Origin of the sequence: Wolbachia endosymbiont (group A) of Crataerina pallida (assembly GCF_964028475.1) — a bacterium.
GTDB lineage: Bacteria > Pseudomonadota > Alphaproteobacteria > Rickettsiales > Anaplasmataceae > Wolbachia > Wolbachia pipientis.
The window spans coordinates 865073-1095758 of sequence record NZ_OZ034785.1; the positions used below are offsets into that span (position 1 = coordinate 865073).

The window sequence follows — 230686 nt, forward strand, 5'->3', positions numbered from 1 at the left end:
TATAGTTTTTTATGAGTAACCAATTGGAGAAGGATTTTGCAAGTGTTGCTTTTCCTATACCTTTTTTACCACAGATCAGCCAAGACTGAACAGATAAGTTGTTCATTATTTTTTTTTTGGCTTGGTTGTGGCCTATTACTTTTTTCATTCTTTCTCCTATAGATTTTAGTTTGAAAATGCGTTGTTTACTGTTTGTAATGAAATTGCACCTTCCCTTAAAACCTTAATCTTATCTTCGGTTAAGTCAATAATAGTAGATTCTATACCAGAAACTAGTTCGTCATCTTCAATCACTACAGATAAATGTTGCTTAATGGATTGTGGTATATCGTTTGCCTTACATACACTTTCTTTTCCTGAAATATTTGTACTAGTTGCAACTATTGGAACTTTCAGTTTGTTTAGTATTGAAATTGCAATAGGATGCTCAGGAATTCTGATACCTATACTATCTTTAAAGAATTCGTTTGGCAATATGTTGTTGTTTTTAAGTGGTAAAATATAGGTAATTGGTCCAGGAGAAAAGTGGTTTATTAAATCAATATATCTTTCCTTTACCTTTGCTATTTTTGTCAAATTGTAAATATCACTAACAAATATAGACAGTGGTTTATTTTGAGAGCGTTTCTTTATCTGATATATTTTTCCTATAGATTCATTATCTAGTGCATTACAAGCAAGAGCATACACTGTTTCTGTTGGAAAACACACTAATAAATTGTTCTGTATTGCATTTATTATTTTAGATACCATATAGCTAAAAACTTATTCATAACAACTAGATCAGTTTTGTTGCACTGTATCTTATATAGTAACTGCTAGTTTTTGTAAACGTAATGCAACGCAGCTTACCATTTGTTATGCAGATTTGCTACAACCCAAACTCTTCATTGACTTTATCAATTATTGCCTGTGGTGGATCCTCTCCCCATCCTGAATACAAAATCTCTCCATAGTCTGCAACATCTATAGAGCCAGTTCTGCTTTTTGCTAGAAACATTTCTCTTTTCTCTTTATCAACTAATACATAATGCCACGCTGATTTTCCACGATCTTTACCACGGACTAAGTATATAAGATCTGACCTACTTCTTTTTGTTGCATCAGCAAAAGATCTTTCATTGACAGTTCTGCTTTTACTTTTTATGCCGCCACTTTCAGAAAAAGCTTCCTTGGATTCGGTTTTTTTGCCTGCTAATTCAGAAATTTTTCCTTTTTCCCCTAATGCCCGTTCTTTGGTGTTTTGAGACGAATACTTACTAGAAAAACCTTCCCCTGTACCGCCAGGAGTCCTGTTTGTGAAACGCTTAGTAAATGAATTATTGTCGTTGTTTTCTGCCATAAAAATCTCCAAACTTTAGATTGTAGAATCCAAACTTTTACTACACTTTATCATATGTTAATTAAATTAATATAAATGAAAAATAATATAGTAATTATTACAGGAATTACAGCTTCAGGTAAATCAGAATTATGCGATAACCTGATAGAAAAATATGGAAATATTAGTATAATAAATTGTGATTCAAAGCAGGTATACAAAGAAATTCCCATAATTACTGCTCAACCACTAAAGCAAGAAGAATTTTATAAATTATATGGTTATGTTTCAGCAAAAGAAAATTATTCCGTGGGTCTATGGTTAGAGGATTTAGAAAAAGAAGTTAATCACGCATTAGAAAATGCTCAAATACCTATCATCACTGGAGGAAGCGGGCTTTACATCAGCAGTTTAATCAAAGGCTTATCATCAATGCCACAAATAAGTCAGAAAGTAAGGAAAAATGTAAGCGAATTAAGGAAAAATTTAAGTAAAGAGGAGTTTTACAAATTAGTGCTAAGCAAAGATCCAAGGATTCAAGGTAAAGTATTCATGAATGACTCGCACCGCCTTTCAAGGGCACTTGAAGTTATCACTGAAACTGGCAAGTCGATTTTCGTATGGCAGAAAAATCGACAGCCTCCTTTATTCAATAATTTTAAGATATATACAATTTTGCCTAAACGTGAGGATGTATACCAAAAAATAAATTCTCGTTTTATCAAAATGATTGAAAATGGAGCAATTGATGAAGTAAAAAAGCTACTTAACATGAACCTAGCCCCACATTTGCCAGCTATGAAAGCACACGGAGTGCCAGAAATTATAAAGTACTTGAAAGGTGAGATTACTTTAGACGAAGCGATACAGATTGCTCAAACCAATACAAGACACTACGCGAAACGTCAGTATACTTGGTTTAAAAATCAATTTCCGAGTTCTAAAGTAATTGATTGTGCAAATAAGCTTACAGAGATTGAGATATCTTAATCATTATCAAGGCTAAGTCCTACCCTTATCGTGGGTAAGTGACTCTACACTGTTCACTTTCAGTTGCTTATCCAAGTCATGCTCTATTTTCAACTTAAATCCTAGCTTCTCGCAGAATTCGTAAAAATACTCCTTAATGACATCAAATAAATTTCTGCCATCAATTTTGTAATCTCTCAATTTTCGAGGAACAGTGAGCGACAATTTACCATCTTCATATGTTACATCTTTGTCACCTTGAGACTTAAGTGTGAATTCTAGCGAGCTATCCAATTTACATAATTCTTCTTCCAGTTCTGCAAAAGTGCGAACTGCAATTTTTTCTTCAATTCTGATTGCCGCATGACTTGGATCACTACAATTAATATGTGTTACATGATTAGACTGAAACAATAACCCATATGTTTCAGCTAAATGAAGGATAGGTCCTCCTTTACCATACAATGCACCCACATAAGCAGCCTGGTTACAATTAGTGATTAGTTCTTCTAGAATAGAATCATTTGGAACTTCTGCTTCAGCATATTCAAATAGCTCTGTAAAAACTTGTTTTACAAATTGGCGGTACTTATTTTTGTCATTTGAAATGAGGTTGGTATGTTTATTATATAATTCATCAACAAGCTCTTTTGTTATAACTTTGTTCTGAATAACAAGTTTCATTCTTGGAAGATCTACGTACATAGTTGCACCAGAATTCGCTTCAGCATTATCTTTACCAGCCCTCAACCTGCTAAAACCAAACTTTTCTGCTTGAGCTCTTAGTGTAACTATTGGATTTTCCTTTTCTTTTGGTGTAGAGCTGTTCATCATTAATACCTTGATATAGACTGCTAATGGTATAATAATACATAAAAATGATTAATAAGTTAATAAAATACCTACTATAAGCCCTATGATAGCAAATATAGTTAGGGGTAACTTAGGCTTACCGACGATTTTAAAAACAACAAATTCGTCATTCCGTTACGTGTTAGCGGCTGAGATACCGCGAATGAATCGCGGTATAACGTTAGAGAGCTGTGCTAGCTATAGTGCATACCTGACCATAAGGTGACAAGATTTTAAAAAGGCTCTATAACAGTTTTACACATGTATGAATCTCAATGAGCAATCAGATTTTTCTAAATAGCAGGCTGGAGAATATACCTAAATTTCATTCCGCAATATTACCTAAACTTTGTGGTGGGGACAAGGTGGTGGATCTGCTGTTTTATAAGCCACTTAGTTATGTGGATAGAAGCAAGTTACTATCTGATGCTCGAGTTGGAGAATTTACAACTTTCATTGCAAAAGTTTATGAACATCAGTCGCCCACTTTTAGAGGTAGACCATATAAAATAGTCGTTGAAAGTGAGAGTCAGTATATATTCATAGTCTTTTTTAATTACTCAGTTAAGTATTTATATAAACTATTTCCAATTGGAGCGAATGTGATCATCAGTGGCAAACTCGAAAAATTTGCTGAACATTGGCAAATTACTCATCCAGATTACGTGTCGCTTGACATCAACCAATTTAAAGAAATAGCTTGCATAGAGCCAGTTTACCAATTATGCCGTGGCATTACCAATAAGCGCATTGGGAACATAATAAGCTCTAATCTAAAGGAATTGCCTGATTTACCAGAGTGGATAGATGATACATTAATCAAGCAAAAAAAATGGTTAAGTTGGAGGGAAAGCATCATAAAGTTGCACAGACCAAGCTCATTGGCGGAAGCTGAGGTTTGTAGAAAAAGGCTTGCTTATGATGAATTGTTTGCGTATCAGCTAGCGCTGAAACTTGCAAGAAAAAATCATGTGAAAGAAAGGGGAAGAGAATTTATAATATTGAGTAAATACAAAGAGCAAGTTTTAAATGAATTGTCGTTTCAATTAACAAATGATCAAACTCGTGCAATAGATGAGATCTCAGAGAGACAAAAATCCAAGTATCGCATGATAAGCTTGCTGCAAGGTGATGTTGGTAGTGGCAAAACCGTAGTTGCACTTTTTGCGATGATAAATGTGGTAGAAAACAACATGCAGGCAGCTCTAATGGCACCGACTACTATCTTGGCGGAGCAACATTATAATTGGATTGAGGAAGTTTTATCCTGTACCGATATAAAAGTTGCGCTGCTTACTGGTAAAACTTCGCGCAAGGAAAGAAAGATTATCATGAACGAACTTGCAAGTGGTGTTTTAAATATAGTGATTGGCACTCATGCACTATTTCAAGCTAACGTTACATTTAAAAATTTAGGGCTTGCAGTCATAGACGAGCAACAGCGATTTGGAGTGATGCAGAGAAATCGCTTGGTAGGAAAAGGAGAAAATGCCGATATACTTTTCGTTACTGCAACTCCCATTCCAAGAACCTTGCAGCAAGCTATGTATGGTGATGTTGAATGTTCAATTTTGAAAGAAAAACCAAAATCCAGATTGCCAATAAAAACTGTAACTATGAACATTAGTAGGGTGCCAGATGTTATTGAAAAGCTAAAAGGTGCTATAAACAGGGGCGAAAAAGCATATTGGATTTGTCCATATATAGAAGAAAACGAAGAGACCAATATTGCTGCAGCAGAGATGCGTTTTCAGGAATTACAAAAAACATTTCTTGATAAAGTCGGGATAATACACGGAAAATTGACTCAGGAGCAGAAAGATCAAGTTATGTTTTCCTTCAAAAGGAATGAATTTTCTCTGCTTGTTGCAACCACTGTGATAGAAGTTGGTATAGATGTGCCAGATGCAACCATCATGATTATAGAAAATGCAGAGCAATTTGGGTTATCACAATTGCATCAGTTAAGAGGCAGAGTAGGGCGAGGAAACAAGCCATCTTTTTGTGTATTATTATACGATAATTTAAGTAAAAGCTCATCTTCAAAGTTAAAGATCATGTGTGAGTCACAAGATGGATTTTACATTGCTGAAAGGGATATGATGCTAAGAGGCAGTGGAGATATTTTAGGCACAAAACAATCAGGATGTATGGAATTTAAATTTGCTGATTTATATCAGGACAAAGAGCTGCTCAATCTCGCGTATAATAACGCAAAAGGCGCAATGGCTGATTTTGAATTACTGCTTGATATATTTGAATATAGGAGTAGATTACATTTTTCAAAATTTCAGTAGAAAAACCAGGTAGCCCGCAGAAACAAAAAAACTTACTTGACACCCTTCGCCAACCCCCTTATCATGAAACTGAAGCTATTGTATTTGCTTTCGCCAATCTGCAGATTAAAAGGTAAGGATTACTTAATGTATCGGCGTCTTATGTTCAATTTTTTGCAGTATATAGATACTGTATGTCTTTACAAAACTTCATCTACATCTAGATTTTTATCTAAATAAGCTGAACGCGCTTATAAAGCGTTACAAGACATCAAAAAATGCCAATACTCGACAGAGATAGTAAAAGACTAGCTAACTCGGGGATTCTTTGTCTTTTTTTCTGCTTAGTAAATTTCTTAAACATTTGCAGCGTAAGTTAGTTGCAATTAAAAGCGGCTGAATCTCGCTTGTCAAGCGTTTAAAACATAAAAAACGCCAATATTTTAAAGCGGATAATAACCACGGGGCTTCTTTTGCCTTTTTTTTCATTTGGTAAATTTCTTAATGTTTATGGCTAAACGACAACCGTCATCCCGCTGCTTGTTAGCGGGATCTCTTGTTAGCGGCTGAGATACCGCGAATGAATCGCGGTATGACGTAGATTGCTGTCATTCCAGTGCTCCTTTTTTTGTCATCCAAGCAGCCTCCTATGGTGTCATCCCAGTGCCCAGACACTGGGATCCAGCATTTCATGCAATCCCATCAAGAACGTTGTATTTTACATAACACTTTTATGCTTACCAACCCAGTGTCCAATCAAAATTCCTGGATCCCAGTGTCAAACACTGGGATGACACCATAGGGGCACTGCCGTCATAAAGGAACCAGTGTCAGCTACTTGAATGACATCATAGGGGCGCTGGCCTGACAACCGTCATCCCGCTGCTTGTTAGCGGAATCTGCTGTGGCGACATAAACTCAAATCATTTCAAATTTCAATCCAAAGAGGTATCATTATGTCAAACAACTTCAATTTTAAAGAATTTTTTAACCACTATGAAACAAATAGTACGTCAGATGATATACAAAGGTATTATTTGCTGTGGAAATCAGTAATAGCGCAGGCAATGATTGATGCAGCAAGTCACTGCAAAAAAACAGAAAGCTTGGTAGAAAAACGTAAGGCAATTTCTTGGTTATCAGACTTTAGTCAAGATTTTGTGCACACATGTATATTGGCTGATTGTGATCCGGTATACGTAAAAAATAAAATACAGCCAACCTTAAAAAGCCTTACTAGATAAAGCCTTTTTATATACTTAATGAGGTTTACTCCTTTTACCGAAAAAAATATAATTCAATCTCCTATCTATAGTTGCCTCTATATCTTTGATTAATAGCTGCTTTATCATGTTTACTTTTCGCTTTGCATCTTGAGCTTGACGCTCATTGTTACCACTGTTATTGCTGTAATTATTCTTATCACTATAACTACTGCCACTTGGTTTGCTACTGTTACTGAACTCACTACCCTTTTTTCTTCTTGTGTTGAGTATCTGTATTATCTTTTCCTTTAAAAAGGACTTCCAGCCTGTGCCAAGTAATAATTTATAGAGAAAATGCGGAGTAAGAAACGCCACTAATATTCGAATAGAAATTCCGTAACCGAGATCTTCCCTATTTTCATAATACCACTTGCAATATTGAAACAAACGGTAAAACGCATTTTTGAAAGAGCAAAATTCTACAGCATACCAAAAACCATTGCTGAGAAACATGAGCACAATGCTGAATGTGTAAAGATACATTGTGAAGAGAAACAGTTTCACAATTATATCTTTGAGACTACCTAATATATAATTCAATAATCTTAATTTATAGAAAAGTGATATCATTTCACACCCACTTCAATATGGCTGGGGTGGAAGGATTCGAACCTTCGCGTGGCGGTATCAAAAACCGCTGCCTTACCACTTGGCTACACCCCAATACTACTTACATCAATAACACTATTAGCCCAATTAGTAAAAGATTTATTTGCTTTTTCTATGGGCATCACAGCAATAGCTGGCTGATCATAAGAATGCATTGCTTCGATTTTTTCTACAATTTTATCAACTTGATCATTCCTGCTCTTCATAATTGCCACTACTTCACAACTATTACTAATTTTACCTTCCCATAAATACAGAGAATTCACTTCGGGAAATATATTTACACATACAATTAATTTCTCGTTTAACAATTCTTCAGAAACAGTTTTAGCCTCCTCAAAATTTGAAAAAGTTGTATAAACCAAAACTAAATTATTCATTAGTAGCTACATAAATGCATTGCTACTATACTCTACCGAGATTTATTCATCAAGAGAAAATAACGCCAGCGCGTACTGTATGAACATTTGTTTGCAAAGGTAGTATGTTAAGTGTTATAGCTAGTTTGCCTCAAACGTAAAGGTGTCATCCCAGTGCCCCTGTGATGTCATTCCAGTGCTTGACACTGGAATCCAGTTTTCCATATAATCTCATCGAAAACGTTGTAACCACTTTCTATGCTAGTTTGCTTGTAAACAAGCAAACTTTCCTGGATCCCAGTGGGCTTTGTTGCATCGCTAGCTATGATGGATTAAAGATAAAAAAGATAGGGAATATCAGTAGCTTATTATTCTGGTATTTATAACAAGAACGGTCAATGAATACCTAAATTTGAGTAAAAGAAATTTCACTACCATTTACCAATCCGGCTAAAATTCAAGAATTTCAATGCTTTAGCTATTTTCAATAGAATTAAATTTATTAATATAAATAACAAATTACTATTCTTAAATTTGATCAGATTGATTGCAAAAAAACAAGATTTTCAATAGGTTGCTTATAATCCTAACTATAGTTAGCCTTTCATAAGTAGCGATGCAACAAAGCCATCCCAGTGTCAGCTACTCGGATGACACCTTTCCTAGCAGAGAAATCACAATGTTCATACGGTTGTACGCATACCGCTGGGATCTAGGATTTTTCTATAGTTTAAAAACAAAAAAAGGACGTTACTCATTGAGTAACATCCTTTTGGAGAAGGTAGAAGTTTTACTTATTACACTGTTCCTGGAGTTGCTGTAGCTCTTGAGTTGACAGGTTCTGCACTAGGTTGATCTAGAGATGCGCGTCGTTTTGCCAACTTTTCTTCGAGTTCTCTGTCAAATTCTTCTTTTAAAGGAAGAACTTGTTTTCTTGTTAGCGTAGAAGAACCAGAACCCATTCCACTATCAGTAGAATTACTGTGAGTGAGAGTTCTGTTACTCAAACTATCCAGGTTTTGCTCCACAATAGGATCACTGAGAACATCTTCACTGAAAGAACTTTGTCCATTTAAGTTAGTCAATGAGGCGCTTCTAGGTAGTTCTGGTGGAGCAACTGGAGTAAGCTTAGGAGTTAAGCTACTAGATGAATTGCTTCTACGGACTGTTGCAAAGTTCTGAGAATCTGAATCAGAGACAGTAGCAGTACTTTCAGTTCCTATAGAATTTAGTGAATTGCTTTTTGACAAGCTGTTAGATTGTTCAGAGCCTTTTCTTCCCAGTGAAGAGAATGATGATGACACAGACCTAGTTAAACTTTTGACAGAAGGCCTGTTAGCTTTTTTCTCTGCTCTGTCAAACATATTGCTTACGCTTGAGTACAAATGATTTTCTCTACATTCTTTAATAACCTTCTTAATTTCATCGTGATGTTCAGAGAAAACACTGTCGATGAAATAACTACCTTTAGGTAATGACCTTTGTGTTAACAAGTTATGCAAGCTTTTTTCATTTAAATTATTAATGAATTCTTTCTGTACTTGCCATCCAGAAGTATGTTCAATCTCCCCTGATTTTGCCTTCTCTGCCATTTTTAAATCAATTTCTGACGATATTCCAGAAAGTATATTTTTCACTAACCCAGAATTATTTCCTTTATCAGCAAAAATTGCTTTCATATCATTTCTTATTTCGTCAGATTTCTTAATTGCATCTGGAGTAAACCTTTTTACCTTATCTAAATAGTCCGTCTCACCAGATGCCTTATGGAACTTATTTGCCACTCCTTCGCCTACAAAACTAGCGCCTTTTTTCAGTGAATCTACTGAATGTTCATAACCTTCTTTCACCTTATCTTTAACATGCATAGCACCATCTCTAACTTTTCCGGCAGCGTATGTTGATGCGTCCTTAACTTTCCCAGCAGTATATTTCGCCCCATCAACTGTTTTTTCTGCTGACCACTTGAGCCCTTTATATCCAGATTGAACTGCTTTTACAGCGACTTTTACAGCGAAATATAAAGCAAGACCAACTATAGCACCCGGTATAGCAAGTGTTGCACCAACTGCCAAAAGTGGTAGTACTGCCGTAAATAACCCACTTGCTGTACTTACTACAAGAATCTTATCTCCTTGTTTCATCTTAGAGAATTCTGTATCTCCTTTTAACAGGTCAGTCATTCTTTCTTTTAGCTTCTTGTGATCATTAGCAATATCTGAATTTGGTAGATTTTGCATCGTTTTATTCAAATCAAAACTATCTTCTGGTTGGTTTTGTTGAGTTCCAACAGAATTTGAATTTTTTTCATTATGTAACATTTTAAACCTCACTATTAATTAAATATATTATATTGTACACCCTCGATTCTTAAGTTAGTGTTAAATTGATTGCCAGTATTTATTTGTCTTCAAATAATTTCGCTTGACGTGTTTTGTGGTAACATAGAAAATTAGGTCAAGAAGCTGCAGCATTTATGAAGTATAGAAAAAGAACACTCATCTTTTTGGCTGTTATAACTTTAATAATAATAGCTTTACTATTTAGGTATAATTCCCATTTTCACAAAGACGTAGTGCACTTAAAGAGTGACAACAAAGAATTCAAAAAAAAGCCAGAAAATTCCATAGAGTCGACCATATTACATAGAGAAAAGGAAGTGTACGATCATGTTTTCCATCCTGATGATTAATTTGTAAATAAAATAGCAATTTATGTTTGCATTTTCTTATTAAAGAAGTAATATTAGCGTATTAATTATAGAATCAATCATTATGTTTGATGATAATAATCCTTGGAATCTGGGAAAGAAACCGGTAGGGAACAAAACTCCTAATAATGAAGATATTTTAAGTAAAGCTGTATCTGATATAAGGTTCTTTCTTAATGGATTAACCAGAAACAGGGGCAAAAAACCTTATTTCATCATTTTCATTATTTTGCTGTTCTATGCTTGCACTGGCTTTTATATTGTCCATCCTAGTGAAGAAAGTATAGAACTTACCTTTGGTAAATATTCTAATACAGAAACACCTGGTTTGCGTTATCACTTCCCCTACCCTATTGGCAAGGTTTTTAAAGTGAACGTTAAGGAAGTAAATCGTGAAGAAATTGGGGTAAGTAGTTCTTATGGGCGAGATACAGATCGCGGTGAAGGCGTGATGCTAACTGGAGATGAAAATATAGTCAACGTTAACTTCGAGGTTCAGTGGCGCGTTAGAGATGCTAAGGACTATTTATTCAAAGTGCGGGATTACAAACCCGGTTTCAGTGTTAAAAATGCTGCTGAAAGTGCCATGAGAGAAATAATAGGTAAAAATACGATCTCTTTTGCACTTGGTCAAGGCAGACCAGAAATTTCTAGAGATACTAGAATTCTATTGCAGCAGATTCTTGATGGATACCAAATGGGTATAGAGATTTTATCTGTTCAAATGAAAAAAATTGATCCACCAGAAAAAGTAATCAGTTCGTTTAGAGATGTACAAAGTGCTCGTGCAGACAAAGAGCGTACTATAAACGAAGCATATGCTTATAATAATGATATTATACCTCGAGCAAAGGGTGAAGCGATAAAGATAAAATTAGATGCACAAGCATATGAAAATGAAATAATAAATGAAGCAAAAGGTAATGCAAATCGCTTTTTATCTCTTTATGAGGAATATAGACAGAATCCTTCTCTCGTTAAGAACCGTATTTATCTTGAAACTATGGAAAATATTTTCAGTAAGGTAGATAAAGTTGTTGTAACTGATGATCTGAAAGGTATGTTTTCTTATTTACCTCTTACAAATTTAGGAAAATAACCATGAGTAGTAATATTAAAATTGTTTTTGTTTCTGTATTTGTTGTTTTATTGATTGTTTTATTTAATTCAATATTTGTTGTGCAAGAAACAAAGCAAGCGATAGTTATACAACTCGGTAAAGTTGTAAGGGATGTTAGGGAAAGTGGCTTATATTTTAAGTTGCCATTCATAAATAGTGTAGAGTTTCTTGATAAAAGAGTTTTAGATTTAAGTCCTGATAAGATCCCAAGGGAAGTGATAACAGCGGATCAAAAACGTATTATAGTAGATGCATATGCAAAATATAAAATAACAAATCCTGTTATTTTTTACCAGGCTGTGAGGAATGAATCAGGGCTGGTTAGAAGATTATATCCGGTTATAGAAGCACACATAAGAGAAAATATAGGCAGATTTTCGTTGATTAGCTTGTTGAATGAAAAAAGATCAGAGGTTATGCAATTGATTCAGCGTGGAGTTTATTCTGAAGCTGAAAAATTTGGCATAGAAATAATAGATGTAAGAATTAAGAGAGCAGACTTACCAGAAGAAAATAGTTCTGCAATATTTCGCCGTATGCAAACTGAAAGGGAAAAAGAAGCAAAAGAAATTAGAGCAGAAGGAGAGCAAGCTGGGCAGGAAGTTAGATCAAAAGCTGATAAATTAAAAAGGGAAATTATCTCCAGTGCAGTAAAAGAATCGTACGAAATAAGGGGCCGTGGTTATGCTGAAGCAACTAGAATTTATAATGAGGCATTTAAGGTCGATGAAGAGTTCTTTAACTTTTATCGCTCTATGAGCGCTTACAGTAAATCATTTGCCGAAAATAATACTAAATTTGTACTTTCACCAAACAATAACTTTTTAGATATTTTAAATAAGGGGTGGAAATAGTCTATGAAAAGTAAGGCATTTATTTTATCTATATTTGCATATTTTCTAATTGCGTTTTCTTCGTACGCTAATATGTTTGATTGGAATGCAAAAAAGGTCGTTAATGCTAGCACTACTGCATGCAACTGTAATCAAGGACTTGCCGATTTAGTGGAAGAACTCATTCCTGCGGTTGTAAATATTTCAAGCGAACAAATCATCAAACAAGAAAATAACAGCAGAACTAGAGTTCCATCTATGCCAGGAAATAATTTTTTTGATGATTTTAGAGAGTTTTTTGAGCATTTTGATCAGTTTTTTATGGATAGGGGCCCTAGTGTTAACAAAGAGGTGGTGTTGCTTGGTTCTGGGTTTATTATAGATAAAGGTGGAACTATAGTAACCAATTATCACGTTATTAAAAACGCCAAAGATATCACAGTTACTATGAACGATAATACTTATTTCAAAGCAGAAGTTTTAGGCTATGATGCAAGAACTGATCTTGCTGTGCTTAAGATTAATTCTGATAAAGATCTTTCTTCTGTTGCATTTGGTGATTCTGATAAAGCAAGGGTTGGTGATACGGTTATGGCAATAGGTAACCCATTTGGTTTGGGTGGCTCTGTAAGCACAGGAATTATATCTGCAAGGTCCAGGGACATTAGTATTGGCACTATGAATGAATTTATTCAAACTGATGCTGCAATTAATAGGGGTAACTCTGGAGGACCGTTATTTGATTTAAATGGAAAAGTTATAGGTATTAATACTGCTATCTATTCTCCATCTGAGTCTGGCGGCAACGTGGGTATAGGTTTTGCCATACCATCTAATTTAGCTATGTCAATTATTGACACATTAAAAAGTGGCAAAAAAATAAAACATGGTTGGCTTGGTGTGCAAGTTCAGCCTATAACGAAAGAATTTGCTGAGTCCTTGGGTTTAAAAGATATAAAAGGCGCATTGGTTGCAAGTATAGTAAAGGATAGTCCTGCAGAAAAAGGTGGGATTAAAGTAGGTGATATATTATTAGAATTTGACGGTAAAAAAATCGATAGAATGACACAATTACCTCAAATGGTTTCAAGAGCTGGACCTGAGAAAAAAGTGCAAGTTAAGTTACTTAGAAAGAGCAAAGAGGTTAATATTAAAGTTGTGATCGGAGAATCTACAAATGATGGCCAAGATAACAATCAAGAAGAAAATAAATCAACATCTGATTATGTAACCGGTTTAACTGTTTCAAATCTGCCAAAAGAATCAAAAGAAAGTAAAAATAATGTACCTACAAAAGGTGTGATAGTTACCAATGTAGATAGTAACAGTAATGCCACGTTGCGTGGTATTAAAAAAGGAGACATTATTATCCAATTAGATGGAACCGATATAGAAAATACTAATGATTTTCAAAAACAAGTTGATTCAGCAGTAAAGAAAAACGGTAAAGATTCAATAATGTTGCTCATTTACCGCAATGGAAATCAATTCTTTACTTCGATAAAGTTGAAGAAATAGCACTCGTAGGTTATTTACTAAATTAGCAGCATTGTAAGCCTGTCACTGTAACACCTCAATCTTACAAGACAAATCAAAACTATTAAAGTCTACATTCCATTCACTAAAATACACATATGGATAATATAAATTTTCTAAAATTCATTGAACTGTGCTTTCAAACAGTGGTGCCGGGATGTGAGTATAATGATTATCAGTACATAAAAGTCATAGCAGACAGGCTGGAAGCAGCGAATGCTGGCGAAGTAAGGCGCATAATATTCAATATGCCTCCGCGTTCAATGAAGTCCATATGTATGAGTGTTGCGTGGCCCGCATGGATACTGGGCAACTGCAAGAATAATAGTTGCAAGTTATTCTAAGTTGCTTAGTGAAAAACATTCGCTTGATACCATGTGCATAATGCAATCTGATTGGTATAAAGAACTATTTCCAGAGGTAGAACTATCCAAAGACCAGAACACTAAATATAAATTCCAAACAGTGCAGAGAGGATTTAGAATCGCAACATCAGTTGGAGGAACATTAACCGGTGAAGGTGGTGACTTTATTATTGTGGATGATCCGCTTAACCCTGCTCAAACTTTGAGTGAAACATTTAGAAAACGTGCCACAAACTGGTTCGATCAGACTTTAGTAACGAGACTCAACGATAGAAAAAAAGGAGTAATTGTGCTTGTGATGCATAGGCTCCACCTGGAAGACTTAACTGGGCACCTCTTATCTAAGCCAAAAAACATATGGCATCACATTTGTTTGCCAATGATTTCTGAAAATAAGGAGGTTATTTATTCAATTAATAACCATACTGGTGTCATTCCCACTGCCATTAAGTTAAAGAAAAAGTGATGGACTGTATTATAAAATCAAGTAAGATCCATAAGTTAAAAGAAGCAATAATATGAGTAAAAAAAAGAGTAATTACATTTATAAAAAATAAATTGATGAGTTTGAACTTTATAAACGCTCACAAAGTATCCTCAAAAGATTTTTCAAGAAAAAGAAAGCTGCCTTTCATTGATGTGTTTATTCTAATTTTCAGAAAGAGTGTAAAATCATTGCAAGTAATGCTTAATGAGTTTGTTCTGCATACAAGAAAGGATCACACAATCACGGCAAGTGCATTTACTCAAGCAAGGAAAAAGCTAAAGCATACTGCGTTTTCAGAGCTAAACGATGATATAGTTTCTCTATACTATCAAGATAAGGAATTTAAAACCTATCATGGTTTCAGAATGCTTGCCTTTGATGCTTCTATACTTATCCTGCCAAAAAGTAGTGAGGTAATAAATGAATTTGGCTCAAGACCAATAAGAAATTGGACTAAAAAAGAGTTTGGAGATTACACAAGTACAACTTTTGAAGTATGTTACGATGTATTAAATAATGTCTCTATAAAATCAGTACTTGGCAGAAGTGACAGTTATGAAGTTGCCTTAGCTATTGATATGCTTGGCAGCGTGAAATCTAACGATTTGCTGATCTGTGATAGGGGATATGTTTCTTATCGGTTTTTTGCTGAGCTTGCACAAAGAGGTATTAATTACATAATTCGCTGTCCATATTCGTCATTTAATGAAATTAATGCTATGTTTAAGCCAGAAAGTCCATCTGATGCGATAGTCGTGTCAACCGCACCTGTCAAGGTAGCAAGACAGCTAAGGAAGCTAGGATTACCTGATAAAATAAAGTTTAGATTGGTCAAGATAGTTCTTTCTTCTGGCGAGATTGAAGTGTTGGCTACATCGTTGTTAGAAGAACAGCAGTTTAAAGTTGAAGAATTTGGAGAGTTATATTATTTACGTTGGGGAGTAGAAACATTTTTTTCCAAACTCAAAGGAAGGTTAGGTTTAGAAAATTTTACAGGTAAAAGTGTTGAAACCATAAAGCAGGATTTTTGGTCAACCATCTTTATTAGCAACTTAGAAAGTATTATGACAGAGGATATAGAAGAGACATTGAACGCGGGTCTAGCCAATTGCAAGTACGAGAAAAGCATCAATAAATCTGTCTCATTTAATGCAATAAAAAATTTAGCTTTCGATGTTTTTTCTACAGAGTCAGACATAGACTGCATTATGGATCGATTATCACAGTTATTTTTGATGAATACTTTAGTAGTGAGAAAAGGAAGGAAGGTCGAGCGTAATAAAGTAACTGATACTCGTTCACTGAACTACCAAAAAAGAACTAGAAAACATGTGTTTTGAACCTAAGATACCTTTTTGTTAGAGGTTACATCTTTCACTCAATAACCTACAGTTGTTATTTTTTCAGTACCTTGAATTTTACTTCCCTCAAGGTTCACCATAATATTTGTCATCATTACAAAATTACTTATATTTTTGGTCGAATTTTAACTCCTGTTTCCTTAACTTAATGGCAGTGGAGACGTCTCTTTGATCTAGCAGAAGGATGGAGACTTGCTCATGAACCTCATATTTGTGGGTAATAGTAAGGTTTCTAAGGAAGGGAGTAGTAGTAATACTGCTTCCTTACCTGACCAGTTTGCTCGTGATAAAGGTTTTGAGAAACGAGCTCAACTATATGCTGCTAAGGCTTACTCAAGGCAAGCTGATAAATCTGGTAAGTACATTGATTTAAAGAAGGTTTTCTTTATTGCTATCTCTAATTGTAATTTATTTCCTGATAAGCTTGATTATATATCCAGCCACACTATAAGAGATGAGAAAACCTATGAGCATGACTTAAAAGATTTTCAATTTGTATTTATTGAACTACCTAAATTTCCTAAGAATAAGGAAGAACAGCTAGAAAGCATAGTGGATCGTTGGTTATTTTTCTTCAGTGCGACCCGGAAAGCCGTGGTTTTGTGATGGTTAAATTCCATCTTCCCTAGACATCGGAGATAATGTATGTCTCACATTTCAAAGGATGGCAACCTTTGGGATGCAAGCATGAGATAAAAGCAGGTAACACTAAACCTCATGGTGAATCCCTGCAAACAGAGTTAGATATGATTACGAGAGGAACCTATGTTTGAATTGTCGTCAAAGCATAGTATGCGAAAAGAGGTTGAACTACGCATAGACCAAAATGGTACGAAGCAAAAGGGGAACTAAAGATTGAAGACTTTAGTTATTGATGTTCCCAGCTTCCGGCAAATAGTAGGAATCTAAGTTTAACGTGAAACGAAGCTATGGAACGGAGTAACCACATAAAAGCTCTTATATTCATTAAATATAAGTAGGTAGCCAACCACAAGCTGCTATGTGGAAGGATTGTTTAAGAAGCTAATGCCCAAAGTAATATCTGGGATATGCAGACGTAAACACTTTAATTTGGAAGGTAAAGTGGTGAATAGTAGTGAATATGTTATGGACCAGCAAAAAGCTAGGTATGAATGGAATGGAATTCCTTGGCGAAAGCTGAAGAAATCTTCATTTAAGCTACAAAAACGAATTTACCAAGCCTCTAAATGTAATGATATCAAAAAGATGCATAATCTTCAAAAATTATTGCTCAAATCAACAAGTGCAAAAACACTCGCTGTTAGGAAAGTAACACAGGACAATAGGGGGAAGAAGACTGCAGGTATTGATGGAAAGGCTAATCTTAATCAAAAAGAAAGATTACAACTATCATATTCTTTAGATATAAAAGAAAAAGCAAAGCCATCAAGACGCGTCTGAATCCCAAAACCTGGTAAGCCATCGGAGCATCGCCCGCTTGGTATACCTACTATATCACAAACACTTGTAAAAATGGCTTTAGAACCAGAATGGGAGGCAAAACTTGAGCCAAACACTTATGGTTTTAGACCTGGTAGATCATGTCATGATGCAATTGAAGCCATATTTGATGTGCTAAAACAGAAAACAGCATATGTATTAGATGCTGATATTTCTGGATGTTTTGACAATATTAACCATAATAAACTGCTTGAAAACCACACCAACGTTAAAGAAAATCATAAGAAGATGGTTAAGGGCAGGCGTTATGGAAGATGGAAAGTTTCAATCCACAAAACGTGGTACAATTCAAGGAGGCACCGTTGCTAGCTTGTGTTGCATTACACGGATTAGAGCAACATGTCAAAAAAGCATTAACAAACGAACTCTTTCAATGCATGAAAAGAAAATATGGTAGGATATCGCATAAAAACGCGCAAAAGTCTATTAGTGTAATTTTCTACTGTGATGATTTTGTCATCATACATGAAAACGAAGAGATTATTCTTAAAGCAAAAATTTTAGTTGAAGAATGGTTAGAAACCATTGGACTAAAATTAAAGCCCTCTAAAACAAGAATTTCTCATACATTAAGAACCATTGACGAAACAAAACCAGGATTTGATTTTCTTGGATTTTTAATAAGACAATATCCAACAAAAGAAAGTAAAAAAGGTTACACATTATTAATAAAACCAAGTCGTAATTCTATAAAGCAGCATACATTTGCTATTAAACATAAACTTAGAGAAATGCGTGGGGCGCCACAGGAAGTAATAATAAGGAATCTCAATCCAATAAACAGAGGATGGAGTCAATATTACTCTTCGGTAGTTTCATGTAAAATCTTTAGCTCATTGGATAATACTATACATAGAAAGCTCTGGAAGTGGGCAGTCTTTAGGCACCCAAACAAAGGGAAATGCTGGATAAAAAGAAAATACTTTAAAAAGTATAATAACGATAACTGGCGTTTTATGACAAGTAACAAGATACATCTTATTATACACAGCGATCATGTTATTAAACGACATATCAAAGTGCAAAAAACCAGATCTCCATATGATGGTGATTGGGTATATTGGGGTAATCGTCTTAGAGAAATACCAGATAAGCCATCGAGAGTAATAAAACTATTGAAGTTACAACAAAGTAAATGCGGTAATTGTAGACTATGGTTTGAAAGTGATGATATAATAGAAATAAATCATAAAGACCGGAATAGACGAAACAATATGATCAAAAATTTATCTTTGTTACATGGGCATTGTCACGATGAATTACACAGGAGGTGTGCATGACAAGCACCAAATTAGAGAGAAGCCGTATGAGGCGCAAAGTCTCACGTACGGTTTTGAAGTCGAGTGAGGAGGGGCGACCTTCTTCACTTAGACAACAGTATGCAGATGAAACTACAGATGAAGACCTAAGGAATATAGCAGAAAAATCACCAATAATAAAGTTAGCCTACGATGAATTAGACAGGTTTAGCTGGAATGAAAAAGATTTAGTAGCATATGAAGAAAGAATAATGGATCTGCGGAAAGAAGAAGCCATTCTTGAATACAAACTTGAGGAAGGTATAGAGAAAGGAAAAATCGAAGTTGCAAAAAATTTACTTAAAGCTGGTGTATCTGTTAATTTAATAGCTGAATCCACTGGCCTTTCTCAAGCTGAAATTGTACAGCTTAAGCAAGAAGTGGCCTAAGTATCACGTTTTTCAGGGCTTTTTTAGCTCGGCAGTGGTCTGAAAAGTCCATTTTTCACTTTATAAAATGTTTATATTTTACCACCTACTTTATTTGAATAAGTTCTTCTGCCACACTCTGAACGGATACTTGAATCAGGCTCAAGTTGACAAGTAGATGTTATCTTGTTATAATAAATATTTATTAATTTAATCTTAACTTAAGAGGGTATTTATGGTAGCAAGTGATAGTGTTTTAAAAAGGTATGCGTTAGCCTATATAAAGAAATTAGGTAATAATAATAATATTGAAGGGTTTCTACAGTATTGTAATAATACACCGAATTTAACTTGGAGCAAGGAGAATTTTAAAAATGTGTATGAAGAATTTACACATCCAAATTCAAGCAATAGGCACGATACAGGAAGCAGAAATGATCAATATAACGCAGGGAATAACGCACAACCTACAGGCTCTCAGATTACACATATACATGTACACAATAGAGGTTTAGACTTTTGGGATTATTTGCTATTACAATGCTGGATGGATTCTTTATTCGGTGGACGTGGTCACACTACGGTTAATAATATAACGAATATTAACAATGGTAATACCACTCATCAAGGGAGAAAAGAGAATAAAAAAGAATCAGAAGACAGTAGAAAGCTATTAGCTTTGGGTATAGTAGCTGCAGTTGTGTGTGTTGCTTTCCATGCTGGTATGTGTTTTTGGTATAACAGCAGCAGAAAAGTGGCTAGAAAAGAAGAAAAAATAGATTACCTGGATAGTAAATTTAAAACGTTCAGAAATATAGAATTTGCGGTTGGCGTTGTTTCTTTGGCAGCTTTGGTAGCTTGTGCTGTTTACCCAGTCTTACCAGTGTGGGGTTTAGCTATCCTTGGCGTTAATTCTCTCGTATGTTTTGCTGGTGGTTTAGCTTTTCATATGAAGCATGAGGAAGAATCAGAAAATATCGAGAAAGCTAAAGGAGCGGTAGATAGCTGTCTTAGACAAGGGCATGGTTATGGAGATTCTTCTCGTTATGATGCACCACCTCCTTACTTTTCTCAAGATCCTAATACTACTCCAACTGCTCCTTCTTGTAGTGAATTTGATAATCCTAATGCGAAACGGCAGTTTGAGAATTGTGAGGGGTTCACGTATGATAGAAATCAATAGTTTTATTTTTAGCCAAATTAATTGAATCAAGCCACAAAATCTGCTAAAGTTAACTTTATGAAAGCACCCTTAGCTCAGTTGGATTAGAGCATTTGACTACGGATCAAAAGGTCGGGCGTTCAAGTCGCTCAGGGTGCACCACATTTTATAGGAAACAGAAGTCACACTTGAAATTAATATATGTAATACCTATCTTTAAAGGTTAAGCACTAAACTATTATATATGAGCAAAAAAGACTACTATGATCTGCTGGAAGTAGGCAGAAATGCCAGTATTGATGAGATAAAAAAAGCGTATAAAAAATTAGCGTTAAAATATCATCCTGATAGAAATCCTGGCAATCAAGAAGCAGAGGAAAAATTTAAAGAAGTAACAGCTGCATATGAAGTTCTGTCTGACTCTGAGAAAAGAGCAGGCTATGACCGTTATGGCCACGAAGGTGCTTCTGGTGGATTTCAAGGCTTTAGCTCTGCAGGAGATTTTAGCAACATATTCAATGACTTCTTTGGTGGAGGATTCGGTGGTGGTGCAAGTAGATCGAGAGCAAAAAGAAGTACAACAGGAGTATCTGGAGCAGACCTACGTTATGATCTTGAAATTACCTTAGAAGATGCATTTAAAGGAATACAAGCGCCTATACATTATGTGACAAATGTAAAATGTGATACATGCCAAGGCACAGGTGGCGAAGGAGCAATTAAACCAGTTCAGTGCCACACATGCCAGGGAAGCGGTAGGATTAGAACTCAACAAGGCTTTTTTACCATCGAAAGAACATGTACTACATGCTATGGGGAAGGAGAAATAATACAAAACAAATGTAAGAAATGTGGTGGAAGTGGACGTAGAAGAGATGAAGTAAATATATCCGTTTCAATTCCAAAAGGCATAGAAGAAGGAGCTAAGGTAAGGATAAGTGGTAAAGGAGAAGCTGGAACAAAAGGTGGAAAAAGTGGAGATTTATACGTATACGTGAAAATAATTTTCCATAAAATCTTTGCTAGAAATAAAGCAGATTTACACTGTAAAGTGCCTATAAGAATGACACTAGCAGTGCTTGGTGGTGAAATCGATATTCAATCAATTGATGGAGCTAAAATAAAAGTAAAGGTCCCTGAAGGCACTCAAACTGGTACCAAACTACGTTGTAGGGAAAAGGGTATGCCATATATGAACTCACATGCTCGTGGTGATTTATATGTACAGGTAATAGTTGAGACTTTAAATCCAAAAAATTTAACTAAAAAGCAAATTGAACTATTAAAAGCGCTTGAAGAAGAGGAAAATGCAAGTGTACAACAGCAATCTGAAGGGTTTTTTAGTAAAGTAAAAAAAAAATAAGAAATCTGCTAAATGACATAAAGGGGTAACTGTTTACGGGTTTTCATTTAATCCTGCAATTCTTTGACCTTATTAATGGAAAACTTAACAATAGTGTTATTATTAGCCAACAGAAACTTCTTAGTTCCTTAAAACTATGTAAAAGCAATAAATTTCTTTATTTAAGGTCGAAGTTTTGCTATTCTCAGGTTTTAATAATTTAAATTTAATGAATATAAACAAAAATGAGTTTTTATTTCTTCCGCTTGGGGGAGTAGGAAGAATCGGGATGAATGTTAGCCTATATCATTACCAAGGTAAGTGGATTATGATCGACCTTGGTGTTGGTTTTGCAGATGAAACTATGCCAGGTGTTGAGCTGCTCATTGCTGATATAGATTTTATTGCTCAAAGAAAAAAAGATTTACTTGGAATAATAATTACACATGCACATGAGGACCACTGCGGTGCAGTGCCCCACTTGTGGGAAGAGTTGCAGTGCTCCATATATACAACAAAGTTTACGGTTAATTTTCTTAAAGAGAAACTAAAAGAATTTCGATTGGAAGGTATAGTGCCTGTGAAAGAGGTAGACATAAATGGCAGCATAAATTTGGGTCCTTTTACCGTCGAGTTTATAAATGTAACTCATTCAATTCCTGAGGCAAATTCAATATTAATTAGCACTGAAATGGGTAGTGCACTCCATACCGGAGACTGGAAATTTGATCCAAAACCTGTTGTTGGATTAACTTCTAATATGGAGCGTCTAAAAGAAATTGGCGATAAAGGTGACCTGCTTGCAGCAATTTGCGATTCAACCAATATATTAAGCAAGCATCACCCTGAGTCAGAAGGTGAAATTTATAATAATATTTATAACATAATAAAGCGGTCTAAAAAATTAGTTGCTGTTTCGCTATTCGCTTCAAATGTGGCACGAATTGAAACGATAAGCCAAGCTGCAAAAGCACTAAATAGAAAAGTAGTTTTACTTGGTAGATCTTTATGGAGAATAGTGAAAGTTGCGCAAGATAGTGGTTATTTAACTGATTCTCCTCAGTTTCTTGAAGCAAAGGAAGCAGTAAATTTTCCAAGGGAAGAACTGGTGCTACTTTGCACAGGTTGTCAAGGTGAGCCACTGGCAGCTACCGCAAGACTTGCTGCTAAGAGTCATCAAGCATTTAAAATGCAGCAAGGTGATACCATGATCTTTTCGTCAAAAATCATTCCTGGAAATGAAACTCGTGCGCACAACATGCTCAATGCCTTTATTGAGATGGGGGTAGAAGTTATTACTGAAAAAACAGAGCATGTTCATGCTTCTGGGCATCTAACAAGAGAAGAGCTAAAGGAAATGTATTCTTTAATAAAACCGAAGATGTCTATTCCAGTTCACGGCGAATATATTCACACGCATGCACATGTAAAATTTGCTAAAGAGTGCGGTGTGGCAAAAGCAATAATGATTGCACCAGGTGATATTGTTAATTTGGAGAACGGAGAAAAGGTTGATTCAATTGATGTTGACTACTTTGGTATTGATGGTATGTTGCTACGTCATCCGGAGAGCAGTGTTATAAAAATGCGTAAAAGAATGAGAGATGCCGGAGTTATTGTGGTAACAGCAGTTGTAAACAAGAAAAATAAATTGCTTGCTAAACCAAAAGTATTTGTACCTGGTGTTTTTGAAGTGCTAGAAGATGCAGCTACCATACAGAAAATTGTCAAGAAAGTTGAGTCGTTGTTTAGTTTGCAGCCAACAAAAAAAATTAAAAATAAGATTGAAAGTTCAATATTGAGTATCTTAAAGGAATATTTACTAAAAAGGCCTATAATTGAGGTTCAGATAGAACAGGTATGAAATGAATGAAGCTATTCGTTCATCTGGTGTTATTTATTTCGTTATTTATTCCTTATTTTACAAAAGCTGCTTTATATGTTGATATAAAAAAAAGCAGTGTTGGTAACATTGGTCTTGTTGTATCTAAATGTACATGTAAAACAGCGTTGGAAAGCGAATTAAGCGAAAATATTGCAAAGGTAATAGGAACAAATTTATCTAATTGTGGCTTATTTAATGTAAAACGTGGCGCGGAAGCTGAATCTAAATCTTGGAAAAGCGATACTGTAGTCACAGTAAGTTTAAGCGAAATATCTGGTAGTGCATTAGAGCTATCATTTCGTTTATTTGACGCTTTTACAAAAAGAGAATTACTTACTCAGTCAGTTGTTTTTCCAGCAAAAGACTGGAGAAAAATTGGTCACCTCGTTTCGGATGTGATACATGATAGATTAATTGGTGAGAAAGGGCACTTCAACACAAAAATCACGTATATCGCTGAAGAAAAAGATAGCAACTACAAATCTGTGCGTAAAATTGCTGTGATGAATCAAGATGGAAGTAATATAAAATACTTAACAAATGGCGATAGATTTGTGTCAACACCGAGATTCTCACCAAATGGAAAGGGTATTGTTTATATCTCGTACGCAAATGGTAAAAGTTATATAATATTAAAAAATTTAAAAGATAACACTGAATCAATAATCAGCGCATTTGAAGGAGTTGTTTCTGCACCAAGATTTTCTCCCGATGGTAAATCTCTTTTAATTTCCCACTCATTGGGTGGTGAAACGAATATATTATCTTTGGATTTAAGTAGTAAACGAACAAAAAAAATTACTAAAGGTTCAGCTATAAGCACTTCTCCCTCTTTTTCTCCAGATCAAAAGTATATGGCTTTTAGTTCTGATATAAGTGGGAGTCAGCAACTGTACGTTATCGATTTTACTAACAAAAGTAAAAAACCTAAAAGAATTAGTTTTGGAAGTGGAAGATATGCTACGCCTGTTTGGTCGCCAAAAGGAGATCTGATAGCTTTTACAAAGATTCAGTCAGGAAAATTTTACATAGGAGTTATGAAGCCAGATGGCAAAGAAGAACGTCTGCTTTCAGAGGGGCATAAAATTGAATCCCCGGCATGGTTACCAAATGGTAGAGAAATCATTTTTACAAGAACAGAATCACCAAGCAACTCTAAACTATATTTAGTAGACTTAGTAAAGAAAAATCAAAAAATGGTTTCCACTCCCACAAATGCTTCTTTACCGGATTGGTCTTATTTTTGAAAGTAGATCTATTATAGATTTGATATGAGCCTTATTTTACTTTAATTGCTTATAACCTTTGGCACTACGAAATACCCATGCTCAGGTTTTGTATTGGACAATATCTCTTCTTTAATATTTTGAGAATTTATAACATCATCGCGTACATGAATGTCCTTGTCTATGCTGCCATCACGCATAGGAGAAACACCTTCAGTATTAACTTGCAATAAAGTATCATGTATCCAATCCAGCATTGTCAGTTCTTTGGAGTAGTGATCAATCTCGTCATTTGATAACTTAATCCTTACAAGCTGTGCAATTTTAAGCATTTCTTCTTTGGTAATTGTTATTTTTCTCTTATTTGCAAATTCTATTAGTGAAGTAATAACGTCTTCTGTTGACTTAGCTGGCATCTTTACCTCCTTGGATAAAGTGAGTTAAAATATCTACGACCGAAACAACTTCTATTTTACCAGTTTTTTCAAATTTGTGAAGTATGGTATCCGTAATCACTAATTTATCTAAAGAAGAGGAAGAGATTTTCTCAACTGCACTTCCTGAAAGCACGCCATGTGTGATGCATGAAATTACGGACTTTGCTCCGTGGCCTTTTAAAGCAAGAGCTGCATTACACAATGTTCCACCAGAGTCAACTATATCATCAACAATGACACAATTTTTATTTGCAACTTCTCCTATTATGTTCATTACTTGAGATGTGCCTGCTTTCTCCCTATATTTATCTACTACAATAATCTTATCACTTAACCCTATCTTGTACTTTTCCTCTAAAGTCTTTGCAAAAGCACGTGCTCTACCAATTGCTCCAACATCAGGTGCAACAATTGCCAAATTTTCCGTGTGTATAGAGTCAACAAATGCTTCAAAGCAGTTCAAATTAGTTATCGGTACATCAAAGAATCCTTCAATTTGACTTGAGTGCAAATCAATAACTGCAACACTACTTGCACCTGCAGTTTGAATAAGATTTGCAACTAATTTGGCACTTAAAGCAGACTGCACATTATTGTTCTTGATAATTCTATCTTGCCTGCTATATCCATAATAAGGGATAATTACTACTATCCTTTTGGCTCCTAATCTATTTACTGCATCAATTATAAGCAGAAGCTCCATAAGATTATCATTCACAGGGGGAGAAAGAGATTGTATTATATATACTTCTTGATTATATAGATCATTTGCTACTTCTACATTTACCTCACCATCGGTAAACTTTGATATCCAAGCAGAGGATGGTTGAACATCTAGCCGGTTAACTACTGATTCCCCTAATTCCTTACTAGCATTACCTATTATTATCTTCATAACGCACTAATTGAGTTTTTAAGATTATACAGAAATTGTGAAATAATTGAAATGTAAGTGTCTTTATCTAGCATTCTTGTCGGTGAATTAGGTACCTCTTGTACAATGACCTGTCATTTTCACGCGTTGTTTCAATATACAGACCCAAATTGAAACAACTATACAAAATCCTGCTTATGTTTCAAGATAAATGACTTTAATGAAATATAATTTATCTAGTCATTTGTATCTGCTAACATACTACACTTCCCATTGTAGAGCCTCTGCAACTTACTGAAATTTATAATCGCTTTATAAAAAGCTTTATACTCTTTGCTTAATTGGAGGCGCTACCTCTGCACTTTCTGCTCTGTCTAGGGTACTACTGGGTTTTTCTGCAGTAATTTTTTGAATGCTACCATCTACCTTATTCTTGATATCTGCTCCATATGATCTTAATACTTCAATAGCTTTCTCGTTTCCACTATTCAGCGCAATATCCAAAGCATCCATTCCATCATTATTTTTGTGGTTGATAAAATTCTCTAACTCAAAGATTTTTATATATTGCTCAATGATGAATTCTACCACTTTTCCAGGGCAATTATTAGCGGCAGGAAAGAGTACTGCATTGTTATTATTGTCTTTCTTTGTTACATCTGCTTTGAGCTTGTCTATCAAATACTTGATAATTTCTATTCTGCTATCATCTTCTGCTTCAGTGCACTGCCTAGCAGCTAAAAACAGAGCTGTTCGCCCATTATTGTCCACATCTTCAATATCTTGTCCCTTATCAATTAAGGCTTGTATTATATTTTTGTTCCCATATAAAGCAGCAAAGTGAAGAGGAGTATACCCTTCGGTACTTTCTCTTTCATTAATCAATGCACCATGGCTAGCTAGTAATTCTATAAATTCTGGCGTATTTGCAAAAACTGCAAAGTGCATTGGTGTTAGATCATCTTTACCATGATTTTGAGTTTTTGCATTAACGTTTGCTCCATTTTTTATCAGCAATTTTGCTATTTCTAATTGTTTGCGTCCGATGGCAATATGCAGTGGCGTACGATTGCGTTCATAATGATCATTGACGTTTGTGCCACATTTTATTAGTAGTTCTGCAGCTTCAATATTATAGCTCTTTCCACAGAAGTCCGGATATGATAAGATTAAGGATAGATGGCGATAAGGAGGTTGGATGCCGGCAGCATATAGTTATGATTTAAGAAAAAAAGCAATGGAAGCACTAGACGAAGGGGAAAGCAGAGAAGCAGTGGCAGCAAGATTTAAAATTGGACGAACTACTTTGTGGGAGTGGCAGCAAAGAAAAAAAGAAACAGGCGACTTTCAGTCAAAAAAACTCGGTAATGGAGGTTACAATCAGAAAATTATCGACTGGAATAAGTTTATCGAATTTGCTAAAAAACACGGTAGAAAAACTCTGTCGGAAATGGCTAAACTTTGGGGCAACGTTAGTATCCAAACGATCCACCGAGCTCTCAGAAAAATTGGATTTACGCGCAAAAAAAGACATATGGATACAAGGAAAGGAACGAAGAAAAACGTGCTGAATTCTTAAAAATTATAGCAACAAAAGAACCAGAAAACTTAGTGTATATAGATGAGTCTGGGATTGATAACACGGAGGACTATCCATATGGGTATTGCCAGAAAGGACAGCGATTTTATGCCCTAAAATCTGGAAAAAAAACTCAACGAATCAGCATGGTTGCAGCCTTAAGTAGAAGAAAGATAGTTGCTCCATTAACATTTGAAGGCCACTGTAATATGGATATTTTTAATGGATGGTTTGAGCAATTTTTGGCACCGATCTTAGAACCTGGACAAACTGTCATTCTTGATAATGCTACTTTTCATAAGTCTGATAAGCTTATCAAGCTCGCTAAAGGAGTCGGTGCAGAAATTTTGTATCTGCCGCCTTATTCTCCAGATTTTAACAAAATTGAGCATCATTGGTTTGCTATAAAAAACAGAGCCAGGAAAAACATTCCTCTATTCGAATCCTTTCGTCGTGCTGTTGATTCTGCCTTCCTATGACCTATTCGGACTATTATGAGAAATGCTATACCTTCCTGAATTGCAACGTATAAGGAAGCATATCCATCTTTTGTTTCCTCTGTCATACGAAATTGCAAACATGTTAGTTCATATATTATTAAGGATTATTATTAAGTTTTTATTAATACAATATTAATGTAGCGGGATGACGAGCTTATCGTCATCCCGCCGCGAACCGTCATACCACTGCGAACCGTCATACCGCCGCGGTATCTCTAGATCCCGCTAACAAGCAGCGGGATGACGGTTTTTCAAATTATCGTAAGTCAGTTTAGCTATAGCTACAAGTTTCATTCTTCCCTTACAAATAACTTTACTGCGTCCTTTTTTCGGATTCAGAATTAGCAAGAAACGTTCTTGTAAGGTGGTCTACTAAAATTTTGCTTTATAAAACAATGTCTGAACTATGCAATTAATACATTATCAACACAACTGATTCATAAAAGCAAATATTATAACCACGAAGAGAGAAAATGTTATGCTTAGTTTAATAAGAAAGACCTTGAGAAAAAAAATGACTCATCAGGTAAACGATTCGAAATTGAAAGAGAAAGATGAAAAAAGTATTTTAAAATTAGCATCAAAAATAGAAGGCAAAAAAAGTAGCATTGCTGAAGAACTAGAAAAAATATCTGAAAAGGAAAAACAAAGGATTCTTACTACGGAAGTAAGTAAACATCGGGGTAAAGAATCAACTATTATATCACTTGCTTATGCTATACTACGTAAAGATAGTATAGCTGTTGAGAAAATGTTAAGAGTAGCTAAAGAAAACGGTATTCTGAAAGACATTCTTGACGCAACAACAACTATAAAATATCCAGGTGGTCAGGAAGAAACTTGCACACCACTTACTTATGCCATATTATGTAAAAATAGCAAAACTATTGAAGAAACTTTAAAAGTCTCTAAAGAAAACGGTATTCTGAAAGATATTCTTAACGCAACAACAACTATAAAATATCCAGATGGTCGGAGAGCAACTGTTACACCACTTGCTTATGCTATACTATATGAAGATAGTATAGCTATTGAAGAAATTTTAAAAGTCTCTAAGGAGAACGGTATTCTGAAAGATATTCTTAACACAACAGCAACTATAAGATATCCAGATAACAAGGAAGTGACTTACGCGCCACTTGCTTATGCTATGTTCTGGAAGGATAGCAAAGCTATTAAAGAAATTCTAGTAGCAGCTGAAGAGAACAGTATTCTGAAAGATATTCTTAACACAACAACAACCATGAAATATCTAGACCGGGAAGTGACTTACACACCACTTGCTTATGTTATACTACGTAGAGATAGTATAGCTGTTGAGAAAGTGTTAAGAGTAGCTAAAGAAAACGGTATTCTGAGAGATATTCTTGACACAACAATAACTATAAAACATTTAGATAGCCGGGAAGTGACTTACACACCACTTGCTCATGCTATGTTCTGGGAGGATGGCAAAATTATTAAAGAAATTCTAGTAGCAGCTGAAGAGAACAGTATTCTGAAAGATATTCTTGACGCAACAACAACTATAAAATATCTAGATGGTCAAGAAGAAATTTACACACCGCTTACTTACGCCATATCATGTAAAAATAGCAAAACTATTGAAGAAATTTTAAAAGTCTCTAAAGAAAACGATATTCTGAAAGACATTCTTGACGCAACAACAACTATAAAATATCTAGATGGTCAGAAAGAAATTTACACACCGCTTACTTACGCTATATCATGTAAAAATAGCAAAACTATTGAAGAAATTTTAAAAATCTCTAAAGAAAACGGTATTCTGAAAGATATTCTTGATGCAACAACAACTATAAAATGTCCAGATGGTCATGAAGAAACTTGCGCACCGCTTACTTATGCTATACTACGTAAAGATAGTATAGCTGTTGAGAAAATGTTAAGAGTAGCTAAAGAAAACGATATTCTGAAAGACATTCTTGACGCAACAACAACTATAAAACATTCAGATAGCCGGGAAGTAACTTACACACTACTTGCTTATGCTATACTGCGTGAAAATAGTATAGCTATTGAAGAAATTTTAAAAATCTCTAAGGAGAACAGTATTCTGAAAGATATTCTTAACGCAACAATAACTATAAAATGTCTAGATGGTCGGAGAGTAACTGTTACACCACTTGCTTATGCTATACTACGTAAAGATAGTATGGCTGTTGAGAAAATGTTAAGAGTAGCTAAAGAAAACGGTATTCTGAAAGACATTCTTGACGCAACAACAACTATAAAATATCCAGATGGTCAGGAAGAAACTTGCACACCACTTGCTTATGCTATACTACGTAAAGATAGTATAGCTGTTGAGAAAATGTTAAGAGTAGCTAAAGAAAACGGTATTCTGAAAGACATTCTTAACACAACAATAACCATAAAACATAAAAATAATCAAAAAGTAACTGATAAGTTACTTGCCGCATTACATGATCGCAAAGTTATTCAAAAAATTTTAGACATAGCTAGAGAAAATGATATTCTGAAAGACATTCTTAATGCAACAATAACTATAAAATATCCAGATAGTGAAGAAAAAATCTACACACCACTTACTTATACAATATCATGTAAAAGCAACGAAGCTTTTAATACAACAAGAGCTATAAATCAAGATGGTCAGGAAAAAACTCACATCCCATTTCCTACCCTTGATAAAAGAGAAACTGAATTAAAATTAAAAGAAAAAAGACAAAGTAGAAGAGATGAGGGATTAAATTTTAACAATGGTAGTAGTGACAAAAATGTTGAAATAAAAGTTAATGGGGATATCTTGTTGCAGCATAGTAGTGGAATTGAAAATGAAATAAATCATACTGCTGTACGTAATGATGTAAGGGGGGTAAAGCCTCTAATAGAAAGTAGAGTAAATGTTAAAGTACAGAATATAAATGCAGTGATTGCAACTTCTGTGACATTTAAAATGATTGCAACTTCTGTGACACTTGAGTTGGTAGCTAGTAAAATAACATGTGTACTGTCAAAACCCACCACTAAATTGGAAGAAGTAGCTATAACATATTTTCAAGGTTTAGCACTATATTTGTGAAACTTAATTTATATGTGCTAAACAAGATGCTGATTAGTTTTATAGCTAACCCAAGAAAGGTTTCCCTACGTCATACCGCCGCGGTATCTCTAGATCCCGCTGCGGGATGACGATTGTCGTTTAGCCATAAATATTTAAGAAATTTACCAAATAAAAAAAAAGGCAAAAGAAGCCCTGGGGTTATTATCTGCTTTAAAATATTGGCGTTTTTTATGTTTTAAACGCTTGACAAGCAAGATTTAGCTGCTTTTAATTGCAACTAACCTATGCTGCAAATGTTTAAGAAATTTACCAAGCAGAAAAAAAGACAAAGAATCCCCGAATTAGCTAGTCTTTTACTATCTCTGTCGAGTATTGGCATTTTTTGATGTCTTGTAACGCTTTATAAGCGCGTTCAGCTTATTTAGATAAAAATCTAGATGTAGATGAAGTTTTGTAAAGACATACAGTATCTATATACTGCAAAAAATTGAACATAAGACGCCGATACATTAAGTAATCCTTACCTTTTAATCTGCAGATTGGCGAAAGCAAATACAATAGCTTCAGTTTCATGATAAGGGGGCTGGCGGAGTTTGTCAAGGAAGTTTTTCGTTTCTGTGAACCACCTGCTAACCGACAGCTAACATTAACTACCGATATCGTATCTGAAGAAGCCCCCTGGCCATTCTAAAAAATTTAATGCTGAGTACACCTTACTTTTGGCTTCCTCTATAGTGCTCCCTTCTGCTACTATATTTAGCACTCTTCCGCCATCGGAAACTAAGTTACCACTTTCATCGAATTTAGTACCAGCATGAAACACCAACACACCAGGAATGCTTTCAATCTTATCCAATCCTTTAATTACTTCTCCCTTTTGATAATCACCCGGATAGCCTTTACTTGCAACAACTACACAAACTGTAGATTTGTTGTTAAGTTCCACCATTTTGACATTTAACTTTCCTTCTGCAACTGACAACATCAATTTTAACAAATCGCAATTTGAATCAAATCTAGGTAATATAGATTGCGTTTCTGGATCACCGAATCTAACGTTATACTCGAGAAGTTTTGGGCTATCTTTGCAAATCATTAAACCAGCAAAGAGTACTCCTTTATAAGACGTACCCATGTTAACCAATGCTTGAGCTGTAGGGTATATTATTTTTTGGATAATTTTTTGCTCCATGTCCTTACTTATAATTGAAGGTGATGAGTACGACCCCATACCTCCAGTATTTTGGCTTTCATTACTTTCATCAACTCTCTTATAATCTTTTGCACACCCAAGAGTTACTACTTTCAACCCATCAATAAGAGCAAAAAAACTTACTTCTTCTCCAACTAAAAACTCTTCTATGATTATTTCTTCACCTGATTCACCAAATTTTTTCTCCACTAGCATTGAATTTATTGCTGAAAAAGCTTCGCTTTCTGTATTACATATAACCACCCCTTTTCCTGCTGCAATTCCATTTGCTTTCACTACAAGTGGAAACTTTATTTTATTGCTACGTACAAAATCTTTAGCTAACCCTTCATCAACAAAACACTCGTACTTGGCAGTTGGTATACCATATCGTTTACATAGTCCCTTGGTGAAAGACTTCGATCCCTCAAGTTTTGCAGTTGCTTGACTTGGAGCAAAAACATTTATTCCCTCTGCAACTAAATCATCAGCAAGCCCATCAATTATTGGTTGTTCTGGACCAATAACAACCAACTCTATATTTTCTCTCTTGCAAAATTGTGTAACATCCACTGAATTTTGAATATTTACATCCACAAGAGCCCCAAGATCTTTCATAGCTTGGCGACCAGGAGTTACATATAACTCAGTCAAGATAGGAGATTTTTTTAGAGCCCAAAGTAGAGCGTGCTCACGCCCACCAGAACCTATAACCAGAACCTTCATCTTTATTTCCTCGCTTTTCTATATGTCAAAATTATTATTTGCTTATAACAGTATCATTACTCATGTATTTTTGCAACACGTTTGGTATTGCAATCGACCCGTCAGAATTTTGATAATTCTCCATTATGGCAATAATCGTTCTTCCTATAGCTAAAGCTGAGCCGTTTAAAGTGTGAATATATTTTTTCATCTTTTTATCAGTTTCTGAAGAGTATTTAGCGTTCATCCTTCTTGCTTGAAATGCACCACAATTTGAGCAGCTTGATATTTCTCTATATTTATTTTGCCCAGGTAACCATACCTCTATGTCATAAGTCCTTTGTGCAGCAAAACCCATATCGCCACTGCAAAGCAGCATTACTCTGTATGGCAATTCTAATTTTTTTAATATCTCTTCAGCAACACTCGTCATACGCTCAAGCTCATCATTTGATTGGTCTTCAGTTGTGATGCTTACCAACTCCACTTTACCAAATTGGTGTTGCCTTATCATGCCCCTGGTATCGCGACCTGCACTACCTGCTTCTTTACGAAAGCACTCCGAATATGCAGTAAAGCGAATAGGCAGTTCTTTTTCTTCCATTATTTTGTCAGCAACTAAATTTGTTAAAAACACTTCACTTGTGGGAATCAACCTCAATTCGTCGGTAGTTAAATACGAATCGTCAGAAAATTTCGGTAGCTGACCAACATTATACATAGCTTCGTTTTTCACCAAAGCCGGGTGGTACACCTCAGTATAGCCAAATTCATTAACATGCATTTCAAGCATACAATTTATTAGCGCTCGTCCAAGCTTAGCTAACTGTCCTTTTAATATCGTAAATCTTGATCCGGAAATTCTCGCCGCTTGTTCGAAGTCCATTAAACCTAATTTTTCTCCGAGTTCATAATGAGATTCTGGTACAAAATCAAACTGTCTTTTTCCTCCATATCTTCTCACCTCTAAATTAGAGTTCTCATCTGCGCCTATTGGCACATCTTGCGCAGGAATATTCGGCAAGTTAGATAAAACATTCACTAACTTATCCTTTTCTGCTTGTTCTTTTAAGCTGATTGCCTCTATCTCATTTGTGATGCTTTTTGACAACTCTATTTGCTCTTCACAGGGGCTCTTGCTCATTTTAAGCTTTTTTATTTCCTCTGTGATTTCATTGCGCTGCCTATTCAAATCCTGCAGTTTAGTGGTTAATGATCTTTTCTCGTGATCGATTTCTAATATCTCTTCCGCAGTAGATTCTCTAATTCCCCTGCTTTTCATTGCCTTTTCAAATCCTTCAGGGTTTTTGCGTATATATTCTATATCGTGCATATATTGTGCTATTACTAACATTGTTACTGTACTCCAAAAGCTCTTAATATTCAATATATTCTCATACTACTAAAATTATTATGGTTGATTTTTTTGTTAGAATTTGTTTAAATTTAATTAATTTAGCGTTCATAGGGTGTAGTATGTTGGGCATTACAAAAAATAATCAGAAAGAGAGCACTTACTTTGCTGGTGAGGAATTCGTTATCTACGCTACTTGTGTATGCCTAGCAGCCACATTCGCTGCTGGCTGTTTAGGGGCGGTAATAGGATCCCCTCTATTGACCTTTCCACTTGCTATGCTCATCTCTAACCCCGTAGTTTGGGTTTTAATGGGAACAATTCTTACAGTAGCATACAAAATGGTTGTTGAACCTTTATTTTACTTAGCGAAGGGTTATATTAATGGAAAAAGAGCAAGTCAAGGTGAGCAAAAAACTCCAGATGAGGATAGTGGTATTTTTCCTGGACCAGATAATGAAGATGGGTCAACTGTTTCAGAGAACAGTAGTCGCAGAAGTTCTATTGCTTCAAAAGATAGTGGTTTGGGTGGTAAAGAGTTTCATGAAAATTTGGACACTCTTGTGCATCAGACAAACAGAGGAAATTATGCTTACTGGTTATGTGATGATGACATTACACATATTGCAAGAGTTGTGTATGGGTACTCACAAAGTGAACATAGTAATAATAATGTCTATTTTCTTGCTCCTAGCTATTCTAATGGTTGGGACGAACTCACAAAAGAATTTCTTCAGAATTATAGAGGTGAATTAAAACAAAATTCTAAATTGATATTTACTTCGGTTCTTCATATTAACAACAATCATTGGGTAACTTTGGTTATTAAACCTGATGCAGGTGATAAAAAATTTAGAGCTTATTACTGTGACTCATTTGGTAATCAATTGCCAGATAATGTGCTAAATATTGTTAAAAGAGAACTGCAAAAAGAGGAATGGGTATTAGACATAAGAATTTCCCCAACTAAGCAGCAAAGTGACGGGTATAACTGTGGAATATTTGCGTTAGAAAATGCTCATAAAATTACACAAATGCTTAACGAAGACAAATCATTTGACGAAATTGACAAAAAGTTATCAGAATATAAATTTGATTTGAATGAGAAAAGAGAAGAATTTACAAGAGCGCTTATGGAAGATGAGAAATGTAAGGAAGATCTAAGAAATCGTAAGCGTCCGCCAAGGACGAAAACATCTCAGTCTTCTATTTCAAGGGAGAATGCAAGTTTGTGTTGCATTATGTAATCAATGAAAAATTACCATTGACCTTATGCCCCTCCAAATAGGAAATTTGACAATTGATTCTCCAGTTATTTTAGCTCCAATGTCTGGAGTGACTGATTATCCGTTTAGAAGTATTGTGAAGAAACTTGGTGCAAGTTTGTTAGTTTCAGAGATGATCGCAAGCAGAGCTATGATTATGCAAACTCGCCAGAGTTTGCAAAAAGCAAAAGTCGATGCATTAACTGCTGTGCAGCTTGCTGGGTGTGAGCCAGATGTTATGGCGTAGGCTGCAAAATTAAACGAGGACATGGGAGCAAAAATTATAGACATAAACTTTGGTTGCCCTGTTAAAAAAGTTGTAAACGGTTATGCAGGATCAGCGCTAATGCGTGATGAGAAAAAAGCCGCTGAGATAATTGAAGCTGTGGTCAAAGCAGTGAATATGCCAGTTACGGTGAAAATGCGCACTGGATGGAACGATGAAAATCGCAATGCCCCGAGACTTGCGAAAATTGCCGAAGACTTAGGAGCAAAAATGATCACTGTGCATGGAAGAACAAGAGCGCAGCTTTATAATGGTCAAGCAGATTGGAAATTCGTTAGAAATGTTAAAGAGCAAGTGAAAATTCCAGTTATAGTAAATGGCGATATTAAAAATTTAAATGATATTCAGAATGCTCTCAAAGAATCTGGAGCAGACGGAGTGATGATAGGTCGTGGTGCCTACGGTAAACCTTGGCTGATTAATCAAGCAATGAACTTTCTCAGTGGAAGTGAAACTTCTGAGCCAACAGCTTCAGAGAGATTAAGCATCATACTCGAGCATTACGACAATATTCTTGAGTACTATGGAAATGACACAGGAATAAAGATGGCCCGCAAACACATAGGTTGGTACAGTAGCGGGCTTCAAGGCTCATCTGAATTTCGTGTGAGAGTAAATAACATGACAGATAGCACAGAAGTGAAAGAAAATATTATTGGCTTTTTTGGTCAAGAGACACACTAGCTGTACTCAATTCGACTGATCGTATGCCACTACGCTCTCTTCCTCACCAGAGTGTAAATGACAACCATTATCCATCAACCATTCCTCGTCATAAGTTTCAATATCAAAATATTTTTCATATTTATCCACATTATCACAAAGTGAAAGTGCTCTGATCTTATTCATAATCAAACCTGTACCAGCAGGAATTAATCTTCCTACTATAACATTTTCTTTTAATCCACTTAAAGGATCACTCTTCCCGCAGAATGCTGCTTCTGTAAGTACTTTTGTTGTCTCTTGGAAAGAGGCAGCAGAAATAAAGGAGCTAGTTTCAAGACTTGCCCTAGTAATCCCCTGCAGAATAGGAAGATAATGAGTAGGCCGTTTGCCAGAGTTACTCATAGCATCATTTTCCCTATCAACTTCCAGCTTGTCAATGCTTTCGCCAACCAAGTACATAGTATCACCAGGATCAGTAATTTCCACTTTTTGTAGCATTTGTTTTAAGATCACCTCTAAATGCTTATTGTCTATACGAACACCCTGCAATCTATAAACTTGCTGTATTTCAGAAATCATATAGTGCGCTAAAGCTTCTAACCCAAGCACACGTAAAATATCATGGAGATCAGGGTCACCATCCATCAATAGATCACCTTTACGTACAAAATCACCTTCATTGACTATTACATGCTTACTTCTTGATACCAAATATTCAACTGGAGAAATTTGTTCATCTACAGGTTTAATTAATATACTGCGTTTTCCTCTACGGTCTTTTTCAGAAAACGCTACATAGCCATCTATCTCACTAACAATAGCATGCTCTTTAGGACGACGTGCTTCAAATAACTCTATAACCCTCGGTAAACCACCAGTAATATCACGAGTTTTAACTGACTCTCTTGGTGTTCTTGTAATAACATCACCTGCATAAACCTTCTGGCCATCTTGTACATTGAGCACTGCACCGATTGGTATAAAATAACATGCTTCAACGCCACTTGCGAGTGTCATTACTTTACCATTATCGTCAAGCAGCACAATACGAGGACGTAAATTAGCTCCACCAGAATGCAATTTCCAGTCTTTTACTACTTTGCTTGATATTCCTGTAGATTCATCCATCACTTCAGTGATCGAAATTCCATCTTTTAAGTCCTGATAAGACACTGTACCAGTCTTCTCCGTGATAATAGGCAATGTATAAGGATCCCATTCCGCAACTTTATCGCCAATTTTTACTGACCCACTCTCATCTACATAAAGCTTAGCGCCGTAAGGTACACTGTGCTTCAACTTCTCACTACCAAGGCTATCAATCAACACGACTTCACAGGAACGGCTTATCACAATTTTATTTCCGTTTCTATCTATAATTATATTACTATTGTTTAACTTTATTTTAGCATTAATAGAAGCTATAATATTCGAGGATTCAACGCCTCTAGTCATTACTCCACCTATATGAAAAGTACGCATCGTTAACTGAGTACCTGGCTCTCCAACAGATTGAGCAGCTATAACACCAACTGCTTCACCTATTGAAACAATTTTACCAGTTGCAAGGTCTCTTCCATAACATAAAGAACATACACCAGGACTTATTTCACAAGTTAAAGGCGATCTAATTTTTACAACATCAAGACCTGCAATGCTGATTTGCTTTACTTTATCCTCATCAATTAATTCCCCTGCTTTTACTAATAATTCTTTTGTCACTGGGTTATATATATCATTTGCAGCTGTTCTACCCAGCACAACACTCTCTAGAGATGCAACTATAGTACTTCCTTCAACTGTAGCTCTCACAACAAGACCATTTTTTGTTTTACAGTCATGCTTTGTAACTATGCAATTTTGAGATACATCAACTAAACGACGAGTTAAGTATCCAGAGTTTGCAGTTTTAAGTGCAGTGTCAGCTAAACCTTTACGCGCACCGTGAGTAGAATTAAAGTATTCAAATACGTTCAATCCTTCACGGAAATTAGAAATTATAGGTGTTTCTATAATCTCACCAGAAGGTTTGGTCATGAGCCCTCGCATTCCTGCTAGCTGTTTCATCTGTGAAGTAGAACCCCTTGCACCAGAGTTAACCATCATATACACTGAGTTGTACTTACTATTTCCATCATATATAGATATTGCTTTTAACATATCATTAGCTATCATATCCGTACACTTAGACCATTCATCTATAACCTTGTTATACCTCTCACTTCTAGTTATTAGCCCATCTTGATATTGCATAGAGAATTTCTTAATTTCACCCCTCGCGTGATCAACATGTGTAGCTTTAGTTTCAGGTATAACCATATCACAACGACCAAAAGAGACACCAGAAAATGTGGCATACTCAAAGCCAAGTACCATTAATTTATCAGAAAATGCCACTGTAGCACTTTGACCACAGTTACGATATACCAAATCAACTATACCAGTTATTTCCTTGACTGTTAATATCTGATTTATTAGATCGAAGCCTAGATTCTCATGCTTAGGAAAAATTTGCCATAATATTAAACGGCCAGGAGTTGTACAAACAGTTTTATAGTGAGTTTCACCGCTGCTATTAATATACTCCATCCTATACTTTATACTAGAATGAATACGTAAAGTACCATCACTCAAGGAATGCTCAACTTCACAAAAAGCACCAAAAGATGGTAAATTATCTTCCTTAGGTTCTTGTAAAGTCAGATAATATATACCAAGTACTATATCTTTACTAGGAACTATAATCGGTCTGCCATTAGAAGGACTTAAAACGTTATTAGTGGACATCATCAACACCCTAGCTTCAAGCTGAGCTTCCAATGAAATTGGCACATGCACTGCCATTTGATCACCATCAAAATCAGCATTAAACGCCGTACAGACAAGCGGATGAAGCTGTATTGCTTTGCCTTCAATAAGGATTGGCTCAAAAGCCTGAATACCAAGTCTATGTAGCGTAGGCGCTCTATTCAACAAAACAGGATGCTCTTTTATTACCTCTTCAAGCATATCCCAAACTTCTGGTTTTTCTGCTCTTATCAACTTACTAGCAAACTTAATAGTTGGAGCCATACCATACATCTTAAGCTTTGAGTAAACAAAAGGTTTGAATAGTTCAAGAGCCATTCTTTTTGGTAATCCACACTGATTTAGTTTCAAAGTTGGACCAACAACTATTACAGAACGTCCAGAGTAGTCTACCCTTTTTCCTAAGAGGTTCTGGCGAAAACGACCCTGTTTTCCTTTTAACATATCACTAATGGACTTTTTATATCCAACAGCACCAGCTTTATTTACCAAAGTATTACGACGACTATTATCAAAAAGAGAATCAACTGCTTCTTGTAACATCCTTTTTTCATTACGAATCATAATCTCAGGAGGATTTAAGCTCAACAATTTCCTCAACCTGTTATTTCTATTAATAATAGTCCTATAATGATGATTCAGATCAGAAACTGCAGGACGACCACTCTCAAGCGATACCAAAGGACGCAAATCAGGTGGTAAAATAGGTATAGTTGTAAGTATCATCCACTCAGGCCTATTTCCAGATTTAATGAAGTTTTCAACAATACGCAATCTCTTTATAATTTTCTTTCTTCTTATCTCAGAAGCAACAGATTCTAATTCTAGTCTTAAATCCTTCCTAATTTCATGTAAATCAAGGCGCGTTAGCAACTCTCTTATAGCTTCAACACCTTGCATAGCTACAAAACTATCGATCCCATAGCTATCTTTAGCTTCATTATAAGCTTTTTCACTAATAATCTCACCTTTTTCAAAAGGCGAAACAAGAGGATCTATTACGATATAATTATCGCTATATAAAATATTCTCAATATCTCTGAGAGACATATCCAATAATGCTCCAATTCTTGAAGGAAGCGATTTCAAAAACCATATATGAGCAACAGGAGATGCAAGCTCTATATGACCCATCCTTTCTCTTCTTACTTTAGAAGATGTAACTTCTACTCCGCATTTTTCGCATATGCGACCTCTGTGTCTTCTTTTTTTGTATTTTCCACATAAACATTCATCGTCATTGACAGGGCCAAAAACCTTAGGGCAAAATAATCCACCTTTCTCAACTTTGAACGTACGATAATTTGCAGTTGAAACATCTTCTATCTCACCACAAGATATACGCTTAATACTTTCAGGGCTAGCAATCGATATGCTAACCTCATTAAAAGGTTGTGCAATGTTAGTGTGAGATATATCTTCAATCACTACATCATTTTGCTTTAAATCTACATTTAAACATAAAGAACGTAGTTCTTTTATCATCACATTAAAGGATTCAGGAATTCCACATTCAAAATTACTGTCACCTTTTATTATCGATTCATAAATCTTAACTCTACCATTAATATCATCAGACTTCACAGTTAACATTTCCTGCAAAGTATAAGCAGCACCATAGGCTTGTAATGCCCAACATTCCATTTCACCAAAACGCTGACCACCAAAATGAGATTTTCCTCCAAGAGGTTGTTGAGTAACCAAACTATAAGGCCCTACTGAACGCGCATGAATTTTACCATCAACCAAGTGGTGCAACTTAAGCATGTACATGTAACCAACTGTAACCTTGCGGTCGAATTTTTCACCACTGCAACCGTCATATAATACAGCTTGTCCAGAGTTATCTAAACCAGCAAGTTCAAATAATTTTGCTATTTGTTCATCTTTTGGACCCTCAAATACAGGTGCAGCAACAGGAACGCCATCACGTAATTTGCGTGCAAATTCAATGAGATTATTATCACTAATATTACGAATATCATTACAGATAGATACGTTACTGCCATAGCTATAAACCTCAATCAGGAAGTTACGTAAATTGCTGTATGAACTTTTACAAGAGTTCAAATAGTTCTCTACTAACTCATTCAACTCGTCATTTAGTGCATTCTTATTAGGTGTATTTAAAACAGAAGCCGTTATTTCATCATCATCAATATTTTCAATTTTTTTATTATCAAGGTATGCTACTGCAAATTGTGTAAAATTATCATCGTTAAGGGACCTAATTCCCTTGCAAAAAGCACTTTTGATCTTATTGATCTCATCGAGAATATTACTTACCTTTTCCCCTAATTTTCTACAAGCCCAACCTACATGCGTTTCCAGTATTTGCCCTACATTCATTCGTGAAGGAACACCAAGAGGGTTAAGAATAATATCAACAGGAGTACCATCTTCCAAATAAGGCATATCTTCCACTGGCACAACTCGAGAAATCACACCTTTATTTCCATGTCTACCAGCCATTTTATCCCCTGGTTGCAGACTATGTTTCACAGCAATGAAAACTTTTACTGACATCGACACACCTTGAGGCAGGTCATAACCTTCATGTAATTTTTCTACTTTTCGCTTAAACTGTGCTATTGCATGTGATACTTTTTCATCAAAATCTTTTTTTAAGCTCTTAACTTGCTCAGAAATGGATTGGTTTTTTAATCCTATACCCCACCATTGCTCACGTTCAATAGAGTCAAATTTTTCTCGATCTTGAGAACCAGAATTAATAAGAAGTTTCTTCAGTTCATCATAGAAATATTCACTAGTAACATTGATTATATAATCTCGCTCTTCCTCAAAGTCATTTATCTCTTTTTGTTTGATGAGTAATGCCCTTTCATTTTCTTCAACCCCCCTGCGTGTAAAGACTTGTACATCAATTACTGTCCCTTCAACATCTGGAGATGTATATAAAGAGGAATCCGCACAATCGAATGACTTTTCACCAAAAATTGTCATTAATAACTTCGTTTCAGGAGGCAATGAAAGAGAAGGTTTAGGTGTAACTTTACCTACCAGAATATAGCCTGGAACAACTCTTGTACCAATTTTCACTATACCACTATCATCCAAGTGATATAGATTTTCTTCATTAACACCAGGTATAGCACGAGTTATTTTTTCTGATCCTAAAGGGGTATCATGTACAACACAGTCAAATTCTTCTATATGAATAGAAGTAAAGAGATCTTTTTTAACAACTTCACTAGAAATAATAATAGAGTCTTCAAAATTATAACCTTGCCAAGACATAAAAGCGACTAGCAAATTTTTACCAAGCGCCAACTCACCACTGTTAATTGCAGGACCATCAGCTATTACATCACCCTTTTTAACATAATCACCTACGCACACTAGCGGTCTTTGATTAATACAAGTATTATGGTTAGAACGCTGAAATTTCCTTAGATGATAAATATCTACGTCCAAGTAGTTAACCCTTTCTTTATCAAAAGCACGTATAACTATAGAGTTACTATCAGAACTATCAACTATGCCATCGCGTTTTGCTAAAACTACAGCACCAGAGCCAGAAGCTACAAAAGACTCCATACCAGTAGCAACCAGAGGAGCGGTAGGCTTCAATAAAGGTACGGCCTGACGTTGCATATTTGAGCCCATTAATGCTCTATTAGCATCATCATTTTCTAAAAATGGAATCAAGGAAGCTGCAACTGATATTACCTGCTTAGGAGATACGTCAATGTAACTAACTTGGTCGCTACTTACCATGACGAAGCTACCAGCATATCTACAGTATAGCATGTCATCAACAAAGCAATTATTTTCATCAAGCTTTACGCTAGTGTCAGCTATATGATGTGAGCCTTCGTCTATAGCAGAAAGATACTCAATTTGATCAGTAACAACCCTATTGACTACTTTTCTATAAGGGCTTTCAATGAAACCATATTTATTAATACGCGCGTATATAGCTAAGCTGTTGATTAACCCTATATTTTGCCCTTCAGGAGTCTCAATAGGGCAAATTCTTCCATAATGAGTTGGATGAACATCACGCACCTCAAATCCTGCCCGTTCTCTTGTTAAACCGCCAGGACCTAACGCGGATAACCTTCTTTTATGTGTTATTTCAGATAACGGATTAGTCTGATCCATAAATTGAGATAATTGAGAAGAATTGAAGAAATCTCTTAAGACATTAGTTAACACTTTTGGATTAATAAAATCAGATGGAGAAACTTTATCTAAACTAGAAGTGGACATAGAATCAACTATTGCGCGTTCCAATTTCAACAACCCAGTTCTAAATTGATTTTCTATAAACTCTCCAACTGATCTTACTCTTCTGTTTCCTAAATGATCAATATCATCTACAGATCCTTGACCGTCACGTAACAATACTATTTTTTTCACAATTTCAATAATATCTTCATGCGTTAAAACAGTTAAATCCTCATCATAATTTAATCCAAGGTAAGAGTTAAGCTTCAACCTACCAATGTTAGACAAATCATAATATTCCGGACTGAAGAAAAGATTACGGAAAAACTCTTCTACTATCTCTAAAACAGGAACTTCACCAGGACGCAAAACTCTATATATTTCATATAGTGCATCCTGATAAGACATGTTTTCATCTAAGAAAAGCGTATTTAATATATAAGGTCCAACAAACAAATTATCTATGTTCAACACTGATATTTCATCTACAGATAATAACTCAAGCTTCTTTATGTCTTCCAGCTTTATAGATTCACCAGCAGATAAAATTTTCGTAGAGCTAGCACTATCCATTAAATCTTCTGCGAGGAATAAACCACATATAGAATTAAACGGAACCAGATACTCTTTCAATTCATTATCATATAGCTTTTTAGCTAGTCTTGAGGTAATACGAACGTTAGCTTTAAGCAGCACATTACCTTCAATATCCATTAAGTCGAAAGGCAGCCTCACTCCTTTAAATTTATCAGGAACAAAAGGCACTTTCCAACCATCTTTATGTTTTACATACTTTATTTTCTCATAAAATCTATCGAGTATATCATTATTTGATAGACCCAACGCCTTTAATAAAACTGAAATTGGCAATTTTCTTTTTCTATCAACACGAAAATACAAATGGTCTTTAACATCAAATTCAATATCAAGCCAAGAACCCCTATAAGGAATAATTCTAGCAGAATAGATCAATTTACCAGAATTGTAAGTTTTTCCCTTATCGCTATCAAAAAATACACCAGGAGACCTATGCATTTGTGAGACGATAACTTTTTCCACACCATTAATGATGAAAGTGCCCTTATCAGTCATCATAGGCAACCCACAAAAGTGGACTTTCTGCTCTTCTATAGATTTTACAACGGTTGCAAGTTTAGAATGATCTCCACTCTCTTTAATCGATTTATATTCATCAAGAGAAATACCATCCTGCATAACAACAAGACGTATAGAAGCAATAACCTGAGCAGAAAAAGTTACACCACGCTTTATACACTCAGATTCATCATACTTAGGATCATCTACCCTACAACTTATAAACTCAATAGTAGCCCTACGCAAAGGATCATTTATTGGAAAGATTGTATGAAAGATAACTTCAAGTCTTTCATTACCCTTATTCTTAGGAGTAAAAGAATCATATGATTCTTTTTGAACCTTAACCAAATCCAATAAAGAATCTTTTAAATCAATCGACCTAGAATAAGAAACTCTAGGAACAAAAGCACCAGAAGCGTACATATAAGAAGAATCAACCATTAAAATACCCCAAACTAATTAAAAGAGCTATATCAATATAAAATTAATACATTAAATATTATTCAAGCTCCACTTTAGTTGCTCCTGCTTCAATAAGTTTTTGCTTGATTTTTTCTGCTTCGTCTTTAGGAACATTAGCAGTCAAATCTTTAGGTAAAGATTCAACCAACTCTTTTGCTTCTTTTAAACCCAATGTAGAATTAACCTCTCTCACAGCTTTAATAACTCCTATTTTTTTACTCGCATCAATTTCTTTAATCACAACTTTATACTCAGCTTTTTCTTGAGCAGCAGGAGCAGCAGCATTATCACCAATAGGCGCCCCAGCACCAACAGCTCCACCAAGAAAAGAACCAGCAGGCAACCCTATTTTCTCTTCTAAAACTTTTACAAGTTCAGAAGCCTCTAATAGGTTTAAAGATAATATTTTATCAACCAAATCACTTGTTACATTACTCATAATTACCACCTTACTTAACAACAAATTTATTTTTTAGAACTATAATAATCCAAAACTCTCATAAGCCTCATAGAAGATGAATTAATAGACAACGCTAACCGAGCAGGAATATCATAAGATATTAAACGCATAATTTTAACACGCAATTCATCCAGAGAAGGCAACTTAGCCAGTTTATTAACATCTTCCACTGTTAACAATTCATTTAAATGAGCTGCGCAAATCACAGACATTTTTTCTTTGTTAGCATTAGTAAAATCAACTATTAATTTTGCAGCTTCTACTATGCCACTAGAGTATATAATAGCAACAGGACCGGAAAATTTGCCTGATAAATAAGAGAATTTACCAGTCCTTTCCAAAGCCAAGCGCGCTAGAGTGTTTTTAACTACTAATACCCCACCTGCTATAGACTTCAGACTATTCCTCAGAGTTAATGAATCATTAGCATTTATAGATTTAAAATTTACTAATATCAAGAAATCATTATTTACAAATACGTTTATTGTGCTCTGTATAAATTCATCCTTATCTTTACGCTTCACGGTATCACTCCCTTAAATTATATCTTCCACTTTGCCTATCTTATAAGCTTTACCCATAGTTGAATTTAAAAAAACACCCTTAAAGTAAATTCCTTTCGCAGAAATAGGTTTATTATCTTTAATTACTTTAAGAAAGGCTTTTAAATTTTCTAGCAAGTCATCAATATCAAATTTAATATTTCCTAATTTACCATGAATAACACCATTTTTATCTGTTCTAAATTTTACCTGACCAGACTTAATGGTTTTAATAGCTTCTGCAATGTTAGAAGTCACAGTACCAAATTTAGGGTTAGGCATCAGCCCTTTAGCACCCAATACTTTTGCAATAGGAGTGATTTTTGCCATAAAATCAGGAGTAGTAATGCACCAATCAACATCTAACTTTCTACCTTTTTTTATTTCTTCAACTAAATCCTCTCCTCCTGCAATATCAGCACCAGCTTTTTCAGCTTCTAATAAATGTTTATCTTGAGCGAAAACAGCTACTTTAATATTCTTCCCGATACCTTTAGGCAAAACTACTGTACCACGCACCTGCTCTTCAGATTTACGTGAATCTACGCCTAAATTGACCGCAATATCAACTGATTCATTAAATTTTGCTGAAGCAGACTCAACAATCTTCTTCAAACACTGCTTAGGATTATCATTATATGTATTCATTTACCTAACCTTCCACAACTTCTATACCCATAGATTTTGCAGTGCCTACAACCATTTTCACTGCTGAATCTTCATTATCCACTTTCATATCAACCATCTTGCACTTTGCTACTTTAATTATAGCAGACATAGGTAATTTAGCCACTAATTCTTTACCAGGATTACCAGAACTTTTACTTAATTTAGCCTCCTGCTTAAGTAAATAAGCCACAGGCGGACCGCTGACAGTAAAATCATGAGAGCGATCATCCTTTATGGAAATTCGCACTGTTACTAAATCGCCTACTTTATAATTAGCGTTAGCAGCACTAGTAACTTTATTAAAAGCTTCACAAAACTTAGGAACAGGTATACCACGTGGACCAAGTACTGAAGCAATTTTCGGTCCTGGAACTGCTTTCCCAGCTTCCATAAGTAAGTTAATCTTAGCAACTATAACACTCATAATTAATCCTCTATTTTCTCTACTTGAGCCAGATCAAGCTCTATTATTGTCGGCTTACCTAAAATCGATACTTCCACATTAATAATTTTTTTCTCATCGTTTACCATATTTACCTTACCAGTAAAATTTTGAAAAAGACCATCATTAATTTTCACTTTTTCACCTTTTTCATAACCATAACCTAACTTCTTTGTCTCTTGAGCATTATAAAGTGCATTACACATTGAGTGAATCTCATCATCCAAAATCACCTTTGGAATATTACCGTTTTTCAAAAATCCATAAACCTTAAGAGATTTTGGTATATTATTGATAAAATTCAATACTTCATCGCATAAATTCACGTATAAAAAGACATAACCAGGAAAGCATTTCCTTCGTGTAGCAATTTTCTTAGATTTCAACTCTACTTCACTTAGCTCTTCATATGGAATAAAAACTTCCTTAAAGTAATCATTAACACCCAATCTCATAGAATTTTCCAATATATGTTGGCGCACTTTCTCTTCACAATTGGAAGCAACTCTCAAGATATACCATTTATATCTATTAAATTCTTTACACTTTAAACTTATCTCATCATCTGAAATCATCTCAAAATCACCAGATTCGCCACTGCAGAATCCAGGCGTTTGATTCAAAATATTTTTGCTTTCATCACACAGATGCATATATACATACACTTCACATAATTCTTTTATATCAGACTTTGAATTACATACCGTTTGATAAGGAATAAACACTTCCTTAAAATAAACAGCATTACTTACCAATTCGCGTATGTTTTGCTCATATCCATAATCAACTTTAATGATATACCATTTATATTCACATTCCATAAATAATTCCAAATAAAGCCTTAATTACGTAAAGAGACATAAAATCCACAAAACAGAAGAAAATCGAAAAGCATAATATAACAATCATTACAACAAATAGAGATGACAACACCTCCTGTTTCTTTACCCAAGCAATTCTTCGTATTTCTTGCTTTATATCACAGAAAAAACCACACAAACTTTTTAACATTTCCACCACAACATTAATGCAGGAGCGATAGGAATTGAACCTACAACCTCTGGTTTTGGAGACCAGCGCTCTACCAATTGAGCTACACTCCTATAACTCAAACTCTCACTCCAAAATTTCAGAAACAACACCAGAACCAACAGTTCTACCGCCTTCTCTTATCGCAAAACGCAATCCCTTATCCATTGCTATCGGTACTTGCAATTCTACTTCTACACTCACATTATCTCCTGGCATTACCATCTCCTTCCCATCTAGCAATTTTATGCTCCCAGTTACATCCGTTGTCCTTAAATAAAACTGTGGCTGGTAATTCGCAAAAAATGGTGTATGCCTTCCTCCTTCCTCTTTCTTTAATATATAAACCTCCGCCTTAAACTTTCTATGCGGTGTTATCGTCCCCGGTTTCGCTAATACTTGCCCTCTCTCCACTTCTTCTCTTTTTGTTCCTCTTAACAATATTCCTACATTGAGTCCTGCACTTCCCTTATCCAGCAACTTCTTAAACATCTCAACACCTGTGCATATCGTCTTTTGCGTCGCTTTCAGACCTATTATCTCTATCTCTTCTCCCGTCTTTATCTCTCCCTTCTCTATTCTTCCTGTTACCACTGTTCCTCGCCCCGATATCGAAAATACATCTTCGATTGGCAATAAAAATGGTAAATCCACAGGCCTTGGTGGAACCGCTACATATTCATCTAACTTTTCCATCAATTTATCTATTGATTTCTTTCCATATTCGCTGCTGTCATCCTCCAGCGCCTTGAGCGCTGAACCAACCACCACAGGCACTTCATCCCCTGGAAATCCGTATTTACTCAGTAATTCCCTCACTTCCATTTCTACTAAATCTATCATATCAGCATCAGCAACATCAGCTTTATTTATATACACCACGATATATCCAACACCTACCTGCTTCGCCAGCAATATATGCTCTCTCGTTTGTGGCATTGGCCCATCAACCCCCGACACTACCAATATCGCCGCATCCATCTGTGCTGCACCTACTATCATGTTCTTTACATAGTCAGCGTGTCCAGGACAATCAACGTGTGCATAATGCCTTTTTTCCGTCTGATACTCAACATGCGCTGTTGCTATCGTTATCCCCCTCTTCCTTTCTTCTGGCGCTTTATCTATCTGATCGTACGCTACAAAATTTCCATAATGCTTCGTTATCGCCGCTGTTAACGTCGTCTTCCCATGATCCACATGTCCTATTGTTCCCACATTTACATGCGGCTTTCCAAATGCTTCCACTACTGCTGTCATAATTATTACCCTTAATTATACTCTAACTTTAACTCATCAACCACATATTGTGGCACTTGCTCATAACAAGAAAAATGCATACTATACTGCGCCCTTCCCTGAGACATAGAACGCAAAACGTTGATATAACCAAACATATTTGCAAGAGGTACCGAAGCAGTAATTATTTTACTATTATTACCTAAATCGAGCATATCAGCAACATTTCCTCTTCTACTATTTATATCACCCATAACATCACCCATATATTCTTCAGGAGTAATGATTTCAACTTTCATTATAGGCTCCAGCATTTTTGGACCAGCTTTATTTGCCATCTCTTTAAAAGCACCTTTAGCAGCAAGTTCAAAAGCTAAAGGACTAGAATCAACCTCATGAAAAGCACCATCAAGAAGGGTAGCCTTAAAATCAATCAACGGAAATCCCGAAATTATACCACCTTCTTTTATCAACTCCAAGCCATTTTCTACCCCAGGAATATACTCTTTTGGAATAGCACCACCTACAATTTTACTTTCAAATTGAAACCCAGAACCAGGCTCAAGAGGTTCAAATTTTATTTTAACCTTAGCAAACTGACCAGCTCCACCAGATTGTTTTTTATGAGTGTAATCAATTTCAACAGATTTAGTGATAGTTTCACGATATGCAACCTGAGGAGCACCGACGTTAGCCTCAACGTTAAATTCGCGCTTCATTCTATCAACAATAATCTCAAGATGGAGCTCACCCATGCCTTTCAATATAGTCTGGCCACTTTCCGCATTTACTGACATTCTCAAAGAAGGATCTTCTGCAACCAACCTATTTAGAGCAATACCTAATTTTTCCTGATCTGAAGTGGTTTTAGGTTCTACAGCAATTTCAATAACAGGCTCAGGAAATTCCATACGCTCCAATAATATAGGAAAATCAACAGAACATAAAGTATCTCCGGTGGTTGTTTTCTTTAGCCCAACTAAAGCAACTATATCTCCAGCCCTAGCCTCAGTTATATCTTCTCGGTTATTTGCATGCATAAGTAACATTCTGCCAATCCCTTCAGTTTCGTTTTTTAACGCATTTGAAACGGTAGATTTAGACTTTAATTTACCAGAATAAATACGGATAAACGTCAAGCTGCCTACAAATTTATCCGTCATCACTTTAAATGCAAGAGCAACAAATTTCTCTTTTTCTGAAGGTTTGACCTCAATTTTCTTTTCTGAATCTTTAGGATCAATTCCAACAATTACATCAACATCAATAGGAGAAGGTAAAAAGTCAACCACACCATCTAAAAGTGGTTGTACGCCTTTATTTTTAAAAGCTGATCCACATAACACAGGAACAAATTTTCCTTTAATGGTCCCATTTCTCACGCATTTTTTCAGTAAATCCACTGGCAGATCATTAGACTCAAAGTAAGTATTCATCGCTTCATCATCCATCTCAGCTGCAGCATCTAATAAAAGATTTCGATATTCTTGAGCCTTATCAAGCAAATCAGAAGGAATATCTTCATAAGAAAATTTAGCGCCCAACGTTTCTTCTTGCCATATAATGGCTTTCATAGAAATAAGGTCAATTATACCTTTGAAATCTTTCTCACTCCCTATTGGTAAATGAATAACTAAAGGTGCTGCACCAAGCTTCGTCTTTATCATATCAACACATCGATAAAAATTTGCCCCTATTCTATCCATCTTATTAACAAAGCAGATACGAGGAACGCTATATTTATCAGCTTGACGCCACACTGTCTCAGATTGAGGTTCAACTCCAGCAACTCCATCAAATACAGCAACTGCACCATCCAAAACCCTTAAAGATCTCTCAACTTCAATAGTGAAATCAACGTGACCAGGAGTGTCTATTATATTGACCCTATGATCATTCCAAAAACATGTTGTTGCAGCAGATGTGATTGTAATACCACGCTCTTTTTCCTGCTCCATCCAATCCATAGAAGCTGCACCATCGTGCACTTCACCAATTCTATTTTGCTTACCAGTATAAAATAAAATACGCTCTGTTGTGGTAGTCTTACCAGCATCTATGTGAGCCATTATCCCTATATTTCTGTATTTAGATATTCCAATTTCCATATCACAATTAATTAGCTAACATTAAAAACGAAGATGAGAAAATGCCTTATTAGCTTCAGCCATTTTATATTTTTCTTCGCACATCTTAAACGCACCACCGCGTTTATTATAAGCATCCAGTATTTCAGATTGCAAACAATCAACAGTGGTTTTTCCACTCTTTTTTCGAGCAGCAGAAGTTGCTTTAGCAATCCACCTTAACGCTAAAGAAACCGCTCTATCTTGTCGAACTTCAACAGGTACTTGATAAGTTGCACCACCAATGCGTCGAGAACGCACTTCTATAGAAGGAGTAACATTTCCTACTGCTGTCTCAAAAATTGATAACCCACCTTCGCCTATTTTCTTTTCAGCTAAAGACAAAGCGTCATAGATAATCTTTTCTGCAGTAGATTTTTTACCACATTTCATGATTGTATTAATGAAACGCATCAGCAAAACACTGCCGTAACGCGAATCAGGACTTATTTCTCTTTTTTTTGCTTTATTCCGACGAGCCATAAACTTTAACCAGATTTCTTTACACCATATTTTGAACGAGCTTTCTTTCGATTTTGCACACCACGCAGATCAAGGGCACCTCTTATTATGTGATAACGCACACCTGGCAAATCTTTAACCCGCCCACCACGTATCAAAACAACAGAGTGTTCTTGTAAATTATGACCTTCACCAGGTATATAAGCCGTCACTTCACCATACCCACTAATTTTTACTCTGGCTACTTTACGGAGTGCTGAGTTAGGCTTTCTAGGAGTTGTAGTATACACCTTAGTGCAAACACCTCTCCTTTGAGGGTTGCTTTCTCCCAAAGCTGGTACCTTTTTCTTATGGGTCAATCCTAATCTACCCTTACGTATTAATTGATTTATCGTAGGCATATGTTATAAACTCAAGCTCATTAAAATAACTAAGTTTTTAGTTATAAAATAATAAACCTCAATAGTCAATATAAAAATAAACATTACTACTCTAATAATTAAGCTCAACTGCCTTGAAAGCCATCAGTAGACTTCTTGCACTACCTCCCAAGCCACAACTGTCATTCAGTAGAAACGAAAAAACTTACTTGACACCCTTCGCCAGCCCCATTATCATGGTACTGAAGGTATTCATTTATCTTCAATCTGTGCAGATTAAATGACAACAGTATTACGTAATTGGCGTCTTATTTTTAATTTTTTGCACTATGCACACTTTACGTCTTCACAACATTTCTGGGTTTTTACCTATATAAGCTGAAACGCGCTTATAAAGCGTTTAAGACAGTATAGTACGCCAATTTGCAGGATTAGAGAGTGACAACTAGCTAATACGGGATATCTTTTGCCTTTTTTTCTGCTTAGTAAATTTCTTAAACATTTAAACTAAGGTGAGTTGCATTTAAAAGCAGCTAAATTGCAGTGTTTAAGACTTAAAAAACGCCAATACTGAAAATAGACAATGACTAGGGCTTCTTTTGCCTTTTTTTTGCTTGGTAAATTTCTTAATATTTATGGCAACATGAACTGAGCAGGAAGGTGTCATTCCAGTGCTTGACACTGGAATCCAGTTTTCCATATAATCTCATCGAAAATGTTGTAACCACTTTCTGTGCTAGTTTGCTTGCTTACAAGCAAACTTTTCTGGATCTCAGTGTCTGGGCACTGGGATGACAGGAGAAGGTACTAGGATGACACCCTGACCTCGTCGTCCCGCTACGTGTTAGCGGAATCTAGAGATACCGTGACGGTATGACGTAAAGCTCGCATTAGCTATACTTTTATGCTCACCAACTTAGCTGGATCCAAGTAGTCAAGCTACTTGGATCTGCAAATTGCAATGTTCGTACAGCTGCGTGCTTGACACTGGGATTTAGTGCAGCTACCCTAAACTGGAAGCTCATCTTGCTATTTTTGGCTGAAAGAAACATATTTTTAGAATAATGAAAACAATCAGCACTTTAATTCAAGAAGGATCGGAGTTATTATCGTCACATAAAGTTGAATCACCACATTTAGATTGTGAAATCATCATGCAGCACGTACTTGGAGTGGAAAGATCATTTATAATTGTGAACCATGCTGATCAAGTGCCGATGGAGAAAGAACTTTTATTTTGGAAATTAACAAAAAAAAGAGCGGAAAGATATCCAATATCGCAAATAATAGGTAATCGTGAATTCTGGAGTAAAAATTTTATAGTTAACCAGCATGTTTTAGATCCAAGGCCAGATAGTGAAACAATAATCCTAGCAGTGTTAAAATATTACCCAAACAAAAAACAGAAACTAAAAATTGCAGATTTTGGTACAGGCACAGGTTGTTTATTGATATCCGTACTTAGTGAGTATGAATATGCTGTTGGCGTCGGTTTTGAAAAAAGCTTGGAAGCATATAAAGTTGCCTATCAGAACACAAAAAAACATGATCTTCTCAGCAGAGCCAAAATATTTCCAAGTTCGTGGACAGAGTGCAGAGGTTCATTCGATCTTATAATCAGTAATCCTCCATATATTAAAAGAAGCAAATTGAAAGACTTGCAAGCTGAAGTGCAAAAGGAACCAAGAATTGCCCTTGATGGTGGTATTGATGGTTTGAGCTGTTACTTGAGCATTTTTCCAATATTGAGAAAGTGCCTTAAAAAAAATGGGTTTGCGATATTGGAGATAGGTGAAGATCAAAGCAATATTGACAAAATAATCCCCTCATACGAATTAGCTTTTCAGGAATATGTATATGACTTAGCGGGAATGAAGAGATGCATTGTTGTGAAAAGAACATAGCTAATGTTTTTTTGCCTTCATCCCATATTATCCTATATCATCCCAGTACCCTCTACCTAGTCATCCAAGTAGCGTGACTACTTGGATCTATATTTAACTAGATCCTATGGTCAAGCCATAGGACGACAGGAACGGTTTTATGCATTTTTTAAAGGGCAACATGTTTAAGCTTTGCTGGCAAAATGGAAAGTAAGACCAGCCTCTATACCGTGTGTGTGAAATAGTTGATTACCTATATTTATTTCCTCAGTTACTTTGCTACCTGAGCTAGGATTAAGCTTCTTTTTTTTATCATTATTAGGGTCGTCTACCACTTGTCCTAACCTTTTTGCTGTAAGCTTAATATCGCTACCAATAGCACCAAAACCTCTATATCCGATATGCATATTTACATCTTCGTTTATGCGATAGTCAAAGCCAGCTTTTAATTGACCTGCGGGTCTTATTGACGGTTTTTCAAACATCGTCATTCTTGTTGCACCGATCCCAATACCAACGTAAGGAGAAAAAGAGAAACGGTCACTTTTCCAATGATGATAAACATTTGCCATTACAGATATGTTCTCAATTTGGTCATGACTAACTGCAGCACTATAGAGATAAGTTTCTTTATCAGGATCCTCACCAGTCTCCTTTAGGTATGAAACAGTTATTTGGCTACTTGTTAAACCAATATTATTCACTTTTACAGAAGAATACATCCCTTCCAATTCAGCCCTATAGCTGTTGTTACCCAATTCCCCTGTGTAACCAAATGCCACATTTGCAGCAAAAGGTGGATTATAATCTCCTTTATACTCACTTAGTGACTGACCTTCTGTGTTCTGAGCACCCCTGTCATTTATAGACAAATTTTTGATACCTGTAGTGCTTGTTTTTAGTACGCTTGTGTTATTTAAATATTGACCGTAATACCCACTACCAAAGTAAAACCCTTCTGTTTCACTTGCAAAAGATTGTTGTGACAACAATAAAGCAAATGCTGTAACCGCTAATGTTTTTTTACTAATCATTACTACTCCCCTAGTTAAAATAGCTAATCTAATACTAATTAATTAAAAATGGCTTAATATGAAAAACCTAATTATTTGCATAACTTGCACTTTTCTGAGCTAAAAATAGGCAAAGTTAACCTTACTTCTCGTCATTTTTTAATTTATCCTCATCTTCAAATTCATCCTCCTCTTCTTCGTCATCAAACCCATCATCGCTCCTATCCTCATCTTCCTCGTCATCATCTTCAAACTTATCGTCGATATCTTCATCATCAATATCTTCGTCTGCAAATTCATCTGATTCATCATATACTGCATCTTCGGTTTTAGTTTCAGCAGGATAATCAACTGAATTAGGTCCCTCAAGAACATTATTCCCCTCGTTATTAACCTTATCTTTGCTCGCAGCGGCAGAAAGAACTTTGTTTGGGTCATATGGTTCTTGTGTAGGCACACGAGTTTGTTTGAGCAGCCTTCTTGTGAAGGTGGTATCACTGTAGTACAAAATTTTCTTTGATTTAATTGGGTAAGTCGACTCTATTAAAATTATCTGATCGTCACGTGGCAACATAATAACTTCTTGAGGCAATAGCAATGCTCTCTGTATTTCAGAGATATGTAATGACCTTGAAGCAGGATTTAAATCTAAAAATTTAGGCTTATTCAACGATTCTTGTTGTACAGTTTTGTTTCCTATAAGTTGCGATATTAAATTAGCTGTTTCAATATTATTGGCTGCAAAAGTTATTCTGTAAGTCGAGTTTGACAAAAAGGAGTTCATCCCTGCTTCTTCGTATATTCCTTTGAGCTGCTCAGTATCTTGAACAATTAAGAATAACCTAACTCGATAACCACGAAAATATGCAATACCTGTTTGAAATTGCTCCATTTTTCCAAGTGTAGGAAACTCATCCATTAAAAACAATACGCCATAAGGCTCGTCATCCGATGGCAATTTTCTACATAAAAACTCAGTTGCCTGTTGGTAAAAAACCTGCATTAAAGGCCTGAGCCTAGTCAAGTTGTCAGGAGTTAAACCAACATAAACTGTAATTTTCTTCTTTTTAAAATCTAGAATATTAAAATCACTTGACGCAGTTGCAGTATCAATCAATGGGTTTGCCCACAATTCAAGTGATGAGTTCATGGTTGATACAACACCTGACCTTTCTTTATCAGCTTTTTGTAAAAAAGCTGCAATATTCATATATGCTACAGGGTGTAGTATTTTACCCATTGTATCAAGAGCAACAGCAAGATTATAAACCACGTCATCACTACGCATCGTACGCACAACTTCACCAAAAGATTTAACTTTCTCTGGTGCAGCAAGTAAGTATAATACCACTCCAACAAATAAGCTTCTTGCTTCATTCTGCCAAAAGTCTTGTTCAGGCATGATTAGGTTAGCTATTTTCTGCACATCGTCAACCATCTGCCCAGGTTTTTCACTAATCCATTGTAATGGATTGTAACAGTGACTTATTCCATCTGGCTGCGCTGGATTCCATACGTATACTTTTTGTCCTTGTCGTTCTCGCCAACCACTTGTTATTTCATAGTTTTCTAATTTTATGTCGTGTACAATTACCGAGTCAGTCCAAAATAATAAATTAGGAATTACAAAGCCAACACCCTTACCAGAACCTGTAGGTGCAAATAACAATGCATGCTGAAACCCATCAGAAATGAAGTATCCTCTTTTATCTTTACCAAGCAATAATCCCTTTTTGCTTCTTAATCCTGCTTTTCGTATGTCTTTCTCTGATGCCCACTGCGAATCTCCATGAAGTGATTCCTTCTTTTTAAATGGTCGCCACTCAATTATCCTTTCTCTTAAATTCCATAAGATAATCATTAAAACAATGATAGGCAGTGCAGAAGATATAATTAATGTGATTTTGAGCTCAAGGCTATATAACTCTGGATGATGCCAACAATATTGTATATGATCAAAAATCGTTGGCCAAAGAGCTTGAGGGAAAGGCGTCAAACTAGGATTAATTGCCTTAAAATCCACAGCATCCGGACCATCAGCAAACAGAACAAACAATATACCAGATAGATAGAAGCAAAACTCAAGTACGCTAAAAGCTACTACACCTCCTATGAGAATATTACGTAGGTGATTTCCATTACTCATAAACTACTCTTCCTTAACTTATGTATAAATTTAAGCATTTTCGCTCGCAGATCTAGTAAATAATATCTCAGAAATGCTTCTTTTGCCCCCACCGGTTCTTTTTAGCTGAATAACAATATCAATCACATTTCTAATGTATGGTATAATTTGGTCTGGAGGAATGCCAAGATTTGCCTGCATAACCATCAATTTTATTTGCTCAAGGGCCATTGTTGGACTATCTGCATGAAGGGTTGATATTGATCCAGGGTGACCAGTATTTATCGCCCTGAGAAAACTAAAAGCTTCCGCTCCACGGAGCTCACCAACTATTATTCTGTCTGGCCTTAAACGTAAGCACGCTTCTATCAAATCTTGAGTGGTTACTTTTGCTCTGCCCTGCCCTCCTTTAGAGGCAATTAGATGGACTTTATTGGGATGATCGTTCAAAACGATTTCCCTTGCATCCTCAACAGTAATAATTCTTTCCTCAGCTGGAATAGCACGCAAAGTAGCATTAGTAAAAGTAGTCTTACCAGTGGAAGTTCCACCACTAATTATAATATTTTTCTTACTTATTACAGCGTATTCTAAAAACTCTTTTATTTTTTTTTGCCTTAACAATAAATCCAAATGACGGTCAACTGGATTATCAGTTGCTTCTGTAACAGTTTCAGAAAAAGCCCCCATTTTTTCGTAATCATCGAGTGCTAACTGCATGCTAGAAGGCTTACGAATCGACATGACTACTTTATCAGGTTCACATGCTGGCGGAAATACTATCTGTATACGATAACCATTTGGTAATGTTGCCGAAAGTAACGGCGCTTCTTCGCTAAGTTTTTGTTCTGTAGCTTGAGCAATCAGTCTGCCAAGAGATTTCAAATGGTTAAGATCGAATACTTCTAATTTTTCACACCTTATTTCACCGCGATTTTCAATCCATACTTCCTTTGGCTTATTTATTGATATTTCATTTACGCCTTCTTCTTGAAATATGCCTTGTAATGGCTCCAAATATGTATCAAGTGCAGCATAGTTCATTTCATTGATTTAATATTGCCTGTGGAGGAAATACTATATCTTGGTTAACAAATACTTTCAATGCAGTGCCTTGATCAACATAAATAGTTGGTTTTTTATCTGTATATCTGCCCACTACATCCCGCATATCTTTAGAAAAATCCTCGATTGATTTCCCGATTGCTTCATCATAAACAGACTTGCTTTTTCTTTGAATTTGTTCTAACAGTTGATTTACAATTTCCAGGCTTATATTTACCTCGTCTTCTTCAATTCCTAGTGCTTTTGCTATTTCCTCTTTCATTATTTTTAGTAAATCTTGTCTGCTTTTGGCACTCCGAATTCTTCCGATAGCCCCAAGGCCTAATTTCCATTTGTCACTAGATATCTTCTTTTCTGGGTCAATAATGAGTTGGAGAGAAGAAAAATCTATTTCGGTTGCAGTGATAGACTTTACTGCATCTCTGACAGTTAGCGTATCAACAAGATTAGAAGCCTTTTGCCCTATAACAGCAGAACCAATCGAAACACCAGCAAGTGTCACTGAAGAGAATAACGCACTTACTATTTTGTTATCAACTATTCCTGCTATTCCTGCTCTACCAAGCTCGTCAGTACTAAGTGATGAGCTTGCAATATCTATTCCATGTGGCAGAATCACTCTATTCCAGTTTATATTTACACGAGATTTAGCAACATTCGAGTCAAATGAATAACTGCCTATCAATCTTGAGCCTTTAGGTATTAAAACTGTATCACCAGTTTCTGCATAAACATCTCTACTCACCATAGCACGCAGCATTCCTTGCAGATCAGAGTTTATTGCAGTTTCAAGAACAGCATCAATAATTTTACCTTGAGTAATCATTAAACCAAGCTTTCCTACTCTGGTAGCTTTGCTCGATTGTGCTGAAGTGTCGGATAAAATAGCATCAGCAGCCTTGTTCTCTCCACTACCACCTGAAATTGTCAACATCTGTGCACTACGTCTGTCTCTAGGATAACCGCCACCCCCTATTGTAGGAAACGAGGTAGGTAAATTGCCCATAACATTACTAGAAGGAAAATTTTGCTTTGGCAAAATAGGTATATTTGACACAGGAGTTTCTTTTGGTTTCTCTTCTTCTTTTCTAATTTGTTTTATTTCTGGTATGATTAGTGGTGTAGGAAGAGGAGGTAAGGGTGGTAAGGGATCAGTTATTATTCTTTCAGGAACCATTACATTATCTGGAACTTGTTCCAACTTTCCTTTCAATTCTTGAACGTTTTGCTTTGTTTCCTCTTTTTTAATAACTTCTGAACCCTCTTTAGGAGAAGGACTAAAATAGAGATAATACACTCCACCAGCCAGAAGCACTAAAATAATGACCATCAATGCCCTATGACCTTGATTAGAGCCAACTGTTACTACCTTATTCTCTATTTCTGATTCATCTTCTGAATTGTTACGCCTTTCTTTATTCATATTGCATGTACCACAGCTAAAGTGACCTATTTATAATTTCAACTTCACCATCTTCATAACGCATAAATAGCTTTTTATGTACTCCTTTTATTATAACATAATCATCAAATAACAGCCTTTTACAAGGTTTATCCTCCCCTTCTACAAAAACCTGAGGTATTTTATTATTATTTCTAAATTTTAAATAGGTTAAATAACCATCATCAAATAACTCGATCGGAACTATATCCGCATTACCACCTTCATCAATATATGTATAATTGTACTTCGTATCATTTTCTTGTATTATTTTTTCTAGCTTGTCTGTAGTATATTGCATTTGAGTAGGTAAAGAAACCTCATCTAAATCAACATCAAATTCACCTTCTTCTTGAGGATAATAAAAACGTACTACGTAAGATATATCCTTTTCAGCAGAATAATCGTGATCTACTTTCTTAGCATCAGTATCCGGGTATTTATCGTAGTTTGGCCTTGAGATTAAATCAAAAATGTAATTTCTTTTTTTAGTTGTCGTAATAATCATGTTAGTGCGACTACTAACTTCAAATGGCATGATAAGCAATTTATTGTCATAAGGATTAATTTTCCAACTTGATGCATCACCAACAGCGATATTTTTAACTTTTTCTCCTTCCGCAAATTCAATATAAGAATAGTAACCCTGACTAAAAACCACCGTAAATACTTCATTAGGGCTATACACAAAAGTCTTTATTCTACTATCTATAGAAATAGGCTCATTATAATTAATGGATGCGTTTAAATTGCCACTTACAAGTAAAGCTAAAACTAATAATATCCTATACATATTCATCATCTACTCTATATGAAATAACTTGAAATCCTAATGGGTTAATATATCTTTGCTGATCATCCATTTCAAGCGATGCATATCTATATGACATAATAACTATCTTATTTTTTCTCGTAGAACTTCCATCTTTCCGTGTAAATTCCACAAAAAATCTCACCTGAAGAGCATCGTTACCCAACTTTTGAATTGAGCGAATTTTAAATTCACTTTTGGTATCTGAATATAAATTAAAAAGATCATCCATATTCTGCGATCCTACATAATTTCTAAATTCATTATACACATTAGGTGAGGAAAACAACCTCACCTTTGTATAATAGTTATAATTATAATGATATGGATCAAAAACCTCCCTTGCTTTTATATACTCTGAAATAAAATAATCGTTTAGCGCTTCATCTGCAGAATACTGTTTTACTGTGACAGGATCAACCAATTGCACTATTCCTGATTTCTTGTCAATTTCTATAACAAATGGCTCAATAGTGCTACTTGTGCTAATTTTAAATATGACTAATATGCTGATAGAGATCGTTGCTAATAATATTAATGCAAATAAAAGTAGAATATTCCTTTGAGCAATAACTGTGCTGTAGCGGTTTGAATTCCAATTTATATCCTTATCTAAGGATTCAGTATTTTTTTCTCGCTTAAAAAATCTTAGCATTTTAGTATTCCTAAAAATCTTAACTTATGTTAATAAACATAGCAAATTAACAAAGTAGTTACAGCAAAAAAGCTAAAAAACTCTTAATCTATGGCCTAATTTACCAAACTTTGTCTCCATATATGAATCGTTATATTTATTACGTTCCACAATAAGTGGTAGACACTTTGTAACTCCTATACCACTACTTTCCAATTCTGACAATTTCCTATCATTGTTTGTAAGTAATTGGATTTTGTTAATGTTCAATTTCTTAAGCATTTTAGCTGCAACAGCAAAACTCCTTTCATCATCTTCAAAACCCAATATTCTATTTGCATCAACAGTATCAAGATTATGTCCTCTTTGCATACTGTACGCTCTTAACTTATTAGTTAAACCAATGCCTCTTCCATCTTGCATCAAATACAATATAATACCACTTCCAGAGTCAGCTATCATTTGAATTGCTTGATGTAACTGACTTCTGCAATCGCATGACAAGCTATCTAACAAGTCACCCGTATAGCACGAAGAATGAATTCTCACTAATGGTTCGTCATCTTTATCTGGATTGCCAATGATAATTGCATGATGTTCTCTTCCACCACTTTCGGTTCTATAAGATATGATATTTACTTCTTGAGTCTGTTTTAAAAATAATGATGTTTTGCACACTTCATATACATCCTGATTTTCTTGAAAATTATTTATGAATGACGTGTCCAGTGCAATAACGTCATTTTTCTCGCACCAATTTCGCATTTCATGGTTATTCTCAAAAGTCATATCAGCCACTAACGCGTATGGCAATAATTCTGAGAACTTAAGCAAGGCAATAGCACATTCATCTATTGTCTTTGAGCATTGCAACTCTTTTATGCAATCTTCCTTTGAACAGTTTATTAAATAGAGCAGTTCATCAAAATTATTCACCAACAGACGTTTGCTGTTATGTTCTTTATTCTGAGATATGTATTTTACCTTACTTGAAGTTAAAGTAACATATACATTACTTGATGTAAGCTTGTATTGATTAAATAAATCTCTTTCTAAAGCCTCAGCAGCAGCAAACAATAGGTAATTACTTTCATCATATATTACAATTGGCCGACCGCGCCTGATTTCGCTGATAGCTCTTTCTACCTTATTGCTACTCTGATTTCCTATAAACATTTTTACCCATATTAAACAGCGATAAAAACTGGTGCGGCCGAGAAGACTTGAACTTCCAAGGCCTTATGAGCCACAGCGACCTCAACGCTGCGTGTCTACCAATTCCACCACGGCCGCACTATATTCTAGTTTTTATATAATTATTTTAAATTACTTAATCATTTTAGAATTTTTCATCTAGAGTGTCAATCTGATACTAGAATAATTTAGAAATTGTTTGTATAATTTGATTATGAATTTTGTGATTATAAATTTTAATCATTTAAGATAACCTTACTACTAATTTTTAACTTAGGTTTTTATACAAATGAATATAGCTAATATCTTTATTTTTTTTGCTCTCTCTCTTATAACTAGCTTTCATTTCGTCCATGCACAAATATTATACACATGGTCTCAAGTTATCCCAGAAAATAAACTAAGCATACGCGCAATTACGGACAATGACATGTGTCCCATTGTTTATGTTGATGGCGAGGAAACAGAAATGCTGAATCGCAGCTCAATTAACAATGGTGATCATAACGAAACAGTTTGTGAACTGACAGTACAAACAAGTGCCAAAAACATTAGTATTGAGGATCTACGGGTTCCTATATTACCAAAAAAGGTTAATAAAATTGCTTTCATTGGTGACACGGGCTGTAGAATAAATATGTTATTTCAGCAGGAATGTAATTCGGTAGATAGCTGGCCTTTAAAAAAAAATTTAGATTCAATCGCCCTTCATAAACCAGATTTAATTATCCATGTTGGTGATTATCATTATAGACAAACAAAATGTAGAAATACAAAAAAGTGTGGCGATATTTATGGATATAATAAAGAAGTTTGGTACGCTGATTGGTTTGAGCCTGCAAAGGATATTTTATCACAATCCCCTTTCCTTTTTGTTCGTGGAAACCATGAGAGTTGTGATAGAGCTTATGAAGGATGGTTCAGGTATCTAGATTCATACCCCTTTTCGTCTGAAAAATGTGGAAACTTCGTTTCTAGTTGGTCCTTAGATGCTGGACCGATGAAATTTTTTATCTTCGACTCTTCATCCGGTGAGGATATTTTTACAACCCAAAGCACAATTGATGCTTTTGAGAGGCAATTTGATAAATTGATACAAAATAGTTCTGACAAGCCCATGTGGTTTTTAACTCATAAACCGCTTTGGAGATCTCCAAAAAAAGAATTTTTGACATTAAAAAGCCATGGTAATCTTACACAAATCGAAGCTTTTGGAGATAAATTTCCAAGCAATGTTACTACCATAATTTCTGGCCACATTCATATAGCCCAGATTTTATTAATGGATAATGTTCCAGACCAAATTATAGTTGGAAACGGTGGTGCATCATTACACGCTCAAGATCAAGAATCTGTTTATCAAAATGTAGAATTTGACTATTCAAATGGTAAAAACTACTTAGCACACGAGGTTAGAAACTTTTTTGGCTTTGGCTTTGCAATACTAAATTTAGATGATCACGAATTTACCTTCTATAATCAACACAATAAGGAAATGTATTCTGCGAAGCTAACAGAAGATTTTAAACTTAAACGGATTAAAACTATAGTCGATTCATTTTAGGATTTGTTATTAGCTATTTTAAAAACGCTACTTAAACATTTTTTTTAATCGATTGATTTCATCAGCAAATTTTGAGTCGGTCTTTATAAAATTTTCTACTTGTTTTACTGCATGTATAACAGTAGCATGGTCTCTGCCACCAAAGTTTCTCCCAATATCTGGTAGGCTTTTTTGCGTAAATTTTTTGGCAAAATACATAGCTATTTGTCTTGGCCTTGCAAGACTGCGAAGCCTTCTATTGGATTGCATATCTGCAACCTTTATATTGAAAAATTCAGCTACTTTCTTTTGTATTTCTTCTATTGTGACTGACCTATGATTTGACCTAAGAAGATCGATTAGGGTTTCACTAGCTGATTCTACCGTCATACTTCTTCCAATTAATGAGGTATGGGTAACCTTATTTAATGCTCCTTCTAATTCTCTTATATTAGATTTTATGTTCCTTGCTAAAAACTCTAGGACATCTTTCGGAACATACATATTCATCTGCTCCACTTTTGCCTGCAATATACCAAGCCTTAATTCAAAAGTTGTTTCATTAATATCTGCCACCAACCCCCAACCGAGTCGTGATTTTATTCTTTCTTCCACTCCATCAAGATCACTAGGAGACCTATCAGCTGATATAACCAATTGTTTATTTTGGTCTATCAATGCATTGAAAGTGTGAAAAAATTCTTCTTGTGTACTATCTTTACCACTGATAAATTGCACATCATCTACCATCAATACATCTACTGATCTAAATTGCTCTTTAAATAACATAATATCTTTGCTTCGCAGCGCTGTAATATATTGGTACATGAATTTCTCTGCTGATAAATACACCACTTTTCTTTTTGCTGATGGGGAATTGACTATGTGCCAAGCTATAGCATGCATTAGATGTGTTTTACCAAGTCCCACTCCACCATATAGAAAAAAAGGATTGCTGCCTAATATTGGATCTATAGATTCTGCCACACGCTTTGCCGCCGTAAATGCTAATTCATTTGGCTTTCCCACTACAAAATTATCAAAGGTGAACCTTGGATCCAGCGGCGAACCAAGATTATGATTACTTTCCTCTCTGTTTTTTAGTATAACATTAAAATTTGAATTCCTCTCCTCAATTACTTGAATATCAATAGAACGTATACTTTTATCTTCGCTTTGCCATAATGATAATATTTTTTTCATGTAATGAACTGTAATCCACTCTTTTATAAACCTTGTTGACACGGATAAAAGAACTTCCCCATTTCTGCTACTGACAAATTTTAGTGAACTCAGCCAGCTATTATATGTTGCTTCTCCATAAAGATTATAAAGACAATTTTGGATTTTTTCCCAAGTAACATTGTGATCCGTTACTGTAATAATCTGATCAAAAAACATAGTAGAAACGTTAGGGCTAGTTAAGTTCATATACCACACCAAGAAAAAAGCAATAATTAGAAAAATATAAGATAATCAATAGCTTACTGCAAAATGAAAAGCTAATACTACTTAATACATACTAAAAATTATGGTGATTTTTTGATGGGTTGTAAAGGGTATAAAAACATTAAAATTGATCATTTTTATTTCAAAAAAATGAAAAATTTGTAAATGTCGCTTGTATCGAGGATTAGAAGCATGCTATTAAAAACAGTAATACATTATGTATAAATAAGATGTTAAATTTACTGGCAAATAAGTAAAGTATTCATATAAATATAGCTAACCTAATATAGATTTACTGAAGCAAATTTATGATTATATTAAGTAATTTGAGTTGTTATGCTGTATTCGGTATTGAACTAGAGTTTTACATTGAAGGAATAGAAAAAGAATACTTATTTCTGAATAGCATCAAAAATAAAATAGCATCTCTTGAATTTTCTTGCGAGAAGGAGAATTCTACACATCAGTATGAGATAAAAAGTGGTTGTTATACGAACTCCTACAATTTAATTAAGCATTTTGAGTTAGCAAAACAATCACTTACTGAAACAGCACAAAAACTAGGTGGGAATGTTTCTTTTAAAGCAAAGCCTTATTTGGATAGAGCAGGCAGTGCATTAAATGTGCATGTTAATCTCGTGAATTCAAATAACGGTAACTTATTTTATATCAATGAGCAAAAGTACAGTGACTATCTGATTCATAGTATTGGTGGATTATGTGCAATGATGAAAAAACATATGTTGTTTTTTGCTCCAAATGATGATTCATATTTAAGATTTCAGTATCCGGATATTCACACTCCAACTACGATTAGTTGGGGAGTAAATAACAGAACTGCTGCGATAAGAATTCCCTATTTTGGCAACGATTCCAAAAGATGCCGCCTAGAGCACCGTGTTCCTGGAACAGATTGTAACCTTGAAAAAGTACTCACAGCAATAATTGAAGGTATAGTTTTTGGTATAGAGAACAAAATTGCTCCGCCAAATAGAGTGTATGGCATTGCATCTGATCCTCAATATAAGATGGAGAGTTTGATATAGCAACTACCTGTTAAACCCTAACCCATTAAACTCCTTTGAGGTAATTGGCCATTCTAGCACTTTCCTCACATCATTATTTACATTCCCATACTGTAATAGCAAGTCTGCAGCAGATAGTTTCTGCGTACTTTTAGATGATCCAAGCCCTATATTGGTAAGGTTGCTCGGTGGCTGCTCAGGAAGTGGATTACCAGATACATCCATGTGTTCAGGGAGAGATTTCATCTGATTCTTTATAGAGCTAGAGTTATTTTGTGCAGGATTTCTATCATCTGACATGTCAAGAATAATTTTCTCAGGTACTACCATAGTTTTTGTATAATCAGCAGAATGACTGCCTTCAGTGTTCTTAAATTCATCAAGAATTGGTTCGCCAAACGCATTTATAGGGCCACCAAGTGATCCTTTCTCCATGCGCTCTTCTGCTCTTTTCCTTATTATTTCTTCTGCTAGCTCAGTTTCAGTTCTTTTTGGTTCTTTTACGGTACCTTTTTCTTCACCTTCATCTCCTGAAACACCAGTAATTTCAGCAGGCTGTTCTTTTTTAGTTCTTATTTTATGAATCAGCGAAAGTAATAAGTAAGTAACTGCAGCAGCAGAAACGATAATGGCTATCTTTGCGGCAATGTGGATTGCTGTTAAAAATATTAAAGCTGATAAAGCTCCAGCTAATCCAGACACAATAACTTTATTTTTGCCTTTTGTTATATTTAGAATTGCCACCATAATAACCTCTCAAATACTGCTCTAGAATTATTATACAGAAATTTTCTTATACTTGCAATTTTGCAAAAATTTTAATTATTTGCGTAAAGTTTTAAAGCTACACAAGGATTAATTAATATGCAATGTATCTCGACTATAATATTGTACAAACGCACATATTCAGCTAACATTCAACATGCAGAGCTTACTCATAGAGCGAAACAGGGCGGTGGTATTATTACTTATAGTAATTTTTATCTTCGGTTCATACGTTTATGTAAAAATGCCAAGGGAAAGCAATCCTGGTATACAGATTCCTATAATCAGCGTGTTTGTTGGACTTCCTGGGATTTCTGCTCAAGATAGTGAAAAGCTATTAGTGCTTCCTATAGAAAATGAACTAAGATCCATCGAAGGTGTAAGAGAATTGAGAGCTTTTGCAACTAATGATGGTGCTCACATGATACTCGAATTTGGAACAGAGTATGATAATAAAGAAGTGCTCGATAATGTCCGTTCAAAGCTTTCAAACATAAAATCGAAGTTACCTGTTGAAGCGGAATCTCCGATAATCAATGAAATAAACTTGAGCTTATTTCCGATACTCAATGTCGGCTTAATTGGTAATTTGCCAGAAAGAGCCTTAACTGAAATAGCACGCAAGCTAAAGAAAGAAATAGAATCTCTGCCAAATGTTCTCAAAGTTGAAGTGGCAGGTATGCGTAAAGAAACAGTGGAAGTGATAGTTGAGCCCACAGTTCTAACAAAATATAACATTCAATCAAACGAAATATTCCAAGCTATATCAAGCAATAACAGACTAGTGGGAGCTGGGTCACTGGAAAATGATACCGGTAAATATTCGATTAAAATATCAGGGTTATTAAAAGATATAGAAGATATTATGAATATTCCTATTAGATCTCAAGGCGATGCAGTTTTGAGAATCAAAGATATAGCAAAAGTATACCCTAGGTTTGAGGATCACCAAGGATTTGCTCGCATTAATGGATTACCTAGTGTCGTGCTAGGAATTTCAAAACGTAACGGAAAAAACATAATAGACACAGTAAATCAAGTAAAATACTTAATGGATAAGGCAAAAGATCAATTACCTGAAAATTTAAAAGTGGTGTACTTAAACGACCAGTCAAAAAACGTCCGCGATGTGCTTGATGACTTGGAAAACGGCATAATATTTGCTGTGTTGTTAATATTGATCATAATGATGCTTTCTATGGGAACAAGGATTGCTATTCTTGTGGCACTCTCGATACCCGGTTCCTTTCTCATTGGGATAATAGCTCTTTACTTTATGGGTATAACCTTAAATATCGTTGTGCTCTTCAGTTTAATTATGGCTGTTGGCATGCTGGTTGATGATGCAATTGTGATCAGCGAATATGCCGATAGAAAGATGATCTGCGGAATGGACAAAGTAGAAGCTTTTTACACTTCAGTTCGTGATATGTTTTATCCGGTTCTATCATCAACGTTAACTAAATTAGCAGTGTTTTTTCCTCTATTATTCTGGCCTGATACTGTTGGTAAATTCATGCAGTACATACCAATTACAATAATCCTAACTTTGACTGGATCGCTCATTATGGCTTTGGTTTTTATACCAACACTTGGTGCAATATTTGGTAAGCCTTCGATAACTTCAAAAAAAGAAATAAAAAAAATGAGTGCTATAGAAAGTGGTGAAATAAAAAATGCTGGGCCTATAATAAGAGCTTACGTACGCATGCTAGAGAAGGTTTTGGATCATCCTAAAAAATTCGTATGTGCTACTGTATTCGTTTTGTTTTCATTTAGTGTGCTGTACTTTACTTTTGGTCCTGGAGTAAAGTTTTTTCCGAAAGTGGATTCAGATAATATTTTAATCAGTGTTAAAGCAAAAGAAAGCTTATCAGCCAAAGAACGAGATCTGATACTCAAAGAAGTGGAAGAACGCATTTTGAGCATTGAAAAAGAAATTCATGTTTCTTATGCTAGATCAGGAGCATTTTCAGACAACGTTATCGCCAGAATACAACTAGAACTTATGGATTGGCGCTTCAGGCGCAAAGCTAAGCACATACTAAATGATATAAGGAGCAGTGTGCAAGACATGAAAGGAATAATAATTAATGTTCAAGAGGAAAAGCCAGGACCGTCGGCTGACAAGCCAATACAAATTAACCTCAGCGGGAGTGTATCCAGTTTGAATTTAGCAGCAGAGAAAATTCTAGAAATTATGAACCAACCTTCATCCGGGTTTATAAATATTCAAGATAGCAGATCAGCACCTGAAATAGAGTGGAATATGAGTGTTGATAAGAGTAAGGCTACAAGCTCTGAAGTAAGTGTTGCAACCATTGGCGATTTTATAAAGATGGTTACAAATGGAGTATTGATTGGAAAATATAGACCAAATAACACGGATGAAGAAATCGATATTGTACTCCGTTTCCCCAGAAAGGACCGCAATATGAAGACTATAGACAATCTTTTTATCAATACAGTTAATGGCCCGTATCCTATGAGCAACATAGTAAAATATGCTCCCGAAAAAAAGGTAAACAAACTAAACAGGATTGATGGATTACGCACAGTGACAATCTCTGCTGACGTTGATACTGGCTATCTTGTTGATGAAAGAGTAAAGTTCATTCAGAATTCTATTGCCCAGGATTGGGACAAGGGAGTAAAAATTGATTTTAAAGGCGACAAAGAAGATCAACAAAAATCAGGAGCATTTTTGTTAAAGGCTTTTATATTAGCGATTACACTAATGATATTGGTATTAGTGACACAGTTTAATAATGTATACCATACATTTATCGTAATGACAGCAGTGTTTTTATCCACAACATGTGTGTTTTTTGTTTTCTTTCTTATCCAACAAGTTTTCGTAGTTGTTATGTGTGGAGTGGGGATAATTGCTTTGGCAGGAATTATAGTGAATAATAACATACTATTGCTTGATGCCTTTCATCATCAAATTAAGGTACACAAAAATGACATCAAGCGATGTGTAATAAACGCTGCAATTTCTCGCGTTAGGCCAATATTGCTTACCGTTGCAACCACAGTTCTTGGTTTAATACCGATGATTACCAGGTTAAATATCAATTTTTTTACGCTACAAATCACATATGATGCTCCATCAAGCCAGTGGTGGGTTGACATTTCAACAACCATAGCAAGTGGAATATTGGCTGCAACGGTTTTAACTTTATTCTTTACTCCTGCGTTGCTTGTTATACAAAAACATGAAAAAACTTGACTTAAATTAGCAATCATTTAACATTTAAGATAGTGTTCTTTGCCCGTTGGAGCTATAATTATAACTAATTACATTGGATTTATTTATTATGATTGCTAATCGTAAAAGCAGTGTTAAGCAGAAAAGTAACAAGAATAACATAGTTGGAAGCCTTGATGTAATAAAAACAGCAGGAGAGCTTTCACTTCAAAAAGGTTTAGATTTTGATGTTGTAATAAAGGCACTAGAAAGTGCTATAGAAGCAGTGGCTCATCAAAAATATGGTAGCAAAAGTAAAATTGTAGTTGATATAGATAGAAACACAGGCAAAGTTACTTCATATAGAAAACTAAAAGTTATTGATGATGAATCAAATGAAAAAGAGAATACCGAGTGTGAATCAATTACGCTTACACAAGCTAAATTAATAAAAGGAGATGCAAAAGTTGGAGATACTGTTAGTGAATTACTCTCTCTTAACACTGATCTTGCTTCAGCAAGAATTGCCCAGCAAAAGATTGCTCAAATAATTAAAGATGAAGAGTCAAAAAAGCAATATGAGGAATTTAAAGATAAGGTGGGAGAAATAAGGTATGGTATTGTTAAACAAGTAGAATATTCAGATCTTATTATAGACATAAATGGCACTAGGGCATATCTTCCATTGCGAAATTTAACTGGTGGTGAATCATTTCGTGAAGGTGATAAGGTTAAAGCTTACATACAGACTGTTAAGCGCTCTGATGATGGACGTCAAATTATTCTTTCTAGGACTCATGAAGGCTTTTTGGAGGCATTATTAAATCAAGAAATACCAGAAATTGCTGACGGATTAGTGACAATTAAAGGTATAGCTAGAGATGCTGGTTCAAGGTCTAAGGTTGCCGTTTTCTCTCCCGACAAGAACATTGATCCAGTAGGTGCTTGTGTTGGAGTTAAGGGAGATAGAATAAAAACTATTATACACGAATTAAATGGTGAAAAAATTGACGTTATAAATTACTCCTCAGATTTGGGTCAATTTGTTATTAAAGCCATTACTCCTGCAGAAGTATCGAAGGTTATTATTGATGAAAATGAAAATTGCATAGAGTTAATAGTTGCTGAAGATCAATTGAGTTTAGCGATAGGAAAAAAGGGCCAGAATGTAAGATTAGCTTCAGAGCTTGTTGGATGGAAAATTGAGATATTAAGCACTCAGCAAGAATCAGAAAGGCGAAGTAAAGAACTTAGTCAATGTTCAGCTTTATTTGCTGAAGCTTTAAACTTAGAAGAGATTATGGGTCAGCTATTGGTAACAGAAGGTTTTTCAAGTGTAGAAGACATATCTAGCGCTTCAATTAAAGAGCTTGCTTCAATAGAGGGCTTTAATGAAGATATTGCAAACGAACTTCACAATAGAGCAAATAAGTACCTGAAAGCAGAAAATGATAGAAAAATAGAAGAGCTAAAAAGTTTAGGTATGGAGGATGATGTAATCAATTTAACTTTATCAATAGACAATAAAATTGCTCTTAGTAAGCATGATATTAAGACTTTAGAGGACATAGCAGATTTATCAAGTTATGAGTTTTGCAGCATACTCTCTTCCTCATCCGATAGCAAAGAAGATCTAAAAGATACAGTAGATTCAATAATCATAGAAGCACGTAAAAAGCTTGGATTAATATAATAAAATAATATGAATAATGAAGATATCAGTGATAAAAAATTAACGCTCCAAGGTTTAAGCAAGCTTAAATTAGACCTCAATTTAAACTCTTCAGCTAGCCCAAGTACTGGAGCTACAGTAGTAAAAAAAAGAAGAAAAAAATCTCATGATGCAGAAGAACATAATTTATTTGACGAGAGTAAATTAGGTTCTTTAACAGAGAAAGAACAAATTTTTCGCATTAATGCTGTGCAGAATGCTGCTTTGCTGAAAGAAAGAAATCAGAGAGAAGAAAAAGAGAAAACAGCAAAAGAAGACAGCAATAAAGAGATTGACGAGAAAAATGAAGCGGACGCTTTATCTAAGGAAATAAATAAGCAAGTTTTAAGTAATACCCACTTAGTTGAACCAAAAGAAGATAGTATTGACCATGAGGACAACGATAAAAAGTCTTTTAAAGTCAACAAAGATATATATTCTAAGCATTCTAAACTGGTAATTGCACAGGCAATAGATGAAAAAACTGAACAACCCCCTGTATTTAAGCAAAGGTTTGGTATAAGAGGTAGAAAGTCAAAGTTTACTAAGGGTAAAAATATATCAAGAGAAGTTATTATACCAGACAAAATAACTATCAGGGAGTTATCTATTCGCATGGCAGAAGATAGCAAGAGTGTGCTAAAAATGTTCAAAGAAGAAGTCGGTGAGAGTTATAGAGTAGATGATCTGGTGGATCCAGATATAGCATGTGAAATAGTGGAAAAATTTAATCATACGGCTAAACGAGTGAGCGATACCAACAGAGAAAAAGATTTATTTTTTATAGAAGGCAGAGAAAGCCTGCCTAAAAAACCTAAACCACCAATCGTCACTTTTATGGGACACGTCGATCATGGTAAAACCTCATTGCTCGATGCATTTCGTGAATCTAATGTTGCAGAAAGAGAGTCAGGTGGCATAACTCAACACATAGGTGCTTATCAAATAACGACAAAAGATAAGCAAAAAATTACCTTTATTGATACACCAGGACATGAAGCGTTCACTGCGATGCGTGCACGTGGTGCCAATATTACTAATATAGTTGTAATAGTAGTTGCAGCTGACGATGGAATCATGAAACAAACAGTTGAAGCAATAAATCATGCAAAAGCAGCAAATGTTTCCATTATAGTTGCTATTAATAAAATTGATAAATCTGAGCCTGGTGATGTAGAAAAAATAATTAATAGTTTGCCTCAATATGATCTCATCCCTGAAGGGCTTGGTGGTGATGTTATGATTGTGCCAGTATCAGCAAAAAAGAAAACTAATTTAGATAAACTAGAAGAGACGATTTTGTTAATCGCTGAATTAATGAAGCTAGAAGCAATAGAAGATTGTCGAGCACTTGGATGGGTAATAGAATCCAAAATAGATAAAGCGAAAGGAATATCAGCTACATTGATAGTTGAGGAAGGAACGTTAAAGGTTGGTGATATATTGGTAGTTGGTACAACATACAGTAAAGTACGTAGTATGGTTAATCACCTTGGTCAAAGAGAAAAAGCAGCACTACCCTCCGCTCCAATTGAAATTACTGGTCTAAATGGTGTACCAAATGCTGGAGATAAATTTGTTGTTGTAAATTCTGAAAAGCAGGCGCGTGAAATTGTTGAATACAGGCTAGAGTTGATCAAGAAAAAGAAAGAAGATTTGGGCGACAATAATTTAGATATATTCAGCCGTAATAACAGTGAAATAGAAGAACTATCTGTAGTTTTAAAGTGCGATGTAACTGGTTCTATTGAAGCAATATCAAGTTCAATTGATAAACTCGGTAAAGATCAAGTGAAATTAAATATCCTACACAAAGCAGTAGGAGGGATAACAGATTCAGATGTGCTGCTTGCAGAAGCATCAAGTGCAGTAATTTTAGCTTTTAATGTAAAAGTGGACTCAAAAATAAGGGACTTGGCAAAACAAAAAGGTGTAGAAATACATACTTATAACATAATATACGAGCTCATTGATGACATGAGAATGTATTTAACTAAAATGTTAAAGCCTGTTACACGAGAGGTTCGTGTTGGTTCTGCATCTGTAAGGCAAATATTTAACGTATCTAAAGCTGGTAATATCATTGGATGTTACGTAAGTGATGGAGTCATAAGAAAAGATTCTTTAATTAAGGTAATGCGTGGTGGCAAATTGGTGCATGAAGGAAAGTTAAAAGCACTACGTAGATTTAAAGATGATGTTAAAGAAGTAGGTGTAAACTTTGAATGCGGAGTATCACTAGAGGGTAATGTCGATATTAAAGTTGGAGATATTTTGGAAGCTTATCAATTAGTGCAAGAAGAAAGGGTGTTATAGTAGCTGGATATGAAAAAGGAAATTAGAAACCTAAAGATAGCATCGGTATTGCATAGAGCAATATCAAGAGTTCTAATGGAAGGTAAGGTGTTCAATAAAAATGTAGCGGTATCTGACGTAAAATTAAGTAAAGATTTGAAAAAAGCAGATGTATATATTGTGTTATCTTCATTGAATATTCAAGTAGCTGACTACTTAGATCCAGAAAAAAGACGCACTGGAGATCCTTCTGAGAATAATTGTGATATTAACACTGTTGTTAATGAAATGAACCAGTCTGCATGGTCAATACGTAAATCTATATTGTGTTATGTTGATTTGCGATTTATACCTGAACTAGTTTTCAAGCCTGACTTAGCGTTCGATAATTTTGTTAATGTAAGCAAAATATTACATAATCACACTTAATTAATGCATTTCAATCGTTACTTTTCATTAATGAGGTTGCACAGTTTAACGGGTTTGTGGCTTGTGCTATTTCCCAGTTTGAGCGGTATTCTTTTAGCCTCAACTTCTCTATCGTATCAGGCTCTTTTTCTCCTTGTTTTGTTTACTATAGGTGCATTTTTAATGAGACCTGCAGGGTGCATAATCAATGACATTTTCGATAGAGAAATAGATGCGCACGTTGAACGAACAAAATATAGGCCACTTGCAAGTGGTGCATTAAACATAAAGCAGGCTTTAGCTTTACTTTCACTGTTACTGTCTATTGCCCTGGTAATCTTATTATTAACTAATAAAACTACACTCATACTTGGAATAATCTCAATGTGTATGATAGCTACTTACCCTTTATTAAAGCGGTATGTTTGGTGGCCACAATTGTTCTTAGGGTTTACCTTCAATATGGGATCGCTCATGGGCTCAGCAGCAATAACAAACCAGATCAGTATAGAATCCTTGCTGTTTTATATAGGATGCGTCTTTTGGACACTTAGCTATGACACCATATACGCCCATCAAGATAAAAAAGATGATGAAAAACTCGGGATGAAATCTACCGCATTATATTTTGGTGATACAACAAAATCTTGGTTGAAAAGATTTTATTTAATATCTCTTATGACGTGGCTATATGCTGGTATCTTATCATCATTAAATAACATTTTTTATATTGCTCTACTTGCTGTAGGGTTCATATTTCACCGCCAATACAAAAATTTCAATCCTGACGATCCCAGTCAATGCATGTCCATATTTAAAAATAATTCCTACGTAGGGTTGCTTCTCTTTTTTGGCATCCTTTTAGATAGAATTATCACCTAGGTCTCAAGAGTTTTGGCTCTAATGAAGTCAATAAACTCAGGTACTCGCAGAAACGAAAATTGCTTGACACCCTTCGCCAGCCCTCTTATCATGAAACTGAAGCTATTGTATTTGCTTTCGCCAATCTGCAGATTAAAAGGTAAGGATTACTCAATGTATCGGCGTCTTATGTTCAATTTTTTGCAGTATATAGATACTGTATGTCTTTACAAAACTTCATCTACATCTAGATTTTTATCTAAATAAGCTGAACGCGCTTATAAAGCGTTACAAGACATCAAAAAATGCCAATACTCGACAGAGATAGTAAAAGACTAGCTAACTCGGGGATTCTTTGTCTTTTTTTCTGCTTAGTAAATTTCTTAAACATTTGCAGCGTAAGTTAGTTGCAATTAAAAGCGGCTGAATCTCGCTTGTCAAGCGTTTAAAACATAAAAAACGCCAATATTTTAAAGCGGATAATAACCCCAGGGCTTCTTTTGCCTTTTTTTTCATTTGGTAAATTTCTTAATATTTATAGCTAAACAACAACCGTCATCCCGCTACGTGTTAGCGGCTAAGAGATACCGTGGCGGTATGACGGTTCGCGGCAGGATGACGATAAGCTCGTCATCCCACTACTTGTTAGCGGGATCTAGAGATACCGTGACGGTATGACGGTTCGCGCGGTGGCATGACCTCGTCATCCCGCTACGTGTTAGCGGGATCTATGCTTTGAGATACCGCGAATGAATCGCGGTATGACGGTGTAGATGATGGTTAAGTAATTCGTCATCCCGCTACGTGTTAGCGGGATCTAGAGATACCGTGACGGTATGACGGTTCGCGCGGTGGCATGACCTCGTCATCCCGCTACGTGTTAGCGGGATCTATGCTTTGAGATACCGCGAATGAATCGCGGTATAACGGTGTAGATGATGGTTAAGTAATTCGTCATCCCGCTGCTTGTTAGCGGGATCTAGAGATACCGCGAATGAATCGCGGTATGACGGTGTAGATGATGGTTAAGTAATTCGTCATCCCGCTGCTTGTTAGCGGGATCTAGAGATACCGCGAATGAATCGCGGTATGACGGTTCGCGGCAGGATGACGATAAGCTCGTCATCCCACTACTTGTTAGCGGCTAAGAGATACCGCGGCGGTATAGCTATAGGATGACAAAAAAAGGGCACTGTGACGAACTTAAATCACAATTATCAGTTAATGCCAATCGCGGCATTATAAAAAACGCCAAACTTTTTTCTGCTTTTATGCAAGAAGTCTAGTCCATATATTCCTCCCACTTTTCCGTGACTTTTCTTACTATTTCCTCACTCATTTTAATTTTCTTTCCCCACTCTCGTTTGGTTTCAGGAGGAATTTTGTTTGTCGCATCAAATCCCATTTTACCTCCAAGTCCACTTTCAGGGGAAGCAAAGTCTAAATAATCAATAGGTACACTTTCTATCATGATTGTATCACGCACAGGGTCCATCCTCGTTGACATTGCCCACATTACTTCCTTCCAATCACGTACATTTATATCATTATCAACAACGATAATAAACTTCGTGTATAAAAACTGCTTTAGAAAAGAAAGTATGCCCATAACAATTCTTTTTGCCTGCCCTGGATAGGATTTTTTTATCGACACTATCGCTATTCTATATGAGCAACCTTCCGGTGGCAGATAAAAGTCCACTATCTCTGGAAATTGATTGATAAGAATGGGCACAAAAATTTCATTGAGTGCTTCACCAAGAATCGATGGTTCATCAGGTGGCTTGCCAGTGAAAGTGCTAAGATATATCGGGTTTTTACGCATAGTAATTGCAGTAATATTAAATTCTGGAAATTGCTCAACAGAATTATAGTAGCCAGTGTGGTCTCCATATGGTCCCTCATCTTGATATCTATCCAAACTCACATAGCCTTCCAGAACGATTTCCGCGTGAGCTGGCACTTGAAGTGGAATAGTCTTACAATTTACAAGTTCAAGCGGCTTCTTTCGCAGCAGTCCAGCAAATTGGTATTCTGACAATGTTTCTGGCACTGGAGTTACCGCAGCAATAATCGTTGCAGGATCACTACCGATCACAGCAGCAGCAGGAAATTTCATATTTTGTTCCTTCTCTTTCCATCGTTTATGGTGACCTGCTCCTCCACGATGCGCAAGCCAACGCATTAGAGTTGTTTTTTTATCTATGACCTGCATACGATATATTCCAAGATTGAAATTATCTTGTTTGTCTTTCGTAGGTCCTTTTGTCACCACAATCGGCCAGGTGATAAGTGGTGCAGGTTCATTTGGCCAGCATGTTTGAATGGGCAGTAGACTTAGGTCCACTTCATCTCCGGTTAGCACTACCTCTTGACATGGAGCCTTGCTCACGACTTTACTTCGCATCGATAACACGACTTTCAACAAAGGAAACATTTTTATAGCATCCTTAAAGTTTTTTGGCGGCTCAGGTGATTGCAAAAATGCTAAAAGTTTACCAAGATCTCTTAGTTCATCAGGATTTATGTTCAACCCCAATGCAATCCTCTTAATAGTACCAAATAAATTCACCAAAACAGGAATCGAATTTTTACCATTTTCTGTGACAACATTTTCAAAAATGATCGCTGGCCCTTTGTTTGACAAAACCCTACGGTGAATTTCTGTCATTTCAAGAACTGTTGAAACTTTCTCCTTAATTCTAATCAGATTCTTTTTTTCTTCTAAGGCTTTGATGAAGTCGCGTAAGTTGTTGTACATATTCCAGTTTTTAAAATTTTAAGTTTACATTTAGTTTTCAAGCACTTTATTGAAATTTGACCTATGCACTACTTTCCTGCCTAGCGAGCTTTCAGTTAATTTGAGATCAAATCCTCATATTGCTTACTAAGTTTGTATTTCCTTCCTCTATTGGAAAAATCTACAATCTTGATAAACCCCATTTCCACCCACTTTTTACAAAGTTGCGCACTGGTACGAGGCTTAAAATTAAATAGTTCGCCAACCTGACTAGCTGTAATAGCGGAAAACTCCTGGAAGAGCTCAAGAGCTTTGCGTTGTTTAGGATCAAGCTTACGTATAAGATCAGTCTGATCAGCGTGGTATTCTTCTTTATTTATACGTTGTAAAACGTTCTCAAATGAATTTGCCATACCTTCTACGAAATACTCCACCCACTTAGTAATATCTGCTTCAGCTCGTCCCATGTAATAGTTGTGCGATGGACCTATACTGATTGCTTCATAATACGCTCCTAGATTCTTAGCATAATATTCTTCCAATGAATAAAGTCCTTTTAGGTCATACCCACCAAGGTGTAAAATTAATGTAGTCAACAATCTTGCAGTACGACCATTACCGTCATAGTAAGGGTGAATTGTTACAAATTGATAATGCGCAATACCTGCAATAATTGGGCAAGGCACTTGCTCACTGTTACGAATCCAATCAATTATACTGCTCATGAGCTTTGGTACATCCTTTGCTTCAGGTGGCATATAAATTATTGCACGTGTAAGACTATCGCGGATAACATTTTGACCATCACGATAAGGTGTTGATTTTATTTTAGATTTTCCACTTGCTATTACTAGAGCATGTAGTGTTTGAACAGCTTTCTCAGTAATGGGTATTCTCCTTGCTGCCCATTGTTCAACTTGAGTTAAAGCTGCATAATATCCTTTAACCTCATTTTCATCTCTCCTATATTTTGGAAAGTGGCTTTTACCACTTAAAACCTCTTCAATCTGTTTAGGTTCAAGTCGATTTCCTTCAATCATAGTAGAATAGTGTGTGGTATAAAGCCGTGCAGTTTCACGAAGAGACAAAAGCATTGATACAGTGAGCGGCAAATGTAACACTTTTTCTTTTGCTGCTTCAATCCTTATAAGACAACTAGCAATTTTAGAAGTAATCGTATAATTCGGCATCGGCATAATATCTGCATTACATTACTTCTATATTATGCTGATAAAATGCAGATAATACAACATTTACACGACGCCGACCATAAACAGCAATAAATTCGGCTGATTGAGAAAGAAGTTTGTCTTGTAGAATAGCTATTTCTTTTTCTCTGCCAATTATTGGTTCACTCATATGTTTATTCCGCGGAGTTTGTTGAAATTATACACAGCGGAATAAAATTATCAACTTTGTTTTACCGCCGTATTTACAGCGTGGCGGTAAAAGATAGAGCATCTCATAATTGGCTATTCTGGAGGTAGTTTTGTCACTTGCATCACCAAGTCTTCTGATGAACTTTGTGGTAATGTGCTTGAGTTTTATTGTGTAAAGTTTGCATTTGAGGCAAAACTGGTTATAAAATACACTTGATACAAATGTTTTTATATATTAACATTAGATGCTTCTTTTAATATACAGATAAATGTGTACTAAAAGTTTTATGTTGTAGGTTTTTAAATAAATTGTATGTCTAGAATATCGTTTTTATTAATTTTAATAATAGCAAGCTTGCCGATAATAAACAATTGGCTTTCAAATCGCAGCCAAATGCTAAGCGATGATTATATAGGTGAGAAATTAGATAATTATATAAGCAGAAATTTTGATAAGATCGTAAAAACTCTCAAAGAGGAGTCGATTAAAAGTAGTTACGCTGCTCGAGATAATGTAACCAAAAGTAAAATTTCACAATACAAGGATCAAATATTTGACCTTACTTATCCTTACTCCGGAAATGAAAATAGCAGTGTTATAGCTGTAGGCTTCCTTGACTATTCTTGTGGACATTGCAAAGCTATAAAGAATGATATAAAGCAGTTAATTAACGACGGCAAAATTAAGTATATCTTTAGGGATGCTCCAATACTTGGTAACGCTTCTTTAAAGGCAGCAAAAAGTGCTTTAGCTGTCTATTTTCTCGATAAAGAAAAATATTTCGATTTTCACCATGCTGCTTTAAGTCACAAAGGAGAATTTTCAGACGAAAGCATATTGGATATAGTGAAAAACATAGGGATTGATGAGGACGATTTTAATGATTCCATAAAAGATAACGCGGACAAAATTGAGCAAATGATAAACAACAGTAGGCTTCTAGTAAGAGATTTGGGAGTAGGTGGTACACCTTTTTTAATAATTGGAGATAGCCTGTTTGTAGGAGCAACTGATTTGAATGTATTACGCAAAAAAGTAGATGAATTAAGTCACAAGCAAGGCTAGTTACAGTTTGCCATAAAATTTTATTTTTTTTGCTTGACAACTCAAATGAACCTGAGTATAGTAACTGTGGGTGTGACAGCAGTTTAACTCAGTGGTCTCACCCACTTTCCATAGCGTCATTTGCTATGTAAAACGCTTTCAAATTACAACATTTTCTTCAACTAAACTATTTTACTTTCACAGGAGGACATATGTCATTCACAGAAATTAGATTTCCAGAAAATATATCTTATGGTTCCACTGGAGGACCGGAATTTTCTACTGACGTTGTAACAACTCACAATGGTTGTGAACAGCGCAACATCAATTGGTCTCATGCACGCACTAGATACAACATAGCTTACGGGGTCAGATCAAACGAGCAGCTACTAGAACTAATAACATTTTTTCATGCACGAAAAGGTAAAGCAATAGGGTTTCGTTTTAAGGATTGGTCGGATTTTATAGCCATCAACCAAGAGATTGGTATAGGAGATAACAAAAAAACGACTTTTCAGCTAATCAAAACTTATGTAAGTGGGGAAGATAAGCATATACGTATGATCAAAAAGCCAGTACATGGGACAGTAAAGATTTATTTAAATGGTAAAGAAGAGAGTGAATATTCAGTAAATTATTCAACGGGAGAAATAACATTCATGAAACCGCCAGTAAAAGATGCGATAATCACTGCGAGCTTCGAATTTGATGTGCCCGTACGCTTTGATACAGATTACTTAAACGCTTCGATTGATGACTATGGAAGCAATAGCTGGAATAATATCCCCTTGGTGGAAGTGAAATTTTAGTTATAAGCGAGCATAGATCCACATCATAGTAGGGCTACTAGTCTACCATAAATTGAAAAATTAAGCACCACTGAGGCTCTATACCTAAATGAGCCTCAGTATATGCAATTATTTTAAACTTTATCACCAGCTATATACTACAATGTTGCTGAGCTTTGCTAACATTTACACTTGAAGCTTGGGGAGATTCTAACTCAGTGCTTTTTTCTTCCTGCAAAATAGAAAGCTTCAACAATTCCTTTAGAGTTATAGCATTTCTCATAATAGTCCGAATAGGTCATAGGAAGGCAGAATCAACAGCACGACGAAAGGATTCGAATAGAGGAATGTTTTTCCTGGCTCTGTTTTTTATAGCAAACCAATGATGCTCAATTTTGTTAAAATCTGGAGAATAAGGCGGCAGATACAAAATTTCTGCACCGACTCCTTTAGCGAGCTTGATAAGCTTATCAGACTTATGAAAAGTAGCATTATCAAGAATGACAGTTTGTCCAGGTTCTAAGATCGGTGCCAAAAATTGCTCAAACCATCCATTAAAAATATCCATATTACAGTGGCCTTCAAATGTTAATGGAGCAACTATCTTTCTTCTACTTAAGGCTGCAACCATGCTGATTCGTTGAGTTTTTTTTCCAGATTTTAGGGCATAAAATCGCTGTCCTTTCTGGCAATACCCATATGGATAGTCCTCCGTGTTATCAATCCCAGACTCATCTATATACACTAAGTTTTCTGGTTCTTTTGTTGCTATAATTTTTAAGAATTCAGCACGTTTTTCTTCGTTCCTTTCCTTGTATCCATATGTCTTTTTTTGCGCGTAAATCCAATTTTTCTGAGAGCTCGGTGGATCGTTTGGATACTAACGTTGCCCCAAAGTTTAGCCATTTCCGACAGAGTTTTTCTACCGTGTTTTTTAGCAAATTCGATAAACTTATTCCAGTCGATAATTTTCTGATTGTAACCTCCATTACCGAGTTTTTTTGACTGAAAGTCGCCTGTTTCTTTTTTTCTTTGCTGCCACTCCCACAAAGTAGTTCGTCCAATTTTAAATCTTGCTGCCACTGCTTCTCTGCTTTCCCCTTCGTCTAGTGCTTCCATTGCTTTTTTTCTTAAATCATAACTATATGCTGCCGGCATCCAACCTCCTTATCGCCATCTATCCTTAATCTTATCATATCCGGACTTCTGTGGAAAGAGCTATAATTTTTCAAGTGTTGTATCATCTTTGTTTAAGATGTAGTCTAGCATGTTGTTTTTCTGTAAGCGATTAACAAAATATCTATCTTCCTCATTAAGAACCTCTATCTTGTTAATACAAGATAATACTAAATCCGAGCTCTTTATTGCTAAAATTCCATTTACGAAAATATCTAATTTTGTTTTGTCTTCAGTCAAGTCTCTAGCTAACCTATTTCTGATGTTATCATTATCAAGCACAGTGTACTCGAGGTACGAGCAAGGCTCAATAAGTATAAAGTCCTCTAAAGGCACTAGTTCTGGATAGGTGCCAGCGTAATCAAGTATGCCACACTCAGTAATACACCCTCCTTTTCTTATAACACAGCAATTGAGACGACCATGATACATTGATAACAAAGAAAAAAGACGTATTATACTTGTACCTCTATCTTTCATTTCCTCGAAAAGCTTCCTATCATTTATTAATTTGTGCAAAATGTAATCCATAGCAGGACCTGGTTTGCGGAAATGAAACATATTATTCTCTTCAAAAATGGCCTCAGCTAATTCGATAGATTCTTTATCCTCATCTACAAAAGCTTTTTCATTTCTATTTAACTGTATGATCTCAGCTTTGCTATCTCTGCGTAGACCAGTTCTCCTTATTAACATCTCAAATATTTTTGTATTCATATATATCCTATATTAATTAAAGTAAATATTAATAATGTTTACTTTTTAAATGAAAATTTTAATAAATATTGTAGCTTTTTAATAGAATAAAAATCTTTTATATTTGCTTGAGTACCAAAAGGGCTTTATTGGTGTAATGCGTTTTCTATTGCGCCTGGCTGCAGTGCCCAGCGTCAAGATCTGATGAACAACGTTCGCTTGCCAGCTTTCGCTTCAATATTTGCACAATTGTGCTAGATCCCCTGCATAACCTGCTTTAAAATCTCCTCCTGCTGCTGAGTGTGAACACTAACATAACCACATGCAGGAGATGCAGCAGCAGGTCTTGCGATACACTTAGGTCTTTTTGCTTGGATATCGAGATTAGATAACACTTCCTCTATCAATGGGTTGACAAAAAACCATCCTCCCATATTTTTTGGTTCTTCTTGACACCATATAATTTCAGCGTTTTTGTACTTTTCAAGTTCATTACTTAGTTTATCTGCAGGAAAAGGATAGAATTGCTCCAAACGTATTACTGCTATATCGTTTATTTTTTGTGCTTCACATATGTCGTAATAAACTTTACCACTGCATATTACAACTTTACGTATTTTATCATTCGAAACTAAACCTGTTCTACATTCTGGAATTACTGTGAGGAATTTTCCTTCAAAATCAGATAGGTTAGAAACTGCTCTTTTATGACGCAATAGTGATTTAGGTGTAAACACTACCAGAGGCTTACGAAAGTCTCTATGCATTTGTCTGCGTAAGACATGGAAGTAATTCGCCGGAGTGGAACAATTAACTACCTGCATATTATCCTCTGCGCAGAGTTGCAAAAATCTCTCTATACGAGCAGAACTATGTTCAGGTCCTTGCCCTTCATAACCGTGGGGCAACAATAAAACTAGACCGCTTGATCGCAACCACTTTGTTTCTGCAGATGCGATAAACTGGTCGATCATAATTTGCGCACCGTTTGCAAAATCACCAAATTGTCCTTCCCAGAGCACCAGTGAATACGGAGAATCAAGACTATATCCATATTCAAAGCCCATTACAGCATACTCAGATAGTGCGCTATCTATGACCTCAAAGTGAGCTTGCTTTTCATTTATATTGTTTAGCGGAATAAATGCTTCTTCTGTTACCTGATCAACAAGCCTTGAATGACGGTGCGAGAAAGTTCCACGACCAGAGTCTTGTCCTGATAAACGCACTCCTATTCTTTCTGTGAGCAGTGATGCAAACGCAAGACTTTCGGCAGTTGCCCAGTCTATATTACTACCAAAATTTATGCTGTCTATTCTGCCATCGAGTATTTTTCTAACCTTATTGTTAATGTTAAAGTTACTTGGGATATTGCTATTTATACGCACACCTAATTTTTTCAGCTCATCTGGCGGAACACCAGAATCCGTGTAGTATTCGCTCAAATCGTTCAGCTTTGCTCTTCTTAATTTTGACCACACTCCACCGAACCAGTCAGCTTTTTTTGGAGTGTAAGCCGCTGATTCAGCAAGACTTTTATCTAATTTTGCCCTGAATTCACTGCGCAATTTATTTACTTCATCGCCATCTAATACTTTCTCTGCAGTCAATTTTTCTTCATACAATGTTCCAGGAGTTTTATGCTTTGATATCGCCTTATACATAAGTGGCTGAGTGAAATTCGGTTCATCACCTTCATTATGGCCATATTTGCGGTAGCACATTATGTCAATTACTACGTCCTTTTTAAATTTCTGCCTATATTCCATCGCCAGACTTGTAGCAAAACTCACAGCTTCCGGGTTATCTCCATTGACGTGAAACACTGGAGCTTCTATTGATTTTGCTATATCAGTGCAATAAAAAGAGGATCGTGCGCAACATGGGTTAGCAGTAAAACCAACTTGGTTATTAATGACAATGTGCACAATGCCATCCACTTTATAGCCTTCAATATTGCTTAAGGTTAAAGTTTCAGCAACCACTCCTTGACCGATGAAAGCCGCATCACCATGAATTGATATGCCAAGCACAGATCTTATATTCTGTTTTGCTCTTATTCTTCCAGCCAAAACCGGATTTACCGCTTCAAGGTGAGATGGATTAGGGCATAAACTTAAATGTATTTTTTTGCCACCTGAAAGTGCTCGATCAGAAGAGTAACCAAGGTGATATTTAACATCACCGGACACCTCAAGACCACTTGGGTATGCAAGATTGCCTTGAAATTCAGACAGCATTGCCGCATATTCTTTCCCCATCACTTTGGTTAGAACATTGAGTCGTCCGCGGTGAGCCATGCCAAGGACTATTTCTTCAATACCAAAAACCGTAGAATCACTAATGATTTTTTCAATTGCAACGATAGCTGATTCTCCACCTTCAATAGAAAAGCGTTTATATCCAGGAAATTTCATATGGAGAAATTGCTCGAACATTTCGGATTCGACCAAGTGCCTCAGTATTTCCTTTTTATCTTGTGAACTCAGCGTACAGGTTTGATTTTCGATCTTTTCCTGCAGCCACATTCTCTCCTCATAAGAGGAGATGTGCATAAATTCAAAACCGATATTCTTGCAGTAAATATCTCTATAGATTCCAGTGTCACTTGCCGGAGATAGATTCGAGTATTTTTGATAATCTACTTCCTTATTCACATTGGGTGATAACGGATTAAGATCCGCAAAAAAATGACCGTAAGATCTGAAAAAATTTGCTAAACCAGAAACTGAATCATCCACCTTAGTTACATGTTGTGCACCGCAGGTCTCCGCTTTATTAACTTCTAAATTGCTTGAAAAAATTCTATACCAATCCTCCCCGATTGATTTATCACCCTGCAAATAACGGCTATACATTTCTTCCACAAATTCTGCATTATCACCATAAAGGCAGCTTAAACTCGACATAATCACTATAAAAAGTATCAAATACTTATAAGTATAACTTAAGTTTTTTAAAAAAGAACTTTTTTAGTTTCTATACGTCATACCGCCGCGGTATCTCTTAACATAGATCCCGCTAACACGTAGCGGGATGACGATTGTCAGGGTGTCATTCCAGCGCGTGACGCTGGAATCCAGTTTTTATTTGCAGCCTACTTGACTCGAAGCTAAGTTTTCTGGATCCAAATAGTCAAGGCACTGGGATGACAAAAAAAGGAGCACTGGAATGACAAAGCTATAGGTTGCAAGCGAGACGTCATACCGCCGCGGCGCTAACAAGAGATCCCGCTAACACGTAGCGGGATGACGAATTAGAGGTTGTCCGGAAACTAGTAAATTCAAGCATATTCCCTCTTTAACATAACCCTACTCATAGCTAGGTATATGAAATTCTCAGTGGATGTTGTGAGTAAATCATACTCCTTCGATAGCCTTCTATTCCTATTAACCCAAGCAAAAGTCCTTTCTACAACCCATCTTCTTGGCTGTACTTTAAACCCTTGTTCTCTTGTTGGTAGTAGCTCAGGTGGCGTATCTTTGTGCACCCAAAATCTACATGGAGGCCTTTTAACAATTTCAATATCTATGTCATATTCTTCCTTTATGTGATTCTTTAAATTTCTTCCTTGGTATCCCATGTCAGCCCACATTTTTTTAACTTTAGTATATTTTGTTCTCATATTGTTTAATGCTATTTTAATACCATCTCTATCATTTTCGTTAGCAGCGCCTACGTAACAACCTAGTATAAAACCCTGAGTGTCTGTAATTATATGCCTTTTTCTACCCTTTACTTTTTTACTTCCATCATAGCCTTTGATCCCCCCTTTTCTGTAGTCTTTACAGATTGACTATCTACTATACAGGCACTCGGCTGCTCATTCCTTCCTATTTTTCTTCTACTATATTTTGTAATTTCATAATTCATTTTCTCAAAAATTCCCTGCTTCTTCCATTGCCTGAACTGCTCATACACAGTCTTCCATAGCGGAAAATCATTTGGTAAATACCGCCATTGACACCCTGTACGCAATACATAGAAAATTGCTTCTAATATTTCTTTTTTGCTATACTTTGGCGGCCTTCCTCCTTTCTTGTATGATACTCTGAAGTGTTTTTCTATTCTTGCCCATTCCCTTTCGCTTAGATCTGTTGGATACTTTTTTCTCATCTTTACCCCGTACTAAAATTTCAGATATTATAGCCTTTTACTAGTTTCCGGACAACCTCTTATAGCATTTCTCATAATAGTCCGAATAGGTCATAGGAAGGCAGAATCAACAGCACGACGAAAGGATTCGAATAGAGGAATGTTTTTCCTGGCTCTGTTTTTTATAGCAAACCAATGATGCTCAATTTTGTTAAAATCTGGAGAATAAGGCGGCAGATACAAAATTTCTGCACCGACTCCTTTAGCGAGCTTGATAAGCTTATCAGACTTATGAAAAGTAGCATTATCAAGAATGACAGTTTGTCCAGGTTCTAAGATCGGTGCCAAAAATTGCTCAAACCATCCATTAAAAATATCCATATTACAGTGGCCTTCAAATGTTAATGGAGCAACTATCTTTCTTCTACTTAAGGCTGCAACCATGCTGATTCGTTGAGTTTTTTTTCCAGATTTTAGGGCATAAAATCGCTGTCCTTTCTGGCAATACCCATATGGATAGTCCTCCGTGTTATCAATCCCAGACTCATCTATATACACTAAGTTTTCTGGTTCTTTTGTTGCTATAATTTTTAAGAATTCAGCACGTTTTTCTTCGTTCCTTTCCTTGTATCCATATGTCTTTTTTTGCGCGTAAATCCAATTTTTCTGAGAGCTCGGTGGATCGTTTGGATACTAACGTTGCCCCAAAGTTTAGCCATTTCCGACAGAGTTTTTCTACCGTGTTTTTTAGCAAATTCGATAAACTTATTCCAGTCGATAATTTTCTGATTGTAACCTCCATTACCGAGTTTTTTTGACTGAAAGTCGCCTGTTTCTTTTTTTCTTTGCTGCCACTCCCACAAAGTAGTTCGTCCAATTTTAAATCTTGCTGCCACTGCTTCTCTGCTTTCCCCTTCGTCTAGTGCTTCCATTGCTTTTTTTCTTAAATCATAACTATATGCTGCCGGCATCCAACCTCCTTATCGCCATCTATCCTTAATCTTATCATATCCGGACTTCTGTGGAAAGAGCTATACTATGCCGCCGCGAACCGTCATACCGCGATTCATTCGCGGTATCTCTTAACATAGATCCCCTACTTAACTGTCATACCTTAACATAGATCCCGCTAACACGTAGCGGGATGACGGTTGTCGTTTAGCTATAAACATTAAGAAATTTACTAAGCGAAAAAAAAGGCAAAAGAAGCCCCGTGGTTGGCTAATTACTTACATTATACTTTCAAGTATGGCGTTTTTTTATTCTAAACGCTTAATAACCGCGATTTAGCTGCTTTTTAATGCAACTAACCTTTAGTCATAAATGTTTAAGAAATTTACTAAACAGAAAAAAAGACAAAAGAAACCCTAGGGTAGCTAATTATTCACTATCCATTTTTTAAGTTGGCGTTTTTTTATGTTTTAAATGCTTTATAAGCGCATTTTAGCTTATATTAGGTAAAAACCTAGAATTTTATAAAGACATAAGGTGCACATAGTGCAAAAAATTAAACATGAGACGCCAGATTCGTGAGTTTTTTTGTCATTTAATCTGTACAGAGAAGATAAATAAATAGCTTCACTTTCATGATAAGGGGGCTGACGGAGTTTGTCAAGGAAGTTTTTTCGTTTCTATGAGCTACTTGGATGACGAGAAAGGAGCACTTACATATTTATGGCAACCTCATTACCTACGCTCAAAAAGTTTTTCAATATCACTGAGTTTCATTTCTATATAAGTTGGTCTTCCGTGGTTGCATTGCCCGGAATATGGGGTTTTTTCCATTTGTCTCAGCAGCTCATTCATTTCATCTAACCTCATTTTTCTACCCGCTCTAATTGATCCATGACAAGCGATAGTGGCCAATATTTTGTTCACTTTATCTTCTACTGGCAATGTATCTTCTATTTCCGTTAATCTATCGACTATATTAATTAGCATCTCTTTCACATCTATTGCTCCCAAAATTGCAGGGATTTCTTTTACTATCACTTTATTTTCTGATTTGATCTCAATATCAAAACCCATTTCAAATAACTTATCTTTATAAACTTCAATCATCTCCATTCCGGCTTGATTTTTGATTTCAACCGTTTCAGGAAGAAGTAGTTTTTGTCTTTTTACACTTGATTTTTGTTTTAAGCATTCATATACTAGTCTTTCATGGGCTGCATGCTGATCGACTATAATCAATTTGTCCCTTACCTCTGCAATAATATAAGTATTATAGACCTGACAGCGTGCAAACCCGAGCGGGTGGCTCTCTATCAAATCAACTTGCTCTAACACCTTTTTTTCCAGAACCATAGTCTCCGCTTGTGATGGAAATTTCTGTATGCCGGTATAATCAAACGATTTTGACTGTTCTGATAAGCTTTTTACTCTTTCATTTGGAGAAGCAAATTCTTTTATTAGTTGATTTTCAAAAGGACTTGGCCTTCTTTCATTTTGAACATTAGGTTTATCAAAAGGATCTGGCAATGTTGAATCCATTTTCTGGTCATGCGCTGGAAAGGTGCCTATCCTTCTTGACAACGCTTTAATTAATCCTCTTGTCACTATCTCATATATGAGCTTCTTATTCTGAAACCTTACTTCTGACTTATTTGGATGCACATTTACATCTACTTGATCATAAGGTATCTCTAAATGTAACGCTGCAAAAGGATACCTATCGCTTGGAATAAAATCATGATATGCATACCTAACTGCGCCAATAAGTAAATTATCTTTAATTGGCCTTCCATTAACAAACGTATAGATCTGAGTTGACTTACCACGATTGACGGTTGGCTTACAGATGTGTCCCGTAAGTTTGATGCCGTCTTCTTCTTCATTGACCTCCAAAGAATTGCCCTGAAATTCTTCTTCTACTTCACACAATCTATGAAATAACGAAGTCTGCTTAGCGTATTTTAAGAGCTTTTTATTACCTGAAGTGAGAGTAAACCCTATATGATAGTTAATCATTGCTAGGTTGTTTACAATATCAACAATGCTTTGAGTTTCTGCTCTTTCGGTTTTTAGAAATTTTAGTCTATTTGGAGTAGCGAAAAACAAATCTCGTACTTCAATATGTGTCCCTTGTGATAAAGGGTAAGGAGTTAGCTCCCCTATTTTCTCTCCACCCTCATAACTTATAGACCATGCTTCATTTGCTTCTCTTGCCTTAGACGATAATTTTATCCTACTTACTGCTGCTATTGAAGGCAGAGCTTCTCCTCTAAAGCCAAGATGCTTGATTTCTATTAATTCACTATCGCTCAATTTTGAAGTAGCATGGCGCATAAACGCAAGTTCTAAATCGTTTTTTTCTACTCCGTTACCATCATCTGTCACAATAATAAGGTTACGCCCACCACTTTCTATTTTGATCTCTATTTCTAAACTTCCAGCATCTATTGCATTTTCCACTAATTCCTTTACTACACTTGCTGGCCTTTCTATCACCTCCCCCGCTGCTATACGGTTTATGGTTTTTGTGTCTAAAAGAGTTATTGCCATAGATTTATTATGAAACTGGTTTTTCTTTTACTTCTTTGGTCTGTTTCTCTCTCCACTTTTTTAACCTACCTGCAATTTCACTGTTGGAAATTGACAATATAGATACGGCAGTAATGGCAGCATTATATGCTCCATTTTCTCCTATAGACATGGTTGCAACTGGAACACCCTTTGGCATTTGAACTATAGAGAGTAGACTGTCCAGCCCATTTAATTGTTTACTATGCACAGGAACGCCGATAACTGGTAAACAAGTTAGTGACGCAACCATACCAGGTAAATGAGCTGCACCTCCTGCACCAGCTATAATAACCTTAAAACCTTCTTCTTGTGCAGATTTAGCAAAATTGAAGAGCCTTTCTGGTGTTCTATGTGCAGATATTATGAATATATCATGTGAAACTTCTAATGCTTTTAACATATCAACAGTATGGACCATAGTGGTGTAATCTGACTCACTTCCCATAATAACAGCAACATCTTTTTTTATTTTTGTCATATTCAACACAATTTTACTTACTAACTAAATAATGTTCCAGCTAAAAAGCAACAAATATTTAAATTATATTATAAATATAATATATAGAATTCTCGTTAAAATAGAAATTTTAAAAATTTAAATAAATATTTATATTAAGATATAGAGATATAAACTTCTTATGTAAGATAAATTTATAAAATAATTATTTTTGTATTTCAAGCTTTGTAATCTTAGCTTGTTCTTTCTATAAATGGTTTTTTCAGATAGACTGATGGTAAAATGGTAATTTAAAATTACTAGAAATTTGATAAAAATATTAATATATAATCAACTTAAAGTTTTAAATATTGATATCATATAATTATTGACAAGTTACATGACATTAATATCTTGGTATATTAAATATTATGTTATAATATTTAATAAAGTTAATTGATATGTGAGTGTAAGAATTATGGAAATAATATCGTTAAATAACTTAGACAGTGCAGGAATAAAAACAAAGTTGCTTTATATAATAAATAAAATTATAGAAAAAAATGCTTGGACTCAGGCTTTTGCAGCTGAGAAACTTGGTATTGATCAGCCAAAGGTATCGCAAATTAAAAATGGTAAAATAGATGGTTTTTCTTTAGAGCGATTGTTAGGATTTCTAAAAAAACTTGATCATGAGATAACAATCACGATGACAGAAAGCCAAGAAATAAAATCTGAGGCAGAAAAAGTAAAACATGAAGTTGAATCGCAATAGATACAAAGTTGACAACTTGTTTTTTGTGATATAGTATAAAACTTATTAAGGTAGTATCTTATGGCTGAGTCTATTGTAGAAAAGTGTATAGAACGGGTAAGTAACCGTTTCAAATTGGTTCTGTTGGCAAGTCAAAGAACACATGATTTAAATACAGGGGCAAGTAATCCAATTCAAGCAGCTAAGTTTAAAGGTCATAAAAATACCATAGTTTCCTTACATGAAATAGCAGGAAAACAGGTGGATACTCATGAGCTGTTTAGCCTTTTGGTAGGTAGATGCAAGGAATACATGAAAGGAAATATGAATAATGTTTACAGCAGTAATACAAGTAAGCTAGCGAATTTATTAAATTTTTCTGATAACACAGATCTTGATGCAAGTCAAGAAAGCCAAGATTATGAAGTGGATGGTGAAATAGATGATGAAATAAATGATCAAGATGGCGATGAAGAAGTATCCGTTTAGAAATCTACTGAAGTCACATAGTCTTTAAATGATTTGCATTGCTATCTATACACTGTTGTTCTGTATGAGTGTAATGTTGTGTTGCATAGTGTCTAAGTCAAATGATGTGTACAATAAGGTTTTAGCGTTCAATAATTTCTCAACGCAAGTAGTTGTACTTATAACAGCAATATCAATCATTCTGAATAATTTTTTTTTAATTGATATAGCATTGTTGTATGCTAGCGTTAGCTTTATATCAACTATAGCACTAATGAGATTAATGTTGTTTTGATAATTTATGATAGGATCCATTTTCATATTTTTAGGTATTTGTTTGATAATTATTTCAAATATAGGGGTGATCAGATTTCCTGATTTCTATACTAGGTTACATGCAGCAGGTATTACAGATTCTAGCGGTGCAACGTTATTGTTAATTGGTTTTGCTTTGCAGAATGGATTTTCAATCAATACTGTTAAAATAGTATTATTAATTTTTATAATATGGGTAGCTAACTCAACTAATAGCTATATTTTAGCGCGCACTCATTATAAAGTTAAGAAAAAAACTGTTAAAGAAGGCTAAGGTGTTAGAAATATTAAATGTAGTGTTACTTTTGTTGTTACTAACAGTTACGGTTTTTATAGTTTTCTCGCGACATTTAGTCGTAAGTGCTGTTCTAATGTGTGTATTTAGTTCACTGATTGCGCTTATATACTTAATTATGAATGCACCTGATGTTGCAATTACTGAAGCTTCTGTTGGTGCGGGGCTCAGTACAGTTTTTACGTTTGCAGCACTCTCCTTGATAAAGAATCATAAAGTAAATCTATCTCATAACCCTATAACGCTTTTTTTTATGTTATTTCTGGCTGTATGTTTGTCATATTTTATGATTCAATTGCCAGATTTTGGCAGCCACAATGCTCCGATCCACTTGCATGTTGCTCCTTATTATGTGGAAAATACCGAAAAAGCTACCGGTATTCCTAATATAGTGACAGCTATTTTGGCAAGCTTTCGTGGTTATGACACGTTTGGAGAAACTATAGTAGTTTTTACTGCTGCGCTTTGTATAACGTTGATATTAAAAGAAGAAAAAGAAAATGATTAAAGATCCGATATTAAATGCAGTAACATTTTTGATGATACCTTTTATCATTTTATTTGGTTTATACATACAATTTCACGGTGATTACACTCCGGGTGGAGGTTTTCAAGCAGGAATAATTATTGCCTCCGGGATAATATTATATTCAATGCTATTTGGTGTATCTACAACTCTAAAAGCAATACCTTATTCTGTGATTAGATTGACTAACGTGTTAGGTATTTTAATTTATGGAGGAACGGGCGTTGCAACAACTTTACTTGGCCAAAATTTTTTATCTTATGATATCTTGTTAACCAATAATAGAACCGGTCAAAAATTAGGTATTTTTTTGGTGGAATTAGGTGTAGCATTTACTGTCTGCTCCTCTATGTTAATTATATATATAAATTTTGCTCGTAGGAAAAAACAATGACTTTATATAATTATACGATTATTATTGTATTAATGGTGCTAGGTTTATATATTATTATAAACGATAAAAATTTAATCAAGAAAATGATAGGGGTAAGCGTCTTCCAAGCATCTGTTTTGTTATTTTACATATCTCTAGGATATATAAAAAGTTCCTTGCCTCCTATATTGGTTTCAAATTTTTATTCATATAGCAATCCTATACCCCATGTTTTAATGCTTACTGCTATAGTGGTTGGAATTGCAACATTTTCAGTTGGATTATCCATAGCAGTAAAAATGGAAGAAAAGTATGGAACAATTGATTAAGACAAGTGTACATAAATTAACAGTATCTTAAACTATATGAAGTAACAAATAGCCACAAGTTAAAAGTAAAATTATAGACTTGCTCGTTGTAAGTTTGTTTGTTAATAAGAAATAAAATTATAAACTATAAAGGTAATGATGTCAACTATTAATGATGCAGAAGATAAGAAAAAAATTATCAAAGATCTGGTAACTAAGAGTATAAAAAAGGGTGGTTTTATCACCTTTGATGATATAAATGATAAATTATCAGATGAAAATTTTTCGTCTGACTTTATAGATGATGCTATATCTTTATTGCAGGATTCCGGAATTAATGTGCTTGAAAGTAGCGAAGATGAAGAAGATATTCCTTCCAACAGTGATGATAGTAAACTTGATGATGATGACACATCGCCAAATGTTACTGCAACTTTAGTACAAAATGATGATCCAGTGAGGATTTATTTACAAGACATGAGCTCCGTAAAGCTTTTATCAAGGGCAGATGAAATCGAGATAGCAAAAAAAATTGAATCTGAAAAGCATAACATGTTACGTGCAATAATTGAAACATCAGTAACATTAAAGGTGATAAAAGTATGGCGTGATGATTTAAGTAATGGAGCTCTCTTACTGAGAGAAATTATAGATCTGGATGCAATTTATAACTCTGATTTTAATGTGGTACCCAAAGAAGAAAGTGAAGAGAGTGAAGAAAGTGCTGAAGATGTTGAGGATTCTGAGGATGTTTCTGAAGATGCTGAGTACTGTAGTGATGATGAGAAAGACGGTAATAATGAAGATATAAGTTCAGTCAATTTAAATGTTTCTATTCTTGAAATGGAAAGTGACTTATTGCCAAAGGTCATAGTTGCATTGGATGAGATAATTACTTTAACAAATGAAGCGTTGATATTAAGAAAAAATTCTAAAAATTTCTCTAATGAGCTAGAAAATTTGTATAATCAAATATGGTCTATAGCATTACAAATTAAGTTAAGTGATGCTGCTGTTGCCAGAATTACACAAGAACTTTATAAGATAAATAGATCCATTACGCTTGAAGAGGCTAATCTTATTGCTGAGGCTAGAAAATACGATATCGATAGAGAAAGTTTCTATAAAGTTTATGATGACGTGCTTTTAAAGCACGAATTGAAAAAGATAAGTCTTTTAAAGATCAATGAAAATCAGTCCTCTTTTACAGGTGAATTAAAAAACAAATTTTTAAGGTTTATAGACGATAACTCTGAACATATAGCTAGTACCTTGAACGGTATTAAGCAGCATATACAGGAAGATAACGTACAAGAATTTAAGGAGCTAATCAAGAGAATACAAAAACACGAACGAGAAGTCTCTGAAGCAAAGCAAGAAATGATTAAGGCTAACTTAAGGCTAGTAGTTTCCATTGCTAAGAAGTATTCAAAAAGAGGCCTTGATCTGCTTGATTTGATACAAGAAGGCAATATTGGTCTTATGAAGGCCGTGGATAAGTTTGATTACAAACGTGGATATAAATTTTCAACTTATGGCACTTGGTGGGTAAGACAATCAATCACTAGAGCAATACCTGAGCAGTCTAAAGTAGTTAGAATACCAGTTCATATGGTGGAAATTATCAGTAAAATCAACAGAGCATTAAGAAAGATGACTCATGAGATGGGAAGAGAGCCGACGTTAGAGGAATTGAGTGTAGAACTGACAATGCCACTGGAAAGAATACGCAAAGTTATGAAAATAGCAAGGGATCCAGTAAGTCTTGAAGCTCCAACAGGAAAAGATGATGGTAGTACCTTTGGTGATTGTATAGAAGACAAGCGAGTCTCCAGGCCAGAGGATGCTGCAATACTTGCTGACTTGCGTGGCATTACAACCAATGTTCTTGCAACTTTAACACCAAAGGAAGAAAGAATTTTAAGAATGCGTTTTGGCCTTGGTAAAGATGGGAAGGAACATACCTTAGAAGAAGTAGGAAAAATTTTTAATGTAACACGTGAGAGAATTAGGCAAATAGAGGCAAAAGCACTGCGCAAGTTGAAACATCCAAGCCGTGCTAGAAAACTTAGAGGGTTCTTTTAAGTATACGTGTCAAGTTAAGAAGAAGCTGATTTTGCCCGGAAAAAGTGGAGAGCAAGTTAGGCCAAAGTTGTATAATTTCACCGCTATTTTTCTTTTTCTATGAATCTAATGAAACAACATGCTAATCTACGGTAAATATTATGACAAACAAAAATGACAACTCTAATTCAAAGTATAGAAATTTTTATGTTCTGGGTGATAGCTTATCCGATAATGGCGCAATCATTGGAATTTTAAATAATTTATCCTTTGCAAAAAGCGTAAAATTTGATGATCCTTTTTATCAAGGAAGATCTTTTAGCAATGGCCCTACTGCTGTTGAATATATAGCAAAATATTTAGATTTAGATGAATTTAAACCTGGGTGGAGTTATTCATTTTTTGGGAGATGCCACGAACAGCAAGGTCAGAATTACGCAGTTTCATATGCAACAGCATCTGAAATTTTTGACCCTATTTTTTCTTATTTCTTCAATAAATTTCGTTTAGCTAACCAGCTAGATGCAGTAATTAAACATCATCCAGATATAGGTAAAGAAGATTTATTTTGCATCATAATCGGCGGAAATGATGTTATGGTTGCCACTGCTTATGACGATACTAAAGCGGAAGAAGTGTTGGAACAAGCAGTGAGTAAAATATGTAATGCACTTAAGGTTCTAAATGAACATGGTGTTAAGCATGTAGTTGTTGCAAATGCACCTGAAGTTGGCTCAATACCAGCTTTTAATAGAGATGAAGAAGCAAGGGAACTAGCTACAAAGCTCACGGAGAGTTTCAATGCAAAACTGGCTAAAGGCTTAGATTATATGAAGAAAAGTACAAATCTTGAAATAAAAGCATTTGATCTTAACTCTAAAATGAGAAGTATGTTTAGCGAATACAAGAGCAAAGGTTTAAATTGTCAAGATGCATGCACATCGAACATTGCAGACCAAGTTGGGAGATTTAAAGAAAATATAAAAATACTCTTAAAGTTGATATTTAAAGGGGAACTTGACGTTCACTATAACCCTGGGTGTAGCAAAGAAACACTAAAGGATTATTTCTTTTTTGATTATTTCCATCCAACTGCGGAACTTCATCATGAAGTTGGTAATGAAGTGTATGAGTTGATTTGACACAGTTTTTTTGAACATATCCTTTTAAATAGTAACCAGACTGCATTCTGTGATTTTTAGCAAAACACGATCTTTCATTTGAGCTTTCTTCAATTTAAAATAAATACAGAAAATTGCTGCCTATAGCTAAACTGACTTAGATTTACCGACAATTTGAAAAACCGTCATCCCGCTACTATATAGTTATTGATATATATTTTCTTTTAAGCTCTTGGTTTTGATCGATAAATGTAATCATTTCATCTTCTAAAGTTTTAATTTGATTACGTAAAATTGCAAGAAGTTCCTCTATTTGTTTGATTATAGATGTATCAGTTACCTGTTGGATTTGGGTTTTTTGTATTTTTGCTATTTCTACAAGTTGGTTTCTACGAGATAATTTTTGTTTCAAGCAATCAATATTACCATTACTAACTGTTAAAGGAGTAACACGCATATCTGTATTATTAATATAACGTGAGATGATACTGCAGTCTATTTTATCAGTTTTTGTAGTAATACCAAGGCTTTTAGCATAGTCTCTCCCACCTTGGTTGAATGACGTACACCTCAAAACCATTGCTTAGTAAAGTATAGGCACATAATTTTTCGTATCCACCAGTTGCCTCAAGACCAATTTTGGTTACATTATGCAAACGTAAAAAGTCCAGCATTTCATCAATGGATTGTACATTGTTTTCAAATATTTTATAATGCTCAAGTGGGTGAATGTGGAGATCTAATTTACTTTTGCTAACATCAATGCCAGCAATAATGTTTGATGAATTCATAATTCCTCCGTAATAATAACATATACTGCATTTTCCAGCCTTATATACGAGCCTAAAAGCTCAATCAGTTGTTCGGAACTTTCAGTATAATAAACCAGAGAAGAGAACCTTGCTGAACAACGATTCTTATAATCAAGGGGCGTGACGATTCCTCTTCTCTGTGTGTCTTTAATCTCACTACTTTGATATTTATAAAGACTTGTTCTTAACATATAAGGGAAGTGTCCTCTAGGTGAGATTGTGGAGCATTCGTTGCAGCATTTGGCTGTTCAATTACGCTAGTTGATTCTTTAGGTATACTATTTCCTTCAAAATTTCCATCTTTTTATTATGTTCTCTTTAGCATTTTGAGAGTGAATTATTCTAGTTTTGATATTTAAACGTTTTGTATCTGCTGTAATGATTTCACTTCCAGTTTGCTATTCTTTACATATTGAATTGCAAGCACTAACGCTTTACTTCCGGAAGCTGTGGTGCTGTAAGCTATATTTTGCAAAATAGCAGTTCTCCTGATATCTTTGCTGTCTGAGACTGACTTTACACCTTTTGAAGTATTAATCACTAGATTTATTTTTCCATCTTTGAGCATATCAACTATGTGGGGTCTGCCTTCTCTTACTTTATTTACAGCTTGTGCAGCAATGCCGTTATTGTTCAGATACGAAGCTGTGCCTTTGGTGGCATATATTTCAAAACTCAGTTCTTTCAACATTCGTGCAACTGGCAATATATACTTTTTATCATCATCTTTTACTGAAACCAGAGCTGTTCCTTCTGTTGGTAACTTGTATCCTGCAGCCATGTGCGTTTTTGCAAGTGCAGCTTCAAATGATGAGTCAATTCCCATCACTTCTCCTGTTGATTTCATTTCAGGACCAAGTAAAGTATCAACTCCTGCAAAGCGGGTAAATGGAAAAACAGCAGCTTTAACTGCAAAATGATTGAAAGGCTTGTTTTCCTGATTCAATTTTTTACCCAAAATAACCTGAGTGGCAAGCTTTGCAATAGGAATATTGATTACCTTGGAAATAAAAGGAACGGTTCGACTAGCCCTTAAATTCACTTCAAGTATGTATACATCACTAGACCTCTTGCATAACTCGATTTCTGAAGGCAATTTTGTCGTCAAAGCTTGTCTGCGCTCCTCAAATACATTCGAGTATTCTGTGGTGCTCATCTGCACTTTTCCTAAAGATTTCTCATCACAAACAGGTTCTGCAAGAGGTCTATTCTCTTGAACAGCAAACTGAATGTTTATCAGACCTTTCACTTTTAATGTTAATGCTATTCTCTCAGTTTGGAGCTCGATCTCTTTTATTACTTCGTCACTCAATGTATTTGTCGGTATTGAGCATGTTGAATCACCAGAGTGGATACCAGCTTCTTCAATATGCTCCATGACCGCTGCAATGAAAACTTTTTCCCCATCACATACAGCATCAACGTCAACCTCAACTGCATTGACTAAAAATTTATCAAGAAGCAGCGAACCATGCTCAAAGATTTTAGTTTGATCTAAGACGTACTCTTTAAAGCTCTGAGTATCGTGTCTAATCGACATAGACTGACCGCCGAGGACATATGATGGCCTGACTACTAGTGGAAACCCCACCTTTTCTGCGTTGGTTAACGCTTCTTCTACTGAATGGCAGATAGAATTTTCAGGTTGTTTTAAATTAAGTTGCAAAGCAAGGTTTTTAAACCTCATGCGATCTTCTGCAAGGTCAATAGAATCAAACGAAGTTCCCAGAATTTTGAAACCTCTCTCGTTAAGCACTTTGGCTAACTTTAAAGGTGTTTGACCGCCTATTTGAACTATTACACCAACCAGTGTGCCATTTTCTTGCTCTTTACTTAGTATTTCAAGCACATCCTCTGCAATGAGTGGTGCAAAATATAAACGATCAGCGGTATCGTAGTCAGTTGAGACAGTTTCGGGATTACAGTTGATCATTATTGTTTCATACCCCATTTCTTTGGCGGCAGAAGCTGCATGTACGCATGCATAATCAAACTCAATACCTTGACCAATGCGATTTGGACCACTTCCTAAAATAACAACCTTTTCTCGGTCAGAAATATTCGCCTCACATTCCGTTTTATTTTCAACATCACCCTCATAGCAGCCATACATATAAGCAGTGCTCGATTCAAATTCAGCTGCACAGGTGTCTACGCGTTTATAAACTTGTTTAATGCCAAATTTTTTTCTTATTTCTTCGATTTGTTTTACTCGATCTCCAGCGTGTAACGCTGGCTGGATCCCAGTGTCACGCACTGGGATGACATTAGAGGGTACTGGAATGACAGAGGTAGGTCTATTACTTAACTTTGCTAATCTTGCATCTGAAAATCCCATTTTTTTCAGCTCTAACATTTCGTACGCAGTTCCAGGAAATCCATTTTCCTTGATTTTTTGTTCAGTTAATATAATTTGCTGTATATTTTGCAGAAACCATAAGTCATATCCTGTAATCGAATTTATTTCTTCTATGCTAATTCCGTGGCGCATTGCGTCAGCAGCAATCAGTAATCTGTTTGGTAGCAATTTTGCTAATTGAGATTTTACGTGATCAATATCAATGTTCTCAGGAAATACTTCATCAAGTCCTGTAAGATCAGTTTCAAGTGAACGAAAAGCTTTCTGCAGTGACTCATTAAAAGTGCGGCCTATAGACATTACTTCTCCCACTGATTTCATGGAGGTTGATAGTTCACAATTCGTTCCTTTAAATTTCTCAAACTCAAATCGAGGAATTTTAGTGACGATATAATCAATCACTGGTTCGAATGCTGCTGGTATTATTGGAGCACAGTCATTACGTATTTCGTCGAGCGAATAGCCAATAGCAAGTTTAGTTACAACTTTTGCAATAGGATAGCCTGTTGCTTTCGAAGCAAGTGCAGAAGAGCGAGAAACCCTTGGATTCATCTCAATCACAACGAGGCTTCCATCTTCTTTAGGATTCACTGCAAATTGAACATTTGCACCACCGGCACTAACATCAATTTCTCTCAGCACTGCTATAGATGCATTTCTCATCTGTTGGTATTCTACGTCACGCAGAGTCAAAGCAGGAGCAACAGTTATGCTATCCCCAGTGTGCACTCCCATCGGATCAACATTTTCTATCGAACAGACTATTATGCAGTTATCTTTACAATCGCGGATAACTTCCATTTCATATTCTTTCCAGCCGATAATTGATTCATCTATCTGAACTTCATTTATTGGCGAAATTTTGAGAGCACTTTCTGCGATATTGAAAAACTCCTCTTTATTATATGCTATGCCGCTACCTGCACCACCAAGGGTGAATGACGAGCGGATGATTGCTGGTAATCCAATGTAATCCAAAGCCTTTCTTATTTGTTCTTGATTTTTTATAATGATACTTTTGGGGTATTTTAGCCCTATTTTATCCATGGACTGACGGAATAACTCTCTATCCTCTGCTTTTTTTATTGCTTCTCTATTTACCCCTATTAATTCTACGTTGTATTTGTCTAACACTCCATCATCTGCAAGTTTTATTGCACAATTGAGCGCTGTTTGCCCGCCCATTGTTGGCAATATTGCGTCTGGCCTCTCCTTAATTATAATTTTCTCTATGATTTCAGGCAGCACCGGCTCAATATAAGTTGCATCAGAAAACTCAGGATCTGTCATTATAGTTGCGGGGTTGGAGTTAACTAAAATGACTTTATAACCTTCACTTTTTAATACTTTACAGCTTTGCGTTCCGGAATAATCAAACTCGCATGCCTGACCTATAACTATTGGGCCTGCTCCTATTACTAATATAGATTCTATATCTGTACGTTTTGGCATAATTACAATAACGGTCTTTATTCAAGTAATGTTACCAATCTTTCCTATAAATGTGAATTTTTATTGGACTTATATAGCAACTACTTTTAGGCTTGACGCATAACTGTACGAACATTGCAATTTGCGTGGCAGATTCCAGTGCTTGACACACAGCTGTACAAACATTCATTCTTGAAGGTAAATTGCACAGCAAATGATGTCATTCAAGTAGCTGACACTGGTTCCTTTATGACGGCAGTGCCCAGAGGTGTCATCCCAGTCTGGGATGGCTTTGTTGCATCGCTACTTATGAAAGGCTAACTATAGTTAGGATTATAAGCAACCTATTGAAAATCTTGTTTTTTTGCAATCAATCTGATCAAATTTAAGAATAGTAATTTGTTATTTATATTAATAAATTTAATTCTATTGAAAATAGCTAAAGCATTGAAATTCTTGAATTTTAGCCGGATTGGTAAATGGTAGTGAAATTTCTTTTACTCAAATTTAGGTATTCATTGACCGTTCTTGTTATAAATACCAGAATAATAAGCTACTGATATTCCCTATCTTTTTTATCTTTAATCCATCATAGCTAGCGATGCAACAAAGCCGTCTGGGATCCAGAAAACTTAACTTTAAATAAGTGGCTGCATAATAAAGACTAGATTCCAGACTGGAATGACACCATAGAGGCACTGGGATGACATCCTTCCTAGTGGAGATTACTCTCAAATCACAATGTTCATACAGTTGTGGGCTTAACGGTATCTTTGCAGATACTATGGTAATTTATTCGGGAGATTTGCTGAGCGGTAAGATTTTTCCTGATATGCTGCAGTCTTCAGAAGCTAATTCCACAAATTTATCTGTTAGTTTATCAGGTGACACCAATTCAGATCCAGGAAATGCCTGCTCACTACCCACAGGTCCTTCCGTGTATACAGCATTTACACATAATTTTGTATGTTTTGTCTCAGATGCATATATCTGCACCATTATTTCTAGTGCAACTTTACTTGCAGCATACGGCATCCAATATGGATAAGAGGAAGGAGAAAGTGTCACTTCTGAGGTCATGAATATCGCTCTTCCAGCATTAGACTTTTTTAGCATTGGATCTAAGTTTTTTAGTAAGTACCAATTGGCAGTAAAATTTGTATTCATTACGTTCTGTAGCTCTTCAATCTCACAGTCATGAATGGGGTTCAGTTTGCCTAAAATTCCAGCACACGCAACTAATATATCAAGTGCTCCAGATTCTGATAATTTCAGGCTTTCTATCATGTTTGTCAGTATCTTTACATTCTCAAAGTCTAAAAGATCAAGCTGAATTAGTTTCACAGAGCCTTCTTTAAATTCTTCAAGCTCTTCAATTTCATTATATAGTGGCTTGAGATTATCAAGAGATCTTGAAATCAGAATCACACATGCACCTTCTCTTATAAACCTTTTTGCAACAGCAGAGCCTACTCCACCTGAAGCTCCGGTGATTAAAGCTACTTTACCTTCTAACTTACCCATTTCTTTCTCCTTAGCGAGATCCATTGAAATATTTTAGCTGAAAATTGAATTTTGCTCCATATATAAAAATCAAACTTAGCATATAAAAAAATAGTAATGACACTACCACACCACCTAAACTTCCATATATCAAATCCAGTTGGTCAAAGGAAGCTTTTAAGTATTGCTTAAAAGCTGAAGCAGAAATCGTCCAAAGAATAACAGCTACACAAGATCCAGGAAATACGTCTGATAAATTTTGTTTTATGTTTGGTAACATAAAATATAGCCAAGAGACTACTGTGAAAAGTACAAATTCAATAAGTAAATACCTAGTATAACTTAGTCCCTGATAGGAAAAATCAATTAGCATTGGTACTAGTGTAGAAAACACTATAGTTAGAGTTATAATAAGCGTGATTACTAAAAATTGTAATATACTTAGTACTCTTCTTAATATATAAGGCGGCGAAACCGGAACTTTATAGGCCTTATTGAGTATTGTTCTAAGCCCTTCAATTGTCGATGAAGCGGTCCAAACAGCACCTACAATTGCTAAAGTTAGTAAGCTTTGCGGCGGGCCTGATATTATCTCTCTGATACGCGGCATCAAAGATGCCAAAATATCCTGTGGCATGTTATCAATGATAAATACCCAGCCAATGTTATACTGGTCTAAGAAATTTGCGAATGTTGATGCCACAGCCATTAAAACGATGAGAAAAGGAAATATTGATAACAGAATTAAAAATGATAAATACCCTGCATGCTCCACTCCATCATTATAAATTGTGTCAATCAAAGCACGATAAAGACAATAAACAATACCGTAAAATTTCTGTAGCATGTAATATAAACGAACCAAGAAAAGTATTCTAAATGAAATAAAGGATACTTTTAAGCAAAAAATCCTCACCATTTACTTAAATTTAATCAAAGGGATAGATAATTTAACATAGAACAGGAATTATAGGAGGCGTAATGAAAAAATTTCTTCTACTTGTGGCTTTAATTCTCTCCTTTGCGTTTGATGCAAATGCAAATACTAATGAGCTAGATGCAACGTCAGCAGTGATATGCAAAATAATGAGCTATACTCACGGCATAGGTGGACCGATGATTACGATAGTGATAATAGGTGCAGCTTTGCTTGCGATATTCGGTAGAATGCCGTGGCCAGCACTTTTTGCACTCGGTGCATTTACTGCTGTGTTTTTTGGTGCTCCTGCCGTTGTTTCAAAAATAGCACCAACTACAGCAAGTAAGTGCGAGACGTGTGATGCTGGGAAAACATTGAAACCTGATGCAGATGGAAAATATACTTGTCAGTAAAAAGCATTGAGTAAATGGTACTTACTGCATCATTTACTCAAATTTAATCAAAATGATAGATAATCCAGCGTTAAATAGAAATTATCGGAGGCATAATGAAAAAATTTCTTCTACTTGTGGCTATAATTCTCTCCTTCGCATTTGATGCGCGTGCTGATGAAACGTCAACAGTGATATGCAAAATAGTACAATATACCCAAGGTATAGGCGGGCCGATGATCACGATAGTGATAATAGGTGCAGCATTGCTTGCGATATTTGGGAGAATGCCGTGGCCAGCGCTTTTTGCACTCGGTGCATTTACTGCCGTGTTCTTTGGTGCTCCTGCAGTTGTTTCAAAAATAACACCAGATGGTACGTTTTGTCAGAATGGTGCGATTGCTTGCCCTACTGGTAAAACGTTGACTAATGGTAAATGTACATAATAGGTATCACAGCCTCAAAGAAATTTTAAGTAAATGATACTTCTTGTATCATTTACTTAAATTTAATCAATGCGATAGACAATACAGCGTTAAATAGAAATTATCGGAGGCGTAATGAAAAATTTTCTTCTACTTGTAGCTTTAATTCTCTCCTTTGCGTTTGATGCGCGTGCTGATCTAGATGCAACATCAGCAGTGATATGCAAAATAATGGGTTATACTCACGGTATAGGTGGGCCGATGATCACAATAGTGATAATAGGTGCAGCTTTACTTGCAATATTTGGCAGAATGCCGTGGCCAGCACTTTTTGCACTCGGTGCATTTACTGCTGTGTTTTTTGGTGCTCCTGCCGTCGTTTCAAAAATAGCACCAGGCACAGCAAGTAGGTGCGAGACATGTACTGGTAATCAAACATTAAAAGAGGATCCTGCGGGATCAGGAATTTATAAGTGTGGTTAAAAAGTATTAGGTAAATGATGCTTCTTGTATCATTTACTTAAATTTAATCAAAGTGAAGTAGCATAAAGTAAAAATTATAGGAGGCGTAATGAAAAATTTTCTTCTACTTGTGACGTTAATTCTCTCCTTTGCGTTTGATGCGCGTGCTGATCTAGATGCAACATCAGCAGTGATATGCAAAATAATGGGTTATACTCACGGTATAGGTGGGCCGATGATCACAATAGTGATAATAGGTGCAGCTTTACTTGCAATATTTGGCAGAATGCCGTGGCCAGCACTTTTTGCACTCGGTGCATTTACTGCTGTGTTTTTTGGTGCTCCTGCCGTCGTTTCAAAAATAGCACCAGGCACAGCAAGTAGGTGCGAGACATGTACTGGTAATCAAACATTAAAAGAGGATCCTGCGGGATCAGGAATTTATAAGTGTGGTTAAAAAGTATTAGGTAAATGATGCTTCTTGTATCATTTACTTAAATTTAACTAAAGTGAAGTAGTGTAAAGTAAAAATTATCGGAGGCGTAATGAAAAATTTTCTTCTACTTGTAGCTTTAATTCTCTCCTTCGCATTTGATGCACATGCTGATGCAACATCAGGAGTAATATGCAAAATAGTAAGCTATACTCATGGTCTAGGCGGACCGATGATCACAATAGTAATAATAGGTGCAGCTTTGCTTGCAATATTTGGCAGGATGCCATGGCCAGCGCTTTTTGCACTCGGTGCATTTACTGCTGTATTTTTTGGCGCTCCTGCAGTTGTAAAGGCAATAACAGGAAAAGAGACGACTTGCACCCAAGCAGGATGTACCTCTGCCGCTAATGGAGGAACTTGGGATCCAACTAAGAAAGAATGTACCCTTCCATAAACCTGTACTGAAGTTCTCTTTATGTTTTCACTTGAAAGTGGTCAAGCTGACCACTTTCAGTGTCTATGATTACCTAATAAATTCTTTTTCTGTAATCATATCAGTTAAAGTCTGGATTCCAGCGCCACGCGCTAGAATGACAAGGCTTATCGTCATGTCACCGCGAACCGTCATACCGCGATTCATTCGCGGTATCTCAGCCGCTAACAAGTAGCGGGATGACGGTTGTCGTTTAGCCATAAATATTTAAGAAATTTACCAAACGAAAAAAAAGGCACACAAAACCCTAGTCATTGTCTATTTTCAGTATTGGCGTTTTTTAAGTCTTAAACACTGCAATTTAGCTGCTTTTGAATGCAACTCACCTTAGTTTGAATGTTTAAGAAATTTACTAAGCAGAAAAAAAGGCAAAAGAAACCCCGTGTTAGCTAGTTGTCACTCTCTAATCCTGCAAAATCGGCGTACTATACTGTCTTAAACGACTTATAAGCGCGTTTCAGCTTATATAGGTAAAAACCCAGAAATGTTGTGAAGACATAAGGTGCACATAGTGCAAAAAATTAAAAATAAGACGCCAACTACGTTGTTTTCTTGCTGTTTAATCTGCACAGATGAAGATATAGCATTTCTCATAATAGTCCGAATAGGTCATAGGAAGGCAGAATCAACAGCACGACGAAAGGATTCGAATAGAGGAATGTTTTTCCTGGCTCTGTTTTTTATAGCAAACCAATGATGCTCAATTTTGTTAAAATCTGGAGAATAAGGCGGCAGATACAAAATTTCTGCACCGACTCCTTTAGCGAGCTTGATAAGCTTATCAGACTTATGAAAAGTAGCATTATCAAGAATGACAGTTTGTCCAGGTTCTAAGATCGGTGCCAAAAATTGCTCAAACCATCCATTAAAAATATCCATATTACAGTGGCCTTCAAATGTTAATGGAGCAACTATCTTTCTTCTACTTAAGGCTGCAACCATGCTGATTCGTTGAGTTTTTTTTCCAGATTTTAGGGCATAAAATCGCTGTCCTTTCTGGCAATACCCATATGGATAGTCCTCCGTGTTATCAATCCCAGACTCATCTATATACACTAAGTTTTCTGGTTCTTTTGTTGCTATAATTTTTAAGAATTCAGCACGTTTTTCTTCGTTCCTTTCCTTGTATCCATATGTCTTTTTTTGCGCGTAAATCCAATTTTTCTGAGAGCTCGGTGGATCGTTTGGATACTAACGTTGCCCCAAAGTTTAGCCATTTCCGACAGAGTTTTTCTACCGTGTTTTTTAGCAAATTCGATAAACTTATTCCAGTCGATAATTTTCTGATTGTAACCTCCATTACCGAGTTTTTTTGACTGAAAGTCGCCTGTTTCTTTTTTTCTTTGCTGCCACTCCCACAAAGTAGTTCGTCCAATTTTAAATCTTGCTGCCACTGCTTCTCTGCTTTCCCCTTCGTCTAGTGCTTCCATTGCTTTTTTTCTTAAATCATAACTATATGCTGCCGGCATCCAACCTCCTTATCGCCATCTATCCTTAATCTTATCATATCCGGACTTCTGTGGAAAGAGCTATAACTGAATACCTTCAGTATCATGATAAGGGGGCTGGCGAGGTTTGTCAAGGAAGTTTTGCATTTAATTCATTTGATAATTCAAAAAACTTGAAAGAATAAAGATAGCTATTGAAATTATCTTGATTTACATCAGTTATCCAAGTTTGACATTGAATACTTAACACTTCCTCCATTAACGCCTTTCTGTAATGTTTATCCAGATGAGACATTATATCATCAAGTAGAAGAAGTGGTGCCTTATTGTAATGAATACACCTTGCTTTTACACTGGATAAAATAATAGAAAGCAGTAATAACTTTTGTTCTCCAGTGGAGCACAGATTTATTGGTACGTTTCTTTTTTGACAAAAAACCCGAAAATTATCGTTATGCACACCAAAGGTTACTCTACCAGTCAATGAATCTTTTTCTCTGTTTTCCTTTAGACGATTCTGAAAATATTCTGCAGTATCGTCCAAAGTTAGCTGGCTGCTGAATTTCAAACTTGCCTTCGGAAAAAACTCACTGGAATGGTTATCAATTGTGTCTTGTAGTGTCTTTAAAACAGACGATCGCATACGTAAAATACTAACTGCATTAACGGCCATTATGTTTTCAAGACTAGAGAGCCAATTTTCGTCCAAGGTGTTCTCTCTCAACAGTTTACTTCGCTCACGTTTAGCTTTTCTGTGTTTCATGTAGCAGCAAGTGTAATTTTCCTCAAACAGTGAGACTATACGGTCTAAAAATTTTAATCTGTCACTTGGAGAATTAAGAAGAACATAGTCCATTTGTGGAATCAGCCATATTACATTGGATATCTTATACAAAGATGAATAACTCGATTGCGTTTTTCCATCAATTTGTATTAGTTTCTTATCAAAACTCTTTGCGATACCAATTGAATTAAAATCCATTCCATTAAAAAAATCATAGTGCACTACCCAATCTTCATTACTGAATCTATTTTGTATCTCACTGGCTTTTGCTTTTTTCATTCCATTGCTTTTAGCAAGCAACGAGATTGCTTCAAGTATATTAGTTTTACCAATACCGTTTTTGCCAGTTATTACAACTGAGCTATCATCTGAATCCAGTTCAAAGTTTGAGTGGCTACGAAAATTATGTAATTTCAGCTTTTTTATGTAGCAATGGGTAGCCATTAACCTATTCTTTAGTTTATATTCTCTTTACTTCTTCCAGAACCTCATCAACATGTCCACTAACTTTTACATTTTTCCAGATCTTCACTATTTTACCTTTTTTATCTATTAAAAAAGTAGTGCGTTCTATTCCCATATACTTTTTGCCAAACATACTTTTCTCTACCCAAACACCATATTTTCCCAACATTTCAGCATTCTCATCAGAAACTAAAGAAAACGGCAGAGAATATTTTGCTTTGAAGTTAGTGTGACATCTAACACTATCTTTTGATATACCAATTATCACTGTGTCAAGGAAAGAAAAATCATCTATTTTATCTCTAAAGCCTTTTGCCTCCATTGTACAACCCGGAGTATCGTCTTTAGGATAAAAATAAAGAACTACATTTTTTTTATCAAAAAATTCACTCAGTGATAAATTTTCACCAGAATCTGCTGGCAAGCTAAAATCGGGTGCATTATTTCCTACTGCTAATTCCATACCTTGCTCCATTAATAACACTTCCATCTATAGTAGTATATTGTAGTCAGAGTATCAAATTTTATATATAGCTAACAGATAAGATTCTTGATGGGGGCTTATTGATGAATTCCTGCCTACCTTCTCGGCTTGCCGCTTTTGATAAAGTGTGGTTTTCGTCTGATGTAAGGCCATATCAAATAGATCCTATTAAAAATCAATCGAATCTTCACATGTTTGTTCTTCATAAAAGAAGTTCAATGTTATCGTAGTACCAAGTTTCGCTTCACTTTTAATGTCAAAAGTTCCACCCATTAACTCTACTAATTTCTTGCTTAGCGGTAATCCGATGCCCGTACCTTCGTTTCTATACCCCGAATCTGCTTGGCCAAAAACAGACATAACTTTATATATGTCCTGCTGCATTATTCCTATTCCATTGTCATGAAACTCAATAGTTAATAAGTTTTTTTCTATATTTTCTTTTATCACCATTCTTATTAAACCATCTTTGGGAGTAAACTTGATTGAGTTTGATAATAAATTTATTATAACTTGTTTCATTCTCTTGGGATCTGCAATGACTAATAATTGTTTATTAGTCATCTCTTTTTTTAAATTAATCCCTGCTTCTTTTAATTTAGGTAATAGCATATTTACGCATGAATCTATTATTTTGTTCAGGTTAAACTTCACTTTTTCTACTGTTAAACTACTTGATTCAGCTTTAGAAAAATCGAGCACATCATTAATTAAGGCAAGTAAGTGTGTCCCTGCATTATATATATCGTCTGCATACTCCTTGTATTGAGAGTTATCCATTGAACCTAAAGTTTCATTTTTGATCAACTCTGCAAATCCAATAATAGCATTAAGAGGTGTGCGTAATTCATGTGTAACGCTTGCAAAAAACTTTAGCTTGTTTGCATTTTCTTGCTCTAATGCCTCTTTTATCTGCTGTAATTCAATGTTAGTTTTATGTTGCTTGGCCAGCATTTTGGTATTAGAAAAGTGCAAATAGAACATTATTAATATTAAAATTATTAATAATAAGCCTAAAAATATTAAAAATAGGCCATATGCTATAACATAAGAATTATTGTAGCTTCGAAGAATCTTCAAAAAAAACGACGGCTTAGCGCTATTTTCATGGAATATAGGGAAAATAGAAGTTAATGTATTTCCTGTAGTATAAAGTATTTCTTGGTTACTTAATAATTTATCAATTTCATCGTTTGTAAGTAACTGTTCATAATCATAATCTTGAGTGTTAAAATTACTGAATATTATTCTGCCGTTTTGATCATACAGTATTAAGCTGAAATCCTTTACTTTGCTCACTGGTTGTAATAATTCAGCACGCAGTTTTACTAGTTGGTTTATGTAGTCAAAATTTTTGTATTTAATGTGATGCTTTTCTATTAGTAAATAATGGTATTTTTTTATTATACCATTTTCTAATACACTTTTTAAGTTTACACTTGAATCACGGTAAGAAGAAAGGAAATTACTCCTTAGTAAATAATTACAATATATCACACTGAATAAAATCATAAAAATTGATGAGAATAATGCGATAACTTTTGTGTATTTGTTTTTTCCCAGTGCAGAAAACATTAATTTACCTATCTTATACATATCCTTACTCATTGCGAAACAACGGCTTTTATGTTATTAATAATAAAATTTAGCATATAATATTTTATGACAATTTCTCCTATTTTGCCAGTTTATTCTCCTGTTAATATAAATTTTTCTCATGGCAAAGGTATCTACCTATATGATGTTGATGGTGAGCGCTACGTAGATTTTCACTCCGGAATAGCCGTTAGTAGCTTAGGTCACACTAATTCGCGATTAATTAGTGCTCTTAAATTGCAAGGAGAAAAATTATGGCATATATCAAATACCTATAATATACCTGCTGCCAATAATTTTGCAGAAAAATTAATAAACAACAGTTTCGCTGACACTGTATTTTTCTCAAATTCTGGATCAGAGGCAGTAGAATGTGGGCTTAAGATTGCTAGGATCTATCAAAATGGAAAAGGCAATAAAAATCGTCACAGAATTTTAACATTTCATGGTGCATTTCATGGAAGAACCTTTTTAACTTGTGCTACAAACGATAAACAGAAATTTTCTGAATTACTGAGTCCCTGTATTGATTGGTGTGATAATATCGAGCCCAATATTGAGAGTGTAAAGAAAGCAATTTCAAGTGATATAGGCGTTATATTAATAGAACCAATACAAGGGCAAGGTGGTATCAAAGTAATGAATGAAGTCTTTATGAAAGAACTAAGAAAGCTGTGTGATGAAAATGACATATTGTTATTTTTTGATTGCGTGCAATGCGGTGCTGGTAGGACAGGAAAATTATTTGCATACGAACATATAGGAGTGGAACCTGATATATGTGCTCTTGCAAAGGGAATAGGCGGCGGGTTTCCGCTAGGGGCTTGTCTTGCGACTGAAAATGCTGCTAAATACATGGCAGTTGGTATGCACGGTTCCACTTTTGGTGGCAATCCGCTTGCAACCTCAGTAGGTAATGCTGTACTCGAAGAATTGCTCAGCCCCGGCTTTTTGAAAAATGTTGAAATTAGAGGTAAATACTTAAAAAATAAACTAGAAAACTTAGCAAGTAAATTTTCAATAATAGAAGAAGTGAGAGGGAAAGGGTTAATGCTTGGAATAAAAGTGAAAGCAGACAATCAAAAGTTTGCAGAAGAGTTAAGTCATCGTGGTTTACTCACTGTTGGAGTAACATCAGATAACGTTGTGAGAATTTTACCTCCACTAATTATCACTGAAAAAGAGATTGATGAAGGTATTGAAATTCTGACTCAATATTTATCTGAGAAATCTTCTGGTTAGATAATCCATATTAATATGAACGACAATCTGGTATGCCTCGGAATTATTACCTCTCCTCACGGAATTAAAGGAGCTGTTAAAGTAAAAACCTTTACTGAAAAGCCTGAAAATATCTCCTTATATGGTGAGCTAATCAGTGGTGATGAGAATTATAAAATAGACTCAGTATCCGTCATAGGTGATAATTTAGTAATAGCTACAATAAGCGGAGTAAATTCCCGTAATGAAGCAGAGCTTTTAAGGAATAAGAAGCTATATATAGAAAGAAGCAAGTTACCAGAGCTAGATGATGAGGATGAATTTTACCAAAGTGACCTTGTAGATATGGAAGTAAGGCTGAAAAGTAATGAATTATATGGCTATGTAAAATCTGTGTATAATTTCGGCTCAGGGGATATATTAGAAATTTTAGTTATCAGCACAAAAAAACGTATTATGCTATCTTTCACTAAAGAGATATTTCCACATATAAATATAAAGGGGAAGTATATAGTATTAAATATACCAGAATTTATTGACTAATAAAGACTTTGATATTTATATAAAGCTACTTATAATTGTAAGATCAAACTGAAAATGTAATTATGGCAGAAAGAGCTAACGATATCAGACCAGGTCAGGTGTTGGAACATAACGGCGGATTATTTTTGGTTGTAGGCATTATGCATACTCAACCTGGTAAAGGTGGTGCATACATACAAGCCGAAATGAAAAACATCAAAACCGGAGCAAAACACTATGAAAGATTTCGTTCTGATGCAACAATCAGAAGGGCAATTTTAGATGAAGAGGAGTATGTTTACCTTTTCACTGAAGGAAACATTGTAAATCTTATGCATCCAAGTAATTACGAGCAAATCACTATAAATTTGGACTTATTGGGAGAAAAAAAGATTTATCTACAGGATAACATGAAAATTAAAGTTGTAGCTTATCAAGACAAAATAATTTCTGCGCATGTGCCTGATTATGTTACACTTGCTGTGAAAGAAACAGAGTCTGTTATTAAAGGACAAACTGCTACTGCTTCTTATAAGCCTGCAATTTTGGAAAACGGAATGCGCGTTAACGTGCCTCAGTTTATAAAAGAAGAGGATAAAATTGTAGTATATACTCCAGATGACAGCTATTATGAAAGAGTGAAAGAGTAAAAAGAAGAATGTCCATCTCATCACCACGAATTAATGTGATGCTTGATTCTGTGCGTAGTGCTTCCAGGCAGCTTATGCGCGATTTTAATGAATTGCAAATTTCTAATGTTAAATCAGCAGACTTTATCAATAAAACTTATTCAAAATCCAAGCAAACCATATACGATTGCTTGCACGACTACAAACGAGACTATGGGTTTATTTCCGAAGATGATACTGATCAAGAAGTAAAAGATGACACTTATACCTGGTTTATTATGCCTATAGAGGGCAGGGAGAACTTTTCCAGTTGTATGGTTTATTTTGCAGTATCAGTCTGTCTCATTCATAAAAATAAAGTTGTGGCGGCTGTAATTGATGCTCCGGCTCTTAGAGAAACTTTTTGGGCAGAAGAAAAAAAAGGAGCTTTTCTCGAAGATTTTAGATCTCGTCATATAAAAATGCGGGTGAAAAGCCGTGAAGGGGGTCTAATAGATGTAAGTGGTAATTTGTTAAATAAATTGCTGCCTGGCAGTAGTAATGTACGCTCCATCGGTTCAACAATTTTAGGCTTTGCATACCTTGCAGCAGGAAGGCACAGAGGAACAGTTTACTCTGGAGTTAACAAATATAAAGCCTTGCTCGGTAGACTTTTTCTGCAAGAAAGCGGTGGAAGGCTAACGGAAGACAACGGGCTAATCATTGCTGGAGATATAAAACTATAGCTAAAGTAATTTATGTTTACCTACAATTTGATAAGCGTAAAACTCGTCATTCCGCTACTTGTTAGCGGAATCCATGCTGAGATACCGCGAATAAATCGCGGTATGACGTAGGGCTGTACTAGCTATAGCATAAACAGGCCAAAGAGATAGACAACTTCTCAAAAACTTTTACAAGAGATTCTGTTAAATGCTCTATCATTTCATCTGTATGATAAGGTGTAGGGGTAATACGGAAACGCTCAGTTCCTCTTGGAACTGTCGGGTAATTTATATGTTGAACGTATATTCCATACTCATCAAATAATAATTTTGATGCTTTTTTGGATAACTCTGGGTCGCCAATTATTATTGGAATTATATGAGTTTCTGTTAAAATGAAGTTAATTCCTGCATTTCTCAGTGAGTTTTTTACTTTTTCAACGACTTGCTTTTGCTTTTCCCTTTCAATGTTGCTTGATTTTAGGTGTTCAACGCTTGCCTTTGCTGCCGCTGCTAAAACAGGCGACATAGCAGTGGTAAAAATAAATCCTGGAGCGGAACTTCTTATTACATCTACCAAGCTCTTTGAAGACGCTATATACCCACCCATCACTCCAAAAGCCTTTGATAGTGTACCTTGAATAACGGTTATTCTATCCATCAGGCCTTCTCTTTCTGCAATTCCACCACCATGTGAACCATACATACCAACTGCGTGCACCTCGTCCAAATAGGTGATTGCATTATGTTGATCTGCAAGATCGCATATCGCTTCAAGCGGCGCTATGTCACCGTCCATTGAATATACGGATTCAAGTGCTATTATCTTTGGTGTCTTTTTGTCTATAGACTTAAGTAGCTGCTCTAGATGATCAACATCATTGTGTTTAAATATATGTTTTGGCCTTTTTCCTGATTTTATGCCTTCTATCATCGAAGAATGGTTTTTCTCATCTGAAAAAATTACTACGCCCGGAATAACAGACGATAAAGTGCTAAGTGTTGTCTGGTTAGCGAGGTAGCCACAAGCAAAAGTTAAAGCAGCCTCTTTTTTATGCAAACAAGCTAAGGATTTTTCAAGTTCGACAACCTCTTTTGTTGTACCAGATATATTTCTTGTTCCCCCCGCACCAATTGATGAATTTTGAATAGCAGCAATAACTTTCTCGTTCTGCGACATTCCCAGATAATTATTACTGCACCAGACGATTACTTCCCTATTTCTTTCATAGTCCATAATGTGGGGGAGCCTACCTGGCAATGACGCAAAGTGCGTAAATTGACGGTAGCGCCCTTCATCTTTTATATCTTTGATTTTGTTTAAGAATATTTCTTCGTAGTTTACCAAGTTTTTATTCACTAATAATTAATACAATTATAACAAATTATTAAATGGTAAACTACAATATTTATTATACAGATACGGTAGTAGATGCTTCCTTCGTGTTGAAAGGTTTGTCAACCTTGTTGTTTTCAACTTGGCTTTTAGGTGTACAGCAGTATATAACTGCAGCAGCAACCAGACAACAAGCTCCAACTGCTATTCCTGCAGCTAGCATTTCCAAATAAACTGCAATAGCTACTCCTGAAACAACTCCAGCTACTGCTAACGTCCATGTAGCTATGGTAGGCCACTTACTCTTTTGCGTATTTTGTGTTGCAGTAATAGAGGTTGATTGATTGTTTATAGCACTAGTTTTTTCTACTGCTGCAGGCTTTTCCTTACTGTTAATAACACCTCCAATTGTAGACACATTGTCAGCATTCGAAGAAACTTCACTTACCCCCAACTTCTTTTCACAACCCGTAATTTCTGGAGTTGTGGTAAGTGTACTATTGCTTCCGGTATTATTAGAACTTGTAGATTGGTCTCCTGAATTTGGCAAATCGTTGTTCAGTGAAATATTAACATTACCTTGTTTTGTATTATGGTTTTTAATTTCTTTTTTAATTTCTTCTACTTTACCCTTAAAGGGACCTTCTTTATTTTTTACATATTGTAGTACAAGAGTAGGAGAGTTACTTTTTAGAATATTTTCGAGTTCTTCTCTTGAGTTAGTACTGGTTTTGCTTATAAGTCCATCAATCTTTTTCTTAACAGGACTGGCAAGTTGCTTAACACCTTTTTTTCCGCTGCCTTTTTTGATTTCACCCTCCTCAAAATTATTAATTAAAGGCTCCTGCGTTGAAACCCCTGTGTTATTTAAGATAGCATTTTCTTCCTCCCCTGCAAGAACATTTTTTTCTGTCTGTTGACTGCCAGCACTTTTGGATTTTGGGTTTCTTTGACTGCTTGGTTGATTGTTATTCTCTTCATTTACTACAGCCGTATCGCCTTTTATAACAGGTGATACTGCATTATCACTGCTGCTTCTTTTATTAACTTGTGTATTCGCTTGTGTCTGTATATTTGCTTTACTGGAAGTATTGATTAATTTACTACTTTCTAACAAATTTCTAATTAGATATAGATGACTCAAAGTATCTCTATTTTTTTGATACTCATTACGAGTCATACTTGGAGAAAGTTCCATACTTATTTTTTCAAGCTGTTCTGCAATTACTGGTAAAGCTTTCTCAAATTCTTCCTTGCATATTGCCTGAAGAGCTGCGAATTTTAGGTCAACATGCTGACATAAGGGTACAACAACTCCATAACTAGCTTCTTTTATTGCATTTCTCAGTATATTTTGTATGGTTTGCCTGACTACTTGCTGTTTATTATTGAGTATGCTTTGATAAATTTGAACATGAGCTAGAACACTGACTATAATGTCTTGACTTTCAGTATTAGACAATGCAATCAGAATTGATTCATATATTTCATCAAACTCGTTGTTTTTAGATTTATGATCAAGATAATTAATAACATCATTGCTGCATTTAGCACATTTTTCACACAAGTGCTCGATAAATGCAATATTACCAGCATCCAATGCAGTTTTCAGAATTAAATCATAAATTTCTTTTCTGCCACGAGCTCCTATGTTTTTCAGGATTTGTTGCCCTAGTATTGTAATAACTTTATCATCCGCAAATGCTTGTTCATATACATCGTAAATGGCATGATCTGCAATATTAGTGTATCGTTTGCACAGGTATTCAATGACAGATGTGTGTTCCTGGCTTATCGCAGTTTCTAATAAAGTAACAAAACTCTTTTTTAATAACTCTTCTGTTGAGGCTTTTTTAGTTAGCTTATTAATATATCTTTCAAATGCACCCAGCACTATCGTGATGAATTCTTCATTTTTGATCAGAGACGCTGTTTCAAGCACACCATACAAAGAATCAGGATTACTTGTTTTTAACACCTGTCCAAAATCTCTTAAAACGTATTCGACAAAAACTGCATTTAATAATTCTTGCTCTTTTCTTAATGCTATAACTGAGAAAAAACCAATCTTATTAGGTTCGACAAGTTGTATAGTTTGATCTTTTAATCTTCCATAAACTCCATCGGTACCATGGAATTTTTCTATAAAAGCTTCAATATATTTTTGACCACCAACAAGGAGAGGTAAAAGACTTAAATTTCCTTCAGCAAAAAGAAAATCCTGATATTGCTCTACTAGCTTGTCATTAGCTGCAATTGCCAATAGTACCAATTCTTTTACTGAATAATCATACTTGAAACCCTCTTGATCAAATTTATATTGTGATAGTACATTTGAATATATATGTTGATGGTTGCTTCCGTTTTGTAACTCCAAATTAAGTTGATTTGAACAGAAATCTTTGAGATTTTCATTATCCAGCGTAATAGACCTGCCTTCATAATCTTCAATATTTTGTACAACCTTGTCTAATTCTTCACAATTATCTTCTTGTATAGCTTGATTTAAGATATTTATAATCTCAGCAAAAGTTAAGTTTTTAGGAATGATACCATATGAATCTTCATCTTTTAACTCTACAGTAAACGACCTATCACAACCATCAGGAAAGTTTGCAAGTATTGCATTCTCTAAACTTAGATCTTCAGGGGGTGTGCTACATGGAGTAGCTGGTATCTCTTGACTTTCGCTATCTAAAACTTCAAACTCTTCTTCAATACCTGAATCTTCAGAATCTGGTTTTTCAAAACCATGCCAACTTTTGATTAATCTTTCAGAATTTGATTGGCCCTGTGAAGTTGTATCTTGTGATACAAAGTCTCTAAAATTGGAACCAAACATGTTTTACCTCCTAACTAGCAGCTAAGCTAAGTATAGCATTAAACAGAAATCTTGCCAAGCAAATTATTCAGTCTCTTAGCAAAGCTGCTCGCGTCATCCATCTCTTCGCCTTCCACGATGCAAGCTTGGTAAAACAATAAGTGAACCATGTCCTCCAATGTTGGGTTTTCACCACTTTCAGCATAAGATTTCATTATACTCTTTATTACAGGATGCTTAGTGTTAATTTCAAGCACCTTTGGCGTGCGGTAATTTAGCTGCTTTTGTTCACGCAAAAAACGCTCCATGCGAAGATCCATAGCACCTTCAGCAACCGCTAGGCATACGGGACTATCAGTCAATTTTTTGGAAATTTTTACGCTTTTTACTGAATCTCCAAGCACTGTGGTAAAATATTGCAATATAGTTTCCTCAGTTTTTTCTTCATTCGATTTGTTTTCTTCATTTTTCTTATCTTCTTCTGAAGAGAATTTTTCCAAATCAACATCAGCGCGAGTCACAGACTTAAACTTTTGATCTTTATATTCATGAATTACACTAGTCCAGAAATCATCCACTGGATCAACGAACAGAAGAACCTCCAGCCCTTTACTGACGAACCCCTCAAGTTGCGGACTGTTTTTCACTGAATCGAGGCTATTTCCGGTGAGATAATAGATATGTTCCTGCTCAGGCTTCATTCTGCTTATGTAGCCATCAATGCTGACTAATTTCTCATCACCAGTACTATGAAATCTGCAAATCGAGAGCAGCGCTTCCCTCTCATCAGTTGGCATAGCTTCACAAAGACCCTCTTTTAATACTGCACCAAAATTGGTCCAGAATTTTGTATATTCCTCTAAATTCTCTTTTGCTTTTTTACCGAGCTCTGATATCACACGCTTAGTGAGAGATTTTCTGATCTGCTCAACAACACGATTATTCTGCAGCGTTTCTCTGCTGATATTAAGAGGCAAGTCCGGTGAATCAACCACGCCTTTCAGAAAACGCAAGTATTGTGGTATAATCTGTACGTTATCTTCAGTGATAAATACTTTATTTACATATAACTTCACAGAGCAACGTCTATCTGGATGGAATAAATCAAAAGGTTTTATAGAAGGAACATAAAGCAAATTTGTATATTCTATTGCACCTTCATTTTTATTATGCAATATCATCCAGGGCTCCCCGCCAACGTGAGCAACACTGCGGAAAAAATCGTTGTGCTCCTCTTGAGTAACGTCATTTTTTGGCTTAGTCCAAATTGCAGCCTTACTGTTTAACTTTTCACTTTTTCCTTCTTCGTCTATAAATTCAACAGGAAAATTTATGTGATCAGAGTAAGTAGTGACAATATTTTCAACACGAAATTTATCTAAAAACTCGTTTTCTTCAGGATGCATAATGAGCGTAATTTTGGTTCCGCGAGGGACTTGATTATCTGACTTGCTGATTGAATATTCCCCATCTCCTTTGGATTGCCAGATCCAAGACTCCTCTTCTCCAGCTTTTCTCGATTCTACTATTACTTCTGATGCAACCATAAAGCTTGAGTAAAAACCAACACCAAACTTCCCAATCAGCTCCACAGTTTGGCTTGAATCCTTGCTATTCTTAATCGCATCCAAGAACTTTTGCGTACCAGAGCTTGCAATTGTACCAAGATTGTCTATTAAATCCTGTCTATTCATTCCAATGCCATTATCAGTGATATATAGCTCGTTCTTATCTTTATTGGAGCTGATAGTGATTTTTAATTCGTCACTCAAATCTAGCAAATTAGGGTTTAGTTGAGATTCATAGCGCAACTTATCACATGCATCTGATGCATTTGATATTAATTCACGCAGAAAAATGTCTTTATTGGTGTAAAGTGAATGAATCACTATATTCAGTACTTTCCCTACCTCAGCGTCAAATTTTAAATTTTCAGTTTCTTGTACATTATGCATTTTGAGCTCCATTATTTGCCTACTACCCTAATAATTTAAGTATTGAATCACGATCTTTCAAGGTCACGTACACCAAAATTAATGTGGGTGTAGTTATTATGACACCCAATTTATGGGATCTCTTGCATAACAAACTTTTGGCAGCGCATTGGATGAAACGAAAAACTTCCTTGACACCCTTCGCCAGCCCCCTTATCATGAAACTGAAGCTATTTATTTATCTTCGCAATCTCTGCAGTGGATTAATGACAAAAAAACTTAATGTATTTGGCGTAAATCATGCTTAATTTTTTGCGCTATGTGCACCTCATGTCTTTATCAAATTTCTAGCTACACAAGCTGAAATACGCTATTTAAAACATCAAAAAACGCCAACTTAAAAAATGGATAGTGAATAATTAGCTACCCTAGGGTTTCTTTGCCTTTTTTTCTGTTTAGTAAATTTCTTAACGTTTATAATTTAGATTAGTTGCGGCTTAAAAGCGGCTGAGTCACGGTTATTAAGCGTTTAGAATAAAAAAACGCCATACTTGAAAGTATAATGTAAGTAACTAGCCAACCATCGGGCTTTTTTTGCCTTTTTTTTCGCTTGGTAAATTTTTTAATACTTAGATTAGTTGCAATTTAAGAGACCAGAAATGGTCAGTGCTTGGCACTGGAATAACGTCCTCCTTTGTTATCCCAGTGCCCAGACACTGGGATCCAGGAAACTTAATTGCAAGTAATGCATTGGATTTGGTGAGTATGGGTTTTATGTTATAGAATGAAACACTTTTGGTGAATTTGTAAAGAAAACTGGATCCCAGTGTTTGGGCACTGGGATGACAAGGTATAAACCTTATCGTCATGCCGCCGCGAACCGTCATACCGCGATTCATTCGCGGTATCTCAGCCGCTAACAAGAGATCCCGCTAACAAGTAGCGGGATGACGGTTGTCGTTCAGCCACAAACATTAAGAAATTTACCAAACGAAAAAAAAGGCAAAAGAAGCCCTGGGGTTATTATCCGCTTTAAAATATTGGCGTTTTTTATGTTTTAAACGCTTGACAAGCGAGATTCAGCCGCTTTTAATTGCAACTAACTTACGCTGCAAATGTTTAAGAAATTTACTAAGCAGAAAAAAAGACAAAGAATCCCCGAGTTAGCTAGTCTTTTACTATCTCTGTCGAGTATTGGCATTTTTTGATGTCTTGTAACGCTTTATAAGCGCGTTCAGCTTATTTAGATAAAAATCTAGATGTAGATGAAGTTTTGTAAAGACATACAGTATCTATATACTGCAAAAAATTGAACATAAGACGCCGATACATTAAGTAATCCTTACCTTTTAATCTGCAGATTGGCGAAAGCAAATACAATAGCTTCACTATCATGATAAGTGGGCTGGCGAAGGGTGTCAAGTAAGTTTTTTCGTTTCTATTTCCAATAAAAGTTCGTTATATGGTTATGCAAGAAGTCTAATGAATCGCGGCATGACGTCTTAGCTATAGATGCTGGTTTGTGTGATTTCAAGAGAAGCTTAGTAGATAAGTTGTGTTTTAAACCAGATTCGGTATTTTAAACTGAACATTTTCAATAATACCACCTGGCATAACTGAAATTTTTACACTCAGGTTTACTTTTAGGTAGTCTATTAATTCATCAACTAATATGTCAGGAGCGGAAGCACCTGCGGTGATTCCTATCTTTTCTACGCCCTGAAACCAGCTTTTATTCACACAGCTGTAATTATCAATCAAGTAGGCTCTTTTTCCTCTGGCAGTGCACAGATCTAATAAGCGGTTTGAATTTGAGCTATTTTTACTTCCTACAACTAATACCATGTCTACAATTTCAGCTAGCTTTTTAACAGCATTTTGTCTGTTTTGCGTTGCATAGCATATGTCCTTTAAATCTGGACCTGTTATGCCTGGAAACCTTAATTTCAAGGCAGCAATAATGTCACGGGTATCGTCGATGCTTAACGTAGTTTGTGTAACATAAGACAAATTATCTGGATCTTTAACCTTTAAATCATATACATCCTGCAAAGTTTGCACTAAAGTGATAGGATTGTTTACTCTTCCCCTAATTCCCTTAACTTCTGGATGGTTTTCATGCCCAATGAGAATTAATTCTTTACCACTGTTTTCATACCTTTTTGCTTCTTTATGCACTTTGCTGACTAAAGGACATGTTGCATCAATCACTTGAATACCCTTTCTTTTTGCCTCATCTTCTATATTTTTTGATACTCCGTGCGCGCTGAAGATCAGTATTCCTTCATTATCTTCAATTTCCTCGATACTGCTTACAAAAACCACTCCTTGTTTCTTAAAGTCCTCTACTATATATTTATTGTGAACAATTTCGTGTAGCACATAAACTTGGCGCTCGTTTTTGTATTTTTCTAAAGTAATAGCTAATATGTCCACAGCTCTTTTTACCCCAGCACAAAAACCTCGTGGTTCAGCTAAGATGATTTCCATTTTTGTCAAATCAAGTAAATATGCAAGCATTACTTAAAAATAAGCTCCGCTCACTGTGTTTTATAGTACCATTATTTATATTTTATATAATAATTATTTTTCGCATATTCTCTTTAACATTTGATCAACTTACTACTTCAGAAAATTTTAGAAAAGATAATATAGTACATAAACAACCTGATATTTTAGATAGAAATGGAGTGGTAATAGCAACAAATGTGCCCACAACATCACTATATATAGATGCAACCAAAGTAAAGAATCCGGAAAGTATAGCAGCACAACTGTGTTCTACTTTGCATGACCTCGAATACAAGAACTTATATAGAGTACTTACTTCAGAAAAGAAATTTGCTTGGATAAAGCGGCACTTGACTCCAAAAGAATTACTAGCGATCAAAAACGCTGGTGTACCAGGAGTAAATTTTTATGACGACATAAAGCGTATATATCCTCACAGTAATTTATTTTCACACGTGCTTGGTTACACTGACATAGATGGCAACGGTATTGCAGGAGTTGAGGCATATATAAGTAAAAATAATGAGCAAGAAAAGCCCATAATACTATCCTTAGATACACGAGTGCAAAGCATAGTGCATGAAGAGCTAACTAAAGCTGTAAGCAGATATCAGGCACTTGGCGGAGTAGGAATTGTTTTAAATGTGAGAAATAGTGAAGTTATCTCGATGGTCAGCCTACCTGATTTTAATCCCAACTTACAGAATAAGGCAGAAGACGTACAAAAGTTTAATCGCGCCAGTCTTGGGGTATATGAGATGGGGTCGGTATTAAAATACTTTACAATAGCCGCAGCGCTTGATGCGAACGCTACAAAAACTAGCGATTTATATGACGTATCAACACCAATCACCATTGGAAAGTATAAAATTCAGGATTTTCATAAATCTAAAATTCCAAAAATTACTGTGCAAGATATATTTGTAAAATCATCCAACATTGGTGCAGCAAAAATTGCAGTCAAACTAGGTATTGAAAAACAGGTAGAATACTTTAAAGCTATGAAGCTATTTTCTCCTTTGAAAATAGAAATACCAGAAAAATCCACACCGATAATCCCGGATAAATGGAGTGAAAACACTTTAATAACAGCATCTTATGGTTATGGCATAGCTGTAACTCCTATACATCTTGCACAAACTGCAGCAGCATTAATCAACAATGGGATATTTCATAACGCAACCTTGATGTTGAATAAAAGAAGTATAGGAGAGCAAATTATCTCAAGAAGAACTTCCAGGGAAATGAGAAAATTATTACGTGCAGCAGTAACAGATGGCACTGGCAGAAAAGCAAAAATAAAGGCATATTCAATAGGAGGAAAAACTGGATCGGCGGAAAAAGTTGTAGATGGTAAATATAGCAAAGATGCAAACATAGCATCATTTATAGGAGTGCTAACTATGCTTGACCCAAGGTACATAGTGCTAATTGCTATTGATGAGCCTCAAGGGATGCACCATACCGGGGGAATAATTGCTGCGCCTATAGTAAAGAACATTATAAATAGAATAGCGCCTATACTAAATGTTACACCTGAGATGTAAAATTATGATTGCTTTACTACAACTTCAAATTTATCATCACCAAAATCCTTATTAATATACCAAGAACCATCATCTTTAGTTACAAATTCAAGACCTTTAAGGTCTTTTTTTATTGTCTTTCCATTTTGACCATCAATAGCGATATTAATATCGAATGTAATAATGTCTAGATTTATCATAGCTTCTTTCCCGCTGCACGAATTTAGACTGAACTTGCCTAACATGACATCATTAAAACTCACTTCCCCTGTATAGACATCACACTGACCGTCCACACAACACGTAGTTTCAATATAGAAAAGATCTGACATACAAAATACCTTAAAAAAAAGAACTAAACATATATGGCCACTACACCACACCGCTAACAAGTAGTAAAGCGTCGATAAACCTAAGTTACTTTAGCTACGTAGCCATAATACAGCTAGAAATGTAAAATTCAACAGTTAATTGTGTGATTAATAGAGAAGTCTTATTTAGTACACCTTATAGGAATGGCTGTTTAGTTTTTTTGTTAATCTTTTTTACCATGCTGTCAATCATATGCTTTATCCCTTGATATACAGAGTATGTACTTTCGTCGCTACGCATATAAGCAGAACAGGAAAATACATTATGTTCTTCGTCTTCTATTGATAACTCTGTATCGCACTTTATGTGTTCGCCGCCAAGCTTTTCTATCAACTGTTCTTTGTCATCTCCTATAGTTACCTTAACCTTACTTTCTTCTTTACCTATCTTGCTACTTAAAATTGAAACAATGATGGCTGGAGATATGCATATCGCTCCTATTGGCTTTTTTGTAACAAAAAATTCTGAAACTAATCTTTCAAATTCAGGCATTACTGTCACCATGTCTTTACTTTCAGCTAAGTCAGATAAATTTTTCGCAACCCCGTATCCACCAGGTACAACTAGCATGTCAAAATTTTCAGCTTTGGCTTCTTTTAAGTCATATATTTCGCCTCTTGCGATTCTTGCTGCTTCCACAAGTACATTCCTTTTTTCTTTTGTTGCCTCTTTTGTTCTATGATTCATAACTTGTGTGATATTGATGTCAGGTGCAAAGCATTTAACATCCACTTCCTGCTGATCAAGCACAAGCAAACTTAAAACCGCTTCTCTTACCTCTGCACCGTCAAGGTGACCACACCCTGATAAGACCACAGCAGCTTTTAATTTTTTTTCACCCATAAAGTACCTTGATTTCATATAATCTAGATATTTTAATACAAATTCTATATTTGGAAAGGGGTATGTTATATCAATTATAATATAATTAATGATTAGTATGTATAATTAGGCATATTTATAATCAACGAAGCTGAATATGGAATCTAGCAATAGTATGTTTTTTGACACTGACTATCCAGAACTAAGAAAAGCTATTTCAGATATAATAGAAAGTATTGCACAATCCTCACAAGAGGGGAAAAAAGAGTTATTTACAACCCTATCAGAACAAGTTAAAGGGATGAACCTCAAAGATTTAGGTTTAGCGATTAATGACCAAGGCTTGCAAAAGGAGGTCAACAAAGAATTATTTATAAAATTCATTGAAGAAGCTCTTGAAGGTTTAACTTCTGAAAATGTTGACTCAAAAATAATAGAAGAGGCGTTAAAATCTGTTAATCAGCAAGCAATAAGTAATGTTATAAATAATAATAAAGGTCCACTGGACAATCTAGTCAATTATTTTAAATCAGCATCTGCAAATAAAAAAATTGGAATAGCTTCTGCCGTAATGGTATTAGGAGCAGCATTTTCTCCACTTATTGTGCTTGCTACATTAATAGCACTTGTAGGTATTGGAGCACGTTATGCAGGAATAGGTATAGTAAAGGCAGGGGAAAAAATAAAAGAAGGTGCGATTGATGCAGGAAAAGCAGTGAAAAGTTTATCTAAAAATTTAGGGGATAAATTGCCTGAGGTTGGGCCAAAAAAAGATAACTTTAGTAAATTATACAACAGTTTGGCTCAAGAGATTATAGGCTATAATATGTCCGAAGAAGGTGAAAAAATAAAAAACGCCCAGAGTAAAGCAAAGGTCATAGGCATGCTTCAAAATGAAGGGCAGCGATCTGCTATACAAGAGTTAGTAAAGAATGGAACTATTCAAAATTTTTCAGAAGATGACATGAAAAAGCTTAGAGAAAAAGGTACTAGTACTTATGAAAGTGATAAGGAAGCACTTGAGGAACTTATGGAGAAATTTCAATCTAAAATTATGGCCATTGGTGAGGGTAAAATAGAGGAGGTAGAAAAAATGGTTAATGATAAAGTTAACCAAATGAAGTCACCAGTTCCTCAATTAGATAGTCCAAGTTCTGAACAAGCGAGTACAGGAGAAACCAAAACCCTCTGATGGCTTGGAGAGGGAGGGAATGGAAAAGGTAGAGATCTACTCCTTTTTATCCACTTTTTTGAGCAATCCACTTCCACATCTAACACACATCTCAGTGATTATAATATCCAATTTTTGATCATGTTTTTCTACAGGTAAATCTTTACAATATTGTTTCTCATAGGCTACACCTATAAATATTTTTCCAAGTGGCCGCAGTTTTTCTATCATTGTATCATACCAACCACCGCCAAAACCCAATCTATTAAAATGATCATCAAAAGCAATAACAGGAGTAATGATTGTGTCGGGAATTACATCTTCATTTGTTTCGTTCCATTCCTCAAATTTTAGTAACTTATTTTTATTAGGAATTGCTACTTTATAATCTAAATCGAGTAAACTATGCATCAAAGGCACAACATCTATTTCCTCATCCATTGGAATGTAAGCTGCTATTGTTTTGCCTTTAACGTAGCTTAAGTTCTGATTAAAGAGATTAATAAGGGAATTTGCCGCATAACTGGAATAACTTTCATCAATATCTTTTCTTATAGCTCTATATTGCTCTCTTATTTCCTTTTTGTGCTGTTTAATATCTTTGAACATGATCTATCCATTTCGCAGTAAGTTTTTCTTGTAAACTATTTTGCTTCAAGCGCTCACTTAAAAAATCAAAGTCAATAAATTCCATATCCTGGTCTTGATTACTGCAGCTATAAACAAAACTCCTTTCTCCTGTTTTCGCATTTATATGCTGCTGCACACACTGAGCGCAGATTTCTTTCATCATACACTGCATAGGAGAATTAACTGACGATATTGCTATGTGGCCTGATTTTAGATATGGCTTTAAAATTGTTTTTCTAGCTTCATTCACAGCTTTCATCATTTTATCAGAACCAATAGTGATAATTTTATCTATAACGTTCAAATTAATACCTAATCTTCCTTGTTGATAAGAGACTATTGCATCAACTATATTACCATGAAAGGATTTATCTTGATCTCTGCTTGTTTCTATCAATCCTTCTTCACATACCCAAACTACCGCATTTGATGCACGCTCTATCAGTGCTCGTTTAAATACATCACTTAACTTCTTATAGCCAGCGAAGTACAAAACCTTGTTATTATTTTCAAGACATGCCTTCCCTATCGAAAATAACACTGCATTTCCAACTCCACCACCAATTAGCATTATATTCTTCATGTGCTACTTTAACTACATTTGTTCAAATTTTTTGAAATTTTGTAGAACAAAGGCACACAAAGACAGAGACAAGGACACTCTCTGACTTCAACTATACCGATAACTGATAGCTGCATTTTTACGCATATCATCTAATAACAAGTTGCTTTGTATCATAATCTTTTGTTGGTACATTTTCTGTTTGATTGCTTCTATACCCGCTACATTACTCTTGATATCACACAACATCATCAACTTTGCAGTGCCATTTTCTCTCAATTCTACTATTTCATTCACACTTGTTTTACTAAATAAAATCTGTAAATCAGGATTTAAATCTCGCATTTTTATTTCAAATTCTTTTGCGTTTGGCAGCTTAAAATTATCTGCCAATTTATCAAAATTTAAACAACTGACCTTTTGCTCCTTGAGATTATCTAATAAACTTTCTGAACCTTCAACCACAATCTGTTTTAATTTTAAAGTGCTTTCCAGCAGTGCATGATTAAGTTGTACTTTATCTATTACTTTTATAACGGAGTAACCTTCACTGAAACTGAATGGACCTGCTATGTCGCTGGTTTCTAATCCTTCTAAAACGCTCTTGAGTTTTCCTTTTAGCTGACTTAAATTAACTGTTGCTTTACGCATCTTTATTGGAGATTCTGGGTTATCACTGTTGCGTAATTTTTTTACTAAATCTTCAGCTATACCATAAACGTCCTTGTCTTTTTGATCAGGAATTATAAACTCTTGGAACGTGATAAGATAATCCGGCTTTTCTGTTTGCCTTTTTACATCATCTACTTCTTTATCGCTTATATTAATAAATGGCACAATTCTTACTTCAATAATTTTGCTCCACAGTAACTGACATTTTATTTGTTTTCTTAAAATACCAAGATCTATATTATGCTTCTCTATGTATTGATCAACTTCATTAGCCTTAAGTTTAAAACTTTGGGTTAAAAATAACATAATAGCATTATCTAACTCCTCGTTGCTCAATTTTATATTCAGCCTCTGTGCTTCATTGATAATGATAATTTCGTCTATTAGCTCCCTAAGCACTTGAGGCTTTGCTTCTTTTTGATTAACACTTTGAGTGCCAAACAATGAATTTATAAAGTTGATGCGTTTTTCGATATCTAAATTTGAAATTGGTTCACCATTTACATCTGCAACAATTTCAATCTCGGTTGCAAGCAACCTAAGTGGCAACACTATCAACAGTAAAATTAGTATTTTATACATACAAGTAAAGTTGTTTAGTTAATAACCAATTCTATAATAAATACTGAGTCAATGCTAGCCAACTTTTTAATAGTGATCTCAGTGACAATGGAAATAAAAACCATTGCAACAAAATCAGGTACGCTGGTAAATAGGCTAAAAACATGCTAATATAGCGAATTTAAACCGTGCTAAAAACAGTATACGGAAGGAGAGGGATTCGAACCCTCGATACGACTTTTGGGTCGTATAACGGTTTAGCAAACCGCCGCCTTCAGCCGCTCGGCCACCCTTCCAAATTTAGAACCTAAAGATTATATAATACCAAGACCTCTACCACCTGTCTAATGCTTTTAATTGCAATATTTGTATCTGTTCAGATGCATGGCTAATGCTGAAACAAAAATTCCAGTGCTCCCTTTCTTGTCATCCCAGTGCCCAGACACTGGGATCCAGGATTTTGATTAGCACTAAGTTGGTGAGCATATAAGTGTTATGTTAAAATATAACGTTTTTACGGAAAGTCTGGATCCCAGTGTCACGCACTGGAATGACATCGTTTACTATGTGCCATATTGCAATGTTCGTACAGTTGTGCGCGGTATAGATTCCGCTAACAAGTAGCGGAATGACGAATTTGTTGTTTTTCAAATTGTGGGCAAACCTAAGCCACTTTAGCTATAAATCAATAAAAACTAATTTCTGCTTTTTTCAATGATTTTCTTTGCTTCTTCCACACCAACCCATTCTCCAACTGCTACCGTTTTTCCCTTTTCTAGATCTTTATAATGAGAAAAGAAATGAGTAATTTTATCTAGTAGGCTTTTAGATAAGTCAGAATAGTCCTTTATATTGTCATAATAGCTATCAACACTGGAAACAGGCACAGCTAATATTTTCTCATCTTCTCCTTTTTCATCTTTAGTGAGTAATGCGCCTATCGGACGCACCGATATTAAAACACTAGATGCTAAGGGAAACTGAGTTAGCACCAAAACATCCACAGGATCACCATCACCTGCGCAGGTATTTGGTACAAACCCATAATTGCAAGGATAAGTCATTGAGGTAGATAAAAATCTGTCAACTTGTAACAACCTAAACTCTTTATTAAATTCATACTTTACAGGCTCAGCATTCGCACTTATTTCAATTACCACATTCACCGCATTTGGTCCTGCTGTTATTTTACTTAAATCCATAAATTACCTCTTAACTTAAGAATAAGCATTATACAATATATGCTTTTAAGTTGCTACATTTATGTAATTCTAAACTTATTTTGCACGGGCTGTCCTAAATTTTCATTCGTCATCTTATTGACTGTTGAAAGTGGTGGTTCCTGTGATAATTGAAATAAAGCATATACTATTACGATAGTAAGCACTGCAGCAATTACTAGATTAGCAAAATTATCCTGTGGTAGGACACCTTTTATTGGATTAAATAATTTTTGCTCCATAAAGAAATAATCAGCAACATATAACCCAACAGATAATACAAACATACCTAAAATAAGTTTACAGACTGTGTTTTTATGGTCTTTTTCTTTTTTCTTGCTGGTGATAGGATTTGGCCTACATTCATTCTCTTCTTGCAGCACTGAGTAGTATATATTATCAGGGCTCGTTATTAATTGTTCAAATTCATCACTATTTTGGTTTTTTAACAGTTGCTCTAGGGTGTTTTTTGTATTTATAGGATATATTAATCCATCCATTTTCAATGCTTTCTCTTGCCGATCCACATTCTCATGGTCGATTGTATATTTATCTCTACTTGATAATCCGATCATGTGTAGTTTGCCAGCTAAGAACATTATATAGCTCTCTATTAACTGATTCTCACATATCTCTAATACTTCTCTTTTTACTGTTTTGTTAGATGACGAAAGTTCTTTATAGTGACCACCCAAAGAAAAGAACAATGCTATATCTTTATCTGCTTTTATGTCATGAATGGAATAATAGCTGCTGATAACGCACTTATTTAATGCAAATTCTCTGTCATATTTGTTTAATGTATTTCCTTCACTTAGTAACTTTCTAAGACCAATGAGTACTTTATTTTCAAAATCTTCTTCTGTTTTAAATATTGGTTCTCTCTTTGGATTTGCTAAGATGTTAAGTAAATCTAATTTTCTTTCATCTACTACTTCATTTATATATTCATTTAACTCAGATCCTTTAATAACTTCATATATTTTATCTATGACATCTTTAGTATTCAGGTTATTGTTTTCACTTAGAATTTGATAAGCTTGAGCATAAATTAAAAACAGCCCTTGTAGACTAAATTTTAAGTTAAAATATTTATCTAATGGTTCCTCTTTTTTTCTAATGAATTCAGACAAACCAAAATGATTTCTGTGATCCATAAAACGACCTAAGTCAGCATGTTGAAAGCTACCTAAAAAAATAAATAACGTCTCTAATAAATTACCCTTACCAACAATTTTTATTAGTTCTTCAATTTCTTTTATCATTGCTGAAACCTATAATGTTCTACTTTATAGTATAAGGGATACATGGCAAAATAGCAATAAATGTTATTAGACTTCTTGCATAACCCAAACTAAGTAGAAAAAGGTATAGCTATACCGCCGCGGCACTAACAAGAGATCCCGCTAACACGCAGCGGGATACTATCTACACCGTCATACCGCGATTCATTCGCGGTATCTCTCAACATAGATCCCGCTAACACGTAGCGGGATGACAAGGCTTATCGTCATGCCACCGCGAACCGTCATACCGCCGCAGCGCTAACAAGAGATTCCGCTAACACGCAGCGGGATGACGAGACTTATCTTTATGCCGCCGCGAACCGTCATACCGCGATTCATTCGCGGTATCTCTTAGCCGCTAACAAGCAGCGGGATGACGGTTGTCGTTTAGCTACAAACATTAAGAAATTTACCAAATGAAAAAAAAGGCAAAAGAAGCCCCGTGGTTGGCTAATTACTTACATTATACTTTCAAGTATGGCGTTTTTTTATTCTAAACACTTAATAACCGCGATTTAGCTGCTTTTAAGCCGCAACTAATCTAAATTATAAACGTTAAGAAATTTACTAAACAGAAAAAAAGGCAAAAGAAACCCTAGGGTAGCTAGTTATTCACTATCCATTTTTTAAGTTGGCGTTTTTTAATGTTTTAAATGCTTTATAAGCGTATTTCAGCTTGTGTAGGTAAAAACCCAGAAATTTGATAAAGACATAGAGTGCACATAGTGCAAAAAATTAAACATGAGACGCCAGATACGTGAGTTTTTTTGTCATTTAATCTGTACAGAGAAGATAAATAAATAGCTTCAGTTTCATGATAAGGGGGCTGGCGGAGTTTGTCAAGCAAGTTTTTTTGTTTCTATTCCCAATGTTATATGGTTATGCAAGAAGTCTATTGTATGTTTACACTCTGCATTAAAGCTTTTAGTTAAGAGCATATCCATCCACCGCCAATTACTTGCTCATCTTTATACGCTACACAGGCTTGACCTGGACTGATGCCAAAGTAATCGTCGTTTAAAATGACACAGGCTTTATTTTTTTCGTCAGTTGAATGTATTGTTGCTAAACTTCCCGCATGTGATGATCTCAGCTTCACAGTTACTTCCATACCTTCCTTTGGTTGTTCTAACCAATTTAACTCTTTGATCAATATTTTTTTTTGCATTAATGCGTTGATCGGGCCTACTATAACCTCATTATTCTCTGTATTAATTTTTATCACATAAAGAGGTTCATTGTGTGCGATACCCAAGCCCTTTCTTTGCCCCACTGTAAAATTTACTATGCCACTGTGCTCGCCTAGCACTTTTCCATTAACATCCACTATTTTACCTTTCTGTACAGATTGTGGAGCTAATTTAGCTATTGTTTTACTATAGCTTTCGGAAACAAAGCATATATCTTGACTGTCCGGCTTTTCAGAAATTTGTAAGCTGAAATACTTTGCTAATTTTCTTATATCACTTTTATAGAACCCACCTAGTGGAAATCGCAAAAGCTTCAATTGCTCTTGAGTTGTAGCAAACAAAAAATAACTTTGATCTTTACTTTTATCAATGCTTCTGCACAACTTTACCTCACCATTTTTTTCTAACCTTCTCACGTAATGTCCTGTTACGAGCACATCCGCACCAAGATTTTTTGTAACTTGCAATAGATCACGAAATTTTACCGTTTGGTTACATCTCACGCATGGTATGGGAGTTTCCCCACGCATATAGGTACTCGCAAAATCCTCTATTACTTCCTTTTTGAATATTTCCTCATAGTTTAAAATATAGTGAGGAAAGCCAACACTTTCAGCTACACGCTTAGCGTCATAAATATCCTGTCCAGCGCAGCATGCGCCCTTTCTTGCGTTAGCATTACCGTCGGTGCCATAGAGTTGAAGAGTCACACCTACCACTTTGTACCCAAGGTTATGTAGCAGTGCTGCAGCAACGGAGCTATCAACTCCCCCGGACATTGCAACAACAGCCTTGGTCTGGTGCGGAGCTTTATCTTTTAGCAGAGGTTCTATTTCAAATTCTTTTAGCATAATCGCCTTAATTTATAAACACAAACTTGGTGTCATGCAAGTAGCTGACACTGGAATCTAGTTTCTATTACACAATTTCATCGAAACAGCATACTTGTTTATAGTCAATTTTTCTGGATCCCAGTGTTGGCTACTTGGATGACATCTTTATGCTTGAGGTAAAATTTGCTATAAAATTCGATGAACTACCTTTAAAAATAATTTAATCCTGCTTAAATAAAACATGGCCAAAATAATCCATGTTTTCAAGCACTTTTCCGCTACCCAGAGCAACACAACAAAGTGGGTCATCTGCAACACGAACTGGTAGTTTTGTTGTTTCACTGATAACTTTGCCCAAGTTACGCAATAATCCGCCGCCACCGGATAAAATTATTCCTTTATCGACTATATCAGAAGAAAGTTCAGGTGGAGTGCTCTCCAGTGCAGTCCTAATAGCAGAAATTATCTGATGTACAGGCTCTATTAAACTCTCTGCAACTTGGTATTCTGATAAAAGCATTTCTTTTGGCATGCCACTCACTAAATCCCTGCCTTTAATTATCATTCCCTCTTTGTTATTTTCACCTGGCAGACTGGCTGAACCTATGCTTTTCTTAATTTTCTCAGCGGTTGTTTCACCGATTAATAATTTATGATTTTCACGAATATATGACTTTATTGCCTCATCCATAATATCGCCACCTACTCTGGCAGAACGTGAATAAACAATTCCACCTAAAGAAATAATTGCAACTTCAGTTGTACCGCCTCCTATATCAACAATCATAGAACCTTCAGGTTCGGTAACCGGGAGCCCAGCTCCGATTGCTGCAGCCATTGGTTCTTCAATTAAAAATACTTCATTTGCACCAGCACTTTCTGCTGCATCTTGTATAGCACGCCTTTCAACTGGCGTGGATCCAGATGGAACGCATATGATAATATTAGGTTTATTAACAGTGAATTTTGTGTTTGCACTGCGTATGAAATATTTTAGCATTTCTTCCGCACTTTTAAAATCAGCAATGACTCCATCTTTTAAGGGCCTTATCGCCTCTATCTCTCCAGGCGTTTTTCCAAGCATCATTTTAGCTTTTTTACCAAAAGCATAAGGAACGTAGCTTCCTTTTTCTTTTATTCTTGCTACAACTGAAGGCTCATCAAGCACTATTCCCTGATTTTTCTGATAAACTAAAGTGTTTGCAGTGCCAAGATCTATAGCAATATCGCTAGCGAATAAACCTTTGAAAGTGAAAAGGCTATAAAACTTTCCGGTTAATTTTCGAACAAAATTCATACATAACTCAAGAAAACCATTTATTAAGACAAATTATACTTTTCAGATAAGTAGTAAGTAACACACTCAACGTCTAAACCCTTACCTGTTACTTTTTTTAGCAGTTCCAGGCCACACTTTGCACTGTATATATTTTGAGATAACCAACTGATAAGTAAACTAAAATCTCCTTTTATTATAGCACTTAATGATTCGTAATGATTCTTTTTAACGCAAGAGAAAATCTGCACAGCAGCAATTAAAGCAATAATTTTTATAGGAAAGTAGCCCATAACACCGCTTGCCCAATATTCATCTTGAAAATAAGTGTTTAGCTCATTTTCAGCTTTTACTGGAATTTTATAGTGCTTCATACCTTCCAGCCACGCATCATGCAGGTCTTTGACTTCCAATGTACCATTTATTATATCTTGTTCTAACCTAGTTCTCAACATAATATGAGCTAACAGACTAAATTCATCTGCATTTTTTAAAAAAGAAGAAAGGTTTATTTCATTGAAAATCAAGTACAAATTTTCAACACTGCTAACTTTCTCGTTAGTTTTGCCTTTTATAGCAAATTTCTCTTTTATGTGTGGTTGAATAAACTCAATAAATTCTCTGGATGTTCCAATCATCCTTTCCATGAATAACCCTTGAGTTTCATACATAACATGTCTCGTAATTGGACTACTTATAGAATTTTGCGCTAAACATTTTTGATAAATTGCATAACCACTATGCCGTAAAAGTGAAAATAAACCATAACAAAAATCAGATTCATCATAATCTATAGGGTAGTAATAAGAAGTACGAATCTCATTTAGTGCAATACCCATTTGCTGTAAACATAATGAGCCAAGTTCAATCTGTTTCTGAGTAGCAACTTTTTGTATATTAGTAACCTTATCCTTTTTCTGCTTTTCAATTATTTTATCTACATTTTCGCTAAAAAATTTGCCTACCTTGGGGAATACTTCCCTTATATTCTTTTCTGTGATATCAGAGTCATAGTCAGCAAGCAGTGAGTCGTATTTTGAGCATTTTAATTGCTGCGATTTTATAGAAGCTACTTCGCGAATGAGTGTGATTAAATCAGTAAAACGTTCTCTTAGTTTTTCTAAGTTACTGGTTTCAGAATGAGATAGCTTCCATAAATTTTGGCATTCAACCTTAGCTTTGGATAAAGACTTTACTAAATCAATAGGAACAGCACTGTTGCTTTTATGTATTCTCTCTATTAACTTTAGCTGCTGAGTATTTGCACTTTTTTTGTTACCAAGAGCATCTGCTAATGATTCCTTTATTGCGTCATGAGAGATAATTTCATGTCTGATTTCTTCTAGAAGACTCATTTGTTCAACTTTGTCCTCTATATTCAATTGGCTTTGGTTTAGTACTTTTAGCGTATTTTCGATATTCTTTACCCTATATAATACTTCCTCTAAAAACTTATAAGATTGCATATTTGTTCATTATTTTAGAAAACATCTGTTTAATACCGTAATAGATTAATAATAAAGTTAAAAGTATATTTGCTTAAAGTACAATAAAAAATTGTACTTTTTATTCTTTTATTGGATTTTTCTATTCAGAGTCCAGCATATTATAGGAAAATTAATTGTAAGGTTGTAGAAAAAGTATTTAGTATTTTATTTCTCTTGACTATATTACAATATGGAGAGATATTAGCTACTGAAATTAAAGTTACGCACTATTTAAAATTTATGGAGGTTTAGTAATGTGGAGTAGACTGGTTATAATGTGCTGTTTTTGTTTATTACTTACTGGTGTAAGTTCTTGCCCAAAAAAAGGAGCAAATACAACAAATAAAATAAATTCTGTTGTTAAGCAGATAGGTGATAAAAGAGTTTTCTTTGGTTATGATGAATCTAGTATTGCTGAAGTAAGTGCAGATGCATTACTTGACGTAATGGAGGTGTTACAAGATAACCCTGACGCGAAGGTTACTTTAACTGGTCACACTGACAACCGTGGTTCTCATGAATATAATCTTGCGCTAGGCGCTAGAAGGGCTGATGCAGCTAAAAAATTTATGGTTAGTTGTACACCCTACATAGAAAACAGAATAAAAACTGCTTCTAAAGGTGAAACTGAGCCTTTGGTTAATGTAAAAGATGATTCTAGAAATTCTAAATATGAAAAAGAGCATGCTAAAAATCGTAGAGTGGAATTTTCATTTTCTGGAATAAAGAAATAGTTTCTTGCATTAAAACCTGGATCCCAGTGTCAAACACTGGGATGACATAAAGAAAGGGCACTGGGGTAGACAAAAAAGGACAAACTTGTCATATTTCGTTGCTTGTTAGCGGGATCTATATATACCACAAATAAGTCGCGGTATGACGTAAGAGATCTGACCTGTCTGGCCATCAAGAGACATAATGGAATTAGAGTTATTATTTCAAAATGTGGTTAATAGTTTTGCTTTCTATAACAATCAAGTTGCAGTTGCAGTATCAGGTGGTGTAGATAGTATAGTCTTACTGCACTTAATGACTAACTGGGCAAAAAAAAACAAGCTTTCACTTCCTATAGCATTAACAGTAAATCATGGATTACGTCCAGAGTCTCAAAAAGAAGCTGATTTTGTTGTAAGTTATGCAAAGGAACTTGGAGCAAAGGAATCGTTCATATTAAATTGGGAGAAGCAAAATATTAAAGGCAATATTCAGTTACAGGCACGAAAAGCACGGTATAAGTTACTAGCAGAGTGGTGTAAAAATAATAATGTTAAATATTTACTTGTTGCTCATCACAAAGATGATCAAGCAGAAACGTTCTTGTTAAGATTAGAGCGAGGTAGTGGCGTAGATGGATTATCATCAATGGACTACAAGTCTTTCCTAAATGGTATTTATATATTTAGGCCATTGTTAAATTTTAGTCGTAGTGAAATAGAAAAGTACGCTAAGCTTCATCGGTTAAAATGGATCGAAGATAGAAGCAATCATGACTTAAAATACAGACGAACTTTATACCGTAACTTACTTAAAGCAAGTGATAATCAAGAGATTTTAACAGAGCGAATATGCCTCACAGCCCTTCATATGAAAAGAGCTGCAAAAGCGTTGATGCACTACACACGCCTTGCGTTTAATGACTGCGTTAATGTGCATGATCTTGGTTATATTGAAATTAAACTAAGTGAATTTTATCAATTGCCAGAGGAAATAGCCTTGAGGCTTCTTCTTTACTCTATAATGGCAATTGCCAGTAAACATTATAAACCAAGGTACAGCAGCCTCATTGCAATATTTAATAGAATATTGCAAAAGGATAGTAATGTTAACTGTACACTTTCTGGGTGTAAAATAAGAAAGTATGGAGAAAATATCTTAATAATTAGAGAATCGTCAAGGATACAAGAAATTACCGTAAACCTACCTTTAAATGAACCTACCCAATGGGATAACAGATTTAGCTGCACAATACTCGGAAATCAAGGGTGTTCAGTTATCATCGCTCCATTAAAAAAAACACAAAAAGTTCCTGAATTTCTGAAGGATTACAACTGCTGCCCTGAAGTTTTCTACTCTTTGCCTACAGTACAAAAAGATAGCAAGGTGCTTGCTTATCCTGATGTAAATTATAACGGAAAAAATACCAATGACGATAAGGTTCAATGCATTATTAATAGCACGATAAAACAAAATTTGGTAAGCTTGATTAGTATTTAGTTAGAAATAGAAATGAAAAAATTTTTAGAAGGCTTATTGATCTGGTTAGTAATTATTGTTCTTATTTCAGTTGCTTATATTCAATTCAGCGGAAATGTAGGTAAAAGTAAAACAATTATACCTTTTTCGGAATTTTTAACTAGACTAGAAGACAATGATGTAGAAAATATTGTCATAAAAAACCAGAGCATTGAAGGCAAGTTCAGGGACGGTTCAAGTTTCAATTCAAGCGGTGTCATATATAGCGACCTAATAAAAAATTTACATGATAGAAAAGTGAGATTCTCCTTTTCAACTGGAGATTCTGCCATGAACGTAATTGGTGGATTACTTATCTCATGGGTCCCAACATTTATCTTTATTGGCTTTTTGCTATTCTTTCTTAAACAAACACAAGCGGGAGGCAACAGAACTATAAGCTTTGGCAAGTCAAGGGCTAGACTCATGACTAGTGGAAAAAAAGTAACATTTGATGATGTTGCTGGAATTGATGAAGCAAAAGAAGAGCTAGTAGAGATCGTTGATTTCCTTAAACAAAGGCAAAAATTTCAAATATTAGGTGGAAAAATACCAAAAGGGTGCCTTTTAATTGGCTCTCCTGGAACTGGTAAAACTTTACTTGCTCGTGCAATTGCAGGAGAAGCTAATGTGCCATTCTTTAGCATTTCTGGATCTGATTTTGTTGAAATGTTTGTTGGTGTTGGTGCGAGCCGTGTTCGTGATATGTTTGATCAAGGCAAGAAAAATGCTCCTTGTATAATTTTTATAGATGAGATAGATGCGGTGGGTAGACATCGTGGCATTGGTCTTGGTGGCGGCAATGATGAAAGAGAACAAACATTAAATCAGTTATTAGTTGAGATGGATGGCTTTGAGTCTAATGAAGGTGTAATAATAATTGCTGCGACTAACCGTCCGGATGTCTTAGATCCAGCACTGCTTAGACCTGGTCGTTTTGACCGACAGATTACTATTTCTTTACCCGATATAAATGGGCGTGAAAAGATATTAAATACTCATATAAAGAAAATATCAATAGCACCAGATGTAAACGTGAAAACAGTTGCAAGAGGAACACCAGGTTTTTCAGGGGCTGATCTAGCAAATTTGGTGAATGAATCTGCACTTATCGCTGCAAGAAGAAACAAGAAAATTGTTACCATGGATGATTTTGAATATGCACGTGATAAAGTAATGATGGGCGTAGAAAGACGATCCCTAATTATGACAGAAGAGGAAAAGAGACTGACTGCATACCATGAAGCTGGTCATGCGATAATTGCGGTTAATATGCCTGCTTCTGATCCTATACACAAGGCAACAATCATTCCAAGAGGTATGGCCTTAGGTTTAGTTATGAGACTACCGGAAACAGATAGAGTGTCCCACACAAGAGAAAAGCTGATAGCAGATATAACTGTTGCCATGGGTGGCAGGGCAGCAGAAGAGTTAATTTTTGGCTACGATAAAGTTACAAGTGGCGCGTCTTCTGATATACGACAAGCATCTAACATAGCACGTGCTATGGTAAAAAAATGTGGAATGAATGATGAGATAGGGCTAGTGTATCACAATCGTGAGCAGCAAGATCCACAACATCCTCATATGACATCTGAAGATACGCTAAAGCTCATAGATGAAGAAGTGAAAAAAATCATATCTTCTTGCTATGAAAAAGCAAAAGACATTTTGACCAAGCATAAGAAAGGCTTAGAGCTTATTGCTGAAAATCTACTGGAGTTTGAAACTTTAACAGGAGATGAAATAAAGGATATACTAAACGGAAAAAAAATTGTTAGAGAAGAAAATGAGAAGAATGAGAAAGTAAAAAAATCCTCTCTCTATGAGAGTTGACCTCATCTTAAAAATGCTAATCAGCTAACGCTGCAATAAAACATTCAGAATTGTAACTGTCAATATAAATTGTATTAAAATATTCATAATATTGCATTTTCATCACAATAATGCTATCATTCAGTTAGTATTAATGTTTAATGAGGTGTGAGTAATGATTGATATAGCTTCTATTGGTGTAAGTACAGTTATTGATCAGAATTATAGAAGAAAAGCACAATTATGTTTATCAGGATTATTTGTAACTGTGTCAATAGCAACTGTTACCTGGTTTATTTTCCCTGCGTCACAAAATGTATTAGCTCCGTTTTTACTTCCGGCTATGTTCTTGCTCTTCACTTTATCGATGGGTTATTACATGTTCATATTTAGTTGTGAAGAAAAATCTTTGGTAAAGAATGTTCTTGGTATGGTTGAACCGGCTGAATCGGTAAAGAGAGTGCATTGCCAAGAAAATATTAAGTCCTTATTAGCAGAAGTGAGAAGTATAGCTCTTTCCACAGAAGTCCGGATATGATAAGATAAGGATAGATGGCGATAAGGAGGTTGGATGCCGGCAGCATATAGTTATGATTTAAGAAAAAAAGCAATGGAAGCACTAGACGAAGGGGAAAGCAGAGAAGCAGTGGCAGCAAGATTTAAAATTGGACGAACTACTTTGTGGGAGTGGCAGCAAAGAAAAAAAGAAACAGGCGACTTTCAGTCAAAAAAACTCGGTAATGGAGGTTACAATCAGAAAATTATCGACTGGAATAAGTTTATCGAATTTGCTAAAAAACACGGTAGAAAAACTCTGTCGGAAATGGCTAAACTTTGGGGCAACGTTAGTATCCAAACGATCCACCGAGCTCTCAGAAAAATTGGATTTACGCGCAAAAAAAGACATATGGATACAAGGAAAGGAACGAAGAAAAACGTGCTGAATTCTTAAAAATTATAGCAACAAAAGAACCAGAAAACTTAGTGTATATAGATGAGTCTGGGATTGATAACACGGAGGACTATCCATATGGGTATTGCCAGAAAGGACAGCGATTTTATGCCCTAAAATCTGGAAAAAAAACTCAACGAATCAGCATGGTTGCAGCCTTAAGTAGAAGAAAGATAGTTGCTCCATTAACATTTGAAGGCCACTGTAATATGGATATTTTTAATGGATGGTTTGAGCAATTTTTGGCACCGATCTTAGAACCTGGACAAACTGTCATTCTTGATAATGCTACTTTTCATAAGTCTGATAAGCTTATCAAGCTCGCTAAAGGAGTCGGTGCAGAAATTTTGTATCTGCCGCCTTATTCTCCAGATTTTAACAAAATTGAGCATCATTGGTTTGCTATAAAAAACAGAGCCAGGAAAAACATTCCTCTATTCGAATCCTTTCGTCGTGCTGTTGATTCTGCCTTCCTATGACCTATTCGGACTATTATGAGAAATGCTATACTACGAAAGATAGGTTTCGTAACGTGCTTGTTAATCTTTGTTTTGAAGATCGTAGTAAAGCACACAAACTTGCATTATATGTGAAAGAAATTGACGATATTGTGTCTTCAATAAAAAATAAAGACCTCTTAGACCATTTTGATCAATTTTTTACTATTACTGAAGTAAGCAATAAAAAAAATAGAAGTGAATTAATGAACCTCGCAAGGGCATATAAGATGATAAGTGAAGAAGATCCAGACAAAATACAGGATTTTTTAGCTACTCAAACAAAAAGTTATTCATATGAAATAATGTTACCTGAAATTGATAATTTTCTATCACAAGCTAGGTGATTTTATCAATAATTTCATTGTGTACGTGATTATCATTTTTTGTTTCAATTCCAGTGATAACACTGCACCTAACGGGCTCTTTTATGGCTATTTCCTGAAATCCTTTTCTGACCTTATTGTAAAAATTAACATCCATTTCTTCATATTTATTCTTGTCTTTTGCTCTATTTAACCCAACTTTAACATCAATATCTAGAATGAATGTAATATCTGGATATTTAATTTCCACTAGCTTATGTAAGTCCCTTATTAGCCCTAAGTCAACTCCAAACCCATATCCTTGATATGCAATAGTTGAATCAATAAACCGATCACAAATCACTATTTTTCCTTCTGCAAGAGCTGGTAATATTAATTTTTTCATATGTTCGCGCCTCATCGAGATAAGTAGCAAGAGTTCAGAAATAGAATCAATATTATTCGTTAACAATACTCCTCTTACCTTCTCTGCAAAGTTAGTGCCACCTGGTTCTCGAGTCAATACCACATTATTTTCGCCGCGAATTTGCTTAAAATGATTTGCAAGTAGCTTAGATTGTGTTGTTTTACCAGAGCCGTCTATTCCTTCGAAAGTTATGAACATAAGTTTTATAATTATAATACTAAAAAAGAATATGCAAACAGTATACATAGAAACCGTTTGACATTTAAATAATAAGACCGTAAATTACATGTGGTATAATAATAGTCTATGGTTGCTCTGAATACTCCTAAAGTCGATTTTAGTTTTACTGCAAAAGATTTTAATCTTTTGGGAGTAGACAATAAATATTATGCATTAAGTGACTGTTGTGGAAAAAATGGTCTTATTATAATGTTTATATGCAATCACTGTCCTTACGTTCAGTCAATTATTAGCAATCTGGTAAGCGATGTTGATCAATTGAAAAAAGATTATCAGGTAAACACCATTGCAATAATGCCAAATGATGTAAATGAATATCCAGAAGATTCCTTTGAAAATATGATTAATTTTGCCAAGGAAAATAAGTTTATATTTCCATATTTAATTGATAGTACACAGAAAATAGCTAAAGAATACGGGGCTGTTTGCACTCCTGACTTTTTCGGCTTTAATTCCAATTTAAACCTTTGCTATCGTGGACGTTTTAACGACACAAAAAAAGAAAAGGTTCAAAGCTATGAAGTAGGAAGTAGTGACTTATTTCAAGCTATGAAATTTATTGCAGAAACTGGTAATTCTCCAATTGACCAAAAATCAAGTATTGGCTGCTCAATTAAATGGTCTAATTCTACAGGTTAAATATCATGCACAGTGGCTCTCAGCATTTGTTTGATATTATAATTTTGCTTTCTGCTGCTGTGTTTATAGTCATAGCATTTTGGAAAATGAATATTAGTCCAGTGCTTGGTTACTTCGTTGCAGGTGCAGTTATTGGTTCTCACGGATTTAATCTGATACACTCAGCTGAAGCAATGGATAATCTTGCAGAATTTGGTGTAGTTTTTCTATTATTCATTATAGGCCTTGAATTGACATTTGAACGCCTGATCGCTATGCGTATTCATGTATTTGGGTTCGGTTCTCTTCAAGTTATAGTTACCATGGTAGCAATATGGTGCATCGCTCTTGCTTTCGGAGTGAATACGAATATAGCAACAGTTATTGGTGGTGGGCTTGCGCTATCCTCAACAGCAATAGTGTTGCAGGTTCTGCAAGAAAAAGGTTCTCAAGCAAGTCAGGTTGGTAGGTTGTCGATAGCAGTGCTATTAATGCAAGATTTTGCAGTGGTACCATTAATAGTATTGGTACCTTTACTTACTGGCAATTCTGAGCACAGCCTGATAAGCTCATTGGCAGGTTCATTGGTGCAAGCAGCTATTGCATTAGTGCTGATATTTATAACTGGTAGATTATTGCTTAGACCTTTATTTTCGGTTATTGCTAAAATGGAAAGTAATGAGATCTTTATATCAACAACGCTTTTAATAGTATTAGGAGCAGCATTTATTACTGAGCAATTCCATTTATCGTTAGCATTAGGTGCATTTGTTGCTGGATTGTTAGTTGCAGAAACAGAATATAGACACTCAGTAGAACACGCAGTATTGCCATTTAAAGATTTGTTTCTTGGCTTATTTTTCATGACTGTTGGTATGTCCATCAATACCGAACTTTTACTCAATAAGTTACCACTAATTACTTTATTATCGATTATCCTTATCGTTTTAAAAACATCTATTATATATATATTGTGTAGATTTTTTGGGTTTAAGAGTGCACCTGCTATACAAGCTGGGTTACTGCTTTCACAAGGCGGTGAATTTGCGTTTATTTTGTTTCGCTTAGCAGATGAGCTAAATGTGCTACCAAGTGAAATCGCTCAAGTACTTATGATGGTAACTACAGTAACCATGGCTTTCACTCCTCTTTTATCGGGGCTTGGAGATTGGATAGCAAACTCATTTAGCACTGAGAAAACAATATTAGATGATGAAGCTGTTGAAACAGATACACAAGATCTTTATAACCATGTGATAGTTGCTGGATTTGGTAGAGTGGGATATATGGTAACAAAAATGCTTACGGCAGAGCATTTAAGTTACGTTGTTGTAGATATTCAATCGAAAATAGTCAAAGAAGGAAAAAGTGATAGTTTTCCTATATATCTTGGAGATGTTACAAGATGTGAAATTTTAAAATCGGTAGGAATAGAAAGAGCTCAAGCTCTCGTTATTTCAATAAAGAATGAAGTTACTATAAAAAAAGTTGTTTCTTTAGTTGCAGCAAATTTTCCGCATGTAAATATTGTAATACGCTTACCAGATCTGAGTAATGTGGAGGTTTATAGAGATCTAGGAGCTAGTAAAATTATTCCTGAAACATCTGAGATAGGATTGCAGCTAGGTGGAGCTGCACTGAGCCTTAGTGGTATTAGCGAAAGTGGAGTTACGTCTTTAAAAAGTAGATTCAGAAAAGGCAATTACAGTATGTTAAAAGACCTTGGTAGTGATAAAGATGAATAACTACTTCTCTAATTTTATGTACAGAAAGCTTCAAGCTTTATTGAGGTTTTGCCTATAGTAAATTACGCACATAATCAACCAAATTAAGGAAAGTGCAAACCAAGTGATTGCATATTCCAAATGCTTCATTGGCTGTATAGCTACTTTGCTGCCAAAATTGTTCGGCCACAATACACACTTCTCTAGCTTAATACCTAACTCATTGGAAATTTCTTCTGTACTCAGGGTAAACCATGTATTCGAAGCAGTATCGTTCTTGATAAACCAATTTTTACTTTTATTGCTATCGCAATATAAAATTCCATCTGCAACTACTTTTTCAATTTTTACTTTTTTCTCCTTTTTTTCTCCGACTATTCCTTTATTCACCAACATGTAACGTCCAGTGGTGAGCAACATAGGAGACAGCACGTGATAGCCGTGTTGCCCTGCAAAAACATATAGTTCTATGTCACTTAGAATCCCATCAATCTTGACATGCCTATAGTTAAATTTTTCAAGGTCGTTATTGGGCAACAGATGAACAACAGGAAGACTCATATTTTTGATAATATTATTCTTCCAGTTCAATCTGAATACTTGCCATAATCCTAATAAAAAAAGGAGCAAGCAAGGTACAATTAAAATAAATACTATTTTTTTTAACACTCTATATTTGTGTTCTTAAATAGTTTTCAACACCCATTAGTTCAATAAGGTCAATCTGTTTTTCAATCCAATGGAAGTGCTCTTCTTCATTTTTTAACATCTCTTCTAATAACATTACACTAACAAAATCTTTTTCTTTCTCAGCGATAGAAATCGTTTCTTTGATATCCTTAATACCTTTTCCCTCTAATTTCAAATTAGCTTCTAAGATTTTCCGTATTGTGTCTTTTGTAAACTTTCCATCATGCTTTGATATTTCGTTTGTATCCTGAAAATTTGGAACTCCTTTGAATAACAAAATTCTTTCTGCCAACTTGTTTGCATGTTCAAGTTCTTCGTTAAGCTCATTTTTTACCTTTTCTGCAAATCTATTAATTCCATTGTTTTTGAGAATCGCAAAATGCAAAAGATACTGGCGTACAGAAGTTAGCTCATTGGTCAATAATTTGTTCAAATGTTTTACTATCTCTTCATTCATAATCTTCCCTTAGTTCAATTCATCAGCATAATTTATATGATAACGATAGTTATAGCAACTCATTTAATATTTCCTTTGATAACAACCGTATTAAATAGCATGTCGTGGTATGTCTGTTTTTTCTTAGAGAAGCAAGCAACTAGATACCAGCAAAGAGTGAGCAGCACCGTTAATATAGTGAGTAGCACTATTAATATATCGAAAGCGTTTATTAACACGTCCTGTTCTTGGAAAAGCTCGATGAGGATAACTATTATGTTATATAATAGAGAAAGAAAAAACTGAGAAATGCTTCTATCAAATGCTAAACTCAAATCTATTTTAGAACCGTCCAAGCTTATGGTATGTATGTTCATTAATTGCTGACCAGGAGTTGCTTGGGCTTTTGAAGATATAAAATATGTGAAGTAACTGCAATCTATACACATAGATGAAATTAACGGAAAATTCTTTAACAATAGTCTGATTAATAAGTTTGGAATTAATAAAATTGCTCTATCTATCAAATATGCGCAAAAGCGTCTTATTATACTGGCAATCTCTGTAACAGTGGTCATTACCTATCTTCTAAATACTTTATTATAAAATCTGTAAGTTTATCAAAATGTTGAAAACATAACAAATCTTCATAACCGCTTATTGATTGACCGTATATAATAGGTAAACAATTGGCATTTTGTGCACACAGAACATCTGTGATGCTATCACCAACGAAAAACACATTTTCTCTATTTATAGGCAACGTACTCTCTTCTAGTGCAAATAGCAGTGGGGTTGCAGATGGTTTATCTTCTGCAGTATCGCATGACCCAACCACTCTTTCAAAGTAGGAATCTAGTTTAAAATAGGCAACTTCTTTACGTAAATTAGTATTTTTCTTATTACTTACTATTGCTAGATAAATATTGTGGCTTTTCAGTGTCTGCAACATTTTCTCTACTCCTTGATTCAAAGCAATGTTTTGCAATAGTGCATCATCTAAATATTGTTGATATATCTGATTCGCTTTTTTCCACTGATCGCCAAATAAATTGACCATATAGCTCTTTCTCGACTCATGGGAATTTCTATCAGCAGCTTTATTACTATACCCCATTGAGTTTATGGTATGCTTAATAGCATTAAAAATATTATCTTGAGTGTCAACTAAGGTATTATCCCAATCGAATACTACTGCTAATGAGCTATCTTTCATCTCTTATATAATTATACATTTTAACTTAATAAGTAAATAGCATTTTAATGAAAAAGATATAAATAGGACGCCCTTGATAAACACTTTTTACCACAAGTTATGTTAACTGTTTTTTATATAATTAGCTAATATACTGATTATATGATATGTTTTAATAGGTAACAGGTATGGCCCAGACATCTAAAGAAAGTGTTGAAAAAAAGTTTAAAGATGTTTTTGAACGTTCTCCAGGTGCTTTTCCAGAAGGTACCTCATTAGAAAAGAAGGTTAATTATATCGCAAAAGGAACAGAGGCTCTAAAAGCTGTGAAAAGTAAGGAGCTTGAGAACAAAATGAAAAACGTTGCAGAATTGAGTCAGAAATTTGAAAGTCAAAAAGGACGTGCAGATGAAAAAGTACGTCAAGATTTTGAAAGAATTGCTGAGCTTGACCAACAATATAAAGGGAAGGGCATCTTCACAAGTGAAAAAGTTGCAGAGCCAAAAAGTGACAAAAAACTCCAAGACACTCCGAGAAAAACTACAACAGCAGTTAAAGACCTTGAACATAATACACAAAAAAAGACTACTGAAGCTTCTGTGCAAACAGCATCAGAGCACGATTCACAAACCGTTAATCCCTCAGTAAGCAAGAGTTCTGTAAAAGAGAAGCTCAACACTGAGCCGGACAAAAAAGATAACACGCCTCAACCACAAGAAAATCAAAAAGAAGAAGGGTTTTTGAGTCTTCTGAAGCGCTTTGTTAAGAAAATATTAGAAAAATTTTTAGGTGAAGGTGAAAAGGATGTAGAGAATGCTCGTGGCATGAAAGAAGATGCTCAAAGAGATACGTCAAATAACGAAGAGCAACAAAAGAGTAAGCAGCTTGATGAAATTTTAAAGGACAAAAGTGTAAGCGAGGGTTTGAAGCAGGCAACAAAGCTTGAAAACCCGGCAATAACGCCTGTTAATACTCCTAAAGTGAATGAAGTAAACACGGGTCGTGAAAGGTGATCCGCTTTCAAGCTTCATTATACCGCCACAAACCGTCATACCGCCGCGGTATCTCATCCGCTAACAAGTAGCGGGATGACGATTGTCAGGGTGTCATCCCAGTGTCCCTATGATGTCATCCCAGTGCCCTGACTACTTGGATCTAGCAAGCTTTGCTTGCAAATAAGTCTAATACGCGTCGCGTTTTATGCCAAAACACAATTGGAGTTACATGCAAAATAGATCCCAGTGTCAGCTACTCGGATGACAAAAAAAGGAGCACTGGGATGACACCATTTGTTGTATTTAACAAAGTTCGTACTTAGCTTCATGTTAGCTATAAACATTAAGAAATTTACCAAGCGAAAAAAAAGGCAAAAGAAGCCCCAGCTAATATCTATTTTAGAACATTGGCGTTTTTTAAGTCTTAAACACTGCAATTTAGCTGCTTTTAAATGCAACTCACCTTAGTTTAAATGTTTAAGAAATTTACTAAGCAGAAAAAAAGGCAAAAGAAACCCCGTGTTAGCTAGTTGTCACTCCCTAATCCTGCAAATTGGCGTACTATACTGTCTTAAACGACTTATAAGCGCGTTTCAGCTTGTGTAGGTAAAAATCTAGAAATATTGTGAAGACATAAGGTACACATAGTGCAAAAAATTAAAAATAAGACGCCAACTACGTTGTTTTCTTGCTGTTTAATCTGCACAGATGAAGATAACTGAATACCTTCAGTTTCATGATAAGGGGGCTGGCGGAGTTTGTCAAGTAAGTTTTTTCGTTTCTAACGGTTGTTGCCAAAAACTATGCAAGAAGTCTATTGACAGGTGATTAAATTATAATGTAGCCTATCGCCGTATATCCGGGGGTGGGTTGTTGTGAGGCTTTTTCACTTTTTATTCTTGTTAATGTGTTTTTCTCTGTATTACTATGCGGGTTTTATATTTTCGCCCTGCCCAAAAGCTACGGTTTGCTTTTCACCTGGAGAAGATTGTGCTGTACCGATAATCAACGTAATAGATCAGTCTAAAAAATCTATCTTAGTTCAAGAATATACATTTACTCTTGGAACAGTTGCAAAATCTTTGATTAATGCTAAAGAACGCGGTGTTGATGTTAAAGTCATCTTAGATAAATCGCAACTCTACTCAAAATATAGTGTTATAAATGAATTATTTTCAGGTGGAGTACCAATTTGGATCGATGATAAGCCAAAGATTGCTCATAATAAGATAATGATTGCTGACAATCAAAAAGTCATCACAGGGTCATTTAACCTTAGTAAGACAGCTAAAAAAGGAAATGCTGAAAATTTATTAATTATTACAGATTATCCTGAATTGATTCAGCAGTATGTGAAAAACTGGGAGGCACGAATGTCACAATCTTACAAATACGCTCCCAACTAATCGAGAGCGCTTGCTCAAAATCAGTTTTAAAAACAGCAAGGGAGAGCTTTTTTGATTGATTGGCATAATGATTATGATATAATGAACTAAAAATTTAAGGAATAAAGTAATGGATTATATAAATGATGCTGCCGGTAGCTACACTGCTATTCATGATTTTTTTCAAAACAACGGTGTTGGAGATTACAAAGTTCAATGCAATTATGGTGGGGTGCCGTATGCTACTGATGAGTACGTGCATTCTGGCGATAAATTTTGGAGTAATAATTTCATAGACTCACATTTTGGCAGGGAAATAAAAATGTATCCTCAAAGTGAACTTTTAGCTAAAGAATATGCTGGAAATACGTTGCCAGTTTCAATATCACTAGATAAGGATTTAATAAAAATGAAGGAATGTCAGAAAAAAACGAAATTTGTGGAACTAGAAAGGGAGTCAGGTGATTTAGTGCATGATAAGCAAAAGTATGTAAAGTGTTACACAACAAAGCTATCATATGATGATGTACATATTTACAATAACGATAAAGTTTCAACATTTAGCATAAAATACGACGTGCCAAATGATCCGAAATACAGTTTAAATATAACATTTACAAAGGTTAATGATAATAAACCAGGATTTTGGCAGAAATTTAAAAATATGTTTTAACGTGACCATTCACTGGTTTTTACTCAATCAACCAACAACAGTTAATATCAAATTTTTATAATTAAAAAATATGCTATTTTTTAAAACTTTCATTCTCCTTGACTCTGTCAACTTCACAAAACAACTCTTGGACCAAATGTATCTGGCATAACACCTTTTGGTAACTTGCTACTTCTTTTTTTCCGCATCTCCGACAACAGCCATTGATATTCCACTACATAAGGCTTGATTTTTGGTAAATCAACTTTTTTATGAATAATACTATGCTTCTCCTTAAATTGACCATTTACCCTAAACGCTATTAGCTTCCTTAAAATTTACATTAATGCCTATTTTGCCTAAACTGAAGCGTCTTTTCCAATTTTTTCTAGCATCAACTCAGCAGCTTTTTGTTCAGCAATCTTTTTACTAGAAGCGCATGCAGAAACTTTACCATAATCTTCTATGCAAACTGATATAGTAAATTCAGGATTGTGCGCTGGTCCAGTTTGTTTTACAAGCTCATACTCTGGTAAAGGCAATTTGTTTTTCTGAGTCCACTCTTGCAGTGAGGTTTTAGGATCTTGAGGGGGGTCAAGCATGCCTTTAGCTAGCTTTTCCCAATATTGGATAATAAATTTTTCAACATTTTCAAGCCCGCCATCAATATAAATTGCACCTATTAGTGCTTCAAGCGAGTTTTCTAAATTTTTTAAGTTACATCTCCCTCCATTGCAGCGTTCACTATTATTCATGATGATAAAGCTGCCTAATTTTATTTCTTTAGCAACATTAGCAATGGTGTTGCCACAAACTAAATCCGTCTTTCTTTTTGCCAATGCTCCTTCTTTTTCTTCAGGAAATAGTTTAAACAGTGTGGCAGATACAACCATATTCAAAACACTATCGCCCAAAAACTCTAGTCTTTCGTAGCTTACAATCTGGTTTTTGCTATTCCTTTTATTTACGCTTGGGTGAGTTAGTGCCTCTTCTAATATTGCATAATTTGTAAATTTATAATCAATGATCTTAGATATTGCATCATTCAAACTCTTCATACCAATTATTTAAAAGAAAAGCACTTTCTACCACCTTTATACCAGAGAATTAGTTTTATTTTATTAAAATAATACCACCAACTTCCAAAATTAATGTATACAACCCACCACCTCACTAATGTTACTAAATCCATCTCTCCTTATTAGTTCTGCAAGTTCTAGATTAATTTTGTTTACAACTTGAGGTCCGTGGTATATGAGAGCAGTGTACAACTGCACCAAAGAAGCTCCTGCCTTTATTTTTTTATATGCATCAGCACCACTTGAGATTCCTCCGCACCCTATCAATAATATTTTGCCCTTAGTAAATTTGTACATATCGCCCAATAACTCGGTTGAAAGTTTAAACAGCGGTTTGCCACTCAACCCACCACTCTCATTATGGTGAGAATGCAGATTATCTCTACTTACCGTAGTGTTGCTTACTGTTAATCCGTCAATCTTATATTCCAACGCAAGCTCAGCGATATTTTCTTTCGTTTGCTGATCTACATCTGGTGAGATTTTTAATATTATTGGTATGGATTTAGAATTATCAATTGATTTTCGGGTTAGAGTTACGGATTTCAACAATTCCGATAATTCTTGCTTATTGTGCAGATTGCGTAAATTAGGCGTGTTTGGGGATGAGATGTTCAGCACTATATAATTGCTCTTTCCATATACTATCTTTATTAAGTCAACATAATCGCTGATTTGGTCCTTTGATGTACTGTTTTTTCCTATGTTGATGCCAAAAATGCAGTCATCAAGCTTGGTTTCACCTATTTGTTTAAGAAAATAGTCTATTCCTTTATTGTTAAATCCCAATCTGTTAATTACCCCTTGATCTTTAATTAACCGAAAAATTCTTGGCTTTTTGTTTCCATATTGTGGATTACGAGTTACAGTACCAGTTTCAATAAACCCAAAACCAAATGAGAGCATAGGCCTTATAACTTCTGCATTCTTGTCAAAACCTGCAGCCAGACCTATGGGGCTTCTGAGCTTATTACCAAAAAAATTCACACTCAAAGATTCTGGTAGCTCTATAGGATTCTTATAAGGCATTTTCTTTAATGCCATAATTGCCAAAGAGTGAGCAACTTCGGGCGGTAGTAAAAATAGTAAATTACGTTTGTAAAACACTTTGCTTATTTTTAGTTTATTTTTTACCATGAAACGCTATAAGAGTATAACCATAACTTGAAAAGAAATTGATTTTACTATGGACAAGCTTTCTCTATAGGTTACACACTTAAAGCTACTGTTAACTTTTACAAGATATAGAGAATGAAAGAGGCCGGGACCGGAATTGAACCGGTATAAAAGGATTTGCAGTCCTCCGCATAAGCCATTCTGCCACCCAGCCGTTTTTTATGTGTAGATATCCATTATATCTTTTAGCATAGATAAAGCCTCCTCCCTTTTGCGTTGAAAAGTGTTACGTCCAATGATTGAACCATTACCGCCACCCTGCTTAATTTCTTTCGCTTCATTGTATATGTTATCTACTTCCTTCGATTCACCACCAGAAAAAACTACTATTCTTTTCCCTGCAAAACAAGACCTTTTAACATATTCAATTCTTTTAGATAATGATTCAATATTTTCTGTTTCTATTTTCTCCCTTTCCAAATATTTAGTTGGAAGTTTTACTTTTATTATATTAGCGCCAAGCAAAGCTGCTATGTGTGCAGCATAGGCAATAACATCAACTGCTGTTTCACCTTCTTTGGAAATCCCTTCACCGCGTGGATAAGACCATAGCACTACTGCAAGCCCGTAAGATTTGGCTTCAGCTATGATTCCACGGGCTTCCTCCATCATATCGAAACACTTAGCAGAACCAGGATATATAGTAAATCCGACAGCTAAGCAGCCCAAACGCAGCGCATCTTTCACAGAAGAGGTTATTGCCTGATCAGAGGTTAGATCCTTTGAATGTAAAGAGTTGGAACTATTAAGTTTCAAAATAAGTGGGAGCATTCCAGCATAAGTTGCAGCACCAGCTTCAATCATACCAAGTGGAGCAGCATATGCACTTACTCCCGAATCAACCGCAAGCTGAAAATGATAATGTGGGTCATAAGCATCAGGGTTAACTTCAAAACTTTTAATTGGACCATGCTCAAATCCTTGATCTACTGGCAGAATCACTAACTTGCCAGTGCCGCCAAGCTTTCCATGCATGAGAATACGAGTAAGATTTGCTTTTACCCCAGGGTTTTCACTTTCGTAGTAGCTTAGGACTTGTTTTACTTTATCACTTATCACTATAATTCAAATTGAATTTAAGTTATAGATTGTAACAAAGATGAAGTTCAATACAAGGATTTTAAACTATATCAAAAGCAATTTTATTTTCTACTTTATTCATATAGATTCTTAATTTCTTTCCTTTTATTAATTTACGATTCAGTATTTCTTCCGCTAAGTAACTTTTTATCTCTTTTTCAATAAGTCTCTCTATCGGACGTGCTCCCATTTCCTTACTATAACCTGTTTGTGCAAGATAAGATTTCACTTCATCTTCTACCAAGCAGTTTATGCCTTTTTGCGTCAGCTGCTTTTTCAGTTCCTGAATAAATTTATCTACAATATGCAGAATTATATCCGCATTTAAGTCAGAAAAAGAAATAATCGCATCAAGACGATTACGAAATTCAGGGCTAAAAACCTGTTCTATCGCTTTTTCACTATCACCAGTGTTAAATTTTTTATGCCCAAAGCCAACAAAACTTTTGCTGCGTTCAGCTGCTCCTGCATTAGTTGTCATAATTAAGATTATATTGGAAAAGTTAACTTTACGTCCGTAAGTGTCTGTAACGCAACCATAATCCATAATTTGTAGCAATATATTATAGATATCGCTATGAGCCTTTTCAATTTCATCAAGCAGCACAACACTATATTGATTATTAAATACAGACTCTGTGAGTAATCCACCCTGATCATAACCTACATATCCAGGAGGAGAACCAATCATCCTTGATATCGTATGAGACTCAATATATTCGGACATATCAAAGCGTATAAGATTCATGCCCATGCTTTCTGCTAATTGTTTTGCTAGCTCGGTTTTACCAACACCGGTTGGCCCTGCAAAAAGATAATTTGCTAAAGGCTTATTGTAATTTCTCAACCCAGATTTAGCAATTTTAATAGAATTAACAAGAGATTCTATTGCCTGCTCTTGGCCAAAAATCACCTTCTCTAGATTAGCTTTTAAAGACTTTACTTTCTGCAAATCATCAGATTCAGATCCGCAAGGCACATTTGTAATTCTAGTAATGGTATTCTTAATATCTCTACTATTTACAATTTTACCCCTGTTTCTTAGCAATTTACAATATGCCCCTGCCTCATCAATAACATCAACCGCTTTATCAGGTAATATTCGCCCAGTAATATACTTATGCGAAAGTTCAGCCGCAGACCTAATGGCATTCTTTGTATAATATACTCCATGATACCCTTCATAGTAGTGCTTTATACCATCTAGTATCTTTATCGTTTCGTTAACAGAAGATTCCTTAACATTAATTTTTTGAAACCTCCTCGCTAATGCTTTATCTTTTTCAAAACTATTGCTGTATTCTCTATATGTAGTTGCACCTATACAACGCAGTGTACCTCTTGCAAGCGCAGGTTTGAGTAGGTTACCTGCATCAAGAAAGCTACCACTTGTAGAACCTGCTCCAATGATAGTGTGTATTTCGTCAATAAAAAGGATAGCACCTGGTTTTGCCTCAATCGCTTTTATTATAGATTTTATTCTCTCTTCAAAATCACCTCTATAGCGTGTCCCTGCAAGGAGTGACCCTAAATCCAAAGCATAAATTATACTGGACCTGAGCGCACTTGGAACACTGTTTTCAATGATTTTGAGTACCAAACCCTCAACTATTGTGGTTTTGCCAACACCTGGATCTCCAACATATAAAGGGTTGTTTTTTCTACGCCTCAATAATATTTCTATAGTGCGATTTAATTCATAATCACGACCAATAACATAATCTATTTTTTTGCTTCTTGCATAGTCATTTAAATTTTTACAATAACTTTGTAGAATTTCCTCATCTTTTAGTAGCTCACCTTTATTTACTGTAGTAGGAGCATCATTATTTTTATCAAGTTTTACTTTATGATTAGTGGTGTATTCATCTATATCGTTAGAGTATTTCATGTTAGATATGTGGTAAATCAAATTGGAATCTTTCGCACTTTGTTTCTGCAATAGATCTTCAACGTATAAATCTTGCCCAGACAAAATTTCTACTAGAACACTTGCTCCATTTATTTCTTTTTTCCCCAAGCTATGAGCCCGTATTATTGCTCTGTGTATTATGCATTGAAACATTGAGCTAGGTTTAACTCCACTGATAATCAATTCAGAACTGCTTTGTAAAAACCCTTTTATATTATTATTATAATCATTAGCCTTAATATTGCATCTTGATAGAATGTTATCCATACTGATGATTTCATCGGCTCTGATATTACATCTTGATAAAACGTAATTTACATCCACGTCTTTAGTTAACGCCAGCAATAAATGTTCTACTTTCGCATATTTAAGATTAAAATTAGAAGCAATGAATAGTGCTCTATTCAAACTTGCCTCTAAGTTTTTGGAAATCATCTCCTATTCTCTTTAAAAGTGGGAACTCATATATAATGAATAGCACACAATTATTAAAAAAATTGAAATCCAGCAGTTCGCTGTAGCCAATTTGAATCCCACTCTGGATCTACGTCATAGCACCGCAATATCTCAGCATAGATTCCGCTAATGAGTAGCGGAATGACGAGTTTTACGCTTATCAAATTGTAGGTAAATCCTATTTAATACGCTTTTTCTAGTACTCTGCTTTTCTTCTTAAATGCATTGATCTTTTTTCTACCGTATTTAGTCTTTAACGTACTTGGCCTTTTAAAGACCTTTTTGCTGTTACGTTTTTTAAATTGCACACTACAATCAAAATTTAGCTCTCCTTCTTTGTCTGCCAGTGCAGGCAGTCTTCTCTTATCTTGAGGTGTAACAAAAGATAGCGCATACCCTTCAGCTCCAGCGCGTGCAGTTCTACCTATACGATGAATATAGTCAGCTTGCGATTGTGGTGCATCATAATTGATAACATGTTGAATGTGGGGAATATCAAGGCCGCGAGAAGCAACATCTGTTGCAACCATGATTTGATTACGGCCACGACGAAAAGAATTAATGACCCTTTCGCGCTTGTGCTGCCTTAAATCACCATGAATTGCTAAAGCGCTATAGTCATCTTTGTGCAATCTGTTAGCTAGCTGATCCGCTCCTCGCTTTGTTTTGACAAAGATAATGATTGATCCTTCGCGCTGACATAGTTGTGTAACAAGCTTTTCATATTTTTCTGATTCTGATGCATAAACAATTTCTTGCTTAATTTTTACAGAAGTTGTAACCTCACAATCAACAGAAATACGTTCTGGTCGATTAAGGTACTTCTCAGCAAGTTTTACTATATCTCCAGGAAGAGTTGCAGAAAACATAAGAGTTTGCCTTATTTTAGGCAAATGCTTCATAATTTCTTCAATCTGAACTCCAAAGCCCATATCAAACATACGATCCGTTTCATCAAGCACAAGAACGCTAACATTGCGAGTAATCAAAGTTTTACGCTCAATATGGTCTATAATACGACCAGGAGTACCTATTACAATTTGTGGTTTTTTCTGAAGCTGATTTAGCTGCCTAAAAATAGGCTCACCACCAATCAACAAAGCGACCCTTAGTGCAGAATTTTGAGATAAGAGTTTTCTTATCTCATTTGTTACCTGATGCGCAAGCTCTCTGGTTGGCACGATGACTAAAGCTGAACCAGTGTTAGGCTCATTCAGCAACTTAGCAACCAACGGAATAGCAAATGCTAAAGTTTTTCCAGTCCCCGTTTGAGCAGATCCGAGAATATCTTTACCTTGTAGCGCTAAGGGAATCGCTTGTATTTGAATCGGAGTTGGGACGAAAAGATTATTTTTATCTAGAGCTTGTCTAAGCGAAGCTGGGAGACCCATCTCATGAAAATTATTCACAATACGTTAATCCTGTTAAAAGACTTCATAATAGATTAATCTTCCAATCTTAAATTTATTGCAGATTTTTTATCTTCTCCGTTTCTACCGCGCTCCTCTTTAACCTCATAACTCACCCTTTCTCCTTTTATTCCCTTCTCTTTATTCTCTCCTTTAAGTGCCTCAGGTCTTATTCCCGAACGTTCCAATGTGCTAATATGTACAAAAACGTCACCCCCTTTACCTTCTGGCTTGATGAAACCATAGCCTTTTTCGGCATTAAACCATTTTACATTACCAAATTCCATTTAAACAACTCCTAAATTATTAACTAACATTACTAATGTGATGAAAAACTTTAAAATTACGATTGAGAATGCTTTAAGCTTAGCTATTGAAACTAAACCTTTATACTCCATAGTCTATTCTTAACATTACATGACAATAATACACAATTGTTGTACTTGATGCAAATAAATTTTTTAATCGTTAAGCGAACCTGCAACCGTCATTTCGCTAACTTTAATCGTTGGTGAATTAAATTGCCCACAAAAAGTTAGATCATCTGCAACGACTAAATTGCTAAACATATCCTTCAAATTGCTAGCAATGGTAATCTCATGTATTGGATACGTTATTTTTCCATTTTCTATAAAAAATCCGGAAGCGCCTTGGCTGTAATCGCCATTGATTAAATTGACACCAAAACCAAATAAATCAGTTACATATATTCCCTCTTTCACTTCCTGAATTAATTCTTCAAACGATACATCACCATTCTCAATGTAGAGGTTACTAGCTGCAGGAATAACTGCAGCATTACTTGCACGAGTTGCACTTCCGGTTGTTTCTGAGTCTAATTTTCTAGCCGAGTATAAGTCTAAAATCCAATTTTGTAATATTCCGTTTTTTACAAATATATTTTTCTTGCTAGTTATCCCTTCTCCATCAAATGGTCTCGATGCTATGCCTCTTGGCAACAATGGATCATCGATAATATTAATTCTATCGTTGAAAATCTGAGCGTTTAAACTACCCCTCAAGAAAGAACTGTTGCTTATAATACTGCTCCCATTTATAGCAGAAGCAAAACTTTTTACTAGCCCTTTTGCTGCTCTTTTTTCAAAAATAACTGGAAATTTACCAGTTTTCATTGTACGTGAATTCAATTGATCAACTGCTCTTTTTGCTGCTTCTTTTCCCATTAACTCTGGCAACTTTAAATCACTAAAATTACATGCTATATCATAATCGTAACCAACCTTCATTTCACTTTCTCTTCCAGCAACAACAGAGACCTGATTAGCAAAGGTTGATTTACTAAACGAGCCAATAAAACCAGAAACAGTCGATAATACTGTATTCACTAAAGCGTATGAAGAAGAGGCTCCTTCAGAATTAGTGATACTCTTATGTGCAAGGGCTGAATTTTCTGCAGCTTCAGCAATTTCTTTTAGGTTATCAACGGTTACAACATTATTATCTGAGATACTTAAATCTGCAGAAGAGATATAATTACTACCATTTACAGCAAAATTAATGCAAGGATCTTCTGGCGCATTCTTTGCCATTTCTACCACTTGGCTTACTGTATCACTCAGATTATTCAAATCGTTTGTAGAAATATACGCAGCTTTGTTTTTACCTGCTATAGCTCTGATTCCTACAGTGCAATTTTTAGATTGTGATATTTGCTCAATTTTTGATAGACGCTGAGAAACTGAAGTCTTATTAGTTTCATATATTGTAACTTCCGCATCTTGATTTTGCTTTTTTATTAGTTTAGTAATATCTGCTGCAATATTTAATATATTCATTTTCTATTCCTTAGATTTCTATAAAGATTCTGCACCACCTATAACTTCAATTAAATCAGTCGTAATCGCTGCTTGACGAGAACGATTATAAAGCAATGCTAATTTGTTCAGTATCTCTTTAGTGTTTCTGTTTGCTGATTCCATAGCAACCATTCTAGCACTATTCTCACTCGTTGCACTTTCAAGTAAAGCAGAGTAAAGAGCAATTACAACGTAATCTTGAACCAAAGATTTTAAAATAAATTCAATATTTTGTGGTTCATACTCATAGCCGTAATCTGTTGTTGGACCAGCCAGAGAGCTATCAATCAAGGATGAGTCTTTACTCCATGGTTTTATTGTTTCCAACATTGGTTTTTGCGTGAAGGTATTATAGAATTTACTATAAAAAACTTTAACTTTATCGTATTTACTTAAATCTATACCATCAACCAAAGCTTCTACGTGCTTTAACGTGATTCCCTTACTATTTTCAATTTTTAAGATACTTTTAGAGTCAAATCTATTTTTACCTACATCAAAAGCTTTTTTACCAAGAAATACAATATCTACTTTTTTGCCATTTGCGATTGACTTATTTACACGCTCTTGACTAAATTTGACAATAGAAGAGTTAAAGTTGCCGCACAAGCCACGATCAGACGCAATAATGAATACTAGGTAAGAACCGTCGTTACTGACATTTAGAATTTTTGCCAGTAATTCTTGATCAACTGATAGCATTAATGAAAAAATAATGTTATGCAGCTTAGATACATATAATTTTGAATTTAATAACTTCTTTTGGCTTTGTAACAACTTTGCTGCAGAAACCATTTGCATTATTTTCGTGGTTTTCTGTACAGACCTAATATTCTTAATTCTTAAGGATAATTCCTTTAAGCTCTTCATTTTGTATACAACCCTGATTTATTAAAATATATAACTGTTAGTGTCTAAAAGCAAGTTTTTTTGACATTAAAACCAAGTCTAGCTAAGAAACTTGCAGGTTTATTGTTTGGAGATAAGGATTATATTAAGAAAGTGCTCTAACTTCAGCAATATCAATGTGAAAGTAGCCTAATGGTAATTTCTACACTTTGTGGAATTTTATAATATATAATAAACACAATTAAAACTATTACAACTTGAACACTTATGATCCCATTGTTCTAGTTCCCTGTTACAATTTTTACATTTCCAGCCTGGATCAGGCAAAGCTTCTGAGCCCATCTTGTTTAGCCAATAAATTACCTTGTCGTGTTCTTGCAATGTAACCTTGAGTTGTATTACAATAAAGTAGATTGACATGTAATTAGCTTTTTTCATAGCAGTGTCTAAATATTGACTTGCAAGATCATATTTACCTGAACTCATTGAGGACAAAGCAAGTAAACAGTAACTAAAATAATAATCAGGGCGTAAGTTGTATAGTCTTTCAGCACCTTTACTATTTAAATTGATGTACATTTTAGCTGACTGAGGAGTAGGATTTACTGTATACTCTGCCTCTAGCACTGCAGAAGCTTTTCTGATTTTTCCAAGTTTAATATATAATTCTGCCTTTAAATAATTGATGGGCTGAAAAATTGCACTATAACGTTGTGCTCTAAATAAAGACTTTATAGCCTCCTTAAAATTTCCTTTACTTTCATATTGCTTTGCTAAAGCGCAATAAAACACTGCAAACATTTCTTTATGATCAAAGGGGAGAAAAATATTGGACTTAACTGCTTCCTTCAACCTCAAAATTGCATTAATCCAATCTTCTTTCAATATGCAATGCTCTATTTGAAAGGGAATAGATAGCATTTTATCGTTAATTGAACTAGAGCAATATTCTATAAATTTTTGAAAGACTACTTTTTCTTGTTTGAGGTGGACAATCAGCTTATTGGCTAGAAGTAGAGCTAAGTTACGATTTTTATTTGCAATATTTGTTAAACCGTTACTGAAAAAGCTGTAATTTCCCGTCTTACCTGAGTTAAAGAGCTTTATTAAAGACAACCTATCGCTCTCCTCACTCAGACTTTTAACTAGCTTTTGGGCATTCTCTATATTGTCTAAGTCTATGCTAAAGAAAGCTTCAAAGAGAAGCAATTCTTCCCTATCCCTTCTTCTATTTCTTATGTTGGCAAATGTTGATGAAATGGAGGAAAAAAAGCGTACAAGTGTAATTAATAAAAATAATAAAACTACACAAGTAAAAATAATGAAATATAGATCAATACTTATAGTGTAATTGCCTAATTCCAATTTTATTACTTCACCACTTACCTTGACCCATATACCAAATAAAAACGAAAAAGCGAAAATTATAAAATAAATCATGAGATATATTGTAATAAGTGATGATATATTGTTGAAATATTCTTAGAAGCTACAATAAAACCATTCAATTTATTCAGCCATGGCTTGAATTCTGAATGCGTTAAATTGCTTACTGTAACAGTTATATTTTGCCAATCATTATCATTTATTGACTCCTCAATTTCTGCGAATTTTACTCTTAATGGATCATTTCGGTCGTCTACCTTTATCCAGTTTGAAATGATTTTTTTAGACAATGTACTTTTGTTGTAATCGATAGTATCAATAGTTTTTTCAAAAGATAACTTCAATTCGTGTAAGGTATTTATCTCTTTCAAATTTTCTAATTCATCTACTGCATTTTCTATCTCTGGATCGTCAAGCTCTGATATCAAAGGCTTTATTGAATTTATATGGTTATCAAATTTTGCTTCTCGCAATAACGAATTCTTCATTTTAACCACAAGTAATAGCAATTTTGCAAGGTTCTTACATCTTGAGTTATTATCACCTTGCTCACATTGAGTATGCTGACTTCTCTTGAGGTCAAATATCTTTTTTTCTATTCTAGATTGATTAACTTCAAGCAACATTCTAAATTCATCCATGTTTTCCGTTAAAGCTTTCACATTGTTTTCACTCTCTTGCTGATTTATTTTTAAAAAGATTATGTTATTTATTGTGATGTAACCGGTAAATAACAATACAATTAAGAACCAACCTATGTACTTTTGCTGAGTATCATTCATAACGTAGTATCTCCGCAGGATCTTGTGCAGCTGCCTGCAACGCAGGAGCAATTGTCGCTAAAAATGATAAGAGTAACGCAAGTGCAGAAATATTTACTACGTCTTGGGGTACTAATATCACTGGCAAACTTGAAAAAAAGTATATCATAGGATCAAACAGCTTGACGTTAGTAATGTTTTCTAAAAACACTCTAATGCTTTCGATATTGAGAGAAAAAACGACACCTATAATACAGCCAAGACAAGTTCCCGTAAAACCGATTAATAGACCACAAGCGCAAAATATACGCATAATGCTTCCACTTGTTGCACCAAATGTACGCATAATTGCAATCGCGGATTTCTTTTCTTGCACTATCATCATTAAATTTGAGATAATATTAAACGCTGCTACAACTATAATCAAAGTGAGAATTAAAAACATCACATTTCTTTCAGTTTTTAAAGCACTAAAATAATGGCTTTGCTGTGATTGCCAACTTTCAGCTTCCATTCCTATTTCTTTTTCTATAGCATCTGCCAGCTTATCAGCTCTAGTAACGTCGTCTACAAGTACTTCTATATTTTTTATGCTATTTTTATAATTAAAAAAGGCTTGTGCTGATTTTAGAGGCATATATATCAAGGTATTATCATACTCAAACATACCCACATCAAATATTGCTATAACTTTATATTTTTTCATTCGCGGCATTTCACCAAGTAATGCATCAAATTCTTCAGATGATATAAACGTAATTTCGTCGCCATAGTCAATGTTCAAAACTTCTGCTAAGCGTGCTCCTATTATTATCCCTTCATCAAATTTTTTTACATCACCTATAATTACATTATTTGTAACGGCAGTACTATCAAGCAAATCTTTAGTTGACACACCTCGCACTACGCTACCTGCAATTTTACCATTTGCTACAATAATAACTTGATCATTGGTCATAGGAGTAGCTTTTAATATACCAGGAATTCTCTCAATAGATTTTGAAACTGCGTAGTAATCTGAATTTATGTTCCTATCAAAATAAACGTTAATATGGCCATCAATGCCAAGTATTGAGTCAAGCAACTTTGCTCTGAATCCGTTCATCACAGACATCACCACTATTAGTGTTGCAACTCCAAGGGCAATGCCGATAATAGAGAACAAAGTCATTATAGAGCAAAATCTGGCATTTCTTGCTCGCAAATAGCAAGCAGCCATAGTAATTTCAAAGGCAATGGACATTACAAAATATTTTGAGGTTAGACATTATATTTTTGAAACTTCGTATAATTGTAGACTTTTCTTTATTTAAAAACTAGAGATTTTTGCTTCCTTAAATTTAGCAGACTTATAGAGTATCTTTAACATTAGAATTTCAAAATCTTCCATATATAGCATTTCTCATAATAGTCCGAATAGGTCATAGGAAGGCAGAATCAACAGCACGACGAAAGGATTCGAATAGAGGAATGTTTTTCCTGGCTCTGTTTTTTATAGCAAACCAATGATGCTCAATTTTGTTAAAATCTGGAGAATAAGGCGGCAGATACAAAATTTCTGCACCGACTCCTTTAGCGAGCTTGATAAGCTTATCAGACTTATGAAAAGTAGCATTATCAAGAATGACAGTTTGTCCAGGTTCTAAGATCGGTGCCAAAAATTGCTCAAACCATCCATTAAAAATATCCATATTACAGTGGCCTTCAAATGTTAATGGAGCAACTATCTTTCTTCTACTTAAGGCTGCAACCATGCTGATTCGTTGAGTTTTTTTTCCAGATTTTAGGGCATAAAATCGCTGTCCTTTCTGGCAATACCCATATGGATAGTCCTCCGTGTTATCAATCCCAGACTCATCTATATACACTAAGTTTTCTGGTTCTTTTGTTGCTATAATTTTTAAGAATTCAGCACGTTTTTCTTCGTTCCTTTCCTTGTATCCATATGTCTTTTTTTGCGCGTAAATCCAATTTTTCTGAGAGCTCGGTGGATCGTTTGGATACTAACGTTGCCCCAAAGTTTAGCCATTTCCGACAGAGTTTTTCTACCGTGTTTTTTAGCAAATTCGATAAACTTATTCCAGTCGATAATTTTCTGATTGTAACCTCCATTACCGAGTTTTTTTGACTGAAAGTCGCCTGTTTCTTTTTTTCTTTGCTGCCACTCCCACAAAGTAGTTCGTCCAATTTTAAATCTTGCTGCCACTGCTTCTCTGCTTTCCCCTTCGTCTAGTGCTTCCATTGCTTTTTTTCTTAAATCATAACTATATGCTGCCGGCATCCAACCTCCTTATCGCCATCTATCCTTAATCTTATCATATCCGGACTTCTGTGGAAAGAGCTATACATCATCCAACCTCACTATATCATTATCAGATAAATGCTCTCCTATCTGAAATTCAACTATTTCAAGTGGAGAGCTTGTGCTTTTATAACATAGAAAAAATCAAGAATATTATTGGGTTTATTCAATAAGTTATAATTCTTTCCTTCCATAATTTTCAAATTGTACAACTAGTTGCTTTACATTTACATCTGTGAGAAGAGCATTTTTGCTAACATGAGGTCTCGGATCAGATTTTGCTGATAAGGGATTCATCTGAGATATTTCATCCCTCATTGGAAATAAGCGAGATTGGGAAGCAACTTTTGGTGATGGCCTAGTTTTTTTCTCCACATCTATATTCACTTGTGCAACAGGAGGGGTCCTGCTTTCAATAGTTTGCGCATTAGGACTTTCTTTTGCTTGATTTTGTTTGAATTTTTTTCTTATCTCTTGTACTTTAATATCGATATTATAATTAATTTCTTTTTCCATAGAAGATACTACCATTTCTAGCTTTGTGCTTGATTTTTGATCAGTATGACCTAACTTTTTAAGTTTTAGTGGTAATTCAGGTTTATCTTTAGTTGATTTAGGAACAGTTCCTACTACTTTTGGTTTTTGTCTAACTTCTTGACCAGCAGTAAACATTTTTTTTGGCAATGGGGGTGCTATTGATGGTTTTGGCAATATTGGAGGTTTAGATTGTTGTTTTTGTTTAAGTTCTCTTTTTGCTTCCATATGTTCTTTAGGAACTGTTACATAAATTAGCTCTTCTCTAGGCGATTTTGAACTTTGTGAATTTTCTGTTAAAATTTTACTCTTCTTCTCTTGATAATTTGATATCTCTTTGTATCCAGGCTTTTCATCTAATGAATTTCCATGGCCTGAATCATTATAATTAACTTCTACTTGTCTATCTTCTTTTAGAAAACTGCGTTCTGGCTTTTCTGGAGCTATTGCAATATTTCCTCTTTCAACTTGCTCCAAACCTGAAATTTTACGATAAGCCTCTAGATATTCAAAGATTGTCATTGAAGTAGGAGGAGGTAATTTATCAATAAAACTACTTATATTCTTAACTGGAACATTTCTTCCCGAGATTCTATTCAATATTTCCTTTAATATCTTAAGACCTGATGGCTTTCCATTCATCGATTTTACATAATCAATTGAGTCACTACGTATAACAAACTTAGCTACATCTTCTGCCTTATCTGTAAAACGCTTTAATGCCTGAGATAAATCCCTTACCGTTTTATTATAATGTCTAATAGTTACTAACTCATCTCTTGCTTTTATAGCTTCTTTAAGGAAACCGAGATTTTCTCTATAATTGTCACTTTTAAATGGATCCTTCATATTAATTACAACTCATTATTTATTAAAATATGGGTATAGGTTTAAAATATTAAGATTTAGTAAATATTATTTTTTACATAAAGCAGCTATACCCATATTATAAATTGCCAACAAATGCATTTATGGCGTTACCATATTCTTCCATATACATCATCCAATCTCACTATATCATTATCAGATAAATGCTCTCCTATCTGAAATTCAACTATTTCAAGTGGAAAGCTTGTGCTTCTATTTTCAATCCTATGGGAAACTTCCCTTGGGATTTCTATCATATGGTCCTTTGCTATAGCATATTCTTTGTCTTCTAAACTAACATATCCAACTCCTGATAGCACTATATGGTATTCATCTCTATAGTGATGGAATTGCTTAGAAGTGCAGCTTAATGGATTGATAAAAAGATATTTTATAAGAAAATTTTCGCTCATTAAAATTATACTACAAAATCCCCATGGTTTAACTTCTTTCCTTATCACCTTTACTTTCTTAACTTTATGAATAAATGAAATTAGACTTTTGTTTGGTTGCTTACAAGCTCCACTCAATAAATTTTTATTACTTTCTGTCGTTGAAACTGGTTCTTTTTCTCTAATCACATGCTGAAATGATGCCGGTTCTTTACTAAACTTCTCACTCAATTCTAAAACTGAATTCCAAGTTCCAACATCCAACCAATCGAAATTAGCTTCTATCATTGCAACGTTTTTTGCTTTCTCCATCACCAAGTAATCAATGGATATGCCTTCAATTCCTGCAAAATCTCGTTGTTTTAAATACAGAAATCTCTCTTGCGGTGTGAAATATTTAAAACATAAATTGTAAAGATTCGGGGCAGATTTTTTAATCTCATCTATGTAGCGTTTTGCTTTAAACACAAATATTCCAGAGTTCCAATAATGATCGTTACTTAACTTACGCTCGGGCTTTTCTGTAAAATCTTTCACTATATGACATTTTTCTTTCTGATCATATACTGCATTTATATAGCCGTATTCAGAATTGAATTCATGAGGCTTAACCCCAAAAGTGACTATAGAGTTAGTTTCAGAGGCTAACTTAGACGCTTTTTGAGTAGAAGCATAAAAACTATTCAAATCACCTATAAAATGGTCTGAAGGCAGAATTAACATTGTCTCGTTTTCATTGCAGAGAAGTGCAGCAATTAATATTGCCGCTGCTGTTCCAATTTTCACTGGTTCGAAAATCACTTTATATTCTTGCAGTGCATGCAATTCCTCCATCACTAATGACTCGTACTGTATATTTGTAGCAATTATGGGCGGCATATAATCGCTTTTTAGCCTCAACAAAGTGTTGTGAAACATAGTGTTCTGACTAAATATTTTCTGAAATTGCTTTGGCTTAGATAAAGGCCAAAGTCTGCTACCACTACCACCACACAATATTACAGGGCGCATTTAGTTAAGATATTAATTAAATAATTAATATCTTATACTGAGGGCAAAATACATGCAAGTTTTTGTTGTGGAATAGTTAATAAAGAAAGTAAATGTTGATTTAAAGTAATTGCTAATGAGAGTGATCATGTGTAGCGCCTTGCCCTTGCTGTGAATTTCTTCTATTTTGTAATTCCTCAACATGACCTTTTCTTTTATCACTTAATATTTCATTACCCTTATTTTGTTCTTCCTCAGGACTCTTTAGTATTTCATTACTCTTGCTAACTTCTTTATCATCCCCTTGTTTCTTTGGCCTTCTAGCGTTAAGCTCATCCCATGTGCCCACTAGTGAATCACGATTCCCATGATCCGGCTTTAGCCTTTCTTCACCTTTAATAACATTAAAGTCACTTTTTGCTTCTTCCAAACATCCTTTCAGTTGGTGTTTCCACATGGTGTAGTAAGCATCACCATATTTTTTCTCATTTGCTACAAACAATAAAATTGGAGCCTTAAGTATGGTAGCTCCCATATCCACTAAATTTTTTACTGCCATTGCAGGAGTAAATAAAAGATAACCAAAAGACTTTGCAATTGGGTTTTGTTCGCTTATTAAATGCTCCCCTAACTTTATAGGAAGAGAAGTCAACAATTTAGTACAAACTTTAGCTAAACTTGTAGCAAAAACGATAGGAACAGATATAAGACTTTTATCTAGCTCTAGATTACCATTCTGATCTCTAATTTCTGAAAAATGGGTGCTTAGCTTCTTGTAATCACTAGTGTATAATAATTCTCCATTTCTTCCTTTTTCATCAACAACTTCCTGAACTTTACCTTCTTTATTTTTTACCTCTTTAGTTAGCACAGAAGAATTAGTTAATTCAAATGGATATTGAGGATCCTTAGTTTTTTCAGCTTCAAAAATTGGCACGTGTTTTTTCAAATCCATTCTCGAAAAGCCTAATGGCTCAAAATATGACTTATGCAACTCATTTATCGGAATTTGCTTACCCTGATTGTCTATATAATTGATAGTAAAATAAGATCTATCATTATCTTTATCTTTGGTAACTAAAGATAATCTGAAACTTGGTTGTTCTCCATTCTCATCTTTTTGACCATACAAAAGTTTATAGGTTGGATTTTTATCTTTATCTAGTATAGCATTTCCATGCATATCCCTGTTTTCTATGATTTTAGCAGACTGTACAATTTGATCATAATTTTTTGGATACTGGCATTTCCTTCCATCATACATCATTACCTTTCTAAGGTCTTCGACGTAAACTTGAGATTCAGGTGAAGTAAGCAGACCTTTTGCTTTAAGTGTAAGATCTATTGCTCCCTTTTTTAATGCTTCAAACATATTGTCAAACCAAAATCGCTATAATGCTATAGTTCAATAATAAAACTAGTACACTAATAATATATTAACACAGCACCGGTGATTTTACAAGAAAATATGCCTGTAGAAGATAAAGATTGTAAAAGCGAGGGTTATATAAGTAATGCTTGATAAGTACTTTATGCATGTAATTGTAAAAATCCTCAAAGGTACGCTGTGTATATAATCTTCGCATACTACCTGCATTCCAAGAACTGCGTGCCAAAAAATGCAAAACAACAATACAACAAAAAATAAAAGCTCTAGAGGGTGATTAATAAATTTTTCACTAAAAGACAAAGAGCTATCAGTATAAAATGTGCAAGAAAATGAATAGATAAACCAAGGAAACAGGAACAGTAAAATTACCGCAGAAACACGCTGAACCCACCAATGATGTACTGAATTTCCAGACTGACTCATATAAACATAAATAAAAAAGCCATAGTAGAAAGAAGTAGCGTTACTGTCAGCAGTATAGCACTCCTTGAAACGCCAGTAATTTCTAAATTAAGCCCAACATCCCACAATAAATGACGAATACCATTAAGAAAATGATATACAAAACTTATAAAACATAAGACATAAGCTAATTTAGCAACAGGAGTGAATAATAATGCATTTAAGTACCTTACTATAAGTAACTCAGGAAAGTAAACATGTAATATGAAATACCAAGAAAGTATCATTAATAAAAGGAATAGCAAGATACCAGTCAATCTATGCATAATAGAGAAAAAACTAGTAACTTGTACTTTATATATTTGTAAATGTGGAGAAAGAGGTCTATCACTCATAAAATTCCGTTATCGGGAAATTAAAATAAAGTAGAAGTAAAGACAGCAGTATAGCACATAACAACACCATCATTAAAAATGGTAAATTATGTGCAAAGCCTAAGGAGGTAATCCAGCTGCAGATTCCCCTACTGCTACCTTGTTACGACTTCACCCCAGTCACCGATCCCACTTTAAATAACTCCCTCCTTGCGGTTAGGTCGTTAGCTTCGAGTGAAACCAATTCCCATGGCGTGACGGGCAGTGTGTACAAGACCCGAGAACGTATTCACCGTGGCGTGCTGATCCACGATTACTAGCGATTCCAACTTCATGCACTCGAGTTGCAGAGTACAATCCGAACTGAGATGGCTTTTAAGGGATTAGCTTAGCCTCGCGACTTTGCAGCCCATTGTAGCCACCATTGTAGCACGTGTGTAGCCCACTCCATAAGGGCCATGATGACTTGACATCATCCCCACCTTCCTCCAGTTTATCACTGGCAGTTTCCTTAAAGTCCCCAGCATTACCTGATGGTAACTAAGGATGAGGGTTGCGCTCGTTGCGGGACTTAACCCAACATCTCACGACACGAACTGACGACAGCCATGCAACACCTGTGTGAAACCCGGCCGAACCGACCCTATCCCTTCGAATAGGTATAATTTCCATGTCAAGGAGTGGTAAGGTTTTTCGCGTTGCATCGAATTAAACCACATGCTCCACCGCTTGTGCGGGTCCCCGTCAATTCCTTTGAGTTTTAATCTTGCGACCGTAGTCCCCAGGCGGAATGTTTAACGCGTTAGCTGTAATACAGAAAGTAAAACTTCCCATATTTAACATTCATCGTTTACAGCGTGGACTACCAGGGTATCTAATCCTGTTTGCTCCCCACGCCTTCGCGCCTCAGCGTCAGATTTGAACCAGATAGACGCCTTCGCCACTGGTGTTCCTCCTAATATTTACGAATTTCACCTCTACACTAGGAATTCCTCTATCCTCTTTCAATCTCTAGATTAGCAGTTTTAAAAGCAATTCCAAGGTTGAGCCTTGGGATTTCACTTTTAACTTACTAATCCGCCTACGCGCCCTTTACGCCCAATAATTCCGAATAACGCTAGCCCTCTCCGTATTACCGCGGCTGCTGGCACGGAGTTAGCCAGGACTTCTTCTGTGAGTACCGTCATTATCTTCCTCACTAAAAGAGCTTTACAACCCAAAGGCCTTCTTCACTCATGCGGCATGGCTGGATCAGGCTTTCGCCCATTGTCCAATATTCCCCACTGCTGCCTCCCGTAGGAGTCTGGACCGTATCTCAGTTCCAGTGTGGCTGATCATCCTCTCAGATCAGCTATAGATCATTGCCTTGGTAGGCTATTACTCCACCAACTAGCTAATCTAATATAGGCTCATCTAATAGCAATAAATTTTTCCCCCGTAGGGCGTATACGGTATTAGTTGCCGTTTCCAACAATTATTCCGTACTACTAGGTAGATTCCTATACATTACTCACCCGTCTGCCACTAAGTTATACCATAGCAAGCTACAATATAACTCCGTTCGACTTGCATGTGTTAGGCCTGCCGCCAGCGTTCATTCTGAGCCAGGATCAAACTCTCAAATTTAGACTTCAACCTATAAAAGGTTGAGGGTACATCGGATAAATCCGACAAAAAATAATTTAGCTTAATACTGCTGTCTTTATTTCTACTTTAGAAATATTTTAATCTCCAACTATTCAAACAACTTTAAGAATATTATTATGTGATATAATCACTATGTCAATATGTTTTTGCAAATCAAAAGCATTAATGTATAAATATATAACTATTTGGAATATTACCATGAAAAAATACATCTTTCTGCTTGCACTCGCGCCAATGTTAGTTGGCATCACATTATACTTATTGCGCAACATTGATAACACAAAACAATCTATAACTGCAGGTGACAAGTTTTACGAAGTATTATTCTTAAAAAAAGATAATAAGCCGCTGCTAGAAGAAATAGATTCAAATTGGGAGTATTTAGCAAATTTTGAACGCGCATTCAATCATATCTCAGATTCAATGCCAACAGACACAGCATCTATTTATAATGATTTGGCAGATGATAAAGATGCTCCTAATGTTTTGCGTGAGTTAGCACAATATTTAGAAGTAATGAGCTTACTTCACTCCAACGGTGAAAAAATAAATAAAGATAAAATTGATAATTTAGAATCAAGTGCAGTGTATCCTTATTCAAGCCAAGAAGCTATCGCTGTAGTAAAGATACACAATAACGACATTAAAGGTGCAACTGAAATATTGCGTTCCCTATTAAATGATAGAAAATGCCCTATCCTAATCAAAGCTAATGCACAAGAATTACTCAGGATATATGGGAGTTAACTCATTGGACTTTTTGCATAGCTTTTGGCAGCGCATCGGATGAAACGAAAAAACTTACTTGACACCCTTCGCCAGCGCCCTTATCATGATAGTGAAGCTATTGTATTTGCTTTCGCCAATCTGCAGATTAAAAGGTAAGGATTACTTAATGTATCGGCGTCTTATGTTCAATTTTTTGCAGTATATAGATACTGTATGTCTTTACAAAACTTCATCTACATCTAGATTTTTATCTAAATAAGCTGAACGCGCTTATAAAGCGTTACAAGACATCAAAAAATGCCAATACTCGACAGAGATAGTAAAAGACTAGCTAACTCGGGGGTTCTTTGTCTTTTTTTCTGCTTAGTAAACTTCTTAAACATTTGCAGCGTAAGTTAGTTGCAATTAAAAGCAGCTTAATCTTGCTTGTCAAGCGTTTAAAACATAAAAAACGCCAATATTTTAAAGCGGATAATAACCCCAGGGCTTCTTTTGCCTTTTTTTTCATTTGGTAAATTTCTTAATATTTATGGCTAAAGATTGCACGAATGTTGCAATTACAAAAACGATTTCTACTAGGGTGTCATCCCAGTGCGTGACACTGGAATCCAGCCTTTATTATGCAGCCACTTGGTTGAAATTAAGTCTTCTGGATCCCAGTGTCAGCTACTTGGATGACACCATTCTTTTTCCTGGATCCAAGTAGTCAGGGCACTGGGATGACAGCTACCCTGACAATCGTCATCCCGCTGCTTGTTAGCGGATACCGCGGCGGTATGACGTAGAAGTTATACTTTTATGCTTACCAACTTAATAAAATTCCTGGATTCCAGTGTCAGCTACTTTCATGACACCAACAGTTGATATTGGTTTGTTGCTTTGCTAGCCAACTACTAGCTATGCCTCAAGTTTCCTATTCAAAATTTTCAATATCAAATCCAATTCATTTGGATTATCATACCGTATCATAACTTTACCCTTAGAATTGTTGTCATTAATTTTGATCTTTAAACCAAGTTGAGAAGATATAGCGCCTTCTATTACTGTCATATCTTGATTTCTAGTATATCTCTGCTCTTTTTGATTGTTGTTTTGATGTAGGTCCTTTATCAGTTTTTCAGTTTGTCTAACGCTTAAGCCCTGAGAAACTATTTTTTCTGCAATACTTTCCGCATTTTCAACATTAATCAACGCTCTTGCATGACCCATAGACAATTTTTTCTCATTGATCATTGTTTTCACCCTATCAGGGAGCAACAACATCCGAATCATATTGGTTATGTGGCTGCGGCTTTTGCCTATAGCTGAAGCTAATTCCTCATGTGTATAGAAAAACTCATCTATCAGTTTTCTGTAAGCTTCACCTTCCTCTATTGGATTAATATCTTGCCTTTGTATGTTTTCAATAATGGATACTTCCAAGCATTCCTTGTCGCTCAGATCTTTTATGATAACCGGTGCACTATCAAGATTTGCAATCTTGCTTGCTCGCCAACGACGTTCTCCAGCTATTATTTCATAACCATCATCATTTGAATCTTTGCGTACCACGATAGGCTGTATAATGCCACTTTTCTTTATCGAATTTGCAAGTTCTCTTAATGACTCCTCGTCAAAATGTTTCCTCGGTTGAAATTTGCTTGGGTGCAGTAATGAAATAGGCAAATGCTCTTGTCGATCTTCTTTATTATCATAATTATCGCCTATGAGGCCGGCAAGACCTCTGCCGAGGCGTCTATCATCCTTCATACTACGCCCTCGCTTACTAGTTTCTTCTCCTTACAACTGCTCGCGTGCTTTTTTAAAATTTCCCTTGCCAAACTTATATATGCTTGTGCACCAGGACACTTAAGATCATACACAATAGCGGGTTTTCCATGAGAAGGCGCTTCTGATAACCGTACGTTACGTGGAATAACAGTCTCATACAATGGGATGATAGTTTTGTATACTTTATCATTTAAATACTGGCAAATATCGTTTTTAATCTGTTCACTGAGTTTGTTGCGCCTGTCATACATTGTTAACACTATCCCTTCTATTGCCAAAAAAGGGTTTAGGTTATTCCTTTTTATTAGCTCCACAGTTTTAACTAAATAGCTTAATCCTTCCAGAGCAAAAAATTCACACTGAAGAGGAACAATAATAGAATTAGCAGCAGTCAAAGCATTTATGGTCAGAAGCCCAAGTGATGGAGGGCAATCGATGATTATATACTCATAATTATCGCGTATCTTCTCCAATGCGCTTTTTAGTACGAATTTTCCTCGCTCAAGTTGCGATAATTCAATTTCTGCAGCTGACAAATCAACTACTGACGAAATTAGCGATAAATTCGGAATTTCCTTTATATTGAAAATTGCCGATTCTATCAATTTATTTTCGCTGCTTAGTAGTATTTTGTATATGTTTTTTTCTTCCCTACTACGATAAGAAATCCCGAGTCCGGTGCTAGCATTTCCTTGAGGATCAAGATCTACCAATAAAGTGCTTTTTCCCACAGCAGCAAAGGCTGTCGACAAATTTATACTAGTTGTGGTTTTGCCAACTCCACCCTTTTGATTTACTATTGCAATAATCTTGCTCACGCCTTTTATCTTATGTATAAAATAATTCTATTGTATATATGCAAGAAACTTTTGCATTAGAAAATTTTTTTGTTGCTAACCACACTAAAATTAGACTGTCTTTTTTGCTTTGTGTAACACACTTTGAACCTTGTTTCCTAATTCATTCAGAGTGAATGGTTTTGGCAAAAAGTGAAAATCTTCTATATTGATGTCATCACTCTTTAAAAAAGCATCTTCTGCATACCCAGAAATAAAAATAACGTTGATATTTGGCCTATGGATCAATGCTTCTTTAACTATTTCTGGGCCGCTCACCTCTGGCATGATTACATCAGTGATTATAAGATCTATATGTTGACTTTTTTTACTGATTATTTCTAGCGCCTCGCTGCCTATGCTTGCTTCTATTACATCAAATCCTTTTCTTTTGAGTGCTTTAGAGATGAATTCCCTTACTGAATCTTCATCTTCGATTAATAAAATTATACCATTACCTTTAATTTCACTTACTACCGGTTTTTCTGTTTCTTCACTATCTTCCTCTCTATCATTTTCATCTGATATGTAAACCATGGGCAAAAATATGCTAAATTTAGTTCCATGATTTACTTTGCTAGCAACATAGATGTATCCTTCAGTTTGTTTAATAATGCCATATACAGTAGAGAGGCCAAGACCTGTACCAGAGGTAATATCTTTGGTAGAAAAAAATGGATCAAAGATCTTTTCAGTTGTATCACTCGTCATTCCACATCCAGTATCAATTACTTCAATCACAACATAATTTCCATGTTCAATCGCTTCCTTGTCTGGAGAAAACATATCCTGAGGTGTAGAATTTAATGAGTCAATCTTTTGATTAAAGGTTCGTATAGTTAATTCTCCGCCCTTTTCCATAGCAGCACTAGCATTGACTGCTAAGTTAAGTATAACTTGCTCTAATTGCCCTTGATCAGCCCTAACAGCACCCAAGTCTCTACCATAATAAATATTAAATTTTATATTTTCACCTATTAATCTTTTTATCATTTCATAAAGATTAGCTATAGTATTATTTACATCAATAATTTTTGGCTGCAAGGTCTGTCTTCTTGAGAAAGCAAGCAATTGTCTTACTAAATTTGATCCACGCTTTGCATTTTGCTGTATCTGTATTATATCTCCAAAAGATGGGTCACCAGCTGAGTGTTGGAGTAAAAGCAAATCGCAAAATCCTATTATCCCAGTCAATATATTGTTGAAATCATGCGCAATACCACCTGCTAACTGCCCTATAGCTTGCATCTTTTGATAATGCTCAAGCTTTATCTCTAGGTTTTTGTGTTCAGTATTGTCAATAAAATAACAAAGTATGAAGATCATTTTATTATGAAGAAACTTATTGAAATATATTTTTATGTTATTACCGCCGTTGAGCTGTACATCAAAAGACGCATTATTTATTCTATTACTCGAAAAATATTCACGTATTTTCACATGATAACTATCCAATATCAACGTAAAGATTGAATTATTATCTGACCCTGCAAGCTTTATTAGTGCCGTATTTTTCTTTACAAAGTTGCCGTTTATGTCACATTGTGCAATAGCAATTGATGAATTTGCAAAACAAGGGTGTAATTGATAATCAACAATATTTGATTCGGTTGGTGTTATAAAGCCATATATATAGCTATGGTTGTATTTATCACAAAATATAGCAGTGCTCATATAAGCCTTGAATGGAATACCACTTATAGTAAAAAACAAAATTTCATTATCGGTTGTTGTATTGTTATATTTAGATTGAGATATAAAATCACTGATTGAGCTACCTTTTTCCAGTTTTTTTAGTTCAAATATGTCTAAAAATCTTTTATTTACAGATAAAATCACCCCTTTGGCATTTGCAATGTAAGTTCCTATGCTGTGTTTTTCTATTAACTCTTCATATATCTGCTCCTTGTTTATCTGTGTTGCTTTTAATACAAAATACCCATCTGGCCTTGCTATTGGCACTAATGATAAATTTAAAATCTTATTACTATTTATAGCAATTTGGGGATTATCTGGTATCGGCTCAAAGAGCAAAAGAAAGTTAGATACTCTATTCTTCTTGTTTAAGGAAATGCATACCTGTACAGAAGAGTTATTTTTTAGTGCATGATAGAGTACTTTTTTGTCTGCTTCTGAAACATCTCCTATTTCAAGAATCTTGTCTAACGTAATGTCATCATCTATATGATCTTTAAACCTTTCGTAGAACCTTGCATCAGCATAAATAATACCTTCATCTTTATGTAAAATAAGGCAAAATTCTGTATTATGACTTAGTGCATTTGCAAATATTGCATTTTGAAATTCTATAGTATTAAGTAGGTATCTGTAGCGTTTTACATTATACACCATAAAGAGAGTTGTTAGAATGCTAACTAATAAATTAATCTCTATATTAATATGCTGACTATATATATCAAAAAAGTAGAGTATCGATATTGCTACTGGAGGTAAGAGCATAATAACTGCCATCACAACAATTGACATTCCATAATTTCTTAGTATGAAGTCAACCCTGTTCTCTTTTTTGTTATCTATGTATCTTTTATTCATTATTGTTACTTGGCATTGTTGTACATACGAAAATGTTCTATTATATTGATTTAATTATTATAGATTTATTAACGTCTTTGATAGATAATTATCATCCAAATCTAATTAAGTTCCTTAAATATCAGATATAACAATGTTAATAAGCTAGCAAGAGGATATTATGGAAAAACAAAAAACACAAGCATTTAAATGGTTCTGTGCACTAAGAGATAAGATTATAGAATCTTTCTTATTAATTGAAAAACAATCATCCGCAGAGCCAAAAATCGAAAAGAGAAAGTGGGATCGCCCAGGTGGTGGAGGTGGTGAATCTACAATTATTTTTGGTAATGTTTTTGAAAAAGTTGGAGTAAACGTTTCAAAAGTACACGGAAAATTTGCAGATTCAGCCATTAATGAAATTCCTGGTGCAAGTGAAAGTAACGGAGAGTTCTGGGCAAGCGGTATATCTTTAGTGTCTCATATGCAATCGCCCCTTATCCCTGCAGCACATATGAACACAAGGCTGATATATACTTCAAAACAATGGTTTGGTGGAGGAATGGATTTTACGCCAATATATAAAAATGAAGAAGATTGCAAGTATATCCATGAATCAATCAAAATGACATGTGATAGATTTGACACCGGATATTATCCAAAATTTAAAGAGCAATGTGACAATTATTTTTTCTTACAACACAGAAAAGAGCCACGTGGTATTGGTGGCATTTTCTATGATAATCTGAGTTCTGGCAACTGGGAAAACGATTTTGAGTTCACAAAAGCAGTAGGTGAAGCCTTTTTGGAAATTTATTTGCACATCATACGTAAACATATACAAAAATCTTGGACAAAAGAACAACGAGAAAATCAATTAATAAAACGTGGCAGATATGTAGAATTCAATCTGTTATACGATCGTGGCACAAGGTTTGGTTTAATGACTGACGGCAATCCAGATGCAATTATGATGTCAATGCCACCACTTGTTAAGTGGTTATAGAGAGCTGCTATTAGTAGAAAATAAATCATCATAGTTTAAAATTGTACCATGGTAGTGAGCTTTTATATAGGGGGTATAATCATGGGCATAATAGATAATTTTTTAATTAAATCTGTCAAAAACAATGACATAAAAGGTGTTAAACTGACTCTAATTCTCTATGATGCATTAAATAGTTTTAGAAAATTCTTTTCAAAGACTATGTCTCTCAAGAATACAGGATCATTTGATATAAATAATAATCAAGCTTTAAATCAGGCTTTAGGACATGCTACAGATCACAAAATAATGGAATTGCTGATTAATCGTGGAGCTGATATCCACTCAATAGATGAGAATGGAAAGAATGTTATAATTCGTGTTATTGAGAGTTTAGCAGAATCAAAAAATCTAAAATTGGATAGTGAGAAAAACTTACCAGCAGAGATAATTCTTCACCCCACAGTTTCCTTTTTACTAGGAAAAGGCGCAGAGTATTATTCTACAGATGATTTGAATGTTGAAGCTATACAACAAAAACCTCCTAGAACCTCTGAATATGAGCCAATAACTATGTACGCTGAGGTGAACAACAATGTAATACCACCTCAAAAACCTTCTAGAACTTTTGAGTATAAGCCAAAGAGCACTAATTATGATGCTTTGCCTTCAAAAGAGCCAATTTACGCTGAGGTGTATGATGCTAAGGTTAGTAACTCATTAGGGGAGAATGGTTATTTGAGTGTATCAGAAGAATCTATTTATGCTGAAATATATGATTCACATAAAAAATCCACTGAAAATTTATCATTGGAAGATAGTGGTTATTTGAGTATATCAGAAGAACCTATTTATTGCACTATAGATGATCTTTCAGAACAAAAAAAGCCTACTAGCCTAAAACAGAAAGAGCCAGAACAGTCGTCAGAACCTATTTATGCTAGGGTAGATTTGTCCAAGAAAAGAGCAGAAAGAAAAGCAAAAGACATAAAAGCTAATTCTGGAACTTGCCATGGGTTAGTGCAAGATAAAGTGAATGATTGGCAAGTGAAGCTAAATGAGCTAAGTGCTAATAAGTCGATAAGTCAGCAACAGACTAATGATCAAAAAATTAAGACCAAGGCTGGCTTTAGTGTAGAAGAAATAAGGCAGAAATATGAGCGTAGAGATTCTGGCTATGATTCCGATACAAAAGTTGAACAACAATTAGAATTAGCTCCTAAATCTGAGATAGGTTCAGTGAGTATTGAGCATGGAGTAATAGGAGGCTGTCGATATAAGATTACTGATATATCCCTCTAACTATGTGATTCAAAATAATTGAATTGACTTTATATATGTAATCGATATAACCTAGTTAGATTCAAGTTGACTCTTTCGTCTAGTGGTTAGGACACCACCCTTTCACGGTGGTAACACGGGTTCAAATCCCGTAAGAGTCACTCAAGTAGAATATAATTAAAGTTTTGAATGGGAAAAATTAGGCTCTATGTTGAAGAAGCTTTATCACAAGGCGTGAGTTTAGCACTTAATCCACAACAAAGTCACTATATTTGCAATGTAATGCGGCTTAAGAAGTATGATAATCTCTCTCTTTTTAATGGAAAAGATGGAGAATGGTTAGGAGAAGTAGTTAATATATCGCGTAAATTGACAGAAGTTACACCCAAAGAATGCACTAAACAACAGCAATATGAGGAAAATTTATACCTGTATTGTGCCATGGTAAAAAGTGCTGCTTTGAACAACATAGTAAGACAGGCAACTGAAATGGGAGTAATCTGCATTCAATTTATTTCAACGGAACGTACAGTGGTAAAAAATATTAACCTAAGTAGAGCAAAATTACAAGCAATCGAAGCAGCGGAACAATCAGGTAGGATAAGTATACCAGAGATTTTGCCTCCTATTAACTTTTGTGAGTTACCTGATTCCCAGAGTAAAAATTTTGTTTTGTGTGATGAAACAGGTAAAGCTGACAAAGTGCTGAAAGGCAAAAAAAATGTTGCTATTATTGTTGGCCCTGAAGGTGGTTTTTCATCTTATGAACTTGATCTTGCCGATAAGTTTTGTCAAAAATTGAGTCTAGGAAAAAGAATTTTAAGGGTCGATACTGCTGTAGTTGCTGCACTCACTTTCACCAATTGGTGTAGCTAGATTTTTAAATATGACTAAGGTTTGGGTCATAAAGAAATCTGGTTCAGTGTTGCGCGCACAAAAACCCTGTAGACTTTCTACGAAGCAGTCTGTTGTTAAAGAGGAGCTAATAAAAAACATATTCTAAGATAATATTAAATCTCATATTATATTTTTTCTAAAGTAAACAAATGAATCTTGCATTTTGCCTGAGTTATTGATACTCTGAGTAAAGAAGTCGGGGCGTAGCGCAGCCTGGTAGCGCATTTGGTTTGGGACCAAAGGGTCGGGAGTTCAAATCTCTCCGCCCCGATGTTAGTATAATTGTAAGAACGCTGTAACATAAGAGCAATCTCCATCAGTAAGCAAGTAGCTGACACTGGAATGACATTATTTACCATGTAAATTATGGCATATTACATTTTAACGCTCAAGTTTATAAAATAATTGACAATGTTAATTTTCTAATTTATAAATAGATTTTGAAATGATTACCGAAGGAGGTATAGAGTTTGATAGAAGTATCAGTCCATTATGGTGATGTAGACAGAGCTCTTCCAGTATTGAAAAAAACAATTCAAAAGGAAGGAAGAGGGTTGAAAATGAAAAAACAATATCATGAAAAAAAATCAGAAAAAAGAGCTAAAAAGAAAGCTGAAGCTAAAAAAAAGAGGTACCAACAAGAGTGCAGAAGGCAACGTTATGGTTGGTAGTTTGTACTCAAGTTAATAGTTTATCATTGGTTATTTTATGAATATTCACGAATATCAAGCGAAAGAAGTTTTGCATAAATTTAATGTCCCAGTGCCAAAAGGTTTTGTTGCTACATCTGCAGAAGAAGTAAAGACTCAAGTAAGTCAATTAAAATCTGACGTGTTTGTAGTTAAAGCTCAAATTCATGCAGGTGGTAGGGGTAAAGCCGGTGGCGTAAAGCTAGCAAAGTCAGTTGAAGAAGCTCAACAGTTTGTAAAGGACATGATTGGTATGACTTTAGTTACTCATCAAACAGGGCCAAGCGGGCAGCAAGTAAGAAAAGTGTACGTTGAAGAAGGCTCAAGCATTAAGAAAGAGTATTATTTAAGCCTGGTAATCGACCCGAAGCTCAGTAGGCCAATATTCATATTTTCCTCAGAAGGTGGAATGGACATCGAAGAAGTGGCAAAAAATTCTCCTGCAAAAATTGTGAAATTTGATATTGATCCTGCTACAAGTTTTGATAGCAGCAAGTTAAGCAGCAGTTTTCATTTGAGTCCAGAACAAATAGAAAAGATATCGAACATTGCAAAAAAAATATATGATGCGTTTATTGCAACTGATGCGAGCCAAATTGAAATTAATCCACTGGTTGAAACAAATTCTGGAGATTTTATTGCGCTCGATGCAAAAATTAATTTCGATGATAATGCTTTATATCGTCACCCAGAAATTATGGAACTTCGTGATTATGATGAGGAAGTGAAAGAAGAGATAGAGGCTTCAAAGTATGGGCTCAGTTACATCAAAATGGATGGCAGTATTGGTTGCATGGTAAATGGTGCAGGTCTTGCTATGGCAACAATGGATATAATAAAATACTACGGAGCAGAGCCTGCTAACTTTTTGGATGTTGGTGGTGGAGCGAGTAAAGAAACTGTAACTGAAGCATTTAAAATCATATTGTCTGATAGCAACGTAAAAGGAATTCTGGTTAACATATTTGGTGGTATAATGCGTTGCGATATTATCGCAAGTGGAATTGTTGCGGCTGCAAAAGAAATGAGCATTAAAGTTCCTCTAGTGGTTAGATTATCAGGTACTAATTTTGAAGAAGGAAAAAAAATTTTAGAAGAGTCAGGATTAAATATTATTGCTGCAGATGAGCTAGATGAAGCTGCGCAAAAGATAGTAAAAGAGGTAAAATAAAGCATGTCCGTTTTAGTAAACAAAGATACAAGATTAATATGCCAGGGTTTTACTGGTGCACAAGGCACATTTCATTCAGAGCAAGCAATTGATTACGGAACGAAAATGGTGGGAGGTGTAACTCCTGGAAAGGGTGGGAGCACTCACCTTAATTTACCGGTTTTTAATACTGTAGCAGAAGCCAAAGAAAAAACCGGTGCAAATGCTACAGTTATATATGTACCTGCTAAATTTGCTGCTGCTGCAATACTTGAAGCAATAGATGCAAAAATAGAATTGATAATTTGTATTACAGAGGGCATTCCTATACTTGATATGGTGAAAGTTAAGCGTGCGCTTATCGGCTCAAAAAGTCGATTGATTGGTCCCAACTGCCCGGGAATTATTACCCCTGAAGAATGCAAAATAGGAATTATGCCTGGCCATATCCATAAGCGTGGACACATAGGAATTATGTCTCGCTCCGGAACTTTAACTTACGAGGCAGTAGCACAAACAACCGCTGTTGGTCTTGGTCAATCCACGTGTATCGGAATTGGGGGGGATCCAGTTCATGGTATAACATTTGTCGACTGTATGGAGCTCTTTTTAAAAGATAACGATACTCATGGTATTGTAGTTATTGGTGAAATAGGTGGAAACGAAGAAGAAGATGTATCACATTTTGTGAAAACAGAAAAAACTAAAAAGCCAATCGTTGGTTTTGTAGCAGGCCAAACGGCACCTCCAGGAAGACGTATGGGACACGCTGGAGCAATCATCTCTTCCAGCGGTGGAAGTGCTGGTGCAAAACTAGAAGTTATGCGGAGCGCTGGAATTGCAATTGCTGAAACCCCTGCAGTAATTGGTAAGAAGGTATTGGAAGTAATGCATCACTAGAATTAGGGTCACAAAAACCCTATATCACCGGTCATGAATACGTTATTTGCCCATTCGATTAATAACTTGCCTCCTGGTAAATTTACTGAAGTCTGTTGGGCAACCAGATATCCACGTAGTGTGGATGCAACAAGTGCTGCACAGGCTGCACTACCGCATGATGCAGTAATGCCTGTACCTCTTTCCCAAACTCTTAAAGCTATTTCTCCAGACTTTTCAACTTGTGCAATACTAACATTAATTTTCCGAGGAAATAATGCGTGATTTTCTAGCTTTGGTCCTAAATTTCGCAATGGTATTTCACTTATGTTATCAACAAAAAAAACTATGTGAGGATTGCCAATATTTACTGCAACAGGATCTTTTAGCATTTCAAGCTCTATAGGTAAGTGAAGAGTGTCACACTCAGTAGATAAGGGAATTTCATGCCATTTTAGCAAAGGTTTACCCATGTTAACCTTTATGGATTTATCACCCACTTTAAAACACTCTAAAATGCGTTTGCTTGTTAGCTCAATAATGGAGTATTCAGCACCTTTTTCTGACATTATCAAATATCCAACACAGCGTACTGCGTTTCCGCACATTTCAGCTCGACTGCCATCAGCATTATAGATATGCATAAAACAGTCTGCAGCATTAGACATTGTTATAATTATCACTTGATCACAACTGCTTTGATCAGCAATTTGTCTATGGTTCCAGTCTAAATTGTTTGTTGAACGTGAGTCTATGATAACGAAATTGTTACCAGTGCCGTGCATTTTGATAAAATTTTCAGAATTTTGGCCACTCATCATAAAAAAATATTTCTTCTATTGGTCTTCTTTTCTTCTTACTTGTTTCAGCACCCTCTTCTTCGTAACCAACCGCTATCACTGACATTACGTTAAAGTCATTGGGTATATTGAACTCTTTCACTATTTTATCTCTATCAAATCCACCCATTTGATGGGCCATTAAGTTCATAACTGCAGCTTGTAACATAAGTCCATAATTCGCTGCACCAGTATCGTGATTAGCCCAAAAATTTTCACCTTTATCAGATTTGCGGAAATTCTTAGCGCTTAAAGATATGATTAACACTTGTGCATCTTTTGCCCATTTTTGATTAGATTCATCAAGGCAATTTAGCAGCTTTTCCCATGCGCTTTGATTGTTCTGTTTGTTGCATATTACGTATCTCCAGGGTTCATCACCAAAACATGAGGGAGTCAGCCTTACAGCTTCCATTAAAATATCCATGTCTTCCTGAGATATTGCTCTTGTAGGATCGTATGAACGTCCGCTGTGTCTTGCTTTCATCAACGATAATAGATCTTGTTTACTCATCATTTTTAATTTAATAGTGCATAAATAATTCATTGTAGCACAATATAAGCAAAATTTAAATTGCAAAACCTCTCATACACATATATTACATTTAATAAGTTATTTTTATTGGGAAGGTATGTTTATAACACAATCTAGCAGCAGATCAACACTGGCTGAAATATTGTCTTGCGTTTTACTTTTATTCTTGATGGCTCAAATAAGTATACCATTGCAGCCTGTGCCTATCACATTGCAAACTTTAGGAGTAATGCTTATTGGGCTTAAATTTAACCGCAGAACAGCATTCTATTCTGTGCTTACATATCTATCACTTGGTGCAGCAGGATTGCCTGTTCTTGCAAATTTTTCTGGTGGTTATCACGCTCTCCTTGGACCAACAGGTGGATATTTAATTGGCTGTTTAGCTGCTGTTATGGTAATGAGCAAAGTAAATGAATGACTGAACTCTAAATATAAATCATTTGTGTGTAATTCTTTAAGTTGTCTGGCTGGTACAGTTGTAATCTTTATTTGTGGTGTTAGTTGGCTTGCTGTTTACTTGGGTCTGGGACAAGCAATAATGGTGGGTGTTTTACCATTTATCCTTCCTGGTTTGATAAAAATTTTTCTACTTGTAGCAGCTTTGCAATATTTGAAAAAATGATAAAATTTCGCCCTCATCATTTTATGTGCACCCTCGCGTTTCGGGGATATGGGTATTCTCAGGGTTTTGTAGAAAATTATAGGAAGATAGCAAGTGAAGTGGTTAGTACTCAAATCGAAGTAGTTGGTAACCTTGATAGTATTTGTAGTGCTTGCCCAAACCAGACTAAACAAGGTAAATGCACCGAACAAGCTAAAGTTTTAGAGCTAGATAGAAGGCATATGGAAATTTTAGGAATTAAAATTGGCGAGACTTTGACCTGGAGTGAAGCGGTAGAAAAGATTAGGGAGAAAATGTCTTTAGAGAAATTCGAGTACGCATGTGAGGGGTGCAACTGGCAGCCATATGGAATATGTAAAAATGCCCTTTTAAATCTACAAAGGTAGTTGACAAAATGTGTGCGCCAAGAAGTGCGTAAGGAACAGTTGGTGAAAATCCAACACGGGTAAAGCTTAGCCGGCAACCTGGAACAAACCATTATGCTGCGTAAGGTAACGAGCGTAGTAAAGCTAATGGAATGGACAACATAGGGTGCAACGAAAGTGAAGGTATTGAGTCCCGTAATTCACGCGTCATGGGGGCTGACACTTTACATTTGGTGGAAGGCAACATGGGTAATAACGCTAAGGCAAGATATTACTCACCTCATCGGGATCGAAGGCCGCGTCATGTGTTGAGATGGACCTTACGTGAACTTGGGAGATCCTTTGTATTCCTGTAAGGGTACTCTGGAACAAGTCAATAAAGGCGAGGACTGGAGGAAGATGCAAAGGAAGTCGGACTAACTGATAGTACTCGGAGTGTGGGAAAGCCACATACAAGGGGAAGCGGTTAGCAATATAGTGACTGGTATAGGGATTGCTATACCAATACAACAGAGATTGGAGGAGTATGCAAGGAAAACTAAACCAGATAGCAGTAAGGGCTAAGCAAGATAAGCGAGTAAAATTTACATCATTAGTTCATTTGATTAATGAAGAGAATCTTGCAGAGTGTTATAAGGAACTAAAACGCAACAAGGCTTGTGGTATAGATCGTGTGACAGTGGAAGCTTATGGAGAAAATCTAGAAGAGAAACTTAAAACACTAGTGGATAGTATGAAGAGAAAACAATATCAACCGCTACCAGTGAAAAGGGTATACATACCCAAAGCCGGGAGCAAAGAGAAGCGCGGTCTCGGAATACCATCAACGGAAGATAAGTTGGTACAGGTAATGCTAAAGAAGATATTAGAAAATATTTATGAAGCAAACTTTATGGACAGCTCGTATGGATTTCGACCAGGAAGAAATTGTCATCAGGCGATAAACGCTCTAGATAAAGCAGTTATGCACAAACCAATTAACTATATTGTAGAAGTGGATATCAAGAAGTTCTTTGATAATGTTCAACATAAATGGCTAATGAATTGTCTAAGGGAACGAATAGCTGACCCAAATTTATTGTGGTTAATAAAACGATTTCTAAAGGCAGGAATAGTCGAAGTTGGATGTTATAAAGCAACCGATCAAGGCACACCACAAGGTGGTATAGTAAGCCCTGTATTAGCTAATATATACTTACACTATGTGCTGGACTTATGGTTTGAAAAGAAATTTAAGCCAAAAGCCAGAGGATATTTACAGCTAATAAGGTTTTGCGACGATTTTGTAGTTGGCTGCGAGAGGGAAGAAGACGCAAAAGAATTTCTAGAATTACTGAAACAAAGACTAAGTAAATTTGGGTTGGAAATAGCTGAAAATAAAACAAAAATAGTAAAGTTTGGTAAGAAAGAATGGTATCAAGCAGAAAGAGAGAAACGTAGGACGGCTAGCTTCAACTTTCTAGGATTTACACATTATTGTGGAAAAAGTCGTAATGGTAAACTTATGATGAAGCAGAAAACTTCAAAAATAAGCCTAGCCAGAAAGATTAAAGAAATCAAAGAATGGTTGAAGATGGTACGAAGTCGTATCTGTCTCAAAGATTGGTGGCAGAAACTTAAAGCCAAACTAACAGGACACTATAGCTACTTCGGAGTTAGCGGAAATTATCGGTGTTTGATTCAATTCTATCGACCGGTAACAAAGTTAGCATTTAAGTGGATAAACCGACGTAGTCAAAAGAAAAGTATGGATTGGGAACAATTTATACACTATTTAAAAGTAAATCCATTACCAAAACCAAAGGTATATGTTTCTTTATACACAGGAGCACTAGTGTGAACGCTGTATTGTGGAGCCGTGTGCGGGAAATCCGCAAGCACGGTTCTTTTGGGGAGACTATGGTTATGAGACCAAATCGCTGGTTTCAAGGTCATGAGTCTCTACCAGACTAAGATAAATTGAAGCATTTTTGTGGAAATAAAGCGAAATATGGAAGACAAAAGATAAATGCATTCTGAAAGGCTACACAGCATGTTCGTCCCGCTAATTAATAATATCTTTATTATTGTATGAGATAGGTAATTTAGCATTTATGAATTTGTAATGTGTTGCATATAGCTCAAAGAAATAAGGTTTACTGGTTACACGCTGCAGCCAATGCCACAACACTAGGACCTATGTTTATCTGCATGTTAATTTGCGTTGTGATTTTATGGAGGTCTTCTGTTACCTATGCTAGTGAAAATTTGGAGATACAGAAGGCCTTTGATAGTGTTGTCAAGCATATAAAAGCTGATAAAAAATATAAAGATCTTGATGTTATTGAGAGAAAAAGTGATAAATTTAACATCAAAATTGCGCAGAATTCTGGCAAGAGTTTTGACATATACTCTACTTTAAAAAAAGCAAAAGATTCCTTTGAATCAGGAGATAATGAAACAGCTATTTCTCTCCTTAATCAGATCATTGCAAAGTTTCCTTATCATAAAAATGCTTTAATTGGATTGGGAAATATTTATTACGCTAATAAAGAATACAAAAAAGCTGTAGAGATTTACACAAGACTGTTAAAAGAACACCCTAGTAACCCTTACATATTAAAAAATTTTCTGACGATAATCTCACAATATAATCCTGATCTGGCGTTGAGTGAAATGTTAAAATTGTATGATATACATAAAAATTATGCTCCTTTATTAGCAAATTTAGGTATGATCTATATGAAAAAGGAGGATTATGTAAAAGGTAAAGAGTATATGATAACTGCTATTTCCCTCGATGAAAACAATATTTTTTATACTTATAATTTAGCTGTTATTCTAGATAAACTTTCAGATTTTCAAAATGCTACAATATTCTACTTAAAATTGTTGAACATGGCTACAACTTCGAAAGATGTGAGTGAAAAAATACCTTTATACAAAGTGACAGCAAGACTAAAATTTATAAAACTTCACAGCACGCACTCAAAGATTTCATAAAAGCTTATAGCTCACCTAAATCTAATTTATCGTATCTGTTCAAGGGAGTGGCTAATGTGCAAATATTGAAGCAAAGTGTGTGAAACACAGATGTACGAACATTTGTTTGCAAAGGTAATTTACACAACAAATGCATAACTGTACGAACATTGTGATTTTGGCCCATCAGGAGGGTGTCATCCCAGTGCTTGACACTGGGATCCAGGAATTTTATTAAGTTGGCGAGCATAAAAATAGCTGTTTTATGTAAAAATACAACGTTTTAATGATTATGAAAAAGCTGGATTCCAGTGTCAAGCACTGGAATGACACCATTCTTTTTTCTGGATCCCAGTGTCGGCTACTTGGATGACACCATTTATTGTAAGGACTTACCTCACATTTACTCTATGATTATCTTTTTAGATCACCTTGTCTACCTATTTTGCCACTCTGCTGAACGGATACAATTTATTGCTATTTTTGTTTACAATAATAATATTGAGCTATAGAATTAGATCTAAAGGGGCAATTAGCTCAGCTGGTAGAGCATCTCGTTTACACCGAGGAGGTCGGCAGTTCAAGTCTGTCATTGCCCATTTGCTTAACTGAATGTTAGTATTATTAATTACTTCATTAAAGTATAGAAAATGCAGGATAATATAGTACCAATCTCAATAGTAAAAGAGCTGGAAGATTCTTATCTTTCCTACGCAATGAGCGTTATCATAAGCCGGGCTATACCTGACGTGCGGGATGGATTTAAACCTGTTCACAGGCGCATATTATATGCAATGTCAAGAGCTGGATTCGATGCCGGTAAGCCATATAAAAAGGCAGCTCGTATAGTTGGGGATGTAATGGGGAAATATCACCCACATGGTGATGCAGCTATTTACGATTCCTTGGTTAGAATGGCCCAAGATTTCTCTCTTCTTTTACCACTTGTTGATGGGCAAGGTAACTTTGGTTCGATAGATGGAGATCCACCAGCTTCAATGCGATACACAGAAGCAAGACTTCAAAAAGTGTCGCACTTTTTACTGAATGATATTGATGAAGATACAGTTAATTTTAGGCCAAACTACGATGGAAATGAAACAGAACCAGTTGTGCTGCCTGCAGAGTTTCCGAATCTATTGGTAAACGGTGCAAGTGGTGTTGCAGTTGGTATGGCAACCAATATTCCTTCTCATAATCTTGGAGAAATAATAGATGCTTGTATATTATATGTAAATAATCCTGAAGTTACTTTGGATGAGTTACTTGAAGTGATGCCAGGGCCGGATTTTCCAACTGGGGGAACAATTCTTGGAAGGTCTGGAATAAGATCAGCATTTGCAACTGGTCGTGGATCAATTGTTGTGCAAGGCAAGACTCATATAGAAGATCTGCCACAAGATAGGCAAGCAATAGTGATTGATGAAATACCTTACCAGGTAAATAAAGTAAAATTAATTGAGAAGATAGGTGAGCTTGTAAAAGAAAAAAGAATTGATGGTATAACAGAAATTAGGGATGAGTCCGATAAGTCTGGTATTAGAGTAGTAATTGACCTCAAAAGAAATGCTGAAGCAAGTTTTATACTTAATCAAATATTGGGGCTAACTCCACTAAGAAGTAGTTTTAGTGTTAACACTTTAGTGCTCAATAACAACAGGCCTGCTTTGATGTCATTGAAAGAAATCATAACTGCTTTTGTTGATTTTAGAAAAGAAGTATTAATCAGGAGAACAGAATTTCGTCTAAGAAAAACGAGGGAAAAAGCTCATATATATATAGGGCTCTACATTGCGGTCCTCAGCATAGATGAAGTGATAAAAATCATCCGCGGTGCAAAAGATCCTGCGGAAGCAAGTAGAGAACTTTTAAATAAAGAATGGAAAACTTCGAATGAAATCAATACTATTATCGAGTTGATTTCAGATAGCGCAAGCTTTTTGAAAGATGGAGTGTATAGATTAACTGAACTACAAATTAAAGCTATCCTTGATATGAAACTGCAGCGTTTAACAGGCCTTGAAAAAGACAAATTAGAAGCTGAGCTAAGTTCAATGATCAACCTGATAAAAGAATATATCGCTTTTCTTGGCTCAGGAGAGAAGTTGATGAAAGAAATAAAAAACAATCTACAAGAAATAAAGAACAGATTTGCTGTGCCGCGAAAAACTTCAATAGAAGAGTCAGACGCGGACATTGAAGCTGAAGATCTAATTCCACAAGAGGATATGGTGATAACCGTAACTATGAATGGTTATATCAAGCGTGTAAAACTTTCTCACTACAGAACTCAGCGTCGTGGTGGAAAAGGAAAGCTAGGACAGGGATTAAAAGAAGAGGATGTAATCACAGAATTATTTGTTGGAAATACCCATACTAGCTTTTTATTCTTTTCTAACATTGGTCGAGTTTATAGATTAAAAGTTTATAAGTTACCTCTTGCAGAGCCAACCGCACGTGGAAGAGCACTTGTTAACATATTTCCGCTTAGCGATGGTGAAACTATAACTAATATCATGCCATTGCCAAGTGAAAATGACGAAAATCAAAACATAGTTTTTGCTACTGCCTATGGAAACATAAGGCGTAACTCCTTAGCGGACTTTCACTATATTCCAAGCAATGGAAAAATAGCAATAAAGCTCGATGAAGGAGACAAATTAGTATCGGTTAAGGTATGTAATGAAATTGACCATGTTTTACTTTCAACAACGCTTGGAAAAAGTATCAGATTTGTTGTAAGTGATGTGCGTCAATTTAAGAGTCGCAATTCAGATGGCGTAAGAGGTATCAAACTTGTAAAGAATGACAGCGTGATATCCATGACCATATTAAATGGGATAGGTGTAGCAACAGAAACAAAAGAACTTTACTTAAAAGTTCCACTTGCAAAAAGACTGGGGACTGCAATTAATAACTCCATTGATTCTAAATTGGAAAAGACTTTGAATGATTTAGGAATAGATAACGAATTATTCTTAAAACTTGCAGTGAATGAGGAGTTTATATTAACTATTACTGAAAATGGCTTTGGTAAAAGAACTTCTGCGTATGAGTATAGAGTAACTAACAGGGGTGGTGTTGGTATCACCAATATTCTTACTACTAGCAGAAACGGTAATGTTGTTGCTAGTTTTCCAGTTGAGCAGGGTGATAATATAATGCTTATTACAGATAAAGGAAAGTTAATTCGCATTTCGGTCAATGAGATTAGAATTGCAGGACGCAGCACTCAAGGAGTCACTCTGTTTAAAACAGAAAGTAGAGAAAAAGTGGTGTCAGTAGCGAAAATTGAAGATCCTGATTCCACTGAAGATAGTATTTTTGAAGTTGAAAACTCTATCGCTTCTTAACCGTAGTATAGGTTAAACAAAAAGCGCAAGTTTTTGTTGATTAATACGCAGTATTTAAATTAAAATATATACTTATGGCTAAGTAAAGATCAATGGACAAAAAATTAACTAAAAATAAAAAACCACTGGCAGACAAAGAGGATAAAAAAACACCTCCTGTTAAAGATCTTACTAAAAATAAGAGTAGGAGAGATTTTATAACATTAACTACATGCGCTATGGCAGGTATAGGAGCTGCAAGCGGACTTTGGCCACTGGTTAAATCTATGAATCCTTCTGCTGAAGTTCTAGCAACTTCCACAGTGGAGGTGAATTTGTCTGGAATTCAGGAAGGACACGGAGTAAAAGTAAAGTGGCAAGGTAAACCAGTATTCATTCGTAGACGCACAAAGCAAGAAATTGAGGCTGCAAGAGCTGTGAATGTGAAGAGCTTGAGGGATCCTCAATTAGATGAGCAGAGAGTATACGAAGGAAAAGACGAATGGTTAATTATGCTTGGAATATGTACACATCTTGGGTGTGTACCGGTTGACCACGCTACAAGAGATGGTAATGGTTGGTTCTGTCCTTGCCACGGTTCATATTATGATACATCAGGTCGAGTAATTGGGGGTCCTGCACCGAAAAATATGGCTGTACCTGATTATTTTTTTCCCAGTGAGAATGTTGTGGTAATTGGCAAGAAGGCTTAACGAATATAAATAAACTCGTTAAAAAAAACTCACAGGATCAACATCTATTATCACTGCAATACTCGAATTCAAGTTACAATTTTTAATCCAATATTTCAGCTTTTTTTGTATGGATAGACTATGCTTATTGTGTATTTTTAATAATACCCTATACCGATACTTATTATTTAAAAAATTTATCGCTGCTGGTGATGGGCCAAGAATTTCAAATTCCTTTTTGTCTACACCTACATTTTTTTCCTGGATACAAATAGTTGAGCTACTTGAATGACAGAGAAGAGATTTTACTATTTCATTCGCTGCTTTTTGTGTTGCAATCTGATTCTTACCACAGATTATAAGCGCTATTAATCTGCTAAATGGTGGCATTTTGGCTTCGCGTCTTGACTTAAGTTCGATTTCATAAAATGAGTCTCTTTTTTGATGCAGCAATGCTTTTATTATTGAACTTTCAGGATTATTGGTTTGCACTATTACCATTCCTTTTTCATTAAACCTTCCTGATCTGCCTGCAACTTGGTGCAATAATTGATACGTCTTTTCCGCTGCTCTCAAATCAGAATTTTCGAGACTCAAATCTGCATTCATTACTCCAACCAAAGTTAATTTGGGAAAATTGTGCCCTTTAGCAATTATTTGTGTGCCGATTATAATGTTCACCTCTTCTTTCAATATCAAGTCAATTACGTTACTAACCGACTTCTGATCGCTGCTTATCATCGCAGTTTTTGCGTTTGGTATTAATTTCACCATTTCTTCAAGCAACCTTTCAATTCCTATGCCGTAGAGGGACAATGGCTGTTCACTTTGGCAATTAGAGCATTTCTCTGGAAGTTTTAATTGATAAGAGCAATGATGGCACAAAAGAGCATTTTTTTTCTTGTGATATGTAAGCCAAACAGCACAATTTAAGCAGGAAATTTTATATCCACACTTTTTACAAATTGCCAGTTGTGCATACCCTCTGCGGTTTAGAAAAAGCATAACCTGCTGTTTTTTCTCTATGGTTTGTTTGATGCTTTCAAAAAGCTCAGAGGAGATCCATTGCTTGTTGTTCCTCATATCTACTACTTTAATGAGTGGCAATTCTGCACCACCAAATCGTTTAGTTAGCTTTACATGATTGTAATTCCCGTTTTTAACATGATGAATCGTTTCAAGCAGTGGAGTAGCTGATGATAAAATAATCGGAATATTTTCAAATTTGGCTAAGATTATCGCCATATCTCGAGCATTATATATAATTCCCTGTTCTTGTTTAAAAGATGAGTCGTGCTCTTCATCAACGATAATCAATTTTAGGTTTTTATAAGGCAAAAAAAGCGCTGACCGTGCACCAATAATTATCTGCGCATTTCCATTTGCTATATTGAGCCAATTATTCCGGCGAGTTTTTGGAGTGAGCCCTGAGTGCCATTCAACTAAGTTTTTTGATATCTGACCGCGAACACGATTTACCAATTGTGAAGTTAAAACAATTTCAGGTAGGAGGATTAAAATTTGTGTATTACCTTCTCCTGATGTCATTTCAACATATTCTGGTGTCATACTAGTACGTGGCAAAGACGGTATGCTAAATGTTACAGTGGGTTTTGCCTTGAGTATAAAGGTGTCATTCCAGTGCTTGACACTGGAATCCAGGAATTTTGATTGTAAATTAGGTATTGGTTTTAAGTTAAAATAAACATTTGTAATGAGGTTATATGAAAAACTGGATCCCAGTGTCAGGCTACTCGGATGACACCCTCTTGGTAGACCCAAATCACAATGTTCGTACAGTTGTGTCTCTGGGCACTGGGATGGTAAAGTCTGAGCAGCATTTGGAACGGCAGTGTAATTCTTAATCAATTGTGCAATCACAGAGAGATAAACTTCCGTTTTTCCAGATCCTGTCTCACCGTCAAGCAAAGTCACTGAATACTCGTTCAAATTGCTGATTATTTTATCACTAGCTATCTGCTGTTCAGGGCTTAATTGGCAACTTATTTCACTTGTTTCCTGCTTTTGTTCAACACAAACCAATTTATCTATGTGATTTACTTTTAACACTCCTCCCATTATCACTTTGGCAAGCATACCAATAGGTATTAAATTGTATTGTGCAACCCACTCTGCAAATGCAATCAATTTTGGTCTAATATTTGGTAAATCGATTTTTTGCTCAATAAATTTTAATTCTCGGTTACTTTTATCACTGTATTTCCAAACTATTCCGATTAAGCGTTTTTTGCCAAATGGCACCACTACGTAATCTCCAAGTAAAATCTCAGTATTTTCCTCAATTGCATATGAAAATAACTGATCAATTGGAAGTGGTAGTAATACGTCAACTGTTTTTGCCATAGTGATTGAGTTTAACATTGTTTTAAAGAGCTTGTAACTTTATTAAGCTTGGCAATATAGATGAATCGGTACAGAGAAAATCTTAACGTTTAACACATTTTTCATAGTACAGACCGTATGATTGATAAATAAAATGATTTATAGAATTTGTGGAGGCTACCAATGGTCAACGACAAGATTACTTTGAACTTTGAAATAGAAAAAGGCGAACCTATAGATCGATACTACTTTTCTGCACATATAAAGCTTACAGATGAAAGCAAAAATCTTTTGCGCGAGAAGCTTGGCAGTACAATTCAATTCGATAATCTAGATGATCACTTCAATCTTAACCATGAGAATTTTTATATCTACTACAACAAATATAGTGAGCACAATGGTAGAAGTGAGCTACACGTTAGGGATGATAACGGTAAATATTTAACCTCCAATCTTCCACTTAATTACTATGGATTCTCAATGGAACTATCACCTGACGGAGCGTCAATTGCAGATTATGGTTTTTATCCTCTGTATGCAATCTATAACCCAAATCACTATGATAAAGCAAAGGAAAAAGTATTTGATGATCACGGTGAATTGTCACCAATTGCATCAAATGTGTTAGATAATTTTTTAAGCAACACAAATAGCTTAACCACACAAGATATATTACAAAATGTATTCTCACAACTGCAGAAGAAAGCTGATGAAGAAGCAGAAAGATTGGCAAGAGAGAGAGAAGCAGAAAGACAAAGGGAGGAAGAGTTAAATGAAAAGAACGAGGAGTTAAAAGAACTTGTAGAAAAGGATGAGATTAAAATATTCAAAGTGGTAAAAGGTAATGATTTAGGTAATGGGCATTCAGCAGTAGTTTTACAACTTGATGGGGAAGAAGGTGACAAGATACCTCTCGACTCTAGTAAATACTACATAGCAGAGTATAGACACCACCCAGAATGGGAAGGCGATGAATATTTAAATTTTGTTAGCCCTGATAGTGATATGCTGGTTAATTATGAAAACTTATTTTTTGTGCTCAATCAAAGCTCCTACTCAGACTTTGAAAGTGGGTTTTATTCAGAAAACAGAACCGATCCCCATAATTATGCTAAATATTCAAAGGAACCATATTTGAGTGGTGACCAGCTATCTGAAAAATTATCTAATGAATTGGAGGAAGATAGCAATCAGATAGGTACTGAATTTACAATTGATGATGAGCAAGTAGACGAAGAAGTTGTGGTAGAGAGTGAAGCCAAGTCTGGGGAGAAAGGAACGGTTGGTGAGGATAACGCAAAAAATACTATACAGGAAGAAGAATCTAACTATATAGATCAAATGCAAGCGGATGATAGCAGCAGTTATAAACCAGCTTTGCAAAGCAATCGTGATGATTATGCTGATACGAAAAAAGCTCTGCAGGAAAAATTGCATGGAGATGAAATACACAAGCAAAGTAATGAGAAAGCTCAAAAAGATATAGAAGTAAAAAAAGTAACTGTGGAAACTGACAGTAGCAGTAATAAGACTGAAAAACAAACAAAACCAACAGAAGATGAACAAGAAACTGTTATGGCAAGTGTGATAGAAAATATGGATAAAAATTCTGATATTGAAGCAGAAACTTCTAACAGTGTTGCAAATTCACAACATCCCTTAAAAATAAAGACAGGAAGTCCTCTTGAAGTGGGAAAGTATAAGGTGGAGCTGCAAGTGACATATGATGATGTAAAGAATTTTTATGATACCGTACGTGGTAAATATCATGCTGGCGATGGATATAACTACGAACAAGTAATGGTTTTATATAATGAAATTGTTAGGCCCGCTCACAATCATCATTACGAGCTGTTTACTCTTGATGAAGCACATGTTGCTAATGATCACCTGTTTATCAAGGGTCAGGATTTTGGAACTCTAAATGATTTTAATGAGATGTTCTATAAAAGTGATGAGTTAATGTGATGTAAAAAGCAAGATTCAATCTGGTGAACGAGAGTTAACTGACAGAGGAGATTGACACGTATGCCTTTATCTTTAAGATTGTTTATCAAGTATAGACATCAGCTCGCCCCATTCTCTTTTACCAATATTACTTTCTTCTCTAGTAACGTTTTCCCCTTTAATTAATTTGCGAATTATTTCTAGACCAGTTCTTGAAATACAGGCTGATTCTAGGCAATATTCAACAAAGGCATTGTAGGCCAGTGGAACCCATTTTTTTATTATATCCAGCATAACTTCTGCATAAACTCTGATTTCATATTGGGCATGCTTATCAGCTCTAAGCTTCAAAAAATGAAGGAGATTATGCAGATCTATTTTCCAATAAAATTGCGTGTAGTAATTAAGCATTAGGTTAGTTCTGGCAATTTCTCTTGCAAGCCCCTGCTCAATAAATTTTTCATAATGAGAATATACTAAATTAGAGTCATTTATTAGAGAATCTATTATTTCCTTTGAGGTATCTGGATCAAAAGCTTCCCCGCTACCTTGTTTATTATTGTCAGATTGTTTTGCAACTTGTTCTGGTTTAGGTGTATAAAATTCATTATCAAGTATTGAATACCTTGCTGAATATTCATTCACATTTGCAGTTCTATGCCTTATCCATTGCCTTGCAACAAAAATTGGAAGTTTCACGTGAAACTTAATTTCACACATTTCAAATGGAGTTGTATGATGATGTCTCATTAAATACTTTATAAGTGCTTCATCCTGACTTATCTGTTTTGTTCCCTTGCCATAAGAAACACGAGCAGCTTGAACTATAGCGCTATCAGAGCCCATATAATCCACTACTCGAATAAATCCATGGTCTAATACCTTATGTTCTTCATATAAGATTGCATCTATTTCTTTTACTATAGTTCGTTTGGTTGCTTCATTCATAAAATATCCTCAAGACGAAATGGAGATATCAGCTCCACATGAATTGAGTTTTTCATGCATTGCTTCATATCCTCTCCATAAATGATGTGAATTGTTTATTATAGTTTCTCCACCGGCTACCAAAGAAGCAAGCACCAAAGCTGCTGTTGATCTTAAGTCAGTAGCATATAGATTAGCTCCAGATAAGCTTTTTATTCCACTTATAGTAGCTTTGCTTTTCTCGATGCTGATATTAGCACCTAACTTTCTCAATTCATCTGCATGTGTAAATCTGTTTTCAAAAATGTTCTCTTCAATTACTGATATCCCATCAGCGATGCACATTGCAGACATCAGTTGTGGTTGCATATCACTGGGAAAATTGGGATATGGATCTGTCGCAACGTTAGCAGACTTAATAGAGCCATTTTTTCTGGAAATAACAATGCCTCCATCATACAGTTCAACCATAGCTCCTATAGTCTCCAACTCATTTGTAATACACCTTATATCAGATAGATTTATTCCTTCCAACTCCAACTTACCACCGGTTATTATAGCAGCTAGTGCATAGGTGCCTGCTTCTATGCGATCTGGTATTATTTTATGAACACATCCATTTAGTGCTTCAACTCCTGTTATTATGACCTTTGTATTATCAATTTCAATATCAGCACCCATTTTCTTCAGAAAATCTATTAAATCAAGAACTTCCGGCTCAGTTGCAGCATTGTTTATTGTTGTCACTCCTTCTGCAAATGTTGCTGCCATTATTACATTTTCTGTTGCGCCAACACTTATTTTCTCAAATGTGATTTCTTTTCCTTGTAGCTTTCCTTTCACTGTTGCAATTATATTATAGCCGTCAATTTCAATTTTAGCTCCCATTTCTTCTAATGCTTTAATATGCATATCAACAGGACGCTTTCCAATGTTGCATCCACCAGGAAATGCTGTTCTCGCTTTGCCAAATCTGCTAAGCATTGGACCCAATATTAGAAAAGAAGTTCTTAGCTTACTTGCGGTTTTATATGGCATCACGTGATTGTTGATATTGCTGCAGTCAATTTTCAAAGTATGGTTCGCTTTATAATTTTTATTGTGCATAAAGTTCACTTCTGCTCCAAGACTTTCAAGCAACTTAGACATTAGATGCACATCAATTAAATCAGGTACATTATGCAAAATTACCGGGGAGCTACTTAATAGACTTGCTGCCATTATTGGTAAAACAGCATTTTTTGAGCCATTAATCTTGATTTTTCCGACCAAAGGTTTGTAGTTATTTCTTATTAATATCTTGTGCATTTAATTAGATATAAAGTATAATTCATTAGTTTATTGAAGTCTTACTAAGTATAATAGATTGACCGTAAAAGGCAAAATTTGCTTTTTCTTCCTCATCATCCCAGTGTCATGCTACCTGCATGACACCTGATGCGAATTGCCCCCGAAATTTTATACTATGAATTACTCAAATGACGCTCTCGAGCTTTATCAAACCAAATAACACCAATTGCAACAATGAAATAACCAGCTGCTCCTAATGTAAGGCGAATTACTGCATCGAAAGTTGACAGAGGAGGAGACGGCATTAGAATGCTCAAAACACTATACACAAGATTATTTGTTGCATGAGCAATAGTTACTGGCCAAATCTAGTTGTCTTTTTCAAACAACCAGGTAAACATTATAGACATTGCACAAATATAAAGGGTATAAGCACAAATAGTCGGGAATGTAAAGCCATCCTTCCACAAAGCTGAGCCAGCAACCACATAAGTTGGTATGTGCCATACTGACCAAATAATACCGACAATAATTGCTCTGATATAAAAATTTGATATTTTGCTTTTAAGATTTTTCAAAAGATAGCCACGCCAACCGATCTCTTCACCAAGAGACATAATGATCCACATCACAAAGGTTGATAATAAAACAAATAACATCACTAATGGACTCAAAACTGCACTCAAATCCTTTACACGGTCTAACGTAAAAGACTCTCGGAAAAATGAAAAACCGCAATAAATTGACAAAAGACCATTGGAAATTAGCATACTTACCAGAATAAGTATAAACCCTAATAGACAGTTTTTTGGCGAACTAAGTTTAAAAAGATCCCTTACCTTCTGTTTATTATAAATGGTTAGCAAAATTGCAACTGAAGCCGGAACAAATGTTGTTAATAATGTTATGTCTTTGAAAGGTAAGCACCAAGCTATAATGCACGTCAAAAAATATGTAATTACAACAAATAATGTACAATTAATAGTGGTTAAATTCATGCATACGCCCATCAATTCCTTTTCTGCATTATTGATCTTTATTCATAAATTGTCAATAAAATACTTCTTCAGGGATGAATAGAATATTTTTTCTTTTTGAATTGCTATTGATAGTTTAATTTTTATATGTATTCCCTTTCACAACCGTTTGTCATCCCAGTGTCACGTGCTGGGATGACAGTAGGAGAGCTGCTTGCATGACAAGAGGAGGGTACTGGAATGACAAGAGGAAGACACTGGGGTGACATCAACTAAACTTGTCCAAATATGAGCGATGCATTAGTGCCACCAAAACCAAACGAATTAGAAAGTGCATATTGAATTTTATGCTCCTGAGCTTTAAACGGTACAAAATTTAAATCACATCCTTCTGAAGGCTTGTGTAAATTTAAGGTTGGCGGAATAATTCCATTATTTAACGCAAGAATACTGAATATTGCTTCAACGCTCCCTGCAGCACCAAGTAAATGTCCTATAGAAGATTTAGTTGAAGAAACAGGTATTTTATAAACGTAGTCACCGAATAACTGTTTCATTGCTATTACTTCAATTTTATCTCCAAGTGGCGTTGAAGTTCCATGTGCATTGATATACCCTACTTGATTGGGATTAATTTGTGCGCTCTTTAAAGCAAGCTGCATTGCCTTAAATGCGCCTCTTCCTTCTGGATGTGGTGCTGTAATGTGGTGCGCATCTCCTGTGAGTCCGTACCCAACCAGTTCAGCATGTATTTTTGCCCCCCTTTTTTTCGCATGTTCGTATTCCTCCAGCACCAATATACCTGCTCCTTCACCCATAACAAAACCATCGCGTTCTTCATCCCATGGCCTTGAAGCTTCTTCCGGTTTATCGTTAAATTTAGTTGATAACGCCTTCATAGATGCAAAACCTGCAATTCCAACTCTACACAGTGCACTTTCTGCTCCACCTGCAATCATAACATCCGCTTCACCAAGTTTTATAGTTCTTGCTGAGTTTATGATTGCATGCGCACCTGTTGCACATGCGGTTACTGCTGAATCGTTTGGACCTGTAAATTCGTATTTAATAGAAATATGGCCAGATATCAAATTTATTAGACTTGCAGGGACAAAAAATGGACTGACACGTCTGGGCCCTTTTTCCTGCATGGTAATAACATTTTCCTGAATTGACGGAAGACCACCTATACCAGAGCCAATAGTCACACCAACACGTTCCCGATTGATATTTTGGCTTTCCAAAATTAATGAATCATCTACTGCCTGAATAGCTGCTGCAATACCGTAATGGATAAAACGATCTGTCCTTTTTGAGTCTTTCTCAGAAATATAATCTAGTGGATTGAGATGGTGCTCAATGTTGTCTGATTGCAACGGCACCTGCCCTGCAATTTTGCAAGCAAGATCAGAAGAGTCAAATCTATCCGTATTGATTGCTTTTATGCCAGACTCACTTTTTATTAGCCTTGACCAAGTGTTGTCAACATCTGCCGCTAGTGGAGTGATTAAACCAACACCAGTGACTACTACTCTTCTGCTCATTTAACACTAACTATTAGCCTTTTTTATTATTAATGTACTCAACTATTTGCTCCATAGTTTCCATTTTTTGTGCGTCTTCATCTGGAATTTCTATTCCAAACTCTTCTTCTGCTGCCATGATGATTTCAACTGCATCTAAGCTGTCTGTACCATGCTCCGAAAGCTTTGAAGAGCTGTTGAATTTCTCTACATCCTTACTAATATGCTCTAGTATAATCTTTTTCACTTTTTCTTCTATGTCTTCTCTAGTGCTCTTTGCTAGTTCGCTATTCACATTTCTTACCAAAAAAATAACCTATTCTTTGATGTTATAAAAAATTTTTATGTTTGCAATATCTTTTATAACTGGTAAACTACAGTAAAGTTTTCTACTGCCCTAGCTGGCTAGCGTTACGTGCTAAACAATTAACAATTCAAAAATGCTAGACGAAACAACAAAAAATTTGCTTATTGTAGAAGTAAATAAACTCTTACCCGAAAATAGCGAGAATAAGCTTATATCAGCTATGCGTTATATACTCCTTGCTCCTGCAAAACATATACGCTCCTTTTTAGTCGTAGCTTCATCGCGAGTGTTTAACGCGGAAGCTAAAAAAGTAATATCAGTTGCTGCAGCAATTGAATTTGTTCATGCTTACTCTCTAATTCACGATGATTTACCGTGCATGGACAACAGTGATACTCGCAGAAGCCAGCTAAGCTGCCATAAAAAATTTGATGAAGCAACAGCAGTGCTTGCCGGAGATGCACTACTTACTCTGGCTTTTGAGGTATTATCTTCGTTAAATGAGAAACGCTGTGAGATCATAAAAGTTCTTTCTCAGGCAATAGGAATTAGGGGAATGGTGGGAGGACAGGCTTTAGATATTAACAGTGAGCATATAGATTTTAGCCCCCAACCCTCTGTCATTCAAGTAGCGGACACTGGGATCCAGAAGGCTTTGCCTACAAGCATTTCGTGCAAAAAGCCATGCGATAGTGGAGCTGAACATGAAATGGATTCCAGTGTCAGCTACTTGCATGACACCCTTTCTACCTTAAAACTACAACATTCGTACGGCTGTATGTATGACGCTGGAATGACGTCGGGCCAAGCTGATAAAATAAAAGAAATTCATTTGATGAAAACCGCAAAACTATTTGCAGCTTCATGTGAAATAGGTGCTATAATAGGGGGTGCTACAGACAAGCAACGTAAAGCGTTATATAACTATGGAATAAATCTAGGGCTTATCTTTCAAGCTAAGGATGATATTGAAGACTACGAACAAGATAAAACAAATAATCTTATGTCTGTGCTTGGTAAAAGTGAAGTAGAGGACTATATAGACGGCCTCTTTAAACAAGGCTTGGATAATTTGAGTGCGCTTTCAGGGGATACTAATTATTTATATGATTTATTGAATCAAGTAAAGAAAGATGGTTAGAAAAATTATATTACAAATGCTTATTTCCGTAGTAATGATTCTCACTTTAACTTCTGCTTTTGTGTTTACTATTGTCTATATAAACAAAGGTAAACCGGAAAAAAAGGACAAGCTTTATGAGATAAATGCCACGCATGGTGGTTTGATACAGACGATAGCACATTACCTAGTGAAGCCAATACTTGAATCAGCACTTGACCGCTATATTGAAAAGCATGGGCTGACAGAATATTTAGAAGAAATAACGCAGCAAAAGGAAGAAGATTCAATAAATTTTTATGAAATTACTGAAGGCAGTGGCAGCAAGGCTTTTTGTGGCCTGGAAGTCCTATTGCAAATATATAAAATTTCTAATAATAACTCAGCAACACTCCCTAGCAAAGTTTCTGATGTTACTTTGAAAATAGGTCAAGATGACCTAAAAGAAGTGAGTTTAGGGGTAATAGGTATGAAAGAAGGCGGAGAGCGTGTAGTTACTATTGCCAATGAGAACAAAATGAATTTTAATTCTTATTACGTCAAACTGATCGAAGTAAAGGATAAATATCCCGACTCAGTAAATAATCTGATGGTTTTTAATGACTTAATTAACAAGACTGGAAAACAAGTAAGGTGCGGTGATGAGATATCGGTTAAATATAGCGTAAAGGAGCATAATGGGGAATATATAGTCAAAGATCAAACAGTGCAATTTAGGGTTGGCGATAAAAAAATACCACTTGCTATAGAGCTTGGAGTTGTGGGAATGAGAGCTGGTAATAAAAGAACTATTCTTTCTCCGCCTGACCTTTTGACTATTACTAACGATATGTTAATAAAAGACATAGATTATGATGAAGAAAATATCTCAATAATTGACTTAAGCTTAGATGTTAAGCAAGAGGTCGCAGCACACCATTCTACTGTTGAAAAACAGCCTAAAGAATATAGCTGAAATTTTAGGTCTACTGGCTAATCTTCTGAACACTCTCTATACTACTTAAAGTAGGCTTTTCGTTTTTCCTAAAGTATAAACTTAGATAAATCAAGCTGCTTCGAAATTGACTCAAGTTTATCTTTTACATACTTGCTGTCTATAATGAATTTTTCGCTATTTTTCTCAGAAGCAATGAAACTTATTTCATCTAAAAGCTTCTCCATGACAGTGTGAAGCCTTCTTGCGCCTATATTTTCCACTTGCCTATTAACTGTAAACGCTATTTCAGCTATGGTTTTTATACCATCATCAGTGAACTCAAGTGTCACATTTTCTGTTTTCATTAAAGCTATGTACTGCTTTAACAAACTAGATTCTGGTTCCTTTAATATTCTTATTAAATCCTCTTGAGTAAGTGCCTTAAGTTCTACCCTGATCGGTAATCTGCCCTGCAATTCCGGTAAGAGGTCAGATGGTTTAGACTGATGAAAAGCACCAGATGCAATAAATAATATATAGTCTGTTTTTACATGGCCATACTTAGTTGTAACAGTTGTTCCTTCAAGTAATGGTAACAGATCGCGTTGCACTCCTTCTCTGTTTACTTCACCTTTTACTTCTGTACGCGCTGCAATTTTGTCTATTTCATCCAAAAATACTATACCGTCATTACTAACAAGATCAATGGCTTCTTTGATTATCTTATCTTCATCCATTAGCCTTTCACTTTCTTCATTAATTAATATTTCACGCGCTTCTTTTACCTTCACCGTAATAGTTTTTGTTTTTTTGCTCCCGTTAAACATCTTGCCCATTATTTCTGTTACATTCATCACACCAACTTGCCCACCTGGCATGCCTGGTATATCGAAAGTAGGTAACATACTCTTGCTCTCTCTGACGTTAATAGAAACTTCTCCGTCCTCAAACTCTTTATTCCTCAACCTTTCTCTAAAAATTTTTTTACTCTCTTCGGTTGCATTTTCGCCTACCATAGAGTTTACTATTGTTTTCTCAGCTAAAATTAAAGCCTTTTTAGCTAAGGCTTTACGGGCTTTCTCTTTAACTAAAACTATTGCTGCATCAACTAAATCGCGTATTATCGAATCAACGTCACGTCCAACGTACCCTATTTCAGTAAACTTCGTTGCCTCAATTTTTATGAACGGTGCACCGGCAAGTTTTGCTAAGCGACGAGCTATTTCAGTTTTACCAACCCCTGTATGACCGATCATCAATATATTCTTAGGTATGATTTCATCACGCAATGGAAATGGAACCTGATTGCGACGCCAACGATTTCTGAGCGCAATAGCAACAGCACGCTTTGCATCATCCTGTCCGATTATGAATCTGTCCAATTCTTTAACTATCTTCTGTGGTGGAAGGTCATCTAACAAAACTTGAGTGCTGTCATTAACTTGAACATCGCTGTCATTTGAATCAAAACCACTCTTAGTATCTTTATAGAGGTTATCTTTTTCATCGTAGGTGTCACTACTACAAGACCGCCCTTCTGAAAGGGTTATGGGCTGATTGGAAAAATTGGTGCATAAAGTTTTTTGCTTGGAAGACATATCACTCCTCTATCTTTTCAATAACTACATTATGATTTGTATAAACACATATATCGCCAGCTATCTTCATAGCCTTTTTCGCAATTTCCTCTATTGATATTCCTTTAATGTCAATTAAAGCTCTTGCTGCAGATAGAGCAAAATTTCCCCCAGAGCCAATAGCTGCGACTCCATCTTCAGGTTCAAGAACATCACCTGTTCCCGTAATTACTAATGAAATAGATTTATCTGCAACGATCATCATAGCTTCTAATTTCCTCAGATATTTATCCATTCTCCAGTCTTTTGCAAGTTCAACACATGCTCTCATTAATTGCCCTGGGTGCTTGTCAAGTTTAGATTCTAATCTTTCAAAAAGAGTAAATGCGTCGGCTGTTGCCCCGGCAAATCCAGCAATTACGGAATCACCAGAAAGACGCCTAACTTTTTTTGCTCCAGATTTTATAACAGTGTGGCCCAGTGAAACTTGTCCGTCACCTATTACTACTACACTTTTATCTTTTCTAATTGATAATATAGTAGTGCCATACATTTTATTGTTATCGTGTTGAATCATTTTTCTATCACTTTAAATAAGAATCTCATTATACTTTAATCTTTAGTCAAATTTACTAAATATGTTCAACTATAGCTTATAATATAATACCTTCCTTATAACATTTAAAGTGCAGATGCAAAACATAATTCACCCAGATTTGGAAAAAAGTATAAATAATTGGTTCGAAGCAAAATTTAATGGCCTTACATCGCCATTTTATAGCTCTATAGATCTTAGAAACTCTGGCTATAAAATCGTTCCAGTAGACGCTAATTTATTTCCTGCGGGGTTCAATAACTTAAGTGAAGAATCAAGAACGATGGCAGCAAGATTGATAAAAAGCTATTTTAAAAGACATCAATACAAAAAGGTTCTTATAATACCGGAAAATTATACACGCAATAAAATGTATATAGAAAACGTATTTGTTATAGAGAAAATACTACAACTCGCAGGTTTTGAGACTAGAATTGGCCTTTTATATAATGAAGTATACAATTTAATAGAACAGTATGAAACTGTTGTGAAAGAAAACTCCCTGCTAAAGACAACTTCAGGATTTGTGCCTGATGTTATTATACTGAACCGTGATATGACGAGCCACATTCCAGACACGCTGAAAGACGTAAAGCAAGATATAGTACCAAGCCCACTATACGGTTGGCATAGCAGGCAGAAATTTAAGTATTTTGAAATCTATCAAGAATTAGCATCTGAGTTTTGTGGCAAATTTAAAATAGACCCATGGCTAATTTCTGTGCTTACAGAGAGCTGTGATGGAGTTGATTTTGATGATGATTTGTCACTAGGAGCAGTAGCAACTAAAGTTGACCAAATATTATCTCTAGTGCAAAAAAAATACGAAGAATATAAAATAAAAACACAACCTTACGTTTTTATCAAAGCAAGCAATGGCACATATGGGATGGGCATTATAACAGCAACAAGTGGAGAGGAAATATTAAACCTCAATAAAAAAAAGCGTCATAAAATGAAAAAGATAAAAGAAGGAATAGCAATCAATAGCGTTATTATACAAGAAGGTGTACCAACCATTGACATGTTTAAAAGCAGTTCTGCAGAACCGCTAATATACTATATAGGAGATACTTCAACATGTTACTTATACCGATGTAATAGCAGAAAAGATGTATATTCTAGCTTGAATGCCACTGACTGTGAGTTTCATGATGTTAGCCAGGTTGTAGAAGGTAAAATTCTATCACTTTGGAGTATTGTTAGCAAATTAGCAGTACTAGCGTTGGCAGTAGAAATAAAATCTTTTCATCCCTAATTCTTATACCTCTACAGTGCTGTCATTAGAATGACCGTTTATATTATGAACATCATCAAGTTCAGTGGAAGGATCATCATTGACAGGTTGTTGAAACAATTTGTCAAGCTGAACTGCAAGAAATACTGCACTATATATTATGCTGACTGTTACGCTTAAGTTGAAATTATAGATTATACCATTACCTAAGTTTATTGGTATAGTTGGAGTCTCTATCCTTCTTAATATGAAGTTTAATAAACCTAACGACAAAGTTAATGTGCTAATAATAAGGTCCTTCTTACACTCAGCAGACTTTTCAGGATCCTTATTATCCAGATATTCCTTGCATGTATAATAATAGCTTATAGGTTCTGAAATGAACAAAAATAGGATCGTTGAGGTTAAGTTAATATAACTTATTATGTCTGTATTGCTTCCAGTGCAAAAATGGATGATTTTCAACATCATTAGCGCTTCTATGGTGCTGCTTGCAAGATTAGCCGATTTACCCACAATTTTTGCCAGCTCTTTTTTACTCTCAGGGTTTCTGTAATCCTTAATTAGATCCTGTAGAGTAAATGCAGAATGGGCAATGTATAGAATAGATGTCGGAAACTTTACTAGTCGAGCAACATTCCGTATAAGAAAGATATTGGATCTATTATTGTCAATGAACTCGCAGCAAAATTGCAGTGAAATCTTACACAATAGGGCTGTTAAACCTGTTGTGATGCAGATTACCTTCCTGAAATCATGATCATAAATATCATGCACCCTTTGTGCGAGTATGTTAGATTTCTTTTTTAGCTTGTTTGGCATGAAATAGTTAATAACTTCCTGTTATTCTATCACATAAAATCCTAAAAGAAAAGCCCTATGAATCAGGACTTTAAGGGAGATTTATGCACAAATCGGCTAAGCATTTTATAAACAAGGGATCGGTACTGAGAGTTGGCACACGAAAGTAATATCCATCCTTGATAATTGCTTTATATTCTATATCAAGTTCAACTAGAGTTTCTGAATGCTCAGAAACAAAAGATATAGGTGATAGAACTACAGGTACACCATCAGCTTTTGCGCGTAATAGCTCACTTTCAGTGCTTGGCTCTAGCCATTTTACAGGACCAATCTTACTCTGATAACATATTGACCAATCTAAGTTATTGATAGCTAACTTTTCTACTATTAACTCTACGCTTCTTTCTACCTGTGAAGCGTAAGGGTCGCCCTTTTTAATGATACTAAGAGGTAAGCTATGGGCTGAAAATAGGACTCTTGGTTTACCGATTTTGCTAGCCAATTTATAGTACTTAGCTATCAGATTAGCGTGAGCTTCAATAAAATCTTGGTTATCATAATAACGGTGAATCATTTTTGTATTGCATTTTAGGCCATACCGTTTAGCATTTTTTTGCCAATTCTCGATGGATGACAGAGTTGTGGTAGTTGAATATTGTGGATACAGTGGCAACAGAATTACTTCGTCAGGATCAAATTGTTTTACACTTTTAACAACTTCGTCGGCAAAAGGGTGCCAGTAGCGCATGCAGATGAATACCTTGTATACATGGTTTCTATCTTCATTTAATTTTAGTTCTAAAGCATTAACTTGTGCTTTCGTATTATCCAAAATCGGCGATTTGCCTCCGATTTGCTCATATATTTCTCGTGCAGTATTTTCTCGTTTCGCAGATATAAACTTTGCTAAAAGAAACCGAAAGGGATTCGGTAGATTGATTATTCTCCTGTCATAAAAAAGGTTGAATAAAAAAGGACGAACCGCATTCAATGAATTAGGTCCGCCAAGGTTAAATAAGATAACTGCCTTTTTCACCTACGCACTACTACAACAAGTTACTTTTGGGGTGCCTATAAAATTAGCTACACACTCATCAAATTTAGTTATGGGCACTAAATTTCTTACACTTGCATACAATAAATGACCTGATCTCTGCAGGTTACTCTTGGTGGATGTGAAGTTCCAATCGAAAAATGTATCGACAAAAAGACTTGGTACCGTTTCAAGAAGTTCAACAGCAGCTAAAGATAGCATTATACAACTTTGCAGGACATTCAGAAGAACCTTGAGGGGAAAAAGTAAAACTTTAACGAAAAGAGAGGTGCTACTTGTTTCATCCAGTAGTCGCCCTGAGTTAGGCGAATTATACTCGGTGTGTTTTCTATTTTGATCAAAGATAGGAAATTTTATAGTATCTTTCTTAAATTCCGCGTCTATTTCTTTTCTACTATGGTTAGTGATTTTTTCCATTAACTTCTCACGCAGATGAAAAGTTCTGACAATAAAACATGTGGCAATCATTAAGGAAGCACATAAAAGTGCGCATTGCATGAGGCTCATACTGCCTAGCATAGCTGGCAGTGCAAAACAAACAAGCGGTGCTATGATTGTCATTTCAAGAAATGGAATAGTGTTTCTTTTCATTGCAAAAGCAGCACCTTTTTTTAATTCTGTATTATGATGTAAGCTATATTCCAAAAAGCTTAAAAAGGCCAAATTAAAAGTTAAAAATCCTTTTGTTCCACAAAAAAGTGATGACTTAAAGTTACTTACTAATTTTTTAGTAGTAGATTTAGCTTGTTTTTTAGTGGTAGGCTCAGCTTGTTTAGTAGTGTTATTTTTACAACATTCACCCATACAATACCTCCTTGATGGTTTATTCTTAACTATAAATAAAAAACTGCTTTTATCAAATCAAAATTTACAATAAAATAAATCTATAAATATACTATTTTATATAAGGAAATAATATGGCAATTGAGAGAACACTTTCGATATTAAAACCTGATGCAGTAAAAAATAATATTACAGGCAATATAAATTCCTACATCGAACAATCTGGGCTGAAAATCACAGCACAAAAAATGATGTTACTAACAAAAAAACAAGCAGAGCTGTTTTATGAAATTCATAAAGATAGGCCTTTTTTTGGGGAATTAGTAGAGTTTATGACCTCTGGTTCTGTGGTAGTTCAAGTTTTAGTTGGTGAAAATGCAGTAAGTAAATACAGACAAATCATGGGAGCTACCAATCCAAAGCAGGCAGATAAAGGCACAATCAGGGGTGATTTTGCTGATGATATTAGTGAAAATAGAGTCCACGGCTCGGATAGTCTAGAAAATGCTCGTAAGGAGATAGCTTTCTTTTTTGCTGAATGTGAGTTGGTGTAGTTAACTCAGATTGGCGTCATCCAAGTAGCTGACAACATAGAAACGAAAAAACTTGCTTGACACCCTCCGCCAGCCCCCTTATCATGAAACTGAAGCTATTGTATTTGCTTTCGCCAATCTGCAGATTAAAAGGTAAGGATTACTTAATGTATCGGCGTCTTATGTTCAATTTTTTGCAGTATATAGATACTGTATGTCTTTACAAAACTTCATCTACATCTAGGTTTTTATCTAAATAAGCTGAACGCGCTTATAAAGCGTTACAAGACATCAAAAAATGCCAATACTCGACAGAGATAGTAAAAGACTAGCTAACTCGGGGATTCTTTGTCTTTTTTTCTGCTTAGTAAATTTCTTAAACATTTGCAGCGTAAGTTAGTTGCAATTAAAAGCGGCTGAATCTCGCTTGTCAAGCGTTTAAAACATAAAAAACGCCAATATTTTAAAGCGGATAATAACCCCAGGGCTTCTTTTGCCTTTTTTTTCATTTGGTAAATTTCTTAATATTTATAGCTAAAGTAATTTAAAAGTCCGTGAAGGGTGTCATGCCAGTGCTTGACACTGGCATCCAGTTTTCCATATAATCTCATCAAAAATGTTTATTTTCTAGCTACTTTTATACTTATCAACCCAGTATGCTTACTTACAATTAAAATTTCTGGATCCCAGTGTCTGGGCACTGGGATGACAGCTAGCCTGACAACCGTCATCCCGCTACTTGTTAGCGGGATCTAGAGATACCGAGAATGAATCGCGGTATGACGTAGGACTGCTGTCATTCCAGTCTGGAATCTAGTTCTTATTGTACATTTACTTGGTAGAGTTAAATTTCCTGGATCCAAGTAGTCGGCTACTCGGATGACAGGAGAAGGTACTGCCGTCATAAAGGAACCAGTGTCAGCTACTTGGATGATACCTTTTTTCTACTTAGTTTGGGTTATGCAAGAAGTCTATTATAATCAGGCTTTAAGTGTGCGGAAGTAATTTTTTTCGTTAAAGTAAAAAATTTTTTCTATAGCTGATCAAAGTGGGATCAAGAGAAACTTACCACTTTCTTTACAAAGGGTTTGATGTTACCATTTGACTGCCTATTCTGAATTTATTGAATGAACGTTAACATAAAAAATCTAGTTCATGCTTTCTCTAAATTGCCAAGTTTAGGGCCATCATCATCACGCAGGTTAGTTATACATTTACTCCAAAACAAAGAAAAAGTTATGCTACCACTTGCATCTTTGATTAAAGAGCTAGCAGATCTTATAATAGAGTGTGAAGTTTGCGGAAATCTAGATACTAAGTCACCTTGTTCTATTTGTACTAACCCAAAACGTGACACTAAGTTACTGTGTGTAGTAGAAGAATTAGGTGATCTATGGGCGTTTGAAAAAGGAAATATATATTCAGGTTTATACCATGTTTTGGGTGGCAGATTGTCTGCAATAAATGGCATAGGTCCAAAAGAACTCAACCTTGACACTATTCTGAAAAGAGTGACAGAGTCTAAAATTGAAGAGATAATTATCGCAATTAATCCGACATTAGAGGGTCAAGTTACTGCACAATATATAATTGAATTGCTAAAAAATTTGGATGTGAAAATATCACGTCTTGCTTGCGGCATACCAATGGGCGGAGAAATTGACTATCTTGATGAAGGAACGCTGAGGATAGCACTTACTTCAAGACAAGAATATGAGTTAAATATAAAATAAGACATGTGCTTAAAAAAACTTATATCGCTAATAACATTCAAAAAGAAAGAAATAGCGCCACCACTTAAAGTGGTGGCTTGGGAAAATGACCGTCTAAACTATAAGCAATTTTCAGGTAAATTTAACAATATAATTAAAACAATTGATCAGTCTTTTACAATAATATCTTTGGAAGGATATGATGGATGGGGCAAGACGTTTTTTTTGAAAGAATGGGTAAAAGAGTTAAAACAGCAAAATGAAATTGCAGCTTATTATAGTGCATGGGATATCAATGCATTGGACCAACCACTGCCTTCTTTTTTAAATTTCCTATTTGAAGATTTATTTGTATCGTATAAAGTAAAAAGAAGTGTTATACAACAGTTCAAGAACATAAACCAAGAGCTATTTTCTCTAAACACACTAGGAAAGCTGATCAGTAAATCTCCACTTGCTATGCTTTCAGTATTTCTTGATGCTGCAAAAGAGGCTGATAAAAAAGACATAGGTTTTGTCTTGAGTGAATTAAGTCTTCTCCAAAGAAGAAAAGAGAGTACTAGAGATTTTAAAACACAGTTAGCGGATGTGGTTCATAAAATCAGAAAAGACAAAAACATTTATATAATGGTGGATAATCTTGATGTGTGCCGTCCTAAATTCGTTGTCGATTTTTTGGAATCTATAAAGTATATGCTTGATGTGGAGGGGCTGGTTTTCATTATTTCTGTAAGTAAAGATAAGAGTAATGTACAAAGAGCAATCAGCACAATACTTGGACCAAATTTTGACCTAAAATCTTTTACTGATCTCTCTTTACATTTGCCAAAACAACCGATAGAAAAATTTACAAAAGAACTATTTGAAAATATTAAATTACCGAAAAAGTCAAAAAATTTGATTGTAGATAGTTTTATATTTTATGCAGAAAACCTGTCACTATCGTTAAAAACAATAGAATACTGCGTAAAAAAAATAAAGCTGTGTCTTCTGAATCACACAAGAGAAGAATTACCTGATCCGAATTTGTTTTCATTTTTGGTAATACTGCAATCGATAAATATTGATATATATGAGGAATTAGGTTTTTCATATCAAAGAGCATTGGAAAAAATTGAAAATGAATATAAATCTTTAGTTCTAAATGGTCAAGAAGAATGGGAAAAACTTAAAACCTCTCTAGAAACTGCTTTTGCAGAGAGGGGGTCAAAAATTAACAAAGCTATAAAGGATATACTATTTTGAAAAGATACCCTACCTTTACATATACAAAGATAGGGTAACATTTGATTAACGCCCTTTTACTATGTCATTACCTTGTTCAAACTTTCTGATTAATTCGCTTACATTGACATTAGATAATTTTTTACCTGCAGATTTGTCATTATGTGAAGCATCAGGTTTACGAAGGTCTTCCTTACTGTTACTCCTAGTAATATTACATCTAACAATGTTTGAATTATTAGACTTATCGCTTACATCTGAAATATTGCTTTTTTCACTACATGAAGACGAATTACTCGACATATTGCCTAAGCTAAAGAGCTTTTTACCTTGATAGATTGGATTCCAATCAAGTGGATTATAAGTTTTTTTGCTAGTCTCAACCTTTTGGTTATTTTGCTGTTTAGGAGAAAAACCAAGTTTTTCTCTTTCTTTCTTGCTTAGCGTTTTGAGAAATTTTACGGTTTCTAATTCATCAGTTGCTTGTACTTTATGTAAATCAAAGCTTTTTTGATGGTTATCCTGCTTAACATTTTCCATCATTTTATCTTTTATTGTTCTATCCTCATCATCAGAAGTGCTGCTACTAATATCACTGATACCACTATCCCCTGAATTGCGGCGTTGTTTGTTAGGAGTGCTATGAATGTTGTCTTCCATGAGTTTTTGCATTGTTGGGCCAAATGTTCTTCCAAGATTGCTACTCACTGTTTTATTACTATCATTTGCTTGAGAATGAGGTACATTTCGCTCAAAAATTGCTTTTATTCCAGTAAATTTAGCTTGGGAAGATTTCGGAGGAACAGGTGGAGCAACCATGCCTTTTGAGTTAATCTTTCCTTCATTTTGAGGAAAAATTTTTGGATTATTTTTTTCTACTGTAGTATTCATTTTTTTACCTCTAAACCTATTAACTAATAAAAGTATAAACTTAGAGGTATTAATTTTGTAATAACAATGCTAATAGATTACCGCAGTTTCAATAAGCATCACCAGAGGATTCTCTATATAATGCTTAAAGGCATTTAAAAACTTTGCTCCGAGTGCCCCATCAACTGCTCTATGGTCAACAGAGAGCGTTACTGTCATTATTTCTGCTATTTCTATTTTCTCATTCATAACAATTGGTTGTTTTTTAGATGCACCAACTGCCATAATGCAAGATTGCGGCGGATTGATTATAGCACTGAAGGCTTTTATACCAAACATCCCTAAGTTGGAGATAGTAAACCCTCCTCCTTGAAACTCTTCAGGTTTCAATTTTCCAGATCTTGCTCTGCTTACTAAATCTTTCACTTCTTTTGATATAGATAAAATACCCTTTTTATCAGCATTTTTTACTATAGGAGTAATTAGCCCATCTTCAAGTGCCACAGCGATTGAAATATCTATATTTGAATATCTCAGTATTTTATTATCTATCCACGAAGAATTTATATCAGGAAATTTTTTCATGCTGAAAGCTGCAGCTTTTATGATTAGATCATTAATTGTTACTTTATTGTTTTCATCTGCTGAGTTAATCTCGTTTTTTAACGATATTAACTTATCAACCTGGCAATCTACAGTTAAATAAAAATGTGGAACATTCTGTTTTGATTCAGTCAGGCGCTGTGCTATCACTTGGCGCATGTTGCTTACTTCAACTATGGTATCTTTCTCAGGACTTTCAGTATGTATACCACTGCCTAAAAACTCCAACACATCAGCCTTAATTATGCGACCATATGGTCCTGTACCTTTTAATTGCTGCACATTAACCCCTTCATTTTGAGCTATTTTCTTAGCTAATGGGCTTATTTTTGTTCTACCTTCTGCATAACCCTCTGTCATCTGAGTAGCTGACACTGGGATCCATTCTTCTTTTCTAGATCCCAGTGTCAAGCACTGGGATGACATTGAGGGGTTGGATTCCAGCGTCACGCGCTGGAATGACACCGAAGAATGACTTATTGGCTTTCCGTTTAAATCTTGGTGTTCTGATTTTTGATTATCAACAGCACTTTTTGTCACTTCCTTTTTAACTGCACTATTGATGGAAGTTGAAGTATAGTTGTTAAGTGCACTTTCATCTTCTCCTTCTTCCAGCATTAAAGCTATTGGTTGATTTACAGACACGCCACTTGTTCCTTCTGTTACTAAAATTTTTGCTATGACTCCTTCATCTATAGATTCAAACTCCATTATGGCTTTATCAGTCTCTATCTCAGCAATTACGTCGCCTACTTCAACTTTGTCTTGTTCTTTTTTATGCCACTTTACAATTTTTCCTCCAGTTTTGCTCATTGTCGGTGAAAGAGCAGGCATTAATATTTCTATAGGCATTGATTTTGCATTTAAAGATCTATTCAATTTTTAATTTACTCTTTATCTTATGTCAACCTAATCGTGAATTATGATGAATAAGTCTGTTACACTATCCCTCACGTTATCCCAGTGCGTGACACTGGGATCTTGGTTCAGTACTATTATCCTATTGTTTTTATTATTTAGCCATAGCTTGTTTGCTAACAACTTTGTTTCAACCAAATCAAATAAGATCAACATGAGAACGGGGCCAGGGTTTCACTATCCTGTAAAATGGATATACACTTGCAAAAATCTGCCCCTGAAAGTGATAGAAGAGTTTGAGAGTTGGAAAAAGGTCTGCGATATAGATGAAGACTGCGGATGGATAAAAGGCAATCTTCTTAGTGATAAGCGCTACGCGATTGTAAAAGAAGATACTTATGGATATCAAAAACAGAGTGTAGACAGCAAGATTACTATGAAAATAGACAAGTTTGTTGTGATGAAGATAGAAAAATGCAACGAAGAATGGTGCTTTCTTTCCACCCCAAAACGCAAAGCATGGGTACAAAAAAAACATATATATGGGGTTGATTAGGTTGACAAAAGATCTGAATTAACACTAGTTTCTGGGCCTTCTGTAGCATGCTCTTCAGATGAAGCAGAGGGTTCTTGAGGCTCTGGAGACTGTACAGGGCTATCACAGAAACTCCTTAACATCTCCTCAGCGGATGAATCTAAAATTTGTACAATAGACTTTTCACTCTGCTCTTTTAGCGATTGATCCACTCTAGAAATCAACTCAGAAAACTCGCTACCTGATTTTTCAGCTTCACTTTTTATTTTACTTTCTATGCTTGCAATATTACCTTGGTCAATTTCTTCTTTTGTTATGTTGAATGACTTTGCAACATCTTGATATCCAATCTTGCAATTTCCACAACCAATTATGCAAAAAGTAATAGAATCAGATATTTCGCTTGCAGCCCAATTATGTATAGTGTAAGCCAAATAATTGTCATGGTATTTAATGCTAAATTGTTGTTCTATTAACTCAGAAATTTTATTCTTTAGAGGTCTGGTAGAGACTCATGACCTTGAAACCAGCGATTTGGTCTCATAACCATAGTCTCCCCAAAAGAACCGTGCTTGCGGATTTCCCGCACACGGCTCCACAATACAGCGTTCACACTAGTGCTCCTGTGTATAAAGAAACATATACCTTTGGTTTTGGTAATGGATTTACTTTTAAATAGTGTATAAATTGTTCCCAATCCATACTTTTCTTTTGACTACGTCGGTTTATCCACTTAAATGCTAACTTTGTTACCGGTCGATAGAATTGAATCAAACACCGATAATTTCCGCTAACTCCGAAGTAGCTATAGTGTCCTGTTAGTTTGGCTTTAAGTTTCTGCCACCAATCTTTGAGACAGATACGACTTCGTACCATCTTCAACCATTCTTTGATTTCTTTAATCTTTCTGGCTAGGCTTATTTTTGAAGTTTTCTGCTTCATCATAAGTTTACCATTACGACTTTTTCCACAATAATGTGTAAATCCTAGAAAGTTGAAGCTAGCCGTCCTACGTTTCTCTCTTTCTGCTTGATACCATTCTTTCTTACCAAACTTTACTATTTTTGTTTTATTTTCAGCTATTTCCAACCCAAATTTACTTAGTCTTTGTTTCAGTAATTCTAGAAATTCTTTTGCGTCTTCTTCCCTCTCGCAGCCAACTACAAAATCGTCGCAAAACCTTATTAGCTGTAAATATCCTCTGGCTTTTGGCTTAAATTTCTTTTCAAACCATAAGTCCAGCACATAGTGTAAGTATATATTAGCTAATACAGGGCTTACTATACCACCTTGTGGTGTGCCTTGATCGGTTGCTTTATAACATCCAACTTCGACTATTCCTGCCTTTAGAAATCGTTTTATTAACCACAATAAATTTGGGTCAGCTATTCGTTCCCTTAGACAATTCATTAGCCATTTATGTTGAACATTATCAAAGAACTTCTTGATATCCACTTCTACAATATAGTTAATTGGTTTGTGCATAACTGCTTTATCTAGAGCGTTTATCGCCTGATGACAATTTCTTCCTGGTCGAAATCCATACGAGCTGTCCATAAAGTTTGCTTCATAAATATTTTCTAATATCTTCTTTAGCATTACCTGTACCAACTTATCTTCCGTTGATGGTATTCCGAGACCGCGCTTCTCTTTGCTCCCGGCTTTGGGTATGTATACCCTTTTCACTGGTAGCGGTTGATATTGTTTTCTCTTCATACTATCCACTAGTGTTTTAAGTTTCTCTTCTAGATTTTCTCCATAAGCTTCCACTGTCACACGATCTATACCACAAGCCTTGTTGCGTTTTAGTTCCTTATAACACTCTGCAAGATTCTCTTCATTAATCAAATGAACTAATGATGTAAATTTTACTCGCTTATCTTGCTTAGCCCTTACTGCTATCTGGTTTAGTTTTCCTTGCATACTCCTCCAATCTCTGTTGTATTGGTATAGCAATCCCTATACCAGTCACTATATTGCTAACCGCTTCCCCTTGTATGTGGCTTTCCCACACTCCGAGTACTATCAGTTAGTCCGACTTCCTTTGCATCTTCCTCCAGTCCTCGCCTTTATTGACTTGTTCCAGAGTACCCTTACAGGAATACAAAGGATCTCCCAAGTTCACGTAAGGTCCATCTCAACACATGACGCGGCCTTCGATCCCGATGAGGTGAGTAATATCTTGCCTTAGCGTTATTACCCATGTTGCCTTCCACCAAATGTAAAGTGTCAGCCCCCATGACGCGTGAATTACGGGACTCAATACCTTCACTTTCGTTGCACCCTATGTTGTCCATTCCATTAGCTTTACTACGCTCGTTACCTTACGCAGCATAATGGTTTGTTCCAGGTTGCCGGCTAAGCTTTACCCGTGTTGGATTTTCACCAACTGTTCCTTACGCACTTCTTGGCGCACACATTTTACACCCCCGATGCTTGAATTTTCCATACCATTCCTGAATTATCTCTAAGTGGTGGTGTGTGTACTCTGTATCTACAACTACCTATGGAAAAAGTATAGCTCTTTCCACAGAAGTCCGGATATGATAAGATAAGGATAGATGGCGATAAGGAGGTTGGATGCCGGCAGCATATAGTTATGATTTAAGAAAAAAAGCAATGGAAGCACTAGACGAAGGGGAAAGCAGAGAAGCAGTGGCAGCAAGATTTAAAATTGGACGAACTACTTTGTGGGAGTGGCAGCAAAGAAAAAAAGAAACAGGCGACTTTCAGTCAAAAAAACTCGGTAATGGAGGTTACAATCAGAAAATTATCGACTGGAATAAGTTTATCGAATTTGCTAAAAAACACGGTAGAAAAACTCTGTCGGAAATGGCTAAACTTTGGGGCAACGTTAGTATCCAAACGATCCACCGAGCTCTCAGAAAAATTGGATTTACGCGCAAAAAAAGACATATGGATACAAGGAAAGGAACGAAGAAAAACGTGCTGAATTCTTAAAAATTATAGCAACAAAAGAACCAGAAAACTTAGTGTATATAGATGAGTCTGGGATTGATAACACGGAGGACTATCCATATGGGTATTGCCAGAAAGGACAGCGATTTTATGCCCTAAAATCTGGAAAAAAAACTCAACGAATCAGCATGGTTGCAGCCTTAAGTAGAAGAAAGATAGTTGCTCCATTAACATTTGAAGGCCACTGTAATATGGATATTTTTAATGGATGGTTTGAGCAATTTTTGGCACCGATCTTAGAACCTGGACAAACTGTCATTCTTGATAATGCTACTTTTCATAAGTCTGATAAGCTTATCAAGCTCGCTAAAGGAGTCGGTGCAGAAATTTTGTATCTGCCGCCTTATTCTCCAGATTTTAACAAAATTGAGCATCATTGGTTTGCTATAAAAAACAGAGCCAGGAAAAACATTCCTCTATTCGAATCCTTTCGTCGTGCTGTTGATTCTGCCTTCCTATGACCTATTCGGACTATTATGAGAAATGCTATATCTCCTACCATTGGCTTTAATACATCAAACACACTTACTTCCAACAATAAAATTTCTCCTACAAATTGTCCTTCACCAATCTCGTATAATTTATCTGGCTGTTGCTTTAGTACTTGTACCATATATGACTTATCCTTTGATTCATACAAAGCTACTTTTCCTAAATGGGCAAAACAATCTTGCAATAATCTCTTAATATTTTCTTGCATATTTTTCTGCTATATACTAACCTTTACATGCTAAGAAGAGGTAAAGCATTCTTCTGCCTCACCACTTTATAGTTGCTCTACCTGTGTTGTTATGTTACAATGACTTTTACTAATACTCCCGGTCTATGGCACATTGGCAGAGGATTTGACTGAGTATGTAAATCGGTCCCTCTATCAAATCTTCTTGGCTCTTGTTTCGCGTAAAGTGGCTGTCCAAGAGTATTTACTGTCTCATTAAAGTCTGCTGGTGCAAAATACGTTGTAAATGTGCTCGCTGTTCCTAGTGGAAAACAGTTTCCACTTTCTCTTTCTATAAATCTTCTTACGGTTCCTTCAGGGTCGGTTGCTTGCCCTCTATACTCCTCAAATGTTATTCCACAGAACGTAAATCCTGATCTCATGTCATTCCTCAGCGCTGCTCCTTCTTGCCATCTTTCATATGCCTCTTTCACTTTACTATGCGAAATTAGTGCATCAAAAAACTCTGGACTTACCAGTGCATGAATCCCCGTCATATATTCACCACTTAAATTGTCCTCAACATGGCGCAATACTTCCAGACACTTACGCTTTACATCGGTTGTCGCAGTTCCCAGTGCAAAATTTACTACTTTTGGCGTAATTTTAAATTCGTTGTAAAGGTTTAATAACTCCGACCCATCAGCATCAAGAATGATTCCCTTCAGCGCTCCCATTCTCAAATGTTCTAACGTTATTGCGTGTTTATTTCTCATTAGCTGCAAATGATCAGTTATTACATCTGCCAATGCTTTCAGTTCACTTTCTGACCCAAATGCCCTTATTCCCTGTACTTCCTCAGGCAACACTACGTCATCATGGGGTATATGTGGAATGGTAAATGTTCTTACCTTTCTTTTGCCGCGTTTTCCTACTGTTGCTGGTGCTCCTGGAATTTGCGTTGGCAATAGGCTTAAAACTCCATTATGTTCTTCTATGGTAATATGTCTAAATCTTACTGATCTACTTGGAAACAAATTTAAATTTTCAACTCGTCCATAATTTATCGGCAATATATTCATTGCATTTGTTAGCGCCGTCATGCTAAATGCTGGATTTGTAAATGGATTTTGCATTTTTTCTTTTCCCCCTTTATGTTTCTTATTATTTACTAGACCCCTTTGCGGATAATGATCCCTCGTTCTTCAAGTTGCTTTATTGCTGCAGCTTTCTGCTCTTCAGTGATATTTGCTGGCCATACAACTGCATGATCCGCAAGAAGGGCAATACGAGTAATTATTATTGCTTTAGTATCTCCATCTTTGTTATTTACATCGCTTGTTATCACACCTATCGCTATTTGTGTGCCATCTGTTCCAGCGGGATTAAGTACCCTAATAAAACCATCGTCCGTCTTTTTGGCAACTACTGCACCAAATTTGATATTTTGACCTTTAGCTACTGTTATTTGGTCTCTTGAATATAGACTTGATGCCTCATACTTTAATATGTCACCTAGATTATTTTGCTCAGTTATACAACTCATAAATTTTTCTCCTTAATTGCTTACCGCCGCTTTTATCAATGCTATATACGGCGGTTATAAAAATACTTTAACTCCTACGACTTCTTGCTACCTGTATCATTAAATCTTCTCCTGAATTCTGTGGTATTGCACTCAGTATTTCTGTCTTCTTCGTTCGCTCTGCTAGCAGTTCCATTAAAACTTCCCTGGCTTGCTCAACACTTACCCCCTGCTCAATAAATTCTCCTATTTTCTCTGGCATTCGTGATAAGTTACATAAACGTATTAATTCAAGAACTTCAGTACGGTACTTAGTCAAATTATCAGTTTCTAGGTCAGTTGTAGTTTGTTCATTCATAGTAATACTCCTGTTTTTATTAATAGATGAAAGAATTGTAATCCCATCCGCAAGGCCTATCTCTACTGCATTTTCACCAAAATAAAGCCCTGCTTCAGTATTTTTTATTGCCTCTACAGAGAGGTTTCTATTCCGTGCTATTAGCTCAACCAGCATTCCATACAAACGATTCACTTCGCTTTTTAGATTTTCTAAACTTTCAGACGTTATTGGCTCATGTGGGTTTAAATCATTCTTTCGACTACCAGCAAAGATTGTGGTGTACTTAATACCTTGTTTTTCGTCAAACCCACTTTGATCTATATGACTTGCTATCACTCCTATACTACCAACTCCTGAAGTGCGGGTGAGAAAAATCTTTTCAGTGCTAGAAGCTATAGCATATGCAGCAGAATACGCATCATCATTTGCTATCGCTATTATCCTCTTCTTTCCTCTTGCACTGTAGATAAAATCAGCAAGATCAAATATACCGTTTACTTCTCCTCCTGGGCTATCTATTTCCAGTATAATTGTCTCTATACTACTATCTTCTAGTGCTTGCTTTACTTGTGCTTCTATTTGCTCATATGATGTCATCCCGAGCATTTCATCAAACGCACCTGGTTTTTTCGTCAAGATTCCATGAATTGGTATAATTGCAGTTCTTTCTACATTACTTTTGATGGAGTGCTTTATGTTTTTAAACGTGGGATGTTTTTGATTGTTCAATGACAATAGCTCAAAACTCCTTGGTTCAAGCATTAATGGTTTTCCTAAGAGCATCATAATCCTTTACAATCAGAGTCAAACATTAAGTTGAGACTATTTGCACGTTTTTGATCTTCTGCTATTTCTTGATCAATTTCTTCTACATCGTAACCCATTTCTGATACTACTTCCGATCGACTCTTAAATCCATTCCTTACTGCCATTTGCTGTGCTTGCTGATCTTTTAGTGGGTCCACCCAATCAAACCCTTGTGCTATCCATTTTACTTCTTTTTTTGCTCCTTCTTTTCCCTTTGTCCATTCTTCACCTATGTCTAGCTCTCCAGAAAGTAGTGCTAACTCTAACCACCTATCCCATACAGGACGGCAAAACTGGAACACTATCACGTTATGCTGCAACATTGCGCACCTTCTGCGAAACTCTATCAGCCCTGCTCGAATGGATGAATAATTAACTCCTGTTAAATCTCCTGTTAGTTGCTCATATATTATCCCTGTGCCTATTGCTATTGCCCTCAGTTGCTGTCTTATAAACGCTTCATAACTTCCTCCAACATCTGACGGTTCTGAAAATTTTATGTCTTCTCCTGGGTCTAAAAGCTGCATTGTTCCTGGCTCTAAACCTGATAATGCTACTCCTTGCTCATTCGCTTCGCCTTCTCCTAAAATATTTGCCTCAGGATCAAGTCTTGTAATAAACCCTGCAAACATTGCTGCTGTCTTTTTTCTCACTAATTCTGCATCATCGTATTGATCAAGCTCATAAAGTTTCAGAAGTATACTCGAAAGCCAAGGCTCCCCTCTAATTTGCCCAGGTCTTAGTGGTCTATAGATATGTAAAACATCGTTTGCTGGCACTCTTACTGATTCTCCAAATGAGCCTTCTCCTGGATGTTCTCTAAATAAGTAATATGCTTCTCTTTGCCCAAGCCTGTTAAACTCAATGCCATTACGGATTATGTTACCATTTGCTAAAGTTTGATTTGTTTTATTGTCTAAATGTTCAGACTCAAGTACTTGCAATTGTAATGGCACACAAAGACTATCTTCTCGTTTTCTTGTTCGGAGTCTTACAAAACATTCTCCTCCCTCTATTATACTTCTGCATACTAGAGCTTGTAATCCATAAAAATCACTTACTCCGCTACTGTCTGCTTCGTCTGTCCATTTTAGCCATAATTCTTGCACCTTCTTTCGAAATTCTCCATCTCTTGCTTTTGATTGTGGCTTTATTCCTGTTCCAATAGAGTTACTTACTATTGTATCAATAATATTTGCTGCATATGGATTTTTTCTCACCATATCACGTGATCTAATACGTAAAGTTTCAAGGCTTTGAGACAGCAAATTGTTTATACTTCCTAACTCTGGTTGAAAGTGAAAAAATCTTCTTCCTGAGCCTGCTGCATCCCATGCTGAGCTTTTTATCTTTGGCTTACTAAATAGTTGTTTGAACGATTTTAATAGCATTACTTTTCCTGATCTGAAACTTTGGATAACTCAGCCTCTAGCTCTTCTACTGTTGGTAAAGCTGCCTTTATATTCTTTGGTAGATTTTCAGTAATTTTATATTCTGCCAACCCTATCGGTTTATTTATGTCTTTCAGTGTATACTTAGCTAGTACGTTATCCTTTGACTTGCATAAAATTAATCCTATAGATGGTTGATCTGTCTCATGCTTTAGTAAATCATCAACGGCTGAAAGATAAAAATTCATTTTACCAGCGTATTCTGGTTTAAACTTATTATCTTTCAATTCAATTACTATAAAACAACGTAATTTCAGATGGTAAAACAATAAATCAACAAAGAAGTCTTCATCACCAACATCTAAGTGAAACTGCCTACCAACAAATGCAAATCCTTCACCAAGCTCTAGCAAAAACTTCTCCATGTGCCCTACAAGCCCTTTTTCTACTTCTCTTTCATGAGCATCCTTTCCTATACTTAAAAAATCAAAAATATATGGATCCTTTAATGTGTAATGCGCTAAATCTGATTGAAGCGAAGGCAGCTTCTCTTTAAAATTAGTGATAGCCTTTCCCTGACGTTTATGTAACCCAAGTTCAATCTGCATTACCATGATGTTTCTTGACCAGCCATGTTCAATTGCTTCTTTTATATAAAATAACCTTGTTTCTCGACTCTCTATCTTTTCTAAAAGAGTAACATTGTGGTACCAAGTCAATTGTGCAAGAGGCTCCTGCACAAATTCAATATCAGAATACTCCTCAGCAAACTTACGCATATACTTCAAATTTCTAGGACTAAAACCTTTCATTTCTGGAAATGCACTTCTCAAATCCTTACTCAATTGGTCAATCACTTTGGCTCCCCAGCCATATTCTTTTTGACGCTTTAAGATCTCTGCACCAATATGGTGGTAAAGCATAATAAGCTTGCTATTTACTGCTAGTGCTGCTTTATAACGACTAGTAGCAATCTGCTCTTTTAGCTGCTCTAAAAATTCTGTATATTCTCTTGCTATAATTTTTGTCATATGGTTCCTTTCAACGATTTTTATCATTATATGATCCCTTTACTCGTTGAAAAAACAATTTTCCTCTTTGGCTTCACACCTGCAACTTTCAGTTCAGCTTTAATACGTTGTCTTAAGCTTAGCAGGTCATTTATCTGAACTTCAGCATATCTCACTACATGGTCACCATATGCAATTGATACCACTCGTTCTCCGCTTTGCAGTTTTTGAATTGCTTTCTCAACTTGAGTTAAATATTCTTCACTGTACATTTTGACTACTAAGCCATTTACTCTGTCTTAATTTTTTGGGCTTTTTGCTTTCTGGTTTTTCACTTAAACTATTCCATTTACTCTCTGGCCAACGATCAATTCCAAGCGCAATAGATGCTGCTCTCGCATAAATTCGGCAATCCAGTACTTCATTTCTTTCTCTTACCTTTTGCCATTCTTGTTTGGTGTATCCTTTTACTACCTTGCTGACTAATTGCTCTGCCGTTAGCTGCTTAAAATATTCAGGTGCATACTCCGGAAAATGACAGTATCCAGGTAGAGCTTTTCCCTCTTCTTCTTTTAAAACATTAAGTAATTGAAAAAGCTCTGACTTTAATATCGATACTCCCACTGGCCAAAGCTTTATTCCTCTTTTTAGCTTTTGACCACTAACTGTTATATCAACTCTACTTGGGCTGCTAAGTGGTACTAGCGCTTTATTTACACCTTTTACTGCCATTACTCTTCCCGACCCTTGATGACTTCTCACCCAGTTATAAACTTCCTGCGTTGCATACCCAGCATCAACCGCCATCATGCTTATCATGTATTCAAGACCATTTTCACCGATAAAATGATGATTTAAGAGCTCAGAGAGTTTTCCCCATACTTCCCCACCTCCTGTATCTCCTTCAAATACTTGGTAGTCTATTGACCAACTTTCACGGCTTCTTCCCCATGCTACAACTTCTACTTCTAAACGATCTTTTTGGACATCAACTCCTGCAGTAAGTACCACTTCTCTCCTGGGTACTGTGCCTACGGGAAAAAATTCTCTCCTGTTAAATAATTGCTTCCAATCTGGTACTTCTCCTTTATCTACCCAAGTTTCTCCTAGCGTGGTATTTATCCAAACCTTCAGTAATTGTTCACTTTCTTTTGCATGGAGAAAATCTTCTACTGCTTGTTGCCAACTATACCAGCCAACTGGACTATAAAGACTTGAAAGATGAAATCCTTTTTTCTCACCTTTTACTCTATTAGTAGGCCTCCATTCTCCACGTTCAAGCATCTCTGTCTTTTGATGATTTTCTATCTTTTTACCACATTCTATACATATATAGTGTGCTGTATTTGGATTTTTATCTTCCCATTTTATTTGTGACCATTTTAAAATTTGGTAATAATTACAATGCGGACATGGTACAAAAAAATATCTCTTATCTGTTGCTTCAAATTCTTTCTCAATTCTGCTTATTCCATGAATTGTTGGCGTTGATACTAAAAAAATCTTTCGCCGTGCAAATGTATTGGTACGAGCTATGCTGAGTAAAACCGGATCTCCTTCACCTCCTGAATCTCCTGGATAGGCGTCTATTTCATCAAGAAAGAGATATTTTACTGGCATAGATCGGAGGCTTACACTGCTGTTTGCTCCGGTTATTACTACTATTCCACCTGGAAATTCCTTACTTTGCACAGTATTTCCTGAGTCTCTTGACCTTGGGTCTTTTACTTTACTCTTTAAACATGGCGTACTCTCTATTAACGGTGCAAATCTTCCTTTTGACCAACGTTTTCCCATTTCAACTGTTGGCTGCACAACTAACATTGGACCTGGTGTTTGATCGATGATATAGCCTATCCAATTGTTACCAGCTTCTGTTCCTTCAATCTGCGCTCCTTTCATGAATACTACTTTTTCTGCAGGTGAAGATGGTGATAGTGAATCCATTATTTCTTTTAAATAAGGAGTTCTTTCTGTTCTCCATTTACCTGGCTCTGATGCTGCAGTTGCTGCTAAAACTCGATACTCATTCGCCCACTCTGATACTTTAAGCTGGGGATCTGGTCTTAAACCTTCAGAAAAAGCTCTAGCGTATATCATTGTCTGCATCTACTCATAATTGGTTCTATCTCAATATTGTTAACAGTAGAGTTTATTCCTCCACACTCCTCCAATTCCATAAACATCTTTTTCTGAAATTCGTTTTCTATATATCTTTTGCTCATCTCACTTATCATTATTGCTATAACAAGCGCAAATACCCCTGTTATTGTTGCAAAAATGATTGCATTGCTTATTGTTGTTGCTGTTAACCCTATACATACCGCTATTGCTACTGCACTTACTGAGGTAAAAACACAGATCACATTGTTGTATTTTCTTACTTTTGCATCTCTATGTTCTATACACCTATAATAAACTGGTACAGACTTGCCTATCTCGTCTGGTAATTTGATGCTCTTTTCTTTAAATAAAGTTTTTAGCAATTCTAAATTATTTGACTTGATTGCTAAGTGCAGAACAGGTGTATAATTTGCTCCTTTTTTCAGCAATAACTTTACTACATGTAAATGCCCTTTTTCCGCAGCAAGGTAAATCGGTGATAAACCTTTATTATTTACAATATCAATATCGATTTCTTCCTTTAAAATTGCATCTACAAGCTCAATTTCTCCCGTTTGTACAGCTAAATGCAATAGACTATTCTTTTCAGAGCCGTATTTACTACTCATCAAAACCTTCTTTATCTCAGGTCTATTTTCAGCGTAATCAAATGGTGTCTTGCCGCTATCGTCTTTTACCAATGGATCTATATCTTCTCGCGTTAGTAAAACTTCTATTGTTTTAAGTCTTTCAGCATAATGTAGTGGTGTTTTATTTTCGTAGTCTTGCAAATTTACTTGAGCATTAGGCTCCTTTATTAAGCATTTGAGGATATCAAGACACAAATCTCTTTCATCGTAATTAGTATTACTTACAGCTATATGCACAGGTGACAATTTCATTGAGTTTTGTCCCATGCGTGCACTATTTACATCTGCTCCAAGCTTTAGCAGTAACTTTACTATCTCCAACTTTTTGTTATTAACTGCATAGTGCATTGGTGTCTGATTTCGTGCATCAAAGACATCTATTTCAGCATTTCCTTCCTCCACTAAAATTTTGACAACATTTTCATGTCCTATGCCTGCTGCTAGATGTAATGGCGTATGATGCAAAGCATTTCGTACATTAACGTCAATACCTTTTCCTATCAAATATCTAACTGCATTAACTTCACCTATCATTGCAGCTAAATGAAGTAAGTTATCTTGTTCTGATCCGTATTTGTTATTAATTAGCGCTTGTAATATTTCTGCTTTTTTACCTTCTTTGGCATAATCTAAGGAGGTTTTGCCTTCATTGTCCTCAACAAAAGGATTAATGTTCTTCTTCGTGAGTAATAAATCCACCATGCTTAACTCGTCAAACTCTATAGCGCAATGTAGTGGTGTCTTTCCATTTAATCCTCTGACATTAACATCTAATCCAGGTTGATTAATGAGACACTTTATTAACTCCAAACTTAAGTTATCAGCCATTTTATATTCAAAATCTTTTTTATATTTGAAATTTAGTATTAGATAATTCTTGTAATGAGTTTGTAATCTCTTCGGTTAGCGCCATATGAATCTTTTCAGTGTCACTCAGTGATGCAAGTAGTGCTGAAACTCTATTTGGAATATTAAGCAAATTATTACGTACAACTCTTGCTACATTAAATGCATCGCGCTTTACTTCCTCTACTGCTACAAGTTCACCAATCTCAGCCTTAGCTTTCGCCTCAAGAAGTTTACCTCGTTCCATTTCATTTTTTATTCGAGTTTTTAGCAACATCGTGGAAAGGTTACTTGTATTTTCGTTTTCTGGATTTTTCCTCCTAAGTGGCTGACTTGGATCTCTTATTGCCGCTACTGCTTCATTTGCTTGTTCTCTATTGATCAAACCATCCTCCAACTCAACTATCCCTTTCTTTACTAAATAACAGACATATTGCTTTGATACTCCTATCTCTCTTGCCCATTCTGTTTGTGTTATTTTTTTCACTTTTTTTTTCTTCTCTCTTTTTTGCCTATTTTTTACGAATTTTCTTCTTGAGTCTCTGAAAAGGTTTTACCAGTACCGGCTAAAATGGCATCTCTTCCCGTGTATACTTGCCAACGTTTTATCGTTACATCTACAAACTTTGAATCTAGCTCTATTGTTCTGCAAATTCTTCCTGTTCTCTCACATGCAATCAATGTGCTACCAGAACCGCTAAATGGATCAAGTACTATGTCTCCTGGTCTGCTGCTGTTTACTATTGCTCTCTCCATTAGCTCTACTGGCTTCATTGTTGGGTGCAGTGAGTTATGTATTGGCTTATCATAAAACCACAGATCACTTTGATTTCTTCCTCCATGCCACTCACGTTTATTGCCGCTTTTCCATCCATAGAGCATTGCTTCGTATTGTCTTTGATAATCAGATCTTCCTAGCGTAAAATGATTCTTTGCCCAAATGATAAAAGTTGACCATTTTCCTCCTGCCTCTTCAAATGCTTTTTGCAACGTTGAAAACTCTGATGATGATATGCAAATGTAAATTGCACCTTTCGTATATGCTAAAATATGGGAACAGATGTCATAGAGAAAAAGTTCGTACTTTTCACCTTGATTATCATTTAATA

At 35.4% G+C, this 230686-nt stretch carries 204 protein-coding genes, 9 tRNA genes, 1 rRNA gene and 4 pseudogenes (2 of these 218 cut by a window edge); 91 read left to right on the forward strand and 127 right to left on the reverse strand.

Annotated features, from left to right (window positions below; translation table 11 throughout):
• From ABWU55_RS04225 to ABWU55_RS04235, 3 genes are all read right to left on the reverse strand, one after another.
• Positions 1-148, reverse strand: partial view of an AAA family ATPase gene (locus ABWU55_RS04225; RefSeq protein WP_038199127.1) — the 5' end (the start) only. Its footprint begins 674 nt before the window's first position; only the first 148 of its 822 coding nucleotides appear in the window; the start codon lies at positions 146-148; its stop codon lies off the left edge, out of view.
• Positions 149-165: 17 nt separating this feature from the next.
• Positions 166-753 carry an L-threonylcarbamoyladenylate synthase gene (locus ABWU55_RS04230; protein ID WP_006280292.1) on the reverse strand — a complete coding sequence of 196 codons (588 nt, stop codon included), beginning with the start codon at positions 751-753 and terminating at the stop codon, positions 166-168.
• A 118-nt stretch (positions 754-871) separates the two neighbouring features.
• Positions 872-1342: a hypothetical protein gene (locus ABWU55_RS04235; RefSeq protein ID WP_010082479.1), complete on the reverse strand. Its 471-nt coding sequence runs from the start codon at positions 1340-1342 to the stop codon at positions 872-874.
• Between the two features lie 75 nt (positions 1343-1417).
• Here ABWU55_RS04235 and miaA point away from each other — a divergent pair, with 75 nt between their 5' ends.
• Positions 1418-2311 (forward strand): tRNA (adenosine(37)-N6)-dimethylallyltransferase MiaA, encoded by an 894-nt coding sequence (miaA, locus tag ABWU55_RS04240; RefSeq protein WP_265016027.1) that lies wholly within the window; start codon positions 1418-1420, stop codon positions 2309-2311.
• A 12-nt stretch (positions 2312-2323) separates the two neighbouring features.
• On the opposite strand, the gene ABWU55_RS04245 is transcribed toward miaA, so the two are convergent.
• Positions 2324-3121: a hypothetical protein gene (locus ABWU55_RS04245; RefSeq protein WP_209472619.1), complete on the reverse strand. Its 798-nt coding sequence runs from the start codon at positions 3119-3121 to the stop codon at positions 2324-2326.
• Between the two features lie 296 nt (positions 3122-3417).
• Here ABWU55_RS04245 and recG point away from each other — a divergent pair, with 296 nt between their 5' ends.
• The gene (recG, locus tag ABWU55_RS04250; protein ID WP_209472617.1) at positions 3418-5439 is read left to right on the forward strand and encodes an ATP-dependent DNA helicase RecG; all 2022 of its coding nucleotides are present in this window, start codon (positions 3418-3420) and stop codon (positions 5437-5439) included.
• A gap of 935 nt (positions 5440-6374) precedes the next feature.
• A complete protein-coding gene (locus ABWU55_RS04255; protein ID WP_007549783.1) occupies positions 6375-6662 on the forward strand; it encodes a hypothetical protein in 288 nt (95 codons plus the stop codon).
• A gap of 15 nt (positions 6663-6677) precedes the next feature.
• Here ABWU55_RS04255 and ABWU55_RS04260 read toward each other — a convergent pair whose 3' ends face one another.
• The 4 genes from ABWU55_RS04260 to walE1 form a co-directional block, all read right to left on the reverse strand.
• Positions 6678-7253: a hypothetical protein gene (locus ABWU55_RS04260; RefSeq protein WP_010962863.1), complete on the reverse strand. Its 576-nt coding sequence runs from the start codon at positions 7251-7253 to the stop codon at positions 6678-6680.
• 18 nt (positions 7254-7271) lie between these two features.
• Positions 7272-7346: transfer RNA gene (locus ABWU55_RS04265), tRNA-Gln, on the reverse strand.
• Entirely contained in the window at positions 7337-7672 is a 336-nt protein-coding gene (gene cutA, locus ABWU55_RS04270; RefSeq protein ID WP_006279213.1) for a divalent-cation tolerance protein CutA, read from the reverse strand. The genes ABWU55_RS04265 and cutA overlap by 10 nt, the downstream gene beginning before the upstream one ends.
• Before the next feature lie 776 nt (positions 7673-8448).
• Complete coding sequence (walE1, locus tag ABWU55_RS04275) at positions 8449-9972, reverse strand: actin bundler (RefSeq protein ID WP_010082451.1); 1524 nt, start codon at positions 9970-9972, stop codon at positions 8449-8451.
• 453 nt (positions 9973-10425) lie between these two features.
• Between walE1 and hflK the strand changes: the two genes are divergently transcribed.
• The 15 genes and pseudogenes from hflK (at position 10426) to ABWU55_RS04350 (ending at position 24847) form a co-directional block, all read left to right on the forward strand.
• Complete coding sequence (gene hflK / locus ABWU55_RS04280; RefSeq protein WP_010962866.1) at positions 10426-11460, forward strand: FtsH protease activity modulator HflK; 1035 nt, start codon at positions 10426-10428, stop codon at positions 11458-11460.
• Between the two features lie 2 nt (positions 11461-11462).
• On the forward strand, positions 11463-12335 hold the full coding sequence (gene hflC, locus ABWU55_RS04285) for a protease modulator HflC (protein ID WP_182319521.1): 873 nt from the start codon (positions 11463-11465) through the stop codon (positions 12333-12335).
• Positions 12336-12338: 3 nt separating this feature from the next.
• Positions 12339-13832 carry a DegQ family serine endoprotease gene (locus tag ABWU55_RS04290; protein WP_353286160.1) on the forward strand — a complete coding sequence of 498 codons (1494 nt, stop codon included), beginning with the start codon at positions 12339-12341 and terminating at the stop codon, positions 13830-13832.
• A 116-nt stretch (positions 13833-13948) separates the two neighbouring features.
• Positions 13949-14639, forward strand: a pseudogene (locus ABWU55_RS04295) (hypothetical protein); the annotation flags it as partial.
• Positions 14640-14776: 137 nt separating this feature from the next.
• Positions 14777-16042, forward strand: a complete 1266-nt coding sequence (locus tag ABWU55_RS04300) for an IS4 family transposase (RefSeq protein WP_353286161.1) — start codon at positions 14777-14779, stop codon at positions 16040-16042.
• 249 nt (positions 16043-16291) lie between these two features.
• Positions 16292-16639, forward strand: a pseudogene (locus tag ABWU55_RS04305) (PD-(D/E)XK nuclease family transposase); the annotation flags it as partial.
• Between the two features lie 510 nt (positions 16640-17149).
• Complete coding sequence (locus tag ABWU55_RS04310) at positions 17150-17485, forward strand: reverse transcriptase N-terminal domain-containing protein (protein ID WP_209473178.1); 336 nt, start codon at positions 17150-17152, stop codon at positions 17483-17485.
• Between the two features lie 51 nt (positions 17486-17536).
• Positions 17537-17854 carry a reverse transcriptase/maturase family protein gene (locus ABWU55_RS04315; RefSeq protein WP_256437793.1) on the forward strand — a complete coding sequence of 106 codons (318 nt, stop codon included), beginning with the start codon at positions 17537-17539 and terminating at the stop codon, positions 17852-17854.
• Positions 17800-18825 (forward strand): group II intron maturase-specific domain-containing protein, encoded by a 1026-nt coding sequence (locus tag ABWU55_RS04320; protein ID WP_353286162.1) that lies wholly within the window; start codon positions 17800-17802, stop codon positions 18823-18825. Before ABWU55_RS04315 ends, ABWU55_RS04320 begins: the two co-directional genes overlap by 55 nt.
• A complete protein-coding gene (locus tag ABWU55_RS04325; protein WP_095742612.1) occupies positions 18822-19232 on the forward strand; it encodes an Rpn family recombination-promoting nuclease/putative transposase in 411 nt (136 codons plus the stop codon). Before ABWU55_RS04320 ends, ABWU55_RS04325 begins: the two co-directional genes overlap by 4 nt.
• Positions 19233-19446: 214 nt before the next feature.
• Positions 19447-20394 carry a hypothetical protein gene (locus ABWU55_RS04330; protein WP_353286163.1) on the forward strand — a complete coding sequence of 316 codons (948 nt, stop codon included), beginning with the start codon at positions 19447-19449 and terminating at the stop codon, positions 20392-20394.
• Between the two features lie 63 nt (positions 20395-20457).
• Positions 20458-20535, forward strand: a tRNA-Arg gene (locus tag ABWU55_RS04335).
• A gap of 82 nt (positions 20536-20617) precedes the next feature.
• Entirely contained in the window at positions 20618-21736 is a 1119-nt protein-coding gene (dnaJ, locus tag ABWU55_RS04340) for a molecular chaperone DnaJ (protein ID WP_353286164.1), read from the forward strand.
• Between the two features lie 208 nt (positions 21737-21944).
• Positions 21945-23579, forward strand: coding sequence for a ribonuclease J (locus tag ABWU55_RS04345; protein ID WP_353286165.1), 1635 nt, complete (start codon positions 21945-21947; stop codon positions 23577-23579).
• 5 nt (positions 23580-23584) lie between these two features.
• The gene (locus ABWU55_RS04350; protein WP_006279726.1) at positions 23585-24847 is read left to right on the forward strand and encodes a Tol-Pal system protein TolB; all 1263 of its coding nucleotides are present in this window, start codon (positions 23585-23587) and stop codon (positions 24845-24847) included.
• 41 nt (positions 24848-24888) lie between these two features.
• Here ABWU55_RS04350 and gatC read toward each other — a convergent pair whose 3' ends face one another.
• From gatC to ABWU55_RS04365, 3 genes are all read right to left on the reverse strand, one after another.
• Positions 24889-25242, reverse strand: a complete 354-nt coding sequence (gene gatC / locus ABWU55_RS04355) for an Asp-tRNA(Asn)/Glu-tRNA(Gln) amidotransferase subunit GatC (protein WP_353286166.1) — start codon at positions 25240-25242, stop codon at positions 24889-24891.
• Complete coding sequence (locus ABWU55_RS04360) at positions 25232-26158, reverse strand: ribose-phosphate diphosphokinase (protein WP_209473167.1); 927 nt, start codon at positions 26156-26158, stop codon at positions 25232-25234. The genes gatC and ABWU55_RS04360 overlap by 11 nt, the downstream gene beginning before the upstream one ends.
• Before the next feature lie 303 nt (positions 26159-26461).
• Complete coding sequence (locus tag ABWU55_RS04365) at positions 26462-27307, reverse strand: ankyrin repeat domain-containing protein (protein ID WP_353286565.1); 846 nt, start codon at positions 27305-27307, stop codon at positions 26462-26464.
• 28 nt (positions 27308-27335) lie between these two features.
• Between ABWU55_RS04365 and ABWU55_RS04370 the strand changes: the two genes are divergently transcribed.
• Together ABWU55_RS04370 and ABWU55_RS04375 are read left to right on the forward strand one after the other, a co-directional pair.
• A protein-coding gene (locus ABWU55_RS04370; RefSeq protein WP_156518142.1) for an IS630 family transposase occupies positions 27336-28195 on the forward strand; the annotation gives its coding sequence in 2 pieces (ribosomal slippage) (positions 27336-27660 and positions 27660-28195; 861 coding nt in all).
• A 499-nt stretch (positions 28196-28694) separates the two neighbouring features.
• Positions 28695-31280: a hypothetical protein gene (locus tag ABWU55_RS04375; RefSeq protein ID WP_265018020.1), complete on the forward strand. Its 2586-nt coding sequence runs from the start codon at positions 28695-28697 to the stop codon at positions 31278-31280.
• 628 nt (positions 31281-31908) lie between these two features.
• Here the strand turns inward: ABWU55_RS04375 and purD are convergent.
• Complete coding sequence (gene purD, locus ABWU55_RS04380; RefSeq protein ID WP_138264878.1) at positions 31909-33180, reverse strand: phosphoribosylamine--glycine ligase; 1272 nt, start codon at positions 33178-33180, stop codon at positions 31909-31911.
• Positions 33181-33214: 34 nt separating this feature from the next.
• Positions 33215-34492 (reverse strand): serine--tRNA ligase, encoded by a 1278-nt coding sequence (gene serS / locus ABWU55_RS04385; RefSeq protein ID WP_038198549.1) that lies wholly within the window; start codon positions 34490-34492, stop codon positions 33215-33217.
• A gap of 80 nt (positions 34493-34572) precedes the next feature.
• Between serS and ABWU55_RS04390 the strand changes: the two genes are divergently transcribed.
• Together ABWU55_RS04390 and dusB are read left to right on the forward strand one after the other, a co-directional pair.
• A complete protein-coding gene (locus tag ABWU55_RS04390) occupies positions 34573-35760 on the forward strand; it encodes a Ulp1 family isopeptidase (protein WP_353286167.1) in 1188 nt (395 codons plus the stop codon).
• 25 nt (positions 35761-35785) lie between these two features.
• Positions 35786-36748, forward strand: a pseudogene (gene dusB / locus ABWU55_RS04395) (tRNA dihydrouridine synthase DusB).
• A gap of 6 nt (positions 36749-36754) precedes the next feature.
• Here dusB and ABWU55_RS04400 read toward each other — a convergent pair.
• The 12 genes from ABWU55_RS04400 to rpsL form a co-directional block, all read right to left on the reverse strand.
• The gene (locus ABWU55_RS04400; protein WP_353286168.1) at positions 36755-45268 is read right to left on the reverse strand and encodes a DNA-directed RNA polymerase subunit beta/beta'; all 8514 of its coding nucleotides are present in this window, start codon (positions 45266-45268) and stop codon (positions 36755-36757) included.
• A gap of 58 nt (positions 45269-45326) precedes the next feature.
• Positions 45327-45728 (reverse strand): 50S ribosomal protein L7/L12, encoded by a 402-nt coding sequence (rplL, locus tag ABWU55_RS04405; protein ID WP_007551887.1) that lies wholly within the window; start codon positions 45726-45728, stop codon positions 45327-45329.
• A gap of 26 nt (positions 45729-45754) precedes the next feature.
• On the reverse strand, positions 45755-46273 hold the full coding sequence (gene rplJ, locus ABWU55_RS04410; protein WP_006279539.1) for a 50S ribosomal protein L10: 519 nt from the start codon (positions 46271-46273) through the stop codon (positions 45755-45757).
• A gap of 12 nt (positions 46274-46285) precedes the next feature.
• The gene (rplA, locus tag ABWU55_RS04415; protein ID WP_065094732.1) at positions 46286-46939 is read right to left on the reverse strand and encodes a 50S ribosomal protein L1; all 654 of its coding nucleotides are present in this window, start codon (positions 46937-46939) and stop codon (positions 46286-46288) included.
• A 4-nt stretch (positions 46940-46943) separates the two neighbouring features.
• Positions 46944-47384: a 50S ribosomal protein L11 gene (locus tag ABWU55_RS04420; protein ID WP_006279541.1), complete on the reverse strand. Its 441-nt coding sequence runs from the start codon at positions 47382-47384 to the stop codon at positions 46944-46946.
• A 2-nt stretch (positions 47385-47386) separates the two neighbouring features.
• A complete protein-coding gene (nusG, locus tag ABWU55_RS04425; protein ID WP_070356705.1) occupies positions 47387-48223 on the reverse strand; it encodes a transcription termination/antitermination protein NusG in 837 nt (278 codons plus the stop codon).
• The gene (gene secE, locus ABWU55_RS04430; protein ID WP_022626186.1) at positions 48213-48413 is read right to left on the reverse strand and encodes a preprotein translocase subunit SecE; all 201 of its coding nucleotides are present in this window, start codon (positions 48411-48413) and stop codon (positions 48213-48215) included. Before secE ends, nusG begins: the two co-directional genes overlap by 11 nt.
• Positions 48414-48432: 19 nt before the next feature.
• Positions 48433-48505: transfer RNA gene (locus ABWU55_RS04435), tRNA-Trp, on the reverse strand.
• Positions 48506-48518: 13 nt separating this feature from the next.
• On the reverse strand, positions 48519-49691 hold the full coding sequence (gene tuf / locus ABWU55_RS04440) for an elongation factor Tu (RefSeq protein ID WP_010962309.1): 1173 nt from the start codon (positions 49689-49691) through the stop codon (positions 48519-48521).
• Between the two features lie 11 nt (positions 49692-49702).
• Positions 49703-51778, reverse strand: coding sequence for an elongation factor G (gene fusA, locus ABWU55_RS04445; RefSeq protein ID WP_010962308.1), 2076 nt, complete (start codon positions 51776-51778; stop codon positions 49703-49705).
• Between the two features lie 21 nt (positions 51779-51799).
• Positions 51800-52279, reverse strand: a complete 480-nt coding sequence (gene rpsG / locus ABWU55_RS04450) for a 30S ribosomal protein S7 (RefSeq protein WP_007549313.1) — start codon at positions 52277-52279, stop codon at positions 51800-51802.
• Positions 52280-52284: 5 nt separating this feature from the next.
• On the reverse strand, positions 52285-52659 hold the full coding sequence (gene rpsL, locus ABWU55_RS04455) for a 30S ribosomal protein S12 (RefSeq protein WP_006279787.1): 375 nt from the start codon (positions 52657-52659) through the stop codon (positions 52285-52287).
• A 1043-nt stretch (positions 52660-53702) separates the two neighbouring features.
• Here rpsL and prmC point away from each other — a divergent pair.
• The gene (gene prmC, locus ABWU55_RS04460; protein WP_010962305.1) at positions 53703-54542 is read left to right on the forward strand and encodes a peptide chain release factor N(5)-glutamine methyltransferase; all 840 of its coding nucleotides are present in this window, start codon (positions 53703-53705) and stop codon (positions 54540-54542) included.
• 164 nt (positions 54543-54706) lie between these two features.
• On the opposite strand, the gene ABWU55_RS04465 is transcribed toward prmC, so the two are convergent.
• The 8 genes from ABWU55_RS04465 to ABWU55_RS04500 all read right to left on the reverse strand — a co-directional run bounded on the left by ABWU55_RS04465 (position 54707) and on the right by ABWU55_RS04500 (position 62903).
• Entirely contained in the window at positions 54707-55555 is an 849-nt protein-coding gene (locus tag ABWU55_RS04465) for a P44/Msp2 family outer membrane protein (RefSeq protein WP_353286169.1), read from the reverse strand.
• A 121-nt stretch (positions 55556-55676) separates the two neighbouring features.
• Entirely contained in the window at positions 55677-57680 is a 2004-nt protein-coding gene (locus tag ABWU55_RS04470; RefSeq protein ID WP_077188467.1) for a type IV secretory system conjugative DNA transfer family protein, read from the reverse strand.
• A gap of 30 nt (positions 57681-57710) precedes the next feature.
• Positions 57711-58703, reverse strand: a complete 993-nt coding sequence (virB11, locus tag ABWU55_RS04475; RefSeq protein ID WP_065094644.1) for a P-type DNA transfer ATPase VirB11 — start codon at positions 58701-58703, stop codon at positions 57711-57713.
• A 1-nt stretch (position 58704) separates the two neighbouring features.
• Entirely contained in the window at positions 58705-60147 is a 1443-nt protein-coding gene (locus ABWU55_RS04480) for a TrbI/VirB10 family protein (RefSeq protein WP_353286170.1), read from the reverse strand.
• 16 nt (positions 60148-60163) lie between these two features.
• Entirely contained in the window at positions 60164-60964 is an 801-nt protein-coding gene (gene virB9, locus ABWU55_RS04485) for a P-type conjugative transfer protein VirB9 (protein WP_174515708.1), read from the reverse strand.
• Positions 60951-61631 carry a virB8 family protein gene (locus ABWU55_RS04490; RefSeq protein WP_151807683.1) on the reverse strand — a complete coding sequence of 227 codons (681 nt, stop codon included), beginning with the start codon at positions 61629-61631 and terminating at the stop codon, positions 60951-60953. Before ABWU55_RS04490 ends, virB9 begins: the two co-directional genes overlap by 14 nt.
• A gap of 72 nt (positions 61632-61703) precedes the next feature.
• Positions 61704-62786 carry a GTP cyclohydrolase II gene (locus tag ABWU55_RS04495; protein WP_010082649.1) on the reverse strand — a complete coding sequence of 361 codons (1083 nt, stop codon included), beginning with the start codon at positions 62784-62786 and terminating at the stop codon, positions 61704-61706.
• Between the two features lie 29 nt (positions 62787-62815).
• Positions 62816-62903 (reverse strand) — tRNA-Leu (locus tag ABWU55_RS04500).
• Between the two features lie 190 nt (positions 62904-63093).
• Here ABWU55_RS04500 and ABWU55_RS04505 point away from each other — a divergent pair.
• A complete protein-coding gene (locus ABWU55_RS04505; RefSeq protein ID WP_353286171.1) occupies positions 63094-64368 on the forward strand; it encodes a metallophosphoesterase in 1275 nt (424 codons plus the stop codon).
• Positions 64369-64395: 27 nt separating this feature from the next.
• Here the strand turns inward: ABWU55_RS04505 and dnaA are convergent, their stop codons facing one another.
• Positions 64396-65778, reverse strand: a complete 1383-nt coding sequence (gene dnaA, locus ABWU55_RS04510; protein WP_353286172.1) for a chromosomal replication initiator protein DnaA — start codon at positions 65776-65778, stop codon at positions 64396-64398.
• A gap of 326 nt (positions 65779-66104) precedes the next feature.
• Here dnaA and ABWU55_RS04515 point away from each other — a divergent pair, with 326 nt between their 5' ends.
• The gene (locus ABWU55_RS04515) at positions 66105-66842 is read left to right on the forward strand and encodes a glutamine synthetase (RefSeq protein ID WP_010963182.1); all 738 of its coding nucleotides are present in this window, start codon (positions 66105-66107) and stop codon (positions 66840-66842) included.
• Between the two features lie 3 nt (positions 66843-66845).
• On the opposite strand, the gene ABWU55_RS04520 is transcribed toward ABWU55_RS04515, so the two are convergent.
• Complete coding sequence (locus ABWU55_RS04520) at positions 66846-67568, reverse strand: hypothetical protein (RefSeq protein ID WP_138264854.1); 723 nt, start codon at positions 67566-67568, stop codon at positions 66846-66848.
• Positions 67569-67743: 175 nt separating this feature from the next.
• Between ABWU55_RS04520 and ABWU55_RS04525 the strand changes: the two genes are divergently transcribed.
• From ABWU55_RS04525 to ubiA, 5 genes are all read left to right on the forward strand, one after another.
• Positions 67744-70818, forward strand: coding sequence for an efflux RND transporter permease subunit (locus ABWU55_RS04525; RefSeq protein ID WP_208571588.1), 3075 nt, complete (start codon positions 67744-67746; stop codon positions 70816-70818).
• 88 nt (positions 70819-70906) lie between these two features.
• Complete coding sequence (gene nusA / locus ABWU55_RS04530; RefSeq protein WP_015589511.1) at positions 70907-72469, forward strand: transcription termination factor NusA; 1563 nt, start codon at positions 70907-70909, stop codon at positions 72467-72469.
• Between the two features lie 9 nt (positions 72470-72478).
• The gene (gene infB / locus ABWU55_RS04535; protein WP_353286173.1) at positions 72479-74803 is read left to right on the forward strand and encodes a translation initiation factor IF-2; all 2325 of its coding nucleotides are present in this window, start codon (positions 72479-72481) and stop codon (positions 74801-74803) included.
• A 9-nt stretch (positions 74804-74812) separates the two neighbouring features.
• Positions 74813-75211: a ribosome-binding factor A gene (locus tag ABWU55_RS04540; RefSeq protein ID WP_006279769.1), complete on the forward strand. Its 399-nt coding sequence runs from the start codon at positions 74813-74815 to the stop codon at positions 75209-75211.
• 3 nt (positions 75212-75214) lie between these two features.
• Entirely contained in the window at positions 75215-76072 is an 858-nt protein-coding gene (ubiA, locus tag ABWU55_RS04545) for a 4-hydroxybenzoate octaprenyltransferase (protein ID WP_353286174.1), read from the forward strand.
• A gap of 1261 nt (positions 76073-77333) precedes the next feature.
• Here the strand turns inward: ubiA and ABWU55_RS04550 are convergent.
• The 3 genes from ABWU55_RS04550 to ABWU55_RS04560 form a co-directional block, all read right to left on the reverse strand.
• Positions 77334-78812 carry a UbiD family decarboxylase gene (locus tag ABWU55_RS04550; RefSeq protein WP_182319895.1) on the reverse strand — a complete coding sequence of 493 codons (1479 nt, stop codon included), beginning with the start codon at positions 78810-78812 and terminating at the stop codon, positions 77334-77336.
• Between the two features lie 95 nt (positions 78813-78907).
• Entirely contained in the window at positions 78908-79981 is a 1074-nt protein-coding gene (locus ABWU55_RS04555) for a Fic family protein (protein WP_353286175.1), read from the reverse strand.
• 16 nt (positions 79982-79997) lie between these two features.
• Complete coding sequence (locus ABWU55_RS04560) at positions 79998-80150, reverse strand: hypothetical protein (protein ID WP_007548541.1); 153 nt, start codon at positions 80148-80150, stop codon at positions 79998-80000.
• Between the two features lie 333 nt (positions 80151-80483).
• On the opposite strand from ABWU55_RS04560, the gene ABWU55_RS04565 reads away from it, so the two are divergent.
• A complete protein-coding gene (locus ABWU55_RS04565) occupies positions 80484-81236 on the forward strand; it encodes a DsbA family protein (RefSeq protein WP_353286176.1) in 753 nt (250 codons plus the stop codon).
• Between the two features lie 191 nt (positions 81237-81427).
• Entirely contained in the window at positions 81428-82024 is a 597-nt protein-coding gene (locus tag ABWU55_RS04570) for a TIGR02217 family protein (RefSeq protein WP_138265061.1), read from the forward strand.
• Positions 82025-82301: 277 nt separating this feature from the next.
• Here ABWU55_RS04570 and ABWU55_RS04575 read toward each other — a convergent pair.
• From ABWU55_RS04575 to purE, 7 genes are all read right to left on the reverse strand, one after another.
• Positions 82302-83161, reverse strand: a protein-coding gene (locus ABWU55_RS04575; RefSeq protein ID WP_156518142.1) for an IS630 family transposase whose coding sequence is annotated in 2 segments (ribosomal slippage) — positions 82302-82837 and positions 82837-83161 — 861 coding nt in all. Because the reading frame shifts where the segments join, the coding sequence is not laid out codon by codon here.
• A 60-nt stretch (positions 83162-83221) separates the two neighbouring features.
• Positions 83222-83896 (reverse strand): hypothetical protein, encoded by a 675-nt coding sequence (locus ABWU55_RS04580; protein ID WP_353286177.1) that lies wholly within the window; start codon positions 83894-83896, stop codon positions 83222-83224.
• 233 nt (positions 83897-84129) lie between these two features.
• A complete protein-coding gene (locus tag ABWU55_RS04585; RefSeq protein WP_353286178.1) occupies positions 84130-86784 on the reverse strand; it encodes a 2-oxoglutarate dehydrogenase E1 component in 2655 nt (884 codons plus the stop codon).
• Between the two features lie 374 nt (positions 86785-87158).
• Positions 87159-87991 (reverse strand): IS5-like element ISWpi1 family transposase gene (locus tag ABWU55_RS04590; RefSeq protein WP_209472412.1). Its coding sequence is split into 2 segments (ribosomal slippage): positions 87159-87622 and positions 87622-87991, totalling 834 coding nucleotides; the frame shifts between segments, so codons are not numbered across the junction.
• A 90-nt stretch (positions 87992-88081) separates the two neighbouring features.
• Positions 88082-88941, reverse strand: a protein-coding gene (locus ABWU55_RS04595) for an IS630 family transposase (protein ID WP_156518142.1) whose coding sequence is annotated in 2 segments (ribosomal slippage) — positions 88082-88617 and positions 88617-88941 — 861 coding nt in all. Because the reading frame shifts where the segments join, the coding sequence is not laid out codon by codon here.
• Between the two features lie 715 nt (positions 88942-89656).
• Positions 89657-91474 carry a DNA mismatch repair endonuclease MutL gene (gene mutL / locus ABWU55_RS04600; RefSeq protein ID WP_353286179.1) on the reverse strand — a complete coding sequence of 606 codons (1818 nt, stop codon included), beginning with the start codon at positions 91472-91474 and terminating at the stop codon, positions 89657-89659.
• Between the two features lie 7 nt (positions 91475-91481).
• Positions 91482-91973, reverse strand: coding sequence for a 5-(carboxyamino)imidazole ribonucleotide mutase (gene purE, locus ABWU55_RS04605; RefSeq protein ID WP_006280351.1), 492 nt, complete (start codon positions 91971-91973; stop codon positions 91482-91484).
• 436 nt (positions 91974-92409) lie between these two features.
• Between purE and ABWU55_RS04610 the strand changes: the two genes are divergently transcribed.
• The 9 genes from ABWU55_RS04610 to ABWU55_RS04650 all read left to right on the forward strand — a co-directional run bounded on the left by ABWU55_RS04610 (position 92410) and on the right by ABWU55_RS04650 (position 98176).
• A complete protein-coding gene (locus ABWU55_RS04610; RefSeq protein WP_010081926.1) occupies positions 92410-92706 on the forward strand; it encodes a helix-turn-helix domain-containing protein in 297 nt (98 codons plus the stop codon).
• A 60-nt stretch (positions 92707-92766) separates the two neighbouring features.
• Positions 92767-93174, forward strand: a complete 408-nt coding sequence (gene rpoZ, locus ABWU55_RS04615; protein ID WP_007548528.1) for a DNA-directed RNA polymerase subunit omega — start codon at positions 92767-92769, stop codon at positions 93172-93174.
• 28 nt (positions 93175-93202) lie between these two features.
• Positions 93203-93448: a monovalent cation/H+ antiporter complex subunit F gene (locus ABWU55_RS04620; RefSeq protein WP_007548527.1), complete on the forward strand. Its 246-nt coding sequence runs from the start codon at positions 93203-93205 to the stop codon at positions 93446-93448.
• 6 nt (positions 93449-93454) lie between these two features.
• Positions 93455-93742: a monovalent cation/H(+) antiporter subunit G gene (mnhG, locus tag ABWU55_RS04625; RefSeq protein ID WP_006279703.1), complete on the forward strand. Its 288-nt coding sequence runs from the start codon at positions 93455-93457 to the stop codon at positions 93740-93742.
• A gap of 1 nt (position 93743) precedes the next feature.
• Positions 93744-94271, forward strand: a complete 528-nt coding sequence (locus ABWU55_RS04630; protein WP_015589497.1) for a DUF4040 domain-containing protein — start codon at positions 93744-93746, stop codon at positions 94269-94271.
• Positions 94264-94683, forward strand: coding sequence for a Na(+)/H(+) antiporter subunit B (locus tag ABWU55_RS04635; RefSeq protein ID WP_006279705.1), 420 nt, complete (start codon positions 94264-94266; stop codon positions 94681-94683). Before ABWU55_RS04630 ends, ABWU55_RS04635 begins: the two co-directional genes overlap by 8 nt.
• Entirely contained in the window at positions 94680-94991 is a 312-nt protein-coding gene (locus ABWU55_RS04640) for a cation:proton antiporter subunit C (protein ID WP_006279706.1), read from the forward strand. The genes ABWU55_RS04635 and ABWU55_RS04640 overlap by 4 nt, the downstream gene beginning before the upstream one ends.
• A 138-nt stretch (positions 94992-95129) precedes the next feature.
• The gene (rpoD, locus tag ABWU55_RS04645) at positions 95130-97055 is read left to right on the forward strand and encodes an RNA polymerase sigma factor RpoD (protein ID WP_353286180.1); all 1926 of its coding nucleotides are present in this window, start codon (positions 95130-95132) and stop codon (positions 97053-97055) included.
• 140 nt (positions 97056-97195) lie between these two features.
• Complete coding sequence (locus ABWU55_RS04650) at positions 97196-98176, forward strand: SGNH/GDSL hydrolase family protein (RefSeq protein ID WP_353286181.1); 981 nt, start codon at positions 97196-97198, stop codon at positions 98174-98176.
• A gap of 175 nt (positions 98177-98351) precedes the next feature.
• On the opposite strand, the gene ABWU55_RS04655 is transcribed toward ABWU55_RS04650, so the two are convergent.
• The 4 genes from ABWU55_RS04655 to carB all read right to left on the reverse strand — a co-directional run bounded on the left by ABWU55_RS04655 (position 98352) and on the right by carB (position 102778).
• Positions 98352-98735, reverse strand: coding sequence for a hypothetical protein (locus tag ABWU55_RS04655; protein WP_227738615.1), 384 nt, complete (start codon positions 98733-98735; stop codon positions 98352-98354).
• Complete coding sequence (locus tag ABWU55_RS04660) at positions 98686-98946, reverse strand: IS110 family transposase (RefSeq protein ID WP_010082049.1); 261 nt, start codon at positions 98944-98946, stop codon at positions 98686-98688. The genes ABWU55_RS04655 and ABWU55_RS04660 overlap by 50 nt, the downstream gene beginning before the upstream one ends.
• A complete protein-coding gene (locus tag ABWU55_RS04665) occupies positions 98943-99158 on the reverse strand; it encodes a hypothetical protein (protein ID WP_080717592.1) in 216 nt (71 codons plus the stop codon). The genes ABWU55_RS04660 and ABWU55_RS04665 overlap by 4 nt, the downstream gene beginning before the upstream one ends.
• 164 nt (positions 99159-99322) lie before the next feature.
• Positions 99323-102778 (reverse strand): carbamoyl-phosphate synthase large subunit, encoded by a 3456-nt coding sequence (gene carB / locus ABWU55_RS04670; RefSeq protein ID WP_353286182.1) that lies wholly within the window; start codon positions 102776-102778, stop codon positions 99323-99325.
• 138 nt (positions 102779-102916) lie between these two features.
• Between carB and ABWU55_RS04675 the strand changes: the two genes are divergently transcribed.
• Positions 102917-103078: a hypothetical protein gene (locus ABWU55_RS04675; RefSeq protein ID WP_238514577.1), complete on the forward strand. Its 162-nt coding sequence runs from the start codon at positions 102917-102919 to the stop codon at positions 103076-103078.
• A gap of 471 nt (positions 103079-103549) precedes the next feature.
• Here ABWU55_RS04675 and ABWU55_RS04680 read toward each other — a convergent pair whose 3' ends face one another.
• Positions 103550-104305: an SDR family oxidoreductase gene (locus tag ABWU55_RS04680; protein WP_012673418.1), complete on the reverse strand. Its 756-nt coding sequence runs from the start codon at positions 104303-104305 to the stop codon at positions 103550-103552.
• On the reverse strand, positions 104292-105107 hold the full coding sequence (locus ABWU55_RS04685; RefSeq protein WP_209473266.1) for a YihY/virulence factor BrkB family protein: 816 nt from the start codon (positions 105105-105107) through the stop codon (positions 104292-104294). Before ABWU55_RS04685 ends, ABWU55_RS04680 begins: the two co-directional genes overlap by 14 nt.
• 134 nt (positions 105108-105241) lie before the next feature.
• Between ABWU55_RS04685 and ABWU55_RS04690 the strand changes: the two genes are divergently transcribed.
• The 5 genes from ABWU55_RS04690 to ABWU55_RS04710 all read left to right on the forward strand — a co-directional run bounded on the left by ABWU55_RS04690 (position 105242) and on the right by ABWU55_RS04710 (position 107348).
• Entirely contained in the window at positions 105242-105592 is a 351-nt protein-coding gene (locus tag ABWU55_RS04690) for a TrbC/VirB2 family protein (RefSeq protein WP_353286183.1), read from the forward strand.
• A gap of 95 nt (positions 105593-105687) precedes the next feature.
• Positions 105688-106017 (forward strand): TrbC/VirB2 family protein, encoded by a 330-nt coding sequence (locus tag ABWU55_RS04695; protein ID WP_209473270.1) that lies wholly within the window; start codon positions 105688-105690, stop codon positions 106015-106017.
• A 114-nt stretch (positions 106018-106131) separates the two neighbouring features.
• Positions 106132-106479 carry a TrbC/VirB2 family protein gene (locus ABWU55_RS04700; protein WP_209473274.1) on the forward strand — a complete coding sequence of 116 codons (348 nt, stop codon included), beginning with the start codon at positions 106132-106134 and terminating at the stop codon, positions 106477-106479.
• 88 nt (positions 106480-106567) lie between these two features.
• Positions 106568-106915, forward strand: coding sequence for a TrbC/VirB2 family protein (locus tag ABWU55_RS04705; RefSeq protein ID WP_353286184.1), 348 nt, complete (start codon positions 106568-106570; stop codon positions 106913-106915).
• Positions 106916-107003: 88 nt separating this feature from the next.
• Entirely contained in the window at positions 107004-107348 is a 345-nt protein-coding gene (locus ABWU55_RS04710) for a TrbC/VirB2 family protein (protein WP_264329606.1), read from the forward strand.
• A gap of 648 nt (positions 107349-107996) precedes the next feature.
• Here the strand turns inward: ABWU55_RS04710 and ABWU55_RS04715 are convergent.
• From ABWU55_RS04715 to ABWU55_RS04730, 4 genes are all read right to left on the reverse strand, one after another.
• Positions 107997-108856 (reverse strand): IS630 family transposase gene (locus ABWU55_RS04715; RefSeq protein WP_156518142.1). Its coding sequence is split into 2 segments (ribosomal slippage): positions 107997-108532 and positions 108532-108856, totalling 861 coding nucleotides; the frame shifts between segments, so codons are not numbered across the junction.
• A 109-nt stretch (positions 108857-108965) separates the two neighbouring features.
• Complete coding sequence (gene recF / locus ABWU55_RS04720; protein ID WP_138264925.1) at positions 108966-110063, reverse strand: DNA replication/repair protein RecF; 1098 nt, start codon at positions 110061-110063, stop codon at positions 108966-108968.
• A gap of 16 nt (positions 110064-110079) precedes the next feature.
• Complete coding sequence (bcp, locus tag ABWU55_RS04725; RefSeq protein ID WP_213863331.1) at positions 110080-110547, reverse strand: thioredoxin-dependent thiol peroxidase; 468 nt, start codon at positions 110545-110547, stop codon at positions 110080-110082.
• A 189-nt stretch (positions 110548-110736) separates the two neighbouring features.
• Complete coding sequence (locus tag ABWU55_RS04730) at positions 110737-112164, reverse strand: sensor histidine kinase (RefSeq protein WP_353286566.1); 1428 nt, start codon at positions 112162-112164, stop codon at positions 110737-110739.
• Between the two features lie 66 nt (positions 112165-112230).
• On the opposite strand from ABWU55_RS04730, the gene ABWU55_RS04735 reads away from it, so the two are divergent.
• The 4 genes from ABWU55_RS04735 to ABWU55_RS04750 all read left to right on the forward strand — a co-directional run bounded on the left by ABWU55_RS04735 (position 112231) and on the right by ABWU55_RS04750 (position 115261).
• The gene (locus tag ABWU55_RS04735) at positions 112231-113406 is read left to right on the forward strand and encodes an aspartate aminotransferase family protein (protein ID WP_353286185.1); all 1176 of its coding nucleotides are present in this window, start codon (positions 112231-112233) and stop codon (positions 113404-113406) included.
• 15 nt (positions 113407-113421) lie between these two features.
• Positions 113422-113928 carry a ribosome maturation factor RimM gene (gene rimM, locus ABWU55_RS04740; RefSeq protein WP_353286186.1) on the forward strand — a complete coding sequence of 169 codons (507 nt, stop codon included), beginning with the start codon at positions 113422-113424 and terminating at the stop codon, positions 113926-113928.
• A 62-nt stretch (positions 113929-113990) separates the two neighbouring features.
• Complete coding sequence (efp, locus tag ABWU55_RS04745; protein WP_012673415.1) at positions 113991-114557, forward strand: elongation factor P; 567 nt, start codon at positions 113991-113993, stop codon at positions 114555-114557.
• 8 nt (positions 114558-114565) lie between these two features.
• Complete coding sequence (locus ABWU55_RS04750; protein ID WP_353286187.1) at positions 114566-115261, forward strand: inositol monophosphatase family protein; 696 nt, start codon at positions 114566-114568, stop codon at positions 115259-115261.
• Positions 115262-115379: 118 nt separating this feature from the next.
• Here the strand turns inward: ABWU55_RS04750 and hemA are convergent, their stop codons facing one another.
• The 4 genes from hemA to ispH all read right to left on the reverse strand — a co-directional run bounded on the left by hemA (position 115380) and on the right by ispH (position 123821).
• Positions 115380-116588, reverse strand: a complete 1209-nt coding sequence (gene hemA, locus ABWU55_RS04755; RefSeq protein WP_353286567.1) for a 5-aminolevulinate synthase — start codon at positions 116586-116588, stop codon at positions 115380-115382.
• A gap of 64 nt (positions 116589-116652) precedes the next feature.
• Entirely contained in the window at positions 116653-119418 is a 2766-nt protein-coding gene (locus tag ABWU55_RS04760) for a hypothetical protein (RefSeq protein ID WP_353286188.1), read from the reverse strand.
• A gap of 38 nt (positions 119419-119456) precedes the next feature.
• Positions 119457-121352 (reverse strand): molecular chaperone HtpG, encoded by a 1896-nt coding sequence (htpG, locus tag ABWU55_RS04765; RefSeq protein WP_353286568.1) that lies wholly within the window; start codon positions 121350-121352, stop codon positions 119457-119459.
• Between the two features lie 1539 nt (positions 121353-122891).
• On the reverse strand, positions 122892-123821 hold the full coding sequence (gene ispH / locus ABWU55_RS04775; protein ID WP_353286569.1) for a 4-hydroxy-3-methylbut-2-enyl diphosphate reductase: 930 nt from the start codon (positions 123819-123821) through the stop codon (positions 122892-122894).
• Positions 123822-123841: 20 nt separating this feature from the next.
• On the opposite strand from ispH, the gene ABWU55_RS04780 reads away from it, so the two are divergent.
• Complete coding sequence (locus ABWU55_RS04780) at positions 123842-125389, forward strand: peptidoglycan D,D-transpeptidase FtsI family protein (protein ID WP_151807547.1); 1548 nt, start codon at positions 123842-123844, stop codon at positions 125387-125389.
• A 2-nt stretch (positions 125390-125391) separates the two neighbouring features.
• On the opposite strand, the gene ABWU55_RS04785 is transcribed toward ABWU55_RS04780, so the two are convergent.
• Both ABWU55_RS04785 and elbB read right to left on the reverse strand, forming a co-directional pair.
• Complete coding sequence (locus ABWU55_RS04785; RefSeq protein ID WP_010081942.1) at positions 125392-125700, reverse strand: hypothetical protein; 309 nt, start codon at positions 125698-125700, stop codon at positions 125392-125394.
• A gap of 175 nt (positions 125701-125875) precedes the next feature.
• Positions 125876-126583, reverse strand: a complete 708-nt coding sequence (gene elbB, locus ABWU55_RS04790) for an isoprenoid biosynthesis glyoxalase ElbB (protein ID WP_209473289.1) — start codon at positions 126581-126583, stop codon at positions 125876-125878.
• A gap of 136 nt (positions 126584-126719) precedes the next feature.
• Here elbB and ABWU55_RS04795 point away from each other — a divergent pair, with 136 nt between their 5' ends.
• The gene (locus ABWU55_RS04795; protein WP_070357017.1) at positions 126720-127754 is read left to right on the forward strand and encodes a hypothetical protein; all 1035 of its coding nucleotides are present in this window, start codon (positions 126720-126722) and stop codon (positions 127752-127754) included.
• A 36-nt stretch (positions 127755-127790) separates the two neighbouring features.
• Here the strand turns inward: ABWU55_RS04795 and ABWU55_RS04800 are convergent, their stop codons facing one another.
• From ABWU55_RS04800 to ABWU55_RS04840, 9 genes are all read right to left on the reverse strand, one after another.
• A complete protein-coding gene (locus ABWU55_RS04800) occupies positions 127791-128342 on the reverse strand; it encodes a 5-formyltetrahydrofolate cyclo-ligase (protein ID WP_155968432.1) in 552 nt (183 codons plus the stop codon).
• Positions 128326-128946, reverse strand: coding sequence for an oxidoreductase (locus ABWU55_RS04805; RefSeq protein ID WP_151807544.1), 621 nt, complete (start codon positions 128944-128946; stop codon positions 128326-128328). Before ABWU55_RS04805 ends, ABWU55_RS04800 begins: the two co-directional genes overlap by 17 nt.
• An 87-nt stretch (positions 128947-129033) precedes the next feature.
• Complete coding sequence (locus ABWU55_RS04810) at positions 129034-130179, reverse strand: SurA N-terminal domain-containing protein (protein ID WP_095742874.1); 1146 nt, start codon at positions 130177-130179, stop codon at positions 129034-129036.
• Positions 130180-130363: 184 nt separating this feature from the next.
• A tRNA-Ser gene (locus ABWU55_RS04815) sits at positions 130364-130454 on the reverse strand.
• Positions 130455-130853: 399 nt separating this feature from the next.
• A complete protein-coding gene (gene ppa / locus ABWU55_RS04820; RefSeq protein WP_010082061.1) occupies positions 130854-131360 on the reverse strand; it encodes an inorganic diphosphatase in 507 nt (168 codons plus the stop codon).
• Between the two features lie 59 nt (positions 131361-131419).
• Complete coding sequence (locus ABWU55_RS04825; protein WP_353286189.1) at positions 131420-132643, reverse strand: hypothetical protein; 1224 nt, start codon at positions 132641-132643, stop codon at positions 131420-131422.
• A gap of 949 nt (positions 132644-133592) precedes the next feature.
• Complete coding sequence (mnmA, locus tag ABWU55_RS04830; RefSeq protein WP_353286190.1) at positions 133593-134705, reverse strand: tRNA 2-thiouridine(34) synthase MnmA; 1113 nt, start codon at positions 134703-134705, stop codon at positions 133593-133595.
• A gap of 202 nt (positions 134706-134907) precedes the next feature.
• Positions 134908-135984 carry a rod shape-determining protein gene (locus tag ABWU55_RS04835; RefSeq protein ID WP_209473299.1) on the reverse strand — a complete coding sequence of 359 codons (1077 nt, stop codon included), beginning with the start codon at positions 135982-135984 and terminating at the stop codon, positions 134908-134910.
• A 23-nt stretch (positions 135985-136007) separates the two neighbouring features.
• A complete protein-coding gene (locus ABWU55_RS04840) occupies positions 136008-137429 on the reverse strand; it encodes a carboxypeptidase (protein WP_353286191.1) in 1422 nt (473 codons plus the stop codon).
• Between the two features lie 275 nt (positions 137430-137704).
• On the opposite strand from ABWU55_RS04840, the gene ABWU55_RS04845 reads away from it, so the two are divergent.
• From ABWU55_RS04845 to ABWU55_RS04870, 6 genes are all read left to right on the forward strand, one after another.
• Positions 137705-138184 carry an OmpA family protein gene (locus ABWU55_RS04845; RefSeq protein WP_010081889.1) on the forward strand — a complete coding sequence of 160 codons (480 nt, stop codon included), beginning with the start codon at positions 137705-137707 and terminating at the stop codon, positions 138182-138184.
• Between the two features lie 184 nt (positions 138185-138368).
• Positions 138369-139664, forward strand: coding sequence for a tRNA lysidine(34) synthetase TilS (gene tilS, locus ABWU55_RS04850; protein WP_208571594.1), 1296 nt, complete (start codon positions 138369-138371; stop codon positions 139662-139664).
• Positions 139665-139676: 12 nt separating this feature from the next.
• Positions 139677-141518, forward strand: a complete 1842-nt coding sequence (gene ftsH, locus ABWU55_RS04855) for an ATP-dependent zinc metalloprotease FtsH (RefSeq protein ID WP_209473305.1) — start codon at positions 139677-139679, stop codon at positions 141516-141518.
• 154 nt (positions 141519-141672) lie between these two features.
• Entirely contained in the window at positions 141673-142035 is a 363-nt protein-coding gene (locus tag ABWU55_RS04860) for a hypothetical protein (protein WP_353286192.1), read from the forward strand.
• Positions 142036-142068: 33 nt separating this feature from the next.
• A protein-coding gene (locus ABWU55_RS04865) for an IS630 family transposase (RefSeq protein WP_156518142.1) occupies positions 142069-142928 on the forward strand; the annotation gives its coding sequence in 2 pieces (ribosomal slippage) (positions 142069-142393 and positions 142393-142928; 861 coding nt in all).
• Positions 142925-143293: a hypothetical protein gene (locus ABWU55_RS04870; protein WP_353286193.1), complete on the forward strand. Its 369-nt coding sequence runs from the start codon at positions 142925-142927 to the stop codon at positions 143291-143293. The genes ABWU55_RS04865 and ABWU55_RS04870 overlap by 4 nt, the downstream gene beginning before the upstream one ends.
• On the opposite strand, the gene tmk is transcribed toward ABWU55_RS04870, so the two are convergent.
• Positions 143286-143876, reverse strand: a complete 591-nt coding sequence (tmk, locus tag ABWU55_RS04875; protein ID WP_010081998.1) for a dTMP kinase — start codon at positions 143874-143876, stop codon at positions 143286-143288. The two genes, ABWU55_RS04870 and tmk, sit on opposite strands and share 8 nt — an antisense overlap.
• A 108-nt stretch (positions 143877-143984) precedes the next feature.
• On the opposite strand from tmk, the gene ABWU55_RS04880 reads away from it, so the two are divergent.
• The gene (locus tag ABWU55_RS04880; RefSeq protein ID WP_010081997.1) at positions 143985-144557 is read left to right on the forward strand and encodes a thioredoxin family protein; all 573 of its coding nucleotides are present in this window, start codon (positions 143985-143987) and stop codon (positions 144555-144557) included.
• 5 nt (positions 144558-144562) lie between these two features.
• On the forward strand, positions 144563-146281 hold the full coding sequence (locus ABWU55_RS04885) for a monovalent cation:proton antiporter-2 (CPA2) family protein (protein ID WP_010963130.1): 1719 nt from the start codon (positions 144563-144565) through the stop codon (positions 146279-146281).
• A gap of 30 nt (positions 146282-146311) precedes the next feature.
• Here the strand turns inward: ABWU55_RS04885 and ABWU55_RS04890 are convergent, their stop codons facing one another.
• The 4 genes from ABWU55_RS04890 to ABWU55_RS04905 are packed head-to-tail and all read right to left on the reverse strand — an operon-like array spanning position 146312 to position 148602.
• Positions 146312-146929, reverse strand: coding sequence for an SURF1 family protein (locus ABWU55_RS04890; protein ID WP_070357010.1), 618 nt, complete (start codon positions 146927-146929; stop codon positions 146312-146314).
• A gap of 1 nt (position 146930) precedes the next feature.
• Entirely contained in the window at positions 146931-147407 is a 477-nt protein-coding gene (bfr, locus tag ABWU55_RS04895) for a bacterioferritin (RefSeq protein WP_010081932.1), read from the reverse strand.
• A gap of 59 nt (positions 147408-147466) precedes the next feature.
• Positions 147467-147964: an RDD family protein gene (locus ABWU55_RS04900; protein WP_010081931.1), complete on the reverse strand. Its 498-nt coding sequence runs from the start codon at positions 147962-147964 to the stop codon at positions 147467-147469.
• The gene (locus ABWU55_RS04905; RefSeq protein WP_010081930.1) at positions 147964-148602 is read right to left on the reverse strand and encodes an HAD family hydrolase; all 639 of its coding nucleotides are present in this window, start codon (positions 148600-148602) and stop codon (positions 147964-147966) included. The genes ABWU55_RS04900 and ABWU55_RS04905 overlap by 1 nt, the downstream gene beginning before the upstream one ends.
• Positions 148603-148769: 167 nt before the next feature.
• Between ABWU55_RS04905 and ABWU55_RS04910 the strand changes: the two genes are divergently transcribed.
• From ABWU55_RS04910 to ABWU55_RS04920, 3 genes are all read left to right on the forward strand, one after another.
• The gene (locus tag ABWU55_RS04910; RefSeq protein ID WP_022626161.1) at positions 148770-149594 is read left to right on the forward strand and encodes a hypothetical protein; all 825 of its coding nucleotides are present in this window, start codon (positions 148770-148772) and stop codon (positions 149592-149594) included.
• An 857-nt stretch (positions 149595-150451) separates the two neighbouring features.
• Positions 150452-150982 carry a phospholipase D family protein gene (locus ABWU55_RS04915; protein WP_010963125.1) on the forward strand — a complete coding sequence of 177 codons (531 nt, stop codon included), beginning with the start codon at positions 150452-150454 and terminating at the stop codon, positions 150980-150982.
• A gap of 109 nt (positions 150983-151091) precedes the next feature.
• Positions 151092-151634, forward strand: coding sequence for a hypothetical protein (locus ABWU55_RS04920; protein WP_006279913.1), 543 nt, complete (start codon positions 151092-151094; stop codon positions 151632-151634).
• A 338-nt stretch (positions 151635-151972) separates the two neighbouring features.
• Here ABWU55_RS04920 and rnc read toward each other — a convergent pair whose 3' ends face one another.
• The 19 genes from rnc to ABWU55_RS05020 form a co-directional block, all read right to left on the reverse strand.
• A complete protein-coding gene (rnc, locus tag ABWU55_RS04930; RefSeq protein WP_006279914.1) occupies positions 151973-152671 on the reverse strand; it encodes a ribonuclease III in 699 nt (232 codons plus the stop codon).
• 90 nt (positions 152672-152761) lie between these two features.
• On the reverse strand, positions 152762-153829 hold the full coding sequence (locus ABWU55_RS04935; protein WP_007548704.1) for a quinone-dependent dihydroorotate dehydrogenase: 1068 nt from the start codon (positions 153827-153829) through the stop codon (positions 152762-152764).
• 121 nt (positions 153830-153950) lie between these two features.
• A tRNA-Cys gene (locus tag ABWU55_RS04940) sits at positions 153951-154022 on the reverse strand.
• Between the two features lie 5 nt (positions 154023-154027).
• On the reverse strand, positions 154028-154924 hold the full coding sequence (locus ABWU55_RS04945; protein ID WP_209473361.1) for a class I fructose-bisphosphate aldolase: 897 nt from the start codon (positions 154922-154924) through the stop codon (positions 154028-154030).
• 64 nt (positions 154925-154988) lie between these two features.
• The gene (locus ABWU55_RS04950; RefSeq protein WP_353286194.1) at positions 154989-157295 is read right to left on the reverse strand and encodes an AAA family ATPase; all 2307 of its coding nucleotides are present in this window, start codon (positions 157293-157295) and stop codon (positions 154989-154991) included.
• A gap of 203 nt (positions 157296-157498) precedes the next feature.
• Positions 157499-158707: a DEAD/DEAH box helicase gene (locus tag ABWU55_RS04955; protein WP_174515734.1), complete on the reverse strand. Its 1209-nt coding sequence runs from the start codon at positions 158705-158707 to the stop codon at positions 157499-157501.
• Positions 158708-158760: 53 nt separating this feature from the next.
• Entirely contained in the window at positions 158761-159012 is a 252-nt protein-coding gene (locus ABWU55_RS04960; protein ID WP_006279919.1) for a cold-shock protein, read from the reverse strand.
• A gap of 174 nt (positions 159013-159186) precedes the next feature.
• Positions 159187-160521, reverse strand: coding sequence for a TldD/PmbA family protein (locus ABWU55_RS04965; RefSeq protein ID WP_010081974.1), 1335 nt, complete (start codon positions 160519-160521; stop codon positions 159187-159189).
• An 18-nt stretch (positions 160522-160539) separates the two neighbouring features.
• Complete coding sequence (gene atpG / locus ABWU55_RS04970) at positions 160540-161412, reverse strand: ATP synthase F1 subunit gamma (RefSeq protein WP_010081973.1); 873 nt, start codon at positions 161410-161412, stop codon at positions 160540-160542.
• A 198-nt stretch (positions 161413-161610) separates the two neighbouring features.
• The gene (locus ABWU55_RS04975; RefSeq protein ID WP_007548692.1) at positions 161611-162831 is read right to left on the reverse strand and encodes a hypothetical protein; all 1221 of its coding nucleotides are present in this window, start codon (positions 162829-162831) and stop codon (positions 161611-161613) included.
• Positions 162828-163559: a hypothetical protein gene (locus ABWU55_RS04980; RefSeq protein ID WP_038250643.1), complete on the reverse strand. Its 732-nt coding sequence runs from the start codon at positions 163557-163559 to the stop codon at positions 162828-162830. The genes ABWU55_RS04975 and ABWU55_RS04980 overlap by 4 nt, the downstream gene beginning before the upstream one ends.
• Positions 163552-164781 carry a lipoprotein-releasing ABC transporter permease subunit gene (locus ABWU55_RS04985; protein ID WP_353286195.1) on the reverse strand — a complete coding sequence of 410 codons (1230 nt, stop codon included), beginning with the start codon at positions 164779-164781 and terminating at the stop codon, positions 163552-163554. Before ABWU55_RS04985 ends, ABWU55_RS04980 begins: the two co-directional genes overlap by 8 nt.
• A 178-nt stretch (positions 164782-164959) precedes the next feature.
• Positions 164960-165819, reverse strand: a protein-coding gene (locus tag ABWU55_RS04990) for an IS630 family transposase (RefSeq protein WP_156518142.1) whose coding sequence is annotated in 2 segments (ribosomal slippage) — positions 164960-165495 and positions 165495-165819 — 861 coding nt in all. Because the reading frame shifts where the segments join, the coding sequence is not laid out codon by codon here.
• Between the two features lie 195 nt (positions 165820-166014).
• Positions 166015-167223, reverse strand: coding sequence for a hypothetical protein (locus tag ABWU55_RS04995; RefSeq protein ID WP_070357004.1), 1209 nt, complete (start codon positions 167221-167223; stop codon positions 166015-166017).
• Positions 167224-167351: 128 nt separating this feature from the next.
• Positions 167352-168644, reverse strand: a complete 1293-nt coding sequence (locus ABWU55_RS05000) for a sugar phosphate nucleotidyltransferase (protein WP_264329418.1) — start codon at positions 168642-168644, stop codon at positions 167352-167354.
• 112 nt (positions 168645-168756) lie between these two features.
• Positions 168757-169995 (reverse strand): hypothetical protein, encoded by a 1239-nt coding sequence (locus ABWU55_RS05005; RefSeq protein WP_010082038.1) that lies wholly within the window; start codon positions 169993-169995, stop codon positions 168757-168759.
• 84 nt (positions 169996-170079) lie between these two features.
• A complete protein-coding gene (sdhD, locus tag ABWU55_RS05010) occupies positions 170080-170436 on the reverse strand; it encodes a succinate dehydrogenase, hydrophobic membrane anchor protein (protein ID WP_010963113.1) in 357 nt (118 codons plus the stop codon).
• Positions 170433-170810 (reverse strand): succinate dehydrogenase, cytochrome b556 subunit, encoded by a 378-nt coding sequence (gene sdhC, locus ABWU55_RS05015; protein WP_010963112.1) that lies wholly within the window; start codon positions 170808-170810, stop codon positions 170433-170435. The genes sdhD and sdhC overlap by 4 nt, the downstream gene beginning before the upstream one ends.
• Before the next feature lie 100 nt (positions 170811-170910).
• Positions 170911-172415 (reverse strand): 16S ribosomal RNA (locus ABWU55_RS05020).
• Positions 172416-172568: 153 nt separating this feature from the next.
• Here ABWU55_RS05020 and ABWU55_RS05025 point away from each other — a divergent pair.
• Complete coding sequence (locus ABWU55_RS05025) at positions 172569-173183, forward strand: hypothetical protein (RefSeq protein ID WP_264329417.1); 615 nt, start codon at positions 172569-172571, stop codon at positions 173181-173183.
• A gap of 879 nt (positions 173184-174062) precedes the next feature.
• Here ABWU55_RS05025 and ABWU55_RS05035 read toward each other — a convergent pair.
• From ABWU55_RS05035 to ABWU55_RS05045, 3 genes are all read right to left on the reverse strand, one after another.
• Positions 174063-174914 (reverse strand): ParB/RepB/Spo0J family partition protein, encoded by an 852-nt coding sequence (locus ABWU55_RS05035; RefSeq protein ID WP_006279814.1) that lies wholly within the window; start codon positions 174912-174914, stop codon positions 174063-174065.
• The gene (locus ABWU55_RS05040; protein ID WP_353286196.1) at positions 174911-175753 is read right to left on the reverse strand and encodes a ParA family protein; all 843 of its coding nucleotides are present in this window, start codon (positions 175751-175753) and stop codon (positions 174911-174913) included. Before ABWU55_RS05040 ends, ABWU55_RS05035 begins: the two co-directional genes overlap by 4 nt.
• Before the next feature lie 90 nt (positions 175754-175843).
• Positions 175844-178324: a response regulator gene (locus ABWU55_RS05045; RefSeq protein ID WP_353286197.1), complete on the reverse strand. Its 2481-nt coding sequence runs from the start codon at positions 178322-178324 to the stop codon at positions 175844-175846.
• 160 nt (positions 178325-178484) lie between these two features.
• Between ABWU55_RS05045 and hemF the strand changes: the two genes are divergently transcribed.
• From hemF to sucD, 8 genes are all read left to right on the forward strand, one after another.
• Positions 178485-179309 carry an oxygen-dependent coproporphyrinogen oxidase gene (hemF, locus tag ABWU55_RS05050; RefSeq protein WP_064124995.1) on the forward strand — a complete coding sequence of 275 codons (825 nt, stop codon included), beginning with the start codon at positions 178485-178487 and terminating at the stop codon, positions 179307-179309.
• Between the two features lie 81 nt (positions 179310-179390).
• Entirely contained in the window at positions 179391-180590 is a 1200-nt protein-coding gene (locus tag ABWU55_RS05055) for a hypothetical protein (protein ID WP_338481927.1), read from the forward strand.
• A gap of 68 nt (positions 180591-180658) precedes the next feature.
• Positions 180659-180730 (forward strand) — tRNA-Glu (locus ABWU55_RS05060).
• 28 nt (positions 180731-180758) lie between these two features.
• The gene (locus ABWU55_RS05065) at positions 180759-181445 is read left to right on the forward strand and encodes a 16S rRNA (uracil(1498)-N(3))-methyltransferase (protein ID WP_006279818.1); all 687 of its coding nucleotides are present in this window, start codon (positions 180759-180761) and stop codon (positions 181443-181445) included.
• Between the two features lie 218 nt (positions 181446-181663).
• A tRNA-Pro gene (locus ABWU55_RS05070) sits at positions 181664-181737 on the forward strand.
• A gap of 199 nt (positions 181738-181936) precedes the next feature.
• Positions 181937-182137, forward strand: coding sequence for a 30S ribosomal protein S21 (gene rpsU / locus ABWU55_RS05075; protein ID WP_006279819.1), 201 nt, complete (start codon positions 181937-181939; stop codon positions 182135-182137).
• A 37-nt stretch (positions 182138-182174) separates the two neighbouring features.
• Positions 182175-183326 carry an ADP-forming succinate--CoA ligase subunit beta gene (gene sucC / locus ABWU55_RS05080; RefSeq protein WP_006279820.1) on the forward strand — a complete coding sequence of 384 codons (1152 nt, stop codon included), beginning with the start codon at positions 182175-182177 and terminating at the stop codon, positions 183324-183326.
• A gap of 3 nt (positions 183327-183329) precedes the next feature.
• Positions 183330-184205, forward strand: coding sequence for a succinate--CoA ligase subunit alpha (sucD, locus tag ABWU55_RS05085; RefSeq protein ID WP_010963102.1), 876 nt, complete (start codon positions 183330-183332; stop codon positions 184203-184205).
• Positions 184206-184213: 8 nt separating this feature from the next.
• Here sucD and dapF read toward each other — a convergent pair whose 3' ends face one another.
• Together dapF and ABWU55_RS05095 are read right to left on the reverse strand one after the other, a co-directional pair.
• Positions 184214-185002, reverse strand: a complete 789-nt coding sequence (gene dapF, locus ABWU55_RS05090; RefSeq protein ID WP_353286570.1) for a diaminopimelate epimerase — start codon at positions 185000-185002, stop codon at positions 184214-184216.
• Positions 184983-185570, reverse strand: a complete 588-nt coding sequence (locus tag ABWU55_RS05095) for a nitroreductase family protein (protein WP_095742826.1) — start codon at positions 185568-185570, stop codon at positions 184983-184985. The genes dapF and ABWU55_RS05095 overlap by 20 nt, the downstream gene beginning before the upstream one ends.
• An 85-nt stretch (positions 185571-185655) precedes the next feature.
• On the opposite strand from ABWU55_RS05095, the pseudogene ABWU55_RS05100 reads away from it, so the two are divergent.
• The 8 genes and pseudogenes from ABWU55_RS05100 to petA all read left to right on the forward strand — a co-directional run bounded on the left by ABWU55_RS05100 (position 185656) and on the right by petA (position 193554).
• Positions 185656-186183: pseudogene (locus tag ABWU55_RS05100) on the forward strand (biotin transporter BioY).
• Positions 186180-186569 carry a DUF1284 domain-containing protein gene (locus tag ABWU55_RS05105; RefSeq protein WP_010082044.1) on the forward strand — a complete coding sequence of 130 codons (390 nt, stop codon included), beginning with the start codon at positions 186180-186182 and terminating at the stop codon, positions 186567-186569. The pseudogene ABWU55_RS05100 and the gene ABWU55_RS05105 overlap by 4 nt, the downstream one beginning before the upstream one ends.
• Positions 186570-186983: 414 nt before the next feature.
• Positions 186984-187112 carry a hypothetical protein gene (locus tag ABWU55_RS05110; RefSeq protein WP_255324786.1) on the forward strand — a complete coding sequence of 43 codons (129 nt, stop codon included), beginning with the start codon at positions 186984-186986 and terminating at the stop codon, positions 187110-187112.
• The gene (gene ltrA / locus ABWU55_RS05115) at positions 187075-188388 is read left to right on the forward strand and encodes a group II intron reverse transcriptase/maturase (RefSeq protein WP_006280268.1); all 1314 of its coding nucleotides are present in this window, start codon (positions 187075-187077) and stop codon (positions 188386-188388) included. The genes ABWU55_RS05110 and ltrA (ABWU55_RS05115) overlap by 38 nt, the downstream gene beginning before the upstream one ends.
• Before the next feature lie 266 nt (positions 188389-188654).
• Positions 188655-189530 (forward strand): tetratricopeptide repeat protein, encoded by an 876-nt coding sequence (locus ABWU55_RS05120; protein WP_010082043.1) that lies wholly within the window; start codon positions 188655-188657, stop codon positions 189528-189530.
• Between the two features lie 505 nt (positions 189531-190035).
• Positions 190036-190108: transfer RNA gene (locus tag ABWU55_RS05125), tRNA-Val, on the forward strand.
• Positions 190109-190159: 51 nt separating this feature from the next.
• Positions 190160-192862, forward strand: a complete 2703-nt coding sequence (gyrA, locus tag ABWU55_RS05130) for a DNA topoisomerase (ATP-hydrolyzing) subunit A (protein WP_070356997.1) — start codon at positions 190160-190162, stop codon at positions 192860-192862.
• Between the two features lie 92 nt (positions 192863-192954).
• Positions 192955-193554 (forward strand): ubiquinol-cytochrome c reductase iron-sulfur subunit, encoded by a 600-nt coding sequence (gene petA, locus ABWU55_RS05135; RefSeq protein WP_010963095.1) that lies wholly within the window; start codon positions 192955-192957, stop codon positions 193552-193554.
• 18 nt (positions 193555-193572) lie between these two features.
• Here the strand turns inward: petA and priA are convergent, their stop codons facing one another.
• Positions 193573-195915: a primosomal protein N' gene (gene priA, locus ABWU55_RS05140; protein WP_209472365.1), complete on the reverse strand. Its 2343-nt coding sequence runs from the start codon at positions 195913-195915 to the stop codon at positions 193573-193575.
• A gap of 144 nt (positions 195916-196059) precedes the next feature.
• On the opposite strand from priA, the gene ABWU55_RS05145 reads away from it, so the two are divergent.
• Positions 196060-197844 (forward strand): hypothetical protein, encoded by a 1785-nt coding sequence (locus ABWU55_RS05145; protein ID WP_010963093.1) that lies wholly within the window; start codon positions 196060-196062, stop codon positions 197842-197844.
• A 72-nt stretch (positions 197845-197916) separates the two neighbouring features.
• On the opposite strand, the gene thyX is transcribed toward ABWU55_RS05145, so the two are convergent.
• The 3 genes from thyX to ABWU55_RS05160 all read right to left on the reverse strand — a co-directional run bounded on the left by thyX (position 197917) and on the right by ABWU55_RS05160 (position 200810).
• Positions 197917-198771, reverse strand: coding sequence for an FAD-dependent thymidylate synthase (gene thyX, locus ABWU55_RS05150; protein ID WP_010082033.1), 855 nt, complete (start codon positions 198769-198771; stop codon positions 197917-197919).
• 9 nt (positions 198772-198780) lie between these two features.
• Positions 198781-200058, reverse strand: coding sequence for a UDP-N-acetylglucosamine 1-carboxyvinyltransferase (gene murA / locus ABWU55_RS05155; RefSeq protein WP_006279833.1), 1278 nt, complete (start codon positions 200056-200058; stop codon positions 198781-198783).
• A gap of 350 nt (positions 200059-200408) precedes the next feature.
• Positions 200409-200810, reverse strand: coding sequence for a CPBP family intramembrane glutamic endopeptidase (locus tag ABWU55_RS05160; RefSeq protein ID WP_353286198.1), 402 nt, complete (start codon positions 200808-200810; stop codon positions 200409-200411).
• An 85-nt stretch (positions 200811-200895) separates the two neighbouring features.
• Here ABWU55_RS05160 and ABWU55_RS05165 point away from each other — a divergent pair, with 85 nt between their 5' ends.
• Complete coding sequence (locus tag ABWU55_RS05165) at positions 200896-201120, forward strand: hypothetical protein (protein ID WP_010082031.1); 225 nt, start codon at positions 200896-200898, stop codon at positions 201118-201120.
• Between the two features lie 40 nt (positions 201121-201160).
• On the opposite strand, the gene ABWU55_RS05170 is transcribed toward ABWU55_RS05165, so the two are convergent.
• Genes ABWU55_RS05170 through acpP form a run of 3 tightly spaced genes read right to left on the reverse strand, consistent with a single transcriptional unit; the run spans position 201161 to position 202835 of the window.
• Complete coding sequence (locus ABWU55_RS05170; protein WP_255322260.1) at positions 201161-201286, reverse strand: hypothetical protein; 126 nt, start codon at positions 201284-201286, stop codon at positions 201161-201163.
• 3 nt (positions 201287-201289) lie between these two features.
• Positions 201290-202561, reverse strand: coding sequence for a beta-ketoacyl-ACP synthase II (gene fabF, locus ABWU55_RS05175; RefSeq protein WP_353286199.1), 1272 nt, complete (start codon positions 202559-202561; stop codon positions 201290-201292).
• Between the two features lie 13 nt (positions 202562-202574).
• Positions 202575-202835, reverse strand: coding sequence for an acyl carrier protein (gene acpP, locus ABWU55_RS05180; RefSeq protein ID WP_006279836.1), 261 nt, complete (start codon positions 202833-202835; stop codon positions 202575-202577).
• A 145-nt stretch (positions 202836-202980) separates the two neighbouring features.
• Between acpP and ABWU55_RS07850 the strand changes: the two genes are divergently transcribed.
• Positions 202981-203988 carry a polyprenyl synthetase family protein gene (locus ABWU55_RS07850; RefSeq protein WP_010082029.1) on the forward strand — a complete coding sequence of 336 codons (1008 nt, stop codon included), beginning with the start codon at positions 202981-202983 and terminating at the stop codon, positions 203986-203988.
• On the forward strand, positions 203981-204922 hold the full coding sequence (locus ABWU55_RS05200) for an FKBP-type peptidyl-prolyl cis-trans isomerase (protein WP_353286200.1): 942 nt from the start codon (positions 203981-203983) through the stop codon (positions 204920-204922). The genes ABWU55_RS07850 and ABWU55_RS05200 overlap by 8 nt, the downstream gene beginning before the upstream one ends.
• Before the next feature lie 68 nt (positions 204923-204990).
• Here the strand turns inward: ABWU55_RS05200 and hslU are convergent, their stop codons facing one another.
• Entirely contained in the window at positions 204991-206481 is a 1491-nt protein-coding gene (hslU, locus tag ABWU55_RS05205; protein ID WP_006280200.1) for an ATP-dependent protease ATPase subunit HslU, read from the reverse strand.
• A gap of 1 nt (position 206482) precedes the next feature.
• On the reverse strand, positions 206483-207037 hold the full coding sequence (hslV, locus tag ABWU55_RS05210) for an ATP-dependent protease subunit HslV (protein ID WP_006280198.1): 555 nt from the start codon (positions 207035-207037) through the stop codon (positions 206483-206485).
• 115 nt (positions 207038-207152) lie between these two features.
• Between hslV and gshA the strand changes: the two genes are divergently transcribed.
• Positions 207153-208313 (forward strand): glutamate--cysteine ligase, encoded by a 1161-nt coding sequence (gshA, locus tag ABWU55_RS05215; protein WP_010963085.1) that lies wholly within the window; start codon positions 207153-207155, stop codon positions 208311-208313.
• 3 nt (positions 208314-208316) lie between these two features.
• On the opposite strand, the gene ABWU55_RS05220 is transcribed toward gshA, so the two are convergent.
• The 3 genes from ABWU55_RS05220 to ABWU55_RS05230 form a co-directional block, all read right to left on the reverse strand.
• Positions 208317-209114 (reverse strand): hypothetical protein, encoded by a 798-nt coding sequence (locus tag ABWU55_RS05220; protein ID WP_006280195.1) that lies wholly within the window; start codon positions 209112-209114, stop codon positions 208317-208319.
• A 70-nt stretch (positions 209115-209184) separates the two neighbouring features.
• Entirely contained in the window at positions 209185-210132 is a 948-nt protein-coding gene (hemH, locus tag ABWU55_RS05225; protein ID WP_209472379.1) for a ferrochelatase, read from the reverse strand.
• Complete coding sequence (locus ABWU55_RS05230; protein WP_353286201.1) at positions 210133-210954, reverse strand: hypothetical protein; 822 nt, start codon at positions 210952-210954, stop codon at positions 210133-210135.
• A 113-nt stretch (positions 210955-211067) separates the two neighbouring features.
• Between ABWU55_RS05230 and ndk the strand changes: the two genes are divergently transcribed.
• From ndk to ABWU55_RS05250, 3 genes are all read left to right on the forward strand, one after another.
• Positions 211068-211487: a nucleoside-diphosphate kinase gene (ndk, locus tag ABWU55_RS05235; protein ID WP_209472382.1), complete on the forward strand. Its 420-nt coding sequence runs from the start codon at positions 211068-211070 to the stop codon at positions 211485-211487.
• Between the two features lie 1106 nt (positions 211488-212593).
• Entirely contained in the window at positions 212594-213199 is a 606-nt protein-coding gene (gene recR / locus ABWU55_RS05245; RefSeq protein WP_010963080.1) for a recombination mediator RecR, read from the forward strand.
• A 3-nt stretch (positions 213200-213202) separates the two neighbouring features.
• Entirely contained in the window at positions 213203-214423 is a 1221-nt protein-coding gene (locus tag ABWU55_RS05250) for a P-loop NTPase fold protein (protein ID WP_353286202.1), read from the forward strand.
• A gap of 45 nt (positions 214424-214468) precedes the next feature.
• Here ABWU55_RS05250 and ABWU55_RS05255 read toward each other — a convergent pair whose 3' ends face one another.
• Positions 214469-215293, reverse strand: coding sequence for a hypothetical protein (locus ABWU55_RS05255; protein WP_209472386.1), 825 nt, complete (start codon positions 215291-215293; stop codon positions 214469-214471).
• 69 nt (positions 215294-215362) lie between these two features.
• Positions 215363-216727, reverse strand: a complete 1365-nt coding sequence (locus ABWU55_RS05260; RefSeq protein ID WP_264707396.1) for a pyruvate dehydrogenase complex dihydrolipoamide acetyltransferase — start codon at positions 216725-216727, stop codon at positions 215363-215365.
• 73 nt (positions 216728-216800) lie between these two features.
• On the opposite strand from ABWU55_RS05260, the gene ABWU55_RS05265 reads away from it, so the two are divergent.
• Positions 216801-217289 carry an SH3 domain-containing protein gene (locus ABWU55_RS05265; protein WP_006280060.1) on the forward strand — a complete coding sequence of 163 codons (489 nt, stop codon included), beginning with the start codon at positions 216801-216803 and terminating at the stop codon, positions 217287-217289.
• Here the strand turns inward: ABWU55_RS05265 and ABWU55_RS05270 are convergent.
• From ABWU55_RS05270 to ABWU55_RS05280, 3 genes are all read right to left on the reverse strand, one after another.
• Entirely contained in the window at positions 217286-217753 is a 468-nt protein-coding gene (locus tag ABWU55_RS05270; protein ID WP_138264841.1) for a hypothetical protein, read from the reverse strand. The two genes, ABWU55_RS05265 and ABWU55_RS05270, sit on opposite strands and share 4 nt — an antisense overlap.
• A 124-nt stretch (positions 217754-217877) precedes the next feature.
• Complete coding sequence (ltrA, locus tag ABWU55_RS05275; protein ID WP_006280268.1) at positions 217878-219191, reverse strand: group II intron reverse transcriptase/maturase; 1314 nt, start codon at positions 219189-219191, stop codon at positions 217878-217880.
• Entirely contained in the window at positions 219154-219282 is a 129-nt protein-coding gene (locus ABWU55_RS05280) for a hypothetical protein (RefSeq protein WP_255324786.1), read from the reverse strand. The genes ltrA (ABWU55_RS05275) and ABWU55_RS05280 overlap by 38 nt, the downstream gene beginning before the upstream one ends.
• Before the next feature lie 566 nt (positions 219283-219848).
• Here ABWU55_RS05280 and ABWU55_RS05285 point away from each other — a divergent pair.
• A protein-coding gene (locus ABWU55_RS05285) for an IS630 family transposase (RefSeq protein WP_156518142.1) occupies positions 219849-220708 on the forward strand; the annotation gives its coding sequence in 2 pieces (ribosomal slippage) (positions 219849-220173 and positions 220173-220708; 861 coding nt in all).
• Here the strand turns inward: ABWU55_RS05285 and ABWU55_RS05290 are convergent.
• From ABWU55_RS05290 to ABWU55_RS05340, 11 genes are all read right to left on the reverse strand, one after another.
• On the reverse strand, positions 220621-220947 hold the full coding sequence (locus tag ABWU55_RS05290; RefSeq protein ID WP_353286203.1) for a hypothetical protein: 327 nt from the start codon (positions 220945-220947) through the stop codon (positions 220621-220623). The genes ABWU55_RS05285 and ABWU55_RS05290 overlap by 88 nt on opposite strands.
• An 89-nt stretch (positions 220948-221036) precedes the next feature.
• Positions 221037-222041, reverse strand: a complete 1005-nt coding sequence (locus ABWU55_RS05295) for a major capsid protein (protein ID WP_353286204.1) — start codon at positions 222039-222041, stop codon at positions 221037-221039.
• A gap of 35 nt (positions 222042-222076) precedes the next feature.
• Positions 222077-222451: a head decoration protein gene (locus ABWU55_RS05300; protein ID WP_353286205.1), complete on the reverse strand. Its 375-nt coding sequence runs from the start codon at positions 222449-222451 to the stop codon at positions 222077-222079.
• Positions 222452-222518: 67 nt separating this feature from the next.
• Positions 222519-223553, reverse strand: a complete 1035-nt coding sequence (locus ABWU55_RS05305) for a S49 family peptidase (RefSeq protein ID WP_353286571.1) — start codon at positions 223551-223553, stop codon at positions 222519-222521.
• Positions 223553-224968 carry a phage portal protein gene (locus ABWU55_RS05310; protein WP_353286206.1) on the reverse strand — a complete coding sequence of 472 codons (1416 nt, stop codon included), beginning with the start codon at positions 224966-224968 and terminating at the stop codon, positions 223553-223555. Before ABWU55_RS05310 ends, ABWU55_RS05305 begins: the two co-directional genes overlap by 1 nt.
• Positions 224968-225999: a YhcG family protein gene (locus tag ABWU55_RS05315; protein ID WP_353286207.1), complete on the reverse strand. Its 1032-nt coding sequence runs from the start codon at positions 225997-225999 to the stop codon at positions 224968-224970. Before ABWU55_RS05315 ends, ABWU55_RS05310 begins: the two co-directional genes overlap by 1 nt.
• Before the next feature lie 26 nt (positions 226000-226025).
• Positions 226026-226250 carry a gpW family head-tail joining protein gene (locus tag ABWU55_RS05320; protein WP_353286208.1) on the reverse strand — a complete coding sequence of 75 codons (225 nt, stop codon included), beginning with the start codon at positions 226248-226250 and terminating at the stop codon, positions 226026-226028.
• Positions 226240-228078, reverse strand: a complete 1839-nt coding sequence (locus ABWU55_RS05325) for a phage terminase large subunit family protein (protein ID WP_353286209.1) — start codon at positions 228076-228078, stop codon at positions 226240-226242. Before ABWU55_RS05325 ends, ABWU55_RS05320 begins: the two co-directional genes overlap by 11 nt.
• A complete protein-coding gene (locus ABWU55_RS05330; RefSeq protein WP_353286210.1) occupies positions 228075-229559 on the reverse strand; it encodes an ankyrin repeat domain-containing protein in 1485 nt (494 codons plus the stop codon). Before ABWU55_RS05330 ends, ABWU55_RS05325 begins: the two co-directional genes overlap by 4 nt.
• A 19-nt stretch (positions 229560-229578) precedes the next feature.
• A complete protein-coding gene (locus ABWU55_RS05335) occupies positions 229579-230064 on the reverse strand; it encodes a hypothetical protein (protein ID WP_264686598.1) in 486 nt (161 codons plus the stop codon).
• Positions 230065-230096: 32 nt separating this feature from the next.
• Positions 230097-230686: the end of a DNA modification methylase gene (locus ABWU55_RS05340; protein ID WP_353286211.1), read on the reverse strand. 622 nt of this gene lie beyond the right edge of the window; only the last 590 of its 1212 coding nucleotides appear in the window; its start codon lies beyond the right edge, outside the window; it ends in the stop codon at positions 230097-230099.

What these genes read in the sequence shown, in the direction of transcription:
- purE (WP_006280351.1), bottom strand. Translation starts at nt 91,973, where the DNA reads ATGACAAAAATAAAAAAAGATGTTGCTGTTATTATGGGAAGTGAGTCA.
- mnmA (WP_353286190.1), bottom strand. Translation starts at nt 134,705, where the DNA reads ATGCTAAAAGAATTTGAAATAGAACCTCTGCTAAAAGATAAAGCTCCG.
- ABWU55_RS04665 (WP_080717592.1), bottom strand. Translation starts at nt 99,158, where the DNA reads ATGTTAAGAACAAGTCTTTATAAATATCAAAGTAGTGAGATTAAAGAC.
- ABWU55_RS05260 (WP_264707396.1), bottom strand. Translation starts at nt 216,727, where the DNA reads ATGCCTATAGAAATATTAATGCCTGCTCTTTCACCGACAATGAGCAAA.
- ABWU55_RS04540 (WP_006279769.1), top strand. Translation starts at nt 74,813, where the DNA reads ATGAAAAAGGAAATTAGAAACCTAAAGATAGCATCGGTATTGCATAGA.
- ABWU55_RS05045 (WP_353286197.1), bottom strand. Translation starts at nt 178,324, where the DNA reads ATGAATAAAAGATACATAGATAACAAAAAAGAGAACAGGGTTGACTTC.
- ABWU55_RS05300 (WP_353286205.1), bottom strand. Translation starts at nt 222,451, where the DNA reads ATGAGTTGTATAACTGAGCAAAATAATCTAGGTGACATATTAAAGTAT.
- dapF (WP_353286570.1), bottom strand. Translation starts at nt 185,002, where the DNA reads ATGAGTGGCCAAAATTCTGAAAATTTTATCAAAATGCACGGCACTGGT.
- ABWU55_RS04230 (WP_006280292.1), bottom strand. Translation starts at nt 753, where the DNA reads ATGGTATCTAAAATAATAAATGCAATACAGAACAATTTATTAGTGTGT.
- ABWU55_RS04495 (WP_010082649.1), bottom strand. Translation starts at nt 62,786, where the DNA reads ATGTTTATAGGAAATCAGAGTAGCAATAAGGTAGAAAGAGCTATCAGC.
- ABWU55_RS04835 (WP_209473299.1), bottom strand. Translation starts at nt 135,984, where the DNA reads ATGAATTTTGTTCGAAAATTAACCGGAAAGTTTTATAGCCTTTTCACT.
- virB9 (WP_174515708.1), bottom strand. Translation starts at nt 60,964, where the DNA reads ATGAATATGTATAGGATATTATTAGTTTTAGCTTTACTTGTAAGTGGC.
- secE (WP_022626186.1), bottom strand. Translation starts at nt 48,413, where the DNA reads ATGTTAAAAAGTTTGTGTGGTTTTTTCTGTGATATAAAGCAAGAAATA.
- mnhG (WP_006279703.1), top strand. Translation starts at nt 93,455, where the DNA reads ATGATAGGATCCATTTTCATATTTTTAGGTATTTGTTTGATAATTATT.
- ABWU55_RS04825 (WP_353286189.1), bottom strand. Translation starts at nt 132,643, where the DNA reads ATGATAAAAGAAATTGAAGAACTAATAAAAATTGTTGGTAAGGGTAAT.
- ABWU55_RS04345 (WP_353286165.1), top strand. Translation starts at nt 21,945, where the DNA reads ATGAATATAAACAAAAATGAGTTTTTATTTCTTCCGCTTGGGGGAGTA.
- recG (WP_209472617.1), top strand. Translation starts at nt 3,418, where the DNA reads ATGAGCAATCAGATTTTTCTAAATAGCAGGCTGGAGAATATACCTAAA.
- ABWU55_RS04840 (WP_353286191.1), bottom strand. Translation starts at nt 137,429, where the DNA reads ATGCAATCTTATAAGTTTTTAGAGGAAGTATTATATAGGGTAAAGAAT.
- ubiA (WP_353286174.1), top strand. Translation starts at nt 75,215, where the DNA reads ATGCATTTCAATCGTTACTTTTCATTAATGAGGTTGCACAGTTTAACG.
- ABWU55_RS04330 (WP_353286163.1), top strand. Translation starts at nt 19,447, where the DNA reads ATGGTAGCAAGTGATAGTGTTTTAAAAAGGTATGCGTTAGCCTATATA.
- ABWU55_RS04785 (WP_010081942.1), bottom strand. Translation starts at nt 125,700, where the DNA reads ATGTCAGATCTTTTCTATATTGAAACTACGTGTTGTGTGGACGGTCAG.
- tilS (WP_208571594.1), top strand. Translation starts at nt 138,369, where the DNA reads ATGGAATTAGAGTTATTATTTCAAAATGTGGTTAATAGTTTTGCTTTC.
- rnc (WP_006279914.1), bottom strand. Translation starts at nt 152,671, where the DNA reads ATGAAGAGTTTGAATGATGCAATATCTAAGATCATTGATTATAAATTT.
- elbB (WP_209473289.1), bottom strand. Translation starts at nt 126,583, where the DNA reads ATGGGTGAAAAAAAATTAAAAGCTGCTGTGGTCTTATCAGGGTGTGGT.
- ABWU55_RS04245 (WP_209472619.1), bottom strand. Translation starts at nt 3,121, where the DNA reads ATGAACAGCTCTACACCAAAAGAAAAGGAAAATCCAATAGTTACACTA.
- ABWU55_RS04580 (WP_353286177.1), bottom strand. Translation starts at nt 83,896, where the DNA reads ATGAATACAAAAATATTTGAGATGTTAATAAGGAGAACTGGTCTACGC.
- ABWU55_RS04800 (WP_155968432.1), bottom strand. Translation starts at nt 128,342, where the DNA reads ATGTTCAAAGATATTAAACAGCACAAAAAGGAAATAAGAGAGCAATAT.
- ltrA (WP_006280268.1), top strand. Translation starts at nt 187,075, where the DNA reads ATGCAAGGAAAACTAAACCAGATAGCAGTAAGGGCTAAGCAAGATAAG.
- gatC (WP_353286166.1), bottom strand. Translation starts at nt 25,242, where the DNA reads ATGCCAGCTAAGTCAACAGAAGACGTTATTACTTCACTAATAGAATTT.
- ABWU55_RS04555 (WP_353286175.1), bottom strand. Translation starts at nt 79,981, where the DNA reads ATGCCGAATTATACGATTACTTCTAAAATTGCTAGTTGTCTTATAAGG.
- ABWU55_RS05250 (WP_353286202.1), top strand. Translation starts at nt 213,203, where the DNA reads ATGTGCTTAAAAAAACTTATATCGCTAATAACATTCAAAAAGAAAGAA.
- ABWU55_RS04700 (WP_209473274.1), top strand. Translation starts at nt 106,132, where the DNA reads ATGAAAAATTTTCTTCTACTTGTAGCTTTAATTCTCTCCTTTGCGTTT.
- ndk (WP_209472382.1), top strand. Translation starts at nt 211,068, where the DNA reads ATGGCAATTGAGAGAACACTTTCGATATTAAAACCTGATGCAGTAAAA.
- ABWU55_RS04685 (WP_209473266.1), bottom strand. Translation starts at nt 105,107, where the DNA reads ATGCTACAGAAATTTTACGGTATTGTTTATTGTCTTTATCGTGCTTTG.
- ABWU55_RS04235 (WP_010082479.1), bottom strand. Translation starts at nt 1,342, where the DNA reads ATGGCAGAAAACAACGACAATAATTCATTTACTAAGCGTTTCACAAAC.
- ABWU55_RS04525 (WP_208571588.1), top strand. Translation starts at nt 67,744, where the DNA reads ATGCAGAGCTTACTCATAGAGCGAAACAGGGCGGTGGTATTATTACTT.
- ABWU55_RS04845 (WP_010081889.1), top strand. Translation starts at nt 137,705, where the DNA reads ATGTGGAGTAGACTGGTTATAATGTGCTGTTTTTGTTTATTACTTACT.
- sdhC (WP_010963112.1), bottom strand. Translation starts at nt 170,810, where the DNA reads ATGAGTGATAGACCTCTTTCTCCACATTTACAAATATATAAAGTACAA.
- ABWU55_RS05000 (WP_264329418.1), bottom strand. Translation starts at nt 168,644, where the DNA reads ATGCGCCCTGTAATATTGTGTGGTGGTAGTGGTAGCAGACTTTGGCCT.
- gyrA (WP_070356997.1), top strand. Translation starts at nt 190,160, where the DNA reads ATGCAGGATAATATAGTACCAATCTCAATAGTAAAAGAGCTGGAAGAT.
- ABWU55_RS04710 (WP_264329606.1), top strand. Translation starts at nt 107,004, where the DNA reads ATGAAAAATTTTCTTCTACTTGTAGCTTTAATTCTCTCCTTCGCATTT.
- ABWU55_RS05145 (WP_010963093.1), top strand. Translation starts at nt 196,060, where the DNA reads ATGGTCAACGACAAGATTACTTTGAACTTTGAAATAGAAAAAGGCGAA.
- ABWU55_RS04695 (WP_209473270.1), top strand. Translation starts at nt 105,688, where the DNA reads ATGAAAAAATTTCTTCTACTTGTGGCTATAATTCTCTCCTTCGCATTT.
- ABWU55_RS05330 (WP_353286210.1), bottom strand. Translation starts at nt 229,559, where the DNA reads ATGGCTGATAACTTAAGTTTGGAGTTAATAAAGTGTCTCATTAATCAA.
- ABWU55_RS04520 (WP_138264854.1), bottom strand. Translation starts at nt 67,568, where the DNA reads ATGGTGGCAATTCTAAATATAACAAAAGGCAAAAATAAAGTTATTGTG.
- ABWU55_RS05170 (WP_255322260.1), bottom strand. Translation starts at nt 201,286, where the DNA reads ATGTCACCCCAGTGTCTTCCTCTTGTCATTCCAGTACCCTCCTCTTGT.
- ABWU55_RS05035 (WP_006279814.1), bottom strand. Translation starts at nt 174,914, where the DNA reads ATGAAGGATGATAGACGCCTCGGCAGAGGTCTTGCCGGCCTCATAGGC.
- infB (WP_353286173.1), top strand. Translation starts at nt 72,479, where the DNA reads ATGAATAATGAAGATATCAGTGATAAAAAATTAACGCTCCAAGGTTTA.
- ABWU55_RS04465 (WP_353286169.1), bottom strand. Translation starts at nt 55,555, where the DNA reads ATGATTAGTAAAAAAACATTAGCGGTTACAGCATTTGCTTTATTGTTG.
- ABWU55_RS04965 (WP_010081974.1), bottom strand. Translation starts at nt 160,521, where the DNA reads ATGAATATATTAAATATTGCAGCAGATATTACTAAACTAATAAAAAAG.
- sucC (WP_006279820.1), top strand. Translation starts at nt 182,175, where the DNA reads ATGAATATTCACGAATATCAAGCGAAAGAAGTTTTGCATAAATTTAAT.
- ABWU55_RS05310 (WP_353286206.1), bottom strand. Translation starts at nt 224,968, where the DNA reads ATGCTATTAAAATCGTTCAAACAACTATTTAGTAAGCCAAAGATAAAA.
- rpsG (WP_007549313.1), bottom strand. Translation starts at nt 52,279, where the DNA reads ATGGCTCGTCGGAATAAAGCAAAAAAAAGAGAAATAAGTCCTGATTCG.
- ABWU55_RS05305 (WP_353286571.1), bottom strand. Translation starts at nt 223,553, where the DNA reads ATGCTCTTAGGAAAACCATTAATGCTTGAACCAAGGAGTTTTGAGCTA.
- ABWU55_RS04325 (WP_095742612.1), top strand. Translation starts at nt 18,822, where the DNA reads ATGACAAGCACCAAATTAGAGAGAAGCCGTATGAGGCGCAAAGTCTCA.
- tmk (WP_010081998.1), bottom strand. Translation starts at nt 143,876, where the DNA reads ATGTTCATAACTTTCGAAGGAATAGACGGCTCTGGTAAAACAACACAA.
- ABWU55_RS04810 (WP_095742874.1), bottom strand. Translation starts at nt 130,179, where the DNA reads ATGTATAAAATACTAATTTTACTGTTGATAGTGTTGCCACTTAGGTTG.
- htpG (WP_353286568.1), bottom strand. Translation starts at nt 121,352, where the DNA reads ATGCATAATGTACAAGAAACTGAAAATTTAAAATTTGACGCTGAGGTA.
- ABWU55_RS04885 (WP_010963130.1), top strand. Translation starts at nt 144,563, where the DNA reads ATGCACAGTGGCTCTCAGCATTTGTTTGATATTATAATTTTGCTTTCT.
- ABWU55_RS07850 (WP_010082029.1), top strand. Translation starts at nt 202,981, where the DNA reads ATGCTAGACGAAACAACAAAAAATTTGCTTATTGTAGAAGTAAATAAA.
- ABWU55_RS04570 (WP_138265061.1), top strand. Translation starts at nt 81,428, where the DNA reads ATGTCATTCACAGAAATTAGATTTCCAGAAAATATATCTTATGGTTCC.
- ABWU55_RS04920 (WP_006279913.1), top strand. Translation starts at nt 151,092, where the DNA reads ATGGATTATATAAATGATGCTGCCGGTAGCTACACTGCTATTCATGAT.
- ABWU55_RS04760 (WP_353286188.1), bottom strand. Translation starts at nt 119,418, where the DNA reads ATGTTTGGTTCCAATTTTAGAGACTTTGTATCACAAGATACAACTTCA.
- ABWU55_RS04375 (WP_265018020.1), top strand. Translation starts at nt 28,695, where the DNA reads ATGCTTAGTTTAATAAGAAAGACCTTGAGAAAAAAAATGACTCATCAG.
- ABWU55_RS05025 (WP_264329417.1), top strand. Translation starts at nt 172,569, where the DNA reads ATGTCAATATGTTTTTGCAAATCAAAAGCATTAATGTATAAATATATA.
- ABWU55_RS04950 (WP_353286194.1), bottom strand. Translation starts at nt 157,295, where the DNA reads ATGATTTCCAAAAACTTAGAGGCAAGTTTGAATAGAGCACTATTCATT.
- ABWU55_RS04320 (WP_353286162.1), top strand. Translation starts at nt 17,800, where the DNA reads ATGGAAAGTTTCAATCCACAAAACGTGGTACAATTCAAGGAGGCACCG.
- ABWU55_RS04805 (WP_151807544.1), bottom strand. Translation starts at nt 128,946, where the DNA reads ATGAAGAATATAATGCTAATTGGTGGTGGAGTTGGAAATGCAGTGTTA.
- ABWU55_RS04880 (WP_010081997.1), top strand. Translation starts at nt 143,985, where the DNA reads ATGGTTGCTCTGAATACTCCTAAAGTCGATTTTAGTTTTACTGCAAAA.
- ABWU55_RS04255 (WP_007549783.1), top strand. Translation starts at nt 6,375, where the DNA reads ATGTCAAACAACTTCAATTTTAAAGAATTTTTTAACCACTATGAAACA.
- ABWU55_RS04995 (WP_070357004.1), bottom strand. Translation starts at nt 167,223, where the DNA reads ATGAAGGATCCATTTAAAAGTGACAATTATAGAGAAAATCTCGGTTTC.
- virB11 (WP_065094644.1), bottom strand. Translation starts at nt 58,703, where the DNA reads ATGAACTATGCTGCACTTGATACATATTTGGAGCCATTACAAGGCATA.
- bfr (WP_010081932.1), bottom strand. Translation starts at nt 147,407, where the DNA reads ATGAATGAAGAGATAGTAAAACATTTGAACAAATTATTGACCAATGAG.
- ABWU55_RS05290 (WP_353286203.1), bottom strand. Translation starts at nt 220,947, where the DNA reads ATGCAAGAAAATATTAAGAGATTATTGCAAGATTGTTTTGCCCATTTA.
- ABWU55_RS05320 (WP_353286208.1), bottom strand. Translation starts at nt 226,250, where the DNA reads ATGTACAGTGAAGAATATTTAACTCAAGTTGAGAAAGCAATTCAAAAA.
- ABWU55_RS05055 (WP_338481927.1), top strand. Translation starts at nt 179,391, where the DNA reads ATGGGCATAATAGATAATTTTTTAATTAAATCTGTCAAAAACAATGAC.
- ABWU55_RS04705 (WP_353286184.1), top strand. Translation starts at nt 106,568, where the DNA reads ATGAAAAATTTTCTTCTACTTGTGACGTTAATTCTCTCCTTTGCGTTT.
- ABWU55_RS04735 (WP_353286185.1), top strand. Translation starts at nt 112,231, where the DNA reads ATGACAATTTCTCCTATTTTGCCAGTTTATTCTCCTGTTAATATAAAT.
- ABWU55_RS04490 (WP_151807683.1), bottom strand. Translation starts at nt 61,631, where the DNA reads ATGCTAAGATTTTTTAAGCGAGAAAAAAATACTGAATCCTTAGATAAG.
- ABWU55_RS04260 (WP_010962863.1), bottom strand. Translation starts at nt 7,253, where the DNA reads ATGATATCACTTTTCTATAAATTAAGATTATTGAATTATATATTAGGT.
- rplA (WP_065094732.1), bottom strand. Translation starts at nt 46,939, where the DNA reads ATGAATACATATAATGATAATCCTAAGCAGTGTTTGAAGAAGATTGTT.
- ABWU55_RS04910 (WP_022626161.1), top strand. Translation starts at nt 148,770, where the DNA reads ATGGCCCAGACATCTAAAGAAAGTGTTGAAAAAAAGTTTAAAGATGTT.
- ABWU55_RS05315 (WP_353286207.1), bottom strand. Translation starts at nt 225,999, where the DNA reads ATGACAAAAATTATAGCAAGAGAATATACAGAATTTTTAGAGCAGCTA.
- ABWU55_RS04985 (WP_353286195.1), bottom strand. Translation starts at nt 164,781, where the DNA reads ATGTCCATTGCCTTTGAAATTACTATGGCTGCTTGCTATTTGCGAGCA.
- ABWU55_RS04420 (WP_006279541.1), bottom strand. Translation starts at nt 47,384, where the DNA reads ATGAGTGTTATAGTTGCTAAGATTAACTTACTTATGGAAGCTGGGAAA.
- bcp (WP_213863331.1), bottom strand. Translation starts at nt 110,547, where the DNA reads ATGGAATTAGCAGTAGGAAATAATGCACCCGATTTTAGCTTGCCAGCA.
- hflC (WP_182319521.1), top strand. Translation starts at nt 11,463, where the DNA reads ATGAGTAGTAATATTAAAATTGTTTTTGTTTCTGTATTTGTTGTTTTA.
- ABWU55_RS04860 (WP_353286192.1), top strand. Translation starts at nt 141,673, where the DNA reads ATGATTGATATAGCTTCTATTGGTGTAAGTACAGTTATTGATCAGAAT.
- rpsL (WP_006279787.1), bottom strand. Translation starts at nt 52,659, where the DNA reads ATGCCTACGATAAATCAATTAATACGTAAGGGTAGATTAGGATTGACC.
- ftsH (WP_209473305.1), top strand. Translation starts at nt 139,677, where the DNA reads ATGAAAAAATTTTTAGAAGGCTTATTGATCTGGTTAGTAATTATTGTT.
- ABWU55_RS04640 (WP_006279706.1), top strand. Translation starts at nt 94,680, where the DNA reads ATGACTTTATATAATTATACGATTATTATTGTATTAATGGTGCTAGGT.
- ABWU55_RS04360 (WP_209473167.1), bottom strand. Translation starts at nt 26,158, where the DNA reads ATGAAGATAATAATAGGTAATGCTAGTAAGGAATTAGGGGAATCAGTA.
- ABWU55_RS04350 (WP_006279726.1), top strand. Translation starts at nt 23,585, where the DNA reads ATGAAGCTATTCGTTCATCTGGTGTTATTTATTTCGTTATTTATTCCT.
- ABWU55_RS04955 (WP_174515734.1), bottom strand. Translation starts at nt 158,707, where the DNA reads ATGGGTCTCCCAGCTTCGCTTAGACAAGCTCTAGATAAAAATAATCTT.
- fabF (WP_353286199.1), bottom strand. Translation starts at nt 202,561, where the DNA reads ATGAGCAGAAGAGTAGTAGTCACTGGTGTTGGTTTAATCACTCCACTA.
- ABWU55_RS04400 (WP_353286168.1), bottom strand. Translation starts at nt 45,268, where the DNA reads ATGGTTGATTCTTCTTATATGTACGCTTCTGGTGCTTTTGTTCCTAGA.
- ABWU55_RS05165 (WP_010082031.1), top strand. Translation starts at nt 200,896, where the DNA reads ATGGTTAGCAAAATTGCAACTGAAGCCGGAACAAATGTTGTTAATAAT.
- nusG (WP_070356705.1), bottom strand. Translation starts at nt 48,223, where the DNA reads ATGGAATGTGAATATAAATGGTATATCATTAAAGTTGATTATGGATAT.
- ABWU55_RS04585 (WP_353286178.1), bottom strand. Translation starts at nt 86,784, where the DNA reads ATGTCGAGTTTAAGCTGCCTTTATGGTGATAATGCAGAATTTGTGGAA.
- purD (WP_138264878.1), bottom strand. Translation starts at nt 33,180, where the DNA reads ATGAAGGTTCTGGTTATAGGTTCTGGTGGGCGTGAGCACGCTCTACTT.
- walE1 (WP_010082451.1), bottom strand. Translation starts at nt 9,972, where the DNA reads ATGTTACATAATGAAAAAAATTCAAATTCTGTTGGAACTCAACAAAAC.
- ABWU55_RS05230 (WP_353286201.1), bottom strand. Translation starts at nt 210,954, where the DNA reads ATGGGTGAATGTTGTAAAAATAACACTACTAAACAAGCTGAGCCTACC.
- ABWU55_RS05200 (WP_353286200.1), top strand. Translation starts at nt 203,981, where the DNA reads ATGGTTAGAAAAATTATATTACAAATGCTTATTTCCGTAGTAATGATT.
- ABWU55_RS04565 (WP_353286176.1), top strand. Translation starts at nt 80,484, where the DNA reads ATGTCTAGAATATCGTTTTTATTAATTTTAATAATAGCAAGCTTGCCG.
- ABWU55_RS04650 (WP_353286181.1), top strand. Translation starts at nt 97,196, where the DNA reads ATGACAAACAAAAATGACAACTCTAATTCAAAGTATAGAAATTTTTAT.
- ABWU55_RS04730 (WP_353286566.1), bottom strand. Translation starts at nt 112,164, where the DNA reads ATGTATAAGATAGGTAAATTAATGTTTTCTGCACTGGGAAAAAACAAA.
- nusA (WP_015589511.1), top strand. Translation starts at nt 70,907, where the DNA reads ATGATTGCTAATCGTAAAAGCAGTGTTAAGCAGAAAAGTAACAAGAAT.
- prmC (WP_010962305.1), top strand. Translation starts at nt 53,703, where the DNA reads ATGAAAACAATCAGCACTTTAATTCAAGAAGGATCGGAGTTATTATCG.
- recF (WP_138264925.1), bottom strand. Translation starts at nt 110,063, where the DNA reads ATGGCTACCCATTGCTACATAAAAAAGCTGAAATTACATAATTTTCGT.
- ABWU55_RS05160 (WP_353286198.1), bottom strand. Translation starts at nt 200,810, where the DNA reads ATGCTAATTTCCAATGGTCTTTTGTCAATTTATTGCGGTTTTTCATTT.
- cutA (WP_006279213.1), bottom strand. Translation starts at nt 7,672, where the DNA reads ATGAATAATTTAGTTTTGGTTTATACAACTTTTTCAAATTTTGAGGAG.
- gshA (WP_010963085.1), top strand. Translation starts at nt 207,153, where the DNA reads ATGCAAAACATAATTCACCCAGATTTGGAAAAAAGTATAAATAATTGG.
- ABWU55_RS05255 (WP_209472386.1), bottom strand. Translation starts at nt 215,293, where the DNA reads ATGAATACTACAGTAGAAAAAAATAATCCAAAAATTTTTCCTCAAAAT.
- ABWU55_RS05005 (WP_010082038.1), bottom strand. Translation starts at nt 169,995, where the DNA reads ATGTTTGAAGCATTAAAAAAGGGAGCAATAGATCTTACACTTAAAGCA.
- ABWU55_RS04660 (WP_010082049.1), bottom strand. Translation starts at nt 98,946, where the DNA reads ATGAATTCATCAAACATTATTGCTGGCATTGATGTTAGCAAAAGTAAA.
- recR (WP_010963080.1), top strand. Translation starts at nt 212,594, where the DNA reads ATGAACGTTAACATAAAAAATCTAGTTCATGCTTTCTCTAAATTGCCA.
- murA (WP_006279833.1), bottom strand. Translation starts at nt 200,058, where the DNA reads ATGCACAAGATATTAATAAGAAATAACTACAAACCTTTGGTCGGAAAA.
- ABWU55_RS04300 (WP_353286161.1), top strand. Translation starts at nt 14,777, where the DNA reads ATGAGTTTGAACTTTATAAACGCTCACAAAGTATCCTCAAAAGATTTT.
- ABWU55_RS05065 (WP_006279818.1), top strand. Translation starts at nt 180,759, where the DNA reads ATGGGAAAAATTAGGCTCTATGTTGAAGAAGCTTTATCACAAGGCGTG.
- ltrA (WP_006280268.1), bottom strand. Translation starts at nt 219,191, where the DNA reads ATGCAAGGAAAACTAAACCAGATAGCAGTAAGGGCTAAGCAAGATAAG.
- ABWU55_RS04980 (WP_038250643.1), bottom strand. Translation starts at nt 163,559, where the DNA reads ATGAATGATACTCAGCAAAAGTACATAGGTTGGTTCTTAATTGTATTG.
- ABWU55_RS05265 (WP_006280060.1), top strand. Translation starts at nt 216,801, where the DNA reads ATGAATAAGTCTGTTACACTATCCCTCACGTTATCCCAGTGCGTGACA.
- carB (WP_353286182.1), bottom strand. Translation starts at nt 102,778, where the DNA reads ATGCCAAAACGTACAGATATAGAATCTATATTAGTAATAGGAGCAGGC.
- ABWU55_RS04655 (WP_227738615.1), bottom strand. Translation starts at nt 98,735, where the DNA reads ATGGTTTTGAGGTGTACGTCATTCAACCAAGGTGGGAGAGACTATGCT.
- ABWU55_RS04905 (WP_010081930.1), bottom strand. Translation starts at nt 148,602, where the DNA reads ATGAAAGATAGCTCATTAGCAGTAGTATTCGATTGGGATAATACCTTA.
- rplL (WP_007551887.1), bottom strand. Translation starts at nt 45,728, where the DNA reads ATGAGTAATGTAACAAGTGATTTGGTTGATAAAATATTATCTTTAAAC.
- ABWU55_RS04470 (WP_077188467.1), bottom strand. Translation starts at nt 57,680, where the DNA reads ATGAGTAATGGAAATCACCTACGTAATATTCTCATAGGAGGTGTAGTA.
- ABWU55_RS04795 (WP_070357017.1), top strand. Translation starts at nt 126,720, where the DNA reads ATGGAATCTAGCAATAGTATGTTTTTTGACACTGACTATCCAGAACTA.
- thyX (WP_010082033.1), bottom strand. Translation starts at nt 198,771, where the DNA reads ATGAATGAAGCAACCAAACGAACTATAGTAAAAGAAATAGATGCAATC.
- mutL (WP_353286179.1), bottom strand. Translation starts at nt 91,474, where the DNA reads ATGGCAATAACTCTTTTAGACACAAAAACCATAAACCGTATAGCAGCG.
- rpoD (WP_353286180.1), top strand. Translation starts at nt 95,130, where the DNA reads ATGTCAACTATTAATGATGCAGAAGATAAGAAAAAAATTATCAAAGAT.
- ABWU55_RS05325 (WP_353286209.1), bottom strand. Translation starts at nt 228,078, where the DNA reads ATGATATACGCTAGAGCTTTTTCTGAAGGTTTAAGACCAGATCCCCAG.
- hemF (WP_064124995.1), top strand. Translation starts at nt 178,485, where the DNA reads ATGGAAAAACAAAAAACACAAGCATTTAAATGGTTCTGTGCACTAAGA.
- ABWU55_RS04480 (WP_353286170.1), bottom strand. Translation starts at nt 60,147, where the DNA reads ATGAATAAAGAAAGGCGTAACAATTCAGAAGATGAATCAGAAATAGAG.
- ABWU55_RS05220 (WP_006280195.1), bottom strand. Translation starts at nt 209,114, where the DNA reads ATGCCAAACAAGCTAAAAAAGAAATCTAACATACTCGCACAAAGGGTG.
- petA (WP_010963095.1), top strand. Translation starts at nt 192,955, where the DNA reads ATGGACAAAAAATTAACTAAAAATAAAAAACCACTGGCAGACAAAGAG.
- ABWU55_RS04780 (WP_151807547.1), top strand. Translation starts at nt 123,842, where the DNA reads ATGCAAGCATTACTTAAAAATAAGCTCCGCTCACTGTGTTTTATAGTA.
- ABWU55_RS04610 (WP_010081926.1), top strand. Translation starts at nt 92,410, where the DNA reads ATGGAAATAATATCGTTAAATAACTTAGACAGTGCAGGAATAAAAACA.
- ABWU55_RS04690 (WP_353286183.1), top strand. Translation starts at nt 105,242, where the DNA reads ATGAAAAAATTTCTTCTACTTGTGGCTTTAATTCTCTCCTTTGCGTTT.
- ABWU55_RS04390 (WP_353286167.1), top strand. Translation starts at nt 34,573, where the DNA reads ATGGTTGATTTTTTTGTTAGAATTTGTTTAAATTTAATTAATTTAGCG.
- ABWU55_RS04870 (WP_353286193.1), top strand. Translation starts at nt 142,925, where the DNA reads ATGACCTATTCGGACTATTATGAGAAATGCTATACTACGAAAGATAGG.
- ABWU55_RS05295 (WP_353286204.1), bottom strand. Translation starts at nt 222,041, where the DNA reads ATGCAAAATCCATTTACAAATCCAGCATTTAGCATGACGGCGCTAACA.
- sdhD (WP_010963113.1), bottom strand. Translation starts at nt 170,436, where the DNA reads ATGAGTCAGTCTGGAAATTCAGTACATCATTGGTGGGTTCAGCGTGTT.
- atpG (WP_010081973.1), bottom strand. Translation starts at nt 161,412, where the DNA reads ATGAAGAGCTTAAAGGAATTATCCTTAAGAATTAAGAATATTAGGTCT.
- ABWU55_RS04620 (WP_007548527.1), top strand. Translation starts at nt 93,203, where the DNA reads ATGATTTGCATTGCTATCTATACACTGTTGTTCTGTATGAGTGTAATG.
- hslU (WP_006280200.1), bottom strand. Translation starts at nt 206,481, where the DNA reads ATGTCTTCCAAGCAAAAAACTTTATGCACCAATTTTTCCAATCAGCCC.
- ABWU55_RS04680 (WP_012673418.1), bottom strand. Translation starts at nt 104,305, where the DNA reads ATGGATCTCGCTAAGGAGAAAGAAATGGGTAAGTTAGAAGGTAAAGTA.
- ABWU55_RS04505 (WP_353286171.1), top strand. Translation starts at nt 63,094, where the DNA reads ATGAATATAGCTAATATCTTTATTTTTTTTGCTCTCTCTCTTATAACT.
- ABWU55_RS04560 (WP_007548541.1), bottom strand. Translation starts at nt 80,150, where the DNA reads ATGAGTGAACCAATAATTGGCAGAGAAAAAGAAATAGCTATTCTACAA.
- ppa (WP_010082061.1), bottom strand. Translation starts at nt 131,360, where the DNA reads ATGGATTTAAGTAAAATAACAGCAGGACCAAATGCGGTGAATGTGGTA.
- ABWU55_RS04290 (WP_353286160.1), top strand. Translation starts at nt 12,339, where the DNA reads ATGAAAAGTAAGGCATTTATTTTATCTATATTTGCATATTTTCTAATT.
- ABWU55_RS04515 (WP_010963182.1), top strand. Translation starts at nt 66,105, where the DNA reads ATGATTATATTAAGTAATTTGAGTTGTTATGCTGTATTCGGTATTGAA.
- ABWU55_RS04550 (WP_182319895.1), bottom strand. Translation starts at nt 78,812, where the DNA reads ATGTACAACAACTTACGCGACTTCATCAAAGCCTTAGAAGAAAAAAAG.
- priA (WP_209472365.1), bottom strand. Translation starts at nt 195,915, where the DNA reads ATGTTAAACTCAATCACTATGGCAAAAACAGTTGACGTATTACTACCA.
- tuf (WP_010962309.1), bottom strand. Translation starts at nt 49,691, where the DNA reads ATGACAGCAGTAGTGGAAGCATTTGGAAAGCCGCATGTAAATGTGGGA.
- ABWU55_RS05105 (WP_010082044.1), top strand. Translation starts at nt 186,180, where the DNA reads ATGATAAAATTTCGCCCTCATCATTTTATGTGCACCCTCGCGTTTCGG.
- sucD (WP_010963102.1), top strand. Translation starts at nt 183,330, where the DNA reads ATGTCCGTTTTAGTAAACAAAGATACAAGATTAATATGCCAGGGTTTT.
- hflK (WP_010962866.1), top strand. Translation starts at nt 10,426, where the DNA reads ATGTTTGATGATAATAATCCTTGGAATCTGGGAAAGAAACCGGTAGGG.
- ABWU55_RS05095 (WP_095742826.1), bottom strand. Translation starts at nt 185,570, where the DNA reads ATGAATTATTTATGCACTATTAAATTAAAAATGATGAGTAAACAAGAT.
- ABWU55_RS04635 (WP_006279705.1), top strand. Translation starts at nt 94,264, where the DNA reads ATGATTAAAGATCCGATATTAAATGCAGTAACATTTTTGATGATACCT.
- hslV (WP_006280198.1), bottom strand. Translation starts at nt 207,037, where the DNA reads ATGATTCAACACGATAACAATAAAATGTATGGCACTACTATATTATCA.
- dnaJ (WP_353286164.1), top strand. Translation starts at nt 20,618, where the DNA reads ATGAGCAAAAAAGACTACTATGATCTGCTGGAAGTAGGCAGAAATGCC.
- miaA (WP_265016027.1), top strand. Translation starts at nt 1,418, where the DNA reads ATGAAAAATAATATAGTAATTATTACAGGAATTACAGCTTCAGGTAAA.
- ABWU55_RS04935 (WP_007548704.1), bottom strand. Translation starts at nt 153,829, where the DNA reads ATGGTAAAAAATAAACTAAAAATAAGCAAAGTGTTTTACAAACGTAAT.
- ABWU55_RS04750 (WP_353286187.1), top strand. Translation starts at nt 114,566, where the DNA reads ATGTCCATCTCATCACCACGAATTAATGTGATGCTTGATTCTGTGCGT.
- serS (WP_038198549.1), bottom strand. Translation starts at nt 34,492, where the DNA reads ATGCACGATATAGAATATATACGCAAAAACCCTGAAGGATTTGAAAAG.
- ABWU55_RS04960 (WP_006279919.1), bottom strand. Translation starts at nt 159,012, where the DNA reads ATGGAATTTGGTAATGTAAAATGGTTTAATGCCGAAAAAGGCTATGGT.
- rimM (WP_353286186.1), top strand. Translation starts at nt 113,422, where the DNA reads ATGAACGACAATCTGGTATGCCTCGGAATTATTACCTCTCCTCACGGA.
- ABWU55_RS04975 (WP_007548692.1), bottom strand. Translation starts at nt 162,831, where the DNA reads ATGATTTATTTTATAATTTTCGCTTTTTCGTTTTTATTTGGTATATGG.
- efp (WP_012673415.1), top strand. Translation starts at nt 113,991, where the DNA reads ATGGCAGAAAGAGCTAACGATATCAGACCAGGTCAGGTGTTGGAACAT.
- dnaA (WP_353286172.1), bottom strand. Translation starts at nt 65,778, where the DNA reads ATGAACTTAACTAGCCCTAACGTTTCTACTATGTTTTTTGATCAGATT.
- fusA (WP_010962308.1), bottom strand. Translation starts at nt 51,778, where the DNA reads ATGGAAATTGGAATATCTAAATACAGAAATATAGGGATAATGGCTCAC.
- rpoZ (WP_007548528.1), top strand. Translation starts at nt 92,767, where the DNA reads ATGGCTGAGTCTATTGTAGAAAAGTGTATAGAACGGGTAAGTAACCGT.
- ispH (WP_353286569.1), bottom strand. Translation starts at nt 123,821, where the DNA reads ATGGAAATCATCTTAGCTGAACCACGAGGTTTTTGTGCTGGGGTAAAA.
- ABWU55_RS04900 (WP_010081931.1), bottom strand. Translation starts at nt 147,964, where the DNA reads ATGACCACTGTTACAGAGATTGCCAGTATAATAAGACGCTTTTGCGCA.